At 60.3% G+C, this 230,686-nt stretch carries 192 protein-coding genes and 11 pseudogenes (1 of these 203 cut by a window edge); 90 read left to right on the top strand and 113 right to left on the bottom strand.

Annotated features, from left to right (window positions below; all coding sequences use genetic code 11):
* The first annotated feature begins 886 nt into the window (after nt 1-886).
* The 4 genes from FJ943_RS14870 to FJ943_RS14855 are packed head-to-tail and all read left to right on the top strand — an operon-like array spanning nt 887 to nt 6,148.
* The gene (locus FJ943_RS14870; RefSeq protein WP_246671877.1) at nt 887-2,443 is read left to right on the top strand and encodes an ABC transporter substrate-binding protein; all 1,557 of its coding nucleotides are present in this window, start codon (nt 887-889) and stop codon (nt 2,441-2,443) included.
* A 52-nt stretch (nt 2,444-2,495) separates the two neighbouring features.
* A complete protein-coding gene (locus FJ943_RS14865; protein WP_140722459.1) occupies nt 2,496-4,298 on the top strand; it encodes an ABC transporter ATP-binding protein in 1,803 nt (600 codons plus the stop codon).
* Nucleotides 4,295-5,152: an ABC transporter permease gene (locus FJ943_RS14860; protein ID WP_140722456.1), complete on the top strand. Its 858-nt coding sequence runs from the start codon at nt 4,295-4,297 to the stop codon at nt 5,150-5,152. The genes FJ943_RS14865 and FJ943_RS14860 overlap by 4 nt, the downstream gene beginning before the upstream one ends.
* Nucleotides 5,153-6,148: an ABC transporter permease gene (locus FJ943_RS14855; protein ID WP_140722454.1), complete on the top strand. Its 996-nt coding sequence runs from the start codon at nt 5,153-5,155 to the stop codon at nt 6,146-6,148. It begins immediately after the preceding gene.
* A gap of 10 nt (nt 6,149-6,158) precedes the next feature.
* Here FJ943_RS14855 and FJ943_RS14850 read toward each other — a convergent pair whose 3' ends face one another.
* The 4 genes and pseudogenes from FJ943_RS14850 to FJ943_RS14835 all read right to left on the bottom strand — a co-directional run.
* Nucleotides 6,159-8,009: a PAS domain-containing sensor histidine kinase gene (locus FJ943_RS14850; protein WP_140722451.1), complete on the bottom strand. Its 1,851-nt coding sequence runs from the start codon at nt 8,007-8,009 to the stop codon at nt 6,159-6,161.
* 49 nt (nt 8,010-8,058) lie between these two features.
* On the bottom strand, nt 8,059-8,769 hold the full coding sequence (locus FJ943_RS14845) for a response regulator transcription factor (RefSeq protein ID WP_140722448.1): 711 nt from the start codon (nt 8,767-8,769) through the stop codon (nt 8,059-8,061).
* 623 nt (nt 8,770-9,392) lie between these two features.
* Nucleotides 9,393-9,755: an SPW repeat protein gene (locus FJ943_RS14840; protein WP_246671876.1), complete on the bottom strand. Its 363-nt coding sequence runs from the start codon at nt 9,753-9,755 to the stop codon at nt 9,393-9,395.
* A 302-nt stretch (nt 9,756-10,057) separates the two neighbouring features.
* A pseudogene (locus FJ943_RS14835) lies at nt 10,058-11,167 on the bottom strand (SbmA/BacA-like family transporter); the annotation flags it as partial.
* Between the two features lie 952 nt (nt 11,168-12,119).
* Here FJ943_RS14835 and FJ943_RS14830 point away from each other — a divergent pair.
* Complete coding sequence (locus FJ943_RS14830) at nt 12,120-12,884, top strand: ATP-binding protein (protein WP_140722445.1); 765 nt, start codon at nt 12,120-12,122, stop codon at nt 12,882-12,884.
* 151 nt (nt 12,885-13,035) lie between these two features.
* Here FJ943_RS14830 and FJ943_RS30005 read toward each other — a convergent pair whose 3' ends face one another.
* The 4 genes and pseudogenes from FJ943_RS30005 to petA form a co-directional block, all read right to left on the bottom strand.
* Nucleotides 13,036-13,263: a pirin-like C-terminal cupin domain-containing protein gene (locus tag FJ943_RS30005; protein ID WP_246671889.1), complete on the bottom strand. Its 228-nt coding sequence runs from the start codon at nt 13,261-13,263 to the stop codon at nt 13,036-13,038.
* Nucleotides 13,264-13,491: 228 nt separating this feature from the next.
* Nucleotides 13,492-13,706: pseudogene (locus FJ943_RS30000) on the bottom strand (pirin family protein); the annotation flags it as partial.
* 281 nt (nt 13,707-13,987) lie between these two features.
* Nucleotides 13,988-15,259 carry a cytochrome b N-terminal domain-containing protein gene (locus FJ943_RS14820; RefSeq protein ID WP_140722442.1) on the bottom strand — a complete coding sequence of 424 codons (1,272 nt, stop codon included), beginning with the start codon at nt 15,257-15,259 and terminating at the stop codon, nt 13,988-13,990.
* A 15-nt stretch (nt 15,260-15,274) separates the two neighbouring features.
* Nucleotides 15,275-15,699: pseudogene (petA, locus tag FJ943_RS14815) on the bottom strand (ubiquinol-cytochrome c reductase iron-sulfur subunit); the annotation flags it as partial.
* Nucleotides 15,700-16,224: 525 nt separating this feature from the next.
* Between petA and FJ943_RS14810 the strand changes: the two are divergent.
* Nucleotides 16,225-16,809 carry a glutathione binding-like protein gene (locus FJ943_RS14810; RefSeq protein WP_140722439.1) on the top strand — a complete coding sequence of 195 codons (585 nt, stop codon included), beginning with the start codon at nt 16,225-16,227 and terminating at the stop codon, nt 16,807-16,809.
* Nucleotides 16,810-16,846: 37 nt separating this feature from the next.
* Nucleotides 16,847-17,140, top strand: a complete 294-nt coding sequence (locus tag FJ943_RS14805) for a hypothetical protein (protein WP_140722436.1) — start codon at nt 16,847-16,849, stop codon at nt 17,138-17,140.
* Between the two features lie 1,037 nt (nt 17,141-18,177).
* On the opposite strand, the gene FJ943_RS14800 is transcribed toward FJ943_RS14805, so the two are convergent.
* The 18 genes from FJ943_RS14800 to FJ943_RS14715 form a co-directional block, all read right to left on the bottom strand.
* Nucleotides 18,178-18,990 carry an NAD(P)-dependent oxidoreductase gene (locus FJ943_RS14800; RefSeq protein ID WP_140722433.1) on the bottom strand — a complete coding sequence of 271 codons (813 nt, stop codon included), beginning with the start codon at nt 18,988-18,990 and terminating at the stop codon, nt 18,178-18,180.
* 3 nt (nt 18,991-18,993) lie between these two features.
* Entirely contained in the window at nt 18,994-20,196 is a 1,203-nt protein-coding gene (locus FJ943_RS14795; RefSeq protein WP_140722430.1) for a pyridoxal phosphate-dependent aminotransferase, read from the bottom strand.
* Nucleotides 20,193-21,812 carry a hydantoinase B/oxoprolinase family protein gene (locus FJ943_RS14790; protein ID WP_140722427.1) on the bottom strand — a complete coding sequence of 540 codons (1,620 nt, stop codon included), beginning with the start codon at nt 21,810-21,812 and terminating at the stop codon, nt 20,193-20,195. The genes FJ943_RS14795 and FJ943_RS14790 overlap by 4 nt, the downstream gene beginning before the upstream one ends.
* On the bottom strand, nt 21,809-23,905 hold the full coding sequence (locus FJ943_RS14785; RefSeq protein ID WP_140722424.1) for a hydantoinase/oxoprolinase family protein: 2,097 nt from the start codon (nt 23,903-23,905) through the stop codon (nt 21,809-21,811). The genes FJ943_RS14790 and FJ943_RS14785 overlap by 4 nt, the downstream gene beginning before the upstream one ends.
* Nucleotides 23,902-25,572, bottom strand: a complete 1,671-nt coding sequence (locus FJ943_RS14780) for a thiamine pyrophosphate-binding protein (RefSeq protein WP_140722421.1) — start codon at nt 25,570-25,572, stop codon at nt 23,902-23,904. Before FJ943_RS14780 ends, FJ943_RS14785 begins: the two co-directional genes overlap by 4 nt.
* Nucleotides 25,573-25,685: 113 nt before the next feature.
* Nucleotides 25,686-27,092 (bottom strand): FAD-binding oxidoreductase, encoded by a 1,407-nt coding sequence (locus FJ943_RS14775; protein WP_140722418.1) that lies wholly within the window; start codon nt 27,090-27,092, stop codon nt 25,686-25,688.
* A gap of 56 nt (nt 27,093-27,148) precedes the next feature.
* On the bottom strand, nt 27,149-27,913 hold the full coding sequence (locus FJ943_RS14770; protein WP_140722415.1) for an amino acid ABC transporter ATP-binding protein: 765 nt from the start codon (nt 27,911-27,913) through the stop codon (nt 27,149-27,151).
* A gap of 10 nt (nt 27,914-27,923) precedes the next feature.
* Nucleotides 27,924-29,003, bottom strand: coding sequence for an amino acid ABC transporter permease (locus FJ943_RS14765; RefSeq protein WP_140722412.1), 1,080 nt, complete (start codon nt 29,001-29,003; stop codon nt 27,924-27,926).
* A gap of 3 nt (nt 29,004-29,006) precedes the next feature.
* Nucleotides 29,007-30,170 carry an ABC transporter permease subunit gene (locus tag FJ943_RS14760; protein WP_140722410.1) on the bottom strand — a complete coding sequence of 388 codons (1,164 nt, stop codon included), beginning with the start codon at nt 30,168-30,170 and terminating at the stop codon, nt 29,007-29,009.
* A 127-nt stretch (nt 30,171-30,297) separates the two neighbouring features.
* Nucleotides 30,298-31,332, bottom strand: coding sequence for an amino acid ABC transporter substrate-binding protein (locus tag FJ943_RS14755; protein ID WP_140722407.1), 1,035 nt, complete (start codon nt 31,330-31,332; stop codon nt 30,298-30,300).
* A gap of 86 nt (nt 31,333-31,418) precedes the next feature.
* Nucleotides 31,419-32,366, bottom strand: a complete 948-nt coding sequence (locus FJ943_RS14750) for a LysR substrate-binding domain-containing protein (RefSeq protein WP_140722404.1) — start codon at nt 32,364-32,366, stop codon at nt 31,419-31,421.
* An 81-nt stretch (nt 32,367-32,447) separates the two neighbouring features.
* Entirely contained in the window at nt 32,448-33,197 is a 750-nt protein-coding gene (locus FJ943_RS14745) for an SDR family oxidoreductase (protein ID WP_140722401.1), read from the bottom strand.
* Between the two features lie 10 nt (nt 33,198-33,207).
* Complete coding sequence (locus FJ943_RS14740) at nt 33,208-33,918, bottom strand: SDR family oxidoreductase (protein ID WP_140722398.1); 711 nt, start codon at nt 33,916-33,918, stop codon at nt 33,208-33,210.
* 280 nt (nt 33,919-34,198) lie between these two features.
* The gene (locus tag FJ943_RS14735) at nt 34,199-34,987 is read right to left on the bottom strand and encodes a FadR/GntR family transcriptional regulator (protein ID WP_181174559.1); all 789 of its coding nucleotides are present in this window, start codon (nt 34,985-34,987) and stop codon (nt 34,199-34,201) included.
* 50 nt (nt 34,988-35,037) lie between these two features.
* Nucleotides 35,038-35,385, bottom strand: coding sequence for a RidA family protein (locus FJ943_RS14730; protein WP_140722392.1), 348 nt, complete (start codon nt 35,383-35,385; stop codon nt 35,038-35,040).
* Nucleotides 35,386-35,398: 13 nt separating this feature from the next.
* Entirely contained in the window at nt 35,399-36,205 is an 807-nt protein-coding gene (locus tag FJ943_RS14725) for an SDR family oxidoreductase (RefSeq protein ID WP_140722390.1), read from the bottom strand.
* Nucleotides 36,198-37,010 (bottom strand): shikimate dehydrogenase, encoded by an 813-nt coding sequence (locus tag FJ943_RS14720; RefSeq protein WP_140722387.1) that lies wholly within the window; start codon nt 37,008-37,010, stop codon nt 36,198-36,200. Before FJ943_RS14720 ends, FJ943_RS14725 begins: the two co-directional genes overlap by 8 nt.
* Before the next feature lie 4 nt (nt 37,011-37,014).
* Nucleotides 37,015-37,905 carry a 2-hydroxy-3-oxopropionate reductase gene (locus FJ943_RS14715; protein WP_140722384.1) on the bottom strand — a complete coding sequence of 297 codons (891 nt, stop codon included), beginning with the start codon at nt 37,903-37,905 and terminating at the stop codon, nt 37,015-37,017.
* A gap of 113 nt (nt 37,906-38,018) precedes the next feature.
* On the opposite strand from FJ943_RS14715, the gene FJ943_RS14710 reads away from it, so the two are divergent.
* The 3 genes from FJ943_RS14710 to FJ943_RS29660 all read left to right on the top strand — a co-directional run bounded on the left by FJ943_RS14710 (nt 38,019) and on the right by FJ943_RS29660 (nt 40,342).
* The gene (locus FJ943_RS14710; protein WP_140722381.1) at nt 38,019-38,783 is read left to right on the top strand and encodes an HpcH/HpaI aldolase/citrate lyase family protein; all 765 of its coding nucleotides are present in this window, start codon (nt 38,019-38,021) and stop codon (nt 38,781-38,783) included.
* Nucleotides 38,784-38,797: 14 nt separating this feature from the next.
* Nucleotides 38,798-40,015: an FAD-dependent oxidoreductase gene (locus FJ943_RS14705; protein WP_140722378.1), complete on the top strand. Its 1,218-nt coding sequence runs from the start codon at nt 38,798-38,800 to the stop codon at nt 40,013-40,015.
* 156 nt (nt 40,016-40,171) lie between these two features.
* On the top strand, nt 40,172-40,342 hold the full coding sequence (locus FJ943_RS29660) for a hypothetical protein (RefSeq protein WP_181174558.1): 171 nt from the start codon (nt 40,172-40,174) through the stop codon (nt 40,340-40,342).
* A 479-nt stretch (nt 40,343-40,821) separates the two neighbouring features.
* Here the strand turns inward: FJ943_RS29660 and FJ943_RS14700 are convergent, their stop codons facing one another.
* From FJ943_RS14700 to FJ943_RS14670, 7 genes are read right to left on the bottom strand one after another with little or no spacing between them, the layout of a single operon-like run.
* A complete protein-coding gene (locus FJ943_RS14700) occupies nt 40,822-41,826 on the bottom strand; it encodes a PleD family two-component system response regulator (RefSeq protein ID WP_140722375.1) in 1,005 nt (334 codons plus the stop codon).
* Between the two features lie 13 nt (nt 41,827-41,839).
* Nucleotides 41,840-42,859 carry a chemotaxis response regulator protein-glutamate methylesterase gene (locus tag FJ943_RS14695; RefSeq protein WP_140722372.1) on the bottom strand — a complete coding sequence of 340 codons (1,020 nt, stop codon included), beginning with the start codon at nt 42,857-42,859 and terminating at the stop codon, nt 41,840-41,842.
* A gap of 22 nt (nt 42,860-42,881) precedes the next feature.
* Entirely contained in the window at nt 42,882-45,146 is a 2,265-nt protein-coding gene (locus FJ943_RS14690; RefSeq protein WP_140722369.1) for a hybrid sensor histidine kinase/response regulator, read from the bottom strand.
* Nucleotides 45,143-45,847: a chemotaxis protein CheW gene (locus tag FJ943_RS14685; protein ID WP_140722366.1), complete on the bottom strand. Its 705-nt coding sequence runs from the start codon at nt 45,845-45,847 to the stop codon at nt 45,143-45,145. Before FJ943_RS14685 ends, FJ943_RS14690 begins: the two co-directional genes overlap by 4 nt.
* Entirely contained in the window at nt 45,847-47,088 is a 1,242-nt protein-coding gene (locus tag FJ943_RS14680; RefSeq protein ID WP_140722363.1) for a protein-glutamate O-methyltransferase CheR, read from the bottom strand. Before FJ943_RS14680 ends, FJ943_RS14685 begins: the two co-directional genes overlap by 1 nt.
* Nucleotides 47,088-47,552: a chemotaxis protein CheW gene (locus tag FJ943_RS14675; RefSeq protein ID WP_140722360.1), complete on the bottom strand. Its 465-nt coding sequence runs from the start codon at nt 47,550-47,552 to the stop codon at nt 47,088-47,090. The genes FJ943_RS14680 and FJ943_RS14675 overlap by 1 nt, the downstream gene beginning before the upstream one ends.
* A gap of 23 nt (nt 47,553-47,575) precedes the next feature.
* On the bottom strand, nt 47,576-49,213 hold the full coding sequence (locus tag FJ943_RS14670) for a methyl-accepting chemotaxis protein (RefSeq protein ID WP_140722357.1): 1,638 nt from the start codon (nt 49,211-49,213) through the stop codon (nt 47,576-47,578).
* Nucleotides 49,214-49,882: 669 nt separating this feature from the next.
* On the opposite strand from FJ943_RS14670, the gene FJ943_RS29655 reads away from it, so the two are divergent.
* Both FJ943_RS29655 and FJ943_RS14650 read left to right on the top strand, forming a co-directional pair.
* A complete protein-coding gene (locus FJ943_RS29655) occupies nt 49,883-50,116 on the top strand; it encodes a hypothetical protein (protein ID WP_140620412.1) in 234 nt (77 codons plus the stop codon).
* 231 nt (nt 50,117-50,347) lie between these two features.
* Entirely contained in the window at nt 50,348-50,677 is a 330-nt protein-coding gene (locus tag FJ943_RS14650) for an ArsR family transcriptional regulator (protein WP_224643194.1), read from the top strand.
* 351 nt (nt 50,678-51,028) lie between these two features.
* Here FJ943_RS14650 and FJ943_RS14645 read toward each other — a convergent pair whose 3' ends face one another.
* A complete protein-coding gene (locus FJ943_RS14645; protein ID WP_140620416.1) occupies nt 51,029-51,502 on the bottom strand; it encodes an Lrp/AsnC family transcriptional regulator in 474 nt (157 codons plus the stop codon).
* A gap of 123 nt (nt 51,503-51,625) precedes the next feature.
* Between FJ943_RS14645 and FJ943_RS14640 the strand changes: the two genes are divergently transcribed.
* On the top strand, nt 51,626-54,022 hold the full coding sequence (locus FJ943_RS14640; RefSeq protein ID WP_140722348.1) for a 1-deoxy-D-xylulose-5-phosphate synthase N-terminal domain-containing protein: 2,397 nt from the start codon (nt 51,626-51,628) through the stop codon (nt 54,020-54,022).
* A gap of 35 nt (nt 54,023-54,057) precedes the next feature.
* On the opposite strand, the gene FJ943_RS14635 is transcribed toward FJ943_RS14640, so the two are convergent.
* A complete protein-coding gene (locus FJ943_RS14635; RefSeq protein ID WP_140722345.1) occupies nt 54,058-55,932 on the bottom strand; it encodes a conjugal transfer protein TraA in 1,875 nt (624 codons plus the stop codon).
* Nucleotides 55,933-56,201: 269 nt separating this feature from the next.
* Entirely contained in the window at nt 56,202-56,516 is a 315-nt protein-coding gene (locus FJ943_RS14630; RefSeq protein ID WP_224643191.1) for a plasmid mobilization relaxosome protein MobC, read from the bottom strand.
* 353 nt (nt 56,517-56,869) lie between these two features.
* Here FJ943_RS14630 and FJ943_RS14625 point away from each other — a divergent pair, with 353 nt between their 5' ends.
* The 4 genes and pseudogenes from FJ943_RS14625 to FJ943_RS14610 all read left to right on the top strand — a co-directional run.
* Entirely contained in the window at nt 56,870-57,568 is a 699-nt protein-coding gene (locus FJ943_RS14625) for a ParA family protein (RefSeq protein WP_140620424.1), read from the top strand.
* Nucleotides 57,568-57,903 carry a hypothetical protein gene (locus FJ943_RS14620; RefSeq protein ID WP_140620426.1) on the top strand — a complete coding sequence of 112 codons (336 nt, stop codon included), beginning with the start codon at nt 57,568-57,570 and terminating at the stop codon, nt 57,901-57,903. Before FJ943_RS14625 ends, FJ943_RS14620 begins: the two co-directional genes overlap by 1 nt.
* A gap of 300 nt (nt 57,904-58,203) precedes the next feature.
* Nucleotides 58,204-58,563: a helix-turn-helix transcriptional regulator gene (locus FJ943_RS14615; RefSeq protein WP_246671875.1), complete on the top strand. Its 360-nt coding sequence runs from the start codon at nt 58,204-58,206 to the stop codon at nt 58,561-58,563.
* A 172-nt stretch (nt 58,564-58,735) separates the two neighbouring features.
* Nucleotides 58,736-58,966, top strand: a pseudogene (locus tag FJ943_RS14610) (WGR domain-containing protein); the annotation flags it as partial.
* Nucleotides 58,967-59,465: 499 nt separating this feature from the next.
* Here FJ943_RS14610 and FJ943_RS14605 read toward each other — a convergent pair.
* From FJ943_RS14605 to FJ943_RS14585, 5 genes are all read right to left on the bottom strand, one after another.
* Complete coding sequence (locus FJ943_RS14605) at nt 59,466-59,762, bottom strand: DUF736 domain-containing protein (RefSeq protein ID WP_140716087.1); 297 nt, start codon at nt 59,760-59,762, stop codon at nt 59,466-59,468.
* Between the two features lie 407 nt (nt 59,763-60,169).
* The gene (locus FJ943_RS14600) at nt 60,170-61,084 is read right to left on the bottom strand and encodes a zincin-like metallopeptidase domain-containing protein (RefSeq protein ID WP_140716089.1); all 915 of its coding nucleotides are present in this window, start codon (nt 61,082-61,084) and stop codon (nt 60,170-60,172) included.
* Nucleotides 61,085-61,306: 222 nt separating this feature from the next.
* Complete coding sequence (locus tag FJ943_RS14595; protein WP_140620436.1) at nt 61,307-61,492, bottom strand: hypothetical protein; 186 nt, start codon at nt 61,490-61,492, stop codon at nt 61,307-61,309.
* Nucleotides 61,493-62,053: 561 nt separating this feature from the next.
* Complete coding sequence (locus FJ943_RS14590; RefSeq protein ID WP_140722342.1) at nt 62,054-62,641, bottom strand: hypothetical protein; 588 nt, start codon at nt 62,639-62,641, stop codon at nt 62,054-62,056.
* 968 nt (nt 62,642-63,609) lie between these two features.
* On the bottom strand, nt 63,610-64,494 hold the full coding sequence (locus tag FJ943_RS14585) for a DUF3991 and toprim domain-containing protein (protein ID WP_140716091.1): 885 nt from the start codon (nt 64,492-64,494) through the stop codon (nt 63,610-63,612).
* A 522-nt stretch (nt 64,495-65,016) separates the two neighbouring features.
* Between FJ943_RS14585 and FJ943_RS14580 the strand changes: the two genes are divergently transcribed.
* Complete coding sequence (locus FJ943_RS14580; protein ID WP_140620442.1) at nt 65,017-65,493, top strand: hypothetical protein; 477 nt, start codon at nt 65,017-65,019, stop codon at nt 65,491-65,493.
* Between the two features lie 440 nt (nt 65,494-65,933).
* Here FJ943_RS14580 and FJ943_RS14575 read toward each other — a convergent pair whose 3' ends face one another.
* Complete coding sequence (locus FJ943_RS14575; protein WP_140722339.1) at nt 65,934-68,144, bottom strand: EAL domain-containing protein; 2,211 nt, start codon at nt 68,142-68,144, stop codon at nt 65,934-65,936.
* A 419-nt stretch (nt 68,145-68,563) separates the two neighbouring features.
* On the opposite strand from FJ943_RS14575, the gene ligD reads away from it, so the two are divergent.
* On the top strand, nt 68,564-70,336 hold the full coding sequence (gene ligD, locus FJ943_RS14570) for a DNA ligase D (RefSeq protein ID WP_140722336.1): 1,773 nt from the start codon (nt 68,564-68,566) through the stop codon (nt 70,334-70,336).
* A 392-nt stretch (nt 70,337-70,728) separates the two neighbouring features.
* On the top strand, nt 70,729-71,070 hold the full coding sequence (locus FJ943_RS14565; protein ID WP_140620447.1) for a response regulator: 342 nt from the start codon (nt 70,729-70,731) through the stop codon (nt 71,068-71,070).
* A 47-nt stretch (nt 71,071-71,117) separates the two neighbouring features.
* Here the strand turns inward: FJ943_RS14565 and FJ943_RS14560 are convergent, their stop codons facing one another.
* From FJ943_RS14560 to iolE, 7 genes are all read right to left on the bottom strand, one after another.
* Nucleotides 71,118-72,056 (bottom strand): sugar phosphate isomerase/epimerase, encoded by a 939-nt coding sequence (locus FJ943_RS14560; protein ID WP_140661273.1) that lies wholly within the window; start codon nt 72,054-72,056, stop codon nt 71,118-71,120.
* A gap of 24 nt (nt 72,057-72,080) precedes the next feature.
* Nucleotides 72,081-73,073, bottom strand: coding sequence for an inositol 2-dehydrogenase (gene iolG, locus FJ943_RS14555; protein ID WP_140620452.1), 993 nt, complete (start codon nt 73,071-73,073; stop codon nt 72,081-72,083).
* A gap of 97 nt (nt 73,074-73,170) precedes the next feature.
* Nucleotides 73,171-73,989 (bottom strand): carbohydrate ABC transporter permease, encoded by an 819-nt coding sequence (locus FJ943_RS14550; RefSeq protein WP_140620454.1) that lies wholly within the window; start codon nt 73,987-73,989, stop codon nt 73,171-73,173.
* Nucleotides 73,986-74,894: a sugar ABC transporter permease gene (locus FJ943_RS14545; protein ID WP_140722334.1), complete on the bottom strand. Its 909-nt coding sequence runs from the start codon at nt 74,892-74,894 to the stop codon at nt 73,986-73,988. The genes FJ943_RS14550 and FJ943_RS14545 overlap by 4 nt, the downstream gene beginning before the upstream one ends.
* The gene (locus tag FJ943_RS14540) at nt 74,894-76,213 is read right to left on the bottom strand and encodes an extracellular solute-binding protein (RefSeq protein ID WP_181174557.1); all 1,320 of its coding nucleotides are present in this window, start codon (nt 76,211-76,213) and stop codon (nt 74,894-74,896) included. Before FJ943_RS14540 ends, FJ943_RS14545 begins: the two co-directional genes overlap by 1 nt.
* A gap of 1 nt (nt 76,214) precedes the next feature.
* Nucleotides 76,215-77,306, bottom strand: a complete 1,092-nt coding sequence (locus tag FJ943_RS14535; protein ID WP_140620459.1) for an ABC transporter ATP-binding protein — start codon at nt 77,304-77,306, stop codon at nt 76,215-76,217.
* A 28-nt stretch (nt 77,307-77,334) separates the two neighbouring features.
* On the bottom strand, nt 77,335-78,243 hold the full coding sequence (gene iolE / locus FJ943_RS14530; protein ID WP_140722328.1) for a myo-inosose-2 dehydratase: 909 nt from the start codon (nt 78,241-78,243) through the stop codon (nt 77,335-77,337).
* A gap of 283 nt (nt 78,244-78,526) precedes the next feature.
* Between iolE and FJ943_RS14525 the strand changes: the two genes are divergently transcribed.
* Nucleotides 78,527-79,957 (top strand): PLP-dependent aminotransferase family protein, encoded by a 1,431-nt coding sequence (locus FJ943_RS14525; protein WP_224643183.1) that lies wholly within the window; start codon nt 78,527-78,529, stop codon nt 79,955-79,957.
* Between the two features lie 350 nt (nt 79,958-80,307).
* Here the strand turns inward: FJ943_RS14525 and FJ943_RS14520 are convergent, their stop codons facing one another.
* Together FJ943_RS14520 and FJ943_RS14515 are read right to left on the bottom strand one after the other, a co-directional pair.
* Complete coding sequence (locus tag FJ943_RS14520) at nt 80,308-80,625, bottom strand: YMGG-like glycine zipper-containing protein (RefSeq protein ID WP_015316698.1); 318 nt, start codon at nt 80,623-80,625, stop codon at nt 80,308-80,310.
* Nucleotides 80,626-80,772: 147 nt separating this feature from the next.
* Nucleotides 80,773-81,114 (bottom strand): hypothetical protein, encoded by a 342-nt coding sequence (locus FJ943_RS14515; protein WP_140722325.1) that lies wholly within the window; start codon nt 81,112-81,114, stop codon nt 80,773-80,775.
* Between the two features lie 215 nt (nt 81,115-81,329).
* On the opposite strand from FJ943_RS14515, the gene FJ943_RS29650 reads away from it, so the two are divergent.
* Nucleotides 81,330-81,686: a hypothetical protein gene (locus FJ943_RS29650; RefSeq protein ID WP_181174556.1), complete on the top strand. Its 357-nt coding sequence runs from the start codon at nt 81,330-81,332 to the stop codon at nt 81,684-81,686.
* Between the two features lie 298 nt (nt 81,687-81,984).
* Here FJ943_RS29650 and FJ943_RS14505 read toward each other — a convergent pair whose 3' ends face one another.
* The gene (locus FJ943_RS14505; RefSeq protein ID WP_140722322.1) at nt 81,985-82,818 is read right to left on the bottom strand and encodes a Ku protein; all 834 of its coding nucleotides are present in this window, start codon (nt 82,816-82,818) and stop codon (nt 81,985-81,987) included.
* A gap of 1,219 nt (nt 82,819-84,037) precedes the next feature.
* Between FJ943_RS14505 and FJ943_RS14500 the strand changes: the two genes are divergently transcribed.
* The 3 genes from FJ943_RS14500 (at nt 84,038) to FJ943_RS14475 (ending at nt 89,455) form a co-directional block, all read left to right on the top strand.
* Nucleotides 84,038-85,078, top strand: coding sequence for a YihY/virulence factor BrkB family protein (locus FJ943_RS14500; RefSeq protein ID WP_140722319.1), 1,041 nt, complete (start codon nt 84,038-84,040; stop codon nt 85,076-85,078).
* 1,465 nt (nt 85,079-86,543) lie between these two features.
* A complete protein-coding gene (locus FJ943_RS29995; protein ID WP_140661279.1) occupies nt 86,544-86,774 on the top strand; it encodes a DUF6074 family protein in 231 nt (76 codons plus the stop codon).
* A gap of 2,507 nt (nt 86,775-89,281) precedes the next feature.
* A complete protein-coding gene (locus FJ943_RS14475) occupies nt 89,282-89,455 on the top strand; it encodes a hypothetical protein (RefSeq protein ID WP_318013337.1) in 174 nt (57 codons plus the stop codon).
* 361 nt (nt 89,456-89,816) lie between these two features.
* On the opposite strand, the gene FJ943_RS14470 is transcribed toward FJ943_RS14475, so the two are convergent.
* From FJ943_RS14470 to FJ943_RS14455, 4 genes are all read right to left on the bottom strand, one after another.
* On the bottom strand, nt 89,817-90,923 hold the full coding sequence (locus FJ943_RS14470; RefSeq protein ID WP_140722313.1) for a PAS domain S-box protein: 1,107 nt from the start codon (nt 90,921-90,923) through the stop codon (nt 89,817-89,819).
* Nucleotides 90,924-91,084: 161 nt separating this feature from the next.
* Nucleotides 91,085-91,303, bottom strand: a complete 219-nt coding sequence (locus FJ943_RS14465) for a DUF768 domain-containing protein (protein WP_140620481.1) — start codon at nt 91,301-91,303, stop codon at nt 91,085-91,087.
* A gap of 1,068 nt (nt 91,304-92,371) precedes the next feature.
* Nucleotides 92,372-92,725, bottom strand: a complete 354-nt coding sequence (locus tag FJ943_RS14460; protein WP_140620490.1) for a Rieske (2Fe-2S) protein — start codon at nt 92,723-92,725, stop codon at nt 92,372-92,374.
* 11 nt (nt 92,726-92,736) lie between these two features.
* On the bottom strand, nt 92,737-93,819 hold the full coding sequence (locus tag FJ943_RS14455) for an amidohydrolase family protein (protein ID WP_140722310.1): 1,083 nt from the start codon (nt 93,817-93,819) through the stop codon (nt 92,737-92,739).
* A gap of 561 nt (nt 93,820-94,380) precedes the next feature.
* Here FJ943_RS14455 and FJ943_RS14445 point away from each other — a divergent pair.
* The 3 genes from FJ943_RS14445 to FJ943_RS14435 all read left to right on the top strand — a co-directional run bounded on the left by FJ943_RS14445 (nt 94,381) and on the right by FJ943_RS14435 (nt 96,448).
* Nucleotides 94,381-94,809 carry a hypothetical protein gene (locus tag FJ943_RS14445; protein ID WP_140722307.1) on the top strand — a complete coding sequence of 143 codons (429 nt, stop codon included), beginning with the start codon at nt 94,381-94,383 and terminating at the stop codon, nt 94,807-94,809.
* A gap of 90 nt (nt 94,810-94,899) precedes the next feature.
* Entirely contained in the window at nt 94,900-95,976 is a 1,077-nt protein-coding gene (locus tag FJ943_RS14440) for a hybrid-cluster NAD(P)-dependent oxidoreductase (protein WP_140722304.1), read from the top strand.
* A gap of 250 nt (nt 95,977-96,226) precedes the next feature.
* Nucleotides 96,227-96,448 carry a hypothetical protein gene (locus FJ943_RS14435; protein ID WP_140620498.1) on the top strand — a complete coding sequence of 74 codons (222 nt, stop codon included), beginning with the start codon at nt 96,227-96,229 and terminating at the stop codon, nt 96,446-96,448.
* A gap of 30 nt (nt 96,449-96,478) precedes the next feature.
* Here the strand turns inward: FJ943_RS14435 and FJ943_RS14430 are convergent, their stop codons facing one another.
* Nucleotides 96,479-97,666: an NADH-quinone oxidoreductase subunit D gene (locus FJ943_RS14430; protein WP_140620500.1), complete on the bottom strand. Its 1,188-nt coding sequence runs from the start codon at nt 97,664-97,666 to the stop codon at nt 96,479-96,481.
* Nucleotides 97,667-97,692: 26 nt separating this feature from the next.
* A complete protein-coding gene (locus FJ943_RS14425) occupies nt 97,693-98,589 on the bottom strand; it encodes an SIR2 family protein (RefSeq protein WP_224643708.1) in 897 nt (298 codons plus the stop codon).
* Between the two features lie 385 nt (nt 98,590-98,974).
* Between FJ943_RS14425 and FJ943_RS14420 the strand changes: the two genes are divergently transcribed.
* Nucleotides 98,975-99,202, top strand: coding sequence for a hypothetical protein (locus FJ943_RS14420; protein WP_140620502.1), 228 nt, complete (start codon nt 98,975-98,977; stop codon nt 99,200-99,202).
* A 519-nt stretch (nt 99,203-99,721) separates the two neighbouring features.
* Here the strand turns inward: FJ943_RS14420 and FJ943_RS14415 are convergent.
* The 3 genes from FJ943_RS14415 to FJ943_RS14405 form a co-directional block, all read right to left on the bottom strand.
* Nucleotides 99,722-100,843: an FAD-binding oxidoreductase gene (locus FJ943_RS14415; RefSeq protein WP_140620504.1), complete on the bottom strand. Its 1,122-nt coding sequence runs from the start codon at nt 100,841-100,843 to the stop codon at nt 99,722-99,724.
* Between the two features lie 72 nt (nt 100,844-100,915).
* Nucleotides 100,916-102,457, bottom strand: a complete 1,542-nt coding sequence (locus FJ943_RS30160) for an amino acid ABC transporter permease/ATP-binding protein (protein ID WP_140722302.1) — start codon at nt 102,455-102,457, stop codon at nt 100,916-100,918.
* A gap of 91 nt (nt 102,458-102,548) precedes the next feature.
* The gene (locus FJ943_RS14405; protein ID WP_140722652.1) at nt 102,549-103,373 is read right to left on the bottom strand and encodes an ABC transporter substrate-binding protein; all 825 of its coding nucleotides are present in this window, start codon (nt 103,371-103,373) and stop codon (nt 102,549-102,551) included.
* 215 nt (nt 103,374-103,588) lie between these two features.
* On the opposite strand from FJ943_RS14405, the gene FJ943_RS14400 reads away from it, so the two are divergent.
* The 5 genes from FJ943_RS14400 (at nt 103,589) to FJ943_RS14380 (ending at nt 108,156) form a co-directional block, all read left to right on the top strand.
* Nucleotides 103,589-104,659: a LacI family DNA-binding transcriptional regulator gene (locus FJ943_RS14400; protein WP_140722299.1), complete on the top strand. Its 1,071-nt coding sequence runs from the start codon at nt 103,589-103,591 to the stop codon at nt 104,657-104,659.
* Nucleotides 104,660-105,191: 532 nt separating this feature from the next.
* Entirely contained in the window at nt 105,192-105,503 is a 312-nt protein-coding gene (locus FJ943_RS14395) for a hypothetical protein (protein WP_140661288.1), read from the top strand.
* 99 nt (nt 105,504-105,602) lie between these two features.
* The gene (locus tag FJ943_RS14390) at nt 105,603-106,511 is read left to right on the top strand and encodes a diacylglycerol kinase family protein (RefSeq protein WP_210242409.1); all 909 of its coding nucleotides are present in this window, start codon (nt 105,603-105,605) and stop codon (nt 106,509-106,511) included.
* A gap of 20 nt (nt 106,512-106,531) precedes the next feature.
* Complete coding sequence (locus tag FJ943_RS14385; protein WP_140620513.1) at nt 106,532-107,347, top strand: metallophosphoesterase; 816 nt, start codon at nt 106,532-106,534, stop codon at nt 107,345-107,347.
* A gap of 101 nt (nt 107,348-107,448) precedes the next feature.
* Nucleotides 107,449-108,156 carry a phosphatase PAP2 family protein gene (locus tag FJ943_RS14380; RefSeq protein WP_140722294.1) on the top strand — a complete coding sequence of 236 codons (708 nt, stop codon included), beginning with the start codon at nt 107,449-107,451 and terminating at the stop codon, nt 108,154-108,156.
* 66 nt (nt 108,157-108,222) lie between these two features.
* Here FJ943_RS14380 and FJ943_RS14375 read toward each other — a convergent pair whose 3' ends face one another.
* Entirely contained in the window at nt 108,223-110,778 is a 2,556-nt protein-coding gene (locus tag FJ943_RS14375) for an EAL domain-containing protein (RefSeq protein ID WP_246671886.1), read from the bottom strand.
* On the opposite strand from FJ943_RS14375, the gene FJ943_RS29980 reads away from it, so the two are divergent.
* Nucleotides 110,696-110,866, top strand: coding sequence for a hypothetical protein (locus FJ943_RS29980; RefSeq protein ID WP_224720335.1), 171 nt, complete (start codon nt 110,696-110,698; stop codon nt 110,864-110,866). The two genes, FJ943_RS14375 and FJ943_RS29980, sit on opposite strands and share 83 nt — an antisense overlap.
* A gap of 275 nt (nt 110,867-111,141) precedes the next feature.
* Here the strand turns inward: FJ943_RS29980 and FJ943_RS14370 are convergent, their stop codons facing one another.
* The 3 genes from FJ943_RS14370 to FJ943_RS14360 all read right to left on the bottom strand — a co-directional run bounded on the left by FJ943_RS14370 (nt 111,142) and on the right by FJ943_RS14360 (nt 112,869).
* Complete coding sequence (locus FJ943_RS14370) at nt 111,142-111,483, bottom strand: hypothetical protein (RefSeq protein ID WP_140620519.1); 342 nt, start codon at nt 111,481-111,483, stop codon at nt 111,142-111,144.
* 368 nt (nt 111,484-111,851) lie between these two features.
* A complete protein-coding gene (locus FJ943_RS14365) occupies nt 111,852-112,115 on the bottom strand; it encodes a hypothetical protein (RefSeq protein ID WP_140620521.1) in 264 nt (87 codons plus the stop codon).
* 16 nt (nt 112,116-112,131) lie between these two features.
* Nucleotides 112,132-112,869, bottom strand: a complete 738-nt coding sequence (locus tag FJ943_RS14360) for a Crp/Fnr family transcriptional regulator (RefSeq protein ID WP_140620522.1) — start codon at nt 112,867-112,869, stop codon at nt 112,132-112,134.
* A 780-nt stretch (nt 112,870-113,649) separates the two neighbouring features.
* Between FJ943_RS14360 and FJ943_RS14355 the strand changes: the two genes are divergently transcribed.
* Both FJ943_RS14355 and FJ943_RS14350 read left to right on the top strand, forming a co-directional pair.
* A complete protein-coding gene (locus FJ943_RS14355) occupies nt 113,650-113,916 on the top strand; it encodes a helix-turn-helix transcriptional regulator (RefSeq protein WP_318011835.1) in 267 nt (88 codons plus the stop codon).
* 268 nt (nt 113,917-114,184) lie between these two features.
* Nucleotides 114,185-115,692 (top strand): annotated as a pseudogene (locus FJ943_RS14350) (protein adenylyltransferase SelO).
* 75 nt (nt 115,693-115,767) lie between these two features.
* On the opposite strand, the gene FJ943_RS14345 reads toward FJ943_RS14350, so the two are convergent.
* From FJ943_RS14345 to FJ943_RS29975, 9 genes and pseudogenes are all read right to left on the bottom strand, one after another.
* Nucleotides 115,768-116,094: a SemiSWEET transporter gene (locus FJ943_RS14345; RefSeq protein ID WP_140620524.1), complete on the bottom strand. Its 327-nt coding sequence runs from the start codon at nt 116,092-116,094 to the stop codon at nt 115,768-115,770.
* Nucleotides 116,095-116,804: 710 nt separating this feature from the next.
* Entirely contained in the window at nt 116,805-117,164 is a 360-nt protein-coding gene (folB, locus tag FJ943_RS14335; RefSeq protein WP_023773903.1) for a dihydroneopterin aldolase, read from the bottom strand.
* A 3-nt stretch (nt 117,165-117,167) separates the two neighbouring features.
* Nucleotides 117,168-117,691 (bottom strand): annotated as a pseudogene (folP, locus tag FJ943_RS14330) (dihydropteroate synthase); the annotation flags it as partial.
* 195 nt (nt 117,692-117,886) lie between these two features.
* On the bottom strand, nt 117,887-118,180 hold the full coding sequence (locus tag FJ943_RS14325; RefSeq protein ID WP_015316681.1) for a hypothetical protein: 294 nt from the start codon (nt 118,178-118,180) through the stop codon (nt 117,887-117,889).
* A 239-nt stretch (nt 118,181-118,419) separates the two neighbouring features.
* Nucleotides 118,420-118,929: an EF-hand domain-containing protein gene (locus tag FJ943_RS14320; RefSeq protein WP_140722288.1), complete on the bottom strand. Its 510-nt coding sequence runs from the start codon at nt 118,927-118,929 to the stop codon at nt 118,420-118,422.
* Between the two features lie 376 nt (nt 118,930-119,305).
* Nucleotides 119,306-119,755 (bottom strand): DUF4112 domain-containing protein, encoded by a 450-nt coding sequence (locus tag FJ943_RS14315; protein ID WP_140722285.1) that lies wholly within the window; start codon nt 119,753-119,755, stop codon nt 119,306-119,308.
* Nucleotides 119,756-119,761: 6 nt separating this feature from the next.
* The gene (locus FJ943_RS14310) at nt 119,762-120,235 is read right to left on the bottom strand and encodes a YidB family protein (RefSeq protein WP_140716117.1); all 474 of its coding nucleotides are present in this window, start codon (nt 120,233-120,235) and stop codon (nt 119,762-119,764) included.
* A gap of 156 nt (nt 120,236-120,391) precedes the next feature.
* Nucleotides 120,392-120,601: a DUF3072 domain-containing protein gene (locus tag FJ943_RS14305; RefSeq protein ID WP_140716119.1), complete on the bottom strand. Its 210-nt coding sequence runs from the start codon at nt 120,599-120,601 to the stop codon at nt 120,392-120,394.
* A 152-nt stretch (nt 120,602-120,753) separates the two neighbouring features.
* Entirely contained in the window at nt 120,754-121,398 is a 645-nt protein-coding gene (locus tag FJ943_RS29975; protein WP_181174566.1) for a hypothetical protein, read from the bottom strand.
* Between FJ943_RS29975 and FJ943_RS29970 the strand changes: the two genes are divergently transcribed.
* Nucleotides 121,357-121,806, top strand: a complete 450-nt coding sequence (locus FJ943_RS29970; protein ID WP_246671873.1) for an SDR family oxidoreductase — start codon at nt 121,357-121,359, stop codon at nt 121,804-121,806. The genes FJ943_RS29975 and FJ943_RS29970 overlap by 42 nt on opposite strands.
* A gap of 169 nt (nt 121,807-121,975) precedes the next feature.
* Here FJ943_RS29970 and FJ943_RS14290 read toward each other — a convergent pair.
* Nucleotides 121,976-122,168: pseudogene (locus FJ943_RS14290) on the bottom strand (Atu4866 domain-containing protein); the annotation flags it as partial.
* Nucleotides 122,169-122,820: 652 nt separating this feature from the next.
* Between FJ943_RS14290 and FJ943_RS29640 the strand changes: the two are divergent.
* Both FJ943_RS29640 and FJ943_RS14270 read left to right on the top strand, forming a co-directional pair.
* Complete coding sequence (locus tag FJ943_RS29640; protein ID WP_181174565.1) at nt 122,821-123,273, top strand: hypothetical protein; 453 nt, start codon at nt 122,821-122,823, stop codon at nt 123,271-123,273.
* A gap of 11 nt (nt 123,274-123,284) precedes the next feature.
* The gene (locus tag FJ943_RS14270; RefSeq protein ID WP_140620253.1) at nt 123,285-123,491 is read left to right on the top strand and encodes a hypothetical protein; all 207 of its coding nucleotides are present in this window, start codon (nt 123,285-123,287) and stop codon (nt 123,489-123,491) included.
* Between the two features lie 243 nt (nt 123,492-123,734).
* Here the strand turns inward: FJ943_RS14270 and FJ943_RS14265 are convergent.
* From FJ943_RS14265 to FJ943_RS29635, 3 genes and pseudogenes are all read right to left on the bottom strand, one after another.
* A pseudogene (locus tag FJ943_RS14265) lies at nt 123,735-124,453 on the bottom strand (SOS response-associated peptidase).
* Between the two features lie 46 nt (nt 124,454-124,499).
* Entirely contained in the window at nt 124,500-124,721 is a 222-nt protein-coding gene (locus FJ943_RS14260) for a DUF768 domain-containing protein (protein ID WP_140620249.1), read from the bottom strand.
* A gap of 50 nt (nt 124,722-124,771) precedes the next feature.
* Nucleotides 124,772-124,921 (bottom strand): hypothetical protein, encoded by a 150-nt coding sequence (locus FJ943_RS29635; RefSeq protein WP_181166477.1) that lies wholly within the window; start codon nt 124,919-124,921, stop codon nt 124,772-124,774.
* A 143-nt stretch (nt 124,922-125,064) separates the two neighbouring features.
* Between FJ943_RS29635 and FJ943_RS14255 the strand changes: the two genes are divergently transcribed.
* Nucleotides 125,065-125,751 carry a hypothetical protein gene (locus tag FJ943_RS14255; protein WP_246671872.1) on the top strand — a complete coding sequence of 229 codons (687 nt, stop codon included), beginning with the start codon at nt 125,065-125,067 and terminating at the stop codon, nt 125,749-125,751.
* A gap of 137 nt (nt 125,752-125,888) precedes the next feature.
* The gene (locus FJ943_RS14250; protein ID WP_140722273.1) at nt 125,889-127,268 is read left to right on the top strand and encodes a tetratricopeptide repeat protein; all 1,380 of its coding nucleotides are present in this window, start codon (nt 125,889-125,891) and stop codon (nt 127,266-127,268) included.
* A 238-nt stretch (nt 127,269-127,506) separates the two neighbouring features.
* Here FJ943_RS14250 and FJ943_RS30155 read toward each other — a convergent pair.
* Nucleotides 127,507-127,626 (bottom strand): annotated as a pseudogene (locus tag FJ943_RS30155) (integrase); the annotation flags it as partial.
* A gap of 74 nt (nt 127,627-127,700) precedes the next feature.
* Nucleotides 127,701-127,958, bottom strand: coding sequence for a hypothetical protein (locus FJ943_RS14245; RefSeq protein WP_140716133.1), 258 nt, complete (start codon nt 127,956-127,958; stop codon nt 127,701-127,703).
* A 122-nt stretch (nt 127,959-128,080) separates the two neighbouring features.
* Between FJ943_RS14245 and FJ943_RS14240 the strand changes: the two genes are divergently transcribed.
* The 3 genes and pseudogenes from FJ943_RS14240 to nadE all read left to right on the top strand — a co-directional run bounded on the left by FJ943_RS14240 (nt 128,081) and on the right by nadE (nt 131,107).
* On the top strand, nt 128,081-129,580 hold the full coding sequence (locus FJ943_RS14240; protein WP_140722270.1) for a winged helix-turn-helix domain-containing tetratricopeptide repeat protein: 1,500 nt from the start codon (nt 128,081-128,083) through the stop codon (nt 129,578-129,580).
* Between the two features lies 1 nt (nt 129,581).
* Nucleotides 129,582-130,060 (top strand): annotated as a pseudogene (locus FJ943_RS14235) (DUF892 family protein).
* A 219-nt stretch (nt 130,061-130,279) separates the two neighbouring features.
* Nucleotides 130,280-131,107: an ammonia-dependent NAD(+) synthetase gene (nadE, locus tag FJ943_RS14230; RefSeq protein ID WP_140661328.1), complete on the top strand. Its 828-nt coding sequence runs from the start codon at nt 130,280-130,282 to the stop codon at nt 131,105-131,107.
* Between the two features lie 131 nt (nt 131,108-131,238).
* On the opposite strand, the gene FJ943_RS14225 is transcribed toward nadE, so the two are convergent.
* Both FJ943_RS14225 and FJ943_RS14220 read right to left on the bottom strand, forming a co-directional pair.
* Nucleotides 131,239-131,709, bottom strand: a complete 471-nt coding sequence (locus tag FJ943_RS14225) for an OsmC family protein (protein WP_140619136.1) — start codon at nt 131,707-131,709, stop codon at nt 131,239-131,241.
* Between the two features lie 31 nt (nt 131,710-131,740).
* The gene (locus FJ943_RS14220; RefSeq protein WP_140619134.1) at nt 131,741-132,055 is read right to left on the bottom strand and encodes a DUF1272 domain-containing protein; all 315 of its coding nucleotides are present in this window, start codon (nt 132,053-132,055) and stop codon (nt 131,741-131,743) included.
* Here FJ943_RS14220 and FJ943_RS14215 point away from each other — a divergent pair.
* Nucleotides 132,054-133,121 (top strand): GlxA family transcriptional regulator, encoded by a 1,068-nt coding sequence (locus tag FJ943_RS14215; protein ID WP_224720318.1) that lies wholly within the window; start codon nt 132,054-132,056, stop codon nt 133,119-133,121. The two genes, FJ943_RS14220 and FJ943_RS14215, sit on opposite strands and share 2 nt — an antisense overlap.
* Nucleotides 133,122-133,244: 123 nt before the next feature.
* On the opposite strand, the gene FJ943_RS14210 is transcribed toward FJ943_RS14215, so the two are convergent.
* Nucleotides 133,245-134,039, bottom strand: a complete 795-nt coding sequence (locus tag FJ943_RS14210) for a DUF2066 domain-containing protein (protein WP_140716135.1) — start codon at nt 134,037-134,039, stop codon at nt 133,245-133,247.
* A 51-nt stretch (nt 134,040-134,090) separates the two neighbouring features.
* On the opposite strand from FJ943_RS14210, the gene FJ943_RS29820 reads away from it, so the two are divergent.
* From FJ943_RS29820 to FJ943_RS14180, 5 genes are all read left to right on the top strand, one after another.
* Nucleotides 134,091-134,732 (top strand): CGNR zinc finger domain-containing protein, encoded by a 642-nt coding sequence (locus FJ943_RS29820; protein ID WP_210242367.1) that lies wholly within the window; start codon nt 134,091-134,093, stop codon nt 134,730-134,732.
* Nucleotides 134,733-134,917: 185 nt separating this feature from the next.
* On the top strand, nt 134,918-136,015 hold the full coding sequence (locus FJ943_RS14200; RefSeq protein WP_140722267.1) for an ABC transporter substrate-binding protein: 1,098 nt from the start codon (nt 134,918-134,920) through the stop codon (nt 136,013-136,015).
* Between the two features lie 830 nt (nt 136,016-136,845).
* Nucleotides 136,846-137,142 carry a hypothetical protein gene (locus tag FJ943_RS14190; protein ID WP_140619126.1) on the top strand — a complete coding sequence of 99 codons (297 nt, stop codon included), beginning with the start codon at nt 136,846-136,848 and terminating at the stop codon, nt 137,140-137,142.
* 561 nt (nt 137,143-137,703) lie between these two features.
* Nucleotides 137,704-137,946: a hypothetical protein gene (locus FJ943_RS14185; RefSeq protein WP_210241311.1), complete on the top strand. Its 243-nt coding sequence runs from the start codon at nt 137,704-137,706 to the stop codon at nt 137,944-137,946.
* Between the two features lie 52 nt (nt 137,947-137,998).
* Nucleotides 137,999-138,406, top strand: a complete 408-nt coding sequence (locus FJ943_RS14180; RefSeq protein WP_140619124.1) for a low affinity iron permease family protein — start codon at nt 137,999-138,001, stop codon at nt 138,404-138,406.
* Nucleotides 138,407-138,538: 132 nt separating this feature from the next.
* Here FJ943_RS14180 and FJ943_RS14175 read toward each other — a convergent pair whose 3' ends face one another.
* From FJ943_RS14175 to FJ943_RS29630, 7 genes are all read right to left on the bottom strand, one after another.
* Nucleotides 138,539-138,979: a two pore domain potassium channel family protein gene (locus FJ943_RS14175; RefSeq protein WP_181171415.1), complete on the bottom strand. Its 441-nt coding sequence runs from the start codon at nt 138,977-138,979 to the stop codon at nt 138,539-138,541.
* 237 nt (nt 138,980-139,216) lie between these two features.
* Nucleotides 139,217-139,528, bottom strand: a complete 312-nt coding sequence (locus FJ943_RS14170) for a hypothetical protein (protein WP_140661330.1) — start codon at nt 139,526-139,528, stop codon at nt 139,217-139,219.
* Between the two features lie 18 nt (nt 139,529-139,546).
* On the bottom strand, nt 139,547-139,729 hold the full coding sequence (locus FJ943_RS14165) for a DUF3606 domain-containing protein (protein ID WP_318011836.1): 183 nt from the start codon (nt 139,727-139,729) through the stop codon (nt 139,547-139,549).
* Nucleotides 139,730-140,241: 512 nt separating this feature from the next.
* Nucleotides 140,242-140,424, bottom strand: coding sequence for a hypothetical protein (locus tag FJ943_RS14160; protein ID WP_140722264.1), 183 nt, complete (start codon nt 140,422-140,424; stop codon nt 140,242-140,244).
* A gap of 107 nt (nt 140,425-140,531) precedes the next feature.
* Complete coding sequence (locus FJ943_RS14155; protein ID WP_140722261.1) at nt 140,532-140,738, bottom strand: hypothetical protein; 207 nt, start codon at nt 140,736-140,738, stop codon at nt 140,532-140,534.
* A 1,371-nt stretch (nt 140,739-142,109) separates the two neighbouring features.
* Nucleotides 142,110-142,352: a hypothetical protein gene (locus FJ943_RS14145; protein ID WP_140619114.1), complete on the bottom strand. Its 243-nt coding sequence runs from the start codon at nt 142,350-142,352 to the stop codon at nt 142,110-142,112.
* Nucleotides 142,353-143,499: 1,147 nt separating this feature from the next.
* Nucleotides 143,500-143,667, bottom strand: coding sequence for a hypothetical protein (locus tag FJ943_RS29630; protein ID WP_181166426.1), 168 nt, complete (start codon nt 143,665-143,667; stop codon nt 143,500-143,502).
* A gap of 1,256 nt (nt 143,668-144,923) precedes the next feature.
* On the opposite strand from FJ943_RS29630, the gene FJ943_RS30250 reads away from it, so the two are divergent.
* Complete coding sequence (locus FJ943_RS30250) at nt 144,924-145,028, top strand: Fic family protein (protein WP_318011837.1); 105 nt, start codon at nt 144,924-144,926, stop codon at nt 145,026-145,028.
* A gap of 775 nt (nt 145,029-145,803) precedes the next feature.
* On the opposite strand, the gene FJ943_RS29625 is transcribed toward FJ943_RS30250, so the two are convergent.
* Nucleotides 145,804-145,968 carry a hypothetical protein gene (locus FJ943_RS29625; RefSeq protein ID WP_181174555.1) on the bottom strand — a complete coding sequence of 55 codons (165 nt, stop codon included), beginning with the start codon at nt 145,966-145,968 and terminating at the stop codon, nt 145,804-145,806.
* 1,725 nt (nt 145,969-147,693) lie between these two features.
* Here FJ943_RS29625 and FJ943_RS14130 point away from each other — a divergent pair.
* A complete protein-coding gene (locus FJ943_RS14130; RefSeq protein ID WP_140722258.1) occupies nt 147,694-148,812 on the top strand; it encodes a PHB depolymerase family esterase in 1,119 nt (372 codons plus the stop codon).
* Nucleotides 148,813-148,905: 93 nt separating this feature from the next.
* On the opposite strand, the gene FJ943_RS14125 is transcribed toward FJ943_RS14130, so the two are convergent.
* From FJ943_RS14125 to FJ943_RS14110, 4 genes are all read right to left on the bottom strand, one after another.
* Complete coding sequence (locus tag FJ943_RS14125; RefSeq protein ID WP_140661333.1) at nt 148,906-149,964, bottom strand: PAS domain-containing protein; 1,059 nt, start codon at nt 149,962-149,964, stop codon at nt 148,906-148,908.
* A gap of 354 nt (nt 149,965-150,318) precedes the next feature.
* Complete coding sequence (locus FJ943_RS14120; RefSeq protein ID WP_140722255.1) at nt 150,319-150,519, bottom strand: hypothetical protein; 201 nt, start codon at nt 150,517-150,519, stop codon at nt 150,319-150,321.
* Nucleotides 150,520-150,653: 134 nt separating this feature from the next.
* A complete protein-coding gene (locus FJ943_RS29965) occupies nt 150,654-151,391 on the bottom strand; it encodes a hypothetical protein (RefSeq protein WP_140619288.1) in 738 nt (245 codons plus the stop codon).
* 37 nt (nt 151,392-151,428) lie between these two features.
* Nucleotides 151,429-152,283 (bottom strand): hypothetical protein, encoded by an 855-nt coding sequence (locus FJ943_RS14110; protein WP_140619102.1) that lies wholly within the window; start codon nt 152,281-152,283, stop codon nt 151,429-151,431.
* 944 nt (nt 152,284-153,227) lie between these two features.
* On the opposite strand from FJ943_RS14110, the gene FJ943_RS14105 reads away from it, so the two are divergent.
* The 7 genes from FJ943_RS14105 to FJ943_RS14075 all read left to right on the top strand — a co-directional run bounded on the left by FJ943_RS14105 (nt 153,228) and on the right by FJ943_RS14075 (nt 162,593).
* Nucleotides 153,228-154,574, top strand: a complete 1,347-nt coding sequence (locus FJ943_RS14105; protein WP_140661335.1) for a family 1 glycosylhydrolase — start codon at nt 153,228-153,230, stop codon at nt 154,572-154,574.
* Nucleotides 154,561-155,298, top strand: coding sequence for an SDR family oxidoreductase (locus FJ943_RS14100; protein WP_140661336.1), 738 nt, complete (start codon nt 154,561-154,563; stop codon nt 155,296-155,298). Before FJ943_RS14105 ends, FJ943_RS14100 begins: the two co-directional genes overlap by 14 nt.
* A 652-nt stretch (nt 155,299-155,950) precedes the next feature.
* A complete protein-coding gene (gene ugpC / locus FJ943_RS14095) occupies nt 155,951-157,021 on the top strand; it encodes a sn-glycerol-3-phosphate ABC transporter ATP-binding protein UgpC (protein ID WP_140722252.1) in 1,071 nt (356 codons plus the stop codon).
* Nucleotides 157,022-157,045: 24 nt separating this feature from the next.
* On the top strand, nt 157,046-158,374 hold the full coding sequence (locus FJ943_RS14090; RefSeq protein WP_140619094.1) for an ABC transporter substrate-binding protein: 1,329 nt from the start codon (nt 157,046-157,048) through the stop codon (nt 158,372-158,374).
* Between the two features lie 189 nt (nt 158,375-158,563).
* Nucleotides 158,564-159,499 carry a sugar ABC transporter permease gene (locus FJ943_RS14085; protein WP_140619092.1) on the top strand — a complete coding sequence of 312 codons (936 nt, stop codon included), beginning with the start codon at nt 158,564-158,566 and terminating at the stop codon, nt 159,497-159,499.
* Nucleotide 159,500: 1 nt separating this feature from the next.
* Nucleotides 159,501-160,397, top strand: a complete 897-nt coding sequence (locus FJ943_RS14080) for a carbohydrate ABC transporter permease (RefSeq protein ID WP_140722249.1) — start codon at nt 159,501-159,503, stop codon at nt 160,395-160,397.
* Nucleotides 160,398-160,532: 135 nt separating this feature from the next.
* Nucleotides 160,533-162,593 (top strand): HWE histidine kinase domain-containing protein, encoded by a 2,061-nt coding sequence (locus FJ943_RS14075; protein ID WP_140619088.1) that lies wholly within the window; start codon nt 160,533-160,535, stop codon nt 162,591-162,593.
* Nucleotides 162,594-163,059: 466 nt separating this feature from the next.
* On the opposite strand, the gene FJ943_RS14070 is transcribed toward FJ943_RS14075, so the two are convergent.
* Both FJ943_RS14070 and FJ943_RS14065 read right to left on the bottom strand, forming a co-directional pair.
* The gene (locus FJ943_RS14070; protein WP_140722246.1) at nt 163,060-163,239 is read right to left on the bottom strand and encodes a hypothetical protein; all 180 of its coding nucleotides are present in this window, start codon (nt 163,237-163,239) and stop codon (nt 163,060-163,062) included.
* A gap of 520 nt (nt 163,240-163,759) precedes the next feature.
* The gene (locus FJ943_RS14065; protein WP_140619085.1) at nt 163,760-164,857 is read right to left on the bottom strand and encodes a mandelate racemase/muconate lactonizing enzyme family protein; all 1,098 of its coding nucleotides are present in this window, start codon (nt 164,855-164,857) and stop codon (nt 163,760-163,762) included.
* Between the two features lie 170 nt (nt 164,858-165,027).
* Between FJ943_RS14065 and FJ943_RS14060 the strand changes: the two genes are divergently transcribed.
* The 6 genes from FJ943_RS14060 to FJ943_RS14035 all read left to right on the top strand — a co-directional run bounded on the left by FJ943_RS14060 (nt 165,028) and on the right by FJ943_RS14035 (nt 172,054).
* Nucleotides 165,028-165,777, top strand: coding sequence for an FCD domain-containing protein (locus FJ943_RS14060; RefSeq protein WP_224641807.1), 750 nt, complete (start codon nt 165,028-165,030; stop codon nt 165,775-165,777).
* Complete coding sequence (locus FJ943_RS14055) at nt 165,774-167,393, top strand: GMC family oxidoreductase (RefSeq protein WP_140722243.1); 1,620 nt, start codon at nt 165,774-165,776, stop codon at nt 167,391-167,393. Before FJ943_RS14060 ends, FJ943_RS14055 begins: the two co-directional genes overlap by 4 nt.
* A 99-nt stretch (nt 167,394-167,492) precedes the next feature.
* Nucleotides 167,493-168,473, top strand: coding sequence for an ABC transporter substrate-binding protein (locus FJ943_RS14050; RefSeq protein WP_140619081.1), 981 nt, complete (start codon nt 167,493-167,495; stop codon nt 168,471-168,473).
* A 54-nt stretch (nt 168,474-168,527) separates the two neighbouring features.
* Nucleotides 168,528-170,072: a sugar ABC transporter ATP-binding protein gene (locus FJ943_RS14045; RefSeq protein ID WP_140619079.1), complete on the top strand. Its 1,545-nt coding sequence runs from the start codon at nt 168,528-168,530 to the stop codon at nt 170,070-170,072.
* 2 nt (nt 170,073-170,074) lie between these two features.
* The gene (locus FJ943_RS14040; RefSeq protein WP_140722239.1) at nt 170,075-171,079 is read left to right on the top strand and encodes an ABC transporter permease; all 1,005 of its coding nucleotides are present in this window, start codon (nt 170,075-170,077) and stop codon (nt 171,077-171,079) included.
* A gap of 3 nt (nt 171,080-171,082) precedes the next feature.
* Nucleotides 171,083-172,054, top strand: a complete 972-nt coding sequence (locus FJ943_RS14035) for an ABC transporter permease (protein ID WP_140722236.1) — start codon at nt 171,083-171,085, stop codon at nt 172,052-172,054.
* Nucleotides 172,055-172,265: 211 nt separating this feature from the next.
* Here FJ943_RS14035 and FJ943_RS14030 read toward each other — a convergent pair whose 3' ends face one another.
* The 5 genes from FJ943_RS14030 to FJ943_RS14010 all read right to left on the bottom strand — a co-directional run bounded on the left by FJ943_RS14030 (nt 172,266) and on the right by FJ943_RS14010 (nt 178,088).
* Nucleotides 172,266-173,423 carry a sugar ABC transporter substrate-binding protein gene (locus tag FJ943_RS14030; RefSeq protein WP_224720320.1) on the bottom strand — a complete coding sequence of 386 codons (1,158 nt, stop codon included), beginning with the start codon at nt 173,421-173,423 and terminating at the stop codon, nt 172,266-172,268.
* Between the two features lie 63 nt (nt 173,424-173,486).
* On the bottom strand, nt 173,487-174,845 hold the full coding sequence (locus FJ943_RS14025; RefSeq protein WP_140722233.1) for a CHASE3 domain-containing protein: 1,359 nt from the start codon (nt 174,843-174,845) through the stop codon (nt 173,487-173,489).
* A 197-nt stretch (nt 174,846-175,042) separates the two neighbouring features.
* Nucleotides 175,043-176,173, bottom strand: a complete 1,131-nt coding sequence (locus tag FJ943_RS14020; protein WP_140722230.1) for a substrate-binding protein — start codon at nt 176,171-176,173, stop codon at nt 175,043-175,045.
* Between the two features lie 85 nt (nt 176,174-176,258).
* Nucleotides 176,259-176,531 carry a hypothetical protein gene (locus tag FJ943_RS14015; RefSeq protein WP_140619068.1) on the bottom strand — a complete coding sequence of 91 codons (273 nt, stop codon included), beginning with the start codon at nt 176,529-176,531 and terminating at the stop codon, nt 176,259-176,261.
* Nucleotides 176,532-176,621: 90 nt separating this feature from the next.
* Entirely contained in the window at nt 176,622-178,088 is a 1,467-nt protein-coding gene (locus FJ943_RS14010; protein WP_224720321.1) for an HD domain-containing phosphohydrolase, read from the bottom strand.
* A gap of 1,714 nt (nt 178,089-179,802) precedes the next feature.
* Between FJ943_RS14010 and FJ943_RS14005 the strand changes: the two genes are divergently transcribed.
* From FJ943_RS14005 to FJ943_RS13995, 3 genes are read left to right on the top strand one after another with little or no spacing between them, the layout of a single operon-like run.
* A complete protein-coding gene (locus tag FJ943_RS14005; RefSeq protein ID WP_140619064.1) occupies nt 179,803-181,017 on the top strand; it encodes a glycosyltransferase family protein in 1,215 nt (404 codons plus the stop codon).
* A 1-nt stretch (nt 181,018) separates the two neighbouring features.
* On the top strand, nt 181,019-182,263 hold the full coding sequence (locus FJ943_RS14000; RefSeq protein ID WP_140619062.1) for a glycosyltransferase family 4 protein: 1,245 nt from the start codon (nt 181,019-181,021) through the stop codon (nt 182,261-182,263).
* The gene (locus FJ943_RS13995; RefSeq protein WP_140722193.1) at nt 182,260-183,435 is read left to right on the top strand and encodes a glycosyltransferase family protein; all 1,176 of its coding nucleotides are present in this window, start codon (nt 182,260-182,262) and stop codon (nt 183,433-183,435) included. Before FJ943_RS14000 ends, FJ943_RS13995 begins: the two co-directional genes overlap by 4 nt.
* A 211-nt stretch (nt 183,436-183,646) precedes the next feature.
* Here the strand turns inward: FJ943_RS13995 and FJ943_RS13990 are convergent, their stop codons facing one another.
* On the bottom strand, nt 183,647-184,318 hold the full coding sequence (locus FJ943_RS13990) for a class I SAM-dependent methyltransferase (protein WP_140619282.1): 672 nt from the start codon (nt 184,316-184,318) through the stop codon (nt 183,647-183,649).
* A gap of 272 nt (nt 184,319-184,590) precedes the next feature.
* On the opposite strand from FJ943_RS13990, the gene FJ943_RS13985 reads away from it, so the two are divergent.
* The 3 genes from FJ943_RS13985 to FJ943_RS13975 all read left to right on the top strand — a co-directional run bounded on the left by FJ943_RS13985 (nt 184,591) and on the right by FJ943_RS13975 (nt 188,861).
* Entirely contained in the window at nt 184,591-187,305 is a 2,715-nt protein-coding gene (locus tag FJ943_RS13985) for an ABC transporter ATP-binding protein (RefSeq protein WP_140722190.1), read from the top strand.
* 83 nt (nt 187,306-187,388) lie between these two features.
* Nucleotides 187,389-187,838 (top strand): cyclic nucleotide-binding domain-containing protein, encoded by a 450-nt coding sequence (locus FJ943_RS13980; RefSeq protein WP_140661343.1) that lies wholly within the window; start codon nt 187,389-187,391, stop codon nt 187,836-187,838.
* Nucleotides 187,839-188,006: 168 nt separating this feature from the next.
* Nucleotides 188,007-188,861 (top strand): MBL fold metallo-hydrolase, encoded by an 855-nt coding sequence (locus FJ943_RS13975; protein ID WP_140722187.1) that lies wholly within the window; start codon nt 188,007-188,009, stop codon nt 188,859-188,861.
* A gap of 5 nt (nt 188,862-188,866) precedes the next feature.
* On the opposite strand, the gene FJ943_RS13970 is transcribed toward FJ943_RS13975, so the two are convergent.
* Together FJ943_RS13970 and FJ943_RS13965 are read right to left on the bottom strand one after the other, a co-directional pair.
* On the bottom strand, nt 188,867-189,631 hold the full coding sequence (locus FJ943_RS13970) for a polysaccharide deacetylase family protein (RefSeq protein WP_140619051.1): 765 nt from the start codon (nt 189,629-189,631) through the stop codon (nt 188,867-188,869).
* The gene (locus tag FJ943_RS13965; protein ID WP_140722184.1) at nt 189,628-190,716 is read right to left on the bottom strand and encodes a glycosyltransferase family 4 protein; all 1,089 of its coding nucleotides are present in this window, start codon (nt 190,714-190,716) and stop codon (nt 189,628-189,630) included. The genes FJ943_RS13970 and FJ943_RS13965 overlap by 4 nt, the downstream gene beginning before the upstream one ends.
* Nucleotides 190,717-190,807: 91 nt before the next feature.
* Here FJ943_RS13965 and FJ943_RS13960 point away from each other — a divergent pair, with 91 nt between their 5' ends.
* The 8 genes from FJ943_RS13960 to FJ943_RS13925 all read left to right on the top strand — a co-directional run bounded on the left by FJ943_RS13960 (nt 190,808) and on the right by FJ943_RS13925 (nt 201,806).
* On the top strand, nt 190,808-191,971 hold the full coding sequence (locus FJ943_RS13960) for a DUF3095 domain-containing protein (RefSeq protein ID WP_140722181.1): 1,164 nt from the start codon (nt 190,808-190,810) through the stop codon (nt 191,969-191,971).
* A 108-nt stretch (nt 191,972-192,079) separates the two neighbouring features.
* Nucleotides 192,080-193,426 (top strand): nucleotide sugar dehydrogenase, encoded by a 1,347-nt coding sequence (locus FJ943_RS13955; protein WP_140722178.1) that lies wholly within the window; start codon nt 192,080-192,082, stop codon nt 193,424-193,426.
* Nucleotides 193,427-193,661: 235 nt separating this feature from the next.
* Entirely contained in the window at nt 193,662-195,002 is a 1,341-nt protein-coding gene (locus FJ943_RS13950; RefSeq protein WP_140722175.1) for an adenylate/guanylate cyclase domain-containing protein, read from the top strand.
* Between the two features lie 151 nt (nt 195,003-195,153).
* A complete protein-coding gene (locus FJ943_RS13945) occupies nt 195,154-197,049 on the top strand; it encodes an ABC transporter ATP-binding protein (protein ID WP_140619042.1) in 1,896 nt (631 codons plus the stop codon).
* Complete coding sequence (locus FJ943_RS13940) at nt 197,046-198,944, top strand: ABC transporter substrate-binding protein (protein WP_140722640.1); 1,899 nt, start codon at nt 197,046-197,048, stop codon at nt 198,942-198,944. The genes FJ943_RS13945 and FJ943_RS13940 overlap by 4 nt, the downstream gene beginning before the upstream one ends.
* A 2-nt stretch (nt 198,945-198,946) precedes the next feature.
* Nucleotides 198,947-199,945, top strand: a complete 999-nt coding sequence (locus FJ943_RS13935; RefSeq protein WP_023767396.1) for an ABC transporter permease — start codon at nt 198,947-198,949, stop codon at nt 199,943-199,945.
* Nucleotides 199,942-201,123: an ABC transporter permease gene (locus FJ943_RS13930; protein WP_140661348.1), complete on the top strand. Its 1,182-nt coding sequence runs from the start codon at nt 199,942-199,944 to the stop codon at nt 201,121-201,123. Before FJ943_RS13935 ends, FJ943_RS13930 begins: the two co-directional genes overlap by 4 nt.
* Nucleotides 201,124-201,326: 203 nt before the next feature.
* On the top strand, nt 201,327-201,806 hold the full coding sequence (locus tag FJ943_RS13925; RefSeq protein ID WP_140722172.1) for a class I SAM-dependent methyltransferase: 480 nt from the start codon (nt 201,327-201,329) through the stop codon (nt 201,804-201,806).
* A gap of 115 nt (nt 201,807-201,921) precedes the next feature.
* On the opposite strand, the gene FJ943_RS13920 is transcribed toward FJ943_RS13925, so the two are convergent.
* Complete coding sequence (locus FJ943_RS13920; RefSeq protein WP_140722169.1) at nt 201,922-203,337, bottom strand: adenylate/guanylate cyclase domain-containing protein; 1,416 nt, start codon at nt 203,335-203,337, stop codon at nt 201,922-201,924.
* Nucleotides 203,338-203,438: 101 nt separating this feature from the next.
* Between FJ943_RS13920 and FJ943_RS13915 the strand changes: the two genes are divergently transcribed.
* The 3 genes from FJ943_RS13915 to FJ943_RS13900 all read left to right on the top strand — a co-directional run bounded on the left by FJ943_RS13915 (nt 203,439) and on the right by FJ943_RS13900 (nt 206,886).
* Nucleotides 203,439-204,368 (top strand): hypothetical protein, encoded by a 930-nt coding sequence (locus tag FJ943_RS13915; RefSeq protein WP_246671871.1) that lies wholly within the window; start codon nt 203,439-203,441, stop codon nt 204,366-204,368.
* 73 nt (nt 204,369-204,441) lie between these two features.
* Nucleotides 204,442-204,963: a GNAT family N-acetyltransferase gene (locus FJ943_RS13910; RefSeq protein ID WP_140661350.1), complete on the top strand. Its 522-nt coding sequence runs from the start codon at nt 204,442-204,444 to the stop codon at nt 204,961-204,963.
* 543 nt (nt 204,964-205,506) lie between these two features.
* Nucleotides 205,507-206,886 carry a hypothetical protein gene (locus FJ943_RS13900; protein WP_140661352.1) on the top strand — a complete coding sequence of 460 codons (1,380 nt, stop codon included), beginning with the start codon at nt 205,507-205,509 and terminating at the stop codon, nt 206,884-206,886.
* 22 nt (nt 206,887-206,908) lie between these two features.
* Here FJ943_RS13900 and FJ943_RS13895 read toward each other — a convergent pair whose 3' ends face one another.
* Nucleotides 206,909-208,672, bottom strand: coding sequence for an adenylate/guanylate cyclase domain-containing protein (locus FJ943_RS13895; RefSeq protein WP_140619028.1), 1,764 nt, complete (start codon nt 208,670-208,672; stop codon nt 206,909-206,911).
* Between the two features lie 239 nt (nt 208,673-208,911).
* Here FJ943_RS13895 and FJ943_RS13890 point away from each other — a divergent pair, with 239 nt between their 5' ends.
* Both FJ943_RS13890 and FJ943_RS13885 read left to right on the top strand, forming a co-directional pair.
* Nucleotides 208,912-212,211: an adenylate/guanylate cyclase domain-containing protein gene (locus FJ943_RS13890; protein WP_181174553.1), complete on the top strand. Its 3,300-nt coding sequence runs from the start codon at nt 208,912-208,914 to the stop codon at nt 212,209-212,211.
* A gap of 19 nt (nt 212,212-212,230) precedes the next feature.
* Nucleotides 212,231-212,911, top strand: coding sequence for a redoxin domain-containing protein (locus tag FJ943_RS13885; RefSeq protein WP_140619026.1), 681 nt, complete (start codon nt 212,231-212,233; stop codon nt 212,909-212,911).
* A gap of 126 nt (nt 212,912-213,037) precedes the next feature.
* Here the strand turns inward: FJ943_RS13885 and FJ943_RS13880 are convergent, their stop codons facing one another.
* The 4 genes from FJ943_RS13880 to FJ943_RS13865 form a co-directional block, all read right to left on the bottom strand.
* The gene (locus FJ943_RS13880) at nt 213,038-214,108 is read right to left on the bottom strand and encodes an adenylate/guanylate cyclase domain-containing protein (protein WP_140722166.1); all 1,071 of its coding nucleotides are present in this window, start codon (nt 214,106-214,108) and stop codon (nt 213,038-213,040) included.
* Between the two features lie 3 nt (nt 214,109-214,111).
* Nucleotides 214,112-214,606: a Rab family GTPase gene (locus tag FJ943_RS13875; RefSeq protein ID WP_140661355.1), complete on the bottom strand. Its 495-nt coding sequence runs from the start codon at nt 214,604-214,606 to the stop codon at nt 214,112-214,114.
* An 11-nt stretch (nt 214,607-214,617) separates the two neighbouring features.
* On the bottom strand, nt 214,618-217,521 hold the full coding sequence (locus FJ943_RS13870; protein WP_224720323.1) for an OmpA family protein: 2,904 nt from the start codon (nt 217,519-217,521) through the stop codon (nt 214,618-214,620).
* A 168-nt stretch (nt 217,522-217,689) separates the two neighbouring features.
* Entirely contained in the window at nt 217,690-218,355 is a 666-nt protein-coding gene (locus FJ943_RS13865; RefSeq protein WP_140616482.1) for a hypothetical protein, read from the bottom strand.
* 700 nt (nt 218,356-219,055) lie between these two features.
* Between FJ943_RS13865 and FJ943_RS13860 the strand changes: the two genes are divergently transcribed.
* The 3 genes from FJ943_RS13860 (at nt 219,056) to FJ943_RS13850 (ending at nt 226,809) form a co-directional block, all read left to right on the top strand.
* A complete protein-coding gene (locus FJ943_RS13860) occupies nt 219,056-221,968 on the top strand; it encodes a trifunctional glycosyltransferase/class I SAM-dependent methyltransferase/polysaccharide deacetylase (RefSeq protein ID WP_140722160.1) in 2,913 nt (970 codons plus the stop codon).
* A 454-nt stretch (nt 221,969-222,422) separates the two neighbouring features.
* Nucleotides 222,423-224,723: a mechanosensitive ion channel family protein gene (locus tag FJ943_RS13855; RefSeq protein ID WP_224720324.1), complete on the top strand. Its 2,301-nt coding sequence runs from the start codon at nt 222,423-222,425 to the stop codon at nt 224,721-224,723.
* 409 nt (nt 224,724-225,132) lie between these two features.
* Nucleotides 225,133-226,809 carry a sulfotransferase gene (locus FJ943_RS13850; protein WP_140722157.1) on the top strand — a complete coding sequence of 559 codons (1,677 nt, stop codon included), beginning with the start codon at nt 225,133-225,135 and terminating at the stop codon, nt 226,807-226,809.
* 346 nt (nt 226,810-227,155) lie between these two features.
* Here FJ943_RS13850 and FJ943_RS13845 read toward each other — a convergent pair whose 3' ends face one another.
* Nucleotides 227,156-228,307, bottom strand: coding sequence for a porin (locus FJ943_RS13845; protein WP_140616480.1), 1,152 nt, complete (start codon nt 228,305-228,307; stop codon nt 227,156-227,158).
* Between the two features lie 534 nt (nt 228,308-228,841).
* Here FJ943_RS13845 and FJ943_RS13840 point away from each other — a divergent pair.
* Both FJ943_RS13840 and FJ943_RS13835 read left to right on the top strand, forming a co-directional pair.
* Nucleotides 228,842-229,471 (top strand): annotated as a pseudogene (locus FJ943_RS13840) (site-specific integrase); the annotation flags it as partial.
* A 329-nt stretch (nt 229,472-229,800) separates the two neighbouring features.
* The gene (locus tag FJ943_RS13835; protein WP_181174552.1) at nt 229,801-230,430 is read left to right on the top strand and encodes an antitoxin Xre/MbcA/ParS toxin-binding domain-containing protein; all 630 of its coding nucleotides are present in this window, start codon (nt 229,801-229,803) and stop codon (nt 230,428-230,430) included.
* Between the two features lie 173 nt (nt 230,431-230,603).
* On the opposite strand, the gene FJ943_RS13830 is transcribed toward FJ943_RS13835, so the two are convergent.
* On the bottom strand, nt 230,604-230,686 hold the end of the coding sequence (locus FJ943_RS13830; protein WP_140661360.1) for a cyclic nucleotide-gated potassium channel. It continues 985 nt past the right edge of the window; 83 of the gene's 1,068 nt are visible here — the last part of the coding sequence; its start codon lies off the right edge, out of view; the stop codon is at nt 230,604-230,606.

The raw sequence follows: 230,686 nt of genomic DNA, 5'->3' as shown, positions 1-230,686 counted from the left end.
CGAATGCGACCGGCAGGTCGATTCGACAGTCGTGATGGTGAGCCGGATGTTCAAGGCCACATCATGGATGGATACGATGAACAAGGATGGACTCTTCTCCGTTGGCGCATCCCGCCGCGATGTAATGCCGTCTAGTTGCGGCCAGGACGACCAGATCGTCCCGGTCAAGGCCTCGCGAGTAAAGTTGGCGAGGCTGATCAAGGACGCCGCATGGCATCACAACCACGCGCTGGGCTCAGGTGAACGCAGAACTGCCGCCCACCTTAATCTCAAATCAGGATCGCGTGTCGTCAGCAATTTCTGCGAACTCGCAATGACTATCCTTGGCGACCTTTCGCGTACACTGAATCGCGTGTCGGGCGGACCGCGAGGCCAAACGTTGTGCGCTCGCATTGCTGAACGACAGCCCGATTGCTGGTTTTGTCGGCTTATGTCTCGGATTGTAGAACCGAACCACTGCGCCATCGAACTAGCTAACTGGGTCAGGCGCGGGACGCCGACTGAGGCGGAATGGCGGATGGACGATCAATGGAGCCACGACCGCTAAGGCATGAAACTCCCGCCGAATGGGCGGCCTGTGCATATGCGCAACCCGTCCGCGAAACAGCGCCAATCCGCATTTGAAGGGCCACGGCGGCCCGGCGACGTGCCAGCATCCTATGCCTAGGCATAGGATGACCAGTGCCCAGTACTCTATGGACCCCGACCGACCGGCAGTAGTACCGTCTGAGCGGTACACCGCTTGGTTATACCGCGAGGATGGAGAAACCATTATGAGATCGGAGCCCTCCGGGTCCCCAATAACCCAGAGATGCCTCGTTGGCCCCTGCATTGATCGCGGTGGCCTTGCTGCCGTCGCTGAGAGACCGAGCCAACGGGAATGCTCATGCAGATATACGCTTACCTAACCAAACGACCCGGCGAGCGCAGCTTCTGTCCGCGGATGTTGCTGCTCGCGTTCGGTTTGCTGCTTTCGGTAGCGCCAGTCCACGCCAACGGGGTGCTCCGCATCCCCTACGTGGCCGACATAGGCACGTTCGATCCGGACAACGGGTTTGAGACTGGCGCGATGAGCGCAATCGACAACGTCTACGAAGGTCTCGTCGAGTACGAGCCGGGTTCGATCAAGATCGTTGGTCTGCTCGCCAAGAGTTGGGAGATCTCGGATGACGGGCTGACGTACACCTTCCACCTGGTCGACGGTGTCAAGTTCCACGACGGCACGCCCTTCAATGCGGCGGCGGTCATAAAGTCGTTCGAACGCCGTCGGGATCGTGGACTGATCCTGAGCTACTTCCTGTCCAATGTGAGGGACATGAGGGCGCCCGACGCTTCGACGGTGGTGCTTACTCTGGGCCATCCTCAGCCTTCGTTCCTCGATTCTCTTTCCAGTCCGTGGGGGCCAAAAGTTATAAGTCCGGCAGCGCTCGCCGATCATGGCAACGGCAACTTTGCGACGACCTGGCTCAACGAGCACGCAGTGGGCACCGGCCCGTTCAAGCTGGCTGAATTCAAACGCGGTCAGCGCTATGTGCTCGAACGCAACGACGACTATTGGGGCGACAAACCGTTCTTCCAGCAGATCCAGATTTCGGTGGTGCCCGATATCAGCCAGCAGATACTTCAACTGCAGGCGGGTACGATCGATGCCGTACCGCTCAACTACCCATTCGCGCAACTCACCAGCCTGCCGGGTGGGCTGGAGGTGACCACCGCCCCGAGCATGATACCGTACTATCTCTTCGTTAAGCCGAAGTCGCCACTCGACGACGCGGACGTCCGCAAGGCCGTTTTGACAGCGATCAATCCAGCGCTGTGGATCAAGGACGCCTTTGGGCAGTTCGCGAGCCTGTCGAAGTCGGTTTATCCGAACGTGATGCTCGACCCAGTGAATCCGATTCGGTTTCCGACGGACTTAGAGGCAGCCAAAGCCGTAATCGCCAAACGTGGCGCGGTCAATTTGGTCATTGGTCTCCACAGCGCGGCCCCTAGTTACAGCCGCATCGCCGACCTCATGATAGCGCAACTGGCGTCGATCGGCGTGAAAGCGACGGCTTACGTGCTGCCTTCCGGTGCTGCCTACACCTTGAAGGATGACCCGAACCCTCCCGATTTGCTGCTCACAATTGCAGGCCCGGACGCCGCCCATCCGGAAAACCAGGCCAAGGTGTTCTTCGCAAAAGGCGGTGTTCTGAACTATTTTGGCCGGGTCGTGCCGGAAGCCGACGCCATCGTGGACCAAGCCGGACAGTTGACCGACGTCAAAGAACGCGACGCACTCTACGAGAGAGCGGGGCACATGTATTTCGATGCCGGCATCGTCATCCCGCTCGTCGACGTCAACGACGTTGTTGTCCACGCCAAGGGCCTGACGGACCTTGGACTCCGTCCCGTATACCCGCCCGGCAACATCGACTTCGGCACCGTTCGCTGGAGCCCTTGAAGACCGGCCATCCGGTTCATTCCGAAGCAGGTAGGTCAGGCTCGCACCGCAGATGATCAAGCTCTCGCGCAGAATGTCCGAACCCGTCACCGGGTCCGTCCTCGCCGTCAAAGACCTCTCAGTCATTCTCAGCCGCGAAGGCCGTCCTTCACGCGTCCTGGATGGCATCGGTTTCGAGATTTTTCCTGGCGAGATTATCGCGCTGGTTGGCGAAAGCGGTTCCGGCAAGACAAGCATCGGGCTGACGCTTCAGGGGCTCCTGCCGTGCGAATACCGGCCGCGGGTTGCAGGCTCGATCCGGCTTGCGGGGACAGAGCTTGTCGGCGCGGGAAGGCGCACCTGGCAGTCGGCCCGTCGCCACCTCGTTCGTGCCATCTCGCAAGATCCGATGGGCGCGCTAAACCCCACCATGACGATCCGCCATCAGATGCGGGAATCCAATGGCGGGGCCGAAGGATCGGCCGAAGACTGGCTCAGCCGAACCGGCCTGCCTGACTCGGCCCGCATCGCCGATGCGCTTCCGCATCGCCTGTCGGGAGGGCAGCGTCAGCGAGTGCTTATTGCCATGGCGATGATGGCAAAACCGAAGCTGCTTATCGCCGATGAACCAACCACCGCGCTCGACGTCACCGTGCAGGCGCAGATCCTCGACCTGTTGCGCGATCTCGCCCGCGAGCAGCAGACGGCAATTCTGTTCGTGACGCACGATCTGAGCGTAGCGGCCTCACTGGCTGACCGCGTGCTTGTTCTCTACGCTGGACGCATCGTTGAAATCGGCCGCATGCGGGACGTTGCCCGCAACGCCGCACACCCCTATTCCGCCGGTTTGCTCGCCGCTCGATACGATCTGGACTCTGATCGACGCCGCCCGCTTCCCACGCTCCCGTCAGAGCGCACGCCTTCCATCAACGTCGATAGAGCCTGTGCCTACGCGACGCGTTGCCCGATCGCCCAGCCAGACTGCATGGCGATCCGCCCGCCGCTGGAGCCTGCTTCGGTGCACGGTGGCGAAGTCGCCTGCCTTCACCACGAACAAACGCCATTTCTCTCAGCGCAGCGCGCTGGTGCGAAACCATGGCCGGCCCATGCGATCCAGGAAACCGCCGCCTTGAGGCTGTCCAATATCGGAAAAACGTTCCCAACAGGAGCCAGATCGTTTTGGGGGCGGCGCCAACCGCAGCCCGTTCTCAGGTCGGTCAGCCTCTCGATCAAGCTTGGCGAGTGCGTCGCCCTTGTCGGCGAAAGTGGCGCCGGCAAATCCACCCTTCTAAGGATTGCTGCCGGGCTTGTGGAACCCGAGAGCGGCACTGTTGCCCGCTTCGACAAGTTTCCTCCGCAAATCGTGTTTCAAGACCCCGTGGCGGCGCTGACGCCGTGGCTCACGATTGGCGAGCAGATCGGCGAGCGTCTGCGGGCTATTTCACCGGACAGTGACTATGGCCGCCGCCGCGTCGGAGAGGCAATAAAGCTCGTCGGCCTCGATCCGGTCCTGATGGACGCGCTACCGGCCGAGATGTCGGTCGGACAGTGCCAGCGCGCCGTTTTGGCTCGCGCCGTAATCGTCCCCCCAAAACTTCTGCTTTGCGATGAGCCGATCAGTGCCATGGACGTGTCGCTGGCGGCCACCACCTTGAACCTTCTTGGTGACCTTCGGCGGCGACTGGACATGGCGATGCTGTTCGTGACCCACGATCTGGCGGCCGCCAGGATCATCGCCGACCGCATCGCGGTGCTGAAGGACGGCGAGTTGGTCGAGGTTGCCGATCCAGACGCCCTCATTGCCGCACCACAGGCCGCCTACACGCAGTCTCTCATCGCTGCGATGCCAAACCTTCAGGCGGGAGACGAAGGATGACTATACGACCGGACACGCTGCCTGTGAGGCCTCGGTTCAACTGGCGCGAGTTCTTCCGGCGTGCCGGTTGGCTTGAAAGCGTCGGCGTTGTCGGCATTCCTGTGGTTACCATTGTCGCCCTGCTGGCGCCCTGGATCGCGCCGTTCGACCCACAATTGCGCGTCGCCGCAGCCTACCTGCCGCCATCGGCCGGACATTGGTTCGGCACCGACGAGATCGGCCGCGACCTGTTCTCACGCGTCATCCTCGGCATTCAATACACGTGGCTGCCAGGGCTTGCAGTCATCAGTTTCAGTCTTGTTGTGGGCTCCCTGGCCGGGCTGATTTCGGGCCTGATGGGCGACACGGTCGACCTGGTCATCGACCGCATCATCGACTTGTTCCTGGTCCTTCCGTCAACAATCATCGCGCTCGCCGTCGTGGCTTCGCTTGGCCCGGGGCTCGTCAACACGCTGATCGCGATCGGCATTATCTGGTGGCCCTGGTATGCGCGCATATCGCGTGACGAAATTCGCCGTCTCAAGGCGCGTCCTCATGTCGAGGGAGCGCGGATAGCCGGGGTCCGCGGTCCGCGCCTGCTGTTGCGCTACCTGTTGCCGGGAGTGATCCCAGCCTTGCTCATCGGGGCGTCACTGGACGTCGCCAACATCATCATGACGATGTCGCTGATGTCTTTCCTCGGCCTTGGACTGCCTGCACCGGCGCCTGAACTCGGCGCGATGACATCGCGCACCCTCGACAGTCTCACCGTCCATTGGTGGCTGCCGATCTTGCCGGCCGCGATCATCTTTCTGCTTTGTCTCCTCGCCAACCTCGCGGGCGACGGCATTCGCGCCGCGCTGAGGGGGGCGTAGATGCTGGTTTACCTCGTCAAGAGCATCGTCGGCGCCGTCGTCGTTCTCTTGCTGATGAGCTTCATCGTTTTCGGTCTCCAGAGCGTTATCCCTGCCGATCCTGCGCGGGCCATCGCCGGGCCGAGTGCTCCGCCAGAAACGGTTGAAGCAATGCGTAAGCAGCTCGGGCTGGACGACCCGGCTGTCGTTCAATACGGGCGCTTTCTATTGCGCCTCGCGCATGCGGATCTGGGAATGTCGGTAAGAACCCGGCAGCCGGTATTCGATGACATCAGACAATATCTTCCCGCTACCCTTGAACTTGCGTTGGCCTCGATCGCGTTGGGAGTGGCGCTATCCGGTGTCATGACGGCCCTACAATTCCTCATACCGGGATCGGCCGGCATACGGCTCGCTTTAATCGGGATGGGTTCCACACCGATCTTTCTGTCAGCCCTGCTTCTCGCCTATTTTTTCTGGTTCCGAATGGACTGGCTTCCCGGAGCGGGCCGACTCGGACCTGCCTACCGCGACTTCGCGGGTCCCACGGGATTTAATGTCATCGACGGAATACTGGTCGGCCAGCCCGAAATCAGCGTCGACGCGCTGCGGCATCTGATCTTGCCAGCGCTCGCACTGGCTTTGCCGATAGGCATAGCGGTTGGGCGAAGCCTGAACGGAGCGCTGCACAATGTCATGGGCCAGGCATATGTGCGGACCGCACGCGGCAAGGGACTGAGCGAGACAAAGGTGCTGTTGCGCCACGGCTTGCGCAATGCCGCTACTGCCCCTTTGTCAATGCTCGGTCTCCAGGTCCGCCTTCTCCTTGGCAATCTGCTTGTTGTCGAGCGCGTTTTCGGGTGGCCAGGCCTGGGTCTTTACACGGTCCAAGCCTTTGCCAGCGCCGATCTCCCGGCAGTGCTGGGTGTCGCCATCGTGTTCGGGATCTTTTACATTCTGGTCAATACACTCATCGAAATCGGGCAGTCGATGGCCGATTCCCGGATAAACCTTTGAGAGCACCCAGTCAGGCGCTTGCTGTTGCGCTGGTGGGTGCCTTGGTTGTGTCGGCAGCGCGGATGGGGAGGCTGATGGTTATGGATGCCCCCCCCGCCTCAACATTTTCCGCCCAAAGCCGTCCGTAGTGTGCCTCGACAATCGAGCGGCAGATTGCAAGGCCCATTCCCATTCCATCTGGCTTGGTTGTATAGAACGCCTCGAAAATCCCCTCCAGATCGGTAAGCCCACGGCCGCGGTCGCGAACTTCGATCTCAACTGTTCCGTCATTCTGACGCCGCGACACGATCCGCAGGTTTCGTTCGCTGATGCTGACGTCCTGCATCGCTTCTATGCTGTTGCGAACGAGGTTCAGGACGACCTGCTCCATCTGCACGTGATCGGCAGCCGTCTCGGGAAGGCGGGGGTCGAGGTGGAGGTCCAGCTTGACGCTATTCGATGTGAGCCTCTCACCAAGAAGATCACACACTTCGCGGATCACCGCATTCAGATCGATCGCGCGCGGTTCGCCTTCGGTCTTGCTGAACAGCGCCCGGATGCGACTGATCACCTGTGCTGCGGCGTCGGCGTTTCTGATGATTTTCTGAGCAACGCGGCTGGCGTGATCGAAGTTTGGCGGATCGGCGTTAAGCCATCTCTGGAACGCGCCGGCGTTGGCCACGACGGCCTGCAGCGGCTGGTTGAGTTCGTGCGCAATGGACACCGACAGTTCGGACAGACTTGCGGCGCGCAAAGCGCGCGCGAGCCTTTCGTCCGCCAGACGCAGTGATTCCTGGGCTCGGACCTCGTCGTCGACGTCGAAGTTGACGCCGTACCAGCGAAGAATAGTGCCGTCTTCGTCGCGTAGCGGTTCGAAGCGCGAATCGATCCAGCGATATACTCCGTCCTTCCGGCACAGCCGACCTTTGTGTTGGAGGGGCTCTCCACGCGCAAAGGACTTCTGGAACACTGCCTTGACCGCTGCCCTGTCGTCGGGGTGGAACAACTCCACATGCAAGGCGAATTGCCGCGTGCCTCGCGGCTCCTCCCTGGCCGAGTCGACGCCCGCCCAGTCGACGAACCGTTTGTTGAAATAGTACGGCAATCCCGCCGGCGTCATCAGCCAGATCATGGTGGGAACAGTATCGACGAGCAGCCTGAGTTCCCTCTCGCTCTGGCGCAGCGCGGCTTCCGCCTTGCGCCGGTCGTCGATGTCTTCGGTATGCCCATACCAGCCGATAATTCGCCCACTCTCATCGCGCGAGGCAACCCCGGTATCGCGAAACCATCTATAGGTGCCATCGAACCGGCGCAAACGCTTCTCCACGATCATCGGCTCGCCCGTCTCTAGACTGTGGCGCCATTGCGCCATGCTTGCCTCAACATCGTCGGCATGAACAAATCTCCGCCACCAAGAAAAGTCGTCGGCATTCATGATCTCACGTATTTCTTCGGTCGTGACGCCAACGTACTCAAGAGCTGCGGGATTGAGGAACCGAAGGCGTCCGTCCGGATAGGCGGACCAACCGAGGCCCGGAATGTCGGTGAAATTCGGCCCGGGATCCTGGTATACCCGATCATAGAAGCTGATGGTCCTGAAGATTTTGACCACCAGCCATAACCCAAACGCTCCGGCAACAAATGCCGTGAGTTGGACGGGACCGTTTTCTGCCCCATATGCCGGTGACAGCAGGATAGCACCTGCAAGAAAGCTGGCCGTTGCAACCGAGACCAATCCAGCCTTCCAGCCGACGCAGATGCTCACCGCAGTGACCGCGACCAGCAAGCCGGAAGGCTCGCGTGCGAACCAAGCAAGCAAGACGCTCGCCGCTCCTATCGCCGCAGCCGCGACGCGGCGCTGATGCGATGACGTCAGTTGCATTTGAGATCTCTCGAGACCGCCGCTCCGTTCGGCTCGCCGTCGCGCCCCATTAATGAGTTAAATGCGCCTCTGCCCCCGATTGTAAGACGGCCTTCCCTGCGGTGGAAGCCATCTTCAACTGGTACAATATGTCGGGTGGAAGCGATTGACAGACGTTGAATAGATTAGAGACGGACCGCGCATCCATCTTCTTCATCATATTGCTGCGATGAAGCTTCACCGTGATTTCGCTAATACCAAGATCGAACGCGATCTGCTTGTTCATCGCACCGGAGATCACAAACCTCAGAACCTCCCGCTCGCGGGGTGTAAGTGTCTGGTACAGGGCCGAGTTCTTTTTAGCCACGGCTGATGCCGCCCTTCGAGCGACGTCGTTAGCGATGGCCGTCGACACGGCGTCTAGGAACGTCTGGTCACGTACCGGCTTGGTCAGGAAATCCACTGCACCCGCCTTCATAGCCTCGACGCTCATGGCAATGTCACCATGGCCCGTCAAGAATACGATCGGAGTCAGTATCTCTTTTGTCACAAGGAGCTGCTGGAGATCCATTCCGCTCGTACCGGGCATTCGAACATCGAGAACTATGCAGCCAGGACGGTCTGGGAGCTTTGAGCCGAGCACTTCCTGAGCCGAGGAAAACGATATCGAATCGATGCCAACTGAATTTAGCAACTCCTCCAATGAGTCGCGAACGTCTGCATCATCGTCGACCAGAATCGCTAAGGGGCTGTCTGTGGTTTGCGAATCTGCTAAACGCATACTCCTCACCTCCGCGCAATCTCTGTTGAATACGAACTGACCGCATTCGCGCGGCTATTATCAACCCCGTCATTCACACGTCAACCAAGCTGCACCTGCAATTCGGCGAAAATTCTCGTGCGACTGGTAGCCCGGAGATGACGCGCTGATCGCACCTTCCCCTCGGAGTCCTGACGTTACGGAATGACGAAAACCCGCGCAACGGGACAAAGGGCGACTGGCATCTGAAGATTTGATTGGCTGATCTAGACCTAGGTATAGGTCTACAGCGGTTCGGCTTGAGTGGGTTCGCCACACCGGGGTTTTTCCTACGGAACGACACTCAACTGGATGCCACAACACCGTCGCCGCAAGGCAATCTAGACGGTCAGCGTCACCGCGTTTGCTACAGAATAATTGCGCGGCGGCGGTCGAAGGCATGATCGCAGGATTCTTCCCGGGCCGCCGAGAAGCGTCGTTTAGTAACTAGCGGGGATACATCAAGCCATGGTCGATAAATGCGAGCCGGCAATCGAGGCTGAGACGGCGTGTCATTGACGCCGACACTGGAAGAGGCGCCGAGACGCAGGAGCAAGCCGATGACTTGCTCTTGTGAGCTGCACCACGACGCCCCGTATTCGAAGTTAATTGGTGCTCGAATGCGCCCGCGTCCTGCGACTTGCCACAAGTTGCAAGGCAGCGAACGTTGCTACGCAAATCCCGATCAAGACATGCGTCCACATCGAGCCCTGTGCCGATCCGAAGCCGAGCAGGAACGGAGCTACCACCGCCCAGCACCCTAAGGTGAGGTTGGACCATTCCGCCCAATCCCCATAGCGATAGAGGGCGGCGGCAGAACTGCACACAATCAGCGTGCCCACGACGCCGGCGTTCCATGCCGCAGCAGGCAGCCCGACGAACATGATTGCAGCGCAGGCCAAGCCTGCGCCGAGAATAAGGCTGGTCCATTCCAACCCCTTGCTTGGCACATCACTTCTCATCTTCATCTCCTTCTTCAGCCGTACCACGGAGGTGGCAGGTACGCTGAGAATGGGGCAGTCCGGTGCACCAGCCTATTCTACGCAGGCACCTGTTCGCCGATGCTAAAGTCTAGGGCGGCCATGCGCGGTGATTGCAGAAGATATCGAAGTACTCGGCTCACAGCCCGCCGGGCATGGGCAATAGAGTGGTGGATTAATCTCGCCACGAGCGCGAGACGCAGTCGCCCCTTCTATTCGGGATAGCGAGCTTCAATGTTATGGAAGGTTAGGCTGTCATCGGCATTGCCGCCAACCTCACTGCTTTCCTTGTCGTGCTGCACGTCGGTCTTGTCCAGCGCGATGCGAAAATCGGCGACACGCATCAGCGTGGCGCGCCAGTCGGCGATGCCGCCGATGTTGTTGATGAACCAGCGCAGCGAGGAATTCACCTGGTTGAACGCGCCGACCGCCATCATCAACCCGCCAAAACTGATGTCGCCCGAAAAATAAACGGGCGCCGCGACAAGGATCGGGGCCACGACGCTGATCCAGCCGTAGGTGTTGGTCACCCAGGACAGGTTGATCTGGGCTGTGTAGATGCGCCGCATCGCGTCCAGCAACGTGCCGAGGTCGATTTCGAGCCGTCGCCTGGCGTCGGTTTCGCCATGGTGGAGCGAGATAGCATCGACGTTCTCATTGACCCGCACCATGGAGGAGCGCAGTTCCGCTTCGCGTGCGTAGCGATCACCGTCGAGCCTGATGAGCGGGCGCCCGACCAGCCAGCTCAGCCACAATGCGATGCCGGCATAGAGGAATGCCGCCCATACCATGTAGCCTGGGATCGCCAGGGAATAATCGCCGATTTGGAAGACGGAGCCGGACGAAAGCCGCCAGAGCACGTCGACAAAGGACGCAAGAAGGACGATCGACTGCAACAGCCCGACGCCAAGGTCCGTCGACAGATCGGAAAGATGCGCGGCGTCCTGCTGCATGCGCTGATCGGGATTGACGCCGATGGAACCCGCATTTGCCAGCCGGGAGGCCCTCGCCGGGCGCATCCATTGGTCGATCAGGTCGAGCGTCAGCGCCTCGCGCAGCTTCAGCCGGATCATCTGGTTAAGCCACGTCTGGCCGATATTGAGCACCAGAAGTCCGCTGGCAATGAGGCCAAAGATAATGAGCTGATGCAGGAAGACCGCCAAGTCCCGACGCGCCAGCGCGTCGTAGAAGGGCTGGTTCCAGCTGTTGAGCAGGACCTGTCCGATCGATGTCGCGATAATGACCGCCCCGATGCCAACCGACGCCCACAGCAGCCAATTGCGGTCCGGCGATGTCTTCAGACCCAGCTTGATCGTCGCCAGTTGGTCGCCGAGACTGCTGGCCTCGACCGAGACGGCGGCCTTCTCGACACCGGATTTGGAATCCGCTTGATCAGCCATACATGAGATCCATGGTTTCAAGGCGGCCACATCGGCGCCGGAGCCGCGCAGCGAACGCGGCACTACGGGCAAGAATCCCAGCCGCATCTCCGCCAGGGTCTGCACAAACAGGCACGCCGATGTCTCGATTGGCGGTAAGCCGCGATCACCGTGCTGAGCAGGATTGGGGGCGCCCTTCGCCGCTTGAGACGGCGAAGGGACCGAGGTCTCTTGCACCGGTCCTTGACGTTTCTGCCATCGGGACTAGTGGCCCCATATGCCCTGGCCATATTCTTCGTGGGGACCAATTGGCCTCCGCACGGTCTGCGGTCCGCCGCAATTGCCATCCGGCTTCTTGGTCGAGGAAGTGTGCACGGTATCAGTGGCAATTGTGGGCTGCTGATCTGCGCCTGACCCACAACAGTGGTCGCTTCCGGCAGAGGCGACTCCCGCTGAAAGAAGGAGAGCGGCGGTGACAAGGATCGTCTTCATCTTGGTGACTCCGGTGTTGATTTCCATGGCATTCACCCGACCAAAGATATTAGCGGAGCACCTGCCATACGATCAGACCAGGGGGCCGCCTGACCCATACGAAGGATTGTGGCGTGCAAGCTGAAGGGCAAGGGATGCTGCCAGTATCGGAGAGGTTGTCGGTATCTATGCGTCGGCTCCAGCTAGGAACCGAAAGCTATCTCCGCCGGGTTGTGCTGGCGGCCCGAAATGCAGAAACACGGCTGCCGTGTCACTTGCGATTCCGACCATTTAGCCAACCGATCCTACACTTTGGCATTGTATGGCAGACCCTTCCGCACAATTGGTCCGTAGGCCGGTTCAGCGCACTCTCATTGGGACTGGTCACAGCAGACCGCAACAGTCTGGTCTGCACCCTTCCTCGATCCAATCGACCGGACATGCCCTCCACTTTCGCGACTCCTGCAATACCAAGTGCCGACAAAGCAAACGGGGGAATGGAATGTCAGGCTTAGAACTGAAAGTTGATGTCTTCTACCTTCCGCCGGACCGTCCTCCTGGTGGCCATTCCAAACAGTTGTCGGCCGCCGGCATCGTTCACGACCTGGGCAATCTTATCCAAGTCGCCTCATCCGCCTTGAACCATTTGGCCCGCGACCCCCACGTCTCGGCGGCGCCCGATCTTGGGCCTGTAATTGCCGGCGCGAAAATGGCTTTGGAACGAGCTGGCGGCCTGGTCAGGCAGACCATCAGGGCAGCCGGAGGGATCTGCTCTGACATCCAGCAGGCGAACGTAAGCGACTGCCTTTCGGAGATCGAGACACTCATTCGTAGCGCTTGGGATGCCAGTATCCGGCTTGAGGTCAGAGTCGATCCCGACATGCCTTTGATAAGGTGCGATCGGATTGGTTTGCAAAATGCGGTTTTGAACCTCCTGTTCAATGCGCGGGACGCGATGCCCGACGGTGGTCTGATCTCAGTTGGCGCCGCCCTGGCTTCTGAACGATCTACAACCGGTCAGATCGATATTCGTGTCGAGGACAATGGAATTGGAATGACCGAGGAGACCATGGCCCGCGCATTCGATCCCTTCTTCACCACCAAAGGCAAAGGATTAGGCGGAGTTGGCTTGCCGATGGTGAAGCACTTTGCCGAGGAGTCGGGCGGAAGCGTCGCTGTGCAGAGCACGCTAGGGGCCGGCACGACCGTGACATTGCGGTTGCCGGCTGTGCGATCGGCGACGAATTCTCAGCTGAATATCCCATAATCAGGCGAGCCCCGGAGGACAGTCACGAGACCAGAGGATGCATGCCAAGGCCGTTTAAAATATTCGGCCGTATCGTTCCGAGTTGTCGAACACCGCCAAATTACTGCTTCGCGCACGTCTAGTTACCTGTTGGATTCGCGGGTTGGGGTGGTCAAATATGGCGCGCCCCGGCGAGCGGCTCACCACCAATGAGCATCAGTCGCGCCGCGTGGAAGGCGGGTGCCTGAAGCACAACTTCCACTCCGGGCGTCAGCACTATCAGTTCGGCCTCTTCGAACATCCCACACTGGCCGGCAATCCCAACCTCACCGGCAACCACATAGATCGCACGATCACGATGCTCGGGCTTCAACTGGTATTGCGCGCTGCCCGTGAGCACGATTTCGGCATAGATCGTTTCGGAAAAGGTTTTGACCGAAGAGACCAGCCCTTCCGAAGCCCCGGCGATCAAAGTGAATTCGACACCATCGGCGCAGATCCGCGGTATTTTGGGTGAGCCGTAGTGTGCGAAGTCGGCCGCAATGTCCACGTGCCGGGAGGGGATGGCGATCCAGGCTTGGATGCCGAGAAGATTGCTTCCTGACGCCCGTAATTCTGTCGGCGCGCCCTCGGAATGGACAATCCCAGACCCGGCGGTCATCCAGTTGACCTCACCCGGAAGGATGCTCTGCGCTCTGCCGAGACTGTCCCGATGGTCTCTCCATCGACGAGGTAGGTCACGGTTGCGAGGCCAGCATGGGGGTGCGGCCGCATGTCGAAGCCGTGATCTGCATCGAGCTCTTCGGGACCGAAATGGTCGAATAGGACAAAGGGTCCGATCATGCGCCGATTGGCGGAAGGCAATGCGCGCCGCATCTTGATGCCGTCCGCCTGGTCGCGGGCCATTGGGAGGATGACCGTGTCGATGCCAGCGAGGCTGCGTTGCCAGTTAGCCATGACTATCGATCCTTGTTTGTGTTCAGTCGACGAGTGCTGAAAGCGGCTGGACGTGAACAGCGCGAAAAGACCGTCTGCGTGGCGCAGTGTTGCAACTCGTATGCCGCTGACCTGCAATCCTGCCCTCGTCAGAGGCCGACAGCATCGCCATCGTCAGACCCACGTGTCTATTCTTCTGCCTTTGAGCGGGCCACATTCTTTTGGAGCACTGCTTCGGTGATCGAATGCGGCAAAGGGCGCGGCGTCTCGATGAGCCCGAGCAACGGCATCACGATGATGAAGAAAGCGAAATAGTAGAGCGTTGCCAACTGGGACATCGTAACGTAGGCGCCATCCGCCGGCTGTGAGCCGAGCCAGCCGAGAAAGAGCGCGTTGGCCACGAACATCCAGAAGAACAGCCGGTACCAGGGCCGATAGACCGCAGAGCGCACCTTGGAGCTGTCCAGCCACGGCACCAGGAACAGCACCGCGATCGAACTGAACATCGCCAGCACGCCGCCGAGCTTGGAATCGATCGGTCCCGCATTGAAGGTGATGGCGCGCAGGATCGCGTAGAACGGCAGGAAGTACCATTCCGGCACGATATGCGCAGGTGTCTTCAGCGGGTTGGCGACCGTGTAGTTGTCCGGATGGCCAAGAAAATTCGGCAGATAGAAGACGAAATATGCAAAGAAAAACAGGAACACGATCATGCCGAACGCGTCCTTGACCGTCGCGTAAGGCGTGAAGTCCACGACATCGGTCTTCGATTTCACCTCAATGCCGGTAGGATTGTTCTGGCCCACCACGTGAAGCGCCCAGATGTGCAGGGTCACTGTTCCGACAAGCAGGAATGGCAGCAGGTAGTGCAGCGCAAAGAAGCGGTTCAGCGTCGGACTGTCGACGGCGAAGCCGCCGAGCAGCAAGTGCTGGATCCAGTCGCCGACCAGCGGAATGGCGCTGAAGAAGCTGGTGATGACAGTGGCGCCCCAGAACGACATCTGCCCCCAGGGCAGCACATAGCCTATGAAGGCTGTCGCCATCATCACCAGCAAGTTGGTGCAGCCGAGGATCCACAGCAATTCGCGCGGCGCCTTGTAGGAGCCGTAATAGAGCCCGCGGCAGATGTGGATGTAGACGGCAATGAAGAAGAACGATGCGCCGTTCGCGTGCAGAGAGCGAAGCAGCCACCCCGAATTTACATCGCGCGTGATCTTCTCGACCGAATTGAAGGCCAGCCCCGTATCGGGAGCATAATGCATTGCCAGCACGACACCGGTTATGATCTGCGATGCCAGCATGATCGTGAGGATGCCGCCGAACGTGTACGCGTAGTTCAGATTGCGCGGCACGGGATAGACGATGAAGGAATCATGCACCAGCCGTGGTAGCGGCAGTCGAGTGTCGAACCAGCGCTCGATTCCAGTCTTGGGTTTGTAGGTCGAATGTCCCTCGCTCATCGAAATGTCCTTGCGTCAACCGATACGGATCTTGGTATCGGAAATGAACCGGAACACCGGAACCGCCATGTTCTCCGGCGCCGGACCTTTGCGGATGCTTCCTGCGCTGTCGTATCGAGAGCCGTGGCACGGGCAGAGCCAGCCGCCGAATCGCCGTCTTGGCCAATCGGGATACATCCAAGGTGAGTGCAGACCTGAACCATCACCAACCAGGCTTCCTTGCCGGGCGCGGTGCGGTTGGCATCAGTGGCGGGCGCGTCGGCGGGCAGATTGGCGTCACGGGCAATCGTATCCTTGAGGGCAGCAAGATCGACGGCCTCGCCGTCCTTCATTTCCTGCCTGGTGCGGTTGTGCACGACGACCGGCTTGCCGCGCCATTGCACGACGAGCGAATTTCCAGGCGTCAAGGAAGAGACGTCGACCTCCACTGAGGCAAGTGCCCCAGCGGGCGCGAGCTCAATGGGACCGCGTTCGAGTTCGGAAGGATCGGTCATGATGACGGACTCCTATTGCCGGAACAGTCTCTACATCGCGCCGGCGGCAATCGAGCAAAGCAAGGCTGCGGCGGTCGTATTGAAAGGTTCCTGGTCTCGGATTGAATCATGCAGTCCGTGGCCGGATGCGAGCCATCGTGCCAAGGGCACATGCGTCCAATACCTTCGTTTATGATTTGCTGAGCCAAGGAATGGCCTGACGACCGAGGAGGCTATGCTTGGCGGCAGGGTCCTGGATTCTTCCAGCTACCCTTCCTAATGCCGAACGTAGCGCGCGCGGCAAGCAAAGAGCGATTGTTTCAGCCCGGTCAAACCTCGGAATAGGCGTGCCTGGCGATCGGCGTCGTAGCCGTCCTCCATGTCAAGTGCGAAGCTCTGGGGTGCGCCGTCGAGGTGCTGGCGGAAGGTCGCCTAACGGCCTCCCGCTTCGCCAGATGCGGAATGTCATCTGCGTTCAGAAAGAGAGAAATCGTGAAACTCTACTACAGCCCTTTCGCCTGCAGCCTGGCTGACCACATCGCGCTGGAGGAGGCAGGCGCTTCCTTTGAGCGCGAGGAGGTTGATCTCGAGACGAAACGAACGGCTTCCGGGAGAGATTTCTTCGCGGTCACGGCAAAAGGTTACGTTCCGGCTCTTGTGTTGGATAGCGGCGAAACGGTCACCGAGAACATCGCCGTTCTCGATTGGATCGCATCGCAGTATCCGCCGCTGGGTGTACCAGAGCTTTTGGGCCGGACCCGCATCCTGGAAATGCTGAGCTACATTTCGACCGAGATTCATCCCAGCTTCAAGCCCATGTGGCATCCCGGCCGGGATGCCGAGAAATCCAAGGCCAGAGTGACTTTAGCAGGGCAATTTGAGCTCATCGGTGACGGATTGAAGACACACTATCTCTTTGGCGATCGGCTCAGCGTCGCCGACTGCTATCTGTACGTAATGCTGCTGTGGGCAGCGCGCTTCGAAGTTCCCCTTCCCGCCTCTTTGGCGGCCTTGCGCAACCGGATGGATGCGCGACCGGCAGTGCGCATCGCTATGAGAGATGAGGGTCTCGTTTAAGATCGCCTGGCTCCGAAATCAGCGAGGAGTTTCCGTCATGTTGGCATTCTTGCATGCACTTCAGCCGATCGCTGCCGAGCGCGGCGATGGGTTGCGCCCCGAACTTTTGCGGCAGCAAATTGATGACGTGCTCGATCTGAATTTATTGGACAACCAACCAGTGCTGGTCGGTCCGGTTGAGGAAAAGGTCGCGAAGGCAGTGACGGCGACGCATCGAGTGCAAAGTACGGGGTGCGCGCTCGACAACAAATCCGTCATTCGCGGTGCCACATGCACGACGAAATCGACGACCGTTGCTGTCGCATGTTCGCGCTGCCGCGGCAGTGGCTAGCGAGGCCCGTTTGGTTTGGACGCGTCCGTCCTGGGGGCCCCTCGATGCCACAAGCCACCAAGGTTGAGACACTCGCGTCTTGGGCTCGTGAACGCTCACCTTCTTTCGCAGCCCGCCGCCCCCGATAGCGCGTCGCCGTGCTTCAGACTTGGACTGTAACCGTGGCAAGGAGGCTGGATATGAAAATTATCGTCATTGGTAGCTCACATTACGCCAGAGCAAGCACGGTAAAGAAGTTGCAACGCGAGGGCCACGAGGTGGAAGCGGCGTTTACGCTCCCCAGTGTCAACGCTCCCACTACGGACTATCGCGATGCTGGCTACGCGGGCCAATATCTGAGGCGTCTGCTCCTGTATTTGGCGGCGCACGTTCGTGAGGCGTGGTGCCATCGGCGCGCTTGGCGAAGGAAGCTTGGCAGTGGGTTCTAGATATTGGTACCGAGGTGAGGTCGATCGCGACCGGCACTGAGTTACTCAATGAGGCTGTTGGTGTTTTGTGTCGCTGCAAGGCCGCAGCCGATATCGTTGACACAACAGCCTAGAGGATAGCGCTTCCAAAGCATGGTCGCGCGACCGACCGCTTCCGTAGTCTCCTGCCTATAAGCTTCGGTTTTGGCACCACCCAGGACATTCGCCCTGGTGTGACCAAGCGTCCGCATGGCTTACCCCTGACGTTCGATGATACCGCGATATGAGATCGGGCCTTGAAATCATTCAAGACTTTTTGGACGAGGCGCTACCATAAGTTGCTTTTTTTGATGTGATTTCAATGACTTATGGCGGGACTGATAGCGGGAGACCGCTGCCGCCTTACCCCCCACTCGGAGGGCATGCCATTTTTTCTGCAGTGTCGGGCGTGATGGGCCTATCTCGGTGCTGCAAAGATCGGTAGGGAACGGGAGAGTCTGAGCCGAAAGCTATCCAAGACGCGAACGGCAGCTTTGCGCACCATTGTCGGACATTCAACCTAAGACTGTGCGTGTCCAAAAGCAGACATCCAGGTGATCATACCAAAGTGCTGATTGCGGCACTCGACAGTCACATCGGCTTGTCGTCAGGGTGACCAAGCTCGCAAAACCAGCCGCCAAGATATTTCACCGAGGGCTTCTTCGGATCGGGAACAGGGGACTTCGCCTCGACCGCGGCGCGGAATGGCTCGGCGCTGTCCTGCGGATTGAAACCCAGATGGTTTGCGCCGCTGTTGTCGACCATCTTCAGCTTGTTGTCGGAAATGCCGTAGGAGATCGTGTGGCCGACGCGCGGCGCGGTCAGCGCCGCTTCGACCAGACGCACGCAATCGGCGAAGGAGAGATACGACCACAGCATGCGGCGGTCCGCCGGCTCGGGGAAGGATGAGAAGATGCGCAGGCACGCCGTCTCGATGCCGAACTTGTCCCAGTAGAGCCGGCTGAGACTCTCGACGAAATTCTTCGACACGCCGTAGAGGCTGTCGGGACGCACCGGAGCGTCGACGCCAATATGGGCCTCGACTTCATGATAGCCGATGGCGTGCACCGAGGAGGCGTAGATGACGCGCTTGACGCCGTGTTTCCGCGCCCCTTCATAGATGTGGTAGGAGCCGCGGATGCTGGAATCGAGGATCTTCTGCCATTCGCATTCGAGCGGCGCGCCGCCGAAATGCACGATTGCGTCGCAGTCCCTGGTGGCGGCGATCGTCGCCTCCATGTCGGCGAGGTCGAAGACCGCCTCTTCCTCGTGGGACGCAAGCTGACCGAAGGGTTCGCGCCCTGCCAGCCGGATCGTCTTGGCCAGCGGCACCAGTCCCTTTCGCAGCTCCGAGCCGAGGCGCCCGGCGGCGCCGGTGATCAGGATGCGTTCGTAATGCGGCATGGTCTACTCCACTTGCGCGACGGCGGCGTTGATGCGCGCGATCGCTTCGGTCAGCACGTCTTCGCCAGTCGCGGTCGAAATGCGGAAATAGGGTGAAAGTCCATAGGCAGCACCCGGCACCGACGCCACGCGGCCTTCGTTCAAGAGATAGTTCGCCACCGCCGTGTCGTCCTGCAGCACGACGCCCCCACGGGTCTTGCGGCCGATCAGGCTGCCGCAGCCGATATAGGCGTAGAAGGCGCCGTACGGCGGTGAGAGCGTCAGGCCATTGATCTTCCTGATGCCTTCGACGACGAGGTCGCGGCGCGCCTCGAAGGCCTGCCGGAAGCGTGCCACCTGGTCCTGAGGGCCGTTTAGTGCCGCCACGGTCGCAGCTTGAGCGATCGAGCAAACGGAAGTGCAGGACTGGCTTTGGATGGTCGCCATCGCCTTGGTGAGCGGCGCGGGTCCTGCTGCATAGCCGACCCGCCAGCCGGTCATCGCATAGGATTTCGAGACGCCGTTGACGATCAGGGTGCGGTCCCTCAGCTCCGTGCAGGCCTTGCCGAAGGAGATGAATTCGCGACCGTCGAACAGGATGTGTTCATAAATCTCGTCGGACAGGACAAGCACATGCGGATGCCTTGCCAACACGGCGCCGAGCGCCCGCAAATCCGGCTCCGAATAGACGGCGCCGGATGGATTGCCCGGCATATTGAGGAACAGCCATTTTGTCCTCGGCGTGATCGCCTTCTCCAGTAGCTCCGGTGTCAGCCGGAAACCTGATGTCTCCGGACATTCGACGACAACTGGCGTGCCGCCGAGCAGCTTCACCATTTCGGGATAGGAGACGAAGTAGGGCGCCGGCAGGATCGCCTCGTCACCAGTCTCCAGCGTCGCCATCAGTGCGTTGAAGATGATTTGCTTGGCGCCGTTGGCCACGACGATGTCGTCAGCCGTATAGTCGAGCCCATTCTCGCGCTGAAATTTTCCCGCCACGGCTTCGCGCACTTCGGCCGTACCGGCAGCCCCCGTGTAGAGCGTCTGTCCCGTCTTGGCCGCGACATGGGCGGCATCGATGATGTGGCCAGGCGTCGGGAAATCCGGTTCGCCCAGGCCGAGATCGATGACGTCGACGCCCTTGGCGCGCAGCGCCTTGGCTGCCTGCGAGGCAGCCATTGAGGCGGAAGGCTTCACCGCCGACAGGCGCGAGGCAATGTAGCTCATTTGTCGTTCTCCGAAATGTATCCCTTGGAGCGGTCGTTGGCGCGAGCGTCGGCGCCGCGCCTGGACGGATCGCCATAGCCGCCGCCGCCCGGCAATTCGAGGATCAAGCGGCGGCCGGCCGGTACGTGCTGCCAGCCCTTGGGGCGCATCATCGTGCCATCGTCAAGTCTGACCACACCGGCGACACCGGCCTTGCCGCCATTGCGTCCGGCGGCGGGATGATTGACGCGGTCGAACATGGCGGAGAAGTCGAACTCATGGCCGTCCGTCGCGGCGATCTCCAGAACTTGGCCCAGGCCGCCGCGAAATTCGCCGTCGCCGCCGGAATCCGGGCGCAGTTCCTTGCGCCAGATGACGATCGGGCCGGTGTGCTCGGTCGCCTCGATCGGCATGGTGTGGACGCCCGACGGAAAAGCTGTGGCCGACAGGCCGTCAAGGCCAGGGCGCGCGCCCATGCCGCCGGAATTGAACATCAGCACTTCGGCATTCCGGCCGGAAGCACCGGGAACCGGCCGCGCCGAGATGTGGATGTTCCACAAGGCGCCGGCGCCTTGGGCGAGGATCTTTCCGGGCAGCGCATGGGCGAGCGCGCCGAGCACGAGGTCGGGTACCATGTGGCCGAAAATGTGGCGCAGCGCGACGGGGGCAGGGCGCACGGCATTCAGGATGTTGACCGGCGACGAAACGGTGAAGAAGGCCAGTGACGCGGCATTGTTGGGAATGTCGGGCGCCACCACGCATTTCAGCGCGTAGCAGGCATAGGCCTTGCTGTAGATGATCGGGCAGTTGATGCCCCAGCGGCTCATCGGATCAGTGCCGGTGAAGTCGACCTCGACGCCGGTTTCGCGAACCGTGACCGTCGCCGCAAGCTTGACCGGCGTGTCGTAGCCGTCGGTCATGAGCTCGTTCGACCAGCTTCCCTTGGGGAGGTTTGCGATGCGCTCGACCATGGCATCGCGGGTGCGCGACATGATGAAGTCGCCGAGCCCGTCCAGGGAGGACAGGCCGATCTCCTTCATCATGTCGACAAGGCGCCGATGACCGACCTCGTTGCAGGCGGCGAGCGAATAGAAATCGCCGACGACCTGATTGGGCTCGCGGACATTGGCGCGCAGGATCCTGACCAGGTCGAGGTTGACCTTGCCCTTTTCCGCGAATTTCATGATCGGCAGTTGGATGCCTTCCTCGTAAACGGACTTGGCGTCGGCGCCGAAGCCGCGGCCGCCGACGTCGACCACATGCGCCGTACAGGCGAAGAACGCCACGAGTTCGCCGTTCAGAAACGACGGCGAGACCATGGTGATGTCATGCAAATGGCCGGTGCCTAGCCAAGGGTCGTTGGTGACATAGGTGTCGCCCTCGAACATGTTGTCGCGCGGGATTTCGTTCATGAAATGCAGCACGGCCTCTGCCATCGTGTTGACATGGCCTGGCGTGCCGGTCACCGCCTGCGCCAGCATCTCGCCGCGCGGATCGAACACGCCCGCCGACAGGTCGCCGGATTCGCGCACCGAGGTCGAGAACGCCGTGCGCAGCAAGGTGAGGGCCTGCTCCTCGACCACCGAGATCAACCGGTTCCACATGACCTGCATGCGGATTTCGCTGATGTCGCTCATGCGTGGCTGCCTTTGCGGGTCAGGAGGATCGCGCCGTCGCTCTGGATGACGGCATCGAAACTGGTGGTGATGACGGTCGAGGTCTCGCGCTCGACGATGACGGCCGGGCCCCGCACGCTGTCACCGGCGCAGAGCGTTGCCCGCTCGACGATGCCATAGATGCGTGCCTCGCCACTTACCGGATCGAACACCGGGCGCGTGGTGGAGGGCGCCCTGGTCCGCTTGGCGGTCGTGAGTTCGTGCCTGATGGCGGCGGGCCGCACGTCGGTCGCCTTGACCGACCAGGTGACGATCTCGATTTCAAGCCCGCCAAGCCCGTCGATGGCGCGGCCGAAAAAGCGCTGGTAATTCGCCTGGAATAGGTCCTTCAGCATGGTGACGGCATCGTCGCCGAACGGTTCGTCCGGCAGCGGCACAGGGATTTCCCAACCCTGACCGGCATAGCGCATGAAGGCGGTGATCTCGCAGACGATCTCGCCGCTGGCTCCGGCCTGGACGAAGCTTTCGGCGCTGGCCTTGAGATCGCCGAGCAAGGCGTTGATTTCGGCCGGCTTGAACTGCGACAGGCGGGTGATTTTCGACGCCAGGGCCTCGTAGCCGAAGGGAGCCTTGAGAAAGCCGATCGCCGAGCCGACACCGGCACCCTGGGGAACCAAGCATTGGTCGATGCCGAGCTTCTCGCAAAGCCTGGCCGCGTGCAAGGGGGCCGCGCCGCCGAAGGCGATCATCATGTTGTCGGAAATGTTCTTGCCGCTCTCGACGGCATGGACACGGGCGGCATTGGCCATGTTCTCGTCCACCACCTCGCAGATGCCGAACGCCGTCGACATGGCGTCGAGCGACAGCCGCTCGCCGACTTCGCGCAGGATGGCCTGTTCGGAGGCTGACGTGTCGAGCCTGATCGCACCTCCGGCGAAATTGTCGGGATCGAGCTTGCCGAGGACCAGATCGGCATCGGTGATCGCCGGACGCTGGCCGCCACGGCCGTAGCAGGCCGGACCAGGCTCCGATCCGGCGCTTTCGGGGCCGGTCTGGATGCGGCCCATGGCGTCGACCCAGGCGATGGAGCCGCCACCGGCGCCGATCTCGATCATTTCGATGACCGGAATAGAGATCGGCATGCCCGAGCCCTTGCTGAAACGATAGGTGCGCGCCACTTCAAATGTCCTGGCGGTGCGCGGCGCGAAATCCTCGATCAGGCAGATCTTGGCGGTGGTGCCGCCCATGTCATAGGAAACGACTTTCTCCAACCCAAAACGCCGCGCGATGTCGGCGGCGAAGATGGCGCCGCCGGCCGGGCCGGACTCGACCAGCCGCACCGGGAATTCCGAAGCTGTTTCGACCGAGATCAGGCCGCCGCCCGAATGGATCATGAACACCGGGCATTCGGCGCCCATATCCTTCAGGCGTATCTGCAGGCGGGCGAGATAGTCGGCCATTTGCGGGCGCACATAGGCGTTGGCGCAGACCGTGTTGAAGCGCTCGAATTCGCGCATCTGCGGCGAGACTTCCGAGCTGATCGAAATCGGGATGCTCAGCTTGCGGGAGAGGATTTCGCGCGCCCGGCGCTCGTGCGCGGGGTTGGCATAGGAATGGATGAAGCCGATAGCCACCGAGCCGAAGCCGCCGGCAGCGATCCGCCCGGTAATATCCTTGAGCGCTGCTTCGTCGAGCGGCTGCAGTTCCTGGCCCTCGGCACCGATGCGGCCCTTGACGGTAAAACGGTCCTCACGCGGGATCAGCGGCGTCGGCAGTTGCAGGTTCAGATCATACTGCTCGAAGCGGTTTTCCGTGCGCATCTCGATGACGTCGCGAAACCCTTCGGTCGTGATCAGCGCGGTCCTCGCGCCGCGGCGCTCGATGAGGGCATTTGTTGCCAGCGTCGTGCCGTGGATGATGATGCCGATCTCGGCCGGCGATATCGCGGCGTCACGCGTGACAATGGCAATGCCGTCGAGGATCGCCTGTTCGGGTGCCGCATAGTTGGTCAGTACCTTGGTCGAGTACATCGTGCCGTGCAGGTCGAGGGCAATGTCGGTGAAGGTGCCGCCAATGTCCGCGCCGAGACGAATGTCGTCAGTCCTGGGGGTCATGCGTTGGCCTTTTGCGAAGCGAGCGCGGCGTCGCGCATCTGGGAAAGGGTCTGGCGGGGCGTGAGCGCTTCCGCCGAGATGGCGATGTCGAGAACGGCGCCGGTGGCGGACTTCTGCGCGCGGTCGAACGCCGCGGCAAAATCCTGCGTCGCCTCGACCCGCTCGGCATGGAAGCCATAGGCTTTCGCCAAAGCGACGAAGTCGGGGTTCTCAAGCGAGGTTCCCGAGACGCGCGCCGGATAGTGGCGCTCCTGGTGCGCGCGAATGGTCCCATAGATGCCGTTGTTGAGGATCAGCACGATCGGCTGCGCGCCCGCCTGCATGGCGGTGCCGAGTTCCTGGCAATTCATCTGGAAGTCGCCATCGCCGGCAAAGCAGACGACGGTGCGCTGGGGATAGGCCACCTTCGCCGCGATCGCCGCGGGCAAGCCATACCCCATGGCGCCGGATTGCGGGGCAAGCAGCCGCGCCTCCGGCCCGAACTTGAAGAATTTGTTCGGCCACACGGTGAAATTGCCTGCGCCATTGGTGAGGATGACGTCGGCGGGCAAATGTTCGCGCAGCCAGGCGCTGATCGCGACCATGTCGACCGGGCCGGGCTGGACGGGCGCCGCGAATGTCCCTTCATAGGTTTTACGCGCGGCGGCCCGCCAGTCCGCCCAACCGCCCTTGATTGGCATCAGCGCCTTGGCGAATGCGTTAGGGCCGGCGTGGATGCCGATAACAGGCACATAGATCTTGCCGATCTCGCGGTCGGAGCCGTGGACATGAATCAGCTTCTGGCGCGGCACGGGAACGGAGAGCAGCGTATAGCCGTCCGTGGTCATTTCGCCGAAGCGAACGTTGATGGCGAGGATGACGTCGGCATCGCGGATCAGGGTCTTGACGTGCGGCACCATGCCGACGCCGGCCTCGCCGACGAAGACGGGCGAATGATTGTCGAACTGGTCCTGATAGCGGAAGGCCGCCACGACCGGGACGTCGGAGGCTTCGGCGAAGGCCTGCAGAGCCGCGCGTCCTTCAGCCGTCCAATTGGCGCCGCCCATTAGCAGCACCGGCCTCTCGGCTTTGGCCAGCATTTTGAGCGCCGAAGCAATCGCCTCCGGGCCGGGCGCCGGCTCGAAAATCGCGGCGTGTCCGCTGAGCGGGGCAGCCTCGGTCAAGGTGGTCAGCATGTCCTCGGGCAGGGCGACAACGACGGGACCCGGCCGTCCGGTCAAGGCGGTGGTCCAGGCCCGCGCCACGATCTCGGGCAGACGCGCAACGTTGTCGATCTCGACCGCCCATTTGGCGACGGTGCCGTAAACCGCCCGGTAGTCGATCTCCTGGAACGCTTCGCGTCCCTTCATGTCGGTGCCGACCTGGCCGACGAACACGATCATCGGAGAGCTGTCCTGCATGGCCGTATGGACGCCGATGCTGGCGTTGGTGACACCCGGCCCACGCGTCACGAAGCAGATGCCCGGCGATCCCGTCAGCTTGCCGTACGCCGAGGCCATGAACGCTGCGCCGCCCTCGTTGCGGCACAGCACATAGTCCAGTCTGCCCTGCGTGTCGTGAAGCGCGTCCAGCACCGCCAGATAGCTTTCGCCGGGCACGCCGAAACTCTTGGTAGCACCCAGGGCGATCAGGCATTCGACAAGAAGGCGGCCGCCATTGCGGATCATGTTTTCGACATCCTCGATCGGGGGCAAGCGGACCGAGCCTGCCTTTTTGGATACGTGCACGCTGGCGGAACGGGGCGAAATCAAGAAATGCGGTTCATTCGAAAAGTTTTTCTTTACTGTGACGAGCGCAGGAGAACGCCGGGGTTCATCGTGCCCTGCGGATCGAACGCGCTCTTCAGCCGCTCCATCAGTTCCCGCTCCACGGAACCGCGATTGCGCTCTGCCAAGGCGATCTTGGCGCGGCCAAGCCCGTGCTCGGCCGCGAAGCTGCCGCCCATCCGCGTGGCAAGTGACGAGAGCGCCTCGGCAAATTGCCCGGCTTTGGCCTCGAAATCGGCCCGGCCCTCCGGCGGCGACAGATTATAGTGGATGTTGCCGTCGCCGAGATGCCCGAACGGGTTGATCCGCACACCGGGAAGGATGTCGTGGCACACCTTCGCACCCGCCTCGATGAAGCGGGCAATGGCGCCTGACGGAACCGAGATGTCGTGCTTGAGCTGCTCGCCTTCCAGACGCTGTCCTTCAGGCTGCTCTTCGCGCAGCCGCCAGAACTGCGCCCGATGCGCCCCCGATGTGGCCAGCGCGCCATCCAGGACCAGGCCTTGCTCCATTCCCCATTCCAATGCCGAATTCAGGATTTCGTCGAGGGCAACACGTTGCGAGCTGGAAGCCAGCTCGACGAGCAGGTAGACATCCCCCCTTGTCTCCAGCTGATAGGCGAGATCAGGCAAATGCTTGAGGGCGAGTTGCAGGCCGACATCGCTGAAGAATTCGAGAGCGGTGAGGAATTCGCTCGCCTCGCCGCGCAGGAAGGCGCCGAATGACACGGCGGCGGCAAAATCGGGCATAACGATAAGCGCGCTCGCCTGCTGCCTTGGCGTGGGGTAGAGCCGCAGGATGGCGCGCGTGACGATGCCGAGCGTGCCTTCCGCGCCGCAGAACAGCTTGCGCAGCTGATAGCCGGCATTGTCCTTCTGCACTGCCCGCAGCCCGTTCCAGACCTCGCCCTCCGGGGTCACGACTTCGAGGCCGAGAACCAGGTCCTGCATCATGCCGTAGCGAAAGGCCTGGCTGCCGCCGGCATTGGTGCCGATCAGGCCGCCGATCCGGGCGCTGCCTTCGGCACCGAGATGCATTGGAAACATCAGGCCATGCGGCTCCAGCGCCTCGTGCAACGCGGCAAGCGCGGCGCCGGCTTCAACGGCAATCGATCCGCTGTCCAGATCCGGCTCACCGATCGCGGCCATGCGTGCAAGCGACACGATGACCGCATTCGGTTGTTCGGCCACCGCGCCACCGCAAAGGCTGGTGTTGCCGCCTTGCGGGACGACTGCCAGTCCGGCCTCCCGGCATGCCTTGACGACTGCGGCCACCTCGGCGGTGGTTGCGGACCTAGCGACGCCCAGGGGTGCCACGCCATACCGGTTCAGCCAGTCGCGCTGGTAAGGCTCGGCGTCGGCGCCTGAAAGCCAGCCTTTCGATCCGAGTATCTGGCGCAACACGACAACGGGATCAATCATTGAAGTACCTGGGGATCTGCGTACACTTCGGACCGTTGCATCTTCCCAATTGCCGCTCAATGACCCAGCACCTGCGACAGGAACTGCCGCGTGCGCTCGTTTTGCGAGGCGGTGAAGAACGCCTCGGGCGGCGCCTGTTCGACGATCTCACCGCCATCCATGAAAATCACACGATCGGCGACGCGGCGCGCGAAACCCATCTCATGAGTGACGCAAATCATCGTCATGCCTTCGGAGGCAAGCGTAACCATGACATCAAGCACTTCCGAAATCATTTCCGGGTCGAGCGCCGAGGTCGGCTCGTCGAACAGCATGATCTGCGGCTGCATGCACAGCGCCCGCCCGATCGCGACCCGCTGTTGCTGGCCACCGGAAAGCTGCCCGGGAAACTTCATCGCCTGCTCGGGGATGCGGACTTTCTCCAGATAGCGCCGGGCGGTGGCCTCGGCCTCCGCGCGCGGTTGCTTGCGCACGATCATCGGGGCGATCATGCAGTTCTCCAGCACCGTCATGTGCGGGAACAGGTTGAAATGCTGGAACACCATGCCGACCTCGCGCCTGATCCCGTCGATGTTGCCGACGTCGTCGTTGAGCTCGGTGCCGAGCACGGTGATGCGGCCGCCATTGTGCTGTTCCAGACGATTGATGCAGCGGATCATGGTCGATTTGCCCGAGCCGGAGGGGCCGCAGATGACGATCTTTTCGCCTCGCTGCACGGACAGGTTCACCTTCCGCAGCGCATGGAACGACCCATAGTATTTGTCGAGATTTTCGATGTGGACGGCTGGCCCGTCAGACTTGTTCGAATTGACCGAGATCATCTGCGCCTCCTTACCGTTCGCCGACAGACATGCGACGCTCGAGATAGGCGCCGTAGCGGGACAGGCTGAAGACGAAGACGAAGTAGATGAAGGCGATGAAGGCATAGACTTCGACATAGGCGAAGCGCCATTCGCCGGTTCCGTAGGCGGCATTGCCGGAGGCCAGGATCTCGAAGAAGCCGACGATGACGACCAGCGAGGTTTCCTTGAAGGAGATGACGAACTGGTTGATGGTCGCCGGCAAAGCGTTCCGCATGGCCTGCGGCAGGAGGATGCGGCCGATGCGTTGCCAATAGCTCATGCCGAGCGCCATGGCCGCTTCTTCCTGTCCACTGGGAACGCCCTGCATGCCGCCCCTGACGATCTCTGCCTGATAGGCCGAGAAGAACAGTGCCGAGCCCAGGATCACGCGGTAGAGCTTGTCGCCTACCATCCATTGCGGCAACGCGAAGGGCAGGACGATGGCGAAGGTGAACAGGATCGAGATCAGCGGCAGCGAGCGGACCCCATCGATGATGAGGCCGGTGGTGCGGGAAATCCAGGGCAGGTCCGACCGGCGCAGCAGGGCCAGGCAGATGGCCAACGGGAAGCCGATAAGGCAGGTGGTGACGAAGATGAACAGGGTGAGCGCCAGTCCGCCCCAGGCTTCCTCACCGACGTAGGAAAGACCAAGCACGCCGCCCTTCATCAGCACGTAGTAGGTTGCTGCTCCCGCTCCCCAGACGAGCGCGATCCGACGTCCGGTCCAGAAGGCCGGGATACAGCTCAGTACCGTCATCACCACCACGGTGACGCAGGCGAGCGCCGAGCGCCATTGCTCCTCGAAAGGATAGAGGCCGAACAGGATGATCCGCCATCTGGCCGCGATGACCGACCAGCAGGCTCCCGCCGCCGCCTGGCAGGCCTCTGGCCCGCCGCTCGTGGTGAACACGGCCGAGAGGATTGCCCAATTGATGAGCTTCCAGGACAGAAAGCCCATGATCGTCAGCGAGACCAGCGACAGCAACGCCTGAAGCGGTGTCGCGAAGAAACGCCGCCTTAGATCCTCGATCCTTCCGGGGGCGGGGGGAGCGATAACGACCATCTCCATCTCTTATCCCCTCAGTTGATTGCCCTTGAGGGCGATTGCTTTGTTGATGCGGTTGAAGATGGCGGCGAGACTGAGATTGATGGCGAGAAAGCCAGCCATCAGGATGCCGATCGTTTCGATGGTCTGGCCGGAATGGTTGATCGCCAGCGCCACGATCATGAAGAAATCGGTGAAGCCCACCGCGATGCCCATCGTGGTTGCCTTCATAAGCCAGACATACTGGTTGGCCAGGATCGGCAACATGGCGCGCAACGCCAGTGGCAGCCGCACCAGCGTGAAGACGCGCCAGGGGCTCAAGCCCAGTGAGCGCGCTGCCTCCATCTGGCCCTTGCCGACGGACTTGAAGCCGCCACGCACGATCTCGGCGATGTAGGAGCCGCCATAGATGGTGATGGCGATGGCCAAAGCGGAAAATTCCGACGAAATGCGCAGGCCGCCCTTCAAATTGAGGCCCTGCAGGGCGGGGAAATCGAGCAGCGGTGCTTCAGGCAGGCGCCCTACCAACAGAATGATGGCCGCACAGGCCAGCGCCGCAGCAGCCCCGGCGAGCTGAATGGTGGCACGCTGGCCGATCGGCTGGCTGAGCCGTGACGTCCTGCCCATCCAGACCGGCAGCGCTATTGCCGCGATCACGGCCAATATGGCCAGCGCCATTGCCACGCCGCCGACATTCGGTACCGGCACGTAGAGACCACGGCTGGTCAGCAGAAAACCCCAGCCTTCGTGCGCGGCGCGCGGCGGCGGCAGATGCGTGATGAGCGCGTACCAGAAGAAGACCTGGAGGATCAGCGGGATGTTGCGGAAGATGTCGACGTAAGTGCGGCCGAGCAGCTGCGCCAGTTCGTTGGACGAGGTTCGCGCCAGGCCGACGATCGTGCCGACGATGGTCGCCAGCACCAGCCCGACCGTGCCCAGGAACAGCGTGTTGATGATGCCGATGAGGAAGTACCACCAATAGGGATCGTTGGCCGTGGCCGGCAGCAGCGAGAAATTCACATCCCAGCCCGTCGACTTGTAGAGGAAGTCGAAGCCAGAGGTGATCCCTTGCTCGGCCAGGTTCCGTCGGGCGATCAAAACGCCGGCAAGCACAAGCGCCGCGAGCGAGGCGACATAGAGGACCTGCAACAGCGCGTTGCGGACCTTCTGATTTCTCAGCAGGCTGACCATCAGGATCTTTCCCGATTGGCGCTGGCTCCGCCCGGCGGGAGCCAGGCGGAGCTCAAGGCGCGATGCTCCAACAAAAAGTTAGATCAGGATGGCGATTCAACGAAACGTCATCCTGATCCAGAACGGATCAGTCGATCACCAGCGGGAACAGGACGCCGCCATTGTTCCAGAGATTGGTGAGCTCGCGGTCCATCTTGTAGGGAGAGTCCTTGCCGAGATCGCGATCGAAGATCTCGCCATAATTGCCGACGTTCTTGATCACCTTGTAGGCCCAGTCGTCGGAGAGACCGAGGCCCTTGCCCATGCCCGGCGTGACGCCGAGGAATTTGGCGACCTGCGGTGAAGTCGGCTTGGCCTTGATCTCGTCGACGTTCTTGGAGGTGATGCCTTCCTGTTCGGCGAAGATCAGCGTGCTCAGCATCCAGTTGGCAATGTCGACCCAATTGTCGTCGCCTTGCCGCATGATCATGACTTCGGGCTCGACCGCCAGCACGTCGGGCAGGATGACATGGTCCTCGACCTTGCCCTTGGCGATACGGGCAATGGCGAGCGTCGGTCCCCACTGCGCATAGAGATCGCACCGGCCGGAGAAATAGGCCTGTTCGAGCTCTTCGGTCTTTTCGATCAGCACCGGCTCGAGCTTGATGCCGAGCTTGGCGGTATAGGCAGCGACCTGCTGCTCCTGCGAAGTGCCGGCCGGAATGCAGATCGTGCCGCCGGCGGCGTCCTTGAGCGACTTCAAGTTGAGTTCCTTGTGCGCCATCACCTTGGTGGTGCCGAGGTAATAGGACATGGAGAATTGCAGGCCGAGCTCGGTGTCGCGGCTCAGCGTGCCGCCGGAAGCCTTGATGATGATGTCGACATCGCCGGACTGGAGCGCCGGCCAGCGCTGCGCCCAGCTGATCGGCACCACCTTCAGCTTCGACGGATCGCCGAACACGGCCGTGGTGACGGCCTTGCAAAGGTCGATGTCCATGCCCTTCCAGTTGCCCTTGTCGTCCACCTCGGCGAAGCCAAGATAGGAGCCGTCATGGCCGGTGCAATTGAGCGTTCCGCGGGCCTTGACGGCTTCGAGCGTCTTGCCGCCGGCGGCTTGCGCCGGCGCCGCGAAATGCACGAGGCCCAGGGCCATGGCAGCGGCCCCCCATTTCATCATTTTCATTTTGATCTCTCCACTGTTGAGGTTGTTCCGTTTCTTGTTGTTGGGGCCTCGAAAGAGAGCTTTCGGAGCCCGGTCTCGAAGCCGCTTCAGTCGGCAAGCGGGGTCGGTTTGGGCAAGGAGATCTTGAGGTCGCTGCGCCAATCCTGCTGGGCGAGCCAGCGATGCAGGGCGGCCACCGCCTTGACGCGCAGATGCCCGCGCGGGACGACGAGGTAGAAGCCCGGAATTTCTTCCGGCCTCATGTCGGCGATGGCGTCGCGGCCGATCGGCGCGACCAGCGCGCCGGCCCGGAAATCTTCCTCGGCGTCGATGACGGAGACGAGGCCGACGCCGATGCCCTGCAGGGTTGCCCGGCGCATGGTCGCCGCGTCGTCAAAGCTGATACTGCGGTCCCCATCCGTGAGTTCGACGCCGAGGTGTCGCAATATGTCCGGCCACAGCCGCTTCGACTTGACGGTATCGAGCAGGGTGAACCGGGTCAGGTCATGCGCCGACTTGATCTTCTCCCCGATCGCCGGCGTGCAGCAGATGATCTTCGGGTCTGGCACCAGTAGCGTGGTTTCGTAGTCGGGCCAGTTGCCGTAACCCCACTGCACCGTCATATCGATATCGTCGCGCCCGAAATCGGGCAGGTCGACCATCGTTGTCAGGCGCAGATCGGCGCCCGGAAGGATTTCGCGAAACAACGATAGCCGTGGCAGCAGATAGTGCGTGGCGAAGTAGGGGCTTGCATTGAGGTTGATGCGGTCGCGGTAGTTCGACTTCGTGACGCGGCGAACGCCTTCCGAGAACTCGTCGAAGCCGGCTTTGACATAGTGCGAGAGAAGGATGGCGGACTCGGTCAATTCGATCGACCGGCCCTTGCGCTCGAACAGCGTGACCTGAAGTGTGTCTTCCAAGAGCTTGACCTGCTGGCCGACCGCTTGCGGTGTGACCAGCAATTCATCCGCCGCCTGCCGAAAGCTCCTATGCTGCGCGACGGCGTGGAAGACGCGAAGAGCATTCAGCGAGGGAAGGCGCAGTTTGCCGGTCATCGAAAATTCCGCTCCTTCCGCTTGAGGCTCCGTTGATCATGCACTGCTGAATTCCGGTCGCCGCCGCCTGCGCGAACGCTTTTAGGCGTAGATGTAACCGCCTGAAACGATAACATTTTCTCCGGTCATGTAAGTGTTCTTGGGTCCGCCCGTCATCAGCACCCATTCGGCAATCTCGGTCGGTTCGGCGCCACGGCCGAGGGGGCTCGCCTTGGCCAGTTCCTCCAGGAAGCCGAGGGCTCTTGCCTTCTCGGTGGCCATGCCGGCCGGCGCGACGGAATTGACCAGGATGCCGTCCTTGGCCACGTGGTGGGCGAAGGAACGGGTGAGGCTGACCACGGCCGCCTTGGTCGCCGCATAATGGGCGTTCTGCGGATGCGCCTTGAAGGCGTCGACCGACGTAAGGTTGACGATCCGCCCGCGCACATGGGCTTTCGACTCCTGCGCCTGCATGTGGCGAACGGCGGCCACCATCATGTGGTAGGTGCCCTTGATGTTGATGCCGTTGGAGGCATCCCAGTCGGCGTCGGTGATCTCGAGCAGCGGGCGGCGCGGATAGATCGCGGCGCAATTGATCACCGTGTCGACACGGCCGAGCTTCGAGACGATGGCATCGAAGGCCGTATGGCACTGCGGGCCGACCTGGATGTCGCAAGCTGCTGCCGCAGTGGGCAGACCCTTGGCCTTCGCCGGCGCAAGCGCGGCTTCGGCCGCATGCTGATTGATGTCAATGATGCCGATCTTTGCCGCCCCGGCGTCAGCGGCCATCTCTGCCAGGATGGCGCCGAGGCCGGCGCCACCACCAACGATGAGAACGGAAAGGTCTTTCATCCTGTTTTCCTTATTTGGTGCCGCTTGACGAGGTTGGCCAGGTCGGCATTATGTCGAAACGGGTAACGTCGGCCCATGCGGGGAGCGCGAGCACCGCGACGACCATCCTGGCTACGTCATCCGGTTGCACCACTTTCGCGGCGTACATAGCCGCGCGCGCCTCGGCGCCGAGAATGTCCTTGTAGAGCTGCGTCTCGACACGGCCGGCGACGATCTCGGTGACCCGGATGCCGGACGGGGAGAGGTCGGCGCGCAGTGCCGCGGCGAAGCCAGAGATCGCCGCCTTGGTGGCTGAATAGACGGCAATATTGGAGAACGGCGCGTGGCCAGCGACGGAGCCGGTGAACAGGATGTGGCCGGACTGGCGCTCACGCATCTTTGGAACGACGAGGCGGGTGAGCAGGATCGCGGCGCTGAGGTTCACTTCCAGCGTGGTGTCGATGTCGGCGATGGCCATGTCGGCGAAATTGCCGAGCGGCGGCATCATGCCGGCATTATTGATCAGCACGTCGATGGTGAGATCGGCCAGCACCGATTCCAGCGCTTCGCGGTCAGTGATGTCGACGGCAATCGGCACGATACCGGGGCGCTCTGCCTGCAACTCCTTGAGCGAAGCCTTGCTGCGCCCGACCGCATAGACCTCGTAGCCGGCGTCGCTGAGCGCGATCGCCATCGCCCGCCCTATGCCGCTCGTCGCACCTGTGATGAAGGCTGTCGTCACGTGGGCTTTCCCGTTTGCCTGACTTTCAGTGTGCGGCGCTGGCCGACGCCGCGAAACCAAGAAAACCAGCAAAAAGGAAAGATAAACTTTCGAAAACACCTTTCACGTTCGAAACATTCTACGCCGCCCACGCAACGGCGAAAGCCGCAAACCAAAGGAAAGCAACCTTTTCAGCGCGCAGGAGGCTCCTTCAGCCGACCGACTTGGCAAAAACACGGCTTTCGCAATGCGTGGCTAATCTGCTCCGCTGGACTGCCTGTGCGACCGAACCTCGCGGGCTCTATCCGCCTGTCGCGGAGGGCCTTTTCATTTCGGTGAACAACGAAGCCGCGGCGGCTTTCTGTTCAGCCTCGGTTGCCTCGATGCCCGAGGCTTTCGCCAGGGCGCGAACGCGTCCCAGACTGTTGTGCAGGTGCTTGCGCATGGCCTGGCGGGCTACGCGGCCGTCCTGCTTTTCGATGGCGTCGACGATTGCCCTGTGCTCGCTGTGGATGCGCGCGTAGTAGGCGTCCTTGCGGTCGGGCGTGACGACATAGCCGAGCTGAAAACGCGGAACGATCATCGGCCTGAGATAGCTCAGGAAGCCGTGAATGAATTCATTGCGCGCCGCCTTGGCGATCGCCAGATGGAAATCATAGTCGTAGTGGATCTGGACGATTGCCGGATCCGCCTGTTGGGCGTCGACCTGCTCCATCAGGGCGCGGATTTCGCCGGCCTCCGTGTCGGTCCGCCGTTCCGCGCAAAGTCCGGCCGACTCCACCTCGACACTCAATCTAAGTTCAAGCAGGGCGATGGTTTCCGGCAAGGTTCTCAACGCCTCGTCCGGTATCGAAAAATTGCGCGGCACCGGCGTTTCGCTGACGAACATGCCGCGCCCTTGTTGTGGCACCACCATGCCGTCGGAGCGCAGACGCGCCACCGCTTCCCGCACCACGGTGCGGCTGACGTCGTATTCGGCGCAAAGCTCCGCCTCGGTCGGCAGTTGCGCGCCAGGCGGAAGCTGTCCGGACCGGATCTTTTCGGACAGGCTCTCCGCCACCACGGTGGAAAGCGGCTTGCGCTTCGTCATCAGTTCCCCTCTCGCCAGATTCGGGATGATGCCCGAACCGACAGGACCATTCAAACCGCCGCTGTGACGATCAGTTCGACCAGCATTCCGGGTTTTGCCATGCGGCCTTCGCCGGAGGAGCGCGCCGGCGCATGGTCTTTCGGCATCCACGCGTCCCACACCGTGTTGACCTCGTCGAAGTCGCGCACATCGTCCAGCCACATCTGCACATGCAGGATGAGGGTCTTGTTGGTGCCTGCCTTGGCTAGCAGCGCATCGATCTTGCCGAGCGCCTCGCGCATCTGGTTTGCGGCGGACTGGCCCGGTCTCGCGACCTGGCCGGTCAGGTAGAGCGTGCCATTGTAGATGACACCGTGGTGGATGCGGGTATCGAAGTCGAGACGCTGGATATCGCTCACAAAATTGTCCTCATCAGGTAGCCGGCGTTTGCCGAATGGGGTTGCCTTGCAAATACTGCGCGTAGGGCGCCTGCACGAGCCAGCCCGCATCGACGGGCAGAGTGACGCCGGTGATCGACGCGGCACGATCCGAGCAGAGGAACAGGGCTGCCTCGGCAACGTCGCGCGGCTCGACGAAGCGGCGCAGCGCCGTGGTGGCCTGGATCGCCTCGGGATTGCGCTCACCCTTGGCTATCTTGGCCTTCAGCCCATCGGAAAGCGTGTAGCCGGGCGCCACGGCATTGACACGGACACCGTGCGGGCCGAGCTCGGCCGCCAGGATTTGCGTGAGCGCCAGAACCGCATGTTTGCCCGGTGTGTAAGCGGGGAGGGAAAGTGGCGCGAAGGAGGCGAGCGAACCGACGTTGAGGATCGCTCCACGCCCAGCAGCCGACATCAGCCGGCCGAATATCTGGCAGCCCAGAAGCGTGCCGCGATAGTTGATGCGCCACATCTTCTCGTCTTCGTCCAGATCCTGGTCGAGGACGTGCTTGCCGCTCTGCAGGATGCCGGCACAATTGACCACGACATGAGGCGTGCCGAAGGCGTCGCTGACAGTCTTGGCCAGCGCTTCGACCGAGCCGGCATCGGCGACGTCGGTCTGGACAAACACAGCGCGTGGCGCGCCCGCCGTCTCGCAAGCACCCGCCGCCTCCTTGCCGCGTGGCGCGTCCCGGCCCGCGACGACCACTTGGTGGCCGTCCTCGGCGAAGCGCACTGCAATGGCGCGGCCGATGCCGGAAGTGCCGCCGACAACGACTGCGGTTGGCGCATCAGCCATGGCTGCGATCCTTGCGATCGATGTCGAAGAAGGCGGACATGGCTTCGACCTGGAAATCCATCATCGGGCGCCCCGGCTGGATGCGGCAGCCGATCGCTTTCGCCGCCTTGAGCAGCGCCGTCTCGGCCGGCTCCATGATGATGTCGACCACCGTCATGTCCGGCGTCAGCTTGCTCACATCCATGGGCAGCGGATCGGTACCTTTCAGGCCCGAAGGCGTCGCGTTGATCGCCATATGCATACCGGTGGGATCGGGCTCTCCGACCTCAATGCGGCAGTTTGGAAAGGCCTTGCGGACCAGCGCCGCCAGCTTCTCAGCGCGACCTCTGTCGATATCGGTCAGCCGAATCTCCGCCGCGCCTTCCTCGGCCAGACAATAGGTCAGCGATGCACCGGCGCCGCCGGCGCCGACCTGAAGGATCTTCCGTCCGGCAATTTGATGCCCGCCCCCCTTCAATCCGTCGATGAAGCCGACGCCGTCGAAATTGTCGGCATACCAGGTGCCGTCCGCTTGTCGGCGCACCGAGTTGGCGCTTTGCACGCGCGCGGCGCGGTCGTGCGCGGCGGCGGATTTGTGATAGACCGGGACCTTGTAAGGCACAGAGATGATCACGCCGCGGATGTTTTCCGCCGCCGTGATGCCGGCCCAGAAGGTGTCGAAATCCTCCGGACGGCAGCTCAACGGCACCATCAGGCTGTCGAGCCCTTTCTGCTCGAATATCTCGTTGAACATGCCGGGGCTCTTCGCATGCCCTACAGGATGGGCAAGCATGACGAAGACTTCCGCTTTTCCGGTTCCGCGCATCGGTTCATTCCTTTCCGTTTGACAGTTCATGATTGCTCAGAATCTCAAGTGCCTGGACAAGAGACGAGTGGTCAGCCTCAGCCCCTCCCGGTCGCGCTGAACAGGCATTCATCAACTGCTGCGCCAGCGCCGTGCTCGGCAGGGAAACGCCAAGCGAACGCGCGCTCTCCAGGGCCAGATTGAAGTCCTTCTGGTGGAGCTTGATGCGAAAACCCGGCGCGAAGGTCCGGGCGATCATGCGCTCGCCATGCACTTCAAGCACACGCGAGGAGGCGAAGCCGCCCATCAGCGCCGTTCGCACTTTCGCCGGGTCGCAGCCGGCCTTGCTGGCGAAGACCAGCGCTTCGGCCACTGCCTCGATGTTGAGCGCGACGATGATCTGGTTGGCGATCTTGCAGGTCTGGCCGGCGCCGTTGTGCTCGCCGATCAGGGTGATGTTCTTGCCAAGCTTCTGGAAAATCGGCAGCCCCCGCTCGAACTCGGCGGCCGGACCGCCGACCATGATTGTGAGGCTCGCCGCCTTGGCGCCGACCTCACCTCCGGAAACCGGGGCGTCGAGATAGCCGGCGCCCGCTGCCCGCAATTTCGCGGCGAAGTCCGCCGTGGCGATCGGGCTGATCGAACTCATATCGATGACCAGCTTGCCCGAAGACAATCCTTCCAGGACGCCGTTCGGCCCCAGTAGCACGCGCTCCACGTCAGGCGTGTCGGGCAGCATGGTCACGATGGTTTCAGACTGCCGCGCGACGTCAGCGGCGGAGGCGACGACCGCTGCTTTCAGATTTGCCGGGAGAGGCGAGCGATTGAGGACCGTGACGATCTCATGCCCGGCCTCGGCGAGATGCCACGCCATCGGCGCCCCCATGACGCCTAACCCGATGAAACCGATCTTCATTCTCAACTCCATACTTGCCGCGTGCCACGTGTCTTGCAGTCAAGGCTAGGCATATGATATAGGACATCATACAAATTTTTACACAGCTTTGTCCATGGGAGTCTGATCGCAAAATGCAGGAGCGCCTCAACACGCTGAAGGCCGCGGTGACGGCCGGCAGGCCTCATATCGGCATCTGGTGCTCGCTGGCTTCGGCCCTCACCACGGAAGTCGTGGCGGGGTCCGGGGCGGGCTGGCTGCTGATCGACGGCGAGCATAGTCCCAACGATCTGCGCAGCATCATGGCGCAGTTGCAGGTGGTGGCTGCGTTCGACAGCGAGGCGGTGGTCAGGCTACCTTCGGACGATCCCAATCTGATCAAGCAGGCGCTGGACATCGGCGCGCGCAGCCTGATGATCCCCAATGTGCGCACGGCCGATCAGGCGCGAGCCATCGTTGCCGCGATGACCTATGCGCCGGGCGGTTTCCGTGGCTTCTCGGTCGGCCACCGCGCCAACGCCTTTGGCCGCATCGCAGGCTACCATGCCACAGCGCGCGCCCGGCAGCTTCTCGCGGTGCAGATCGAGGACGAAGCCGGCGTAGCCAATGCCGCCGAGATCGCGGCGGTCGAGGGCGTCGACGTGCTGTTCGTCGGGCCCGGCGACCTCTCCACCAACATGGGCGCGATGGGCAATCCCGGTGCGGCCCACGTCCAGGAGGCGATCGCCTCGGTGCGCAAGGCGGCAGCCGCGGCAGGCAAGGCCAGCGGTATCCTGGCGCCGGCGAAGGCCGACGCCGACCGCTACCTCGCCGACGGCTTCACCATGGTCGCCGTCGGTTCGGACCTTGGCCTGCTGGCGCGGGGCTCGGACGCCCTGGTCGCGTCGTTCAACCAATAGTCCAGAGATCAGACATGGCGATCCCCCCCTACAAAGCACCATCGCGCGCCGCCTACGACATCGTCATCGTCGGCGGCGCGGTCATCGGCTCGTCGACGGCCTACTGGCTGAGCCAGGCTCTGGGCAGCGGCGCCTCGATCCTCGTCGTCGAACGTGACTCCAGCTACGAGTTCTCGTCGACGGCGCTGTCGACCAGTGCGATCCGCCAGCAATATTCCAATCCGATCAATGTGAAGATCAGCCAGTTCGGCATCGAGATCATCCGCGGGTTCCAGGAGCGGATGGCGCCGTTCTACAAGGACGAGCCGGCGCCCGATCTCGGCTTTCGCGAGCATGGCTATCTCTACTGCTGTTCGCCCGAGGGTGTCGAAGCAGCCCGCGAGCGCGTCGAGCTGCAGCGCAGCCTCGGCGCCCATACGGTCTTCCTCGAACCTCGCCCGCTGAAGGAGCGCTTTCCCTGGCTCAATGTGGAGGATCTCGGCGGCGGCTCCTGGGGGTCGCGCGAGGAGGGCTGGTTCGATTCCATGGGCATGCTGAACGGTTTCCGCCGCGCCGCCCGCGCCAGCGGTGTCGAATATATCGACAATGCGGTGACCGGACTGGGCGTTGCCGATGGCCAAGTCGTCTCGGTGCGTCTTGCGACCGGCGAAACGATTGCCTGCGGCACTGTGGTCAACGCCGCCGGCCCACGCGCGCAACAGGTCGCGGCCATGGCCGGTCTTTCCATCCCGGTGGCACCCTACAAGCGCTACAGCTTCGTCTTCGCCAGCGCCAATCCGATCCCCGGTCGGATGCCCAATGTCATCGACCTCTCCGGCACATTCGTGCGCCCGGAAGGCGAGCTTTTTCTCACCGGCAACACGCCGCAAGGTGACGGACCGGCCGACTATGACGATTTCGAAATGCATTTCGAGGAGTTCGACGACTATATCTGGCCGTCACTCTGGCACCGCATTCCGGCCTTTGATGCATTGAAGGTGCAGACCAGCTGGACCGGTCATTACGAGTACAATATGCTCGATCATAACGGCATTGTCGGCTTTCACCCGGAGGTGAAAAACTTCATGTTCGCCAACGGCTTCTCCGGTCACGGCTTGCAGCAGTCGCCTGCGGTTGGGCGAGGCGTGTCGGAACTGATCATCCACGGCGCCTTCCAGACACTCGATCTATCGCCGTTTTGTTATGAGCGAATCCCGCGCGACGAGCCGTTTCTCGAAGAAGCAGTGATCTAGGGAGGCAGATGTCGAGCCCTGTATATCGCTTCTTCACAACTCAAGCACGAAATGCCGATCGCGCCAACCAGTGCTTGATCGCCGACTGGTTGTCGTTCTTATCGGGAACGTATGCCAGGAACCAGGTGACCGACATTTCGCACGGGGGAGACGATCATGAAAATTGCTCGCCAAATACAACACATCACGGATCGGATGATTGAAGTTGGTGCATTGGAAAAAACCGGCTCGACCAGGAAACCAGTGGCAAAAACTGCGCCAAGCCCGTCGAACCGATCGCTGTTCACCACAGTTCTGAATAGCTTCCAGAGCCTCTTGAAGAAATAGAACGTCGGCCTCCGGATTCAGAAACAATCTGGAAGCGTGTCGCAGACGGTCAAGGAGGCGGCCGACGGACGTGCGCAAAACTTCTGATCGAAGGATCGGAATCGATGACCGGCAACCTTCATGCTTGTTGGGAGAAAAGCGGTCGGTCTGCTGGCGGCCCCCAAACTGCCCGTCTGCAACGCGCCCAAAGTCAGTCGTTGAGCAGGCCCCAGCGGGATCCCAAAAGCAGACATTCGAGCGAACAGGCGAGTCGGCACGTGTCACAGAACCGGACGTCCAGCAGTCATTGGCGATGAGTTCGATCTCCAGCCGCAAAGTGAGCGAGCTAGTCAGCATAGAACTTCCTGAAGGCCGGGCGAGCCCCGGGCCCGCTCAATGTATGCTCGGAATGTTCGGATAACCGGCATGTTGCTGCCTCCTCGCGGGCCATCTTAGCCTCAGATCACGCACCCGCTCTTCGGAAGTCCCTTGAAGCTTCTCTAGCTGCGGGATATATGAAGCGCCACACGATTTCGTCCTTCAGATTTGGCGCGAAACAGTGCCAAATCGGTGGCATTGACGAAATCGTTTGGCGTCTCGTTCTCGTTGGGGACCGTTGTTGCGACGCCAACGCTGATGGTCACGCGATCCGGGCCGTGGGGTATGTTCAACTCCCGCACGCTCTGGACGAGCCGCTCAGCGATCGCACTAGATTGTTCCAGCAAAGTGTCGACCAGAACGATGACAAACTCTTCGCCTCCGTAGCGCGCAGCGAGATCGGTGGAGCGGCCGGAACTGCCCTGGATTACCCGGGCGATTTGCTTGAGCACCTCATCGCCGGCCATGTGGCCATAGGCATCGTTGTATCGTTTGAAGTTGTCGGCATCGATCATCAATAGCGACAATGGGGATTGTGCGCGAAGAGCGCGTTTCCACTCAGCCGCCAGATATTCATCAAAATAGCGCCTGTTGCCGAGACCCGTCAGGCCATCGATCCGCGTCAAACGCTCAAGCTCGAGATTTGCGCTGATCAGCTGTCGCTGGCTTTCCCTCAGCGCGCGGTACGCCGCGTCTCGCTGGACATGATCCAGATAGGCCCGCGTGTGATATCGAATGCGCGCAATCAGCTCGATGCGATCCGGCAGTTTGACGAGATAGTCGTTGGCTCCGGCAGCGAAGGCTTCGCCCTTGGTAGCTGGATCTTCCTTGCTCGACAGCACAATGACTGGAACCGAGTGTGTCGAGGCATGCTTCCTGTATTCTTTCACCAGCTGCAGCCCATCGACCCCGGGCATGACGAGGTCCTGCAGGATAACGGTTGGCTTTACCTCATCCGCGACCGCCATCGCCTTCAACGGGTCGGTGCAGAAGTGCAAGGCGATATCGGGCTCGTTGGCCAGGGCGCGCCTGACCGCCTCGCAAACCATGACCTGATCATCGATGAGCAGAACCATCGACGAATAATTATCTGCCAGTGGCGGCACCGGCTCTGGATCTTGCGTCATCAGACGAGCCCTTTCACGTGGGGCGCCCGCAGGCTTCGATAATGCGTAAGCCGATAGCGCTCAAAGGAAGAATATCAACCGCCGCACCGATCGCAGCGGCGGCCTTCGGCATGCCATAGACGGCGCTGGTTGCTTCATCCTGCGCGATCGTGAGATGCCCCTTGTCGCGGAGCTGTTTCAGCCCGCGCGCCCCATCCCTGCCCATGCCGGTAAGCAGGACCCCAATTACCGAACCCGGCCACCATTGCGCCGCGCTTTCGAAAAACACATCCACGGACGGCCGATAGACGTTGTCCTTAGGGCTGGACGTGTAGCCAAGTTGCTGAGCCGACTTGAAAACCAGGTGATCATCCGAACTGGCGACAAGAACGGTGCCCGTTTGAGGCCTGTCCTTTTCCTGCGCCGCACGGATCGGAAGCGGGGTATGCTGCCCGAGCCAATCGGCAAGGCCTGGAATGAACTGAGCATCGAGATGCTGGACGAGCACGATTGCGCCGCCAAAATCAATGGGAAATGCGCTGAGCACCTTTGCAACGGCAGCCGGCCCGCCCGCCGAGGCGCCGATCGCTACCAAGCGTTGAGGGGAGGGGTCGGCCGCAACTGATATCCGCTCGCTTGCCTTGGATGGCGCATCACGGACCAGCTTACCGATCGTTGCAATCTTGTTGGTCAGAAGCCGTGCGGATTGCGAGGAGGCGTTGCCTGCGATGCCCACTGACGGGATATCGACCGCGTCGAGCGCGCCATGACCCATTGCTTCGTAGACCCCGGCGACGTTGGCTTCAATACTGGCGGTAACCAGCAAGATCGAGCACGGGGTTTCTGCCATGATTTTGCGGGTCGCTTCCACGCCGTCCATCTCTGGCATTGCTAGATCCATGAGTATCAGATCCGGCAGGTCACGTCTGCAGGCCTCGACCGCTTCACGCCCATTGGTCGCCATCCATGCGACCTGATGTTCGCGGGTCGACACGACCAGCCGGCGCAGAAGCTCGACCGCCATCGGCATATCGTTGACTATGCCGATTCTCATTCGTTGGCTTCCAATTTCGATCTCATCCTGTCGCCTCGCCAATCATCTCCACGACGGCATGAATCAGCGCCTCGTCCTGAAAGCTGCCCTTGCTCAGATAGTAGTCCGCGCCGGCGTCAAGTCCGCGCGAGCGGTCTTCCTCGCGATCCTTGTACGAAACGATCATGATCGGCGTGTTCTTGAGATGAGCGTCCTTTCGGATCAAGCTCACCAACTCGATGCCGTCCATACGCGGCATGTCGATGTCGGTGACGACAAGATCGAAGGGGCCGGAGCGGACGGCATTCCATCCGTCCATGCCGTCGACCGCCACTTCGACCTCATAACCGTGATTGCCCAGCATCTTGCGCTGGAGTTCGCGAACCGTGAGTGAATCGTCAATCACCAGCACGCGCTTGCGCCTGCCGGGTTCTGGACCGCCCGCGGCACGCCGAAGGACTCGAAATCCGCCGGATGACGCAAGCTTCTCCACCGATCTTATCAGGTCATCCACGTCGAAGATCAGGACAGGCGAACCGTCCTCCATCAGGGCCGCCGCGCTGATGTCCTTGATCTTGGCAAAGCGGGGATCGAGAGGCCGGATCACCAGCTCGCGTTCGCCGAGGAAACGATCGACGATCAGGCCGTATGCTTCGCCCTGACCGGCATCCACGACGACGACCGAGAGAGCGTCCGGTTCGGATCCGGGCTCACCATGGTTCAGCACCTCGCGTGCCGTGACGAGCCCGATCTGTCGGTCGTTCAGACGAAAGTGCGGCCGTCCCTGAAGGAGATTGATCTGCGTCCGCTGCAATTTCAGTGTCTTCGAAATGGCAGCGAGCGGAAACGCATAGGGCTCGCCATCGACATCGACGAGCAGCGTGCGCAGGACCGACAACGTCAGCGGCAGTTGCAGTTGAAACCTGGTTCCGTGCCCAAATTCCGAGGAGACGCTGGTGATACCGCGGACCTCCTTGGTCATCGCCTGCACAGCGTCGAGCCCCACACCACGGCCGGAGACGTCGGTAAGGCCCAGTTTCATCGAAAAGCCGGGCAGAAACAGGAAGGCGAGCAATTCCGTTTCGCTGAGTGTCTCGGCACCCTTCCTGGTTGCGAGCTGCCGGGCGACGATCGTCTCGCGCAGCTCCGTGAGGTCGATCCCCCTGCCGTCGTCCACCACTGCTATTTGCAGTAGGCCGGCATTGTGCCGCGCTTCGAGCCTGATGAGACCCTCTGCCGGTTTGCCTGCCGCGACCCGCTCCTCGGGCAGTTCGAGACCATGGTCTACAGCGTTGCGCAGGAGATGCCCCAGAGGTGCATCGAGTTGCTCGAGGATGTCACGGTCGATACCTGTCGAGCCGCCTACGATCTCCAGCCGCGCCCGCTTGCCGAGGGTACGGCCGAGGTCGCGGACCATCCTCGCATAGTTCCGCACGCCGTCTTCAAACGGCCGCATCCGGCTCGCCAACGTCTCGTCGTACAATCTGTTGGCAAGATCGGTGGCCTTTCGATCGACTGAATCCAGTTCATCGAGACGCTCGGCAAGGAACGCCTGGCTCAGCCGAAGCTTTCGCTGCGCTTCGGCCAGCGCCTCCACCACTGCTTCGTCCTTTGAAATAGCCGGCAGCACTGCATGAAGGTCGTCGAACGCACTTGCGACGTCCGATTGAAGCCGCTTCAGCCGCAGCAGCCCGTCGGCGAACGGCCTGAGCCGCCGCGCTTCCATCAGCGACTCACCGGCCAGCCCGAGCAATCGGTTCAGACTGTCCGCCGTCACCCGAACCATTCTGTCGGAGCCGATGCTTCCTTGCCTTTGCGGTTCCGCCCCCACCAGGAGGCTCGCTGAAAGGGTCGTCGCCAGCTCCTCCTGGGTATCGGCGAAATCAGCTTCGGAATTGCGGGGCAAGTGGGTGGCGTCGGGGAGAGACAATTCCGAGAACTTGGCGAGAAAGGCTTCGACTTCAGGGGACACGCTCTCGCTCGATGGTCCCGATGCAATCAATTTCAGAAGGTCTGTGCCTTGCAGAAGCGCATCGATATGCTCCCGTCGCACCCTGAGATGCCCACGTTGCGCGGCGACCAGGCAATCTTCCATCGCATTTGCAACTTTGACCGCTGGCATCAGGTCGATGATGCGGGCAGCTCCTTTCAGGGAATGCGCGGCCCGCATGCATGCTTCCAGAGCGTCGGCGGCGACAGGATCGCGTTCGAGTGCCAAAAGACCGGAGGTCAAAGCCTGCGATTGCGTCTCCAGTTCGGCCTGGAAGAGGCTCAGCATCGAAACCTGGCTGAAGTCCTCGTCTGTCATGCGATGCTCCGATCCAGCATCGTAAGCAGTTGTCCCGGGTCGAGACAGCCAACGGCTCGTCCCTGCCAGGGCAGCACGGCAACCGTAGCGGCCGACAGCGCCTTGCCGATCGTGGCCGGCACAGCGAGCGTGTCTTGTTCCCGGTAGCGATGCAAGCCGTGGATCTCGTCGACCGTAAAAGCAACCCGCTTGTCGCGCTCGCCCACCACGACCAGCCGGCGAAATGCCTTGCTTCGTGCGCCTTGTTCGCCCTCCTTGCGCTCGTCTATGCCGAGCAATTCAGCGAGCGACAGGCAGATCAGCAATTCACCGCGGACATTGGCAATGCCGAGCACTGCACTGTTCCTGCGATGTGGCAGCGAATGAACGCGACGGGATTCAGCCACTTCATGAAAAATACCGACCGGAAGCGCCAGCCATTCCCCTCCCAAACGGAAGAGGACGCCGGTCTGCAGCGCCTCGTCGTTCGCCAAACCGAGCTCGGCACGACCAGACTTGTCAGGCCATTCGCTGCGATATGCCGAGGGCGCTGCACGGTCGAGGAGGCGCCGTGCAATCTTCTTGTGGGTCGGGCAATTGCGGCAGTGCAAATGCTGCTCCAGCAGCGGACATGACTTGTCGCCGCGCACGCCGATCCGGCGCCAGCAGTCGTCGATTTCAATCTCCTCCACCGGCTGAGCGATCCCTGTCGAAGCCGCCATCAGGTGCCGCTCCTTTTCTGGGCCCGATCCAGCCGGCCGGCCAATGCCTCGGCGCCGCTATGGTCGCCTTGCTTTCGAAGCAGCAAGGCCAGATGGACGAGAGCTTCCCGATGATTTGGCGCGAGATAGAGCGCCCTCCGATAGCTTTGCGCAGCTTCGGGCGCAGCGCCATCCGCATCCTGAACGAGGCCCAGCAGGTAGAAGATTTCCGCCGAAGGACCGAATGCCTTGAGATGCGCCACGGCGACTTCCTGTGCCTCCTTTACCCGGCCCGCATTGGCGATCCGCTCAACTGCGATCAGGCTTTCCGCGAGCTGGTCAAGCGGCTTGGCTGTGGCCTGCACGCGACCTTCCCTACCGATTGCCGGCCGAGGCGGAACAACAGGCTTGACCTTGTTGACCTTCGGCGTTGGGGGCCGCACAGGAACGGCGGCGGAAACTTTCGGGGCCGCGGTCTTCATGGGCTCCGACTTCAGGAAGGCGAAGGCCAGTGGCCATTCAGCGGAAACGAGGCCGTGCAGCCTTGGAAGCGCCGCTTCCGCCGGACCGACCAGAAGAAGTCCGTCCTTGGCCAGGAGGTCCTTCAGGCAGATCAATGCGCGATCCTGCAGCTCTCGATTGAAATAGATCAGCAAATTGCGGCAAAGCAGGACGTCGTAGACCTCTTGCCCGAAAGACGCGCGAGGATCGAACAGGTTTCCGACCCTGAACCGAACCTGTTTCAGCACTTCGGCATTCGGCCGCAGTCCGCCCTCGGCCGCTTCGAAATAGCGGTCCTTGAATTCGAGATAGCTGCCACGAAACGAATTGCGCCCATAGACGGCACGTTCAGCCATCGCGACATTGCGGCTGCTGACGTCCACGGCATCGACCTTGAACTCGGTTGCGCCAAAGCCGGCATCGAACATGGCCATGGCGACCGAGTAGGCCTCTTCGCCGGTTGAACATGGCAGGCTCAGGATTTTTATCGGCTGGGCGCGCTTGCTCGCGCGCGCATGTCGGGCCAGCATCGTGAACGCTTCGCGGTCGCGAAAGAACCAGGTCTCCGGTATCACGACTGCATTGATCAGCTCCTGCAGCTCCTGCGGGGAGCCGGTCAGATATTTCCAATAGACGTGAGGGTCGGTCATCCGGCATGCTGCCATCCGGTCCTTGACCGCCTGACGGACCACGGTTGGACCAACGCTGGCACTGTCCAGTCCGATGGTTTCCGTCAGGAGCTTTTCGACTGCACCGGTCATCAACCACCCATCTCGGCCTGGCGGAGCAGTGCGGTACGGATCTCTTCCGAAAGCAGCGCTTCCGCCTTGACCCACTGAATGATCTCCGGGCCATCCGAAGCCACCGGACCAAGATAGGGCGGCGTCCCCGGCTCAAGTCCGAAAGGCGCGAAATCGGCAGGGTCCCGTTCGAGCGTATCCGTCACCCGTTCCGCGATCAGGCCCAGCAGGCGTTGCTCGCCATATTGCTCCGGATAGCGCGTCACAACGATGCGGGTGCTCAACAGCGGCTCGGATGGGCGGCCAAGCGCCAGAAGAGTAACATCGATCAGCGGGATAGGTTTTCCGTCATAGGTGACCAGACCGACCACACCGGTCGGCGCGCCCGGCAGCACTTTGACATCGATACAGGGCAAGACCTCTTCAATCTGATGGACATCGATCAAGTAGCGATCCGTACCCATGCTGAAGGCGAGGAATAGCATTGTCACCTCCGACTGCCAGCTCGCTATGCTCTCAGCTTGAACCTTGAAATGCTGCCTCGCAGCCCGCCTGAGACTTGATTGAGCTCGTCGATCGCGAGCGTCGATTGCTGAAGAGATTCGACTGTTTGCTGAGCTGCCTCGCTCAGCTGGGTCAGCGTGTCGCTGATCTGTCCCGCGCCGGTCGCCTGGGCCTGCATGCCTTCATTGGCGACTTCGAAACGTGGCACCAGGCCTTGAACTTGCTGAATGATTTCGAACAGTTGCCCGCCGACCTGCTGGATTTCCTGCATGCCTCGGCGGACCTGCTCTGAAAACTTGTCCATGCCCATCACCCCGGCCGCGACCGCCGACTGGATGTCCTTGACCATCTGCTCGATATCGTAGGTGGACACGGCCGTCTGGTCCGCGAGCCTTCGGATTTCGGTCGCCACCACTGCGAAGCCCCGGCCATATTGGCCTGCCTTCTCCGCCTCGATGGAAGCGTTGAGCGACAACAGGTTCGTCTGATCGGCGACTTTGGTGATGGTCGTTACCACCTGATTGATGCTGCCGGCTTTCTCGCTCAGGATCGCAAGTTTGGAATTGATCGCGGCCGCCGCTTCCATGACCTGGTGCATGGTTTCTTCCATGCGGGTCAGTCCCGCTTGCCCTCCGCCGGCGACGGCAGCCGTCTGCTCGGCAACTGTCGAGACCTCGTTCATCGTCCGGACCAACTCGTTTGACGTGGCGGAGATTTCCTTGGCTGTTGCGCGGATCTCGGTGGTGGTCGCAGCGATTTCAGTGGCGGTTGCCTGCTGTTGCTTGGACGTGGCGGCGATCCCCGTGATCGACGTACTGACCTGTATGCTGGACCTTTGAACCTGACCAATGAGGGTGGTGAGATCGTCCGCCATTGCGTTGAAGCCATCGGCAAGCACGCTGAATTCGTCTCGACGCCTGAGATCGATGCGGTCGCTGAAGTCGCCTTGCCGCATCAACTGAACCGCGTCGACCAGACGGGTGAGCGGACCTGTGATAGCGCGAAACAGCAGGTACCCTAAAAGAACGGCCAGCCCGAGGGCGATCAGCAAGCCAGCGCTCAAACCCACTTCCGCCGTTCTGACGATCGAGCCTATCCGCTGTGTCGCGCTGTTTGCCTCGCCTCTGTGATCCTCGACCATGGCTTGCAGAGCGGACTGCAATTTTAAAAAGATCGGCTCCGTGGTGTCCTTGATGGCCGGGCCCTCATTTGGAGTTTCACCTTTCGACAAGGCAGCCCGGCTTGCGTCCAGCACAGCAGTTTCAGCTTGGCGAAATTGGTTGGCGAGTTCTTTAACGGCTGCATAATTCTGCTTGTCGACATCGGAGACGATTGTCGCTTCATAGTCGTCCATCTGCCGCTGCACCTGGTCGCGATTGGTCGCGATCGCGTTTTCAAACGTTCGTTTGTCCGACGGATTGTCCTGAAGCGCATATTCCTGAAGCAGGCTATGGGCCGTCATCTGGCCCATCATGATCTCGGTGCTGTGATAGAGGTCCGGGAGGATGCCCTTTTCGACCTCTGTCGCCTCCTGCTCGGCCTGGAGAAACCAGGCGTACGCGATGATGGCTATTACCGACATCACCACCAGAACGGCAGCGAAACTGACGAGGATGCGGTGGCGTATTGTCAGACTCTTCATGGAACCGGTTCACCAATTGGGGGCATCGTGGGCTGCGCGACAAGCGCTCGGTCCGACTTATTCGAAAAAGGTGCGTCGAAAAGCGGTAGTTTGATGCCGAATGGTTTCTTTTCCGTTCCATCGCTAATGATGGCGAGGCGGCGCACATCAGCCCGGCATCGGCTGGGGTGGCACGCCGCGTCAAGAGGAGCGTGGATGAGCTACTTGAGGCCACGAGTTGAATGACTGCTTAGGCCAGCTCAATGCCCGAAAGCCGACCTCCCGCTTGCGGTCCCGAATGTAGCCATTGCTAATGATCATAGGGACTGCGGCGCGGGCTGGCCTATTGATGTCAAGAACACACAACGCTCTCTCAATGTTCGCCCTTTGTGCTTCGAAAGTCGCATAATTGGCATTATGGAACGGAATATTGTCGTTTAGATTCAACCATATAGAGAGTTGAGCTGGCCGCCGCCTGTAAGTCGTGCCCGACTGCCAAGTGAGGGCTGCCAGTATCTTCCTCGATCTCAGTGCTGCTGATGCCGACCTTTTTGGCGTCAGTGAAAAGCTTTTGTGTCAGCTCGGCGACTGAGATGACGCTCCTGCGGCCTTCCAGCTTGCTTTAATCATTGCTAATGCAGCCCCTTGCTGCATTAATCCTCGATCATGCTAATTGGACAGGGAGTAACGATGGCCCAGATGATCCGGTTCGCGATCTTTGCGGTTTCGGCCGCTGTCGCCGGCTTGGCGTGTTTCGCCTTGCATTCCTGCTGGACGTGGACCGCGCCGCTCCTGATCATATCCGTCGGGTCCATGCTTGCCGAACATGCCTTCAACCGGCTGGCCTCGAACGAAGAAAAGCAGCGCGATCTGGAAGATCGCGTGCGCAATCTGCCAATGCAAGCCAATGTAGAACGATCGTGAACCTAGACTTCCTTGTCCCCTTCGCCCCAATGGCACGCCAGTGGGGAGGGGAACATCGACCATGGGCAAGGCGTCCAGCCCTTACGCGTACCGCGATGAAACAGCGTTCAGGAAGGCCGCCGCGCGCTCCCCGACGGACCCCTATGGCGTGGCTACAGGGCTCAAAGACGGGCGCCCGCCGACGTGACGATGGGCATATCGGTCGCCGAACTTCGCTCGGCAGGGGGGCGCGTGAAACAAATTGGGACTAAAGCTAAAGAGGCTGCAAGATTTGTGACGGCGATGGCCAATGCTCGACGCCTGTTGATCATGCACCTCGTGCTCGACCGCGAATTGCCGGCTGAGGCGCTTCGAGAGCAACTGGGGCTTAGCTCGTCGGCACTGTCACAGCACATGGCCAAGTTACGCGCACTCGGCTTGGTCCGCGTCCGCCGCGACCGTGACAACATAGTTCACTATTCCTGTTGCAATGACTCGGCCCGCAAACTGCTTGCCCTGCTGGACCACGCTTATGGAAGTGGCCCTTCGAAGCAAAACGCAGACTTGGGAATTCCAGATTGAGCCCTTGCGGACCCCGCATGAGGGACTGTTAAAGTCTATGCGGGAATCGACAGGGAAGGAACCGAGTTCATCCATTGGAATACCACCGGGCCTGTGCGGCGGCCTTCGTCAACCAATTGATGATGAGCGGCCCGGCTACCGAGGGGTTGATTTGGGCTTGAAGGTCCCCAACCGGGCCATGCCGGCGATCCCCCCCGGCAGAAGGATCATGAACTAATATTAGCAATAGCGCAAATACGAAACGGCGCCGGCATCAACGTCGTCAATATCGTAGCCCGATAGGATTCGTTCGCTATCTGGCACCATAGGCTTACCGTGCCCTGGTCGCCCGCGAGATTTACAGGCCGGCTGTCAGACGCCGATCGGCAACCCGTGAGCATGCTTCACCTGGCCCAACGCAAAGCTGGATTCGATCGAGGCCACGCCGTCGAGCCTGGTGAGTTTCTGCTTCAGGAAGGTTTCATATGCCTCTAGATCCTTGACGACGACACGCAGCAAGAAATCCATTTTTCCGGTCATCAAATAACATTCGACGACTTCCGGCCAACGACGGACCGCGCTCGAAAAACCATCGAGCTCTTCCTCCCGTTGTCGCTCAAGCTTGACGGAAGCAAAGGCGCTAACGGGCAATCCAACCTTCACCTGATCAACGATTGCCACGTAGGCTCTGATCACGCCTGATTTTTCGAGCATCCGCACTCGGCGCGCGCAAGGCGATGGAGAGAGCCCGGCGATCTCGCTGAGATCTTCCGTTGTCGCGTGAGCATCCGACTGAAGTGCAGCCAGCAACCTGCGATCGATATCGTCAATCACATCTTTTGGCATAGGTTTTTGTTTCCTGCATAAAAATTAGCTGAGTCCGGCCGAAGCGGCGCTAGCTTATCGCGCTTTTAGCCGCAATCGCCCGCTGGATTTTCCTATCCTCCCTCCTCTCGGTGGAGTTATAAAATGAACGATCCTCAACTCGCGTGCCTCAAGGAACTCGAAAGCAAGGTACTGTGGCTTTCCACATGGATGGTCCACAACGCCAACAACCTTCGGCCGAATGACGACGGGCTCAAAGTTGGAGGGCATCAGGCCTCGTCAGCATCGCTCACCACGCTCATGACTGCGCTATACTTCGCGGTCTTGCATCCAGAAGACAGGGTCGCGGTGAAACCGCATGCAAGTCCGGTCTTTCACGCCATCCAGTATCTCTTCGGCAACCAGACACGGTCGAAACTGGAATCCTTCCGCGCTTATGGAGGTGCGCAGTCCTATCCATCACGGACGAAGGATACGGACGATGTCGACTTCTCGACCGGGTCTGTCGGACTGGGCGTCGCGCAAACCCTGTTTTCCTCATTGGTGCAGGATTACCTTCGAGCAAAAGGCATGGCCAAGGACCGTCCGGAAGGCCGCATGGTCGCGCTTATTGGCGACGCCGAGATGGATGAGGGTAACATTTTTGAGGCTCTTCTCGAGGGTTGGAAACACGGTCTGCGCAACACGTGGTGGATCGTTGATTATAATCGCCAAAGCTTGGACGCGGTCGTAAGGGAGGGCTTGTGGGAGCGCTTCGTCTCTCTGTTTCGCGATTTCGGCTGGGAGGTGGTAATCCTCAAATACGGCTCCCTGCTCGAGCAAGCCTTCGAGGAGCCTGGGGGCGAGGCTTTACGCGCCTGGATCGACAATTGTCCCAACCAGCTCTATTCGGCTCTGGCTTATCAAGGTGGGGCAGCGTGGCGCAGACGCCTGCTCGATGAGATCGGTGACCAGGGTCAAATCTCCCGGTTGATTGAAAAGCGTTCGGACGAAGACCTTGCGTGCTTAATGACAAACCTTGGCGGTCATGATCTGCCCCTGTTGTTGAGGACCTTCGAAGAGGCCCGCAAGCATGACCGGCCGATCTGCTTTCTCGCCTACACGATCAAGGGATTCGGCCTGCCGCTGGCGGGCCACAAGGACAATCATGCAGGTTTGATGACCACCGCGCAGACCGAAGACCTGCGCGCTCGTCTTCGGATTCGGCCGGGCTGCGAATGGGAATTGTTTGAAGGTCTTCAGCTCCCTGCCGCTGAGCTGGCTGCTTTCCTCAAGGAAGCTCCATTCAATGCCCGGCGCCGTGGCCGCCACCGGGCACCGAAAATCGCTGTCCCTGAGGCGTTTGCCATAGAGGTGCAATCTCCTGTCTCCACACAGCACGGCTTCGGAATTCTCATCCACGAGGTCGCCAAGACGGAGACTGATCTGGCGAGACGGATCGTCACAACGTCGCCGGACGTCACCGTCTCAACCAATCTCGGCGCATGGGTCAATCGTCGGCGGCTCTTTGCCCGGGAAGAGAAGGCGGATCTATTCAAGAAGGAGCGGATCCCGTCGACCTTCAACTGGCAATTCTCGCCCAAAGGCCAGCATATCGAACTCGGCATCGCCGAGATGAACTTGTTTATAAACCTCTCGGCTCTGGGGCTTTCCCATTCGACATTTGGCGAGCGGCTTTTGCCGATAGGGACCCTTTATGACCCGTTCATCGAACGTGGGCTCGATGCGCTGAACTACGCCTGCTACCAAGATGCGCGCTTCATTGTCGTTGCCACCCCTTCCGGGATCAGTTTGGCGCCTGAAGGCGGCGCCCATCAATCGATAGCAACTCCACTTATCGGCATGGCTCAGGATGGGCTCGCCAGCTTTGAGCCAGCCTTCGTCGACGAGCTTGCAACCATTCTGCGATTTTCATTTGACTACATCCAGCGCGATGGAGACACCCAGCCCGATCCCGTGACCTGGCTCAGGGATGCCACTGGAGGCTCGGTATATCTCAGACTGTCGACTCGGCCAATTGAACAACCCAAACGCGTCATTGATCAGACGTTGGCTGAAGACATCCTCAATGGAGGCTATTGGATGCGAAAGCCAGGGCCAAATGCCCAGATTGTGATCGCCTATACGGGAGCGGTTGCACCCGAAGCCATTGATGCGATTGGGTTGATCGCAGAGGATCGCCGGGATGTGGGCCTTTTGGCGGTAACGTCTGCAGATCGCCTGAATGCGGGATGGACGGCCGCGCAGCGCGCCAGGGAGCACGGCGTCGCCCATGCACAAAGCCCTGTTGAGCGACTGCTTGCCAGCGTCCCCTCACATTGTGGGCTCATCACCGTGCTTGACGGCCATCCCGCCACGCTTGCTTGGCTCGGATCCGTCGAGGGTCACAAGACCCGTTCACTGGGCGTGGAGCATTTCGGCCAGTCGGGCACCATCGCGGACCTTTATCGGCACCATGGAATTGACGCGCAAAGCATCGCGCGAGCCGCGCAGTCGCTTTCACCTGGAAGGCCAATCCGACACTTACGAGCGGCCGTCTAACATCTCGGCTCTACAAGGCGCGAAGGTGTATTGGTCTAGCGCTCGCGCTCGTTGCGGTCACGCGGGTGCCTCTCTTCGATTTCCTGCTCCAATCCTGGCGTACGCTGCGCGGATTGCTGGTGTGGATCCTGTCGTGGCGAACTCGGCTCCGGCAGCCCTCTTTGTTGACCCGCTATTTTCCTGGGCAATCCCGTCCTTTCACCCGCACGTAGATCGCGGGGATCAAGAGCTTGATGGGCGCTGCGCAGCCGATCCTCCTGGGCAACCTCCCGGCTGCGGACCACAGGCGCATTCCCTGAAATCGGCTCGTGCTTTGAGTTCGATGTGGTTTGAGGGGCTCGAGATCCGCTCTCAAACAACTGCGAAAGCTCGCCACTGCGAACTGGGGTGTTGTGGTCAGCTTCGCTGGCGGCAAGCTGTTGTTCCGAAATGCGGAGGTTTTCCCGCCGGACGGTCATCACTTCGCGCGCGGCTTCAACGACTTCGTTGAATTGTTTGCGCTCCCATGGCTCGATTGAGCGCTCAATGTCCGCCAGAATAGTCCCTATCCGCTTTTCGTATGCCTCGAACTCAGGACGTGTCATAGCAAGCATGGCAGCTTCCTCGCCTCCAAAAAGTTCCCGGGCCAAAACGGCTTTGGGGTCGTCCCCGTCCGGTGTTTGCCGAGAGAATTCATTCTCAGTCGCGATCTGGGTGAAACGTGACGCGGCCCGGATTCGTTCGAGCTGATCTGCGGCGAACTCGGCCACCTTCTTATCTTGGCTATCGCGCGCAATTGCGCTCCATGCCTGACCAACTTCCGTCACGTATTTGGTACTGCGGATGGACCTCGCCGCGTGACGGAGATTGGAACGTTTGGCTGCATAGCGTGCCTGTGCCGGCTGGCTGGTGCCCTCATGCTCGCTCCTGCCGACATAGCTGACAGGACGCACCTGAGTACGAGCATAGGCCGGCGCACTTGCAAACTCGCGGCGGTCGGTCAGCTCCATGCGGATTCCGTGCTCCCGGGCCTTCTCAGCCATCAGTGAGCGCCATTCCCGAAACTCCCGCGGGCTCGTCTCGATGCGTTCTCCTGTCTCCGCACGCATGGTGACGATCGCGTGGGCGTGGACATGGGGCCGCTTGCCACCCTGCCCTGCCACTTTTGGATCGTCAGACGGATCGTGCATGGCATAAACATACCGATGCCCGGGGAATTGATCGCCAAGGAACTCCCGCACGGCATCTCGAAATGCAGCTTGATCGGTGCCCGCGCGCGCCGAGGCGACCAGATGCATGATGTCGCGTCCTGTGCGGCTTTGCATCTGCTTGCGCCAGTCTTTCTGGACGAGATCGCCGGCTTGTTTGACAGTCTCGATATGGCTGTCCGTATCATCACGGACCCGCCCTTCGAAGCGCTCCACCATTTGGCGAATCCGGCTCGTTGCGAAGGCAACGCCATTGCCGTGACCGTGGAACAGAACCCGTGCCTGGACGTCGCTGCCGATCTTGCTCCTGTTCAACCGCTCTTGGGCGATTGCCGCGGCCTTCGCGTCGCCGGTCAGGCGCTCGCCATCCGGCCCGCGCAGGAGCAGGACCCCCTGCACCCGCAAACGCTCGCCGTCCGCTTGCTCGATTGCATAAACGAACCGGCGCTCGCCGAAGGCGGCGCGCAGGACGTGGCGAACGATTTGGTCATGCTCGCGATCGCTTGCCTTTAAGTTCACCGTCACCTGGAACAGACCTACGTCCCGGCTCGAGGCACGATTATCAAAAAGATGCTCCCATTCGGTGCGAAGTTGCAGCAGGCCCGCCTTGCCGATGATCTGCTCGCCCTTGTCGGTTTCTACGGCCAGTTCGCCATTCCGGGAGACGTAGCTCACCATCGCACCCATACGCGCTCCACGACCATAGGACGTGAGCTTGACCATCGCAGGCTGGCTCCCTTGAGCCACGGCTGTGAACCGTTGACGCATCGATCGGTTCGGCGCGACAGCTCCGGTGCGACAGGAACGCGCGCTGGCATTGTGGCCGGCGCGCGCCCTGTCCCCTCGCTTTACCGTTTCGTCTGGTGCCAACGCCACCCCGCCCCTTCGCCGCCAGTCACATTCATGCGCGTCGCGCCCCCGCTGCATTTCATGAAGCAGCGCTGCGCGACGCCGTTCCCACTCCCGTTCGAAAGCCCCCAGGAAAAATTCCATTAGCCAGCCCCCGAGCGCCGCGCCGCGCCGGCGCGTTTCGTCATCTGGGACAGCTCTGCAGCGACCGTCAATGAAATTGCGCGGGCATCATCGGCAGCTGCGGCGATATCCGAAACCGTGCTTAACCGCCCCGTGTTGAGCGCGCGTACGGCTTGATTGAGGCCATTGGCAACAGCACTCAGATCCGCGGCGAGGAGTTGTAGGATCGCGCGATCGGCATCATTGAGAAACGGGCGGATGCCCGCACCCTCGCAGGCGAGTGTGCGGATGAAGGCGGACACTGACATGCCGGCGCCATTCGCGGCCGATTTCATGACGGCAAGCTCATCCGGGGCGAACCGGATATGTGCGACCCTCTCCCGCCTCGGCGGCCGTCTTGCGATAGCTGCGCCGGCTCTCGTCATTACGCTTCTGCCTTGTTCGCGGCCGAAGCCGCGGATCGAGGGCCAGTCCCTCGATCGTCAGAAAAAACGTATCACGTTTTTGCGTATCCTGCCAACCGCTTTGACATCGAATTTTCCTGTTTACCGCAATTGAACTGATTTTTCTTGTAGTTTTGACTATGTTTTTCTATATTGATGGAAATCCATCTGTCCACTGATCCACTTTCGAACAGATCTGGATTCAAGTGGATGTAGGAACACACGTTTATGAGGAGAGCTCGCTCATGCCTGTCGTGATCTCCGCCATCAATGGCAAGGGGGGCGCCGGCAAGACCACCGCCTTGATGAACATTGCTGGCGAGTACGCACTGCGCGGTTCAGCCGTGGCCATGGTCGACATGGACGGGAGAAGCAATCTGACCAAATGGTGGAGCGAGTGCCACGACAAGAACGCGCAGCCGGAAGGCATCAGCGTTTTCAGCCACAAGACCGCCAAGTCCTTGGACGCGTTCGTTGAGCGCCATGGCCACCGTTTCGATTACCTCCTCATCGACACGCCTGGAGAGGATATTTCTACGATCGATCCGGTGATTGGTTGGTCCGACCTGGTGATATCTCCTGTGCAGCCGTCTAAACGCGAGGTCCTTGGCGCGATCGACTGCTTTCACTCCGTACTCAGGATCAACGAGGCTCGCGCCAGCGCATGCCGGCATGGTGTTTTGCGAACCCGCATCTCGATGACGGTTCGCCAGACAGAGCTCTACCGCAAGATTAGGCCAATCATCGAGGACAAGGTCGGAACCTATCTGTTTCGTACCGAGGTTATGGAGCGTAACGTCTACAAGGACATTCAAAACGGCATCGGCACTCTCCAGATGCAGACGCTGTCCGAGGCTGTCGCCAAAGCGCGGCGCGAGACCCAAGAGATCGTGAGCGAAATCGATGCACTGCTGAGCTCCGGCGCAGAAGCGGGGCCCGCTTGATGAGCGGCAGGGAAACCCTGTCGCTCGACGAGTTCGCGCTCGCTGCCAGGAAGCAAGCGGTGAGAGGTGATGAAGATCGTGCGTCGGATCTAGTCAGCACTGACCCTAACTCAGACCGCACGTCGCCGAACCGGAGCGACCTTCGACAGGAGGCCAGAAAAGCCTTGCGCCGGATGAAACGAGAGCGCGTCAAGGGGCAAAGCTGCTTTGTCAATGTGAACCTCGACCGGCCAACCAAGCGCCGCTTGAAACTGGCAGCCTTCCATGACGACACAACGATGCAGGCAATCGTGGAAGCGGCGATCGTCAAGTATTTGGACGAGCTAGGCCTATAACTCCAGCCACGTGGTTCTTCCCTGGCGGATCGCGGAATTTGATGTCAGACCCCTCCCCTGCTAGACTCGCGGTCAAGTTGGCTCTGATTTTTCTCACATCGGGCAATTTGAGGTGGAAAGGCACGTCCTATCGATGTGCTTTCTCGACACGCACAGGAGCTGGCAAAAGCCCTCGAAATGGCAATCAAGGACCTTCAGAAATACATTCACGAGCACGCACTCACCGAAACGGAAGACGCCGAATCCGAAAAGCCGGTCTACAGGAAACCCGGCTTCGAAGGCGTACGGAGCTTCGGCGATATGGAGAAGGCCTTCGGTCGGTTTGTGCGCGAACGCCGCGAAGCCAGAAGGCTCAATCGCGCCCAGATGGGAACCATGGTCGGCCTGCATGAGACTATCTTTGCACGCTATGAGCGGGCCTTTTCGAAGCTGCATGCGACGAGACTCATCCATGTTTGCGAGATTCTCGACTGCTCACCGATCGAAATGATCCATTTTGCTGCCCCGCATTTTTTCGGCCAGAACCGGCAAGAAGCTGACGATAAGCTGAAACTGATTTTGCGTGTGCTTGATATGCCGGCTTCGTCGGCATCAGGCCTGTTGAACCTTGTCGAGGGTCTCGCCGGCGCAAATGCCGGAGACGATCCGGGCGATCGATGATGCGATCGCCGCGCCCTGTCCCCGATTCCCGGCCGGCGGCAACGTGCTCATGCCGGCCGCAACTGGCCCGGCCCGAAAGCCCGCTATTCGATCAAAGTTTTGAATCGGTCTCGAACCACCGATTCAGAAAATGCATTGGACGGTATTTGGGCGAACGCAGATAATCCGATGCATGAAGCACGCGACCCATCCACTGTTCCTGCGGCGCATAGACAGTGCCCGCAACATGGCGCGGTACTATGTCATGGCATTGCAACCCACGCTGTTCGGTGACGTGTCCCTTGTACGGCAATGGGGCCGCATCGGCACACGTGGGCGTCAGAAAGTCGAGTTTTTCGACGATTGCCTGCAAGCAGCTGCGGCGCTGTCGCGGCTGGCCGCGCAAAAGTCCAATCGGGGATATTCGGGCAATCCCCATGAGGTATCCCCGGCAGGTGCGCCCGATCCGGCGTGCCAGCCGGTGCCGTTTGCCGGCAAGGCATCACAGATGATCATCACGACCCCTGGCACGAAGTAAGCAGGCAGGCGTGGCGCATCGATGCTGCGCCCAATTCCAAATGACCTCATGCCTCGCCTTTGCGCCAAGCGCCCGGCCTGTTCGGCGGGCGCTGCGCGGTCGGTTGCCGGTGCCAGGCCATCGAGAACGGAACAGCGAAAACCTGCCCCTCCTTGTCCCCAACAGGTTGGCGCATTGGGCCGCTGAAGCGACGATCGTCTGACGCCCCGGGATCGTCGGGGACCCTGTTGGCTTGAGCGCCGTGGGTGACCCTTCGCCGACAAAGGGCTCGCGACCCGTCGGATGAGCAGGCTTGCGGTCGAGCTTTCGCCGCCGGAGTTCTCGCCTTGTCCCTTCGCAGGATCGCGGCGCCCCGGGGGAGCGCCGCGTCCAATGCGTGGCCGCCTCAGCGCGACCATATGAGAGCGTATCCCTCGTCATTCTCGACCAGGCTCGCGTAGATCGGAGCGGGGAAGCTTGGATCATCAAGCTTGACGGAGTGGTATTCTCGGCCGGTTTCCTTGGCTGCCTTCTTCCAGCCGGCGCCAATCTCGATGGTCCCTGCGAGGGCCCGAAGGTCGGGCGACTTATCGCTTTCCTTCTCGGCCTCGATCAGGCGGGCCTTGATGTTGAGGTTGAGCGTCTTGATAACTCCGACAAACGAGCCGTCTTCGTTGCGAGTGAAAGTGCCGATCTGAGCCATGGGTTTTCTCCTTGCTGTATCAGGTCGCGACCATCGCGGCCTTGATGGCGATCGCAGGGCACCACGCGACCGGCCCGCACCCGCAGGGCTAAAACGCGAGTGGAAGGCAGCGCAGCGCCGAGCTTCTTGGCGCGCGAGGAAGCCGCGCGCAGCACGGCGGGGAAGAAGGTCGGCATGGCTGTTGCGGGATCGAAGTCGGGCTGCGCAGCAGCTGGACGCGGTGTGAGATACGCCACCAAGAAAGGCCGTAGTGGACGCTCCTCTGGTAACTGCGTGGAGCAGAGGACCCTCGGCGAGGCCAAAACCGCCGCTGGCGATGCTATGTCCAATATCCAGGCGCGATCCTGAGGCCCGGCAAGTGTGACCGTGATAATGCGGGTATCTCGGAGGGGCCACGAAGCGATGGCTCAGTCCGGTGGCATTGAGGGCGCGGGCTGAAGATCGTGCAGGAAGGCGACGGCTCGCTGTGCATGACCGGCAGCGGAAAAGATCGCCCGCTTGTCGCTGGCAAGGACCTGAAGCCAGGAGGCGAGATAGCTCGCGTGATCCGGCCGCGGCTCGAGTTCCGGCGCGATGCCCAGATCCGCGCAAAGGAAGCAGCTGCCAAGTTCGGCAATGAGCTCCTCCCGCGCCCGCTCGCTGCGATCCTTGGCATACCGGCTGAGGTCGCGGTTCACCCGTTGCGGCGCCGATGTCCAATGTGTGGCCTCGTGGCTGAGCGTCGCGACATAGGCCGCCGCATCGCGGAAGGCTTGGAGCGGCGGCATCTGGATATGGTCGGTCGCAGGCGAAAAGTAAGCGCGATCGCCGCCGTGTCGGATGACCGCACCGGTGTTGGCAAAGAAGCGGTCGGCGTGAACGATATGCTCGACCGGCTCACGAACCGGCTCAACCCGCTCATAAAGCTGGTCGGGCAGACCCTCGATCTGGCCGGCGTTGAAGACGCTGTAGGTTTTGAGAAACGGGATCTCGCGGTCGAACTCCTCGCCCGAGGCGTCGATTTGCGTCTTGGTGAGGCGGCCTGCGAAGACCACCAGGGTGCCCGACTCTCCCTTGCGCACCGCCCCGCCGAGCTCGAGCGCCTGCTTGAAGGTCATCCACATCGGGCTGGAGAAGCCCCGCGCGATTGCCTCTGACCACAGCAACAACACGTTCATGCCGTTGTAGGGCATGCCGTTATGCCGTACCGGTCGGGTCACCCGACCGACGGCGGTGGCGCAGTGCCATGGCTGCATCCAGGGGCGGACGCCCCTCTCGAGATCGGCGACAATCCGATCGGTGATCCGCGCATAGATGTCGACGCGCGGCCCTTTTCTGCTCATCTCTCTGAACCTCTGGTTTTGGAGGCCGCGCCGATCGCGGCCCCGTCACGGTCCGCCGGGGGCGAAGGAAGACGGGCAGCGCACCCGCAGGGCCATAGCGCCAGCGAAGGACGGCGCAGCCGTTGCGCTGACTGTCTTGCTGCGCCAGGACCGCGGGAAAGACGGGGCGCGAAAGAGGCGGCGCTGGGCGCCGCCTCGATACGTCTCGCAAGAAGGGTCGGCTCAGCGAATCGCACGGCCGCCCCGGTAGGGATCGTATTCGCAGAGGATTTCGACCTCTGCGTCATCGAGCTCGTCGGCGGGCAGGATGCCGAATTCGGCGTCGACCTGGAAGAGAACGACTGGGGCCATGAGGGTGCGGGCGAGATGCCAGGCGGCCTTCTGGGCAAGAGTGAGATCGTGCGACATCTGAGGGCTCCATCTTGGAGCGGGCCAATCCCCGCTCAATGGCTGCGTCGGGGTGCGGCGGCGGGCGCGATCATCGCGAGGCGACAGCCGAGCGGCCGCAGCTTGCTAGCGGACCCCTTGCGGGTTGATCGTGGAAGACCGCGCCGCACCAGGAAAGCCATCACGAAAGAGCGGGATTGGATTGCTCAAGTCCGGGCCGGCAGTGCTCGGTCGCATCCGATGTCACTGGCCTGAAGGCGGCTCCATGGATCGGCAGCGTGACCGCGGCGGCCATTCTGTCGGACATTTGGCGCGGCCGGGCGACCTGCCGGACCCAAGCTGAGCAGCGTTGGAATTGCGGCGGCAACGTGATCTCTCAACGGCTGTGTAGTGCCTGGCCCATCTTTATCGATCCTTGAGGCAAATCCGCATGCGCCACCAACACTCGAGCCAACGGGTCGCCCTAGGACCATCCGTTGAGTTGGCGGGTCCCGGGTTCAGTAGACCTCCCCCGCCGAGGCAGGCGGGAGAAGTTGGGGCGCGGCAAGCGAAGAGCGGGGCAGAGCCCCGCCCTGAAGGCGCCTACCCGAGAGCTGCCATCTGCAGCTCGGCCGCCTTGCGGTCGACTGTGGGGCCAGAGTTCTCGACCGACCGCTCGAAAGGCTTCCAGACCTCGCCAACAACGTGCTCATAGGCGATGATGGCCCCCTCGGCGGCCATGCGCAAAGCGTGGGCCTGGAGTGCCATGTCCGCAGCGAACTCGCGCTGGCGCTGGGCGGCGCTGTCGAAACCAACGGGACCACCGACATCTTGGTCCCGATCGTCACAGGCGGACTTGGCGGTTGCGTCGCGAGCTTGGGAGACCGCTCGGCTGTAGAACTGGCCGGCGCCGTAGGCGGACCCGACGAAGGCCCCGACGACGCGCTGCAGGTGGATCTGCATGGCGCGCTCGCCAAGCCCCTCGTCCAGCGCTGCTGCGGTGTCGACGATCAGCTTTTCGTGCAGGTCGCGGATGCCGTCGCTGTCGAGGACAGGCAGGCCGAAGCTCTCGGAAACGAGAGAGCACTGCGCGGCATCGGGGCAGGCGAACCGCACCATCTGCAAGGTGGTTGCCTTGCGCAGCGGCACCACGCGAGCGGTAGAGCGAGGATTGGCAGCTTTCTTGATCATGACACATCCTTTCTTCGGTTTCCGAAGCGCAGACCGGCTCCGTGCCGGCCCGCCCTCGGGCGCGGACCCACAGAACCGGCCGAGCGGCGTTCGCTTCAAGGTCCGGGTGGACCGAGGCGAGCAGGGCAGGTTTGCGGCCAAGCAGGGCTCCTTCCCAGCCCTCGCGCGGGACGCGGGGCTGCTATGCCGAGACTGGATCGCTCCGGCCGCCGCGCGGCGCGGAACGCGGCCTTGAAGTGAACGACCGCCGGTTCAGGACCGCTTCAAGCCCGGGGAGGACCGGCACGGGCCTAGTTATCGAAACGGAAAGGGAAGGACAGGCGCTCAAGACCATGTGCCTGACCAGCGGGCTGGACCTGTCCCATCGTGCCGCGAGCACCCTTACCAAGACGGTGCCGGTGTGCTTGCCGGATGCGGTATCGCCGGCAGCGCGCCAGGTCTCGCGCGAACAACTGCATCGCTCCACCTGCTCGCAGATATCCCCGCCTCGCCCTGCAGGTCGACAACTGTTGGCGATTGCTTGTCCGCCGCGCCAGCTAGCCGCGGCAACGCGTCAATCTCCGGCTGCCGCTCCGCCAGGAAGGGTGTGAACGGGCCCCGCAACTCCGCCTCGACGGCGCGGCTTAACCCGACGAGACGCTTTGGTCACCCAATCGGATAGCCAAGCTGCAAGAGCCATGCTTGGCGGCTGCGCGACGCGGGGCCGATATGAACGAGTTCGACATAGTCGCCGGGCCGGTCGAAGACCCGCACCGATCTCGGGGCGCTCGATGGCGGTGGAGCGCAGAGCTGGGCCTGGCGAGCAAGTGCGGCGGACCCGGATCGCGACCACTCCGCGGCTCATGGCCGGCTTCATGCAGGCACATCCCCTATGGCTCACCATCTTCTTCAGCCCTTCCGGACAGCTTCCTGCGGCTGCCACCGCGACCGGAGGGGTCAAGACCGCTCCTCCCCATCCTTTTGCGCCTTCATGTCAGGTCGGCATTCCAGTCGTCTAATTCTGGGCGCAGCCGCTCGGCGCTGCATCCGATCGCCTCGGCGAGCGCTAGAACCCTGCCGGCATAGATCTCGCCCTGGGCATTGTTGTCGGTGGCGGCGACGAGTTGGACACCTGCCCTGACAGCAAGCGCGTGGATCGCTGCGTGCGTACCCGGCGACCAGCCACCGGCCGTGCTGAGGTACAGAGTGTCGGGACGAAGCTGTTCCAGCGCAGCGAGACTTAGGGCGTCGATGGCCGCCTCGGTGACGCAGAGGCGGGACGCCTCCGGGCGGCCGAAGCGGAACAGTACCTTGGCACCGGCGGTGGCAAAGCCGCGCCAGTGCAGTCCACGTTCTTCCCAGCCGGTGACGGAGCCATCTGCATCAGTGTGCGCCGCCCACATGCTGCCATGCGGCCCCTCGCGCAGGAGACCGGCCATAACCGCGGCGCGCAGAATCGGCTCGGGGAGATGGCGACCGTCTCGCAGGTAGCGCCAAGTCGCCGATCCGAGCCATGGCTTGCGCCGGGCCTGCCAGCGAGCCGCTATCGACAGTTCGGGCTGCCGCTGACGGAAGCTGCGCTGCCACACCGGCGCGGTAACCGCGATACCAACGAGGTCCGCGACTTCGTTGATCGCCGTGACGAAGGGAATGCCCTCGAGATGCTCAAGCAGCCCGAAGACATCTCCCTTGGCATCCGAGAGCGGGTCGAACCAGCCCTTGCCCTCGTGGATAACAATGATTATTGATGCGTCGCGGCGATATTTCATCGCCTTGCGCGTGCTTTCCTTGAGATCGAGGGCGAAGCCCGCGTGCTCAAGCACGGCGGCGCAGGGCACCTTGTCCTTCAGCTCTTCAAGCTTTACTTTTTCCATCTTCGCTCGCGCACCTTGTCGCGCTCCCTGTTTCGAGTCCGCCCAATATTCTCTGGACAGGGACCGGAGGCCGCGAAGAGCAAGGCAGGCAAGGGCGCGGGCGTGATGCGCATTTGTGCCGGGTTTGCGAGGCAGACGAGACCGCGGCGCCGCTTCCCTTGCCGGGCGCAGCACGCAAGCGGCAGCGATGACCAATGATTTCGGCAGCACTTCTCGTCAGCAACGCACACAGTGTGGATATGTCCGTTTTCGTCGAGGCGCGATCCGTGGCTCCTGGAGCGGTCACCTTGGCGCAGCGCGGCAACCCGGCCGCTGCCGGTGCCGGCCGGCAGCGCTACCTGTAACTGGCGCGCGCCATTAGGCCCCGACGCGGGTGCCCGGCATATTCTTGATTCCTAATGGAACAAAGAGCGCCAAGTCAGATTTGAAAAGGTCCGCTGGCTTTGGAGCCGCGGGTGGCTGCCCTCCGCCAGGCCGGCCTGCGCTGTCAGGCGCAGGCCACACGACGACAGGATTACACCCATGAAACGTCTCCCCCTTTTTCTGCTCAGTTTGGGCGCCATGATGATCCCCACAACACTGCTGGGTGCGGCGCAATGGGAGGGCTTTGGCATCAAGCATCTCGGGTTCGTATTCGACGTTCCCCCGGGGTTTGTACTTGCCCAACGCACCGATCAAGGGGCAGCCTTCGAAGGCCGACACAAAGCATTTCTTGCCGTCTGGGGGGCGCAACTCGGCAAGGCAAGCTTTCGCACCGAGATCGAGCATCGCATTGCCGTGAACGAGAACGACGGCTGGAAGGTGACCTATAAGCGAGTGACGCCGCAATGGGCCAGCTATTCAGGAGTGAAGGAGGGCCAGATCCTTTATGTCCGGGCTATCAAGATTTGCCGGAACAGAGCTGCATTGTTTACCGTCAACTATGCTCGCACCGAGAAGGTCCCTTATGATCCGCTTATCATTCGCATGGTCAAATCACTGAAGGTCCAGGGCTGCTGAGGGTCGGTTACATGGCGGCCAGCCGAATTGCGTTTTTAGAGACAGGCGGCTCGCTTCTGTGTCGAACCATGCAGAACGTCAGCAACCTCGTTGTCCCGTCGCCAATGCGCAGCACCGACTCCTCGGCCGCTCCTCAAGTTCAACGGATCGGCTACGCGCTGCCAGCGGCGTCCAGCGAGGTCGGTCACCTCGGGCTCGCCAGCGGCCAACTGATGCAAGGGGCAGCCGTAGGAGCGTCAGCCCTTGCGGCGCCGCAGGCGCGACGCGGGACCGACTGCAACGACGAGACCGGTTAAAAGGGTAGCCTAAGGAGCGTCAGCATGGCGCCGCCGCAGGCGGGACGCGGGACAGACTACCCCCGGCCAGGAGTGCCGTATCGATTGCCGGAACGCTGCGCTGCGCGTTGGTCAGCCTTCTATGGCTCGGCCCGGCTGGGCTTCCTATGCAGAGGCGCGCGCTGACACGACCCCGAGAAGCTCTTGAAGCTCCCCCTTGGGCAGTGGCCTCGACAGTAGAAAGCCTTGGAGCTGGTCACAGCCGAGCTCGCGCAGGTAATCGCATTGGCTTTCGGTCTCGACCCCTTCGGCAGTTGTACTAAGTCCCGTCGCACGGGCCAGGTTGATAATCGCCTGAACGATGGCCTCGTCACCGTTGGAACGACCAAAGCCCTGCACGAAGCTTCGGTCGATCTTGATCCTGTCGACTTCCAGCGTCTGCAGTCTTCCCAAGGAGGAGAAGCCGGTGCCGAAATCGTCGAGTGCAAAGCGCACCCCGATGCTGCGCAGAGCCTCGATGTTGTTTCGGCATTCGCTCCGGCGCTCCGACAGAGCGCTTTCGGTAACTTCGATTTCGAGCCGCCGCGGGTCCATGTGCGTCTCCAACAAGATACTGGTCACCCGCATGGCGAAACTGGGATTATTCAGCTGCAGGGCCGACACATTCACCGCCAAGGTCTCGATGGGCCAGTCCGCCGCGTCAAGGCACGCCTGCCTGAGAACCAGTTCGCCAAGCTTTTCAATCAGACCGGTTTCCTCCGATAGCGGTATGAACAAATCCGGTGCAACCCAGCCCCGCTCCGGATCAGACCAGCGGGCCAGCGCTTCGACACCCGTCATCCGGTTTGTGTCAGCGTCGTATAGGGGCTGATAGTGGACCTGGATCCGACCGGTTGCATCCAGCGCGTTGCGCAGGTCTTGTTCCATGCCTTTGCGCATCGCCAGCGTCCGATCCATCTCATGCCCAAAGAAGGCGTAGCTGCTGCGGCCCCCCGCTTTGGCATGGTAGAGCGCCACGTCGGCTTTCCGCACCAACTCGACCGTGTCCAACCCGTCCTTGGGTGCAACCGCCACGCCGACACTCACGCCGACAAAGACTTGGATCCCGGCGACCTGAAACGGCCGACGGGCGGACTCGATCAAGTGCTCGCACAGCGCCTTGACCTCATCCTCGCCGCCGACCGAACGCTGAATGATGACGAATTCATCGCCGCTCAGACGCGCCACCGTGTCTCCTTCAGTCGTCAGCCGCCTTAGCCGGTCGGCGAATTCCCTGAGCAATTCGTCACCCGCTGGATGGCCAAAGCTGTCGTTGACCTGCTTGAAGCGGTCGAGGTCGAGGTAAAGAACCGCGAGCTGCTCGCCCGTCGACGGCAGGCGCGCCAATGCATCTGCCAGACGCTCGTTGAACTGACCGCGATTGGGCAGCGCGGTAAGCAGATCGTTATGAGCGAGGTGGTAGATCCGATCCTCGGTTTCGATCAGCTTTAGTGTCCGCCTGCGAAAGCCGACGAGGGCCATGATGACGCCCGCCAGCACCAGGCCGAACAAGGGGACGAGAACGGGCACGAGTTGAAAGAGGACAAATGCTCCGGGCCGGTACGGCCGCCAAACGAAGAAGCCGATAGTTCCAGATCGGTCGACAACGGGATAGGAAGCCTCTCCGGACGCAAGCTCATCGGCCCAGGAGAACCGCGCGCCATCGAGCAGATAGTCTTGGCGCAAGGCGGTGAGAAAACTGCCGTCGAGATAGCGAACGGCCACATGCAGGAATTCCTGGCCTGGCACCTGCGCGATGCGGCCACTGTCGGAAACCACGGGCTTGATGCTGACGACCGCGGGATGGCCGGCGACAACGGCCAGATCGGAGGCGCCTATGGTGAGCACCTGTTCCGTCACACCTTCGGTATCGCCTCGTTTCAACCTTGCCCTCAAAGTCTGGACCAGGGGCGTGGTGGTCGCGCGTATGGCGCGGTAGCTGCCCGGGTCAGCTGTCGACCCATCGGTGAACGCGTAGACCGGCGCATCATTGGCATCGAGAATATAAGCCTGGTCGTGACCGAAATAGGTGTGCATCCAGCTGCCGAGATTGGTATCGAGCCATTTCGCATCGCCGCTGCGCAGTGCGTTGACCGCGTCGTCCCAAACCGTGACGCTCTCCTGGTCGTGCGCTACTGCGCTCTCCAGCTTGGACGTGATCAGTCCAACCAGACTTTTCTGCCGCGCCGCGGCAACGTGGTCAGTCTGGATCGTGGACCAAAGCAATAGACCTGTCGCGGCTGCTGCAATGAGCAGTGTCAGCCCAATGACGGGCAAAGCCGTTCGCATCAGGAAGAGACGACCGGTCGGTTCGGCAAAATGTCGCAGCAGTTTCATGAGATCGCTATAAGCGATGAACACTTCTGGACCGTTAAAAGGCCCTGCGCGACAAGGGGCCGCGCGTGCCCTGCCCGGCAGGCTTGTTCGGGGTCGCTACATCGCCGCGGAGCCGACGCGCCAGTCCGGCGACGAATAGGATGAAAACCGGCGAGAGCTGGACGAGGCGGCGGCAGCCACGGCATCTGAGACCACAACGTCAACAGCTTTTCAGATCAACTGATCCGCTTCTGGGATGGTCTACCACGACCTATCGCACGGTACAAAGCGCCTTGGGTTAAACTGTGAGGATAGGGATAGACGCGCGACGTGTCTGTCAGCAGGCACATCGCCATCCCGGATATATGCAATTTCGCTAAAATTATCGGAACTCATCGCGGTCCCACGTTTTGACTCCGATTCCAGGAGTTCGCGTGCGCATGAGCAAGACCGAATACCGCCTGTCATTCATCGAGTTCCAATCGCCAACGCTGGTCGAGAAAGCTCCTGACGGCGGCAGCTGGTTTCACGAGATCAAGTATGACGGCTACCGGACCCAACTCATTGTGGAGGGTGCAACAGCGCGAGCCTTCACGCGCCGGGGTTACGATTGGTCACATCGGTATAAGCGAATCGTTGAGACCGCCGCGAGCCTACCGGCAAAGTCCGCGATCATTGATGGCGAGGCTGTCGTTCTTGGCGAGACCGGGCTCCCTGACTACCAGGCCTTGGAACGGGAGCTAGGCAATCCGGCCTCGCCGAGGCTCATCTTCTATGCGTTCGACCTGCTTCATCTCAACGGCAGCGATCTTCGGCAGCAGCCGCTTTTGAAGCGCAAGGCGGCCTTGGAGAAGCTGCTCATGGGTTCAGCGCCGACGCTAACCTATGCAGAACATCTCGAGGTGAGCGGCATGGATATGTTCGCCCACGCCTGCCGTATGGGCTTGGAAGGCATAGTGTCAAAGCTTGCCGATTCCCCCTATCGCTCCGGCGTTCAGACAAGCTGGGTCAAGGTCAAATGCATCAAGAGCGACACCTTTCCTGTCGTGGCTTTCGTCGAGAAGCTTGGCGCTCAACCGCGCCGGATCGCCTCGCTCTACATCGGCAGGCGTGAAGGCGACCGGCTGCTTTATGCCGGCAAAGCCCAGAGCGGCTACAGCTTGAGCATCGCGCGACAGCTCCGGGAGCGACTGGACTCGCTGATTGTCGACAAGCCGCCATTGTCGGAGCCGATCGACAAGCCCAAGGCCACCTGGGTTAGGCCGGACGTTCTGGCCGAGGTGCAGTTCAGCGGCGTCACCGACCGCGGCATCTTGCGCGAAGCAGTATTCAAAGGCCTTCGCGAAGATCTCGTCACGATGCCCGCAAAGCCGCTCGCCCCGTCGAAGCGGCGGAACAGGGCCGAGGGAGACGCAGTTCCCCGTGAGAACGTTCTTCAGCTGCTGCCGGACGCGATCTCGCCTTCCAAAGAAGCCCTTATGCACTACTGGGGACAGGTTGCCGAGCAAGCGCTGGTCCATCTCGGCCACCGACCACTGAAGCTGGTCCGCCACGCGAGCGGGACCACGTTCTATCACAAGGGTCCCTTGCCCGATGTGCCGGGCGCCGTGCATCAGCTGCGCGTCCAGAAGCGCGAGGGTGGGGAGGGCGTGCGGGTGTGGGTGGATGATCTCGCCGGTTTACTCGGGCTGGTCGAGATGGATGCTATCGAACTTCATCCGTGGAACGCCACCATCGACGACATCGAGCGGGCCGACCGCGTCGTGCTGGACCTCGACCCTGGCGAGGGCGTCGAGTGGGAGCAGGTGATCGAAGCGGCGCTGGCGCTACGTGACATCCTAGAGGCTTCAGGTCTGAAGAGTTGGGCCAAGGTCACCGGTGGCAAGGGCATCCATTTGATGGCCCCTCTTGAGACAAAGATGACCCACGACAACGCCCGGCAACTCGCCAAATCGCTTGCCCGGTGCCTCGCTGACGCTCATCCCCACCGCTACCTCCTGTCTGCTGCCCCGGCGGCAAGAACGGGACGTATTTTCATCGATTACCTTCGCAACGGGAGAGGCAACACGGCCGTGGGCGCGTTCTCTCCACGAGCACGCCTCGGATTTCCCATCGCACACCCTGTGACATGGGGCCAGGTTGAACGGGGGGTGCGTCCAGACGCCTTCACCATGGATCACCCGTTCAAGGCAGTCATCAGGAAAGCAGCCTGAGGTGAAGCCAGTGCGGCGTGCTTTGGCAGTGCTGTCCAATTTTGCTGCCCTTGCCGCCTCGATTCCGGCGCGGTAAGGGATCGTGCCGCTTCGGTCACGCATGAGGTCGCCGGGAGCCGAGCACTGCCGGAGCGGCCTCAACGCGGCAATTGTCATTGGCCCGATCCGCGCGCCTGCAAGGCTGGTGCAAGCGATCCCCTGCCGGAGCGGTCGGCGATTACTCCCGACGTGCATTGGCCCGATGGCTTCCGCAGCCGCGCTCGGCTGGAAACGACCATCATCTTCCTTGTCTGCGACTGGATACCACCATTTGTTATGGGGGGCATACGGGAAAAATGGCAACCAAAGACTGTGCAGAACTCGATTAGCCAACCCCTGCCTGCCTGATACGGATGCCTTCGGAAAAACCCGTCGTCCTCATCCTGGAAGATGAGGCCCTTATCGCTTTCGATATCGAGGCCGCGCTGAATGACGGTGGCTTCAACGCGGTTGTGCTGGCGTCATGTGCGGAAGGTGAAACCTTTTTGGCGGCAGCCCGACCAGACGCCGCCGTGCTGGATGTCTCGTTGAAGGACGGAGAATGCTCCGCCTTGGCAAAGACGCTCGTAGCTCGCGGCGTGCCGTTCATTGTCCACACCGGCAGTGACCCCGTGGCCAAGGATGACGTATTCAGTCGCGGCATTGCGTTCGGCAAGCCATCCAACCCGGGCTGCCATCGCGGTCAGCTCCAATGACGCGGGCGCGCCCGATGCGCTTGCAGCCAACTTCGCCAAGTCGCCGATTAAGACAGGTTGATTGCGACGTTGCGCAGCAGCGCAACGGATTTTCGCATACCTTCCATCGGGGTCAGCATCATGTCCTCGTGCTCAATTGACAAGACGTCGTCGTAGCCAACCTGCTTGAGAGCGGTACAGAACTGCCGCCACCAGGTCTCACCGTGACCGTATCCTAGTGTGATGTAATTCCACGCTCGTTCGGCATAGAGTTGTGGTGGGCGCGGGTCCAGCGTGCCGTCGATGGCTGCGACGATGGGCTCGACCCGGGTATCCTTGGCGTGGACATAGTAGATGGCCGAGCCGAGCGTGCGAATGCCGGCAATCGGATCCGCCCCCATCCACAGCGAGTGACTGGGATCATAGTTGGCCCCGACCGTCTCTCCGACAGCGTCACGCAGCTTGAACAATGTCTGGACATTGTACACGGCCTGATGGCCATGCAGTTCCAGGCATAGCTTGTGAATGCCAAGGTTCTTTGAAAACGCCACGAGGTCGCGCCAGTAGGGAATGATCCGCTCCTCCCACTGATAGCGCTGGATCTTGAGGCATTCCGGCGGCCAATCGGTGATGATCCAGTTCGGGTTGGCGTCGCCCGGTCCGCCCGGCAAGCCTGACATCATGACGACACGGTCGATCTCCATCAGGCCGGCCAAGCGAATGGTGTCCTGTGTCACACCATGATGGAGTTTCCCCTGGGGGCCCGGGTGCAGTGGGTTGCCCGAGCAATTGAGCGCTGCAATCGTCAGCCCGTGATCCCGGATCTTGGCGACGAACTCCTTGCGCGCGGCAGCGCTCGCGAGCATGGCTTGCAGGTCGATATGGGGCGCCGACGACCAGTTTCCGCACGCGAACTCCAATGTCTGAAGCCCAAGCTCGGCGGAGGCGGCTAACATCTCGTCGAATGAGAGGTCGCCGAGGCTGTCCGTAATCATGCCGATCTTCATCGGAAGCTCCTCATTTCGGTTGATCTAAAACCTGACGGTCTCGAACCGGCCCGACTTGGCGGAGGCAAGCGCTGCCTCGCATAGGATCATCGCTTTGCGGCCGTCGCTTGCCGTGACGTCGGGCCGTCGCCCCGTTTCAACGCAGGTAATGAAATGATCGATCTCGGCCGCGTAGGACTCGGCATAGCGCTCGACGAAGAAGTAGTAGGGCTTGTCGCGCGATATCGCCTTTGCGCCTGACATTTCGACCGATGTCGGCACCCTGTTGCCGGCCCTCAGCATCCCGTCCGCGCCATGCACCTCGACGCGCTGGTCGTAGCCGTAGGCGGCCCTGACGCTGTTATTGATGTGACATTGCCGGCCCGACGCCGTGCGCAGCACGAACATCGCGGTATCGTAGTCCCCCAGCTTGGCATATTGCGGCGCGACAAGCGACGACCCGGTCGCGAAGAGCTCGACCGGCTCCTCGCCCAACAGGTTTCGTGCCATGTCGAAGTCGTGAATGGTCATCTCCCGGAAGACCCCCCCTCCTCCCGCCAGCGCTTCCTCGGTTTCCGGCTCCGGATCCCGGCTGGTGATGATGACCTGTTCGACGGCACCGATCTCGCCTTGCGCAAGTCGCGCCTTCAGCGCCCGAAAGCTCGGGTCGAACCGACGGTTGAATCCGATCTGAAAGGGCACAGCTGACTTCTCGACAGCCGCCAGACATTGATCGGTGCGCTGGAGATCGAGATCGATCGGCTTTTCACAGAAGATCGCCTTGCCGCTGGCGGCCGCGGCCATGGCCAGGTCGGCATGCGTTCTCGTCGCCGAAGCAATGAACACCATGCCGATTGATGGGTCGTTCATCACAGTCTGGGTGTCGGCGATCTCGGCCCCTGTCAGGGCCGAAACCTTCGATGCAGCCTCGGGGTTCGGATCGACGATGTAGCGCAGGCGCACGCGGGGGTGGCGCGCGAGGTTGGCCGCATGTACCTGGCCGATAAGGCCCGCTCCGAACAGACAGACATCGATCATCTCTTTGATTTTCCTAAAAGGCAGCATGGTGCCGGGGCGGCCGTCAGCCTGGCCGGGACAGCGACTGATTGACGTGAGCGGCTGCCCAGCCGGGTCGTCATTTCACGGCTCCCATGGTGAGTCCGCGAACCAGGTGGCGCTGCACCAGCAGCGCGAAGACGACGATCGGCAACGCGCCGATAACGCCGGCGGCCGACATCGAGGCCCAGTCGGTGTCGATGCGGCCGATCAGCGTGGCGGTGCCGCGCGGCATCGTCATCGCGCGAGGCGTGGCCGTCAGCGCCAGGGCGAACAGGAATTCGTTGAAAGTGACAAGCACGGCAAAGATGGCGGTCGCCGCGAGGCCGGGAGCTGCCAGCGGCAGCGTGATGCGCCGGAACGCACCGAAGCGGGAATCGCCATCGACCATGGCGGCTTCCTCGAGATCCACGGGGATCTCCCGAAAGAAGCTCTCCATCATCCAGACGCAGAAGGTGATGTTGAAGGCGGTGTAGGTGGCGATCAAACCCAACCAGCTGTCGAGCAGGCCGAGCTTGAGCATCAGCAGATAGACCGGGATCAGGATCACGACCGGGGGCACGATGCGCAGCGTCAGCAGGAACAGCCCGACCTTGCGCTCCATCATGAAAGGCAGGCGGAAGCGGGCGATCGCATAGGCGCCAAGGGTGCCGCCGAGCAACGCGATCGTCACGGAGAAGAACGTCACCACCAGCGAGTTGGTCAGATAGGCGCCGAACTGCTTATCGGTGAACAACCTGATATAATTGTCCAGCGTCGGACCGTGTGGATAGAGTGTGCCTTCCTGGGTGATCTCGCGATTGGATTTAAGCGATGTCGAGACAAGCCAGTAGACGGGCAAGAGCACGATGGCCAATACGGCACTCATCAACCCGATCCGCGCCAGACGATTGTTCATGACGCATCGACCCTGCGCAGAAGCCGCACGGCGCTCAGGGCCAGCGCAAGCACGACGAGCCCGATAGTGACGAACAGCGCGGCCGCATAGCCCGTCTGCTGGAATTTGAAGGCGGTGTCGTAGCCATAGATCGAAACCAGCCGCGTCGCCTCGCCCGGCCCGCCCCGGGTGAGCACGAACACCTGGTCGAACGTGCCGAAGGCCTCAATCGTTCGCAGCACGATGGCGATCGCCAGCACGGGCCGCATCATAGGAAAGGTAAGATCGGCAAACACCCGCCACGCGCCAGCGCCGTCGACGCGAGCGGCCTCGAAGGGTTCATGCGGCAGCGACTGCAGGCCGGCCAAAAGGATCAGGAACATCAGCGGCGTCCATTCCCAGACGTCGAGCACGACAAGGCCGATGAACGCCTTGACGGGATCTCCGAGAATTTGCACCTGGCCGCCGCCCATCCACTCGGAGACTGCCGTCAGCATGCCCGCGTCGCTGGCATAGATCAGCCGGAAGACGATGGCGACCACGACCGGCGTTATCACCATCGGGATAATCAGGATGGTTCTCAGCAGGCGAATGCCGCGAAATTCGCGCAGGCAAAACAGCGCCAGGGCAAAGCCCAGAATTGCCTCGAAGGTGACCGCCAGGGCGACGAATTTGACCGTCACCAAAAGCGAATTCAAAAACTGGGGATCGCTCCACAGTTTTATATAGTTCCCCATGCCGGCATCGGCGACCACCGAGCCATAACGATAGGCCTTGGTGCTGGCGCGCAGGCCGTCCCACAAGGGATAGACGAGCACGCCGAGCACGATCAGCACGCCTGGCGCGAGCATGAGATAAGGGAGGGCAAGGTCGAACCCCGCCGCCTGCAGACGGTACTTGCGGTTCTGCGCCCCGCCATTTGGCATCAGTAATAGCCGACTGACGACAGGTAATCCTTGACCTGCTTGGCGGCGGTGTCCAATGCGGCCCCGCCTCCCGAGCCAGCCTGCAGCGCCTTGTTGAGCTCGATGCCGAGCAGTTCCTCAACCTTGGCCCAATCTGGCGTGCGCGGCCTCGGCAGCGCGCCAGCGTCGAGCTGCTGCAAGGCGACGGGGATCAGCCGGTTGCCGGGCTTGGCGACGCCGAAGGCGCTCCGCTTGACCGGGATGGAACCTGCTTCGGACAGCTTGGCCTGGACGTCGGCGCTGACATACCATTTCAGGAACTCGATCGAGTTGGCTTTGTTGGGCGCCGATTTCGGAATGCCGGCAATGAAGATGCCCATCTGAGCGATCGCCGCCGTCTGTTTCGGCACTACGCCGAAATCGAGCTTGCCAGCCACCTTTGTCTGCGTTGGATCGTCGGCCTTCAGCGCATTGCCGGAGTATTGGATGATTGCACCTGCTTCGCCGCCGAGGATCGCCGCGCCTTCCTGGTCCGAGTCGAACTCGACGACACCGCTTGGCGCGTTTTGCTTCATGGTGCCGACGAAGAATTCGGCCGAGGCTTTGCCTTGGGCGGAATTGAAGACCGGGTTCCACTTGTCGTCGAAGAAGGAACCGCCAAACGACAGAAAGACCGGGTACCAGCTGGTCACGATCGGATTGCCTGATACGCCGCGGAAGACGACCGGATATTTGATCTTGCCCGCCGCCACGCCTGCCTTGCCTTTGGCGATGACCTCGTCCCAGGTTTTCGGCGCACCGCCTGTGTAGACATCGTTGCGGTAAGTCAGCGTCTGCAGATCGCCGACGAACGGCACGCAGATGAGCGCCGGCGCGGCGGTTTCAAAACCCTTCACGCGCGGGCCTTTCTGAGGCGGCCAGTAGCCCATGTCGATCATCGAGCCGATCCAGTCCTTGTCGCCGCCATCGATGCCGGCCCCTCCAAGATCCTCGAGCACATTGGCGGCGCCGAACTGCGGCACCCATGGATCGTCGAGAAGATAGAGGTCGTACTGGCCGGCGCTGTTCTTGGCGTCGGCGAACCACTTCTCGAGCGTTACGCCGTATTCATCCTCGAGGAATTCGATGTCGAAGCCAGCATCCTTGGCCAGTGGGATGATCTTCTGTTTGAACGGCGTCAGGCCGCCATCGGCGAAGGCGCCGATGATCACCTTCTTGCCAGCGGCGCTCGCCGGGACAGGCAGGCCGAGGGCGGTAAGGGCCGTCGTGGCAAGTGCAAGGCCAATTCCCCCCTTGAGCACGGAACGGCGAGTAAGTCTGCTAATGCTGGACTGCGTCATTTCACTCTCCATCACTGTTGACCCTGTGGACGGCCGTCAGGCCGGCGGAATTGAAGAAGCATGCATTCGACACATCGAAAGTGAGCCCGATGTTGGCGCCCACCGCCCCCCGGAAGTCGCGGCCGGCACGGACCGAAACATTGCCGCTGCCGATGCGGACATTGACCAATGTCTCGTTGCCCATCGGTTCGACGACATAGATCTCGCCGGGTAGAGCGGCCCGCGTGCCGGGTGCTACAACACTCATGTCCTCCGGCCGCAGTCCGATCTCGACCGCCCGCGCAGCGCGGCATGTCGCCAGCCGGGGCGCCTGTATCGGAACCATTGCTCCGCCGACTGCGATGCATTGTTCAGCAAGCGCGACCGGCAGAATGTTCATCGGCGGGTTGCCGACGAAGGTGGCAACGAAACGGTTGGCCGGGCGGTCGTAGATATCGGCCGGCGGCGCCATCTGCTGCAGTTCACCGGCGTGCATGACCGCGACGAAGTCGGCCATGGTCAAGGCCTCGACCTGATCGTGCGTGACGTAGAGGGTTGTTGCGCCAAGCCGCTGGCAAAGCCGCTTGATCTCGCCGCGCATGGTCAGGCGCAGGCGTGCGTCAAGGTTCGACAGCGGCTCGTCCATCAGGAAAGCGGCCGGATCGCGAACGATGGCCCGCGCAAGCGCCACGCGCTGCCTCTGCCCGCCCGAAAGCTGGCGCGGCCGGCGATCGAGCAGGTGGCCGATCTCAAGGACCGCGGCGACCTCGTCAATCTTGGCGCGGCGCGAGGCATCCGGCATGCCGCGAATCCATAGAGGATAGCCGATGTTCTCAGCGACGGTCATCTGCGGATAGAGCGCATAGCTCTGGAAGACCATGGCGATGTCGCGGTCGCGCGGCTGCAGCCGGGTTACGTCACGCTCACCGATGAAGAGCTTGCCGGCGCTCGGCATGTCGAGACCGGCAAGGATGCGCAACGCCGTCGTCTTGCCGCAACCCGAAGGACCGAGCAGGGCCAGGAACATGTGGTCGGGGACTGCGAGGTCAAGCGAGCGCAAGACGTTCAGCGCGCCGTAGTTCTTGACTACACTTTGGTACAGGACAGAACTCATTGCCGCTACCCAGCGCGCCCTAAGCGTATCAGTTCTCCCGTTCCTCGACCTCGAAACCGGCTCTGAGGGCCAGGTCGTGCAGGTTGCGATAGCCCATCGTCGCATAGGTAAGGGGATGGGCCTTGCTCGGATCCTGTTCGGCCTCGACCACCAGCCAGCCGGCATAGCCATTGTCAGCCAGCACCCCTAAAAGCGTCGGATAGTCGATGGACCCATCGCCGGGCACGGTGAAGATGCCTTCCATCACCGCGCCCATGAAACTCATATCCAGGGCGCGAGCGCGCTTCAGCACATCGGGCCGCACATCCTTGCAATGCACGTGAACGACGCGACCGATGTGATGCCGCAGCAACGTCTCGGCATCGCCGCCGGAAAACAGGCAATGGCCGGTGTCATAGAGGAGGCCAACGGCTTGCCCTGAACCGGCCATCAGCCTGCCGATCTCGTGATCCGTCTCGACGATTGTCCCCATGTGGTGGTGAAAGGCCATGCCAACGCCAAAATCGGCGAACCGTTCAGCCAGTCCCGTTATCTTCTTGCCGTAGGATCTCCACTCGTCGTCGGCGAGCTTGGGACGCTGCGAGATCGGATCGTGAATGGCGCCATGGCGGCCACGCGACGTATCGGCGTAGACGACGTGCTTGGCGCCGAGGTCGCGCAGCAGCGTCAGATGCGGCAGGATGGCGTCGAATTCCTCCTCGACCTCCTTTTCGCAGATCCGGCCATCGTACCAGCCGGAGACCAGTCTAAGACCATGGGTCGAGAGAGCCACGGCGAGGTCCTTGCTGGCACGCGGGAACTTGCCGCCGAGTTCCGTTCCCGCGTAGCCGGCTTCGGCCGTTTCGGAAAGGCAGACCTCGAGTGGGGTATCCCCGCCCAGCTCGGGCACGTCGTCATTGCTCCAGGTAATCGGATTTATGCCTATGCAGACAGCCATCATCGTTCCTCATCGGACAGGCCGGGCCATTTGCTGGCGGTGCCTCATCAAAACCAATCAGGTCGATGAAGGCGTCGGCTCGTGGTGTCTGGGCCCGTTGTTCCCTCTTCCTTTCATTTAAGCGCCGATCTGTCTCCATCGCGAGAGCCAGTTCGGTGAGAAGTGAAGGTGCCAGTTTCACTTCGCGCGGCGCTCGTCTAAGCTCGATCCGCACTCATCCCGCGAGGCTTTTCCAATGCAGCTATCGAGGCGTAAGCGCCAAGGCTTTCCGATGGACGCGCTGATGATCAATCGGACTGTGGATGAACCGATTCATCGCCAGCTCTACCGGCAGATTGCCGCGATGATCCGTGAGCGTCGTCTGGCACCGGGATCGGAATTGCCGTCGACGCGCGCGCTGGCTGAGGATCTGGGCCTCGCCCGCAACACTATCGTGGCTGCGTATGACCAACTGGCGACGGAAGGTTATCTTACGAACCGGCAGGGCGCGCGACCGGTGGTCATCGACCTGCCCGTGAACTCGACCGATCAAGGTGGCAAACCCACGGCCGTGGCGATCCGCCGCCCGCTTTCGAGGCGCGGCGAGAGCCTGATGCAGCAACCCTTCCATCATGGAGCGCCAGGGCGCTTCGCCTTTCATCCGGGCATGCCGGACCCACAAAACTTCCCGTTTGGCGTCTGGGGCAGGCTGCTCGCACGCCGGGCAACGTTTGGCGCCGACATGTTGTTCGGCACCTATCATGTGACCGGCCTGCCGGCGCTCAAGGAGGCGATTGCCGGCTACCTGACCTCGGCCAGAGGGGTGCGATGTTCTCCCGAACAGATCGTCGTAACGACGGGGGCGCAGGCGGCGTTCGATCTGCTGGCGCGTCTGCTGCTCGATCCGGGCGACACAGTCTGGCTGGAGGAACCGGGCTACTACGCGGCCAAGGCAACCTTCACCGTCGCTGGCGCCAACATTGTGCCGCTTGTTGTCGACCGCGATGGATGGCAAATGAGCCAGCCCGAGATTTCACCGCGCCTGATCTATGTGACGCCCGCCTGCCAGCACCCCTTGGGAATCACGATGCGCATGGACCAGCGGCTGCGGCTGTTCGAAATCGCCGAGCGCAACAATTCCTGGATCATTGAAGATGATTTCGACGGTGAGTACAGATTTCAAGGAAGGCCGGTGCCCGCCATACAGAGCATGGATTGCGCGGACCGGGTCATCTATGTCGGCACCTTTGCCAAGTTGCTGTTTCCGGCGCTCAGGCTGGGGTTCATGGTCCTGCCCGCCGCCTTGTGCGAGGGCATTCCGCATGCGCTGAGCACCACTGGGCAGTTCGCGCCCCTCCTGCTGCAGGCAGCACTGGCCGATTTCATCGATGAAGGCCACATGACCCGCCATCTGAAGCGCATGCGGCGCATCTACGCCGAGCGCCGCAAGCTTTTCTACGAATTGTGCCAGACCGAACTGGCCGATCACATGACCCTTTCGGCGGCGGAAGCCGGAATCCAGGTCGTTGCTTCGCTTCACGGAAGTTGCGACGATCGGGCGGTCGTGCAATGCGCCGACAAACTCGGTGTCAACGCATCGCCGCTTTCGAAATATTACTGGTCATCCTCCGGGAATGGCCTCGTGCTTGGCTATGCCGCCTGCAACAAGGCCGACAGCGAAGCGGGAATCCGACGTCTGCGCCAGGCCATCGAGCAGGTACGGACTTTGTCATAAACCCGTCGGCCTGCCAGGAAGCGGGAGCCGGCATCACCTCGAAATCCTTCGCCATGACTTGCCGAACACCTGGCTGCTGACCTCACCTGGCAGGGACGGGCGCTGAACGGTCTCGGGTCGGCGTCCGACGTCGGAGTTGTCCCGATTCAGTTCGATCTGGCCCTTGCGCAAATCGTAACATCGCATTGGCCCAGGACCTGATTGGCTCACAATGGCCAAGCAAATCCCGACCAGATACCCAGTCAACCGCCTCGCATGTGCCCCCCTGTGCAGGCATAGCGGTGTCTCTGTTCATCCGCCACAGATGCGTGGCGCATTAACATACCATCGAGCGAGCCTACCGCGCCTTCTCAATAATTGCCGTTGTAGTACCGGTCATCGCACGGCGCGGTGTAAATTCGGCCGTAGCGGTCCTGGTACCGGCAGAGCTGATCCTCACGACGCTGCGGGGTGGTGGCGGAGCCGACCACTGCTCCTAGCAACGCGCCGCCGGCCGCGCCGATCACGGTGCTCTTCGTGTTGCCGCCAATAGCCTGGCCGACCAGGGCGCCGCCGGCGCCGCCCAGCAGAGCGCCCGTAGTTGCCCGCTGCTGGCCTTCCGTCTGCGTTTCGCAGCCTGCCAGAGCTGCCGTCATCAGGACAGCCAAAACCGCTTTGTTGAGTCTCATCTGAGGAACCTCCTTGAGGCCGCGAGGGCCGATCGCGCCAAGTGCTGCGGCATTGCGGCGGAACGGCGGCGGGCTGTCTCACGAAGTGAGACATGGTTTCTCGCTGGTTGAACGTTGATCTAAAACGGGCCCTAATCAGCCAGATTGTTAGGCACGACGTTCCCGTGGCGGTGCTGACAGTTTCCCTGATTGGCGCCGGTTCGGCCATTTTCCCAGCAGCGGCGTTGCATTGCTCTCAATCACCGACGTGCCGAATATTGGGATGAGCGACGGCTCTTCAGCCTTTTTCCTACCTCCAGTTTTCAGCGCTGCGATTTCTTCATCGCGCCTCGTGATGCGGCTTTCCAAGTTCGCGATGCGCTCGGTTAGAAAGTAGCGGCCGGCGACGAATCCTCCGCTCCCGAACAGAACTGAAAAGGTGGCAAACGCTATGGGGTTGCCGATGACCAATGCGGCATTCGTTTGGAAGAAGGCGATCAGGTCGTGCATGTTGAACATCCTCTTGGGTTCCGGAGGGTGGAGTTCCGGTCCGAACGACCACGTCCTTCGAACTAGCCTCGCCACCGCCGTTTTTTGGCGCCCGGCACAAGCCTCTCCTGCTCATCTGCTTTCAGGAATAAGGAATATATTCCTGTCTCGTCAAGGCCTCCTTGACCTTTTGTTCTTATTTTGTTCACTGCTGGCCCATGACAGGAAGGCGAACGATGAGACTTCAGCTGGAGATCGAAGGAGGTTCCTCAACAGAGGAGCAGCGCGCCATCGAGGCTACTAAGGCTGTGTTTGCGGCGGCGCGCATCTCGTCCGAGCAGGCAGCAGATGGGATGTCCGCGGTTGAAACTTGGGGCGATGCAGGCTGTCACGACGATCAAGCTCCCGTGCAGGACGAGGATATGGATGGATGCCAACAATGCGGCGATCGAGTTGTTGGATTGATGTGGGACTGCGATCCGCCTTCTCAGAAAGAGCCGAACTCATCGTCGTCGTGGCATTCGACCGCGGCAGAGATAGAGAACTGTTCACGGGTTACGGCCCGACTGATCAGCAAAGCGAGGAGCGGGTGATTAGGATCGCCAAGGCGCTCGCCTCGAAGCATGTCGGCGTGATTGCCTGAAGCCGAAATGCGGACGCTGCATTGGGCGACTACGGCCCACAACCCTCTTCGTCATCGCCGATGCCAGACATGGAATAAGCCCAGTCACTTTTGCGCCGCGCCTCCCGGGGCACGGCAGGATCCGGTCCCATCAAAATATCGCTGGGGGCGCGTATGACTGGAGCCGGACGAATATCGTGCCGCGGCAGACCCGGTTCCGTAGGTGGCCTGCGAGGTTCTACGGCAACAGAGCAGATCGGCTTCGCGCGTTACGCAGCATCCCTACCCGATTTTCGGCCCTTGGATTTGGTGCCGCCCTTGATGCCTTCCTTGGCAAGGCTCTTGCGAAGCACCGAGGCCAGGTCGATGACGTTTTCTTTTGGCGCCGGCGCCGGCTTGGGCGGTGCTTTGCCCTTGCGCTTCGCGTCGATCATGGCAATCAACGCATCCTCGTACGTGTCTTCGAACTTCGACGGATCGAACTTGGTGAATTTCTTGTCGATCAACAGCCCGGCTATTTCAAGAAGGTCTTCATCGTATTTAGGGCTTTCCAAGCCATTGAACACGGTCTTTTCCGACGTCATCTCGTCGTGAGTGCGCAGCTCGGTCAGCAGCATCCCCTTCTGGAAGGGCTGGATCAGCACCTCGCGCCCGCGCTGGTAGAGCACCACGCAAGAGCGCGCGGCCACGCGCTTGTTCGCCATCGCGTCACGAAGAACCGAAAAGGCTTCGAGCGAGGCGCCGTCCGCCGGGATCAGATAATAGGGCTTTTCCAGATATCGAGTGTCGACATCCTCAATTGCGACAAATGAATCCACCTCAAGTGTGTGGGCCGATGTCAGCTTGAGCTTCTTTATCTCATCGGGCTCGATCTTGATGAAATGGTCCTTGTCTACCTCGTAACCCTTGACCTGATCCTCGCCCTCCACGACATCGCCAGTCTCTTCGTCGACATAAGCGCTTTTGACGGGCAGCCCATCTTTCCGGTTCAGTATCTTGAAATGGATCTTCGAGGCCTCGCTGGTTGCACCGACCATCTTCACGCCGCACGAAACCGACCCGATCTTCAGGAAGCCTTTCCAAACCGCGCGGGGTGCCGCCATGACATCGCTCCTTGTCTGCCGTCAGTAAGAACACACGAAGTCGCCACCTGTTCCGTCGGCGCACCCCGGCTCCGCTACTCGGTCGCCGCCATCGGGCTGGTAATTACGACAGCGCGGACATCCCGGGGAATGCTGTGGACCGGTAGACGACCGCGTTCGCGCATGCGCGGCCGCGACGGCGCTGCCGGTGATGTGCCCACCGTGCAACCTCATTTAAGTCAGCTCGAGCCAAGCGTAAGCCGGCCTCTCCGCGCCTGTACATGGCGCATCGACTGACCATGTCCCCAGTCGGGTTTCCCTTGCAGCATGCGAATGGCCACCGCCTATATACAGATCCGCTTTCAACGCTCTAACCGGCGGTGTTAGAGACGTGGATTAGCTGAAACGCGAATTTCTCCTGCTAGCGTCCTTGCCTCTCCGATCGGTTGGCAAATGGCGGGGTTCAGAAGTCCTAATGCCGGCAGTGTCTTGACGCCAGCAAGGTGTTCGAGTTGCATCAAAACGGCGTCCACCAGGAGTGCAACGGCTCCAGATGACCTGCCCAGTGTCGCGGAAGCAGCCGCCTTAAGGGCGATCCCTGTCCGAAGAGACCGGTGGAAACGCGGCGGGCGAGTGCCAGGTCGTGTGCGGCCCGATTTTTCGGAGGCGCTAACATTGGTGATTCCGCTGGAGCAGCTTTCCGTGTTTGTTCGCAAACGGAAAATAGGCCGCCGTAGCGGAGCCTCAAAATGATGGACCGCATACGCCGGGTCGGAGGAAGTTTCGAGGCCGCAATGATCTTGATCATGGCCCTAGCAGCAATCGGAATCGTCTTGGTCATCACCACCGACATTTTGTGAGTTCTCAGACCTCATGGCCCTGGGCAGCGTTCGCTCGCTCGTCGAGTTGCGTTCCCAAACTGGTGGCTCGCAGACCTGATCTTGTCAGCACAGAAAATGGCAAAATGTCGAAACCCGGCAGCTACGCCTCGCCGTATCACTCCGGCGGACGCGCCGGCGTGATCGCCCTCCATGGGGTTCTCCGGCGCCATTGCACCGCACTGGGCTAACTCGACAGGAACAATCAACCGATCTTCTTGTTTGACGGCGATCGCGGTTGACCATCTGCCCTTTGCGCTGCCGCGGAACAAAATCCACAGGTGGCCGAGCCTGGAGACGGTCACCGCGCGGGGCGAAACTTCTGATCGTTCAGGTTTCGTAATCGGTAGCGGGAAAAAGAGATGCTGGACAAGACCTGGCGAATTACGAAATCGAGTGTGGCCGGCTTCATCGGCGACAGCGCTTTCAGTCATGGCGCCGCAATGGCGTTCTTCGCCGTGACCTCTCTGGGACCCATTCTGTTGTTGGTCGTGGCCGTAGCAGGCCTGGTATTTGGCCAAAGCGCCGCGCGCGATGCCGTCGCGGGACAATTGACGGGCCTGATGGGCGGTCAAAGCGCGGATGTCATACAAAGCGTACTGCAAAGTGCCTCCAACCGGTCGTCTGGTGCCATCGCCACGATTGTAGGCCTGGTGACATTGTTGCTGACAGCGTCGGGCGTGTTCGGTGAGATGCAGACCGCCTTGAATGAGATCTGGAAAGCAAAGCCCCAGGGGGGCTCCGTCTCTCGCTTAATCCGTGCACGGACGGCCAGCTTGGGACTGGTGATCGCCCTTGGCTTTTTGCTGATCGTTTCGCTTGCTGTGAGCGCCGCCATTACCGCGCTAGGCGACACGATAAATCGGCTTTTGCCGTTCGGATCACTCTTGATCGAAGGGCTGAATGTCTTGATTTCCTACCTGCTGATAGCAGTGCTCTTCGCCGCCATCTACAAGGTCCTGCCGGACCGCCATCTGGAGTGGCGCGACGTGTGGTTCGGAGCGTTTGTGACGGCCGCGCTGTTCACGGCTGGCAAGAGCCTGATCGGCTTGTACTTGGGTAGCAGCGCGATGGGATCGTCATTCGGAGCCGCCAGCGCGTTGATCATTGTGCTGCTCTGGATCTACTACTCCTCGCTAATTTTTCTTCTTGGTGCCGAATTCACTCACGCCTACTCTTTGAACATGGAAGCCGGCGACCCTTGGGTGAGGCTTCATCGGGTTGAGCCACGGCCGCAGAGCGGCCGGATACGGGGCGAAGACGCGATTGGCAAAAGTGCGGGATTGTTGTTCCTGGAGCGAAGACGGATCGCCAGGGCTACGAACCATCGACTTCGCCATGGGCGACCCAGGAACCACCCGTCGTTTTCGGACCCGTCGCCAGCGGTCCCCCCGCGATACTGACACGGGTTCGAGACGACGCATGGCACAGCGGGCCTTCGTCACTTACTCTCCTATGACCCCATCGAACATGTTGCCCTACGCCTCAACGCTCAGCCTCCGGAAAAGCCGAACTGGAACCTAAACGCACAGGGCTGGTTTGATGGCAAGAAAGGAGACCTCCATGATACGCTTACTCGTTCAATTCGGCGCTCTCTGTCTGGCGTACAATTTCGGGAAACAAATTGGCCGTGAGCAGGGCCGTCTTTCACCAACGGGCCAACCGCGACGCCGCTCCTTTTCGGAGGCGGGTGCCGCGCAGACTGGTGAGCGCAACGAACAAGGTTAGCCGCTTGCAGACTGCGGCCACCTGCGAACCGCGCAGCGCTTCTGAGGAACCACGCGACGTCGGGCCTCATGCTGGACGAGAAACCTTAGCGGCATGGCGCTCCGCGAGATTGCCCGGCAACTCATCGGGCGGGCATTGGGCAGGCTTTGCACGAGTGTCAGCGCGACGAGGGCCAACGGTGCCTCCTCAACCTGGTAATTGCAGAGCGTCCGACAGTAATTACACCCCCACAGTCAATCCGCACTGTCAGCTTGTCGGCTTTGCGATCGATACGGATGATATCCCCGACGAGAACGACCTCATCTCCAGCGCGGGTTTTGGGTGGCGGGTCAACCGAATAGGGTTGACCATAAGACGGAATGTTTACTTGGGCACGTCCGCTGGGCAGTATTGAGGCGACGGTGCCCTTCAAGGCGACCTCGTCACCGATCTCAAATTCCCGGGGCACGCTATAATGTAGCATGAGCCTCCTCCGGCGCTTCAAGATATCAATGCCGGCAAACTGACTTGGTTGCGTGAAATCGTAAGTCTCTCTCATCGCCCCGGTGAGGCCGAGCACCCTCTCCCCGGAGGGGCACAATGCGCGCGGTTAGGAACTTTAACGCTCCTGATTGACCGCCCGCGATCCAGGAACTCACAAGCGCGCGCGGTAATCGCCCGGGCGCCGTGGACGTCGTACATGTCACCCCGAGCACCGCGTTTTCTTTCCAACTCGTCTTTTCGCGGCAGCTACATGCCACTTCCTGCGAACAAACGCGGTTTCGATCCTAGCAGCCAGGCTGCCATTGCCGCGTTAGGCGCTTTGCGCCAGATAGGCCACGGTCGCAGTCCCACAGCAGAGCCGTGGTGAGGTCATTCAAGTGATCTTCTCTGAATGTGGCAGCGAAGCGACCGTTACATTCTCTTCGCCGCAAGGGCTTCGCCGTGCCGACGATCACGTCTTGACGGATTGGGTTGGCGGCCGCTGCATGCCTTCGCCGCCGGCCCGGCGGGTTCCTGACCACAACGGGGCCACGGAGTCTGTAAGGGTTTATGAAAGCAGTGGATAGTTGCCGAGCAGAGGTGTTCCGGCACGGACTGTTGTTTTAGTCTGCCTCGCCGGATTAATACCAAGGCGGCCATGCTCGAACGGTTTAGCCCATGTCAGTTTCTGCCTTTCCTGTCAGCCGAGAGCGTGCATCGGTTATGATCGTCGCCGACGCAATAGCTCGGCTTCCGAATGACGAAGCGGCCGAGCTTTGGTTGGAAACGGCTACGCATCTGTTGTCAGTCGCGATTGAACGCGGAGATGACACAGACCAGGCGCGCACTGAGGTCGTTCGGTTCTTCGATGCGGTTCAACGGATGCGAACCACGGTTTCATCAAAATAGATGGAGACGACAATCGTAGGCTGTGAAAAGCCTACAACTATGAACAGTCTCGTTTCGCACATAGTTGGCGTTTACCGGTGCCCAGGTATCCCAGCATTTGTCTGCGTGAGAGAGGGAACCAGGTGCAGTTACCTATCGCAGGACGTTTACAGAGCGTCTGGATACCAGCCCGAATTCGAGGGGCTGCCTTGGGAATCGGAATACCGGACCGCCAGAAACCCGACAATCTTAGCAACCGATGATACGAAGCGGTAAGTGCCTAACCATACCATCATGGAACCAAGCCCAATCCGGCAGGTTCACCAACGTTATGCCGCTATACTTCTTCGACACGATTGAGAATGGACAGATCACCCGCGATGATCTGGGTGTCGAGATGAGTCCATGCGACATGCGCGAGGAAGCGAAGCGGCTTCTGCCTGCAATCGTGGCAGACCACCCGCTGCCGGCAGACCTCAACGATTTTGCGGTATGGGTCCGCGACAAGTCCGGGTGCTGTGTCTATGAGGCGAGCTTAACGCTAATCACAAGGACGCTGCTTGCGCCAGCGTAGGCCGCCCAGGCTTTTTGGCCGAACCGTGGTGTCACCTGTAGGTCGTCCAAGCGTTGCATGACGCAGCTTTTCTCGCGCTCGGACCTTTCCACGCCTGACAAGGTTTAGCCGTTAGCGTTGTCATTCGGACTGGTCCGCCGAGCTTTCCTTCATGGTTTTCGCAAGCGCTTTTGTTTGCCAGCCTTGAAAGCGCCGAAGGCGCGCCGGGCGCAGCAGTCCGTCGCCATGAGCACCATGGCAGGCCTGCCGGACTCGCGCTGCACTCCATCGGTCGCGTTTTGATTATCCGGCAGTTCATCTTTGGCCCAGTGCGATAGGGGCTGGTGCGACGCTTGGCGACCATGCCTTGGTTGACGAGGTGAAAGACAAGTCCACCTCCAGTGCGGCGAAACACACAGCCCCGCGGTCCTCCGAGGCATCGGAGCCGACCAGGGAGAGCACTCATGAGTCGACATGGAATGGTTCAGCCTTCAGCTTCAGGCACTCAGCCGCCAGCATCGACGCACGTCTATGGTGATGATCCACTCCAGCAGAGCCGGGCCCGGCCGCCCACCGGTCCCGACAACGTCCGGGCAACTATTTTTGCGCTTTGGCCATTTTCGGGCGGTGCGTTCTACGGGGCTCCGTCCGACTATGGCGGCCGCTATTGCGGCCCGCGCTACCACAGTGACTATCCTGGTTATATGGCTCGGTATCCGCACCGCTACTCTAGGCATCACCACCGCCATTGCCGGGTCAAGCTGTTGCACCGGGACCATTACGAACTGGGTGTTGGAACGCGTGCAAATTTGCCCTTACTGACGGCCCGCCTCGGCTTCACTGATTTCTTCTCGGTTAACTGGCCCTCGTTACTTTGGTCGCGCCGATCACCGCCAAGCGACGTGTTCGACGTGCGAAGTCCATCGACAGGCGGCAATTGCGTAAAACGGTGGCCGCCACGGCACAATGAGCGCAAGTGACATGAGCGGAGGATGGGAATGATCATCTTGGCTGGCCAGCCGCCCGGCTGAGACGAGGGTCCCCGAAACACTACGGGCAAGTTGCTATTCCTATCCGAATCTGCTCTCCTCTTCCAAGGACCAGTCGCAACGCAGTTTGCTGAATCCATGGTCCCTGTCCTTGATGGCGACCGACGTTTCCCCCGCCCCCCAACCGGCGTCGGTCGCCCTGCTCTTTGGGCAGTTCAATCGCCGATGGCCATGGTTTCCGAGAACGCGGCAGACCTCCCCGCGAGAGCCGCCGGACCGGCACAGGCAATCCATCTGAAGGCAGCATTCTTCTGCGCCATCGCGGTGCTCATGGACAAAGGACATGGAGAAAATGTCCAGCTTCGTCGGAACTGCTCGCCACCGCCATCAACATTGTGGAAAGAACAAGCCGAGCGCGTCAGATGGCCCGAGATTCGACGGCCTATCCGATTAGACCGTCGGGTTTGTTGGAGCAGCCTTGAGCATTACCCGTGCGCTTTCTAACCCGGACTTTGGTCCCGGTTGCTTCCGACCGAAGACCAGCATCGGGAACCTTCGATTCTGCGTGAAGTTGGGTCGGAGCTCAAAATTTGTCCGGTGTGAGGCTGGTGGAAGATGGCACTCTCTCGACGACTGCTGATGTGCAACATGACGTTCGAATGTCCTCATTGCGGTTTCGCTCTGAAACGGGCAGGCAGTTGGTTTCAGGTCGTTTCCTCGCGCCGCTGCGAGGGATGTCAAAGCCAGTTTCGAATCACTTATACCGACAAACTCACCCTCTTCGCCAAGCATGAGCAGGAGGCAGTGCTTGAGGCTCACAGCGCTAACCGCCAGATTGCATCGTAGTGATGCCTGTTCAAGTCACGGCATTCGAGATTACAACTCCGCCCTCCCCCGCCGCCAGCCAAAGGATATGGAACGATGCTAAGTGGAGCTGTCACATCCCCCGTGCCTTGGGGATGCGCGTCGCCAGCCTTCGAGCCCGAATGCAGGCGGCCGAGATCACTGAAGACGAATTAATGGCCTTCCAGAAAGTCGTCGCGATCATGGAAAACGGACTAGGCCGTATCGATGGCGACGATCTTATCGCGGCCTCCTTCGTCGACGATCTTTCGCCGGAGAACGTAGCCGACCACGCCGACATTCAGCCGACTCTTTGACTCCCGTGCCGAAGCAGTGACAAAGTCGCAGGCAACTTGTGGCAGCGGAATCGCCCACGTTGATCGCCGTCATGGGACCCGACCGCGACGAGTTGCTGGCTAGGGGGGCGCTCCAGCTGCCATTCTTGCGGCGGTGTTCAGGCCCGCTTGGACCTTTCGGGATTGACGCTCAGAGTGCGGGTTCTCGTCGACAGCACTTGCTAGGTGGCTTGCGCCAGCATTGCTGGCGGGCTGATCGGACTAATGTGAGCTGCGACGTTGAAGTCTCGCAGGGGGCGTCTCTGCTCCTTGCGACCTCATGCAGCGCCGAAGTTCGATGTTCCTCGTATGCAATGCTGGCCGAAAACTGGCGCACAGTGGTTTATTTTTTGAGCCGTGACAGAGGCACACGCATGGAGATTACCAACCCACCGGCCGCCCAGTCGCGCGAAATTGTGCCGTCGAGCCCAGCAATGGTTGCTTGCTCAAGCTGGGTACCGAAGCCCGAGCTGTGAGCAGGTCCATAAATCTCCGGACCTCCGGTTTCGCTCCAGATCAGAAGAAGGCTTTTGGCATCAATCATACTCAGAACATCCAATTTCCCTCCAGCGCTTGCAAAACAACCGTGTTTGGCCGCATTGGTCGCGAACTCGCTGATAATCAGCGCCAGCGATGTCATGGCACTGCTTCCGAGGGGGACATCTACCCCCTTGATGCTTGTCCCGATCTGGGGTGCATTTTTGTACGGCGCAAGAACCGCGTTGAGCAGTGCCAAGAGGGTCGTCTCGCGTTGAATTTCGGCGTCGTCCCGGAGGTCTGCCAAAATAAGATCATGGGCACGGGCCAGTGAGGCCAGCCGGTCTCGCATGTCGCCTGCCAACTCGGCCGCACTGCTCGCTGACCGCTCACTCACCGAAACCAAAGCCGACGCGACAGAAAAAAGATTCTTCACTCGGTGATTCATTTCCCTCAGCAGCAGCTTTCGCCGTTTCTCGTTTCGCCTCCTCTCGGAAATATCCCTCGCGATCTTGGATGCGCCCAGAATTGTGCCACCATTCCCCAGAACAGGCGAGACAGTCACCGAAACGTCGACCAGGCTGCCGTCTTTGCGCTTCCGAATGGTGTCAAAATGTTCGACGCGCTCGCCCCGACGTATCCTCTCCAGAATGGCATCTTCCTCTTGCCGTCGATCTTCGGGAATCAGGATGAGTATCGATTGCCCGACGGCTTCTTCGGCCGAAAAACCGAAGATACGTTCGGCGCCGGTATTCCAACTGGTGATGATGCCTTCAATCGTCTTACTCAGGATCGCGTCGGTAGAGCTCTCGACGATGGAAGCAAGCCAAGCGCGTGCGTCTTCACTGGCCTTAGCGCCGATTTCTTCATCGGGCGGAGGCGGCACCAAATAGAGAGGCACAGCGGCTGGACCAATGTCACCCTGACCGAAACGCAAAAATCCATTCCTCTTGGCAGGCAAATGAACGGGCATCCGATCTCCTTGCTTCCAGAAAAATGCAGGCGTCGAACCGCGATAGCAAGTCTGCAGAGCGTCCCCGAGCGAAAACTTGCAGTTAATTGTCGTGGAGAACGATCATGAAGGCCGCCAAGGTGACGGCGGATCAAAGGGACTCACCCGAAGGAACTACAGGATCATTGGTTCGGGGTGGTCGGTGAAGAGCAGGCCGCGGTCAGCAAATACAGTTTGGTCGGCCGGGATGGGCGTTCCGAGCACCCTTTCACATAGCTGCCGGTCGCTTCGATCTCGGTACTGCTGACCCCGATCGCCTTGGCCGCGGAGAAAAGATTTTGGATTGCGGCGGCCACCGAGATCACGTCTGGACTGGCCAAGCCTGACAAATTGCTGCTCACTCACTTGTCCACAAAATTGACGCCGGGAGTGCTCATGCAGCCCTCAGGCGACGAACGTAAGCGAAGCTTCGTTATTTCGGTGACACGCAGCCAGTTTTTTACCTTGTGCCTCAATGTGACCGGCCGGCCGAGGTGTGCTTCTGCCGCTTTGAATGGCACCTGGGCCATGACCTGCGAAGACACAACCGACCCGCCGGCCATGATCTCAACTCGATACTCGGCCACTCACGCCCCCGCGATTGTTACCCCACCGCGATATAATTAGTTCGAGCTAAAATGGTTCCGGAACTTCGGCGGAGCCAGATGTTGCAGCCCGCGTGGAAAGGCCCATTTGACCAGGGCGGCTCGGTGGCTTGATCTCGCAGGGCAAACCGCCGAGCCTAACTGGCAACGGTTGCCAGCTTATGTGAAATTAGCATCATGGCCATTGGCCGGCGTCGTTCAAACACACGAGCAAAGAAGACAACGCGGCGTTAGGTTCCAGTGTCGCGCGTAGCGGCACCCACCCTGAAAATTTCAAGCTTCTCGCTGTAAGAGAGCCTTACCCTTTCGCCGCATCGCTTGCAGGTGAACGTCGTTACGGACTTGACCCAGGAGCCTTTCCTGACCAGTGGGTTTTTGCAGCTCGGACACTGGAAGGTCAGGTTTTTGTCAAGCAGCTGATTGGATAGAGCCATCTCATCTTCTCCCAAGATGAAGTGGCCGTGCAAGACTGGTGCCAAAAATGTGCGTATTAGAACGACACAATTGGCGGCGGATCGGGAGTCTTGCCAGGAGTCAATGTGAGGCTGGACACTCTCGGCAGTCGAATGACTGCCTGGCCATCCCAGTTGGTAGCGGCCGCACCGGTCTCGGCGCAACCAGGCGCTCGTGCGCGAAGCTCCTGGGATCGTCTCCCCGATAGATTTCACTACTTGCGATGCGCAGTTTGTACTCTGATTCCGACATTGCCGTTCTTCCATTTGCGGATTTTCCGCGTTCTTTTTCCAACCGTCGTCGAGCACGCAATGCGTAAGTGCCCTGTCTTCGTCTTTTGTGTTCCTTCCTGTGCCTTCCGCTCTTGCCCGATCAGGCAGTCACATAGATGTTGCCGTCCTCGACCATGACGGGGAACGTTCGTGCACGCACGGTGGAATCGACCAGCGCCGAACCCGTTTTGATGTCAAACTCCCAGCCATGCCAGGCGCAGCGTACGATCTCGTTTTCCCGGTGATAGACGAAGCGCGCTTCGTCGACCGGCGCAGTGGTTCCGCATTGCGGGCCCTCACACAGCGGCGCCCCGCGATGCGGACAGATATTGAGTAGCGCGTGGAAAGTCTCTCCGATGCGAAACACGCCCACCGAAAGGCTGCGGACCTTTGCGATTACGGGTGTGCCCGTTTCGATCTCGTCGACGCGACAGATGAAGATTTTCTCGGCCATGTTCTGCTCCGTCAGGCAGCATTCGCGGTCAGGATGGGGGAAATGCGCTTGTAAACGTCGAGTGCATTTTGACCCATCACCTTCGTCCTCCAAGCGGGAGGAATGTGCAGCGTGTTGGCGTCGTCGTAGTCCCAATGCGGATAGTCTGACGCAAACATAAGCGTGTTTTCACCGTCCATTGCTTCCAGAATGGACCAGAGATGCTGCACATTCGCCGGCTGCTCCAGGGGCTGTGTGGAAAACCGAATATTTCGGCGGCAGTACTCGGACGGCAGCATCTTCAGCCAAGGCGTCTCCTTGCGAAGCGCCTTGTAATCGGCGTCGAGGCGCCACAGCACCGTCGGCACCCAGGCCACGCCGCATTCGACCACAACGAAATAGAGTTCCGGCCATTTTTCGAAGACTCCATGCGCAATCATGCTGGCGACATGGCTGATCGCCGACATGTGCAGGATGGCGTGTGTCTCCCAGAAGAATGTCGTGGGGGCAGGCGCGATGGCGTTCCAGTTGATTCCCCCATGGCCGCCGAGGTGGATGGCGAAGGGCAATCCCATTTCCGCGCAGGCTTCGTAGATCGGGTGGTAGAAGGGATCGCCGTACGGCCGCACAGAGCCTTGGGAGGCCAGAACCTGGACCATGCGCGGGTGGCTGCCGAGCCGACGGATCTCGGCCGCCGCCTGCTTCGGATCCTGAGGCGCGATGATAATCGAACCCATGAAGCGGTTGTCCTTCGGCAACCACTCCGCGACCTGATAGTCATTGTAAGCACTGACCAGCGCACTGGCATAATAGGGGTTGGCCAGCGTCGAGGCTTCAATCGGCTCGTCACCGGTGAGAATCGCCACGCCGACATTGTATTTGTCGAGATGCTTTTCTTTCATGATCCGGTAGTTGTCGGCTTCGGTCTCGGGCCGCACGTCCTTTCGCGAGAAATCTTGCGGATGGAACCAGAGCCGATGGCCATGCGGGAAGGATCCTCTGGGGCCGGTCTTTTCGCCCTCTATGAACATGTCCTTCCAGACGCCCGAGAGGTAGGGCTCGAGCACCGTGGCGCTGGACCAGTAGTTGTGGCAATCGCAGTCAACGATGAACACTTTAGCTTCGCTCCCTCTTTGCAGACCGCGCTCTGCTGGCCGTTAGTCTCTTTAGCTTCCGCCTTGACAAATGCCGGATCAAGCCAATGATCTCTGGGTAATGATCGGGTTTTTCGATTGAGGGTTAGTCCGTGCAGCTGGACCACATTGAGACGTTCCTCGACATCATCGAATCGCGGAACTTCAACCGGACTGCCGACCGGCTGAACATTACGCAGTCGACCGTCAGCAGCCGGATCAAGAGTCTCGAAAGCGCTGTAGGGTCGGAGCTTTTCCATCGTGGTCGCGCCGGTGCTGAACCGACAGCGGCGGGGCGACGTTTCGAAGCCTACGCGCGGGCGATGCTGTCGACCTGGTCGCAAGCGCGCCATGACGTGCGGGCCTTCAACCGGTTCGAAGGAACCCTGCGCGTGGCAGCGCAGGTGGGCATGACACGCTCAGTGCTGCCTGGGTGGGTGGAGGCGCTCTGTCGGGCCCTTCCCACAGCCTCGATCCATGTGGAATCCGACTATTCCAACCAGATGGTGACAGATCTGAGCATGGGGAATCTGGATAATAGCCGTGCTCTACGCACCCCGCTATCTTCCCGAGATTGCTTACGAGCATCTGATGGTCGAGGAATATGTGATGGTGTCGACCTTCGCCAGGACAATGTCGCAGGTCAATCCCGACAGCTATATTCGGCCGGGCTACACCGTCGTACTCGAGAAAACGCATTCCGAGCTTATCCCCTCCCTCGCAATCTCGCGTCTCTCCATGGGATCCGAAAGCCTGGCAGAAGCGATGCTGCGGCGAACTGGGGGGAGTTGTTACATGCGCAACGACGATGCCCGCAGGTTTACGGCCGAGTGCCCTTCCTTCCTGGTCGAGGACGCACCGACGCTTTATCAGCCTGTCCACACGGCTATGCTCGCGCGGCGCAAACACGAACCGATTATTCGAAAGGGGCTTCGTGCGCTCCAGCTCGCGGTGATGTCGCTCGAGAGCTAAATCGAAATTCCCGATTGAATACAGGGGTTCAACCCACTGTTCCCGAAACGGTCCCGCTGCCATGTTGGGGGCTCACTGAAGAGCCCGACCATGAACGCACACACTTCCTTTTCGGCTTCCGACTTCGCAACGATGCGGCAGCGGCAATGGGCCGACGATTCGTCACAGGCGATCCTCTGCCGCAGGGTCATCGACGAGACGCACGACGTGAAGACATTTGTCTTCACGTTTGCATCAGACCACATGTTCTGCTTCAACGCGGGGCAATACATTGTCCTTCACCTCACAATCGGGGGCGTTGCGGTGACCCGTTCCTATTCCGTTTCGTCGCCACCTACTCGACCGCTCGATTTGCACATCACGGTAAAGCGGACACCAGGCGGGCTCGTTTCCAATTGGCTCCACGAGAACCTGCGAGCGGGCGACGAAGTCAACGTCGAAGGCCCACTGGGGTCGTTCAAACTCGACGGCTTGAACAGCGACAAGCCTCTCTTTCTTGCGGGAGGCAGCGGGATCACGCCTCTTATGTCGATGCTGCGCACCTTGACGGACAGAGCGTCCGATCTCGACCTGCGCCTCATCTACAGCGCGCGCTCGCCGCGAGATCTCATCTTCAGGTTGGAACTCGATGCACTCGCTGCCCGGTTTCGGAACCTACGGGTGACATGCGTCTGTTCCCGGGCAGACCCCTCATGGGCAGGACCGACGGGCCGCATAGACGGCCCCATGCTCCGGCGCCTGGTCCCCGATCTTGGCGAGCGCACGGTCTACGCGTGCGGCCCCGAACAGTATATGAACGCGTTGCGAGACGGTCTTGGCCAGGCGGGTGTTGATCCACGGGGGTATCATGAGGAGAGCTTCGGGCGCAGCCTGGGCGGTGTTACTGCGGACGTAGCATCTGCTGTCTCGTCCTCGGTCCACTTCGCACGTTCGAGATTGGACCATCGTTGCGCGCCCGGGGAGACCCTGCTGGAGGCGGCGCGCAACTGTGGCGTCTATGTTCCCAGCGGCTGCCAACAGGGAATTTGCGGCACGTGCCGAATAGCCAAGCTCTCTGGCGAAGTCACCATGCAGGATCTCGGCGGACTCACCTCCGAAGAAATCTCAGCGGGCTTGGTTCTGGCCTGCTGCAGCCGCGCGAAAGGCCCTGTTACACTCGATCTTTGACTTCGGCTAAGGTTCCGAACGGGTCCTAGCTGGCTGCAAGCAGGCGGTTTGCGATTTGCTTAGCTGTGCTAGCAGCTCGCACGTGCTCCACCTCTGCCGCATTGGGCACGTCTATCAAAACCTCGAGGCCCCAAAGATATCCAATTCACCCTCACATGCGACAGCAAATGAATGCTGTGCCACCCCCCGAATGTCCAGGGAAAGTATAAGAAAGTGAGTGTCTCGGACACACCAACTCGCCGGCTGCGGCTTGGGCAAAGTTTGTGTCAGTGCTTTCAAAAGCTGGCTCGGAAACGCCCAGGATGAAGAACACCGCGAGCTTGATCCGCGTATGCTGGGGATTCCCGAAGAAGCTGTCCGGCTCGCCTTGCTCGACGATCAGGCCGCATCCGAGTTCCATACGCCGACGACCGAGCATGGAGATGAACTGTTGCCGGCCGGCGGAAGAGCCAATAAAGAGAACGGCGGCTAGCTATCGGCTGGGCTGGGCGGCTTCGCAGGGCTATCGATCCACGTCGCCCAAAACAATGTCCAATGAACCTAGTATGGCGGTGACGTCGGCTAACATATGGCCACGGCAGAGCAGGTCCATTGCCTGCAGATGAGCGAAGCTCGGAGGACGCAGCTTGCATCGGTACGGCTTGTTCGTGCCGTCGGCCACGAGGTAGACGCCAAACTCCCCCTTCGGCGCTTCCACCGCCGCGTAGACCTCGCCGGCAGGCACACGAAAGCCCTCAGTATAGAGCTTGAAATGATGAATCAAAGCCTCCATCGAACGCTTCATGGCCGCACGTCTGGGCGGGACGACCTTGCCGTCGGTATTCGAAACCGGCCCAGGTCCCTCGCTTACCAGCAGGTCGACACACTGCCGCATGATCTTGGCCGACTGGCGCATCTCCTCCATACGCACCAGATACCGGTCGAAACAATCGCCGTTCCTGCCGACGGGTATATCGAAGTCCATCTCGGCATAGCACTCGTATGGCTGGGACTTTCGCAAGTCCCAGGCGGCACCTGATCCCCGCACCATCACCCCTGAAAAACCCCACGCCCAGGCGTCACTTTGCGAGATCTGACCGATGTCCACGTTACGAAGTTTGAAGATGCGGTTGTCCGTTAGCAGCCTGTCCAGGTCGTCCACGGTTTTGCGGAACGGGTCGATCCAATTGCCGATGTCCGTAATCAAGTCTGGCGGCAGATCCTGATGCACGCCGCCGGGACGAAAATACGCGGCATGCATACGAGAGCCGCTGGCCCGCTCGTAGAAGACCATCAGTTTCTCGCGTTCGACAAACCCCCACAAGGGCGGGGTCAGTGCTCCCACGTCCATGGCTTGGGTGGTGACGTTGAGCAGATGAGAAAGGATCCGCGAGATCTCGCTGAACAGAACCCTGATCAGCTGGCCACGCCGCGGCACGGCTAGACCCATTAGTTTCTCGATTGCAAGGCACCAGGCATGTTCCTGGCTCATCGGTGCCACGTAATCCAGACGATCGAAATATGGCAGCGCCTGGAGATAAGTCTTGGTTTCGATCAGTTTCTCGGTGCCGCGATGAAGCAGGCCGATATGAGGGTCGACACGATCGACGACCTCGCCGTCGAGCTCGAGAACCAGCCGTAGCACGCCGTGCGCCGCAGGATGCTGGGGACCGAAATTGATGTTGAAATTTCGGACGGAATTCTCTGCCATCTAGCGGCTCCTTAGAGAAGGCCCGCCTAACTTCCTTCCGAGCCCGACGTTCCATCCGTGCGCCCGGTCGGCATTGTTCCACCAGAATTCGCCAGTCCAAACTCCGGCTCATGCCCAACCGCTTCGGCCAATTGACTGAGGAAATTCACCAGAGCGGCTTGCGGATCATCGAGTTCGCCGACGACCACTGAAATACCCCAACGCCCAAGCACCGCCTCCTCCACAGGGTTTCGGCTGGTCATGAAGATGAAAGAAGGAGGGCGATCTTTTTCATACCCGGATCGATGCCAGGTTTGCCACAGGCGATGCAACAGCAACCGGATGTTCGGGTCGGAGAGGCTATAGCCTATGAAGAGGATCGTGCTGCCAAGTGCATCGGAACGAAACCGCACATCGAGTGGGGAATTGAAGGAAAGCCGGTCGAGATAATCCGTTTCGGTCAGGACAAGAGAAGAATCCTCATCGAAGTCGCCATGGAACTTGACGATGTGGGTAACCCCCTGGCGGGCTTGCGCTACATCGCGTGCATTGGCCACCTTGACGTATCGCCGACCGTATATTTCGAACGCTAGTTCCAGATTCCGGTCGTAATTCGTGGTATAGATGATGGGAAAATTGAGCATCACGATGAGGCGATGCAACTCCGATTTTTCGATCCGGTCCTTGGCGACCGACCAGTTTCTGTCCATCCAACTGCGCAGCGGTCCGATGCTGCCATGCCGTATCCGATAGTACTCGGCTAGAGTTTGAAAACGTTCGCGTCGCATCGAAAACTCGTCGTCGATCCCAAGTTCTTTTGCCATCTGCTCGATCAGTTTCTCCCAAGACGGAAGCCCAACGCTGATCGAGACACCCGCCCCGACGAATAGGATCGCACTACCGCGGCCGATAGCTTTTGCCAGTGATGCGAGACCATCGCTCATGGACAGGTGCCGGTGCTGGATGAGGCGCTCCAAACAGTTGCGGCCATCGCAAAGGGCATTGAGGTTCTCTCACGCGTCACTGGCAATCGTTGGCGACCAAACCAAGAGAGCCACGCTGTGTTCCAGCGACGCGGTCCGAAACTTGCCGTGAGTGCCGTCGCGTTTGATGACCACTTGAGAGACCAGGGCGGCCGTTCCCCGACAACCACCTACCGAAGGGGACAACGGAAGCAGCCGGGACGTGAGGCTTCCGTCAGACGATCGGCCTTTTTCTTGGCCAGCACCTGGGCTGAATTGTCCTTGACCAAAACAAATTGGCGGCCTTTAACAAATCTAAGTGCGGGCGAGCCTCATTCCTGTACATTCACCAAGGATGGAGGCCGAGATGAGCCAAAAGCGCCGCGATCTGGACTACCTTGTTCAGCACTATATTGACTGCAGGAGAGGCAAACCTTGGCCGCTGTCAGTATCGGCGGCCGTGGTGGCGATACGGACAGTTTTCCGCGAAAACCTCGTTTCTGATCGTGAATTGGCAACGCTTATCGCCAGAGCTGCGATCGACCGAGGACAGGTTGTCGAGTTCGACCTCAATGAGCCTGCACAGGCGGCATAGTGCCGATAGACGCAGGTAGCTCGACCACCACGGCAGGGACTCAACAGGCTGTAACTGGGGCCCGGCACGGATAGCTCTTCACGACGACCCTGGACTGCTCGTCACACTACGTGGCCGTTCGCAAACTCGGTCAGTCGCGCAGTTGCCTATTGCCGTGGCGCTCTGCAGCGCAACGCTGGCGGATCAAGTCAAAGGCAGTGGCACGACCTGATCAGCAACAACACGCCGATTGCGTAAGGGACGAACAAAAACACCATAGCCACCCAGTAGCCAGGTTGCGCCAGCGCCGCCAAATCTGATCCAAGCTGTTCCATTGGCTGTCCAACGCAGGAGGGTCCAGCTTGTTCCCGGGTTACGACCTTAGAGCCCCCGGCGGGCATCCGGGTCTTACCATGATGGAGCTGCAGGCTCGGGCATTAGCCTCATCAGGTCTGATTATGCTTTCGCAGATCGTTGCGAAGTAACATTTGTGCGCCGTCAGCCCAAGAGTTGACAGTCGATAGCATATTCGACGCTTCCTCACCCGAACCGGGTTGGGCGGAATTTGGCCAACAAGGGATGTTCGTTTCCCGTGGCAATCTCGCCTGCAAGCAGTTCGCCCGCGATCAGCCCGAGCGTCGCGCCGCTGTGACTGAAGGCAACGTAATATCCCTCAGAGTCCTTCAGCCGACCAAATACCGGCTCCCCATCGCCCGGGATCGGCTTGGGACCGACCCCGTAGCTCTCCAACTCCAGCTTCGGATTGCCCTCGAGCACCTTCGAGGCTTCGTCGAGAAGCCCCTGGAGGGTCGAAGCCTTGACGCCATACGTGCCGTCGGAATTTACGAGTACCTCTTCTTCGGACCATGCGGAATCAAGAACGAGAGCTCCGTCCGGCGTCGGGCGAACAGCGACCCGCGGCGTGTTGAGCACCGCCCGAAGTGGAAGGGCGACAGGCTTGGTCCTGACCAGTAAAGCGATCGGCGTTGCGTCCGCGATATGCTGCCCGGTTTGCGCCACCGAGCGCGGCACGTCACTCCCCGTTGCCAAGAGAACCGCATCGGCAGCAAAAGTGGCGCCCATCTCCGTCGCGACGCCATTGGCGCGCCCGGCGGCGAGCGTCACGGTTGCGCGCCCCGCGTCGGTAACGAGCTGACCGCCCCGCTCCACGAATTCCCCAACCAGCAATTTGATCAACGACGGAAGATCGACCCAGCCTTCGCCCGGATTGAAGATCGCACCCTGGCGCGTGACCGCGCTTGCCGCGATGCCCGGTGTAGCCGAAGGAATGTCGCCTGCGAGCAAATGGCGTGCGTCATATCCAAGGCTCTTTTCATGTGCCAAAGCTTCCATGATCTCGTTCGAGGCGTCGTCCGCATCCCAGGTCAAACCACCGTCGAAGCGCAGCCAGGCAGCATCCGGGTACTTTGCCGACAAGGTTCTGTACCGGTCGATGCCGATCATGCGCAGCTGATGATATTCAGCCGAGCGCTTGCGTGCGGAGTTGAGCCAGGAAAGCGAGCGTCCGGACGCCCCACTGGCCAGCGGTCCGTCGTTGATGAGGATAGTTTCGACGCCGAGCCGCGACAGATGAACGGCGGACGAGACACCAAAAATGCCGCCCCCGACAACAACAACTTTTGAGACCGCGTGTGTAGCCATGGAATGTTCTTTCGCTGTAGATAATGAATCGTGTGAGCGGAATCGGGTCGTCCTGGTCTCTTCGGCTTCGGATCAAAGCACTTCGGCCAGGAAGCGCTTTAGACGCGTGCTCTTGGGGGTGTCGAAAATCGCTGCGGGTGTGCCGGACTCAATGACGCGGCCTTCGTCCATGAAAACTATCTGGTCCGCAACTTTGCGGGCAAAGCCCATTTCATGAGTGACTACGACCATCGTCATGCCGCGCTGGCCGAGGTCCGCCATCAGATCGAGGACGCCTTTGACCAGCTCTGGATCGAGGGCGCTGGTCACTTCGTCAAACAGAATAACCTCCGGATCCATCGCAAGGGCGCGGGCGATTGCCACACGCTGCTGCTGACCACCCGAAAGACTGCCAGGGCGATGGTGTTTGCGTGCGGCAAGGCCGACATCGGCAAGACGCGCCTCGGCGATGCGCGAGGCTTCCTGCACCGGGATGCCCTTGACCTTGGTCAAAGACAGCATGACGTTTTCAAGGGCGGTATGATCCGGAAAGAGATTGAACTGCTGAAACACCATGCCGACGCGCCGCCGCAGCTTCTCGGGTTTCATCGCCAAAATGCTCGCTCCGTCGAGCAACACGTCGCCGCCCTTGGGTTCGACCAGACGATTGAGGCAACGCAACAGGGTCGACTTGCCCGAACCCGAGGGTCCGATGATGCAGGTGACCGTACCCGCCTTGACCATCAGGCTAACGCTCCTGAGGACGTCGAGCTCGCCATAGGCCATATCCAGCTTGCTGACGGCGAGACTGCCGCCCTTGAACCGAGGATGCGCCGAATGAGAGTCGGAACCTACCTCCGACGATGGGCTGCAGGTGGCGCTTTCCAGTTCGCTCACCTCGGCCAGGCCGCTTGTGACCACGCCAGCTTTTTGCTTTCCAGTTCTTAGCCGGTTGTCGATGTGATTGACCACATGGGTCAAGGGCACGGTGATGACGAGATAAAAAACGCCCGCCAGCAGCAAAGGCGACAGATTTCCGGTCACTACCGCCTGATCCTGGCCGACACGGAAAATTTCGCGCTCCGATGTGAGCAGGCCGAGGAAATAAACCAGGCTCGAATCTTTGACATTGCCTATGAACTGGTTGACCAGGGCCGGCAGGACGCGGCGGATGCCTTGCGGGACCACGATCAGGCGCATGCCTTGGCCGTAGCTCATGCTGAGCGCCCTGCAGGCTTCCATCTGGCCGCGTTCGACGCTCTGTATGCCCGACCGGAAGATCTCGCCGATATAGGCGCCGGCGATCAGGCTGAGTGCAAGAATTCCAAGCGGATAAGGCGAAGGCCCGAAGATTTCACGGCCTATGCGGGCGAAGCCCTGGCCGATCAGCAGGATTGTGACTATCGCCGGAAGCCCGCGGAAGACATCCGTATAGATCCGGGCGGGAATGCGCAGCCAACGCGATTGGGAAATGCCCATGATCGCCAGGACCATGCCTATTGCGACGCCGAGCACCGTCGAAGCGGCCGCAAGCACCAATGTGTTTTTCAGTCCGATGGTGATCATGCTGGGCAGCACGTCGGCCATGGCTTGCCAGTCGAGAAAACTGCGACGCAGATTTTCAAGCCAGTTCATTCGGTCCCCTTCTCATTGCGCGGGTGGGAGCTCATCGAAGTGCGGCCAGCGAGGTTTCCAGCCGCCGGCCCTTGGCCGCCGGCTGGGGTGTTCACATCTTGGGGAGATATTGATCGGGCATCGGCGAACCGGGGAACCACTTTTCATAGAGAGTCTTCCAGCTGCCGTCCTGCATGGCTGCATGCAGGACAGTGTTCAGTGCAGTACGCAGCTTGTCGTTGCCCTTGCGAATGACGAAGCCCGCAGGCGCATCGAACGACGGAACATTGACCGCAATCTTCAGCTCCGGGTAGCGCTTGCCATAGTCCTTGGCCGCCTCATAATCGAGAAAATGAGCGTCGACGGTGCCGTTGTTGAGCGCTGAGACGGCCGAGTTGTTGTCCGGAAATTTGACCAGATCAGTTCCAGCAAAATTTTTTGCTGCGTAGATTTCCTGCAGCGTGCCCTGCACGACGCCAAGACGCTTGCCCTTGAGCCCGTCAGCCGATGTGATCGTCTTGTCCGCAGTCAGCACTGACAGGTACCCGGCGAGATAGCCGTCCGAAAAATCGACCGTCTTCTTACGCGCTTCCGTGGTGCCGATTGCGGCCACCGCGACGTCGAAGCGCCCATTGGCGACCGACGGCATCAGGGCCGAGAATTCCTGACCGGTGAAGATCACCTGATCGGACTTGAAACCTAGCCGGCTCGCGACATTCCGGAACAGTTCAATGTCGAAACCTGTGAAAGTGCCATCGGCCTGGGTAAAGGCGTAAGGCTTCGCATCACCCATTGTGCCGACGCTGATGACCTTGGCGTCGATAAGCCCGTAGGGATTGTCTTGCGCCGCACTGGCCTGCGAAACGAAAGCGGCAGCGACGCACGCAATTGCAAGAGCCACTCCGCCAGCCCGGACCGGCGCTATTAGCCATTTCATAATTCCAAACCTGTTCACGTCTTCTCTCCACTCTGAAGGTCAGTTGTTCTTGGTATTGACTTGGGCCGCCTCTCGGCCGACTCGTCATCCGCGGCTGCGAGGTCCCTGCGGACGTACCGCAAAAGAGACCGGTTTCTATGTCATGAGACCGGTCTCAATCGTAAAGCTATCGCCCGATTGACCTCCCGTCAACATTTCTTGTAGTCGTTCGTACGATGACGAAGGTCCCATTTAGAGCCAGACCCAAAACGGTCGCCGATGTAGCGCGAGCGGCAAATGTCTCAAAAGCGACGGCCGCGCGCGTGCTGGGCGGGTATGGGGTGGTCAGCGACACGGTCCGTGAGAGCGTCACGGCGGCCGCCAAGGCCCTGGATTATCGGCCGAACGAACTCGCCCGCAGCATGACGACCGGAAGATCGGGCATCATCGGGGTGGTCGTCGGCGACATCGAAAATCCGTTCTTCAGTCTGGCCGTGCGAGGCATCAGCGATGCGGCCAAAGGCGCCAATTTCAACGTCATTTTGGCGAACTCCGGCGAGAAGATCGAAGCGGAAAAGGCGGCTGTACGGCTATTGATCGGCAAGCGCGTCGACGGGCTGATCGTGACACCCTCGGAGTCACGCGACATCACCCATCTGCGCGACATCCATCGTTCCGGTCGGCCGCTTGCCCTGCTTGACCGAGCCCTGCCCGACCTGGATGTCGACACGGTCACGGTTGACGACCGCAACGCCGCCATGCAGGCGACGCGAGTGCTCATAGACGCCGGTCATCGCAATATCGCCTATGTCACTGCGGTCGATGCCAAGGGCAACGAATATATTGACCTTCGGCAAATCTACACGTCGTCGGTCCGCGAGCGCATTGATGGCTTCCTCACTATGTGCAGAGGGGCCGGCGTCGATCGACCTGAGCGCCACGTCCGGCTCGGCGCGACGAGCTCCGAAGCGACACTCAGGATCACTGGCGAACTGCTCTCCCAGCCGGACCGGCCCACCGCGATCCTTGCCTCAGACAGTGTCATTGCGCTGGAAATCCTGCGGACTATCCGCCAACGCGGCATGAAGATCCCCGACGACATTTCGCTGATCACCTTTCACGATGCGGACTGGACCGGTGTCACAACTCCGCCGATCACCGTCGTTGACCAGCCGGTCTATGCACTTGGCCATAGCGTCGCGGAACTGCTCATTCGCCGCCTGAAAGGCGATATCCAACCGCCGGAAAGGCTGGTCCTGCGGACCGCGATCATCGCGCGAGGCTCGGTGGGTCCACCACATCCGTGAGCCCACCACAGTTGACACGGCGCCATATCTTCACCTCGAATGGAACCAAGGAGACGACGACCACCGATGGCTAAGAGCCCTAGAGGCCTCACCGGACGTTCCCTTGTGGCGTAGCGACCTCGCATGGAAGTCGTTGGTGCAAAAGAGGTGACGAGCAAACCCGCACCAAGCAATTCACGTGGCGGGCAAATCCCCAACCAGAAGTGACTTGGCCCAGTGCAGTCGGAGCGCACATCAGGCGGCCATGTCCGCCCATCTCAGTTCCGAGAGGCTGTTGTCGCACAAGGATGGCGAGACTGGCGGTACGCAACCCGTGCGCCTCCCGTTAACCCGCAAGCGGCACCGCTCTTGAAGCTAGCCCTTCGCGATCGCCCTATGCAGCACTGAAGGAAATCGTCTCGACGATGTCCGGGCGTGGAGACCTGCCCTCTGGCCACCCTTGGACCGGAACTGACTGGTTCCGCCGCTTCGGAACAAAGGCGAGCGTTCATCATTCCTTGCTGGAAGGGATGAGGTTTCAGGAGGCAGGGATATGGACACGAAAAATTTGATCCTGGGAACCTTGGCGCTTTGCCTTGCGGCTCCAACCATCTCTTCGGCCGCCGAGGCTGACGTGGTGATCTCCGCCCATCACCGGCATCACCATAACGGCATCAGATACAATGATGAGGGAGTTCGTCTTCATTACCGACCTCTCCGCCAAATTGCGTTCTATGACAGCGGTGATCATGAATGGCGCCACCGCCACGACCGCCGCGACACCGTCACCGTGACGAATTCCGTCCACCGTCATAACCAAAACCGTCCCGTGGTCATTCAGCAGGACGGCGGCGACAACGACTAACTGCCTGCCGACCCCCGGCTCCATGCCTCAAGGAAGGAGCCGGGTCAATCATGCTGGTGGTAGGCGGACCACTGGAGCGGCGTTTTGGAGATGCCAGAGGTGGCAGTTCTAGTGCTTATCAACGATGGAGCTGGAGCGGTCGCCGCACTCGACGACATTGTCACGACCGTACATGTCGGCTTGCTGAAGCGCGGAATCGAAGCAGAGGTAAGACTGGTCGCGGGCGGCCAGATCAGCGAAGCCGCCTCGCAATTCGTAAGCCAACAGACGAGGTCAGGTGAAAACATTCTGGTCGCCGGCGGCGGGGATGGCACACTCAGCTCTGCCGCGGCCGTCCTCGCCGAGACTGAGGTGGCCTTGGGTGTTCTCCCGCTTGGCACCCTCAATCACTTTGCAAAGGACCTCGGCGTGCCACTGGAACTTGAAGCGGCGATGGATGTAATCGCGGCGAGACGCCCGGTGCTCGTCGACGTCGCGGAGGTGAACGGTCGCGTTTTCCTGAACAACTCGTCGATCGGCCTCTATCCATTCTTTGTCGCGGAACGCTCTGCAGAACAGAAGCGACGTGGAGCGGGGAAACTAGCGGCAATCGGTCCCGCTCTTGTCAGGACGTTCAGGGCGGTATCTTGGCAGCTCGTGCGTATCAGCGCCGACAGCGGTGCGGACCAGGTGCTGACACCGTGCGTTTTCGTCGGCAACAATTTCTACGATGCCGGCGATTTTGGGCGCCGCAAAAGCCTGTCTTCGCGAGAACTGTGCGTTTATGTCGTCACGCAGCGAACGTGGCTGGGACTGGCATTGCTCCCGTTCAAGATCGCTCTCGGCCTGATCGATACGCATCGCGACTTGGAACTGCTTCGGCCGTCCCGAATCGAGATCACCTCGAACAGAAGAGAGACCCTCGTTTCGGTGGACGGCGAGGCAACAAGGATGAAGATGCCGCTTCACTTTCAAACTCGAGCAGCGGCACTAAAGGTCCTCTCATTCCGCGACCCGGATACGAAGTAACCCCAGGTGGGAGATTGTGTTTGCAAACACTTGTGCACCTGTCCGACCTACATTTTGGCACCACGGACACCCGCATAGTAGATGCGATTGGCGCCGAGGTCTGGGCATGCGAACCAGATTTGGTAGTTATATCCGGTGATCTGACCCAACGAGCTCGCCGGGCGGAATTCCGTCAAGCACGAGAATTCCTCAATGCGCTTCCCACCCCACAAATTGTGGTGCCTGGCAATCACGACGTACCGCTCTTCAACGTCTTCGCGCGAACGCTCACGCCTCTTGCTCGATACAAGCACTATATCGAGGCAGATACGGATCCTTTTTATATTGATGACGAACTCGCAGTGGTCGGTATCAACACTGCACGGTCCTTTACAATCAAGGACGGCAGGATCAATGCCGGCCAGCTTGCTGCCATGACTGCCCGGTTTGGAGGCCTGGCTGACGAGACCACCAGGGTAGTCGTCACCCATCACCCGTTCGAAGGGCGAACAATCGGCCACGGAACCGGAGTCGTCGGACGAGCCAAAATGGCCATGGAGGCGTTCTCGAAAAGCCGCGTCGACATAATCTTGTCGGGCCATCATCACCTCCAACAAGCCAATCTCAGTACCGTTCGTTATGCGAAAGCGCGATATGCAGCGTTGCTCATACAGGCAGGGACCGCCGTCTCAACGCGCCGTCGCGACGCAGCCAACTCGTTCAACGTAATCCGCGTCGAACGTCCACGGATACGCCTTGAATGTCGTGCTTGGCAGCCGCAGGCGGGACAGTTCTCCACTTCGGCGAAGTATTCGTTCGGTCTGGGTCAAGATGGATGGGCGCTGGACGAAGCGTGACCCAGCAGCGGCCCAACCTGTTCGGACTTGACTTGATGGCGCCTCGGCAGCGAGCGGGGTACAAGGATTGACGAGACTTATCGGTTCGCTAGCTTGAACGGATGGAAATCAACCCGCCCTCTTCGTCAAACGACTTTCTGCGAGGCTTTCGCAGCGACGCTATTTGGCTGATCGCCTCATTGCTTGTGGCTGGCGGCCTTGTCCTCGGATTCAGCCTCCTGGCCGAGGAGGTTATCGAGGGTGACACGAGCACATTCGACCGCGCCGTTCTTATGGCGTTTCGGAGCGCCGATGATCCAACGAATCTGATTGGCCCGCCGTGGCTGGAAGAAATGGGCCGCGACGTCACGGCCCTCGGCAGCGTTGCGTTCCTGGGTTTTGTCTCGCTGGCGGCCATAGGTTACCTGCTGATAACGCAAAAGCGCAGATACGTCTGGCTGGTCGCCGCCGCCGTGGCTGGTGGTGAGGCCCTGAGCACAGTTCTCAAGGTCGCGTTTGATCGCCAGAGGCCCGACATTTTCCACACCACCAGAGTATTTACCGCCAGCTTTCCGAGCGGCCACGCGATGTTGTCCGCTGTCACTTTCCTTACGCTTGGAGCTTTGCTGGCCAGGGCAAGTCCTGATCGCCGGGTGAAAGGGTATTTCGTTGGCCTGGCGGTGTTCCTGACCATCATGGTCGGATTGAGCCGGATCTATCTCGGCGTCCACTACCCCACGGATGTACTTGCAGGATGGTGCGAGGGATCAGCTTGGGCAATCCTTTGCTGGTCGGTGGCCCATTTTATCGAACAGCGGCGCGCGTTCTGATCCCCTCACCTACCCTGTAGTCACGAAAAAATGCCAACGCCCGTTAACTCAGTGAGAGCCAGACGTCTATCCCGTGGCCGGCCATCTGCGAGATTGCGCGAAGCATTCTAAAGCCTTGGCGTCCATCGGTCGGCCGAGCGCGTAGCCCTGCAGCAGGTCGCAGCCGAGCTCTTTCAAGATGCGCGCATGCTCCATCGTCTCGACGCCCTCGGCCACCACTTCGATTCCGAGCGATTTCCCGATCTCGATGATGGATGACACCAAACGGCGTTGCGGCAGCGAGCTGGTGATGGGTGTGATCAGCTGGCGATCGATCTTCAGTCGCCGCGGCTGAAGCTTGAGCAGACTGACGATCGAGGCGTAGCCGGTGCCGAAATCGTCGATCTCAATGTCGATACCGAGGTCCTTAATGTGCTCGATGTTCCAGGCCACGAGGTCGTCATTCTCATCGAGGAAGATGGACTCGACAAGTTCGAAGGAGACCGTACCTTCGCGGATGTTGAGCTTGCGTAGGCCATCGATCAGGTCCTTGTCCTCAAGCCGGCGTGCCGAAACGTTGACCGAAACGTGTGGAATGTCGAGGTGTTGAAGCTGCCAGCGCTCAAAGTCGGCCAACGCCCTTTTGAGGACCGTTCGGTCGATCAGCGCGACGACGTTCAGTTCCTCCGCTACCCTCAGAAAGACGTCGGGACCCAGGATCCCGCGCGTCGGGTGCTGCCAGCGTGCTAAGGCTTCCACGCCGACAATGTCCAACGTGTCGGCGTCAAACTGCGGCTGGTAGAAAACGATGAATTCGTTGCGCTCGAGGCCACCCAGGATCTCGTCGGCGGTCCGCTTGGTCTGCACGATTTCACTTTGCAGCTCGTCGTTGAAGAACTCGTAGCGGTTTCGGCCCCGGCTCTTCGCCCGGTAGAGGGCGAGATCGGCATTGACCAGGAGCTGCCGTGCGTCGAACCCCTCGCCCGTATTCGCCGCAATACCGATGCTGACGCCGAACCGGCATTGGTGGCCACGAAAATCGACGGGTTGCCGCATCTCATCGATGATGCGGTCGGCCAGCGCGGCGAGCTCGGCGTCGTCGCGCCCGGCGCAAATCACCACGAACTCGTCGCCGCCAATGCGTGCCACGAAGTCGGCTGGTCCCGCATTAGCCGTGATGACCTTCGAGGCATGCATCAACATGGCGTCACCGGCCGCGTGTCCGAGCGTGTCGTTGATCTGCTTGAATCGGTCGAGATCCAGATGCAGGAGCGCAGTTCGTTCTCCCCGACGCGTGCTCGTCGCCAGCATGTCGTCGAGATAGCGGCGGTTCGGCAGCCCGGTGAGCGAATCGTGGAGCGCCACATGTTCGATGCGCCCCTTGGCCACTTCAAGCTCGGCGTTCCTGAGTTCCGACAGATGCCTTTCTCGCACTAGGTTTTCATTGAGCTCGACGTCGCTTGTCACGTCCCATTCGGCGCCGATCATCCTGGGCGTCTCGTTGCGCTCCTGGAAATAGGTCGCGCGCGTGCGCACATGCCGGATCTCGCCATTCGGATGGACAATCCGGTATTGCGAGGAATAGGGGCCCTTCACCGCCGCCGCGGCATCGAAATCCTGCTGCGCCCGTTCGATGTCCTGCGGATGAATCACTGACGCCCAGTCATCATAGCCGCGCGGCTTCCGGTCAGCCGGCTTGCCGTAGATTTCGTTGACTCGGTCGTCCCACACCAGCTCGTTGGTGGCGATGTTGTGCTCCCAGACACCGATCCCCGACGCATCCAGCGCGAGTTCCAGGCGACCGGACAATCGCCTGAGCTCGGCGAAGTTTTTCTGCCTTTCGCCGAACAGCCGCCCCGCAACGAGAATGGGCAGCACGACAAGCGCACCGGCCAATAGCATGATGGCCCGCAAGATCCAGGCATTCTTCGCCGATGAGGCCCAGCCACCTTTTGGGATTGCGGCGATCTGCCAGGAACCGGAGGGCAGGTGCACCGTCTCGGTCACTGGGTTGGCGCGCGTTATACTCTCGCCACCGAAAAAGCGATCACCAGTCCCGCCAAGACCGTCCTTGCCGGTCAGGGCGATCTCGATATCGAGATCGGCGTCCAAAAGGCCGCTTGCTTTATAGAGGCGCTCGACATCAACGACGGCCGAGACGATGCCCCAGAAGCGCTCACCACCGCCCGCCGTCTTCACGAAGACCGGAAAGCGGCCAATGAAGCCATGGCCGCCCTGCGCCAGGTCGACCGGACCGGCCAGCACGGGCGCCCGCAGGTCGCGCGCCCTGAGGGCGGCGGTGCGTTGGGCATCGTTCTTGCGGTAATCCAGGCCGATGGCCTTTTCGTTGCCAACCATTGGATACATGAGCGAGATAATGAGGTCCGGCGCGCCAGCGATGTTGCGCAGTTGAGATTCCTGCTCAAGCAGGTTGCTTGCCAGCGCCGCAAACCTCTGTTGCCCCATATAGGGCTCGGTCACGATTGCCGAAACGAGGCCGCGCGTAAGCTGGAGATTGCCGTTGATGTTGCCTTCCAGCTTGGTCCTTATGATGTTCACTTTGGCCAAGACGTCGGCGCGCGCCAATTGGTCTGAAACGATCCTGTTTTCCCGGTCCGCCAAAACAGCGCAGATTACAAGCACCACAAAAGCGATCGCCGCCGGCACGTTTGCCGAAGAAAAAAACGAGTGTCTCAACCGGCTGAGACTGGATGCGGTGCTGGCCAATTGACCCAAATACCTTTCCCGGGACTAACCCTCGGCCGACCCTAGTAGAAAGTACTTAAATTTGGTTTTCCATGATGCCGGGCAATTTCAGCATTGGGTGGCGATAGCAAGGAGGTCACGTCCGGCGTGGGATCTCAGACAGCGGCACTCTTGGAAGCAGCGCTCCCGACGAGCATCCCGACCTGCCCGGACGAGCAACACGCCGCGCCTGGCTGGGTGCATCGGAAGGGCAATTTGACGTGCCTGCAGGTTGGGAGCGGGTCGGCGGCCCCGGCGCTCTCACTTTCGATATCGCGCCATAATAGCGCTGAGCCAGTTGAACAGACTGATTTCCTCAGGTCGCCCCTCCGCCTCCTGAATGGCGGTGCGGAGCGTGAGCTCCACCAGATCATCTGCAGCCTCGACGGATTGCGCTCGATAGGAGCGGGCGACCAATCTGAGCGCGGCAATCAGGCGTGGATCTGTTGCGTCGGAAAGTTCATCTGCCGCAACCTGGAGAATTTTTCGGCTATCGGTTTGGTCTTGAAGCATGACATCCATCCCTGTTCTGGGGGGCGGTTCGTCACCGGAGTCGCGCTGACCATCGACGGATGGCGCAAACGCGTAAAACACCAGAGTCAACTTTGAAGCGTCCGCAGGCCGGACTGATAGAGCCGTTTACAGACTAAGCCGGGTATCGGGCCGAGCAAGCTCAAATGATAAGTGAAGGGGAGTTGGTACCAATCCGACAATCGAAATGCTGCCGGCTTGCTTTGAAGCGTCTTCACTTGGACTTTCTCGCTGCTTTTGAGCCTTGTGCGCTTGCAGCAGATGTTTTGGCATCTTTTGAATGGGCCGCGACTGGCGCCAGCACCGGTCGCCTTCCTCGAAACCTGGTCTCTGTAGCGACGTCTCGACCCCCGCTGTGTCGCGTACCGGCTGGGTCATCTCTCCGCAATTTCCAGCAGCAATGAAACAATGGGCTAAGCCTTGTCCTGACGTTCAGCAAATCACGGCTCGGCCGTCGGAGCACTAGGACGGCTCGATAGCAGCATTTGAAGAGAGAGGCTCAGCCTGACCAGCTTCTTGTCATTCTCGTCCCGGATTTCAATCGCCAATTGATGCCCGTCGACGTCCTTCAGGGAGTCTCGAGTCAAGTCGATCAGACCTGCTAGCGCCTCGTTTCGTGCGGCTTCGATCCCCCCACATTCGATGCCTGTCTCATCTTTGATGACCGCATCGCTTTCGTAGGTGTCAAAGAAATATCTCGCCATAGAACCCACCTCCACCTCACAAGCTCGTCGCGTTCCTTTGGTGCAGGTAGGCGGTCTCAAAGTCTCCGGCTCGAACGAGGCCAGGCCAGTCAACAGCGTGAAATCGGGAGCCCTCGGTAACAATCAGTCCGTCGCCTCGAAGATCCTGCAGCGTTCGGTTCACGTGCACGGTCGACAAGCCCAAGGCGTCGGCAAGTTCCGCCTGCGTAATCGGAAGCTCCGCCACATGGTCCTTGATGAGCCCCATAGCGCGAAGGCGGACGATGAGTTCGCACAGAATATGCGCCATGCGGGCATACGCGTCGCGCCTTCCAACGTTGGTGACCCACTCTCGATATATAGCCGCGTCGATCAGCGTCGAGCGCCAAAACACCGTCGCAATCGAAGGATGTTGGTCGCAAATGGCCCGCAACGCATCATGCCGCATGAAGCCAACGCTGACGCGCGTGAGTGGTGAGAAGGTACAATCCAAAACAGACAGGTGCATTCCGTGGAGATCAGGAATGTCGCCCGGAACAAAGAACGATGTGATCTGCCGTTTACCCTCCCCAGTCAATTTTGTGGACCCCACCAGACCCTCCAGGATCACAAATGAATGGGTGGGGCGATCTCCTTCGCGCACAATGTCCTGATCGGCCTGAAAGTCCCGCTTCTGGAATTCGATCCCCTCTAAAATGCCGATATCTGACTGCGTCAGATCACAGATTGTCTGAAGCTTACGGATCAAAACGTTCGGGGAAGTGGCCTGTGTCAATTTTCGTGACCGGATTGCGTTACGTGCCGAACTTGGGCTGGGCGCTAATGTTCCTTGCACCCGGTCTGGGAAGGACCTGTTAAAGGGCCCGAGGCGTTTGCCAACTCAACGGCTGCAGTTCCGGGGCGCCTGGACCCTTGGCCAGAGCTTTCGCCTCTCGGACGAGGAATGCGCAATTCGTCCCGAGCAGCGAAATGAACTCCAGTGCTTGTGCCGCCGTCACTCCGGTCCCTTTCACGAGCTTTTGGACAATGCCGCGCACAGGCTCGAGCGTCATAGGAGGGAATCCTGGGGGCGTCCTGACTGTAGACATTTGACGTACATTCCAGGTTCGTTTCTCTCCCCTCGGGAAGCCGACGGCGTCGAAGTGCGTAGCGAGGAATGCTGAGCAGTTTCCGCTCACGCTTTTCTTTATACTGCGGCCGTCACGGGCATCGAGCCGGAACAAATTGGGTTGATTTCGATTCGGAGAACCTGATCGAGGGATCTCATGACCTCCACCTTCAATTCGCCAATGCGTCCAATTTTCATCTCCGGGCCCCGATGCGCACGAGACGTAGAACCCCAGCCCTCTCGCTCGACGTCTCGCAGCGGCAGACACCTCCTCCTCGGGGAGGCTTAGAACTGGTTAGGAACCGGCAGACCTGGCTCGCGCAGATATATGGGCGGCCGTGATGTCGGCGTCGTCGCGGTTGGCCGCGCTGAGACGCATCCTGGGGAGCAGCCTGGGCCGTCCGATGCATCAAATGGGCTCGGGCTCGATGGCGAGAAGAGAGTTCGGTGACTGATCTGACGCCGGAGCAATCGCGGATAGCGCGAGGTCTGCTGAATTGGCCGCAGGTGCGGCTCGCCGTGAAGTCAGGCCTCAGCGAAGGTGCGATACGAGATTTCGAAAGCGGTCGGCGAGTGCCTGGCCCGCGTAAACTTTCAGCGATTCGAAATGCATTTGAAGCGGGCGGCATTCGGTTCTCCACAGATGGCCCGATCAAAGCACAAGGTGAAGCAGGAGCACTGGAGCAGTGCCCTGCGACCCGAGAAGGCGGTTAGGGAAATGCAGGCCGCCCCTTTGAAACCCAAGCAGGCCAAATGCTGTAGCCGCGCGTGCGGTAGCACAGGGCAGGAACGACGCCTTAGCCAGCCATGCGCGCTGCAGGCGTTTGGAGCGGGGGTGCGGCGGCAGCACCGGAGCAGAAGTTCGGGAAAGCTAACAAAGCCGCGGGATGAACCGGGAGCGAGCCGGCGGCCGCGGGTTGACATCGGCATGGACGCAGTGATCGACATGGTTCCGACCTCTGCCACAGCGAAGGAGAACCTCATGCCTTCATCCACAACCGGATCAGCCGTGCAGAGCCCGATCTGGCCCTTTCAGCAGAGCTATGCCCAGTTACCGGATCATTTCTTCGCGCGTGCCCCTCTCCACCCGGTTTCAAACCCAAGGCTAATCCGGCTGAACGAGCCGCTAGCTCTGGAGTTAGGACTTGATCCCGATCAGCTCGGGAGCCCTGCTGGGATCGCCGTGCTTGCCGGGAACAATTTTCCAGATGGACTGCACCCTATAACCTTAGCCTACGCTGGCCACCAATTCGGCAACTTCGTCCCGCAACTGGGCGACGGACGCGCAGCACTGCTGGGCGAGGTCGTCGATGTGCACGGGGTGCGTCGGGATGTCCAGCTGAAGGGTTCAGGACCGACCCGATTTTCGCGCAACGGCGATGGCCGTGCTGCGCTTGGTCCGGTGCTTCGTGAATACGTGGTCAGCGAAGCAATGGCTGCGCTCGGCATACCGACCACTCGAAGCCTTGCGGCGGTGCTTACCGGGGACCCAGTCTACCGGGAGCGTTGGCTGCCAGGGGCTGTGCTGACCAGGTGGCGGCGAGTCATATCCGTATCGGCACTTTCCAATACTTTGCCGCCCGAAACGACATAGAAGCGCTGAAGCTCCTTGCCGATTATGCCATCCTGCGTCATTTTCCCGAGGCGGCCAGGAAACCGAGACCTTACCTGGCTCTGCTTGAGGCTGTGATCGCGGCGCAAGCGGAACTGGTGGCGCGGTGGATGTTGCTCGGCTTCATCCACGGCGTCATGAACACCGACAACATGTTGATATCCGGAGAGACGATTGACTATGGACCGTGCGCGTTCATGGATTCATACGATCCACAAGCGGTGTTCAGCTCCATCGATCAACATGGCCGCTACGCCTACGGCAACCAACCTCGGGTGGCGGTCTGGAATCTGGCACGCTTCGCCGAGACCCTGCTGCCGCTCCTGAGCGAGCGCGAGGGTGAGTCAATCTCGCAGGCCGAGCAGGCACTAGGGGAATTTCACGCTCGCTACGAAGCTATTTTACATCGCGGGTTCAGGGCAAAGCTTGGGCTGCTGAATGAAGCTGACGGTGACTTGGACCTTGCCAACGATCTGTTGGATGTGATGGCGCGTGGGCGAGCGGATTTCACACTCACGTTCCGCTTGCTGGGAGATGACCTCGACATCCCTGGCACCCAAGCTACCGCCAGGAGGCTGTTTGAGGATCCCGGCCCCTTCGATGCCTGGTCGGTGCGCTGGCGAAATCGCTTGGCGCGGGACGGCGGCGCCACCTCGACGCGCAAAGCCGCGATGCACGGCAGCAATCCCAAGTTCATTCCTCGCAACCATCGCGTAGAGACAATGATCAAGGCTGCGGTGGAGGACGATGACTTCCGAATCTTCGAGCAATTGTTGGCAGTCGTGTCACGGCCGTTCGAGGAACAGCCCACACTGTCCTATTATGCGAAACCACCCAAGCCGCACGAGCGCGTTCTGCAGACCTTCTGTGGCACGTGACATCCCCGCCATGCCGCGAGACGCCACCGACGCGGGCGAACTCTGTAGGGCCGGGCCAAGCTAACGAGACAGGCCTCAGGACGCGGGCGGGCGAGGCCTCTCGGAGCCAGGCGAAGGATCGATTGCGTCCGCCACCATCTCCCTCTTGGAACTGGGAAGGACCCTCATCAGCAGGATAAAAGTGGCGAGCACGAGGCAGACAGCGTTGGTGACTATGATGGGCCATTCGCCTTTAATGATGCCAAAAGTCAGCCACAGCACGAAGCCCAGCACAGTGATGGCATACATCCACGCGGATATGCCAGCCGTGTCCCGGGTCTTGATGATCTTCCAGGCTTGCGGGGCAAAACTGGTCATTGAGCACAGCGCTGCCAGCGAACCGATGAGCGTGACCTTTTCCACGCAACCAACCTCCGACTATCGGCTTCATTCGCACGCCCGAAAGGCCCGCTTGTTCGACCTCGGCGATACCGGCAAAGTCTTTGGGTACCGAGGGCACAGTGCTTCCCCGGTTGGAAGCCGCCCAGCGAGAGCCAATCACAGCACTGGCCGAGACGGCCAGGGACGCCCTGCCGCATGGGGATGTTCCCACACAATCTGTCAGCAGATCAGAGCGGCTTCTGAGGGTGGTGATCAGGTTCGAAGCTCAGCCGCTTTGAGCGCGACAGCAAGTCGCGGGACGCTTGGATAAGGCGCCGTGTCTCCTCAATGGTACGAAGCAAGTCTTCAGCGCTCGCCCGCGCCCGACGGCTACCGAGGTGAGCTGCTTCCAAATAGATCTTGCGTGCTTGCCGGGGATCACTCATCGCTCGACTTTATAAGTTGGAAGCAAGCGGAAGAAACTAACGTGTGTTAAGGCAAGCGGATCTTTGTGATACCCCACCAAGTAGCAGTGCGTCTGGGCAACAACGAGCCCTGACACGTCGTCCGTCTCGCCGGCGGCTGACCGGTGACGCTGGGCGGCAGAAGGTGCGGTGCGTTGACGAAGCCAGGGTTGAGGCAGTTCGAACCCTGTCCAGAGGGATCTTCCAACATGCAAATTTACAGGAAATGAGCTTGAGGGCGACGCCGCCGGATCGCCCAGATTGCCGCCGAGGCTCAGATAGACGGTGTTATTCGGGCCAGACAACGGTCACCTCGACGTAATCGAGCACGCCAGGCACCGGCGCATTGGGCTTGCGAACGGTGACCTCGGCTTTCCGGATCTGGGGAAAGCGCCCGGTGAGAGCCTTCGCGACTTCCAGGGCCAGCGCCTCGATCAGGAAGCGCCGGTGTCCGGTGATGATCTCCTCGATGACGGTGAAGGCGACGCCGTAATTCACCGTTTCCCCGATGGCGTCATCGACGAGCGCGCGTCCCGGCTCGACGGTGAGCGAGGCATCGACATAGAAGCGCTGCCCCAGCGCTTCTTCCTCGTCCAGCACGCCGTGCCGGGCAAAGAAGGCGCAATTCTTCATGCGGATGACATACATGGCTCAGCGTTCCGATCCGGTTTCCCGCGCCAGCATAGCATCCGCCACCGCCAGCGCGTCCACGTTGATTGCGACATCATGGACGCGAAACAGATGCGCGCCCTTGAGCCGGAGAATGACGCTGGTCGCCGCCGTGCCGGCCGCCCGGTCGGCGGCGTCGCGGCCGGTGACGGTGCCGATGAAACGCTTTCGCGACGTACCGGCCATCAGCGGGAAGCCGAGCGCGCCAAGCTCGGCAAACCGTGCCATCAGATCGAGGTTTTCCTCCGCCGTCTCCTTGGCGAAGCCGAAGCCGGGGTCGAGCACGATATGGCCGTCGGCAACACCTTGCCGCGCCCGATCTCAAGCGATTTTCCCAAGAACGCCAGCTGGTCGGCGATCACATCGGGCAGCTTGTCGCGATCCCGTCCGGTATGCATGATGACGAGCCCGGCGCCGGTATCGGCCGCCACTCGCGCAATGTCGGGCTCGCGCTGCAGACCCCAGACGTCGTTGACGATATGCGCACCGCTCGCATGAGCTAGGCGTTTATCTTGTCAAAGTGGCCGTCAGGAAGTGCAGACCGTCAGCTAGCCATCGTCCTTTGAGGACAGCCGAGCCACCGTTGACTGAGTTTGAATCAGCGGTTTGGCGCACTGAGTCCGAAGCTGCCTTGCAGTATACCTCAGACGTGAAGCGGCATGCACTCGGTCATCGTCTGGGCCACACCATTGCCGCAGGCGCTAGACCAAAGCCATCGGCAGATATCGAATCACAACCTGCTCCTGGCGGAACCGCCGCTCCAATTCCGAACGCCGCCTTTGCCAATCGGGCAGATCGACTTCGTGAGTCATAACCTCGAAGATGACGATCTCGTCTGCTCCCTGCCTCCACACACCTTCCGCAGGCGCGCGCAAATACGCGGTGACACCGTCGAAGCGGAGCGCGAGCTCCTCCTTCACACGATCAAACTCTTGCTTGGCGAAGGGCTTTCCTGCGTTGTCGGCGCGAGGTAGCAGAATCTGGACCAGATGCATGTTTGCCCCTAAACCTCGCAATGCTTGCCTAGAGCCACTTCTTTGGAATGCTTGGCCTATGGTCGTCGACGGGCACAGCCGTCCAGCCTCGTGCGAGCTCTGCGCAGGTCTTTACCCCGTTGATCCTACCGAGTATCGGCGGAGCATGAGACGGTGGGGAGCCAAATACCGTGCTCCGAGCCATCTCCTGTGGGCCCTAGCTTCAGACGTCGAGCAGGCCGAGGTACAACCTGTCGGTGCTAACGTCGGTCCTGGTCTCCTCCGGGACGGAAAAAGGATTGGAGTTCCTGCATGTCGACGCTTTCATCGCCGTCCTCGTCGACAGCGTTGAAAATTCGCCCAATGAAATCCTGAACCTCCGTCCGCGACAGTGTACCATCACCGTCGGTGTCCATGATGGCGAACATGATCCTCATTTTGGCACCCTGCATCATATCGGCTCCCGCCCTGCGGCCGTGCTTCATACGTCCCGTATCACGATCGCTCATCTCGTCGTCCTGAAGCCTTGGGCCCCTGTGTCGCCAATCTGCCTCGGGGTCTCGATCCCTTGCTGTTTTTTCCTGCAGCATCTCATCCATCATCTCGCGCATCATTTGACGCATTGCTTGCTGGTTCTGTCCGGCTTCGTCCGCCGTCCGATCCTGGGCTGGTGATGCGGGCTTGGGAACATCCGCCGATTGCGCAAAGGCGGACGGGGCGAGCATAGCGAACGCGGCCGCCAATACTGTAGTCGTGAATGCTCGTGTCATTGGGTTTCTCCATTAACTGCCACGCCGACCACCCGGCGTGCTGTCCAAACCAGCAGGTCGGTTCATGGTTCCTAGGCATCGGGCGCAAAAGCGGCATAGCTCCGATCACCTCAGCAAAGCGCTGGCTGTCTTTGTCGGAATCGACCTTACCGATCACCTGATCGCTGCGCAGATTTGCCAGCGGCGCAACGAAGATCGGTCTTCACCGATTTTGCCGAACTCATTGAACCCACATCGACAAAGGTGGCGCAGATTCCGCAGCCAGTTCCGAGAGTGCGGCTGGATGAAACATTCCAAGTTGGCGGCAACGGCATCGTCTCCGGCCAACACCGGCCGCTTCCCGGTCGCGAACGCCGCATGGGTGATGCCCTGCGAACTACCGTTCAGCAACCTGACGGCTTAGATGGCCACGAAGCAGGCGGATGTTGCGGTTGTTCGACTTGTAGTAAACATCGAAGATCGATCCGAGGACGGGCACGCTTCCCAAGACGGTATCAAACAGCACATTGGCCACCATCCGAGCAACCAACAGCTTCCCAGCGCCGCATTTGCGGGCTCGCAGCACAATGTAAGCCGAGATCAACCCGGTTGCTGTATCGCCCAGCACAGGCACCAGGCCTACCAGAGCATCCAGTCCGAACCGAATTGGCGTTCCCGGGATTCGCCAGCGCGAATCAAGCAGCACTGCCAAGAGGTCGAGCTCGGCGATTGCCCTCGCAGTCTGGCGATCCACAATAGGCGTTTCGCTTGTCCCTACTTTCCGGCTGCCATTGCTCGCTCGATCCAATCTCCTCGGTTTCGCACCTCTCCAGTCCGCTTCCGTCATGTGGAATTAGCTTTGTATCGGCCGGGAAGGCACGTCGTCGAGCAGGTTGGGCTGGTCTGGGACTTTTGTTCGGTGGTCTGCTGGGAGGGTGCCGTCGGGGGTCATCTGGTTAACCGCATCGGGCAAATCCCTGGTAATCCTTGCAATCAGCTCCTCGCGCGAGAGGCCGGTCTGGCGGGAAAGTGCTTCCAGTGTCTGAGCGTCAATCGCCGTTTCCACCTCGTGCGCCTCGATCGGCTGGTTCGGCCCAGTGCCAACCCAGGAGTCCACCTTCGACCCGGCACCTGCATTTCTAAAGCGGTCAAGAATATCGCCCAGCGCGGTGCCGGATAGGCCCTTCGACACCTGGTCCAGTATCCCGCCTTGCGGATTATTGGGATCGCGCTCTCCCGCTCCGCGGATCGCCTCCGCGATCTTGTCGCGGTTTTGATAAGCCAAAACCCCCAGCATAGCGATCGCAAGTCTTCCTAGATTGGCCACTCGTTCCTCCTGTGGTTTCGAACATGGAGAAGGTCTCGCCCTGCCAAAAGTTCCCGCGATTGCCAGCAATATCAGGAACGGCTTGGCAATCGCGACCGCTCCATCGCGCGAGACGGAAGGTCAAGTTTAGTAACGATAGAGCGCCCGAGCCGGTGCTTAAAGTTTCAGCTTTGCCCTCAGTGCATCTATGCGCTTAGACGCCTCTGCCTTGCTGAGGTTGTCTGCAAAGCTTTCCTGATCCTCAGCCTGCTCACACAGGGTTTTCAGATAGGACGCCTGGGACGGCGTCATCGGGTCGCCACCACTCACCCATTGGTCAGGATCTTTCTCGACGTTTGCATCGGTTTTTGCGCGCAAGTCTTCCATTGCAATCTCCTGTCGTAGCCTAGGGAATGCGTTTGATCTCTTTTTGTTCCAATCGTTTTCTCAAGGCTGAGGCTCGCTTAGGTTGGGCTGGGGTGTCAGGCACGGCGGCGGCCAGCATGCGCGAGTGATAAAGCAAGAAACGGCCTTCCCCATTAAGCGTCAGCTTGCAGTTTCAACACGAAATCCCTCAATTCGTAACCGCCCGCCATATCCGCAACAGCTATGAACTCATTTTGGAGTCGCTGGAATATCGTGGCCTGTGACCTGCCATCGAGTTCATCGGCACTTCGACCGAAAACCAGCAAACCGCCATCGACAACCGTCTTTGCCACGGCGGTTACCGCGCGTTCGATTTGAAGACGAGGAAAGTTCCTCGTCCCAAGGGCGTTCATCACGCGCACGACGTCATACCGCACTGGCGAGGGCGAAAAAAAATCATCTCTGGTTGCCATGAAGCGACCGTCAGACTTCGTCTTTGCAATGACATCGGGATGAAAAAGCGACACGCGAGTTCGCGTTGCAAAGCTGGGGGACAACAGCCAGGCGAGAAACTCATTTGCCCGCTTGCTACGCAATGCGATAGCACCCAGCGCTACCTGAAGGACAACATTGTCGCTGTCGTAAAGGACCCAGCACACCCCTTTCCGGGCAGCGCTAATCTCATCGTAATAATCGCTTGCCGTCATCAAGCTCGCCGGATCACAGGCGGCGCGCATCGGATCGAAGACTATCCCACGGATGATTTCGACAGAGTCTTGCGCACCAACCTGCGCAGCGTCTTTCTCTGCATGAAGCATGAGCTTCCGCTTCTAAAGCGCGGTGGCGGCGGTGTGATCTGCAACACTGCCTCCGTTGCGGCACTGACTGGCCCAGGCGGGATGTGTGCCTATGCGGCGTCGAAACATGGTGTTCATGGGCTGACGCGGGTCGCGGCGATGGAGAACGCCGCACACGGGATTCGAGTGAACGCCTTGGCGCCGGGGTGGACCGAGACCCCAATGGTCGTAACGGCAAGCGCCCAAAATTCATCCTTTGCGGCACAGACGACGAACGCCATTCCTGCCAAACGAGGCGGTAGGCCGAGCGAAATTGCCGAAGCGGCCGTTTGGCTGTGCTCAGGCGCCTCAAGCTATGTTTTCGGCCAGATGCTGATTGTCGACGGGGGAATGACCATTGGCGGATTCGAGTTTGAGGAGATCGCTTGACTGCCTGGTCAATTCCTACTGACGCATAGTGCTGTCGGAATGGCGGCCCTACGTACCTGAGGCGTTCCATCGTTGCTATGGCACCAATCTGCCAGAATAACGAGCTGCATTCTACTCTTCCTTCGGGATAGGGCGCTCGGCCCGACGCTCCGCGCCCGGGTGAACGCCGCTAACGCGGAATTTTACGACGTCGATAGAGCACGATGCCAGCATGGTAGAGGACTCCATCTCTGAACTCACCATCGGCTGTGAAGCCGGTGTCATCCCAATAATCGATGTGGTTGCCACGGACCTCGTATCGGCCCTGGGTAAGCACTTTCTCCACGGCCACGCGCATCGTCATAGCGACCGTTCTGGAGGAGCGTTCGCTATCGCCGAGCGTGTCGCAAGCGGTGACGAACAAAGGTAAGGGCCCAGCTTCGACCTTATCTCGTTGACGGCGGCTCCAATGCTTTCAGCGGCTTGTTTGTCTAACGCGTTCTCCAGCAGACCTGCGGTGGTTTGGACAGACAGGATTCCGAGCGTGTCATCTCCGTCTGCGAATGTGCTGACGTGAATTTCTGTCGGCACAAAAGGTCGTGCCTTGCCCGTTGACTGTTTCAAGCAGGGTCTTCCCTGCCTACTCACGGTCACAATGTCGGTTCGATCGTTCTTTTGCAACCGGGCCTTCGTCCGGCTTCGCGACTTCAAATTCCGGATGGTAGCTGGGTACATCTCAAGAGCTGCCCTCTTCTCGCAAACACCCGGACGCTAACAGGGCCCGGGGCGTATTGCGCAGGCTTACTTCTTGGCGGAGTCGGCGGCGGCCACCTTAGCGGGCCGCGACGGGTTGTGAAGGCTTGCCACAGGTAACGGCCTAGGCCCGCCAGGTAGGTTGCAGAGGTACCCGGCGGGCATCTTTGCAACGCTCCGAGAAAGAACCGCTCATCCCCTGAACCTTTCGGTGTACCAGGTGATCTTGCCGTCCACCTTCATCGGCTTGTGGATCATCAGACGCTTCGGAAGGTGCTCCGGATGGACTTCAAGGAGCGTGATCTTGATCGATGGCTTGCACCGGTTGCAGTCGAATTTCAGCTTCAAAGGATCAACGCCGCCGCCATAGACCATCATGAGATCGGCCGATCTGCAGTAACGGACATTGCCGCAACTGCATTCCACCTTCACAAGCATATTGTGCCGGGTCGCCTTCCCCAGCGTGTCGATCGGATCATGCGCCATGAGAACAGAAAAGGAACAAATTCCTTGCCCGTCAAGCAGTCTTATGGAATCTTTCCGCAGATGAGCGACGAACCGACCAGGCTTCCCGACGGCATAACGCCCGTGCCGCGCGAGCGCGCCAGAGTGCTAAGGCACATGTGCGAGCGCACAGGTTGCGCGAAGCGCGGAGGGTTCGGCTTTGCTCGGCCTCGCCAGGATCCGCATTGGTTCTGTTTCGAGCACCGAGATGATGGGGAGCGCTATCTCTGAAGGAGGAAACCATGGCAGATAGACCACCGTATATGCCCACAGGAATTGGCATCGGCATGCTGAGGGACGACGAAACGAAGATCGGCGTCCTGATTTTCGAGACGGCGGAAGGCAATTTCGACTTCGCAGTCAACTTGCAGGCTGTCGACGTCATTCGGAAGGCGCTCAGCAAAATCGAGACGCACCTCACGAACGGCAAAATCTCGGACGTGGATTAGCCGGTGAAACTATTTTATGCCCCTGACGTTCTCGCCGTCTCAGGTAGGTGGGCAGGTGGTACTTGGCAGGATTTAGGAAGTTCGGGTGTCGGCAATGTCTCGGCGCCGGCAAGGTTTTTCAATGCGCAAAGTGGCTGAGCTCAAACGGCACGTGTTGCCCGACGGGAGTGCACCGAACCGGCTGCAAAGGGTCTACGATCAGATGCCCTATGTGTCGTGGCAGCGGCCTCCAAAGCCCGGAACCTAGACGTCAAACAGATCAGTAGGCCCGCGACCGATCTCATCAATGATGTCGGGCGTGTTGTTGCGCGGAGATCCGACCTTGCTGTCGATCGGCCACATCTTCATTAGATCGGACGGAACGGGCTTCATCAGCTCGCGAGGGTCCTGCTCCGGCCCAAGCCAGCGCATGTACTCGGCCGGCGCCAGGATCACCGGCATGCGGTCGTGGATGGTCGCCATCAGATCGTTGGGCTCGCAGGTGGCGATGGCAAAGGTCCGCACAAGTTCGCCCGTAAGCTTGTCGGCATACTCTTCCCATATGCCGGCCATGGCGAAGGGGTCATCAGACTTCATAGCGATAGCATAGGGCTGCTTCTTCTTCCCCGACGCGTCGAGCTTCTGCCATTCGAAATAGCCGTCGACGGGCACCAAGCAGCGGCGCGTATTGTAAGCCTTGCGGAACAAGCCATTACTGGCAATGGTCTCGCAGCGGGCGTTGACCGGCGGCGGGCGGCCGTCACCTTCCCGAGCCCATCCCGGGGCCAGGCCCCAGCGCGCCGACATAAAGCCGGCCATGCTGGTCGACAGCTCTTCACGGATGATGATCGGGTAGGTCAGGCTCGGAGCACCGTTCCAGAGAGGAAAGCTGTTGCCAAGCCGTTCGACCTCGCCAGGATGGGCGATTCGAACCGGCGAACCATGTCGGGGATTGTGGTCTTTACGAAAACTCGTCCGCACATGCACCAGAGATAGGGACCCGAAAAGCAATAGTCTACTTCGGGACCGCTATTCGATCGCGCCACCCTCATGATTGCTGACAGCCTCCGCTATTACGGCGAAGACGCTGTCGACCTCCTCATCTATCTCACGCGGCCGGATACCAGCCTTGATCGCGTCGGCCATGGCCTGATCGGCAAGATGAGCGATCAGGCCCGGATCGACGGAAGCATGTTCGGGTATATTTTCGCTCATCCAGCGATAGAGGAAATCCACGCCGCGTGTGCTCATTCGGCGATAAGTGCGATGGGTGCCCTAAGTTCCCGGCTGGCACGCGTTGGCTATTGCTTATCCCGGAAATCGAGCAGCTTGGCGTAACGTAGCTTCTCCTCGCCCTTCAGGAACTTCACGCGGCCGACGAGGCCCGGCCTTAGCCATTCGGCCTTTTCCTTCGTGAGACCTTTCGGCGGCGGCGCGCCGATCTTACTCACGACACGGTCATTCGTACGGATGACGCATTTCCTGGTTCGTCGGCTAAGATTACTATCGGACGGCTCCCCTCAGTCTGGATTAAAAGATGATCTTGGAGCTATTTGGGCCCTCCGGCGCTGGTAAGACCACCTTGGCGTCCGAGTTGGCACGCGATCTGCGAGGTCAGGGCCAGCCCGTTCTTTTGCATATCGCTGACCGTGCACACCCGGTTAGAAGAGCCGCCTTTAAACTGGTTTCTGGCGTTCATTCAAAGTGGATTGGACAGCATTCTCTCGGAGAACTGTTTGAGATTCTCCCACCCAAGAACGAGATGTGGGCAGCTCGTCTGAACTGGCATCTTGAGGCTCTTTTGCAAGCTTGGCGCGCCGCAATGGCGTCTAATCAAAAGATCTCAATTTTTGACCAAGGTATGGTTCAATTCGTATCCTCACTGGCTTTGTTCAGCGACATCACGGATCGTGAAAGAGTGTCGCGTGCTCTCGAGCTTCTGCCCAAACCGGACCTTCTTGTCCGATTGCGGGCGCCAAGGCGAATTCTAGAGGTGCGGTTGAGGGAACGCCGGCGTACTCTCGGGATCATTCAGAAGTTCCTCGATCTTGATCTGCAGAGCAGTCTTGATCAAATCCACCACATTAATCTTGTCGAGGAAGAACTTAAATCGTTCCCGGTACCCACTATTTGTGTCGAGAGCTTGGATTCAGACGGCCTCAGAGCCGCCACCCGAGTAATAACGCTTCGATTAACAAGATTGCGCGGCGCGGCCGATATTCAAACGGGCTTGGTATCAACGAAGAGAGATCGCCGACCAGAGCAAGATGTTGCGGATTAGAACGGCCAACGCCATCCACGGCGCACCTCCTTTAGCAATTAGCTAAAATAGTTTAGCAAGACCAAGTGTTTGAAGGCCGCATGACTCTGATATAGCTGGTTAGACATGCCGGTGAGGTTCTGGCCAAGACCGATCTGATGGACATTGCCTGGCCTGGAATATCGGTTGAGGAGAGCAACTTATCCGTCCAGATCGCGTGTCCCAGGAAACTCCTAGGCCCGGGATCCGACGGAATTGAGTGGATCGCGACGATTCCACGGATCGGCTACCGCTTTGCCGGCGAGATAGAAAAATTGGACGACGCGACAGCAGCACGCAGCCCGTCGGAACCCGGTCCTTCGATAGCCGTGCTACCATTCGCCAACCTTAGCGACGACATCGAGCAGCAATATTTCGCCGATGGGCTGGCGGAAGACATAATCACCCGCATCTCACGGCTGCGCTGGCTCTTCGTATCCGCGCGAAATTCTTCGTTCAGCTACCGGGGGAAGGTCGTTGACGTGACGCAGGTCGGGCGCGAGCTCGGTGTGCGCTACGTCCTCGATGGAAGCGTGCGCCGCTCGGGCCAAAGGCTCAGGATAGGCGCCGAGCTCAGCGATACCCCCAGCGGCCGCCAAGTCTGGGCCGAGCGCTACGACGTTCAACTGGCCGATTTCTTCGAGCTCCAGGACCAGATCGTCGACAGCGTTATCGGTGCCATCGAGCCGAGACTTTATGCGGCTGAGCACCAGCGCTTCCAGGGCCGCTCGCCGGGCAATCTGGATGCCTGGGGGTTCGTCATGAAGGCGATGCCCTATGTCTGGACGTGGGGATCGGCGGCCGAGATCGATGCCGCCGAGGGACTGCTGAAGCAGGCCACGGATCTCGACCCCGACTATCCGCGCGCCAACTGTCTGCTGGCACTGATGCTAACCACCCGGGTGCTGCTCGGTCTGGACGCGCAGGCCACGCACCTGCCAGCCGCCCTCGAGATGGCGGAGCGGGCGATCCGGCGCGAGCCCGAAGACCCGTGGACACACTTCGCTGCCGGTTTTGCGTGCATGGTGGCGCGGCACTTCACCCAGGCAGTGGAAGCGCTGACGGAGGCGATCGCCCTCAACCCAAGCCTCGCGATCGCCCACATGATGTTAGGATCGACCTACGGCTACGGAGGCATGCCCGATGACGGCCTGCACCATCTAGCGCTGGCGGAGCGGCTGAGCCCGCGCGACTTCACCCAAGCAGCGAACCTTTCGATCAAGGGCATGTGCCAGTTCGTGGCTCGCAACTTCGCCGAATCCGCGCTGCTTGAAAGCCGAGCGGTAAAGCTTCGTCCTCACTTCGGAACGGCTTGGCGAACATTGGCCGCGGCGGCCGGTATGTCAGGCGATCACGCTTCCGCCGCTCGAGCTCTCACCGAAGCGAGACGGCTGCAGCCGTCGCTGTGCGTGGAATGGGTCGAGAAATATTACCCCATGGTACGGGCCGAAGACCGAGCACTATACATCACAGGGCTCCGCGTTGCAGGTCTCAGCTAAGGAGCCGACCGCGAGCCCGTTGGACCAATGTCCGGTTATGGCGCAATATACCGGCTGGTATTCATGACCGGAATTGGTCGCATTGCGGTCGAAGGTCGATGACTCGGTGAAAGGAGGCTTTCGCGGCCTCGCAGCCCGAAACCTGGGAGCCCGTTTCCCACCCCCAGCCCGAACTAGCAGCACAACAATACCGTCCCGCGAAGAGGTCATCCGCCGTACACGAATGACCCCTACGGCGTCAGATTTCAGTTCGTTCTGCTAAGAGCAAAGCGTCTTCGATATCGACGCCCAAATACCGCACTGTATTCTCGATCTTGGTATGCCCGAGCACGATCTGAATGGCGCGCAGGTTGGCCGTCGCCTTGTCGATCATAGCAGAGAATGCGTGCCATAATCCGATGCTCGAAATGGCAGTGAAATTATGGATGCAAATCACGCCTGCCAGAACGGCTTTTGGAGTTCCGCCTCGACGGCTGCCAGGGTGAGACCGACGTCGTCGATCCGCTGAGGCCCATCTTCCGCCAGTCGCTTCAGCTCCTCGCGATAGAACATGCGCTCGCGCCAGACCGCGACCAGCCCGCGCAGGGCGATGAGTCTCGCCCAGACCGATGCCGGTCCAGTCGTCCACGTCGGCTGTTCGCTCCAGAGAGACTGGTAGAATCTTGAGGTAAGAGAAAGCTGCGTGCTCATTTGGCTCGTCCTTTCTTGGTGCTGCTAGAATCGATGACGCTACTTTGGCGGATCAGCGGACCTGCGTACTAAAGCGCGGCCGAAACTGTTCCGAAAAATTCCGAAACGTCTAATATGGCGTGATGCAACGGGTTCACCTCGCCTTTGGTCCGTTCGTGCTCGACCCTGAGAAGGGGACGCTCCTGCGGCAAGAGCTACCGATCTCCATCGGGCATCGCGGCATCACGCTGCTCGCCACGCTTGCAGCGCGGTCCGGCGACATCCTGACCAAGGCCGAGCTGATGGAAGCTGCCTGGCCGGGTCTGGCGGTCGAGGAAAGCAATCTCACCGTCCAGATTGCGACGCTGAGGAAGGCGCTCGGCCCTACCGACCAAGGTGGCGACTGGATCGCCACCGTGCCTCGCGTCGGCTACCGTTTCACCGCGCCTGTCGAGCGCGTGGAAGGTTCAGTGCAGCGACGGATCGCGCCGTCCGGCAAACCCACCATTGCCGTGCTGCCCTTCGCCAATTTGAGCGGCGATCAGGGCCAACACTATCTGAGCGACGGCATTACCGAGGATATCATCACCGAACTGGCGCGATACCGGTCGCTCGTGGTGATCGCGCGCAATTCATCTTTTCAGTTTCGTGGACCAGCGCCGGACCCTGCGGAAGTCCACCGGCAACTCGGCGCGCGCTACGTCGTCGAGGGCAGCGTACGACGGCTGGGGGACCGCATCCGGATCACGGCGCAACTGATCGACGGGCCCAGCGGCTTCCATTTGTGGGCTCAACGCTACGACAGGGCGCTTGAGGACATCTTTTCGGTTCAGGAGGAGGTGGCGGCCCTTGTGGCTGCAACCGTCCAAGGCGCTGCCGAGGCAGATGCGACTAACCGCTCGCGGCGAACGCCGCCGGTCGATTGGGCCGCCTACGACTACTACTTGCAGGGTCGCGCGCACTACCATCAGTATGAAATGGACAAGGGCGAATCCATGTTCGCCCGGAGCGCCGAACTCGATCCGGCTTTTGCTCAAGGTCATGCCTATCTGGCGCAGTGCCTGGTTGCGCGCTTCTGGTATGACCACGATCATCGTACGCTGCAAAGAGCCTTGCAGTCTGCGCGCACGGCGCTCCTGCTCGACCGGAATGACGGCATCTGTAACCAGAGCATGGGTCTTGTGCTTGTACATATGCGCCAGCATGGGGATGCCGGACTGCATTTCCAGCAGGCCCGTACGCTCAATCCGCACGACGTCAACATTGCCGGAGACTATGCGAGCTGGCTCAACTACGGCGGCCAGCCTCAGCAGTCCTTGGCGGTCCTCGAAAGGGCCATACTGCTCGACCCGTTGCCCCCGGTCTGGTTCTGGGAGGTGAAGGGCAGCGCGCTCTTCCTGCTCGGCCGATATGCCGAGGCCATCGACGCTTATCGGAAGGCCGGCGACCAGTTCTTCATCCATGCCTTTCTTGCGGCGGCCTACGCACATCTGGGCGAGATTGAAAACGCCCATGTCGCAGTCGAGGCCACACTGAGCCGGCAACCGGACCTCTCGCTTGGCTACCTTGCCCACCTTCCCTTCGCAGACCCGTCATCATTTGAACTCTTCCTCTCCGGCTTCAGAAAGGCCGGCTTCTTATAGGATCCAGTCCGAGAACTCATCGCTGCATTTGGACATCTATTTCGCCGAGAAGAAGATCCTGGCAACCCTTCCCAAGATGGCAAAGGCAGCGCAAAGCCCTGACCTCAAGGCAGCTTTCGAAAAGCACCGCGGCCAGACCCAGGAGCACGTCGCGCGCTTGGAGAAAATATTCGAAGCCCTAGGCAAGAAGCCCCAGGGCAAGACCTGTGCCGCCATATGGGCATCACCGAGGAGGGCGCCGAAATCATGGACGACTACAAGGGCTCTCAGGCTCTCGATGCTGGTCTCCTTGCGGCGGCTCAGGCAGTAGAGCACTATGAAATCTCCCGCTATGGTACGTTGCGGACCTGGGCTAGCGAGCTCGGCATGGCCGAAGCGGTTAAGCTTCTCGAGCTTACCCTTGGCGAGGAAAAGGACACCGACGAAGCCCTTACGCAGCTCGCCGAGTCAGCCGTGAACGTCGCTGCCGAGGCAGCTTAGGAACTGCGACTACGGTGTCTGTCATTCGCCGAGAGAGACTCGCGGATACCGCACCATATGGGTCGGTATCCGCGGCGGAACGCTTGGGAAGATCAAGCGCGCCCTGGTCTGACGGCATGGCCAAAACGCTTTCCGGTTTTCCCACGCAGGCGCAGACCGGGTCGCCGGAATCGGCACCAACGACGTTTCATTCTTTGAACAGCGGGAGCAGAAAGGGATATGACACAACAAGAAGCGATCATCAGCGCCTTGCGCGTCGCTGCGAGTTTCGATGCCGCCGCGGAGGCACGCCGACGCATCGACTTTCTAAGCGGGTACCTGCGTGCAGCCGGCCTCTGCACGTACGTGCTAGGCATAAGCGGCGGTGTGGATTCGCTCGCGGCGGCACTTCTGGCTCAACAGGCCGTAAGCGAACTGCGGAGGGCAGGATACGACGCCAAATTCCTTGCTGTTAGGCTGCCGTATGGGACGCAGGCCGATGAGAAGGACGCTCAGCGAGCACTCGAGACCATCGGAGCTGACGAAGCGCACAGGCTCGACATCAAACCGGCGGCCGACGCGATGCTCGACTCGATCAGGTCGGCTGGCGTGGAGCTCGGCAATGCTCGTCGGGAAGATTTCTTGCTGGGCAACATAAAGGCCCGTCAGCGCATGATCGCCCAATTCACACTCGCCGCTGCCAGACGAGGGCTGGTCATTGGTACCGATCATGCGGCCGAGGCAATGATGGGCTTCTTCACCAAGTTTGGCGACGGCGCCGCCGACATCCTTCCCCTTGCCGGGCTAAACAAACGCCGGGTGCGCGCGCTGGCGGCGCATCTGGGCGCTCCGCCGCAACTCGTCAACAAGGTGCCGACCGCAGATTTGGAGAACCTCGTGCCGCTTCGTCCTGACGAAGATGCGTATGGAGTAACATATGATCAGATTGACGATTTCCTCGAAGGTAAGGAAATCGACGAAGCGGCGCGGAAGCGTATCCTTGATGCGTATTTAAGCACCACTCACAAGCGTTCGCTTCCGGTGGCACCCGATCTCCCGCTTCGCTAGCGGCGTTTGGTCCTTGCCACCGTCGGACCGGCACCATGGCGCTGGGCGGCGTTGGGCGGCCGAGCCGCCTGAACATCAATGCATTTGCAGTCGGAGGATGAGACCGCACGCTGCGGGTGCCGTTCTCTCGTTCACAATTTTCGGTAATCGGCCTCAACACGAATTGGGAAATTGACGGAACGCGCGATGTAGCAAATCTCATGAATTCGATGATGGATGGCTGCAGCCTCGTCGAGATCGATGCCGCTTTCGACCTCGATCCTGGGCCGCAATGTGGCGCCCACGAAACGCCCGGCTCCGTTTGGCTCGCTCTCGCCATGGCCCACGGGTTGATCAGTATAAGAGTGGACGACAATTCCCGCGTCACTCGCCAGATGCAGGTACCAAAGCATGTGGCAGGCCGAAACGGATGCGAGAAGGAGATCTTCGGGATTGGGTAGCGCCGGATTGCCCCCAAGCAGCGGGTCATTGGAGCACTTTATCACAGGCTTTCCAATCGTAGTTATATCCCATGTCCGGTCGTAGCCCCGATACGTTCTGGTGCCGGCGCCGCGATTGCCGGTCCATCCTATGCGGCAGGTGTAGTCGTGGAATTTAGCCATTGCTATATCTCTTCTGTGTTTGGATTTTCTCTTATCGGCCCTCCGGCGCCACGTCGTGCAGGCGCCTCGCGAGATCTGCAACCTGCTCTGCTGTCCACTTCGAGTGTGTTCGTCGGCTGCTCGCTGGATCGTGCTCAAGCCCGAGACAAGAGCCCGCGCGCCATTCACGCCTGGGCCGGATCGGCCTTGCTGAAAAATTTCCGCCGCAAGTCGGGCAAACGTCGTGCAGGACCGTCGAAACGCACTCTGCACAATAGGTGCACTCGTAGCTGCAGATTCGAGCCTCCGAACTGCCCGGGGGCAGATCGCGGTCGCACCATTCGCAATTGGGCCTGATCTCGAGCATGGACCATATCTCTTTCCTCGCCGTCTGGATCGCACAAGGTTCTCGTGGCATAAATGCCATTATGACCTCGCATTCTGCCAACGCGCACCGCGAACGACTGATCGCCTTTCTGGTATTCGATCGCACGAAGCTTCTCGATGTCACCGGCCCGCTGCAAGTTTTCAATGACGCCAAGCGAGCAAGCGGAGAACCCGCGTTTCGTACCATCCTTGTTTCGCAACGAGGCGGGCCGATCGAGACGGATGCGGGCATTGCTCTCCACACCGTCAGTTTCGATCACTGCCGTGAGCTCTCGATCGACACACTCCTGATTTCAGGTGGGGCGACGGCCTTAGAAGCCGCAAAATCCCGTCCTCTTCGGGGTTGGTTGATCAGACAAGCAAAAGACGTGCGTCGGCTTGGCTCCATTTGTCTGGGAGCGTTCATTCTGGCCGAGTGCGGCCTGTTGGATGGCCGACGCGCCACGACCCATTGGGAGCGTTGCACCGAACTTGCAGAGCGATTTCCCGCGATCGACGTCAGGCCAGATCCAATTTTCGTACGATGCGGGGCCGTCTGGACATCGGCAGGGGTAAGCGCCGGCATCGACATGGCGCTGGCGATGGTTGAGGAAGATCTCGGCCACACGACAGCCTTGGCAATCGCACGGGAGTTGGTCCTGTACCTCAAACGGCCCGGCGGACAATCGCAATTCAGCACTGCGCTTCGTCAACAAATCAGAGACCGCGTCGGCCGCTTCGACCGTCTGCATGCTTGGATCAGGCAAAATCCTGGCGCCGATCTGTCCGTCCCGGCACTGTCATCCTTCATGGCCATGAGCCCGCGGAACTTTGCCCGCGTCTACTCTAAGGAAAATGGACAGCCCCCAGGACGAGCCGTCGAGGCTCTACGCGTTGAGGCCGCACGAGACCTTCTGGAGACCAGCCGCCAATCTGTCCAGCAGATCGCACATGAGGTTGGATTCGGCGATCCTGAGACTTTGCGGCGGGCTTTCATGAGATCGCTCGGGGTTGCCCCAAGCGACTACAGGAGCCGCTTTGCGCAAGCTCCTCAGGATTGGGAGTGAACCTGACAAATGGCATAGCCACTCAGCCGGGATTCGCAGGCGAGGACGCTTCACAGCAGCAGCTGGCGGTGCGAGTTGGGCGAGTGGGCCATGCGACCTCCCGCAATGTCATGGCACCCCGCCCTAATTGGGCGGTCGCATGCGCTTGGCGGCACCTCCAATTGCGTTGCGGAAGGCAGCATCGAAATTTACGCCGGAAACCTCCCACTTTTTACCTTCTGTAACGAGTGGGAGGCGCCAAACCGCATGCCAGCCCGGCTCGTTGGTTTCCCAATCGAGGTGCCCGACCAAGATCGCGTCAGCTCCCAATCTGGATTTCAGTCTGGCCAGGCTCCCATCAGGTATTGCATCGACGTTATCCAGCGCGAGCGCCGATAGATCGGCCTCCTTCGGAAATATGATCGGTATCGCGAATCGCACCGAAGCATCTTCAAAGCTTTCGCGCAGGTCCGACCCGTGGACGCCATCGGCGGCGAGTACATAGCTACGCGCCATATCGGTAACCTCGATGACCAGCGCCAGCTTTGGGCGCGGCCCCAACCATGGTCTCTCACCCAGCAGCGCCATCGCATGGTCCATTCGCTTGCGGTCGAACTGGAACGTGAGATCGAAAGGCCGATCGCGTGTGCCCTGCTCGTCGTGAATTGGCCTGCCGAACATGCGGTCATGATAGGTGTAGGACCAAACCATGGCAGGCGCCCCGGTCGCCAGCGAAGCGAAGGCCGGATTGTGCACGATGTCGGGATTTCCGGTCAGCTTTTGCGCTGCCAGTGCGAAACCCTCAGGGATGGCAGGGACGCGCGTTTCCTCGCGATCTCCGGTGACGATCACGCTTGAGCGATAAAGGACATCGTCATTTGCGTGGGCAGTGACTGCAAACGCAAACCAGGACAAGAACGTCAACAGTGGCTTCTTCATTTGACCCGCCCTGCCCTCTTGAGTAACTGCTTATCAGGTTACATATTGACGATGATGGAATCAACAGAATTTGTCCGGACCTACCTCTCGCCGCGCGGCCCTATGCGAATGTTGGGTGGTGCGCCCGCCCTTGACCTTGCCAACACATTGCACTGGCGCGACGGAGCAGAGATCGACTGCATACCGAGCTATCAGGATCTGTTGGTCTTTTGCATTCCGGCCCTGTTGTTGTCGGAAAATGAAGGGCGGGTCCTCGAGCGTCGTGCCGTGACTTACCCACGCGTCGCCCGCGATGTGCATCTCGAGGTGCTAACGCTACGCGCCGCCCTCAAATCGTGGCTCAATGTCTGTGCGAAAAACCTCGGCCATGACGCCGCCTCAAAACGCGTTGCCCTGCGCAGCTTTCATAAAGCGATAGCGCAAGCGGGCGGCTCGGCTGGCCTTGGCGGCATCTTGAACCTCCAATCCTCGTCGGCAAACGAAAGGCTATACCTGCCGCTGCGCCGCTCAGCAGCGGCCGCTGCTATGCTGGTGCTGTTCCCCGCAGGAAAGGACATCCGGCGATGTGAGGCTGACAATTGCGGCGGGTTTTTCATCGACGACAGCCGCTCCAAACCGAGGCGCTGGTGCTCGATGGACAGTTGCGGTAACCGCGCCAAGGCGGCCCGCTACCGCTTGGCACATCGGAAGTAGCGCAGAATGGAAAGGCCGGGCCGGCAGCCAGTCCGCTCAAGACCTGCCGCATCGGACATCGAATGGGACTGTGTCGGTGGTCGCGATGGTACAGATTGTTGGAGGTAGGTCCGACTGTCTCTATCGGTCGACGCATATCCGCTGTAGCTGGGTACCCGGCGAGCGGCGGAACCAGGAGATTTTGAATGGGATCGACTGGTCCGGGCTGCGAAGAAACGACCACAATCGGGGCACTCGTCCCTTTGACTCGCCCCGGCTGGGTTGAGGCAGGCAGACATTTGCTTGCGGGCCTTCAGCTTGCTGTTAGCGAAATCAATGGCGCTGGTGGCGTCGGCGGCAAGGCGCTTGAGCTGCTCGTCCGAGACACCGCAGCCGACCCACAGAAGGCCTTCGCGGCAGTGGATGAACTGGCTCGTTTGGGCGTGGTGGCGATAGCGGGAGAGTATCACAGTGTCGTTGCTCGCGCGGCGGCTATCAGGGCCGACGAGCTCGGCCTACCCTTTCTCTGCTCGTCGGCGGTACTCGACAGGCTAACGGAAAAACCAACGAAATGGGTCGCACGTCTTGCCCCGCCGCAGTCCCGCGGCTGGCAAATATATGCCGACTTTCTCTCGCGCGCCGGCCACGATCGGATCTCAGTTGCATCGCAGCAGAGTGTCTATTGGGCATCTGGCGTTCACATTCTTCGTGATCGCCTGCAAGCAAATGGCGCGACCTTATCGGACATCAGTATGAGCTCGCTGGACCCCTCAATGTTGTGCGACCAACTTATGGATCATGGCGCAACAGTCCTTCTTCTTCTGGTAGGCCAGCCAGATCCAGCTATCTCAATCGTGAAGTCAGTTCGCAATGACGGCCGCCTGTCCACGATCAAGATCGGCGCTCCAGCTGGGCAACCGGAATTCGCTGAATGGGCCACATTGCTAGGTAAAGATAGCGCTGCGATCCCCTTCCTGCGCTACCGACCCGGACACCTCAACCCGCTAGGATCACGCGTCGAAAGGGCGCTGCGGGAGACGTTGGGCGAGGCGCCCTCCTTCGTTGCTCTGGAAGGGTATGACACGATCCTCGTCCTTGCTCAGGCAATACGGACCTGCGGCACTGACCGGAACAGCATCGCAGAGTCATGGCCGCACATAGAGGTTGCGGGCACCCGTGGCCATATCCAGTTCTTTCGCACACCAGCTACGACCGTTTGGCAGTGGACTGGCGCGCCGATCCAAATCGCCGAAAGAACACCGGGCAACCTGGCGCAATTCAGGCGTGTTGACGATCCAAGGTGAGGCGGAGTTGGCTGGCGGAGGCTCGCGGCGGCAGCAGCGCTGTCACCATTGGCCGTCCAATGCGCCTTGGAGCATTCTCCAGGCTATGGCCAACGGGCTCCGAGAAATCTGAACCTGATGAATTGTTCCATGCAGCCGCTGCCGCAGGGAGCCCGCGTCGACCTCGTGCCGGCGCGGCGCGCTGCTCTCTCCCTTGGCAAGTGATGCTTTGGCATCAGCCCTGAAAATAGTTTTGGTGTTCCCAAACGAAAGGAACATCAGCGCCTAATTGAAGTTCGGGAGCCGATTCGGATCCGACTATTGGATCCTGGAAGGATATCCAATGACCAACGATCTCTCACGCAATCAGGAACGGCGAGGTACAGCTCGGATCGTGAGCTGGGCGGTCTTCGTGATCGCCCTCGTTTTTCTAGGCCTTCTCGCCTTTTTTATATTTGCGCCCTTGTCAAACGCTTCGCGGCAAGCGACACCCCTTAAGGTTGCCCCCGAGCAAAACCAAGGCGGCAACGCACCCGCGCCCACTTCGCCTGCCGCAGGCTGATAAGAAGCGCTCGTCTCGCCGCCAGACCCGGCAAGCTGAAGCTGCAAACCGCGATTACCTCCATACCTCTTCCAGTCCCAGCATCCGCTTCGGTGGCGTGATCTTTCTCGCGCCTCAGCGCGGGTGACCTGACCGACCAAACGGTGCGTATGAATGAACGCCTGTCAGCTAGGGAGGAATGGCCCTCACCAATATTGGAACAATGCGGCACCCGGGCGTCAGGCAGGAACAAAGACACCTCTGCCTCGTTGCCTTCGTGAAGGGATTTCAGGCATACAGGAATAGCAAAATGAAGGTTTTGATCTTAAGCGCTTTGGCTCTTTCGCTTGCGGCTCCGGTGGTCGCTTCTGCTGCCGAGGCTGACGTGGTGGTTTCAACACATCACCGGCATCACCATGGCACCACCATCATATACAACGACGAAGGTGACCGTCTTCACCACCGGCATCGCGGCCAGGACGCGTTCTATGACAACGGCCATCGCTCGTGGCGCCATCGGCATCATCGCCGTGACACCGTCGTCATCACCCGCTCGGTGCACCGTCACCACCACAATCGGCCCGTCGTTATCCAGCAGGACGACTGATCGCTCTCCGGTCCGGCTCCATGCGTCCAACACGGGAACTGGATTGACCATCTAGAAATGAGATGCGCGTGCCCTTCAGCAGGCGTGTCATCGCTTGTCGAAGAGCATCTGGGAAGAGGTCCTTGAGGACCTCTTGTCCGCTGATCGAGCAAGCGTGCCCGACCAAGCAGCGCGTTGCGACCCCAACAGAGCCGAATGGTCGATTAGAGATGCCTATCGCATAGCCAATGCCTGCCAGACGAGTGTACTTAGTACACGACCGAGCTAGGTACTCGGCGGCGGCACATCCCTGGCCCGATGTGGTTAAGGTCGAGCGTACTGGCAGACCTCGCCCGCCGCCGAAGGTGTCGGGCTTTTTTTGTGCCGGAGAGCTGTTCGAACAACTTTCAAACGCATCCCGCCGCCGCTGGTCGATCTTGAGGGAAACTCGGTATAACGTCGCGCGGGCGAGCGGATTTCACGCTCACCGCCGGCCTCGTCCGATCAGCGATTGCCGATCCCTGAATGGAACCGTTTCCTGCCGCTGCGCATTGATGGTCAAGTTAAATGGAGGGTAGCGCAGTGTCCATCATCGACAGCATCACCGGCATTTTCTCCTCCAGCGAGAAGGCAGCTAAGAAGGCTCCTGCTAAGAAGGCCGACCCTAAGAACGCAACTGCAAAGAAGCGATCAAGTGCGAAGGCGAGCGCGGTCAAGAAGACCGGAGCCGCCCCCGCAATGGCAGCCCACTCAAAGAATTCCGCTTCAAAAAGCCAATCTGGTCAGCCCAAATCGGCGGCGAGTAAAAAAGCGACTGCGCAATGACGCAAAGTCTTCCGCCTCGGCGGCTTTCATTGTGATTCGGCCGTGACGCTGAATGGAAAGGTCGTTCGGAAATATTGCCAACGCCGTTGCTCGAGGAGTGGGTCGGCCTATCACATTCATCCTTTGCATTGCGTTGATAGCGGTCTGGGGTTTCTACGGACCTGTGCTCGCCTTTTCAGAAACTTGGCAGCTAATCATCAACACCTCTACGACGATCATTACCTTCCTGATGGTTTTCCTCATCCAGAATACGCAGAACCGAGATGGGGCGGCGGTACAGGCTAAGCTTGACGAGCTGGTGCGGGTGAGTACAGGCAAGAACAGCTTCATCGGGATAGATCTTCTAACCGCGACCGAGGTTGAAGAGATCAGGTCGACCTGTGAGGCCGCAGTGGCCCGCGCCCGCTCAACCGGGCAGACACGCAAAGGCGGCGAAGGCGCAAGGAAAGAACATCGCTGACCGTAAGTATGAGAAACGGCATTAAACCGCTCCTCGCCAATGGCACGAAGCAACATGCCCGCGATCGCTGCCGTAGCTTCCTTAGTCATTTCAGAAGACCTCATATCGAGACGGGCCTGGGATCTCGCGGCGCTACCTCCTCTTCCAAAAATTCTCCATGGAAAGGTAGGTGAACGAGGCCGTCCAGCTCAACAGCACCAGGCCAGTGAGCGCCTCCGATGAGGCAATCAGTCGGATCGGACCCTCGGCCCTGATATCGCCAACTCCCAGCGTCGTGTAATTGGTGACGGAGAAATACAGGAAGTCGACCCATCCATTGGAGATTTCTCCGACGATTTCGCCGAACACCCGATAGCTATGGAGGCCCCAGAAGACGAACCCGTAGAACGTAATCTCGACGGTATGTGCCGCAAGCGCTCCGAAGATTACGATCAGCAGTCGTCCTCGGCTGGGGAACCCGCCGACCTCGGCTGAACGGGCAGAGCTCGCGACCATTTTGAACGCCTCGTAGTGGACCAGAACACACGCTATCGCCAGAACGAGCGATACGAGACTCACTGCGATGACGTTCATGACCATGCACCATTCAAGGAGGCTTCGTGTTGATCGCGCGATTGAGTGCCTGTGTCACGGTCTGATTTTCTGCGATATAGAATTATTGCGTCCGGCTCGTCCAAGTCGCGAAGAAACTTCATCGACGCCCGGTCGGTGGGTTTACTGGATTCGGGGTGGTAACTTGAGGATCTGTGCGGGCTCTTTCTCCAACAGGTCATGCCCAGGCACCTCATCCCAGAAGGCTTGACGCAGGCCCTACTGATCTGGAAATGGTTGGTGCTCGTCGGCGAGTTCAGACCCGCGAATCTTGCCGGGGATCGGCCGACCAAGGCCGGAGCGGCCCTTGCCTTCCAACCGAACTGGATGCTCGTCACGTGCGGCCAAGCTGTATTCATAGACGGCGGCTTGCTCTTCATCAACCACACGGAACCAATGTTCCTGCAGTGCCCTTGGGGACACTCTTTGCCCGGCAGCCTGTTCGGCTGCTTTCATCGGATCGTCCTCCACGACGACGCGAGACGACACGACGGTGTCAACGTAGATCTCTTCCACCTGGTACTTTGCCATCTTGGCCTCAGCGAGCCTTTAGTTCTTCGCTTCGCGTTCCAGCGTTTCGGCGTCATTACCGTGTTGCTCAATCAGGTCGCGGACTTGCTGGGCCGTAATCCCCGGACTTCCAGAGAGATATCGCACCTCGTAGTCTTCTTCGACCGAGACGCGGTTCCGATCCCGAGAGTCTCTCTTTCGCTTGTCGTCTGCCATCTTCATTCCTCCACTCCTGAGGGGCAACGTGGTTCGCCTGGCTTTGTTGCACAGGCATGGCCGCTTCGTCTCGGCGGGCGAGTCCGGCGCGGGGCTGAGATGCTGAGGGGGCTGGCCTACTAGCCGTCAATGCTCGCCGTGAGCCCCTTGGCCGCAATGGCATACTTTCCCCCTAGAAAGGCTCGGGTTGTCGGTGGCGTCGACGGCGACTTCGAACGGCAGAACTTTGGTGAGCCGGTAAAAAAGGAAACAGCCCTCCCCAGGGCCATGAAGTCCCATGACCGTAGCCTAATTTGAGAGGAAGTATTCCGATAACGCACGGCAAATCGTGCCCACGCTGGCGATCGCGACCTGTCAGCCCCAACGACAGCTGGCGACCATTACGACCGCATGCCGCATCCTGCGCCGGCCGATTGCATGCGCAGGCTAGGACGCAGCAGTCTGGTGACCCGGTGAAGCCGTTGCCTCCGAAATCCCCCTTCCAAAAGAAGTGCGGGAAAAAGTTCGCTGATCTGTAGCTAGGCGCATTTCTTTAATTCGACAACCTCGACGGCGAGGCGGAACGCCTGCCCGTCCGCGTATGAGGGCGCGTACTCTTCAGATTCGAAAGTAAACGTGATGACGCTCCCATAGGCGGTCACACGCACGGTCCATTTCTTCTCGCGGATGATTTCAACGGCATGCTGCTCATGCGGAGCCATGCTCTCCTCCCAGACGTTGAGGCAGCATCTATAGCGTCGTGAAATTCATTTGAATGCAAATAATCCGACATGTGACGTGTCGAAATTCCGGAGCCGCGCCGGACCGATTAGGCTGCTATGATCTTGAGCTGTTCGAGATGCTCCATGGCCAGCTTGTGCAGCGTTTCGGCCGTCTCTTCCTGGGTCCATCCTTGGGCGATGGAGGTGGCGACAAGGGCGGCGAATGCGGTTTCCAGAGCGACCTCGCAATTGACAGGTCGGTCCGGGCTGGTCTCGGGAAGAATGGGTGGAGCAACTTCAGGGGTTTTTGTCATGCACAGCAATCCGCGCGGCTGGAAAAGGTTCCAACCGCCGGCAGAGGAGTTTGGCCCAGCCGTAGGCTGCCTAACTTGTCAAGGTGCGCGGCCGTTCTTAACGTCGCGGTAACGATAACACGGGAGCAAGCAGACCGTGAATGAACGGACAGGATCGGCGGTGGTTATGCCTGGCTCAACAGGGGACCATCTCTTGCTCGTGACCGCCTTCGCCTTGCTGATCTCCTTCTCGGCCAGCCATGCCTCGCTTTCGTGGGCAGCGCCTATTACCGCTCAATCCATATCCGACCTGAACCGGTCCAGCCACGGGTGGAAACTAAGTCCAACAAGACCCACTCCTACACCGACGACCGGATATGAGGGTCCCCGGCGTCGGCGAGCGCCCGAGCGGATCGCTGCTCCTGCGGATTTGCAACTATAAATCGCTTGCCGCGTTGATGCTCGCACAACGAGCGAAGGGACGCCTCATGTGGTTCTTTACGGCCATACTGCTGGGGTTCGTCGTGGCCATCTCGCTCGGGTGGGCTGTCGGCAGTATTGGTCGGTGAGCCACCGGGCTACTCCCTCTAAAACGGACAAAGTATCGACCCGGATTAGGAGAGAGGCACCGCCGCAAGCGGTTTGGCTGCCAGAGATCGGTTGCACGCGGGCAAAAACCTGTTACGCCCTTGGTTCGTTTGATGGTTGCGGATGTTGCTGGTTGAGCAGCGTGGAAAGGGCTGTGATGACCTGAGGCAAAGCAAACGGCTTCGTGCATGATGCTTTCTGGGACGCCCTCCGCGCCCCAGTGCGAGGCACTGTCCCCGCTTAGATATACCATCGTCGCATTGGATTGCCGCACATGCCGGGCAACTTCCCAACCCGATCGTCCATCACCCAGCCGTATGTACGAGATCAGAGCGCTGTACGAACCCGGGTCCGCATCAAAGGTCGACAGGGCTTCGCAGCGCTACTCACAAAACCTGGAAGCCAGCTTCTTCGAGAGCGTCCTGTAGGTCGAGCAGTATCATTGGCTCGTTTCAAAACGATCAGAACCGACCCATTTGCCATGATTCGCCCCGGATGGCACAACGCGCGGAAACAATTAGTTCCGTGTGATGAACGGCTGCCCGCGAGCGCAGATTTATCTGCAGTGGGAACTTCGACTGATCGCTTCTGCAGCAGTGATGCAGTCCTGTCGAGCGCACTCCCTTCAGCGGCCGCGACGGTCGGTTTGCTTGCCACCGTCCGCACCTGCGGCTGGTGTTCGTGGCCCGTGAAGTCGCAGGTTGTAAGCGACGATGGCCCTTAGGGCTAGTCGTTCGGCGAATCGCCGAGCTCTCCCAAATACCAATTCGCAGTCTGCCGAATCAACCGACATGTCGGCACTGTTCACATCCCCAAGGTTTGATCGGGCTCCAGATGAAGGAAAGCTGCGAGCGAGCGACGAGCAGCGTCGTGGGCAGGGTGTTTAGTGGCTTGGGCGAACTGCACCAATGCGTGCTCCACTCCGCTCACCGCCGTTTCCGTTAGCTGCATGTGATAAAGGACCTGGTGGGTGAGCATTGCGAGCTTGGCGTCGCGGTACAACGGGCTGTGTTTGACCCGTCCGGTATCAAAGTCTCCGATCCGCATGTTGGTTCCTCCAGCATTGTAATGACTCCGAAGCAAATCTCTGGCGTCGGCATTGGTTCCGATGGCCTCGAATCGCTTTCTGCAAGGAATTGGCGCCCGCCGACGGCTTTTGGTCGTGGCTGAACTCGGCGCCGATGGCGGTAGGTCATGCACCTCACGCGGCGATATTCGCGCAGCCGAGAGACCGCGCACAGCGCGGCTGGACGTTGGCAGGTACACAATGTCCGAAACCCTGTGGCCACTCAGCCGGTATGGACGGCGAATGTTCAGAAGCCCTGCTCTTACCGGCGCCCTCTGGCCGACAACTCGCAGGCGCTCACCCGATTTTGCGTGCCCTCGATAGGTTCCCTCCAGACGCAGAAAGCCCGCCGGCCCGAGCCAGCGGGCAGTCACACGGAGCCGCGGCACCCGGCCCGATTTGGTCTTCTGGGCATCGGTTCAATGTCCACACCGCCTGCGCTCATCTGCCGCGATCGTCCCCACACAGCCTCGCCCGATCGGTTTGCCCGTACCTGATCGTGTGACCATGGCCATGTCTCCTATCGGCGCGCGGCGGACCGGCGGGCTGCGATGGCCGGCGCGGTAAAGGCAGTGAGTTCGGTGCCTTGGCATCCACCTAGCGTTTCTTCGTCGGCTCGACATTTGCATGCAGGACGGAATGCTATCCCAGCCGATCGGCCCTCAGACGAGGCCATCTTCGCTTCGCGAGCTTTGCGCTCGGCATCGGTGACGACGCGAGTTTCCCGGTCGGTCTGTTCCTGCCTTAGCCTGTCGACCTTGCGACGACTATCGGCCCCTTCAATAGACGACGCCGCGCCCACCAGCCGCCCACCCAGCCATGGTCGTTTAGGTTTCAAACGAAGGCGCCAGACGCGATCGCAGTGGGCCCGCCTCACTGGCAAGGGAAGCGGGCCCGGCCAGGTATTGGGGACCTGACCAGCAGCACGGGTGCTGCCGCCTGTCGAACCAGCCGACGAATATCAGGTTCCCCTACGTTGCATAAAAAGCGCCGGCCTGAGCCAGCGCGCAGATCACAAGGAGGCACCGCAACAGGATAAGCGGTCCGGCTCCGGAACCTCTGGCCGGACACATCTTCCGGCAACCAGCTCGGCGGCCGAAGTGCAGTCGAATGTGCCGCGGCGAAGCATCAGGCGAAAAGCCCGCTGGCAGCGCCATGCTTCCAGGCCAGCTCGGTCGATAAGGTGATGAACGCATCACCAGTTCCAGGCATTGCTTCGCTGAACTGAATGCGGCCACCGGTCGGGATCAATGCCTGGAGAATGTCGCGGCGGTCTTTCACCAGCACGTCGCGCAAGTCGTCCCGTCGAGGTGCAGGAGGTCGAACACCACCAGATAGAGGTCGCGCCGATGTGAGACTGGTAACGGCTGATTGCAGTGCAGGTCAGGCAGGCCAGCTTCATGGATAGTGATCGCCTCGCCGTCGATGATGAAGTCTTTCGCCTCGATCGCCGCTGCTTCGCCGGCAAGCTGGATGTATCAGCCCCCTCCAATCGTAACCATTTTGGTGACTAACCGAAGCGCGTTGTCATCCAATGACCCACCCATCGAATTTTATCTCATGGATCCACTCATCGCCTTGCGGCGGGGGTGCCGACCAGTTCGGGCGCGATCGGCCTGGTGAACTTCAAACGCATCAACTCACTGACGAACTGTCCGTTCCAATAAGCTTTAGCTAAAACAGCTCCGGAACATTTAGCCTGACCGGATGTTGCAGCCCGCATGACAAAGCTATCCGACCTTGGCCCTCCGATTCCCCGCAAACTGCGTGGAGGGCAGCATATTGAAGAGCATCTTCACTTCTACAACTGCCCGTACTGCGGTCAGCGGGTCGACCAACGCGATTTGCGCCAAATCTACTGGCACGAGCGGCCTGGTCATGAGCCGCTGGAGCCCGAGCCTGAGGCGAAGGTGATCGAATTTCCAAAGCGGAAATAAGAAATCCCAGCGAGCGCATGGCCGGCGACAAAGGGATGGGCAGTTCAGCAGACGACGAACACGCCGCAATTCCGCCTACCCGCCATTGAGCTTTACTCTGGAAGACCAGCTGCATTATGCACGATGGCATCGAGCACGGTTTCATAAAATGCTGCCGGTCTCTTGCTCGATTTCGGTGCTACCGATCCCGATCGCCTTCGCATCGGGAAAAGCTTCTGAATAGCCTCTGCCACCGAGATCCCGTCTAACCTGGCCAGACCTGACAGACCTGCTCAGCCGCTTGTCCAAAAAGTTTACGGCCGCGAGTGGTCTCCGCCGCCCTCATGCGACGAACGTAAGCGAAGGTTCGCCTCCCGCCCCTTGTTTCGCAGACACGCACCCAGTTTTCTTCTTGGTGTCTCAATGTGACCGGCTGGCCGACGTGTGCTTCTGCCGCTTTGAACGGCGCCTGGGCCATGAGCACCTGCGAAGACACAACCGACTCGCCGGCCATTATCTCAACTCGATACTCCGCCACTTCGCGCCCTCGCGACTGTTACACAACCGCCATTAACTAAGTTTGAGCTAAAATAGTTCCGGAACTTTGCCGTACTGGGGCACTGGCATGTAGGTTATGTGCACCCTTACCTGGACGGCAACGGCCGTATGGCGCGGTTCCTCATGAATAAGCGGCAGCATGAATGTGAAGCCGTTTGCGGCGTTTCTGGCCGAGCAGGTTAACGAACAGGCCCGCTTCAAGAGGTCAGGCACTCGCGGCCGATGAAGGTGATCTGCCGCGTCCCGTGAACGATCTTGGCCTGCACAGCGAATTCAGGTGAACCTCGTGACGGCCTCCACCCAGAAGCCCCTTCCGAGCCGGGTTAGCGTTGCAGTGCGGACAGGAAAGTCAGGTCCTTAGCGACCAGACGATTGGACGAAACAATACGTTGCTCGCGGGATGAATTGGTCCAGCAAGTCGGATTTCAGGGAAAATGTTCCGGCCTCCTAGTGCGTTCGAATGCTTCACGAGTGCCTAAGGGAGCGCATAACCTCTTGGCCGGCGAGAGGACGCGGCCCCCCGCTAATCTCTCTGGCTGGGCTCGGCGTCTTTCAGGCAACTCTCCTTCAGGGCGCCGAGCCGACAAAACTCTGCTTGCCAAGGCCGCAGCCAATTGGGATCGATCGCCCTCGGGACATTTTAGCTTGAATGTTCGATCGGCAGTCGAAGCATCCGCAAGGTCGGCCACCACCGAACCAACCACGGGTCCAGCTGATTGGCCGGAGAAGTTCTACCGACGCACAGCGTCGCAAGCCCGCAGACAGACGAGACGCCTGCAGGCAATTTTGCACGACACCATCTTTCGGCGTCGGGGCCACAAGACAGGATGACGGTCGAACGATCAAATGCAGGTTCATGGATTAGGCGTGGGGGAGGATCGCGACGAAAACGAGTCCCGCTCCTCCTCAACCTTGAAAACGATGCTTGCTCGAACGGCCAGATCGCCGCCCTCATCTCTTACGAGAATTTGTGGTGATCACCGTCTGTAAGCGCGTCTTTGGTCATCTCCGCCAAAGCTTTGATCGCTTCATATTTGACTGCGGCAAGGTCTTGGCCTTCTCTTCCCTCATCGTCAGGGAATATCGTTCCGTTGTCGTCGAAGTCGAAATAATAGAGCGCCATCGCCGAAAGGCTCGCCGTTTGTTCCTCGCTTTCCCTGATGACCCATTACAGGGGGCAGCGTCAAATGCGCAAAGTCACGCCATGAGCGAGGCGCGCGCCAATTCACCCTCCCCAGCCTTCATCTGTTCGACCTACTTGAAAGCGGGTGCGCGGCCAAGTCAGCCCAGTCGATCGTCCTACCCTTCGCGCGCGGGTCTCTTCGGACGGCAAGATCAGCTTTGGTTCAGGGGGCCGCTATCTCACATGGGTACTCAAATCAGCCCCAGGCGCGCACCCGAATCCTGCCACAATATTGGCCCGCGCCTTCCTGAGGAGTCGCGGGCCGACCAAGATTGGGTCTTTGGTCAGCGGCGGATTCGGAGTGGGAATCGGCCGCCGTGGCTCAATTCGCCCTGCGCCGGAAAGTTCCCCAGCTGGCCTGTCACGATCATGGCCCGAGAGGTCGTGCCCACACGACTGACAGGCGTGCAGATTTGCTCAGAACGCGCCTCCACGGGCTCCCGCGGGGGGTGTCCTCAACGCGGAGAGAACTGCGGCGGATGGGCGGGTTAGCCAGAGCCGCAAAAAAGCCCGCTGGCTGTAAGCCAGACGGGCAGTTCACATGGGAAGGACTGCCCGGGAGCAGGCAGGCCGGCACCCGAACCTTGGTCTCAAGCAATGTTCCAGCCCGCCAGGCCGGGCGGGACCCGCCAGGCAACTCTGCAGTCGGCCGACGGGGCCAACGATGACTGGCGGAGCAGGTCCACCGTAGAAACAGAAATGATCCGCATGCGACGTCGTCGGGAAAGCCCGCCCGAGCCAACGGCAGGTCACATGGAGGACCGCGGCGAGTAATAGTGAGAGATACCAACCTGATACCGGCCACACGCGTCCGAAGTGGAGAGCGGCCGGTCAAGGGCCCACCTGTTGCGGTCCCGCTCTCACCGGTGCGGGCGATCCTCCGCGATAACGTTGTAGAGAACACAGCACGCCAACAAGGAGACGACACCGCCGAGGAGATCATTCCCCGTCAGACCAGAAAAATAGACGAATTCAAACGCTGACACGGCGTCCTCTCAATTGGAAAACTCCACCGAGGTAGAACCGTCAGCAAGCTCTGATGTTCCGCTCCCGTGTGGCACTTCTGGACGTCCTTGACGCCGGGACGGCATGCCCCGTGTCAACCGTTTTGGCCTTGCTCCGACCGAAGCCGGAACCATCGCCGGCGCGGCGAAATCGTGTTGGTCACCGTCGGACGGCGAGCCTTTCTCGGCGCAGTGTCCAGGCGCGATGATGGTCCCGCTAAGGCAAGTTCGCCGGACTTGTGGAAAGGGGATGACGCTGCACGGCTTGCGAAAGGCGCTAGGCGTTTATCTCGCCAAGGCAGAAGCCCTCCACAGGCAGCTTCTCACGTGCTGAGGCAGGACGATATTGACGACGCGGAACTCTATCGTGGCGAAGCGTCGTGGGGATCCAGTTGTGCACCTGATGAGCAGCAAGCCGCCACTTGGCGGGCTTGTGCTCTGTCAGCCACACAAAGAGGATGTCAGTGTGTGAAAGTCGAGAGCGGCCAGTCCGTTTTCCACCCATGCTGCTCGATCGGAGGGCTCTCTGCACCGGCGATGCAAAGCCAATCCCATGCGGAATCGATTGCTTGCAGGCAATTTATGCTGCACTGCAGCAACCAATCTGGAGACGCGGCGTTCCGTTGTTCGATCCGCTCTGGATCGACGAAAGGATACCGACATGAGAAGTCTCGCCGATACCGTTGCACGCTTGGCTGCTCGGCGAAAACAGATCGACGGCGTCTTGAACGGTTCCGAAAAAGACCGGTTTTCCGAACTTCAGGCGTTCGGGTCAAATCCCGGAAACCTGCGAGGCTGGACATACCGCCCCAAGGATCTTGCGGCGAAGGCCTCTCTGGTGGTTGTCCTCCATGGCTGTACGCAGTCCGCTGCATCCTATGACCGCGGCGCCGGCTGGTCGAGGACGGCGGATCGCAATGGTTTTGCCGTCCTCTTTCCAGAACAGCAGCGCAGCAACAATCCCAATCTTTGTTTCAACTGGTTTGTCCCCGACGACACCCGACGGGGCTCCGGCGAGGCGCTTTCGATCCGCCAAATGATAGAGGCCGTGGTCACCGCTCACGACATCGACCGCACCAGGATCTTTATCACCGGACTTTCCGCCGGCGGGGCAATGGCCGCCGCCATGTTGGCGACTTACCCGGAAGTCTTCGCCGGCGGGGCCATCATAGCCGGTCTACCCTACGGCAGCGCCACTAGCCTGCCGCAGGCTTTCGACCGCATGCGAGGGCACGGCGGCCCCACTGCGAAGCAGTTGGCGACGACCGTCCAGCAAGATTCCGGTCATGACGGACCATGGCCGAAACTCTCCGTCTGGCACGGAAGCGCCGACACAACAGTCAGTCCGGTCAACTCCGAGCAGCTCGTCGGGCAGTGGCTTGCATTGCGCGGCCAAAGTAGAGTGCAACCCGAGACGCAGGTGCATCAGAGCTATCGCCGCGATGTCTGGAAGAACGCTGCCAATGAGGAAGTCATCGAATCGTACCTGATCGCAGGCATGGCGCACGGGACCGCCGTGGACTCCGCGGACGGATTGAGTCACGGCGGATCCTTTATGATCGATACCGGCATATCGTCCACTTCGCTTATCTCCCGGTTCTGGGGATTTGAAGAAGCGGGCTCTCAGGTCCCATCGCCTGATGTGCGTTTACCGGCAAAATCTGTTGGGCACTCCCCTTTGGTGGTCGCACATCCACCCTTCGAACCGCGCAGCGGTCTGGCGGCTGGGCCCGGTCCGCTTATCGAAAGCGCCCTTCGCGCTGCCGGCTTGATGAAATAGTTCATGGCTAGATTTTTTGATGAACCTTCGTCTAGCGGGGGTCGGCCTGCGACGCCGCTATGGAAAAATGGGAGTGCCAGATGAACGAGCGTCTCAGATACCCTTGGCTGTCGAAACGGCAGCTGCTCCCGGGATGCTTATGCTGATTTTCAAACCGTCCGCTGCCCACTCCCGTAGGATCTCACCCTGAAGCTGCTTCTGGACAATTGCATTGACCATGGTCGTTCCGAAGCCGGGCGCCCCTGGCCGAGATTCAGCTTTACGTCTCCCGCTTTCTTCCCACCGCAGGTTAAAGCCGCCATGATGGCCCGTCCCATGCCAGCTGACCTGCAACCGCCCCGTACCCTGGGCGAGGGTCCCATGGGTGGCGGCGTTGACGATCAATTCATGGGCGACGAGAGCCAGTGGTTGAACGACCACCGCCGGGATCAGTACTTCAGGACCGCTCATTGCCGTCCTGCCAGACGCAAACTGGGCGACCTGCCTGGAGACGATTTCGTCCAGCGGCACATCGCGCCAGCCGCGCTCGGCCAATAAAGCGTGTGCGACTGCCAGAGCCTGGATCCGTCGTTGAACGGCCGCGGCATAGAGCGATGCATTGTCCGCCTTGCTCAGCCGAACGATACCATCGACAACCGCTAGAACGTTCTTTGCGCGATGGTCGACCTCCATAAGGAGGCGGTGCTCCGCCGCTTCCAGGCTCTGGATCATGCGATGTTTCGTAACGTCGATCTGCGACGCGAAGTAGTAAAGGAGCGCGCCTTCATCGTCCTTGATAGGGCTCAGATGGAGCTGGTTCCAGAATGGCGATCCGTCCTTGCGGAAGTTCAGTATCTCTACATTGGTCTCGCGTTCACGCTCTATCGCCGCTCGAATTTCAGCAACGGCCGCGGGTGATGTTCCCTCCCCTTGCAGGAAGCGGCAATTTCGACCCAAGACTTCATCGGATGTATAACCGGTCAGATCCAGGAAAGCTCTGTTGGCGAGCACGATAGGATTGTCAGGCTGCCGAGCATCGGTGATGACTATGGGCATGCGCGTGCGTTCGAACGCCGCCGACGCCAACTCCTTGCGATCCGCCCATGCAGTGGTGGCTGCTGCGGCCGGCGCGTCGCCATGGAGGGCTGACGGTGATTTAGCGTTGTCAGGCACTCTTTGCTCACTCGATAGAGGTCAGCGATAACGTCCGACTTCCTACAAGGTTTCCAATGTGATGTTTCGAACCGGACTGGTAGAAGGAGTAAAGCCGCGTAATCCGTTCTTCGAATTACTTGAGGCGAGCAACCGGGGTGCCGCAGCTGAAATGTGCAACCTACCGGGCAGACCAAACATCGCCGGCGTGTATCAGGAGGATACCTATGTTGTTCGACAGCTTGACCGATAGCCTCGATCGATGGCGAACCGATGAAAAGGTCGCCACAAAGGCGGAGCCGCAAACTGCGAACAGATGAGCGCCAAAGCGCATTACAGCCGTCAGAGCAGGACGCTCATCAGGGCGTCCCGACTTTAATCAATGGGCCATTCCGTACGCCACTTTCCATCGACGCCTTGAACCAATACCTCTGCATCGTAGCCAGTGGCCGAGGCACTGCTGGCTGCCTTGACAGCCGCACGGACGGCCTCCGAATGCGCTGAATAGCGATAGTCCTTGCCGTCAAAACCGGACCAGCCATTGATCACCGGTCCTTGAAATGAAGTACCTGACATGCGCCATGGGCCGCCCCCCGATGCGTCGCATAGAAATCACGATGTCCACTGGCTGTGCAACAAGCATCACGAGATGACGGCATATTGCCCGGCCAGCCAAACGGTGCGACGTTCGAACGGGGTCAAACGAGTTCTCATTTTATCGCTGTGACCCTGCCGGCCCTGTCCAGTCGACAGTCGACCTCGGCCTGCCGAACTTCGACGCCCCCTTGCCTTGCATACTCTATTTGCACCTTGATTGGTGCCGTGAATGCACCTCCACCTCGACGCAACAACCCTGCGCTTAACGCCCGCACGCGGACAGCGCCAAGCAGCGTGGCCGCGGATGTGATTGCGGAGCGGCAGGCCTGCACAACAGCAGCCGGTATACCGGGCTTCGCTCTGAGGGGTCTCTGAGGCCTGATTGGATAGCCGTCGGTGAAGCCGCCGTCAGTAGATACGGAAGGCTTAAGAATTGGTGGCAAGGCAATCGATTGCTTACCACTCCCGGCGGACGCAGCGGCGGTGGGCCCAGCCGTTCCTTTGGGTGTGGTGGCTGGACTGCCACTGCCGGTAGGCGACCCGTCGTAGGCCGCCGGATCATCGCCCGTACCAATACTGGTCGAAACGCCTGCGCCTGGGTCGCCGACATTGCCGCTGGCACCAACGCCAACGCCAACTGATCCCTTGCCCGCGCCAACCGAAGCTCCGACATGTGATCCCCCTGCATCGCCGACGCTCGCTCCCACCCCGACCGATGCGCCTTGCGAACCGGCGTTTACTCCGGCGCCGACTCCGATTCCGCCGACGCTGGCGCCTACCCCTTTGTCGAGAGCGCAGGCAGGTCCGATTCCAATCCCGATCATCAGGGCGGCGGCGACGTACTGTTTCATTGCTATGTTGACCTCGGCATACATTCGGCTCCACGGTTCACTGGCGCGGGTCGAGCCCTTTCGGTGGTCGGGTCGGCAGCAATGCGAGGGGAAGAGAGAGCGGGCCCAAGACAGCAGCCTGTTTCTGTTTTTCTCGCGAGCCCGGTTTGCGCCTCCATTCGACACCTGATCTGGGTGGTGCACGTGCAACCACACCTGCCGGCTTATGGATCATTCGCGAGCGCGCTGCAGCCGCAGGCCGGTTCCTGGTTGCGAGGTCGTCGATTGCCTCGCGCGCGGCACTCAGGCTCAGGGCCAGACCGGTCGCCCGTTCACGTTCTTCGTCCAGCGCCGCGCTTAACCCTACCGAGGTCCGGTTTGAAGCGTCACGTTCCTTGCGAACGACGTCGAGATCACGGGCAGCTGAATCGGCTCGTTTGCGTTCCAGTTCGAGCGCTTCTCCAGCTTGCCGTAGGCCTGCTTCGGCCGCCTCACGGTTCTTATTGGCGTTGGCCAGCTCGACGGCGGCGGCATTTGCGGCTGTCTTGAGGGCCTCGATGGTTCGGTGAGCCGTTGTGAGCTCTTGTCCCAAGAGCTCAACCTTGTGCCGTTGGTCGTCAAGAGCTTGCGTCACAGCAGTCTCGGGGAGGTGGTTGGAGCGTTGGGTTGCAGCGGCGGCGGCGGGCTTCTCACCGCCCCAGAGAGTGGCTTCGGCCCTGAAGCTTTCGATGGCGCGCTGCGCCGTCTGCAGATCGAGCGAAAGGGCTTCGTCCTTTTGCTGCTGCTCTTTTAGAGCTTGTGCTTGCTTGGCTAGCTCGGCTCGTGCGGCATCCAATTCGCGTCGTAACATCTCCTGATTTTCGCCGGGCAGCGTTTGCGCCTCTGTGTCGGGTGCCTGTGCTTGGCCGGCCACCAGCTCTCCAGGTGCGTGGGATCCGAACGCTCGCGCCGGTGTCTCGTCGGGCTCTTTGGCGACATCAACGTGTTCTGCAAATGCCTCCGACGAGCTGTCGCTGGCTGGGGGAGCCGCTGACGCGTCAGGCGCCCGCTGACTGTGTGCCGCAGATGCGAACAGCAAAACCAGGCATAGCGCAGAGAGGGTGAAAATGGCCCGGCCTGGACTTCCGCGCGTTGCGTGCGGCAAAAGCGAAGTCCATCGCCCAATCAAGCTGAACGCACCGAGGGGGGAAATCGCTCTCGTGCTCTGCCCATGACGCATCGCTGAACCTCAAGACCGCGGCCCTCACCGCATTGTATTTCCACCTGTTGAACATCCGCGCAGCCGAGCAAAAGCGCGAAGCCAGCGAAACATCAGCGCGCGCCAAAGCATCAGTTCGAACCTAACTGCTGGTTCCTTAGCTGCCATCATTCGAACGAACGGGAGATTCGTTCTTTAAGTGCGTGCCTTGCTTGGCTTCCCGCCTTGGCTCCAGCCCATTCCTTTGGCTGCTCCACTGTCGTGCAAAAAGGAGGGAGGCTGCCCTTGTGCCGAACCGGCGGGCTACGGCAAGGGTGTTTCGCGCCACCGCCATAGCCGCCACCAGGACACCGTCGTCGTGACGAACGCGTTCCGCCAGTGGCCATCAGAGCACGCAGGCGGCAACAGTTATCCGCATCGTGTGGCCATCTCTTCGCTTGGGGGTTCCAGGACGAAATCACCTTCGGCGAAAATCCCCTCACTCGGCCACGTCAAGAAACTGAACACGCAGAACGCGGCATACCCGGCGAGACCCGCCACGCCATCCCGGTATTGGTCGCGTATCGCCAAGAAGCGCGATGACCTGCCGCCTGACCGGAACTGCGCTGCAACCTGGACGTTGGGAAATGGCTGCAGCTTGGCTGGCTCAGGACCCTTTCATGTTCAATTTCGTCTTTGCCACCGGCATTGAAAACAGCGCTCCCACGATTAGTGGAGGTCGGGAGCGTGTCGACGAAATGGAGAAATGTCGCTTCTACCAGCAATGGCGCACCGACTTCGAACTGCTCCAGGATCTGGGTCTTCGCTTCCTCCGCTACGGGCCTCCAATTCACAAGACTTGGCTGGGCGACGGACACTACGACTGGACCTTCGCCGATGAGACCTTCTCTGACCTGAAGGCTAAGGATATTCTTCCGATCGTCGACCTCTGCCATTTCGGCGTTCCGGACTGGGTGGGCAATTTCCAGAATCCGGATTTTCCGCGGCTATTTGAATGTTACGCGCGCGACTTCGCAACCCGCTTTCCTTGGATCCAGCTCTACACACCCGTCAATGAGATGTTCATCTGCGCCACCTTTTCAGCGCGCTGGGGTTGGTGGAACGAGCAACTGAGCACCGATGCCGCGTTCGTCACCGCTCTCAAGCATATCGTGAAGGGCAACGTGGTGGCGATGCGGGCGATCCTGCAAGTGAGGCCCGACGCTATTTTCATTCAAAGTGAATCCTCGGAATACTTCCACGCCGACTCCCCCGAGGCCATCGGCAAGGCGGAGCGCTTCAATAGCCAGCGTTTCCTATCGCTCGACCTCAATTACGGGCATGACGTCGACGCCCGTACGTATCGCTACCTGCTCGAAAACGGGATGACCGCGCAGGAGTACAGCTTCTTTCTGGAAAACCATTTGCGCAGGCATTGCGTGATGGGCACTGACTATTACCAGACCAACGAGCACCGGGTTTGGGCGGACGGAACCACGTCGGCTTCCGGCGAGGTGTTTGGCTATGACGAAATTACGCGCCAGTATTTCAACCGTTACCGCCTGCCTGTCATGCATACAGAGACAAACATTCGCGAAGGCCCGAACGGGGACGAGGCCGTTTACTGGTTGTGGAAGGAGTGGGCCAACGTGCTTAGGATCCGCAACGACGGCATACCGATCGTCGGATTCACCTGGTACTCGCTGACGGATCAGGTGGACTGGGACAGCGCCCTGCGCGAGAACAACGGAACGGTCAATGCGGTCGGCCTCTATGACTTGGACCGTAATCCCAGGGCGGTGGGAACCGCATATAAAGCGCTCATCGCCAACTGGAACAAGCTGCTCGCCACCCAAAGTGTGTGCCTGGCTTTGCCCGTCTTTTTGCCGTCCGAGCAGGACGACCCAAGCGTTCGCGCACAGCAGGACTATGCGCGGGGCCTTTTGCATGTGGACCGGATCGCTGAAGCGGGGGCCGAACCGCTCGAACCCTCCAAGGACAAGGTGAAACCCGATGCGCCTGGCTGACAAGAGTGCAATTGTGACCGGCGCTGCAAGCGGCATCGGGCTGGCCATCGCGACCCGCTTGGGCACCGAAGGCGCCCGCGTTGTCATAGCCGACCTAGTTGGAGCCAATGCGCAGGCGGCCGCACAGGCAGTCCGAAAAGCCGGCGCACCGGACACCGCCGTGTCGGCTGGCGACGTTTCAGACGAGGTTGCAGTCGCACAGTGCTGTCGACTGGCGCTGGCGCGATTCGGCAGGTTGGACATTATCGTCAACAACGCCGGCCTGATAATGTTCAAGCCTCTCGAGGCGTTCACCAGCGCGGACTGGCTGAAGGTGCTGAGTGTGGACCTGCTGGGGGCAGTCCATTTCACGCGTGAGGCATTCGCGCACATGACCAATGGCGGGTCGATCGTGAACATCTCAAGCGTGCACGCGCTTGAAACGACGCCGCATGTTGCCCCTTACGCAGCGGCGAAAGCCGCGCTGCTGTCGCTCACCCGGTCGACCGCGATCGAAGGCCGGGCGCGTGGCATACGCGCCAATGCTATCCTGCCAGGGGCCATCGACACACCGATGCTTTGGGAAAATCCGAACATCAAGTCCGGCGTCGAAACCATTAGCCCGGAAGATGTCGGCAAGCCCGAGCAGATTGCCGCGGCCGCCGCTTTCCTGGCTTCAGACGACGCCGCCTTTGTGAACGGCGCGGCGCTCAACGTGGATGGCGGCCGGTTGGCGCGGCTCTAGACGTGCACGCGGTATTGCTGCGGCACTGCGAAGCCAGGTCTCGCATGGATCACCCGCACCGGCGTGGACGGCGCGCGCGTGGGCAGGGAACAATCCTGGGCCCGGGGGCTCGAAGACAATCACATTGTCACGGCTGGAGAAAGGCTCGCATCAAGCTGGGCAGCCCAGATTGCATCCCTCAGCGCTCCGGCAGGAGCATCTCCGGACAGCGGCAGCGATGCGGACCAATGCCACGAAGGAGATCACGAGAGGCGCGATGGGCGGCATGAATGCGGACGAGCGGTCTCCAGCGGTCGGCCTACCAGGAGCCGAGCCTCGTCGGCCAACCAGCTCGCCGGCCGTCAGTCCATTCGATTGCCGTTGAGGTCGCCGCCACTGGCCGCCGCCTTGTTCCGCAATATTTGGAGAATCGGAGGTGCACAAGGATGGGACGGCGATGGCCGAGGAATGCTGCGTTTGTCCCGAGCGGCCGAGCGCCTCTCGAAACATTGAAAATTCGATCTAGATCACTGTGGCCCAGGGAGATCAGGCCGTGCTTTACACGCACTGCTGGTAGCGCTACCACTTCAGATGGAGGACGCGGCAAGACCGGAAGCTGCGTATGTGAAGTGGACGTCTTCTTGCAGGCGTCTAATCGCTCGGGAGGAAATCGATGGCGTCCGTTGCGATCCGCGATGTCTATAAGTCCTTCGGCGTCGCCGAGATTCTCCATGGCGTCGGCATCGACATAGAAGACGGCGAGTTCGTCACGCTCGTCGGCCCCTCGGGCTGTGGGAAGTCGACGCTGTTGCGCATGATCGCGGGCCTGGAGGGCATCACGCGCGGCGAGATCGCCATTGGTGGGCGCGTTGTCAACGCGGTCGCCCCCAAGGAGCGCGACATTGCCATGGTGTTCCAGAACTACGCGCTCTATCCACATATGACGGTGCGAGAGAATATGGCGTTCTCCCTGATGTTGAAGCGTGTCTCGAAGCAGGAGAGCGATGCCAAGGTTGCGCGTGCCGCGGAAATTCTCAACCTCACGCCGCTTCTGTCGCGCTATCCCCGGCAGCTTTCCGGCGGGCAGCGGCAGCGCGTGGCGATGGGCCGGGCGATCGTTCGCGACCCGCAGGTGTTCTTGTTCGACGAGCCCCTCTCCAATCTGGATGCCAAGCTGCGCGTGCAGATGCGCGCAGAGATCAAGGAACTGCACCAGCGCCTGAAGACCACGACCGTCTATGTCACTCACGACCAGATCGAGGCGATGACGATGGCCGACAAGATCGTCGTCATGCATGACGGCAATGTGGAGCAGATCGGGCGCCCGCTCGATCTTTATGACCGCCCCGACAATCTTTTCGTGGCGATGTTCATCGGCTCTCCAGCCATGAACATGCTGACAGGACGCATTGGCGCCAGCGGCTTTGAAGGCAGCTCCGGCGTCGCCGTACACTTGCCGCAGACGCCGAAAGGCCTGAATGGAGGTCGAGTGGTACTTGGCATCCGGCCAGAGCATCTGCGCCTCTGCGACCAGGGCTTTCCCGTCACCATCTCCGTCATCGAACCGACCGGGTCGGAGTTGCAGATCATCGGCCGCGCCCCTGGCGGCGAAGAGATCGTCGCGAATTTTCGGGAGCGCCACCCGTTCCAGCCGGGCCAAACCGTCAGGCTCGCCGCCGAACCAAGCCTGGTCCATCTCTTTGACGCAGATACGGGCCGCCGGCTTTTAATATGCCGAGGTTAGCCAATCAAACAGGAGGAAATGGCCATGAGATACACCAGAAGAGACGTGATCCGCACCAGCGCCGTTGCTGCGGCGGCCGGAGCAATCGGTAGCCGGCTGCTTGGCACGTCAGCCTTTGCCCAGGATGGGCCGAAATACACGCCCGAAAAGGGCGCCAAGCTCAGGCTCCTTCGCTGGTCACCATTCGTCCAGGGTGATGAGAACGCCTGGCTGGCGCAGACGAAGAAATTCACCGATGCCACCGGTGTCGAGGTGCGCGTCGACAAGGAGAGCTGGGAGGACATTCGTCCCAAAGCGGCGGTCGCCGCCAATGTCGGCTCGGGTCCTGACCTGATGTTCGTCTGGTTCGACGATCCGTTCCAATATCCCGACAAGCTCCTCGATGTGACCGATCTCGGAGATTATCTGGGCAAGAAATATGGCGGCTGGCACGAGGGCCCAAAGAGCTACGCCACCAAGGACGGCAAGTTCATCGGGCTGCCGCTGGCTACCATAGGCAACGCGATCGTCTACCGCGAGAGTTGGGTCAAGGAGGCCGGCTTTTCCGAGTTCCCGAAGGACACCGACAGCTTCCTCGAATTGTGCAAGGCTCTGCAAGCCAAGGGCCACCCAGCCGGCTTCACCCACGGCCACGGCGTCGGCGACGGCAACAACTACGCCCACTGGCTCTTATGGAGCCATGGCGGCAAGATGGTCGACGAGAACAGCAAGGTGGTGATCAACAGTCCCGAGACGCTGAAGGCGATCGAATATGCCCAGGCCCTCTACAAGACCTTCATCCCTGGCACCGAAAGCTGGCTCGACGTCAACAACAATCGTGCCTTCCTGGCCGGCGAGCTGTCGGTCATCGCCAACGGTATCTCGGCCTATGAAACAGCCAGGATCAACAAGGACAAGGATCCCAAGCTGGCTGAAATGGCCAAGGACATCCGCACGGCCAGCTTGCCGATCGGTCCGGTCGGCAAGGCGGTGGAGCTTTACCAGGTCACTTCGGCGGTGATCTTCAACTACACGCCCTATCCCAACGCGGCCAAGGCCTATCTGCAGTTCATGTTCGAGGAACCGCAGATGTCGGAATGGATCAAGGGCTCTTCCGGCTATTGCTGCCAGACCTTGAAGGCCTACGACGACAATCCGATCTGGAAGGCCGATCCAAACTATGCGCCCTATGCCAAGGCGTCAGCGACGCTGCGCAACAACGGCTACGCAGGGCCGCTCGGCTACGCGTCCGCCGCGACCATGGCCGACTATGTGCTGGTCGACATGTTCGCCAAGGCGGTGACTGGTCGGGCGACACCGCAGGAGGCAATGGAAGAGGCCGAAAAGCGCGCCAACAGGTATTACCGGGTGTAGTCTGGACGTGTTCTTCCATTCGCGGGGGAAGACGCTTGTTGTTTTCCAGTCGACCCCAGCAGGCGCCGCGACGTGCCGCCGAAAGGCACGCGCCCGCAAGGAGAGAGCGCGGACCAATGGGCCCGCGCGCCTGTAGTCCACGAAGGTCGAAGGACTGCTGCAACTCGATACCCGCCACAGGAGCCTTTCATGGCCGTGACAACCGCCGCCCCGCCCCGCCCTTCCTTCTTGTCGCGCATTGCCGAAAGCCGTGGCCTGCTCAGCTTTGGCTTTATGCTGCCGACAGTGGTGCTGCTGCTGGTCTTTCTGACCTATCCGCTCGGGCTGGGCGTCTGGCTCGGCTTTACCGACGCCCGCATCGGCAGGCCGGGCGTCTTCATCGGCCTTGAGAATTATGAATACCTCTGGGACGACAGCGTGTTCTGGCTGTCCGTGTTCAACACGCTTCTCTACACGGTGAGCGCGTCTATCCTGAAGTTCGCCCTCGGCCTTTGGCTGGCGTTGCTGCTCAACGAGAACCTGCAGTTCAAATCGTTTTTCCGCGCCGTGGTGCTTCTTCCCTGGGTGGTGCCGACGGTGCTATCGGCGATCGCCTTCTGGTGGATCTACGATTCGCAATTCTCGATCATCTCCTGGGCCCTCAAGCAGATGGGCCTCATCGACCACAACATCAACTTCCTTGGCGATCCGCAAAACGCGCGCGCTTCGGTGATCGCCGCTAATGTCTGGCGCGGCATTCCCTTCGTCGCCATAACGCTGCTTGCCGGCCTGCAGACGATCCCGCAATCACTCTACGAAGCCGCCACGCTGGACGGCGCCGGTCGATGGCAGCTGTTTCGTTATGTCACCTTGCCGCTGCTGACGCCGATCATCGCCATCACGATGACCTTTTCGGTACTGTTCACCTTCACCGATTTCCAGCTCATCTATGTGCTGACGCGCGGCGGCCCGGTGAACGCCACACATCTCATGGCGACGCTTTCTTTCCAACGTGGCATTTCGGGCGGGCAGCTCGGCGAAGGCGCAGCCATCGCCGTGGCGATGATCCCGTTCCTACTAGGCGCGATCCTGTTCAGCTATTTCGGCCTGCAGCGACGCAGATGGCAGCAAGGCGGCGGAGATTGAGATGGCTCTGACCGACCCCAAGGCCAACGCAGCCGGCGGCGACGAAGGTGGCATGAGCTATCTGCAAAGCATGCCGCGTCGCGTGGTCACGATCTATGTCCCACTGGCCATATTTGTCATCGTGCTGCTCTTTCCCTTTTACTGGATGACGATCACCGCCATCAAACCCAACGCAGAAATGACGAGTTACGATACATCGAGCCCGTTCTGGGTCGTCCACCCGACCTTGCAGAACATCCGCTATCTGCTTTTCGAGACCTCCTATCCCGGCTGGCTGCTCAACACGACGATTATTGCGGCCGCCGCTACCGTGCTGTCGCTTGTCGCCGCGGTGTTGGCTGCGTATGCGATCGAGCGACTGCGTTTTTCCGGCTCGCGCCAGGTCGGGCTGGCCGTGTTCCTCGCCTATCTGGTCCCACCGTCCATCCTGTTCATTCCGCTGTCGGTGATGGTGTTTAATCTCGGGCTTTATGACACGCCCTTTGCCTTGATCCTGACTTATCCGACTTTCCTGGTGCCTTTCTGCACCTGGTTGCTGATGGGCTATTTCCGTTCCATTCCCTTCGAACTGGAGGAGTGCGCCCTCATCGACGGCGCCAGCCGCTGGCAAGTGCTAACCAAGATCGTGCTGCCGCTGTCGGTACCAGGGCTGATCTCGGCGGGTATCTTCGCCTTCACGCTGTCGTGGAATGAGTTCATTTACGCCCTCACCTTCATCCAGTCGTCCGAGAATAAGACCGTGCCGGTGGGCGTGCTGACCGAGCTGGTCCGCTCCGACGTTTACGAATGGGGTTCGCTTATGGCAGGCGCCCTGATAGGCTCGCTGCCGGTGGTGATCCTTTATTCCTTCTTCGTCGAGCACTACGTGTCGTCAATGACCGGCGCGGTCAAAGAGTAGCCCACGGCAGTGACCGGCGGCCATGGCACCTTATCGCGTGCGCCACGGCGCACCGGAAGCATTATATTCGCTTAAACTAACGCTTGCCGTTCGTGGCCCGCCGATTATGGTGAGGTTCCTGAGCCGGCACGGGATATGGACTTGCCTCGTCGATCAGTTCGATCGCATCTGCTTGCTTTGACCGCCGCCGCAGTTGTCCCGGTGTGGCTGTTTGCCGGCTATCTGCTAGGCCAATATGCCCTGCATGAACGATATCGTTTTGAGCAGGATGCCGTGCAAACGGCTCGCCAGGTGTCGCTCGTTGTAGAGGGCGAGCTGGCGAATCTCAAAACCATCCTCGACGGCCTGTCCAAATCCGCCGCGCTCGCCAGTGGCGATCTGCAAGCCTTTCACCGCGAGGCGCTCGATCTTGTCCACGGGACGGACCGGACGATCGTCCTGCGCGATCTTGGCGGCAATCAGCTGATGAACACCGAAATAGGCTACGGTGCCGCCTTGCCGTCAGTCGCACCTATAGCTTCTGTCGAGCGCGAGAAACTCAGCCGTTCCGGTGTTTTCGTTAGCGATGTCTTCAGCGGCAAAGGCTCGGGCGAATACCGCGTAGCTGTTGCCGTTCGGGTGCCCGCCCCGAAGGGGGAGGACCTGCTTCTTACGCTTTCTGTGCCGACTGCCCGGATCCGCGATGTTCTGATGCCGGCGGTCCCGCAAGGATGGACTGTGGGCGTGGGAGATCGCGACGGAAATTACGTTGCACGTTCCAGGTTCCACGACGAATGGACCGGGAAGCGCGGATTGCCCGAATACGTGGAAAAGATAGTCGGGCGCTCGGGCTCATTCACGTCACGCAATTTCGAAGGGGAGACGCTGCTGGCGGGCTACTACAGGTCTCCGGACTCTGATTGGTTTTACACAGCAAACGTGCCGCTTGCAGCAGCGCAGGCGCCGCTCTGGCGCTCGCTTGCGGCGATCTGCGGGATAGGTCTCCTGTCGCTTCTTGTCTCGGTTGCTCTGGCATATTTCGTCGGCAAAGGATTCACCCGGGCCACCGCTGAACTGGCGACACGGGCCGAAGCGCTGGGTCACGGCCGCAGCGTCGAAGCCTTGTCGACCTCGGTTACGGAGTTCGCTGCCATCGCCCAGGCGATGGTGGATGCAGAGCGGGCGATCGCCGAACGGCGCTACGAGCTGGAGGCGGTGTTGGAGACAGCGCCGGCGGCAGTCTGGTTTACCTATGATCCGAAGGCTCTTCAGGTCATCCGCAACCGCTTCGCGGCAGAACTCATGGGCCTGCCGACAGACGCGCACAAAACCTTCGGCAGCCCCGACCTTGTCATCGACACGGTGGCCGTCAAGGACGGGCACATAGTGAGCCGCGAAGACCGCCCTCTTAGCCGCGCCATGCGCGGGCAGCTGACGGATCACGAAGAGTTCGTCTACACGTTGCCGTCAGGTATCGAGCGCCTTCTACTTTCCAGCGCACGTCCAATTCGCAACCCCAGTGGCAGCATTATTGGCGCCGTTCAAATCAGCCTCGACATAACGGAACGCAAACGCGGCGAGGAGCAGCTCAAATTGCTGACCAATGAGCTGAACCATCGCGTGAAGAATATCCTTGCCGTGGTTCAGTCCATTGCCTCCCAGACACTTCGCAACGCCACAAGCCTGGCTGAAGCAGGACGCACGCTCTCCAGCCGTCTCGTCTCGCTGGCCAAGGCCAACGATCTGCTTATTCAGCAGAACTGGAGTGGCGCCGACGTCAGGGATCTGATTGCCACATCGGTCAGCTCACACGCACCGATCGACCGCTTCGGGATTAGCGGCGAGTCGGTCTGGCTATCACCGAACGTCGCTCTTTCGGCCGCTCTGGCTTTTCATGAGCTTACGACGAATGCGCTCAAGTATGGAGCACTGTCGAACGAAACCGGCACGGTGTCGATTCATTGGAAGCTCGTCGGTCAAAAACAGCATCGCTGGCTCAATTTAGAATGGCGCGAACGGGGAGGTCCGCCCGTCGAACCGATCGAGCGAAAGGGCTTCGGCACGCAGCTCCTCGAGCGCGTGTTTGCGTCCGGCACGTCCGGACGCGTCACTCTGAAGTTCCACAAATCGGGACTGATCTGCACCATGCGAATGAATGCTGCGTCTGAGGTCAATCCCGCGGTGGACAACGGCGACAGCCGCAGAGGCGAAATGTAGAGATCTTCCTAGCGAAGCTCTCCCGGCTGCGCAGGAACGCGAAAGATCAACCCGTCTTTCGCATAGTTCGGTCGGCTGCCCAATCCGACGCATACACGATTGGTAAGGATGGGCCGGATTGAAATTAACGACCGCTTCGAGGCCAAGGTGTGCGGTCTTTCAGGTCGTGGACAAGTCAAACCACCCCGGCAAAGGCGCGAACGGATTAATGAGAGGGGGTCGATCACTGCTCCTCGTCTTCTTCCTGCGCACAGCTGTTCCAATCGAACGTTGCCCATTTCATGCATGTCGGTCGTGCACCGAACCGCCGCGATCACAGGCTTGCGCGCAGTGTGTGCCACCGTCGCCCGGCTCCCTGTCGAACGAATAGCCATTTCCGACTTCGATCTGGTCGCCAGGATTGGTCTTGAAAGCTTGCTCGATGGCGAGGTGCGAACCTAGCCACCCGAAGCGATTCGGTCGGCATCTATAGCGTTTCTTGCAATATGCGAATGTCGGCCTCGATCTTGATAACCACGCTCTTCAAGTAGCCGCGCTCTTGAAGAGCGAAACCATAATACTTGTCGTCTTCCGGGATTGCTTCCAGGCGAAGGATCGCGGCGATTATGTCATCCCGCACCACGACTAGGCTCTTGATCGGGTCCATGTCACCCCCAATGCTTTGCTTGAGCATATCGGAGTTTTGACCGGATCGCGACGTCGAGATTTTGCCGCCTAAGTTTCGAGGCGTGACATTGACAAGCTGGTTTTGCGATCGCCGACTTCGCTGGTGGCCTGCTTTGCCGTCGCGCTCCTCGCCACGAGGCGCCCGTTGTCCGTCTCCGAGCCACCTTTCGGAACAGGATCTCTGGGCGAACCCGGAGACGGTCCTTCTCGTCGGTGAAACTGGAGAATACCTGCTTTCCGCCCCCTCTTTGAAAAGCGCCCTTGCGTGATGTGATTTGGCGAAGGCGAGCAGTTGGCCAGACGTACCTGATGAATCGGTAAGCCGAAGGTGGCCGGCGCCGGGTGGGAGCTGGGTGGCGTGGTTGGCGCCGGCCGAGCGGAATCAGGTCCGCCGCCAAAGCAATATCGCCCATATCGAGGCCCCCGGCTATTACGTGAACGCGCAAGGCCACGCTATCGCCAACTGGGATGCTAGAGTGGAGCGTTCACCTGCATGCCAGCTAAGCGGCGCTGGCTGCCGACAATTTTTGCCAGTCGAATAGCACACCGACGCCCGCCTCGTCGGGTGCCACTGCTAGCCCGCCATGAAGCACCAAGGGCCTGGTTGTATAGGAGTCGATGTCGAAACTGTGCGCTTCGACCCACCCGGCATTCTCCTGGCCAGCGACGAGGCTGACGTGAAGTTCCTGCATGCCGTGGCTGCACACCGGCACCCCGGCCTTGCGTGAACGGTGAGCGACCCGCAGCCAGCCGGTGACGCCACCGCAATTCGAGGCATCCGGTTGGATATAGGACAGCCTCGACCACGCAAAGGCGTGCTCGAACTCCTCAATCACGTGCAGATTCTCTCCCATCGCGAGCGGCATGCCAGTTGCCTGCGCGATGGTCGCGTAACCTTCATAGTCGTCGGGAATGATAGGCTCCTCGAACCATAATATGTCATAGGGCGCGAAAGCCTTTGCCGCTTCGATCGCGCGCGGAACATCCAACGCGTAGTTCGCATCCACCATCAACGGCGTATCAGGTCCGATACGCTCCCGGACGGCTCTCACGCGGGCCACATCTTCGGCAAGGTTGTCCTTACCTACCTTGATCTTCACTGCCGTGAAGCCTGCCTGGAGATAAGATTCGATGTTGGAAAGGAGCTGATCAAGGGTGAGATTCAGGTCGATGCCGCCGCGATACACCTTCGCAGTTCGGCCTGCTCCGCCTGCCATCTTCCAGAGCGGAAGGCCCGTCCGCAGGCCCTTGAGATCCCATAAAGCTATATCGACCGCCGAAATTGCAAAGGAAGCGATGCCGCCGCGCCCGACATAGTGAATATGCCACAACATGCCGTCGTAGACGGCATCTATGTCAGCGGCGTCGCGCCCAAGCAAAAAGGGCGTCAGATCACGCTCGATGAGGGCGCGGATGGCATGGCCGCCCTTGCCGCCCGTGTAAGTATAGCCGGTACCCTCGCTGCCATCGGTAAGCCTGACAGTCACGGTCACCAGTTCGAAATGGGTGTGGGCGCCATGCTTGGCATCGCTCATCTCTTCGCGCAGTGGCACACGGAACAGCCGTGTCTCGACGCCCTGGATTGCCGTGCTGCTCACATCGGAGTCCTCTTGTGCGTGTGAATTTGGTACGACCATAATTGCATCAGAAATGGCCTAACTGCAACGTTAAAGCCGGGCAGCCGCCATTTTGGTCCGACGAAATATCGTAGCTGCTTGTGCTTTGGTCCGATTTGCGCCTTAATGGAGGTGCGACATGGAGATCAGGCTTGCTGCAGACGGAACAGCATCGGGGAGCGCCGGCGATGGTCGGATCTGCTCGCGCGGCCGACATCATGGTAGCGGGCATCGAGCGCGACATCATTTCCGGAAAGCTTGATGATGGCAGCTATCTGCCGGCTGAGCGGGAACTCATGGCGCTATACGGCGTGGGACGTGGCGTGGTGCGCGAAGCAATCGCCCGGCTGGCAAGCCGGGGGCTAGTCGAAGCGCGCCCCCGCTTTCGCCCGGTGGCCCGTCGTCCGGGGCTCGATACAGCCCTTGGCGCGCTGGAAGGCATGGTCGGCCACTTGTTGGTCGATAAGGCCGGCGTGAAAACTCTGTACGACATGCGCGTCTTCCTGGAAGCGGCCTTGGCTCGCAGTGCCGCGATCAGCGCCCGCAAGGACGATGTCGCAGCGCTCAGGGCGGCACTTGCGGTGAACGAGGCCGCGATACCGGACTCCGAGAACTTCTATGCCACCGATGTGGCGTTTCACGCGGTGCTTTACGACATCGCGCGCAACCCGGTGTTGCCCGCCGTGCATAAGGCGTTTACTGCCTGGCTCTCCCCGCATTGGCTGCGCATGCCGAGATCGCCTGAGCGCAATCGGGTGAATTTCCTCAGCCATCGTGACATCTGTGCCGCGATCATCGAGCGTGACCCCGATGGTGCCGAGCGGGCCCTGCTCAACCATCTTGCCTCGGCATGGGAATATGTCCGCGGAACCTTTGAAACACCTGACGGACAGGAAGGATGACGAGGTCCTACGATCATATTGTCGTGGGCGGCGGAGCGTCGGGCTGCGTTGTAGCGGCCAGACTGGTGAGAGCGGGCCGGCGGGTTCTCTTGCTGGAGGCTGGGCATTCGCACCGCCATCCGCTGCTCGACATGCCGCCCGGCATTTTTAAGATGATCAACGGCTCAAAATTCATGAGCTATCATCGCACCGAACCTCAGGCGCACCTCGACGGCCGCGTCCACGAAATCTCGCAAGGCAACGTGCTGGGTGGCGGTACTTCGGTCAACGCCCAGGTCTACATGCGCGGCCGGCCCGCAGATTATGACGAATGGGATGAATTGCTGCGTGGCAACAATGCCGGTATCCGCTGGAACTGGCAGGCCGTGCTGCCGCATTTCACCGGCATGGAAGGTAACAACCGCCTTGGCGGCGAGTTGCACGGAACCACCGGCCCCCTGCTTGTCTCCGATCCCGGTTATATTGACGATGTTTCGCGCTGGTTCGTGCAGGCGCTGCAAGGGCTGGGACTGCCCTACAACCATGATTTCAACGGAGCTTCGCAGCGCGGCGTAGGCTTCTACCAGTTCACGAACCGCGGTGGAAAACGCAGCAGTGCCGCCTATGCGTTCATCGAGCCTCTATTGCGTGATCCCAGGCTCACCCTGAGACTGAATTGTGCGGTCAGCCGCGTGATGATCGAAAACGAGCGCGCCAGAGGAGTCGCCTATGTGGATTCCTCTGGCACAGAACACACCGCCTATGCCGACGGCGACGTCATCATCTCATCAGGCGCGCTGATTTCGCCGAAACTTCTCATGCTGTCGGGCGTCGGCCCCGCCGATGCGCTTGCGCAGCATGGCATCGCCTGTACAGCCGACTTGCCAGGGGTCGGCGAGAACCTGATCGACCATCCTGAGGTGCCGATCATCGCCACCACCAACGGATCCTATGGCTACTTCAAGCAGGGCCAAGGCTGGCGAATGGTCAGAAACGGTCTGCAGTTCAAGCTTTTCGGCACCGGCACGATCCTGTCTGCTGGGGTCGAGGCGGGAGCTTTCGTCAATCCTGCCGATCCCGAAGGCGAGCCGACGATCCAAGTATTTTGCGTGCCGCACGTGTACCTGGACCGCGACATCCTCACTTTGGTCGCCAATACCTATGGGCTGACCGTAACGACGGTGGTTGTGAAGCCAAAGTCGCGCGGCTTTGTGAAGCTTCGTTCGGCCAATCCAAAGGACATGCCGGTCGTTTCTCCTCATTTGCTCGCACACCCAGAGGACATGAAGGAGATGATCTCGGGCCAGCGCTATTTCCTCAAGGCATTCCGCACGAAACCGCTGGCTGATCGCGTGAAGGCCATAGCCGTGCCGGCAGGCAATGAAGACAGTGACGAGGCTTTAGCGAAGCACTGCAAGCGGTTCGTCAAGACGAACTACCATCCGGCCGGGACCTGTCGGATGGGCCCCGACAGCGATCGGATGGCGGTGCTGGACGCTGCGATGCGCGTGCGCGGGATTGACAATCTGCGGGTCGCGGACATGTCGGCCTGTCCTAACATCAATGCCGGCAACACGGCCGCGCCGGCGATGATGCTGGGCGACCGCTGCGCCGACTTCATCCTGGAGGCGGTATAGCGGCCAAGGAAATCCAAAGGCAAAGCGGGCAGCCGCCAATGCAAGGATGGTGAGGAACATTCACAGTCGTCAAAAACGACAAATCAAGGAGGAAAGAGCATGATCATTACCCGTCGGAAATTGTTAATAGGCTCCGCCGTTGGCGCCGCGGCACTCACACTAGGATCGCGGGCCTTCGCGGCGCTTCCGCCACTTGCCAAAAAGGACAAGTACAAGGTCGGCTTCGCGCAGACGGAAAGCAACAATCCCTGGCGGCTGGCCGAGACCAAGAGCATGCACGACGAGGCCGCGAAGCTCGGCCATCAGTTGGTCTACACCGACGCAGCCGGGTCGTCTGCAAAGCAGGCCGCCGACGTAAACTCGATGATCGCACAAGGCGTCGACGCTATCTTCTTGCCTCCGCGCGAGGACAAACCGCTGGTGCCGGTCGTCCTAGCCGCCCGCGATGCCGGCATCCCGGTCTTCCTGATCGATCGGGACGTCGACCATACGATGGCAAAGCCCGGCGAGGACTATGTCTGCTTCATCGGTTCCGATTTCATCGAGGAGGCAACCCGCATCGGCGAATGGCTGGTCAAGAACGCCAACGGTAAATCGAAGATCATCGAACTCGAAGGCACGACTGGCGCGTCGGCAGCGACCGACCGAAAGAAGGGCTTCGACGATTTCATCGCGAAGCACTCGGAATTCAAGATTTTGGCGTCCCAGTCGGGCGACTTCGCCCGCGACAAGGGCCGCCAGGTGGCCGAGACGCTGCTCCAGGCGCATCCCGACGCCGACATTATTTATGCCCACAACGACGAGATGGCCCTGGGGGCCATTGCCGCCTTGGAAGCTGCCGGCAAGGCCCCGGGCAAGGACGTCCTGATCTTGTCGATCGACGGGGAAAAAGAAGGCGTGCAGGCGATCATCGACGGTAAAATCGGCGCTATTTGCGCATGCAGCCCACTGTTTGGGCCGAAGGCGTTCGCCACCATGGCCGACTACGCCGCCGGCAAGAAAATCCCGCCCTTCATCAAGAACGAAGATCACTTCTTTGACGCCACCAACGCCAAGAAGGATTTCGACATCGCGTTTTGATTGCACTTTCATGGCCTGCCCACATCCGCGGGCGGGCCATTCGGAGCTTGGCCCATGACCGCTCAGCCGGTTGAATCCGCTCGGTTGCTTTTGGATATGCGCGAAATCCAGAAGAAATTTGCCGGCATCCCGGCGCTGACCGAGGCCACGCTTCAGGTCCGTGCGGGTGAAGTCCACGCCCTCATCGGCCAGAACGGGGCGGGGAAATCCACCCTGATCAAGGTGCTTACGGGCTACCATCGCAAGGACGCCGGCGTGGCCCTTTTCCAGGGCCGTCCATTCGAGGCCGGCTCGCCGCACGAGGCGCAGCTCAGTGGCATCAGCACCATCTACCAGGAGGTCAATCTCGTCCCGCTGCGCTCGGTGGCCGAGAATATTTGCCTCGGTCGTGAGAAACGCCGCTACGGCCTCTTGGACTGGTCTGCCATGAACGCGGATGCGGAACGCCTGCTTAGCCGGTTCTCGATCCTCATTGACGTTCGCCGTCCGCTCGGCGATTTCAACACCGCCACCCAGCAGATGGTGGCGATCGCCCGAGCAATCGGCTTTTCGGCCCGGCTCGTCATTATGGACGAGCCGACCTCTTCCCTTGACGAGCGTGAGGTTGCGGTTCTGTTCAACGTGATCCGGCAGTTGAAGGCCGAGGGCGTCTCCGTCATTTTCGTCAGCCACAAGCTCGACGAGCTCTTCGAGGTTTGCGATCGGGTTACGATCATGCGCGATGGCCGGACGGTGCGAAGCGCTGAGATGGAGGACATCAGCAAGCTCGAGCTGGTGGCGGCGATGCTCGGCCGCGATGTCTCCGTGGTCGAGGGTCACGCAACAGCCTTCGGCGAGCGCGATCGCTCCAAGCTAGGCGATGTGTTGTTTTCCGCGCGCGGCCTTGCCGCCGGACAGTCGGTACGCCGTGTAAGCTTCGACGTACGTCGTGGCGAAATTGCAGGCTTTGCGGGCCTGCTTGGCGCCGGCCGCACCGAAACAGCGCGGCTTGTGTTTGGGGCCGACCCCCTCAGCGCCGGTGACATGACGATAGAGAACTCGCCTTACCGCCCTGCCGGCCCGGCCGATGCCATCGCCGCGGGCATGGGCTTCTGTACCGAGGACCGCAAGGCCGAGGGCATCGTGCCGGAAATGACGGTGGCGGAGAATGTCACACTTGCGCTGCTGCCGAAGATCAGCCGCAACGGTGTCCTGAACGAGACGCGGCAGCGTGAAATCGTCGAGCGGTTCATCCGCGAACTTGGCATCAAATGTTCCGGCCCGAACCAGAGGGTTCGCGAACTCTCCGGCGGAAATCAGCAGAAGGTCCTGCTTGCCCGCTGGTTGGCGATGAATCCAAAGCTGCTTATCCTTGACGAGCCGACGCGCGGCATCGACGTCGGTGCAAAGGGCGAGATCCAGCGTCTCATCCGACGGCTCGCCGATGAGGGATTGGGAGTTTTGATGATCTCCTCTGAACTGGAAGAAGTGATCGAGGGCGCGGACCGCATTTTCGTCTTGCGCGAAGGTATCAGCGTGGCCGAGCTAGAAGGCGATGCCGCCAACGAAAAGGACGTCATCGCAGCCATGGCGCATGGCGGTTCACCGGCGGAGGTGTAAGCGTGACCGAGCTGACGAGACCCTCAACGGCTAGCGACACCGGGACGCGCGGCTTCGATCTGTTCGGCTTTCTGGCACGCTACGGAATGGTGATCGTGCTGGCGCTGCTAATGGCCTTCAATCTTGCCTACACCCAGAACTTCGCGACGATGCAGACGCTCAACGTTAATCTCACGCAGGTCTGTACAATCGTCATCGTTGCGGTCGGAATGACGCTGGTGATCGCAACCGGCGGCATCGACCTCTCGGTCGGCTCGCTGATGGCCATTTCCGGCGCGCTGGCTCCGATGATCTTCATGGGCAAGATCTTTCCGATTGATAATATCTACGTAGCCGTGACGCTGGCTATGAGCGCGTCGATCCTTGTCGCCAGCTTGTTTGGTCTCTTCAACGGCTGGTTGGTCGCCCGCTTTCGCATCCAGCCTATAGTGGCAACGCTGGTGTTGTTCATCGCCGGGCGAGGGATCGCGCAAGTTATGACCAATGGCAACTTGCAGACATTTCGCGTGCCACAATTCCAATGGATTGGGCTTGCCCGCCCCTTCAATATACCTGCTCAGGTCATCATCATGATGATGCTTGTTGCGGGCGCGGCTTGGATCCTGAAACGCACCGTGTTCGGACGTAGTATCCTTGCGGTCGGCGGCAACGAAAAGGCTTCTGAACTCGCAGGCATTGACGTCCCCAAAATCAAGCTGTCCGTCTATGCCATTAGCGGGAGTTGCGCCGGGCTGGCCGGACTCATCGTCATCGCCATCAACTCCTCAAGTGACGCAAATCTTGTCGGGTCGGGCATGGAACTGGATGCCATCGCCGCGGTCGCCGTCGGCGGAACGTTGCTCAGCGGCGGCAAGGCAACCATTATCGGTACCCTGCTCGGCGCGCTCACCATCCAGCTCGTTCGATATACCCTGCTTGCGAACGGGGTGCCCGACGCTGCGGCGCTTGTGGTGAAGGCGATCATCATCGCATTTGCTGTCTGGCTACAGCAGCAGCATCGGACATAGGCCGTGAACCGCGCCCATCTTGTCCGCATCATCGGCACCTACGGTGTGCTGGTTGCCCTTGCGGGGCTCGTTCTGTTCGGATTCCTGCGCTACGATCGTTTCCTGGGCTTCTTCAACGTCATGAGCGTCATGCGCTATAACTCGATGTTCGCGCTCGTCGCCCTTGGGATGTGCTTCGTCATCATGACCGGCGGCATCGACCTGTCCGTTGGCTCCGTAGCCGCCTTGGGCAGTGTCGCCTCCGCATTGGCAAGTCCTTTTGGGATGCTCCCAGGGCTCGCGGCCGGCGTGGGCGTCGGGCTTGCCGCGGGCCTGATCAATGCCTTCCTCATAACCCGCGGCAAGCTGATGCCATTTATTGCAACCCTCGCCACGATGCTGGCAGCCAGCGGCTCGGCGCTGCTGCTTGCCGGCAATCAAACCGTCTCGGTATCTTACGCCTCAGGGTTCACCAGGATTGGTCAAGGAAATTTCTGGGTGTTTCCTGTCCCGGCGGTGATTGCGGTAACCGCCTATGTGATCGGCTCCGTCTGCTTGAACTATACCAGCGCAGGACGCACGGTGCTGGCAATTGGCGGTGGCGAGGACGCCTCACGCTTGATGGGACTGCGCACTGACCGGGTCAAGTTTCTCGTCTATGCCGCGAGCGGCGGCCTCGCGGGGTTGGCCGGCGTCATCCTTGCCTCGCAATTTGGCGCCGGCCAACCGATCGAGGGCGTCGGCTGGGAACTCTTCGCTATCGCGGCGGTGGTCGTGGGCGGGACGCTGCTCACCGGCGGCTCGGGCTCGGTGATGACCACGCTTGCTGGCGTCCTCCTGCTGGGCATCCTTTTCAACATCCTGAACTTTGAGAACGGTATGGGCTGGATTTCGCTCTCAGCGTACTGGCAATCCGTAATCCGTGGACTATTCCTGCTTGTCGTCGTCCTTCTTCAAGCGAGGCTGGCGGGAAAGCGTGTTCGGGCGCCGTCGTGACAAGTTCCGCCATCGTGGATCCTCGTGTGGTTGCTAACTTACCCCTCGACCCTCTGAACGCGAGTTGGGGAGCCCGCCCCCCGGACAGGAATTGCCTGTCGGGCCTCACGGCCGTGATCGCGGCTGTGCCTTGTACCCATAACTGGCTTTTGAGCTACCCATCTCTGCTGCGGGTTCCATCGTGCGACACGCCGACCCTCAAGCCAAGAGATCACTTCAGCTCTGACGACCAAGGAAAATTCACATACTCGTTGCGGCTGTCGTAACAGATATTTCCATACATCTTCAGGTAGTGATCACGGCGTGCTGGATCGGCGTAAACCGAGGCTGGATCCAGCAAGTCGGCATTGTACCACTCAAGGTTGGCGCGTGTCAGTGCAATGGGAAGGATATCCATAGCCTGCGGGATGCTTTTGCCGTCGAGCCAATCGGCCGCAAACTGCCCCATGGCATACCCGAAAACCGGTGATGACAAGGCGATGCTCGCCTTGTAGGGGCTGTCCGCTTTTCTGATTTCAGAAACCGCCTCTGGCTCGCCATCAATTCCGCCGAGAAATTGATCCGGCCTGTCTTTGCCGGCAGCGCGCAATGCTTCCAGCGCGCCCAGCACGACGGCATCGCCGCCAAGCACCACGTCGACATCGGGGTTGGCGACAAGGATCGTTTGCATCGTGGCGAACCCTCCTTCCTTGTTGACCGGCTTCGGTGCGATGTCGGCTACGATTGTCACGCCGAGAATGGCATTCAGGCCATCTCGCATTGCCGTGAACCGAGGGGCCAGGAACTCCATGGTGTCCTGGGTCAGCAGAACGACCTTGGCCTTCCCGCCGAGCTTGGCCTTGATGTGCTCGATCGCTGCGTCAGCTAGCACCTTGCCTGTACGATATTGCGGAGCATTGAGCAGCAACGTCGCGGGTGGAGGCACGATCGTGCCGACAAACGCTCCCGACCAGATCGCCTGCTGAAGCGAGGGGCCGAAAGCCACCGGATCCGAAGACGTGCCCACGATGGCGCCAACCCTCGCCGCGACGAGAGAGTGAACCTGGTCTATGGCCTTGCCGACGTCATTTTCAGCCAGAACTCTTCGATACCCCAAGCCGCGATTTACTGCCGCCAGGGATAGGCCGTGATCAACCCCCTGCAAAAAGTCCCGGTCGTTTTCCTGTACATAGGCCAAAACCTTGCTCAGGCCGACCGGGGCACTGCATGAGGGTGCATTTGGGTCGAAGACGGGAAACACCGCCCGCCTAGTGATGCCTGGGGCACCTTCCTGGGCGCGCGCCGAAGCAAGCCCGGCCATAGAGGAAATGAGCAGCAGAGCTATCGCTTGGCCGAGCAGCCGGGCAGTCCTCCTCTTTAGACCAAACACCGTTTCTCCTCTCGTCAACGCGCATTCGCTTGACGGTAACTTTCTACTGAGTGGCTCAGCTGTCTACAAAACCGCGGTAGCACGCCGTGGTTTTGTCGAAAACACCAAATGAGCCGCGGTCCCCGGTTGGAGATTGCGATACTCTATCTTGCCGCCAAGGCTGACACCCATGGCATTGATGATCCTGCTGCCCACCCCTGTACCTTTGGCGGGCAGGCCCTCGGCCCTCCCGATACCGGCGTCCTCGACCAGCAGCTCCGCTTGTTCGCCCGGCAGTGCTGTGAGCCGTACCTGAATGTCTCCCGCCCCATCGGGGTAGGCATACTTGAACGCGTTTGTAACGAGTTCAGTGACCACCACCCCAAGGTTGATGCAGGCATCTGTCTCGAGTTTGATCGGATCTACCTCGTAGGAGAGCCTTACGCCATGTCCCTGGCTTCGAAGCGACGTTCGCAGGTGATCGAGCAGCCCAGCAAGGTATTCGTCGAGGGCAACCGAGCGGACATCGGAAGAACTGTAGAGCCTCCTGTGCACCAGCGAGATCGCGAAGATGCGGTCCTGGGTTTCGGCCAGTGCATCTTTTGACGCATTATCCCCGACTGCTTTTGACTGGAGAGTTACAAGCGACGAGAGCAGTGCCAGACTGTTCGCGACCCTGTGATTGACTTCCGATAGAAGCACCTCGGCCCGGTCGCGGGCCCTTGCCAGATCTTCAGTTCGGGTGCTGACACGTAGTTCCAAGTCGCTGTTGAGTGCATTGACCTCGTCGCGTGTCTTGCGAAGTTCTCTGGTGTAACGAGCGGCTGCATAGGCAGCCCCGGCAACGACGACGACGATGACAAGCCCGCCGACTGCAGAAACAAGCCGCAGCCATCCGCTGTTGGCACGCTGCTCGGCGACACCGGATGTAAGTCGGTCATCCGCCCGCCCGATAACACCCGAGAAGTACACATTGGCTTCGTCCGTCAGAGCCTTACCTCTGTTCGTTCGGAACAACGCTGAGATCTCTGCATCCCGCTGGTCGCGCTTGAGTGCTATCGTCTGATCGAACTCTCCAAACTTGGCGGCAACGATTGCGGTGAGCCGGTGCAGCGTCGATTGGGAGTCGGGATAGGAAGTCAGCAACGTCTGCAGCGCTTCGAGGTGGCGCTGCGCTTGGGCTTTGGCTGTTTGATATGGTCCCAAATAGATTTCGTTGCCGGTGATCACGAAACCGCGTTCGGACGCCTCAGCCGTCTGCATTGCATTTCTCAATTCAACCGCCGCGACCCGGGTGTTTCGCGCTGCGATCGCATCATCGAAGTAGGATTGCGATCTCTGGCCAAGCCAGAAATTTGTGACCACGATAGCCATGAGCGCAGCAAACCCTATGAGCAGGGAGGCGGACGTTAATCGGACAAGGTTACGGCTGGGAACTGACATCAGCACATTCCTGCCCGATTTCGGGTCCGTGCGCCATCATGTAGTAACGGCCAATGAGGCGCTCGGCGAGCAAGCGATATCTCCCTCACCACACTGGGTGCGCCGCCTGTTCCGGGAGCCCGACAAAAGGATGACGAGGGCAGCATTACCGAGCCACCCTCGCCGATTGGAAGAACAGTAATCGACGTCTGCGCAGTTCACCTCAAGCTCAGTTGCAATTCTTCCGTCAGCACGCGCTCGTTCGGATCGATCGGGCCCAGCTTCCTGACGACCCGGAATCGACCGCGCTCCGCCTGCGCAATGTACATGTTCATGCGAACATGGTGCTGACCGGGAACCATTTCGGCCGGTCCACCTGGTCCCTCGCTGATCCGAGCATGATTGAGCGCCGCGATGACGGCGCCCTGCTCGAGGGTGCCGGATTCCTTCACTGCTGCTTCCCACATCTTGATCGCCCGGTAATGGCCGGTGCAGCCGCTGCCTGCAGTCAACATGGCGCTGCCGGGGAAACGCGCTGTGTAGCGGTTCAAAAGCGCGCGGCCATATGGATCGTCGAGTTCCTGATAGTAGTCGAGGCAGCTGTAGAGGCCCTCGATCTGCTCGGACGGGACGAGGTTGAGAAAGTTCTCGTCAAAATAGGTACAGACGATCCTGCCGCCGCGCTTGCCGAATCCAGCTTTATGCAACTCATCTAGGAACGGCGTCAGCCCCGGCGGAACAATGGTGTTGAACACGACATCGGCACCGCTGACCATGATCTGCTGCACCGTCCGTCGGAAATCGACGGTATCGAGCGGGAAATACTCCTCGCCGACGATCTCGCCGCCATTGGCGCGCACGACCCGGCTTGCCGCCTTATTTAGAATGTGGGGCCAGATATAATCGGCCGACGGCAAATAGAACCTCTTTGCCCCGGTGCTCTTCATCAGCCATGGAATCAGCGGTTCCACCTGCTGCGCCGGCACCGGGCCCGTGCAGAAGATCAAGGGATCGTTTTCTTGTCCCTCATACTGCTCGGTGTAGATGTAGAGCGTTTTGCCCCGGGTGACCGCCTCGCTCTTGATGGCGAGGCGGGTCGAGCTGTAGATGCCGCCAACGACCAAGTCGACCTTGTCGACATCCACAAGTTTGGCGGCGCTTGCCTTGGCCGCGCTGTCGGTGGTCTCGCCATCCTCTATGATGAGCTTCACCGGCCGGCCGAGGAGGCCGCCTTTGGCGTTGATGTCGTCGACAAGCATGGTGGTGAGATTGGCATTGGCGATGCCCATGATGGACAAGGGGCCGGTGAGTTCGGCGATGAGGCCGATCTTAATAGGATTCTGGTTCATCTAATCTCTCCGATATTGTAGGGTTCATCTCCGGGTCTTCGTCGGGCGCGCCGCCGTGCATGGCCGACGGCGCGTAGCGCGAAGGTCAGGCCTCGTAGTGGCCCAGCAGCAGTGCCGCCTGCGGCTTGCCGACATGGCCGGCTTCCTGCAGGATCGCGGGAACCTCCGGATCCGACACGAAATTCTTCCAACCCTCGGCGTCCCAGTCGAAGATGGCCCAGATGCGGTCGGCCTCGCTTGGGTCGCGGAACACGGTTGCGCCGTTCGAGCCGTGCAGTCGGCGCTTGTCGGCGCCCTTGGTGGAAAAGATGTGGATGAAGCGGTCGACGTCCGCCACCTTCGTCGTTGCAAGAAGCATTGAATTTCCTCCTGTCGGTCGCGGCCACCATTGGTCCGTCGACAGGATTAGGATGCGCGCGCCGCAGGGGGCGCACATGGGGTGTATTCCCTATGGCTGCGTTTCGCCTGGCCTGACCAGCCCGTGCTCGACCGCGTAGAGCGCCGCGGCCGCACGGGTAGCCACGCCGATCTTGGAATAGACGCTCTGGATATGGTTATCCGCGGTCTTGGGTGAGATAAGCAGCTTGCGCGCGGCCTCCTTCGCGGTCAGGCCGGCGGCGATCAGACGCAGCACCTCGATCTCGCGCGGCGTCATGCCGGCCAGCGAGCGCGGGGCCGGGCGTCGCGACGGCTGTCCGGCGAAGGACAGTACAGCCTCGGCGGCGTCGGGGCAGATACAGCCCTCTCGAACAGAGGTACGCAGCTGCGCCGCCGCCGCCTCGCTGGACAACGCCTTGCGGTGTGGGCGCTCCTCCCGCGAAGTTTGGTACGCTTCGGCGGCGGCCAGGGTCCTCGCCGCCGGAGAGAGGTCGGAGCCGCCAACTTTGCGGTGATAGCCCGAGCCGTCCAGGCGCTCGTGATGGCGAAGCACGAGCCCAGCAATAGCATCGCCCTGAGGACCGAACGAGGCCAGCGCCCGCTCGCCGTAATAGGCGTGCAACTGTGCGGCGTCCCGCTCGCGGACGGATAGCGGCCCGTTCCGCATCCAGGTTGCCACCGGCACCACCAGTTCGCCGATGTCATGGATGCATCCAGACCAGCGCAGTGCGCGGACATCGGGCTCGGGCAGCCCGAGGCGTCGTGCTCCACCCTCGGCCAGTTCCGCCACCATCCGCGAATGACCTTGTGTGAACGGCATGCGCATGTCGATCATGTCGGCAACGGCAAGGAAAGCCTCGTCGCAAGCCGCCTCGTCCAGCGTCACCGGCGGGTCGGGCTCCAGCGCCAGGATCGTCTCGCGGTCGACCGTCGCGCCGATGCCCTCCATCAGCACGGCGGCGTTGGCGGCGACGAGCCGGGCCAGCTCCGCCTCGTAGGCACCATCGCCACGACTGGCGATGGTCTCGGCCATCGCGTCGATGCCGGCCGCGTCGCTGAGCGCAATAGCATCCTGCGCCAAAGTAATCAGGCGCACGGCGGGCAAGACGTCTTCGCCGCTCAGCCCACGCGGTAGGCCCTTGCCATCCCAGCGTTCGTAGATTTGTCCAAGATTGCGCCGGATCTCGTCGGACAGGCCGAGGCGCACGCCGATCCGCTGCGCAACCTCGCAATGGGCGGTGAGTACCGGGCGGGCCACGGCGAGAGCCTGCGACATCGCGGCCTCGATCGCCTTGGCCTGCGCATCGGGGTCGAGATCATAGTAAAGCCGCTTGAAGGCCTGTACGAAGACCCTGCCTAGTTCCGCGCGGTTGCCCATGTCGAGACCGACGAGATCCTGGCGCAACGCAATTTCATCGCCGAAGGTGGCCGACAGAAGGTCCGTGTCGGCATTGCAGCCGACATAGCGCAGCATCGACTGGTGATACGCATTGCGCCGGATCTGCTCCGAAAGGCCGGCAAGCTCGGCGATCCGCATCGCAAGCACGCAGGATTTCAGGGCGAAGTCGCGGGAATGGCCTGTCGCGAGGTCCGATGCATAAGCGAGGACCATCATGAAGTCCGCTCGGCGTATCGAGACTTCTGGCATCGCATACCCCAATCCGCAGATATGCTATCCTAGCGCGCCCCTAACACCAAGGGCAGAAGTCTGAGCCGGATGTGCATGCTGGAGAGGGCGGGGCAGCGACCGTTTGGAGCCCGTCCGCGGCGGTCTGGGTCGTCGTTATCGGGTCAGTGAAATTTGACTTCGAATGTTCCACCCATTGGGTATTTTCATGCGTAACGCCACGGACGTCTTGACGGACTCGCCGGCAGGTCTAATTTGCGCATTCTCATGTGCCTAGCCCGTCCTTCCCTGTGGCTTGGGTGCATCAACGGCGGTGATTGGGGAAAATCACCGCCGTTTGCATTGGAACCCAAAGAAAACAGGGTTAGAACCCCTCTGGCCGGTCATGCTGTGCAGCGATTGGTCGGTGTAGAGCGTCGATTTACGGTTGGCATGCGCAGCAGGATACCGCGCACAACGGCCTTGGTGGCGTGCTGGACGCGAACACGCGGGCTTTGCTATCACGCTCGACCAGACCGACAACGGCGCCCTTCGGCGTCATCTTGCGCTTCAAGCGGGCTGGCCGTTGCGCTGTGGTGAAAGGTAATCGCGGTCCCCGCGCCCCGATGTGGGTTTCGTTCTACGATCTTGCCTTCGCCGTCAAGCGGGCCACGGCTTAACCTTTTCCGACATCGGGTCGCGAATGCCGTGTATAGATGACGCCGAGTAGCTGGGGCGCGGACACGGCTTTCTTGGGAGAGGCATTGAGGTGCCAACCCAGCATCCATTTGTGCGGGCCGATCTCGCTCAAACACCGTTCCGACCCTGATAGGGAATGGCAGGCCATTCGTTGCACTTGTAGACGCCGGGGCGAGCAGATTCGGGGTCAAGCTTGGTGAGGCGCTCCGGTGGCATTGGCGCATCTGGGAAAAACGGACATTGTGGCCAATGAACGGCCACCAAATGGTCGCGAGCCATCTCGGCGGCATGGTCAATTGGGTTGGTCTTGGTGGAACATTGCGAGATAAATGGGGGCCTTGGCGATCGACAAGCACAGGTCTTGCACACCCCACCTGCGGGCGGTGTGTTGCCAGCGATGGCATCCACTCGATTCTTGCTGAAATTCCGGCTAGCTTGGGCGGCAGATGACTCAGTTCTGGTCGGTGAATCACAATCAGACCGCCCCTCAAGAGGTTGATGGGCAGCACCTTTGGTCCCCCCAGACCAAGGGCAATGGCGCACGAAGTGAGTTCCACAACAGATTTCGGCCGTGCGACGCCTGGCGACCAATCAATCGGCTATACGGGCAGGATTGCGGAATTCGCCTTCACCGTTCCGATCCAATCGAGTTTGGAGACACCGAAACTTATTGGAATCAAGAGGGATGATTTCTGCCGATCTTTTGGATACCACGCCCCCTTCGATCCCTCCTCAAACTTCAACAGGGAGTCTCGGCCCGCTCCGCAAGGCGACATTCCCTACCCGGCAAGTTTCGAAGTCAGACAATCGGGAGGCCTGTCTGACAGGCGTTCCACAGAAGCGATACATTTGAGAATGGCGACCTCATTTTTCACAGCCACGATGGTTTCGAAGCGGCGCGTCGCTCACGGTCCCTCAAGTCGAGAATTCTAAGAGACGTTCAACAATGACCCAGCACACAGAAAACGCTCGAATTCTCATGTACAGCCACGACACGTTCGGGCTTGGCCACTTGCAGCGCTGCCGGACCATCGCGCATTCGCTGGTGGAGGATTTCCGCGGACTTCAGGTGCTTATCATTTCGGGTGCGACTATCGCTGGCGCCTTCGACTACAGAGCCCGTGTCGACTTCGTGAAGATCCCCAGCGTCATCAAGTTGCGCAACGGCGAATACACCTCGCTGGAAAAGGATATTGATCTGCATGAGACGCTGAGGATGCGCCAGTCGATCATCCGCCACACCGCCGAGACCTTCCGGCCGGATATCTTCATTGTCGACAAGGAACCGCTCGGCCTGCGCGGTGAGATTGAGGATACTCTGTCCTACCTCAAGACGCGTGGCACCACGCTGGTGCTTGGCCTGCGCGAGGTGATGGATGCGCCGCACCTGCTCGAGGCAGAGTGGGCGCGCAGGGATGTGATGCGCAAGATTGGCCTGTTCTACGACAAGGTCTGGGTCTACGGGCCGCCGGATTTCTACGATCCGCTGACCGGCCTGGATGTGCCGCCGGCTGTCAGGGCAAAGATGAGTTTCGTCGGTTTCCTGCAACGAAGCTTGCAGCGGAACGAGTTGCCCGGCCACCGGCCCGAGGGCGATTATATCCTGGTCACCACCGGCGGCGGCGGCGACGGTGCCGAATTGATTCACGACGTCATCGATGTCTATCAGCAGGATCCGCAACTGCAGCACAGGGCGCTGATCGTGCTTGGGCCTTACATGCCGGCCCGCAAGCGCAACAAGCTGCTCAAAAAGGGGGCCAAGATCCCCTACATCAAGATGATCGAGTTCGACAACCGCATGGAAGACCTGATTGCCGGCGCCAAGGCGGTGGTGGCCATGGGTGGTTACAACACCTATTGCGAGATATTGTCTTTCGACAAGCCGGCGCTAATCGTGCCGCGCATCGAGCCACGTCAGGAACAACTAATTCGCGCTCGGCGCGCAGCCGAACTCGGCCTCATCGAGCTGCTTTTGCCGCACGAAGCCAAGGACTCCCAGCGATTCGCCGATGCACTCGTGGCGCTGCCGGATCGGCCCCGCCCCTCACAGAGTAATCCGCATCTGACGCTAGAAGGGCTGCCTCACATTTCCGAGATTGTCGCGGAATTGCTCGACCGGCGGGCCGGCCATCACCTTTCGGTCGTTGAAGGAACCAACTGACTTGCAACGTCGCAAGATCGTCGTGGTCCTGAAGGGCTATCCGCGGCTGTCGGAAACTTTTATCGCACAGGAACTGCTCGGTCTGGAACGCGCGGGGTTCGATTTGATACTCGTCGCACTCAGGCGGCCCACCGACGCAAAACGGCACCCCGTCCATGACGAGATCAAAGCGCCGGTCCACTACCTGCCGGAATATCTGCATGATGAGCCGCTACGCGTGCTTCGCTCGCTTTGTGCCTATTTGCCGCGGCCGAGCTTCTGGCGCGCGCTCGGTTCGCTGGTAGCCGATATCTCCCGCGACTTTACGCGCAATCGCGCACGCCGCTTCGGGCAAGCGCTCGTGCTGGCGGCCGAATGGCCGGAAGAAGCGGGATGGTTGCATGCGCATTTCGTGCACACGCCGGCATCGGTGACGCGCTACGCCAGCCAGCTTCGTAGCCTGCCCTGGAGCTGCTCAGCCCATGCCAAGGACATCTGGACTTCGGCGGACTGGGATTTGGCTGGCAAACTTTCCTCGGCCCGCTGGACAGTCACCTGCACGAAAACCGGCTTCGATCGTCTGAAAAAACTCGCCAAAGGCAACTCGTCTGTGCATCTGAGCTATCATGGGCTCGACCTTGATCGCTTCGGAAGTTTTGGCGACGCGCGACAACAGTATGACGGCTCGGAGCGCGGCGGAGCGGTTGTCGTTCTGAGTGTCGGACGGGCCGTCGAAAAGAAAGGTTACGATACCTTGCTGGAGGCCCTTGCCCTCTTGCCTGGCGATTTGGCCTGGCGTTTCGAGCATATCGGCGACGGCGAAGAACTGGAACGGCTCAAGGCGCTGGCGCAAAAACTCGGCCTGGATGATCGCGTCGCCTGGAAAGGGGCGCTTGCGCAGGAGCAGGTGCTTGAGCACTACCGCTGCGCCGACATCTTCGCCCTGGCCTGCAGGATCACCGCGAATGGGGACCGGGACGGCTTGCCAAATGTTCTTGTCGAGGCAGCTAGCCAGCGGCTCGCATGCGTGTCCACCGATGTTTCTGGTGTGCCGGAGCTTATATCGCCCGATGAAACCGGGCTGCTGGTACCGACAAACAGCCCAATCGCCCTGGCACAGGCGCTGGAGCGCCTGATCCGGGATCCCGTCCTGCGCGCCCGCCTAGGCGACGCCGCAGAGCGGCACGTGCGCGGCAATTTCGATCATACGGCGAGCATTGGACAACTCAAGGAATTGTTCGAGCGCGAGTGGCGGGCCATCGATTGAAGCAGCTCCGTGCCTTCCTCTATGTCCAGCACCTGCTCGGTATCGGACATCTCGCTCGCACCAGCCGCGTCGCGGCGGCTCTGGTCGATGACGGGTTTGACGTAACGATCGTGACCGGCGGAGCGCCGGTCGCAGGGTTTCCGGGACCGGGGGTAAAATCTGTAACCCTGCCACCTGTCACCTCCGGTGATGAAACATTTTCCGGACTTGTCGATCTGCAGGGCATACCCGTCGACGATGATTTCAAGAATCGCCGTTCAGAGATGCTGCTCCAAGCATTCCGGGATTGCAGGCCTGATGTCGTGATTGTCGAGGCGTTTCCATTTGGACGCCGGCAGATGCGATTCGAACTCTTGCCGCTGATCGAGGCGATCAACGCGACGTCGCCCAAACCGCTGCTGGCGACGTCCATCCGTGACATCCTTCAGGAGCGCGTGAAGCCGGGCCGAAATGAGGAAACGGTTGATCTCGTCAATACGCACTTCGACCTTGTTATGGTCCACGGCGACCCGGCTTTTGCAACCGTCGACAAGACATTTCCACTGGCCGGGGCGATCAAGGCCGAGGTCACCTACACGGGGCTCGTTGCCGCGCCGCCCTCGCCCCCGGCCTCCGAGCGCTTCGACGTTCTGGTGTCAGTTGGCGGCGGAGCTGCCGGAAGCAGCCTTGTAAGCTCCACCATCGCAGCGGCGCGGAATGCCAAGAACGGTTGGAAATGGTGTTTGATCACCGGCCCAAACCTGCCGAAAGACCAGTTTGACGCGATCGCACACGACGTCACGCCGGGCCTGTCCATCTTCCGGTTCCGCGAGGATTTCGCGAGCCTGCTGACAGCTGCCCGCCTGTCCGTCTCGCAGGCGGGTTACAACACGGTCTGCGATGTCCTGCGCGCGGGTTGTCGCTCCCTGCTCGTCCCATTTGCAGCAGGCGGTGAAACAGAACAAACGGTTCGCGCCCTGCTGCTTGAAGAACTCGGTCTTGCGACGGTTGTTATGGAAAGGGACCTAACGCCTGAAGGTTTGGCGAAAGCGATCGAAGCTGCGCTTGTGGCACCTAGACCATCCGCGCATCGCCTCAATCTGGACGGCGCCCGTCACTCGGCGCAAATCCTGCGCGACCGGCATCGAACATGGTCCCTAAACAGAGGGGCTGATTTCAAGAAAAGCTCATGATCAACAGACGATGGATCCTAACGCGGTTCATCGTTTCGCGGAAACCCTCTGAACCGCTCTACCTCCTTGTTCTGCCGCAAGTCCGAACGGCGAGCCGTTCACATGTTCCTGGAATTTGCTCTAACGCGTGTCGCTTCTGGTGAGCTTCGTGCAAGGCGCTTCAAGGACGTGTATTAATGCCCCAAACCGCTACGCAATTTTGGGCGAAAAGCTAGACAGTTCCAATCAGCATGAAGCGCGTATAATTTTTGGTCGGCAGCTCGCCGGAGAAGCGCACCTCCCGCAGTGCCGCCATTGCTTCGAAGGCTGCCAGCGAAGCCACGCAGTTGACGTGCGTCGGCTCGCTGAAATAATCATTCGATTGCAGCAGAACATTCGTGCCCTGCGGAAGCAGCGCAAGCCAGGCGCGCAGATCGGCTATGTGTTCGCAGCTCGTATTGACGGTCAGGTCGGGACGCCCGGCCGCATAGTCGAGTGCGTACATATCTGCCGTCATGGCCCGGAACCGGTCGCCGGCGTCCCGGTTTAGCGTCAGGGCGACGGGCGCGACTTCGGGATCGATGTCAATGCTGTCGACCGCCGCAATGTCGAAGCGGACATCGTTGAAAAGCATCGCCGACAACACGCCATACCAACCACCCAGAACCCATATGCGCCCGAAGCGCCCGCCGCAGCTGTCGAACAGCCGATCGAGCGCCCACATCTTGCAGGCGACCTGTTTGTGGTTGAACGCGTTGCCCATATCGGCGTTCGGATGCTGGGCGATGACGCGCGCCAGCCCTGCCACGAGAGGTCGGTCGACATAGGCCCCAATTCCGCGCGTGAGGTCCAAGGCTTGCTCGCGCCAGTCCATGCCGGCATTGCGTGGTTGCGTGACATCCATCATATTCGTCTTGTATGGTGGGATTTCGGGCGACACAACGCAATCTTGCCCCCCGCAAGGCCGTTTTGATCCGCGGATTTGATTATGCTGTTAGCCGCTTCGCCATTGCCCGGTGCCGGAGAGAGCCGGCTGCATCTGTCGGGACCATCGGCGTCGTTCGTGCACTGCATCTTCGAGCTTGTCATTGGCGACGCAGAAATTGCCGACACGCCATGCGCCGGTAGCCGCTTCTTCGTCCCGCATCCTTCCAACTAAAGGGTCCACGGTCGCATATGGAACCCAGCCTAGCCCGCTATATCTGGACCCACACGAAAAAGCAGCAGCTTTGGATATTGATGATCGTCGTGCTTTCGATGGTCCCTTATTTCATGTCCTTCGACCTGCCGAAGCTGATCGTCAACGGCCCGATTCAAGGTAAAGGCTTCGACCAAGTGGGCGCGACCCAGCCATTCATGAGGCTGCATTATAGCCTGCCGTTCATTGGCGAGGTCCTGTTCTTCTCCGGTTTTCAGCTCGGCCGCAAGGCGACGCTGTTTGCCCTGAGCCTTGTGTTCCTCCTGCTGGTCGTCATCAACGGCCTATTTAAACTCTACATCAACACCTACAAGGGCCGTCTGGGCGAACGCATGCTGCGGCGTATCCGTTTCGATCTGGTCGATCGTGTGCTGCGGTTTCCGCCGATTTATTTCAAGCGGGTGAAATCGGCCGAAGTGGCGACCATGGTGAAGGACGAGGTGGAGCCGCTGGGCGGCTTTATCGGCGACGCCTTTCTGCAGCCGGTACTGCTCGGCGGTCAGGCGCTGACCGCCATGCTCTTCATCATGGTCCAGAACGTCTGGCTCGGACTGATAGCGGTCGTGATCGTGACGATCCAGATCGTGCTCATCCCGCGAATGCGGCGGCGGCTGCTCGTGCTCGGGCGCCAACGGCAATTGACGGCGCGTGCACTTTCGGGCCGGGTTGGCGAAATTGTCGACGGTATCGGCGCGGTTCACGTCCACGATACATCAAACTACGAGCGCGCCGACATAGCTGCCCGGCTCGGGCTCATATTCAAGATCCGCTTCGATCTTTACCAATGGAAATTCATGGTAAAGTTCCTCAACAATTTTCTCGCGCAGCTCACGCCCTTTCTGTTCTACATGATCGGCGGTTACCTAGCCATTGAGGGTCGGCTGGACGTCGGCCAGCTCGTGGCCGTGATCGGCGCCTACAAGGACCTGCCCGGACCGATGAAGGAACTGATCGACTGGGATCAGGATCGGCAGGATGTCCAGGTCAAATATCAGCAGGTGGTTGAACAGTTCACTGTGGAGGGTCTCATTGCGCCTACAATCGGGGCGTTGGCGATCGACGATCCCGATCCGATGACCGCCCCCCTGTCGGCAATCGGTCTGTCCATAGCAGACGATGGCGGTGCGATCCTTCTCAACCGTGTCTCCCTCCAGGTCAAGCCGGGTGAGACGGTGGCGCTGGTCAGCACTGCAACAGGCGGAGCCGAAGCGCTTGCAGAAGCCTTTGCGCGGCTGAACTGGCCCGACAGCGGAAGGATCGTTTCGGGCACCGACGACCTGCTTGAACTCCCCGAAGCGGTGACCGGACGGCGCATGTCGTATGCCTCGTCGGATGTTTTCCTGTTCCAGGCAAGCCTCCGCGATAACTTGCTCTACGGGTTGAAACATGCGCCGCTGACACCGGTGACTTACGACGGTGCAGCGGCAGACCAACACCGCTGGAACATCGAAGAGGCGCGCCGGTCTGGCAATCCGGATCTTGATATCCGTAGCGACTGGATCAACTATGCTTCCGCCGGCGCCACCGGCCCGCACGACCTCTTTGAAGCCGTGCGCCGGGTGCTCGACGCGGTTGTTCTGTCGCGCGACATTCTGGACCTTGGCTTGCGCTCTTCGGCCGACCTCAAGCGTCACACGGAACTTGCCAAGCGCATCGTCGAACTGCGTGCGGCGTTGCGAACCCGGCTTGAACAGGAAGGGCTGAGCGGACTGGTGGTTCCTTTCGAACCGGGCGCCTACAACAAGGAAGCGACAATCGGCCAGAACCTGCTCTTCGGCGCTGCGGCCGGCCCTGAACTGGCGGATAGGGCGCTGGCTGCCAACCCCTATTTTGCTTCTGTGCTCAATGAAGCCGGTCTCGACCGCACGCTCTACGAAATGGGCATGGAGATCGCCGAACAGGCGATCGAGCTGTTTGCCGACCTGCCAGCCGATCACCAGTTTTTCCAGCAGCTCGCCTTCATGAGCGCCGAGGAGATACCGGCCTACGAAACCTTGCTGCAACGGCTCAAGAACCGTCCCTACGAGGCGGTTTCGGAGACCGACCGCGCCATGATCGTTAGCTTGAGCTTTGCCTACATCGAGCCCCGGCACCGCTTCGGCCTTTTGAGCGATGAGCTGATGAGCAAGATCGTCACTGCCCGCAACCGGTTCTATGAAAACCTGCCGACCGAGCTGCATGACGCGATCGAACGGTACGATCCGGGCAAATACATTGCCGCCGCTACTGTCATGGATAATGTGCTGTTCGGGCGTCTGGGCAACAATCACCCCGACGCGCCGGACCGCATACGCTCCATCCTCTATGACCTTCTTGACGAGCTGGGGCTTTATGGCGAGCTTCTCAATGTCGGCCTGGATTTCAACGTCGGCGCCGGCGGCAGGCGGCTGACCGGTGGACAGCGACAGAAGCTCGACGTTGCCCGAGCGCTGCTCAAGCGTCCCGATTTTCTCATTCTCAACCGGCCGCTGTCGGCGCTCGATCAACGCATGCAAGATAAGGTGTTGCGGAACGTTCTCGAGGAAGCCAGACGCGACGACCATTCGCCGGCAATTGTCTGGGTGGTGACGAATCCGTCCATGGCGATGATGTTCGATCGCGTCATCGTGTTCGACTCGGGTGAATTGGTGGAAGACGGAACACACGAGACACTTTTGGCAGGCGGCGGCGTCTTCAAGGAACTGGTGTCGTAGAGCGACGTCCCGGATACGGAACCAATTCCATCTGGGCGCGCGTTGCTCTAATCTGGCAAACGCGAATTTTGAGGTTTGCGACAATGCTGCTCAAGGATGAAGTTGGAATGCTGCAACGCGTTCCCTTGTTTTCTGGCATTGAGTTGACAAAGCTCAAACTGCTTGCGTTCACCTCCGATCGCGTGAGCTACGGCGCGGGCCAGATCCTTTTCCGGCAGGGCGACGAGGGAGATGCCGCCTATGTCATCCTTTCAGGCAAGGCAGATATTCTGGTCGATTCCGACAGAGGGCCGTTAAAAGTAGCCGAAATGGCGCCAAATTCGATTGTTGGCGAGATCGCCATACTGTGCAACAGCTCGCGCACAGCCACCGTCAGAGCGGCAAGTCAGCTGGAAGCCTTGAGAATCCGCAAGGATCATTTCCTGAGACTCATGAAGGAGTCCCCGGAAATGACCATCGAGATATTGCGGGTCCTTGCCGATCGCCTAAGCCACACCACCGCCGATCTGATCGATGCACGAAGTGCCAAATAGCCAATGAGATGCGGTCGACGCTCCCCGTCATTATAGCGCAAGCCTCAGGCTGAGAAGGTCACTGGAGGACATCGGCAAATTTCGGGCGGAAAACGGTTCACACTTTTCCTGGTGCTCTAGCGGCAGTTGTTTGGCTACGATGAGCGACGGGACTGCGAAGGGGCTACCATGGACGACGACGTTTTCCTGGTCAGGTTTTGGGGAGTGCGCGGCAGCATCCCGGTATCGGGGCCAGAATTCTCTCGCTATGGCGGCAACACAAGCTGCATTGAGATGCGCTGTGGTAAGCATACGCTTCTGTTCGACGCGGGCTCTGGCCTGCGGCCTGCCGGCGGGGCGCTTCGGACGTTGGGCGTGACCGATTTCGACCTACTTTTCACGCATTGCCACTACGATCATATCATCGGGCTGCCATTCTTTGCGCCGATCTACGACCGGAGCGTCACGGTTACGCTTTGGTCCGGGCACCTTGCCGGGCGCATGACGACCCGGCAGATGGTCGATGCATTCATCCGGCCGCCTTGGTTTCCGGTGAAGCTGGAGGCCTGCAAGGCAAGCCTCGACTGCCGCGACTTCGTGGCCGGAGACGCGCTTCGGCCCCGCGAAGGGGTGGTGGTCCGGACGGGCAGTCTTGTTCACCCAGGCGGCTGCATCGGCTACCGGGTCGAATGGGGTGGCCGTGTGGTGTCGGTGATCACCGACACTGAGCACGAGCCCGACAAACTCGATCCCGCAGTGCTCGGCCTGATCCAAGATGCCGACCTCGTCATCTACGATTGCACCTACACCGATGAGGAAATGGAACGCCGCCGCGGTAACGGGCACTCGACATGGCAACAGGGGATCAAACTCTGTGGCGCCGCCGGTGCGCGAGGGCTTGCGCTGTTTCATCACGATGCGACACGCACCGACGAGGAACTGGATGAGATCGAGAAACTGGCCAAAGACAGGTTTACCGGCGCATTTGCGGCGCGGGATGGGCAGACCCTCGAATTTCCAGTCTCCTTGCCCAAAAAGCGGTGAGCGAGCTATCTTCCCTTACCTGCGCAGCGCCCGATCAATGTCCTGATTGGAAGCCATACGCAGGAGTCAATCTGTGCAGTGACCGTGAACAGCCGTTCAAGGAAAAGCCAGGCCGATTCATCGTGTACGAGATGATGAGTGAGCAGGCCGACCGGTTCGTCGTCGAATGCATCCTGCAAGCGCGCGACGATTGCCTGGATCAATAGACCGTGGTCGCGGCAGCCGCGCGTGCCATGCCAATCCATGATGTCGACATTGCAGTTGATGACCGCCAGTGAAGCCGGGTCCGGGGGCCCGAAGACCGACAATGCCGCAAATCCTATCGATCCAAGGTCGGATACCAGGCCGGCGTCGATCCTGTTCCAGGGGGGCACGAGCATCGGGACGGTTCGCGCGCCGTGCAGGCCCGTTAGGTGCGACAGCCCGCCAGCCAGTTCTTCAAGAACGGCCTCGCCTGGCCGATGGGCGCCGAGCTCCTGCTTTTTGTGACCCTCGGGAGCATGATTTCGATGCACCCAGCCATGCATGGCCACTGTGGCATGCGGCGCCTCGTCTAGCCGGGCAGCAAGCTTCTCATCCGTAAGGGCCGGAATGACGGCCAGAGTGACCGGAACGGTGAACTCACCCGTGAGGTCGAGCAGCCGATCAAGCGCCGGCGTCGGATCCACGGCATCATCGTCGCGCAGCCAGAACTCTGCCTTGCGACCGGCCCGTTGCCGGCCCGCCAATTCTTCCACCAAGGGCTGCCAGACTCGATCGCAGGATGTCATGAAACCGAGACCTTCGAAAGAAGTTCGACCAGGCGCGCCGCTGCAATGCCGAGGGAACGTTCTTCAAGGATGAAACGTCTGGCTTCTGCAGCCATGATGGTTCTCTCGTCTTTACGGGCCAGAAGCCTTTCAATGGCAGAAGCGAAGGCGGCCACATCTCGCGGCGGGGTGAGAAACCCGGTCTGGCCGTCTCGCACGACTTCCGGCACGCCGGCGATGTCCTGAGCCACCACCGGAAGACCGGCGGCTTGTGCTTCAAGATAGGCAACGCCATAGGCCTCCCCGTAACCCGGCCAGACGTAAATTCCTCCCCCATAGAGGACATCCGGCACGGCGGCTGGATCGATCGCGCCGAGCCATTCGATACGCTCGGCGGCGAAGCCGGCGAATTGCGCCTTGACCTCGTCACGGGCAGGCCCGTCGCCGACGACCGACATCGTCCAGGGCAAATGGCCAATCTGACCCAGCGCTTGCGCCAGCATGCGATAGCTTTCGACTTTGTCGCCCTGGCGCATCATGGCAACAGCAACGAGGCGCGTCGGGCAACCTCGTGCCGGCAGTTTATGGAAGACCGATGTGTCGATGAAGGGTGACAGCATATCAACCGCGACCTCAGGTATCGCATCTGCCAGTCCCTGACGATCTCTTTGCGTGAAGCAGATGTTCAGCGCCGCCTGTTGGACCGCTTGGACGACCAGCGCTTGTGTATCAGCCCACAAACCGGCATTGCGGCGCCTCGAATAGGAAGCTTCGGCTGTCACATATGGGACAGCAAAGGTCGACGCCAGCCCGGGCCCGATCAGGTCGGGCGCCTTGTAATAAGGATGATAGCAGAACCATAGATCGGGCTTGCCATCACGATCCCAAAGCCGCGTCAGCCGCGCGGCTTCCTCTTTGGCCTCTATCTTGAGCGCATCGAAACGTTCCGGCTCCGGTTCGCGTAGATAGAAGCGCAATTCGGATGCCAGTTCGACGCTGTGTCCTCCATGCTCCAGCGCCTTGACCAGCGTGCGTGCCATCTGGCGGTCGCCGGAGGCAACGGAATGATTGGGTGACTTCAGCGGCGCGTAGAAGGCAATTCGCATTGCGCGACCCTATCATCGGAAAGCATGCGCAAGTCAAATTCAAGCACCATCGACTGCACCTCCAAGCAGTGGAATGTGCTATCTGATACTCATGGAAACAGCTGCCGCCTCGGACCCGTTTGTCGCTTCTCTGCCGGTCTTCGCAAAATTCGAAAGCGTTGCCGACATCGACAACTATCGGCCCCTCCCCGATGGTTGGGCGCTGGCCACCGCCGACATTGTCGGCTCGACCAAGGCGATCGAGACGGGACGCTATAAAACGGTCAATATGGCCGGCGCCAGTGTCATTTCGGCCCTCCTCAACGCGCTGGGTCGGCAAGACCTTCCCTTTGTCTTCGGCGGCGATGGGGCGCTCGTCGCCTTTCCCGGCTCGGCGATGGAGCCCACCCGCAAGGCGCTGGCGGCTGTCCAGAGATGGGTGGCGGACGAACTGGACCTAAGCCTGCGTGCCGCAATCGTGCCGATAAAGGATATTCGAGCGCAAGGCCTCGACGTTCGCGTGGCAAGGTTCCAAGCATCCGATGCCGTCTTCTATACCATGTTCGCCGGCGGTGGCGGCAGTTGGGCGGAAGCCGAGATGAAAGCAGGGCGCTTCCGTATCGATCCTGCTCCGGCCGGCGCACGGCCGGACCTGACCGGCCTGTCCTGCCGCTGGAACCCGATCGAAACCCGTCATGGCGAAATCGTCTCGATCATAGCCACTCCGGGGTCGTCGCGCGATGTGCGCGGTTTTCAGTTTCTGGCGTCCGATATCATCGCCATTGCCGGCAGACAGGAACGCGATGGCCACCCGGTGCCGGTGAATGGGCCGAGTTACAGCTTGCTGCCCGCCGGCCTCGATATCGAGGCGCGAGCCACGGCGCCGGTGGGACGGCGATGGCTGTCGAAGCTGTGGATAGTGTTCCTGATGGCGCTTACGGCCGTCGCGGATAGATATGGCTGGACCGTCGGCGGTTTCGATCCGAAGATCTACAAACGCGACGTGGCCAGCAATTCGGATTTCCGGAAATTCGACGACGGCTTGAAGATGACCATCGACGTTGATGCTGATGTGTTGCAACGGATAGAGAACCGGCTGAAACAGGCGGAAGAGGCCGGCATCTGCAATTATGGCCTGCATCGCCAGAAATCGGCCTTGATGACATGCCTCGTCGCCTCGCCGCTGCACCGCGATCATGTTCATTTCATAGACGGTGCGGCTGGCGGCTATGCGATGGCTGCTGCAGACCTGAATGCAAAGTTGCCGGTCGGATGACGGCTTGCGAGAATCCACTTTCCGCAATATGCCTCGGCCATGGTTCTGTGGGACTGGTAAGCCGCGCCTGACACCGGCCATCCTGTCCCAACTAACGGGAAAGCAGATTTGGACGCTTCACGATCTTCGGCATATGACCGTCTGCTGAACCGTATCTCGGCGCACACCGCGCATGTCGGCGTGATCGGATTGGGCTATGTCGGGTTGCCGCTCGCGATTGCGGTCGCACGCGCCGGCTTCCCGGTTTTCGGCTTCGACATTGAAGCCCAGAAGGTCGAGAGCCTGAACAACGGCCAATCCTACATTGAGGCGGTGACGTCGACAGCCCTCGCCGGCCACGTGGCGAGTGGACGGTTCCGCGCCACAGCGGATTTTGCCGAACTGTCGACCTGCGACATCATCATCATCTGCGTTCCGACACCGCTGACAAAAAACCGTGAGCCGGACCTCTCCTTTGTCAGGAACACGACTGGCATCATCGCAAAGCATCTGCGTCTCGGCCACCTCGTCGTGCTGGAATCTACCACCTATCCCGGCACCACCGACGATGTGATCAAGCCCATACTGGAAGAAACCGGCTTGCAGTCGAAGTTAGACTTCTTCCTCGGCTTCTCGCCCGAACGCGAGGATCCCGGCAACCGCAACTTTGAAGTCGCGACGATCCCAAAGGTCGTGGCAGGTGACGGCATTGAAGCGGCGACGCTCGTGCAGGCTTTCTACCAAGGGGTCGTCAAAACCGTCGTTCCGGTTTCCAGCACGGCAACCGCAGAGGCAGTCAAGCTGACGGAAAACATATTCCGGTCAGTCAACATAGCCCTCGTCAACGAATTGAAGGTCGTGCTCGGCGCGATGGGCATCGACATCTGGGAGGTGGTCGAGGCGGCCAAGAGCAAGCCCTTCGGCTACATGCCTTTTTATCCAGGCCCCGGATTGGGCGGGCACTGTGTTCCAATCGATCCCTTCTACCTGACGTGGAAGGCGCGCGAATACGAACTGCCGACCCGCTTCATCGAGCTGGCGGCAGAGATCAACACTGCTATGCCGCGTCACGTGGTCGATGAACTGGCCAAAGCACTGGACCGCCGCTGCGGCAAGGCGCTCAGCCGCTCGCGCATTCTCATCATCGGGCTCGCCTACAAGAAGAATGTGCCCGACATCCGCGAAAGCCCCTCATTGCGGCTCATCGAACTTATCGAGGAATGGGGCGGCAAGGCGGAATTCCACGATCCGCATGTTCCCGAGATCCCGACCACACGGGAGCATATGGCCCTCAGGGGGCGCCGCTCGCTCGAGTTGACCGAGGCGGTGGTGAAGGATTTCGATGCTGTCGTCGTTGCAACCGACCATGACGCGATCGACTATAAGGCTGTCGCTGATCACGCCCTTCTGATCGTCGACACACGCAATGTTTTTGGCCGTCTTGGGCTGCTCCGAGAGACGGTGGTGAAGGCCTGACAAGCGCCCCGGTGGCGACTTTGCCGATGTCAGGAACGTGATTGCACTCCGGCCGCAGCTTCGCCACATAAGGCCGCAAGGCATGAATGCAGTTAAGCCTGTACCTTGGTTGCAACGACAGTCATTCGGGAATTCCTTCGCCTTTGCCGCCGCACGCGACCGTTGACTTGGGGTATCTTTGGGTCGCTGGCGGACTGTGTTATGGCGGATCGCAGTCGACGGGTTTCGAGGTGGTATGAGCATGGCGCGAGCAGAAATTTCCACAATTCTCATGGATAAGGTTGCCGACTGGCTTACTCAGTCGGCGCTGGCAGGCAACGAGCTGGAAACACTGGTAAAGGGGTTTTGCGAGCGGCTGGCTGCTGCCGGCCTGCCGTTGAAGCGGGTGCATTTGAGCTTTTCGATGCTTCATCCGCTCTATGACGCGCTCGGCTTCACCTGGCTTCGCGGCCAAGGCATGGAAGTGGAAGGCTTCCGCAAAAAGGACGGCGTTCATTCCGACACGTTCCTGACCAGCCCATACTACCATCTGCTCAGCAACAAGCTCGACCATCTGCGGCGTCGTCTCGACCCGTCGGTCCCGTCGGAATTTCCTGTCTTCGATGAACTCAGGCTTATGGGCGTCACCGACTACATGGCTTTCGTCCATCCCTTCAACGGCAATACCAGTCAGGGCATGATCGGGTCCTGGTCGACCGACAGTGCTTCAGGTTTCAGCGACAGCATGATTTCGGCGCTGCTGCGTATCCAAAACCATCTCGCCATCGCAACCAAAATGGCGGTGCTCACCAAGCTGGCCGACAACATGATGACCACTTATCTCGGCGGCGACGCCGGCAGACGCGTGCTGGACGGCCAGATCAAGCGCGGCGAGGGCGATACAATCCGGGCCGCACTGGTCATGGCCGACATGCGCGGGTCGACACGGCTTGCCGAAACGTCGGGCCGCGAAATCTACATCGATACGCTGAACCAATTTTTCGACGCCATTGCCGCACCTTTCAATCGCAAAGGCGGGCAGATCATGAGTTTCATAGGTGATGGCTTCATTGCCGTCTATCCTTGCGAAAGGCATCGCTCGCAGTCCGAGATCGCCTGCCAGGCTGCTCTGGCGGCAGCGCACAAGGCCACTGCGCGCATGATGGAGCTCAATCTGCGAAGAAAGGAAAAAGGGTTGTCCGACATAAAATTTGGCATCGGCCTGCATGTCGGCAACGTGATGTTCGGCAATGTCGGGCTTACCGACCGGCTCACATTCTCCGTGTTTGGCTCGGCTGTAAACGAGGTCCAGCGTCTCCAGACCCTGACCAAGAAATACCCGCACCGCGTTCTCGCCAGCAAGGACTTCGCCAGCTATTGCGGCGCCAACAGCTGGCTGACGCTCGGCAGCGAGGAACTGGCGGGGCTCAAGCAGAAGCTGACGGTGCTTTCACCAGATCTGTCGGGCGCTCTCGCGCTCGATGAAGAGAGTGCGCTGGAGGCGATCTCCGACCGGAGATCGGAGGCAGAGCAGGTCATGCTGCTTCATCGCGATGCCGCACGGCTGTCGCCGGGCGACCCGAGGAAGCTCCAGTAGCCCGGCCCAATCTGATCCGAACACCTTGTTATGTCGGTCGCCCGGTTCGCCGCTGGCAACCCTTTCGAATCCAAGTTGCTCTAAGCCTGCAATACGCTAGTCTCACTTTCTGGTTTGCCGCCCGGCAGGCCGGCAAAGTGGGCTGGTGAGAATGAATTCGGGCGTTGATCTGCTGCGGGTCGAAGATGTTGGCATCTCTTTTGCCATTATCGGGGGACCCTTGCATGCAGTCAGGCGGGCAAATCTTCGCGTCCTTCCCGGCAAGGTTACCGCGCTTGTCGGCGAGTCCGGTTCCGGAAAATCAGTTCTCAGCCAGGCAGTGATGGGCATTTTGCCGAACACAGCCCATGTTCGTGGCCGTATCCTGTTTTCCGATCCTGAAAAGCCCGGCACGACACAGGATATCCTGCAGATGCCGCGCGATGGACCCGAAATCCGGGCGTTGAGAGGCAGCCGCATCGGCAAGATCTTTCAGGAGCCGATGACATCGCTTTCGCCGCTGCACACGATCGGCAACCAGGTCAGCGAATCGCTGCAGATCCATACGCCCATGGCTCGGGCAGAGCGCAAGGCGCGGACCGAGGAAATGCTCAGCCTTGTCGGCTTTCCCAATCCCAAGCGCGCCTATGACATGTATCCATTTGAACTTTCGGGAGGATTGCGTCAGCGCGCCATGATCGCCATGGCGCTTATCTGCCGGCCCGCCCTGTTGATCGCCGACGAGCCGACGACGGCGTTGGACGTCACCATCCAGGCGCAAATCCTGCAACTGCTGCGCGAGCTTCAGAGCAAGCTGAATATGGCGATGCTGCTGATCACCCACGATCTGGGCGTGGTCGCCAATGTCGCCGACGAGGTGGTCGTCATTTACCATGGCGAGATCATGGAAGCGGGACCTGTCGAGGCGATATTCCGCCGGCCAGGTCACCCTTACCTGAAGGGCCTGATGGCAGCCGTTCCGCATTTCGACCTGAAGCCTGGTGAACGGCTAAAGGCGCTGCGCGAGGTGCCGGTGAATGTCGAGAACCTGCTTGGCAAACAGACGGCGCCGGCATCGAAGGGGCCGCACGACATCCTGCTATCGGTCAGGGACCTGACAAAAACCTTCACCATCCGCAAGTCGGGATGGTTCGGCGGCGATCATCAAACCTCAGTTCGCGCCGTGGACGGCGTGAGCTTCGATATCATCCGGGGTGAGTGCCTGGGTCTGGTCGGCGAAAGCGGCTCCGGCAAAACCACCGTCAGCAAGATGCTCATGCGAGCTGTCACACCTAGCGGCGGCTCTGTGCTTTTCAATGGCCGCGATGGACCGATCGATGTGTTGGGAGGCGACAGAGCCGCCCTGCGCCTGCTGCGCGCGAAGATCCAGATGGTATTTCAGGATCCGGTTTCATCGCTTTCACCTCGCATGACGGTGGAGAACATCTTGAGCGAGCCGTTGGAAATCCATCAACGAGGTAATGCCGCGTCCCGACTAGCCACGGTGAAGAGCCTTATGCAGGCAATCGGGCTCGATCCGCGCTTCATCAAGCGCTATCCGCACAGTTTCTCCGGTGGGCAGCGTCAGCGTATCGGCATCGCGCGCGCGTTGGCGCTGGGGCCTGAACTGCTGATTTGCGACGAGCCGGTTTCGGCGCTCGATGTCTCTGTCCAGGCGCAGATTCTGAACCTCCTGAAGGACCTGCAGAAGGAACTGGGCCTGACTTACCTATTCATATCCCACAACCTAGCGGTGGTGGACTACATGGCAGACCGCATCGCGGTGATGTGCGGGGGGCGTATCGTCGAGCTTGCGCCGCGCGAAATTCTGCTTAGGAAACCGGTCCATCCCTACACGCGCTCACTGGTCGCCGCAGTACCCTTTCCCGATCTCGACAGGCCAATGGATTTCAAGACGCTGAAGCTCAGCGGTGCTTCCGACAAGAGCGCATGGGGACCGCAATTCCGCGACGAGGGCGACGAGGATGTGCTGTCGCCGCTCGACCTTGGCGGCGGCCACCTCGTGCTGGCCCGACGTTCGGCCAATGTCAGCGAGCTACGATCTTGATCAGCCGGCGCACTGCCCTTGGGCTCATGGCTTCGGCATTTGTGCCGGGCACGTTACGCGCAGGCGATCTGGAGCCGGAGTTTCTTCAGCCGCAGCTCACGGCCAGGGCGCTGCCGGCACTCGCCGAACGCCTGCCCAAGAGCCCGCGCGTATTGAATCTGGCTGCGATGGGCCGGCAACCCGGCCAGTATGGCGGCACGCTGCGCACGATCATCGGCAGCCAGAAAGATATCCGGATAATGACGATCTATGGGTATGCTCGCCTGGTCGGCTATGACGAAAAGCTTAACATGCAACCCGACATCCTCGAAAGTTTCGACGTCGCGCATGATCGTGTCTTCACATTCAAGCTGCGGGTAGGACATAAATGGTCTGACGGCAGCCTGTTGACGTCGGAAGATTTCCGCTATTGCTGGGAAGATGTCTGGCTGAACGATGAGCTGTCGCCAGGCGGGCTTGCTCCGGGCCTGGTGGCAGATGGCAAGCCGCCACGCTTCGAGATCGTCGACCCGTTGACGGTCCGCTACAGTTGGGAGGCGCCAAATCCCGACTTCCTGCCCAAGCTCGCTGCTGCCTCGCCGCTATCGCTTGTTCTGCCGGCCGCCTATCTCAAGCAGTTCCACAAGAAATACCAAGATCCGTTCCGGCTCGCCGGCCTAATGACGGAGAACCGGGTCCAGAAATGGACGCTCCTGCATATCCGCATGTCGCGGCAGTATCGCCCGGAGAACCCGGAGTTGCCGACGCTCGATCCCTGGCAGAACCGGACCAAGCCGCCGGCTGAGCAGTTCATCTTCGAGCGAAATCCGTTCTTTCATAGAATAGACGAGAATGGCAGGCAGTTACCCTATGTTGACCGGTTTGTCTTGAATGTCAGCTCATCGGCGATCATTTCCGCCAAGACCGGTGCGGGTGAGAGCGACCTGCAATGCATGGGCATCGACTTCGCCGATTACTCTTTCCTGAAGGATACGGAGAAGCGTTACCCGGTGAAGATGCATCTGTGGAGACGCACACAGGGTTCCCGGCTGGCGCTGCTGCCCAATCTGAATTGTGCCGACAAGGTATGGCGCAGCCTTTTTCGTGACGTGCGCGTGCGCCGCGCCCTTTCCCTCGCTGTGGACAGGCGCGAGATCAATTTGGCAGTATTCTACGGATTAGCGCGGGAAAGTGCCGATACGGTCCTGCCGGAGAGCCCGCTCTACCGGCCGGAATTCGCGAAGGCCTGGGTCGCCCATGATCCCGACCAAGCCAACGCGCTGCTCGACGAGGTCGGGCTTCAAAAACGCGACGATGATGGCCTGCGTGTACTTCCGGATGGACGCCCGGCGCAGATCATAGTGGAAACGGCCGGCGAAAGCACGCTGGAAACCGACGCGCTCGAACTCATCACCGATCACTGGCGTCAGATCGGCATCGCCCTGTTCGTCCGCACTTCGCAGCGCGACATCTTCCGCAGCCGCGCGCTTGGCGGCCAGATCATGATGTCGATGTGGTCGGGCATCGACAATGGCGTGCCGACCTCCGACATGAATCCGTACCAGTTGGCCCCCACCATCGACGACCAGCTGCAATGGCCGCTGTGGGGCGCTCACTACCTGTCTCGTGGCACGCTCGGTGAGGCGCCCGATCTTCCGCCTGTGGTCGAGTTGATGGCTCTGCTCAAGCGCTGGAACGCATCGACCGAGGCCGCGGAGCGCGCCGAGATCTGGAATTCAATGCTGTCGATCTATACCGATCAGGTGTTTTCGATCGGCACGGTGAACGGAACGCATCAGCCGGTTCTGGCGTCCTCACGGCTGCGCAATCTGCCTGACAAGGCCCTCTACGGCTATGACCCGACCGCCTATTTCGGTGTCTACATGCCCGATACATTCTGGCTTGGAGAGTCCTGAGCGTGTTTCGATATATTGTCTGGCGCATTGCTGTGATGGTTCCAACGCTGCTGATCATATCGGCCCTGGTGTTCACGATCATCGAGCTCCCCCCAGGCGACTATTTCGATAGCTATGTTTCCGAGCTTCGGGCCCAGGGCGAAGCGGTAGATTCCGACCGCATCCAAATGATGCGGAAGGAATATGGTTTCGACCAGCCGCCGGTCATTCGCTACTTCTACTGGGTGGGCGGGATGCTGCACGGCGATTTCGGCTATTCCTTCGAATATGAGCTGCCGGTTCGCGACGTCGTCGGGGACCGAATGTGGCTGACCGTGCTGGTTTCCTTCGTCACGATCATCTTCACCTGGCTCATCGCCTTTCCGATCGGCATGTACTCCGCCACTCATCAATACAGTTGGGGCGACTACGGCCTTACTCTGTTCGGGCTTCTCGGCCTGGCCATTCCGAATTTCATGCTGGCGCTGATCCTGATGTATTTCGCCAATATCTGGTTCGGCACCTCCATCGGTCATCTCATGGACCCGCAATATCTCAGTGAGCCAATGAGCTGGGCCAAGGCGAAGTCGATCCTCGCCCATCTGTGGATCCCGGTCTTGATCATCGGCACCGGCGGCACGGCAAGCATGATCCGGCGCCTGCGCGCCAATCTGCTCGATGAGCTTCACAAGCAATATGTCGTGACCGCGCGCGCCAAAGGCCTTCATCCCTTCAGGGCGCTCGTCAAATATCCGCTGCGCATGGCACTAAATTTCTTCATTTCCGACATCGGCTCTATCTTGCCGGCCATCATCTCCGGTGCCGAAATCACCGCGATAGTGCTGTCTTTGGAAACGACGGGGCCGATGCTGATCAGAGCGCTGCAAAGCCAGGACATGTATCTGGCAGGGTCTTTCCTGATGTTCCTTGCCTTTCTGACCGTGATCGGTGTCCTGATTTCCGACCTGGCGCTGGCGCTGCTTGATCCACGAATCCGTTTGCAGGGCGGCAGCACCAAATGAACAAGCAATCGCCCCTGCCCGCTCCGGGTGCCCCACTGCAACACTATGTTTCCATCGCGCCCTTTGACCTGCAATCGGTCGAGGCGATGACGGCCGAGCAGTCGAAGGTCTTTCAGGCGTCGCAGTTGCGGCTGATGTGGTGGAAATTCCGACGGCACCGGCTTGCTCTTGTATCCGGCATATTTCTGGCAGCGCTCTATTTCGGGATACTGATCTGCGAATTCATAGCGCCCTACAATCTGCACACGCGCAACATGGACTACATTTATTCGCCGCCGCAGCGGGTACACCTGTTCCACAACGGCCAGCTTGTCGGGCCCTTCGTCTATGGTCGCCAGATGACGCTGGATATGGACACACTCAAGCGCAACTACATCGACGAACAGGATGACGTTCAGCGGATTCGCTTCTTCTGCAAAGGCGACAGGTACCGGTTCTGGGGCCTCCTCGAAGGTGACAGGCATTTCTTCTGTCCTGCCGAAAATGGCCAGCTCTTTCTGGCCGGCACGGACAGGCTGGGGCGCGACGTGCTCTCGCGTATCATCTATGGCGCACGCATTTCACTAACAATCGGCCTGGTCGGCATCAGTTTCAGCTTCCTGCTTGGCATTGTCATAGGCGGACTGGCTGGGTATCACGGCGGTATCTTCGACCTGATCGTTCAACGGATAATCGAAGTTCTGCAATCGATCCCCAGCATTCCGCTATGGCTGGCTCTGGCGGCGATCATGCCGATAACTTGGAGCCCAATCCTGATCTATTTCGGCATCACCGTCATCCTCGGGCTGCTCCACTGGACCGGACTGGCGCGGGCCGTGCGTTCAAAGCTTCTGGCCTTGCGCGAGGAGGATTACGTTCTGGCGGCACAATTGATGGGCGCCAGCAGCAGCCGCATTATCCGGCGGCACCTCATCCCCGGCTTCATGTCGCATCTGATCGCGACCGCCACGATCTCCATACCCGGCATGATCCTGGGCGAGACGGCGCTGAGCTTCCTTGGGCTGGGCTTGAGGCCACCGACAACCAGCTGGGGCATCCTGCTAACCGAGGCGCGCAGCGTCAGCGTGATCGCGTTCTATCCATGGCTACTTTTGCCGATGCTCCCGGTCGTTCTCGTCATCTTGGCGTTCAACTTCCTCGGCGACGGCCTGCGGGACGCCGCAGACCCCTACAAGTGAGATCGCTATTCAGGCGGCACGCTGTGCCGCCTGTTCCACCCGTTATGATCCCTGCGGCCGTACTTGTTGCAGTGTTCATCGTCCGCCCTTATATGTGCCGACACTCAATCGAGCTTAGCGCGTCGCCTTGGGGATGCACTCGTGAACAGGTCGTGTCGCGGGCATAGCCGATCTCTTGATCTGGTTCAGGATACAAAAAGCATATGAGTCGTCTCGAGAATTTCATCAGCAGGATGACAGCACAGCGTGACATTCTCGATCACGTCTGCCCCGAGGTGGCGAAGATGGAAGGGCTGGTGCTCGAGCTCGGCCTCGGCAATGGCCGGACGTTCCACCATCTGCGCGAGCGCCTGCCCGGGCGCCGGATCGTGGTGTTCGACCGCGAAGTCGGCGCACACGCCAGCTCAATTCCCGAAGCTGAAAACCTCGTGCTCGGCGAAATACGCGAAACCGGCCGCAAGTTCATTGGCATCGAGGCCGCCCTTGTTCATGCCGACATCGGGACCGGCTATGATGATCGCGATGCAGTGACCGCTACCTGGCTTCCCGATCTGGTTGCGAGCCTGCTTCGCGTTGGCGGCTTCGCCGTCAGCGGCACGCCGCTCGATCACCCGCTGCTGCAACGCCTTCCGGCGCCGACGTCGGAGCCTGCCGATCGTTATTTCCTCTGCAAGCGCTTGTGAGCGGCCGAGAGCGCTCTACCATAACGCTGCTCCAGCTCTTTGTTTTAACGCAGTTCCCAAGCGAGAGCGCTACGCGCTTTCCCCGGGAAACGTTTCACGCTCATCCTGCAATTCCTCAGGGGATTGTATACACCGCGATCTCCCGCTCGATGCCGCGCAGCGAGACTTCGTGAGGCACGGGGGTCAGCGCGTTCCTGTGCAACAGGTCGGCGGTGAGATTGTCGTCAACCACCGCGCGGGTGGCGAAGATCGCCTGTGCGTTGGCCAGGTTCTGGACCCGTGAAGCAATGTTGACCGTCTGGCCGAAATAGTCCTGCCGCTCGTTCATGGACACGGCGATGCAAGGGCCGGCATGGACTCCGATCTTGAGCAGCAGGTCCTCGCGGCCGCTTTTTCCGTTGAGCTCACGCATGGCATCGCGCATCCTGAGGGCCGCGGCCACCGCACGATCAGGCGTCGCGAAGGTCGCCATCACCGCATCACCGATCGTCTTCACCACCGCGCCCGCCTCCGCCGCGACGATCTCGTGCAGCACCTGGAAATGCTCGCGCACCAGATCGAAGGCTGACAGATCGCCGACCCGCTCGTAAAGCTCGGTCGATCCGCGCAGGTCGGTGAACAGGAAGGTCAGGCTGGTGATCTTCAGCCGCTGGTTGATATCGAGCGTGTCCGTGCGATAGAGATCGCGAAACGTCTGGTTGGTGAGCAAGCGCTTGGCGGTCAGGAAGGGCCGGCGCTTGCCCAGGAAATCGTGCAATGCGTGGCCGGCGATGAAGACCGTCGGCAGCACGCGGGTTTCGGTCCTGTTTTCCAGGGAAATGCGCAAAGGGCCTGGTTGCATCTCCAACGTCTGGTTCTGGACATGGTCGCGGTCGAAAACCAAGGAGAGGCTTCGGCGCTCTTTTGTTGGTTCGCCCTTAGCGTCGATGAACTGCGCTGAATGCGTGACCGGCTCGAACACGATGACGAATTCAGGCGGAAGCTGTATGGGCAACACCGCCTTTTCACCGGGCGCAAGCTCGATATCCTCCAGCGAGAACGCTTCCATCTTCTCCGCCAAATCTTCTTCCGGCAGGTCGGCGCCGGACGCCAAGTAGATCTGGCGGAAATATTCCACCAACGGCAGTTCGTGTGGAGTGTGGGCGGCAATCTTGCGTATGCGTGGACTGACGGTGAATGTCACCTCGACCATCTCGTCGAGGGTTGGCGAATAGCCCTCGGAGCAAAGCGCGCAGGTGTATTCGTCCTTTTGCATGGTTTTCAGCGTGGCGTTGGTGTCGAGCACGCCGCCGCAGCCCGGGCATAGAACATTCCAGGAAATGTCGAAGATGCCCACCCGCGCCGCATGGAGAAAGGCGCTGATGGTGCGTTCCTCGTCGAGGCCATTCTTGCTGGCGAAGGCCAGCCCATTGATGCGGCAAAGCTCGCGGTCCTTGCCCTCGGCGATGGTTCGCCGGATCGCATCGATTGCCTGCGGTTCGACATCGGTCGATTGCCGCAAAAGTGAGAACAGATCCTGAGCTTCGGTCATGGTGCAGGCTCCGGAAAATTGCGCCCCGAGGCGTATTGGCCGGACCGGGCTTCGGTCCGCGCACCCCATCTTACGTCGAAAGGGATCGAACGGCCATTCGAATGGATAGATCTGATGACAGCTCAATTTGCATGCGGCGGATTTTCACCGGCCGCAAGCGGCACTATGATGGGTGCATGGGGCATTCATCTGTGGGGCTTTCTCCCGTGCCGACATCCAACAACCCGCCACTTCCCGCGTCGCTACGGCTTTTCTCGGCTGGGGTCATTATTGTCCTCATCGTCGGCGCCGGCCTGTTTTTCGCGCCTGCGCTGGTCAAGCCGCGCTGGCCCTGGCCCGTCACGCCGTTCAGTGCCCGCTTTCTCGGCGGCTTCTACACCGCCGAAATGGCAGTGATGGCGGCGCTCTTATTCTGGAATCGCTGGTCGCCGGGCAGGCTCGTGCTGGTCATGGCGTTCATCTTCACCCTCATAGTGTCGGTGGTTTCGTTGATCAATCTCGGCTATTTCGACTTCGAGCGAAAAGCGGCCTGGCTCTGGTTTCTGGTCTATCTTGGTTCGGTCGCCGTATCGGGGCTGTTCCTGTGGCGGGCCAGGGCCCGTCAGCCAGCAAGTGGCGTGACCCCAAGCCCGGCATGGCGCAGCTACATGTTGGCGGAAACGGCGGTCCTTTGCCTCTATGGCTTGGGCATGTTGCTGTTTCCCGCTATGGTCAGCAGCACCTGGCCATGGACGGTCGATCCCTTCCACGCCCAGGTCTACAGCGCCATCTTCCTCGCCGGCGCTGGCGGCACCTACCTTATTTGGAAAAGCGCGCCGCGCGAAGAATTGCTGGTGCTAGGCCTGGCGCAATTTCTGGTCGGCCTGCTTTCCATCCTTGGCCTCGTCATCACCGACGGCGCGGTGCACCGGATCGACTGGACGGCGGCCGCTACATTGAGCTGGCTCGCCCTTTTCGGCTGGATCGGCATCAGCGGCGCCTTAAAACTCTACACCGGCTTTCGGTATTTTGGTTTGCATTCGACAGCATAGGCGGCAGAGACGGCTGGATTTTCAGGTGACGTCCGGTGCATCGTGAGGGGCCGATACATTTCGCCAGGAAGCCATGACCAGCACGACCTCGCCATCCGAGAAGATCCAGCCGCAGCTCCGGGCCGTCCGGCGAAGCGATGCGGAGGCGCTTTGCGCGATCTTCAACATGCCGGGCTTCCGCTGGGGCACGTTCAGGATGCCCTTCGAGACGGTGGACCAGGTTGAGCGGCGCATCGCCAAGTCCGGCCAGGAAGACACCTGGATCGTCGCCGAATTGGACGGCAAGGTCGTCGGCCATGGCAGCCTGGTCGTGCAAAGCTCGCCGCGCCGTTCACATATCGGCGAAATCAATATCGGCCTAGACGACGGCTTTGTCGGCAAAGGTATCGGCTCTGCCATCCTTGGCGCGCTGCTTGACGTGGCCGACAACTGGCGCGCCCTGAAGCGGGTCGAATTGAGCGTCTATGCCGACAACGAACCGGCCATCCACCTCTACACCAGCCACGGCTTCGAGGTCGAAGGCCGGCATGTGAAGGCCGGTTTTACCGACGGCCAGTACCGCGACCTCCTGAGTATGGCCCGGCTGCGGTTCTAAGATCCGCTTTTATCAACGCTGCTGGCGACACGAGCGCGGTCGACAGCAGGTATCCTCGGAGTGCCGGGACCGCGACAACACGCAATCTGAGGCTCATTGCATCGTCCCCGACAGCCTAGTTTATGGCGTTGACGTAGACAATTCGTGCCGGAACCGGGTAGTGGGTCAGTTTGAAATTCAAGTATGTCAGCACGTCATTTGCCGAACGCCAGAACCTCACCGTGCGGATGCACATGCGCCGCTTTACGGGCCTAACCGTTGAATTCGTTTTGGTGTGGGCCGCTATTTGGACGGGGCTCGCGCCATCGCTACTTGGAAACCGATTTTCGCTGCTATCAAAGGCGACTGCGACCAGCCACCGTCATGGCTCGACCGGCATCCTTCCGTCACTTTGGTCGGAGTCTTTGCAGCTACACTGGCAATGGTCGAAGCGACGCATGTAGCAGTCTACTATTGGACGATCTGGCGGTTGATTTCAAACTGACCCACTACCCGGATCCGCTCTCACTTGGCGTTTGCCCCGCAAGCGGCTAGACGGGACCGATGACCGACGGCTTTGATCCAACCCCTGCGCCTCCGGCGGAAATTCTGGCTGTACTGTCGCTGCTCTGCCCGGAAGTCGTGCGTGACATCGAGCAGAACTGGAATGCTCCCGTTTCCGACTACGCCCGCCATCTGTGGCGGCCGGTGGCAAGGCCAGTATCAAGCCCGGCGATCGCTGCCCGCTCGATCCTGCGCGAAGTCTTGCATCAGCGCCTCGGTGTAATTATGCAGCCTCAGCAGATCGGCAACGCCCTCGATGAGTTTGAGTACAGACCGGTGATTCAGTCCGGTCTGCACTGCCTGCTTCTGATGGACCGGACCACCTTCGATGCCCTCCTGTTTGCCTGGCTCGGCGCGGTCGAAAACGGGCTGTCAGCCTTCGTCGGCTTCATGGGAACGACGATGACCATGGAGACAATTGGCCGGGAGGGGCCCGGGTGGCTCGATGTCGGTGACGACAAGGTCAACCTGTTTGGCATGGGGCGCCACAAGCTGTGCCGCAAAAGCGCCTGCGCAGCCGGTCCCGTCTCCCTCAACAAGCGCGCGCTCGAAGCGGTGGGCGATGAGACGGATGCCAGCCGCTGGCTAGGTACACTGCTTGCCCGCCAGGATAAGGTCTTTGGAACCGCCGCCGATGCCATGACAGCGCTGAACGAGGATCTGGTCGCCAACTGGGATCGCTCCGGCATGGCCCTGCCGGTTTTCATCGATGATCGCCTCGCCGCGGCTGCCATGGCGCGGCATCTACAATATGACGGCGGTCTTCTTTCCAGGCTGCTCATCGAACCCGCAAGACGCCGGCGTCTCGAACATGCCTTGCAAGAGGCCGCATCGGGCCCATTCGGCAGGTTCCTCCCCAATGCCACGGACTATTTCTGGGGCATCCGCGAGGAGCGCGTGCGCAAGCTCGTTCTTGAGGACGGGACCCTGATCGAGCTTGATAAGCCGCATGGTCTGTCCATCCCCTTCGAGCGGCCGCATCTGAAGCAGGCGCTGCTTGACGGCGTGCTGCTGCCGAACTTGTTCCTGACGTTCCTGGTTCTCGCCATCTTGCCGCGGGTGCGGGTTGTCGGCGGCCTGAGACAGATTGGCTATGTAGCGCTTTTCCACTCGATCCTCCTAGCTGCGTTGGACGAAACCGCACCGGAAGAGCGTGATCTGGCTGCGGAGCTGCAGGTAAGGGAAAATGCTTGGGGCACCCGGGTCATCGATGAAAAGATTTCGGTCCGCGAGCAGCTTGCCGGCCTACCGGAAGGGGCGCTCTTCGCGGACCTGCTCCGGCAATACCGTTCGCGGACATTTGCCGAGGCCACCGACAACCTGAAGCTCGTCCGCGAAAACGCGCGATGGCGCAAGATCGGCCAAGCCTACAGCGTCTGATCCGGACGCCTGGCCTCACTTGTTATTGCTCAATACCGGCCTTGCGGAGCCCCTCCACCATGAGTTCGAAATCGGCAGGGTTCTTGTAGGGCAGGATTTTGCGACGGTATTCCAGCGAATAGTCGGGATTGACGCGAAGCACGTCCCGCCATGCCGCTTGGGCCTCGGCGAAACGGCCCAGCTGGCCGTAGCTGGCGGCCAGAAGCGCCCGCGATACGTCGGTGACAGCGTTGCGAGCCAGCCGTTGCAGCAAGAGGTCAGCGGCCTCTTCGTACCTTCCAAGTTGAAACAAGGCCAAAGCTTGAAAGTGGAGAAGCACATCCGGGAAATATGGATTCAAGAATTTCCCCCGGGCAAAACTCTCGAGGGCGTCTTCGGATCTGCCCGAATAGTACAACGCCTCGCCGAGGGCAACGTGCGCTTCGGCGAAGTTCGGATTGAGGACGAGCGCGCGCTCGGCCTCGTCGACGGCCCCATCGTGTCGCCGTGTGTACAGCTTGACAATAGCAAGCGCCCAGTGCGCCCAGGGATCGCTGCCATCCAGCATTACCGCTCGCGTTGCGGCCTCGTCCGCTTGCGCCATCGATTCGGGCGGCGACGCACCCCAGCGGTTCAGGTAATCGATGCCGTGGGTAAGGGCCAGGAATGCGTGGGCAGAGGCAAATTTCGGGTCCAGTTCGATGGCACGTTGCAAGAGGTCGCGAGCCGCGACGTTCGTCTCCCTCGTCAGCCGGTGCCACAGCTCCCTGCCCCGCAGGAAATAGTCATACGCCTCCGTATTGCGCGGGTACTCGGGCGCCAGCCGCTGCCGATCGCCCGCGGTCAGATTAAGCGACAGCGCGCCGACGATCTGTTGCGTCACGTCGTCCTGCACGGCGAATATGTCGGTCAGGTCGCGATCGAACCGCTCCGCCCAAAGATGGCCGCCCGAAGTTGCGTCGATGAGCTGCGCGGTGATGCGCACCCGGTTCCCTGACTTGCGTACGCTACCCTCAAGAACATACCGCACGCCGAGTTTCGTGCCCACCTCCTGCACATGGACGTTCTGGCCCTTGAAGGTGAACGACGAATTGCGTGCGATGACGAAGAGCTGCGACAGTTTGGACAGGGCAGTGATGATATCCTCGGAGATGCCGTCGGCGAAGTAGTCCTGTTCGGCGTCACCGCTCATGTTGGCGAACGGCAGCACGGCGATCGACAGCTTCGGCGGCACTGCCGTAGCCGGCCGGCTAGTTGCGCTTTCCGGGATCGCGGTCCCAGCGCTGCCAACTTGTAGCGAATAGACCCGGATCGGCTCGGCGATGTTCTTGAGCTGTGTGCTGCCGAGATCGCTGACGGAGAGGTCGAGCCTGGCCTTGACCTGGCGATAGGCATCCTCGGACAGGCAGATGGCGCCGGCCGCCGCGAGTCCCTCCAAACGCGACGCGATGTTGACGCCGTCGCCCATCAGGTCGCCGTCGCTTTCTTCGACCACATCTCCCAGATGGATGCCGATCCTGAACTCAATACGGCGGTCTTGCGGCACGCCGGCATTGCGCTCAACCATACCATTCTGAACCTCTATGGCGCAGCGCACGGCATCCACCACACTGCGGAACTCAACCAGGGCCCCATCGCCAGTGCGCTTGATCACCCGGCCGTGGTGCACTGCGATGATCGGATCGATCAGGTCGCTGCGCAGTGCCCGCAACCTCGCCAATGTACGATCTTCGTCCGCGCTCGCGAGCCGGCTATATCCGACCACATCCGCAGCTAGAATTGCGGCTAGCTTACGATTCTCGCTCAAGGGTCCGTCTCCTTATCTTCACGATAGCAGGAAGACCGAACCAAGAGGGAACTTTTGCAACCGACAGCCACGCAGAACCGAATTGGCTGCGCGCGCTGTCACAGGCCCACCCGATCGCCCGATGCCCATTTGCGCTGCCACTTGCCCATCCACCGCTATGGGTTCATGCTTGTGAATACACCGGCCGGGAAATGCGTAGGGAGAACACGCCGTCGCGGCCCCTAGTGAGGTCTGGCTCGATGGACTGCGCAGGCTGCGGTTTCGAGGTTGAGGGCGGTTACGCTTTCTGTCCGAGGTGTGGCAAGCGCCAGCCCGTGCCATGCGCCAGTTGCGGTTATCCCTGCGCATCTGATTTCGGGTTCTGTCCGAAATGTGGGGCAAGCGTCGGTGCGCCGGCAAAAGCCGTCGAACGGCTTGCTCCGACACCAAGCCGAACCATTGTGCCGCCCTCTCGAACTCCGTCGCTGCTTGCGAACATTGACAACGACGAAGGGCTGCAGCCCATCTCTGACGCCGATCGCCGGACGGTAACCGTCCTCTTTGCCGACCTTTGCGGCTTCACGACACTCAGCGAGCAGCTCGACCCTGAGGTCATGCAAACGCTACAGAACGAGCTGTTCAAGGAATTGACGGCGGCGGTGCAAAATTTTGGTGGGTTCGTCGACAAATTCATCGGCGATGCACTGCTCGCTTTGTTCGGTGCGCCGGTCGCGCATGAGGACGATCCGGAACGCGCGCTTCGCGCCGCTCTCGACATGATCGCCCGGACGGCGCGGCTCGGCGAAAGCACCCCCCACTCCGGCTCGCCTCTATTACTTCATATCGGCATAAACACTGGCCCCGTCGTTACTGGACGATTAGGCATCGGCACCGCCAAATCCTATTCCGTGACCGGCGACACGGTGAATACAGCACAACGCCTGCAATCGCTGGCTGCACCGGGAGAAGTGCTGGTAGGCGAACTCACTCACAGGCTGACCCGGCATGCCTTCTCTTACGAGTCGATGGGTGATGTCGTGCTTCGCGGCAAGGCTGGCAGTGTGCTCGTTCATCGATTGGATGCACCGCTTGCGGAGCCGCGTGCAGCGCGTGGGCTCGAGGCGCTCGGCCTCAGCGCGCCGATGATAGGTCGCGGTGCGGAGCTCAACAGAACGCTGGCGAGCCTTGACCAGGCGTGCGGCGGCACGGCCCAACTTGTCCGCCTCGTCGGAGAAGCCGGTATCGGGAAATCGCGGCTGGTGAAGGAGTTCGTCGCCCGTGTCGGCGACGAGGACCGTTTTCGCAACGTCGCCGTGCGACAGACCACGTGCTCACCACTGGGCGAACAATCATTTGGCGCCCTGGGGGCAGTGGTGCGCAGTGCTGCCGGGATGATGCAAAACAACGATGGGAACGATATGCGGGGGAAGCTCTCAGGCTTGCTTGCCGATCTCGGCCTGCAGGGCGAGGAGGCGAAGCGGCTGATGCCTTTGCTCTACCATGTGGTTGGGCTTGGCGACCCGGATGCCACCTTGCAGCATGTCGAACCCGAGCAGCTACGGCGGCAAATCTTCTACGCGGTCCGCACCATCATCGAACGGCGGCTTGCGTTGTCGCCGCTGTTGATTGTCGTCGAAGATCTGCACTGGGCCGACGCCGTTTCGCTCGAGGCACTACGTTTCGTGATGGACAGGTTGGAACGCACGCGGTTAATGGTGCTGGTCACGCATCGCTCGGCACCGGAGAGCGGCCAGCTCGACTCAGGTCGGGTCAGTCAAACGGCGCTCAGGCTTTCGCCGCTCAACGGCGATGAAGGGCGCAGCCTGCTGGTGGCGCTTTTCGGCGAGAGCTGGGTAAGCTCCGCAGCAGGGCTCGTCGATCAGATCCTCGACCGAGCGGGTGGCAACCCTCTTTTTGTAGAGGAGATTGTTCGCGGCCTTGTTGATCGCGGTGTACTGGTGCGCGAGGGGCAACGATGGCGGACCGTAGCAGGCGAAGTCGCAACCGACATTCCCGCCACTATCCAGGCAATGTTGCTTGCTCGCGTCGACCGGCTGCCACAAGAGGTGCGCCGGTTGGCCCAGGAAGCCGCGGTAATCGGCGCGCGCTTCGATGCCACCCTTCTGAAGACCGTGACAGCCGACCCCGCCCGGCTAGAAGCAGGCTGCGAACTGCTTTGCGATGCGGAAATCATCGAGGAAGTTGCCGGATCAGGCTCCATCTCGTCGCAAAGCTACCGCTTTACGCAAAGCTTGTTGCAGGACGTGATCTACCAGAATCTGCTCCGGCAACGCCGGACCGAAATCCACGGGCGGATAGGTGCTGCCTTGGAGCAACTGTGCGGCGATAATCCGGAACGGCTCGAGGACTTGACCGTGCTCGGTCACCAGTTCGCACAAAGCGCCGAGCGGGAGAAGGGCGCGCATTACCTGCAGGCGGCCGGCGATCGCGCCCGCATGATTTACGCCAACGACGACGCCCTTCGTTTCTACGAGCGAGCACTGACTGCGTTGGAGGCGACCGGGCAAACACCGCTCAAACTGAAAATTGCCGAGCGCATTGCCGATTTGAGCGGCTCGGCGGGCCGCCGCGAGATCGCGCACCACCACTACGAGGCGGCCTTGCAGGCATACCGTGAGTCGGCTGATCGCGTAGCCTCTGCGCGCGTTTTGCGTAAAATCGGTCGGCTGCTCTGGGACGTCGGCAAGCGGGACAAAGCAGAATTCCGCTACGCTGAAGCGGCAGCGCTCCTCGAAGGAGCGGATGCTCCGGTCGAGCAGGCGCATCTCTGGCAAGAACGTGGCCGACAGGCGTTCCGTAGCGGAGATCACGCTCTCGCGGCAAAATGGGCAGACGCGGCGTTGGATTGCGTACGCACTCGCACCACGGAGCATGTCTCCGAGGTGGGGCGTGATGCCACTCTTGTGACCGCCGAGGCACTCAATACCAAGGCTGTCGCACTGGCTCGCCTTGGACGAAACCGTGAAGCCGTGCGTCAGGTCGAGCATAGCATTGAATTGGCCGAAGCCGCCGGTCTGCTGGGCGCGGCCTGTCGCGGCTACACCAATCTAGGCGTGCTTTACACGACCATCGATCCCGCACATGCGATGGAGGTCTGTCGGCGCGGTCTTGAAGTCGCGCGCCATATTGGGGATTTGGGCTTCCAGGCGCGCCTTCTCGCCAATCTGGCGGTCGCTTGTTGTACTTTCACGGATCGCTGTCCAACAGAGGGCGTGCCTGCTGCCGAGAAAGCTATCGAGATCGACCGCGCACTCGACCAGCGAGAGCACCTGCCGGTGCCGTTGCTTGTGCTTGGGCAAATCCACCAGTGCAACGGCCGTCCGGAACTGGCCCTTGGCTTGTTCCACGAGGCACTGGAGGTAGCGCGCGAAACGGGCGAACCCCAACTGCTGTTTCCGTGCTATGATGGTCTGGCAACGCTTAATCTCGACCTCGACAATCTTGCCGAGGCAGAACGCTACTTTTCCTTGGCGCAGGGTATATGCGCCCAGCACGGGCTCGACCCGGAAGCGCTTGTGGTGCTGCCCTTTCTCGATTAGCCGGGGTTGGAGGTTGGAAATGTCCGCGCGTAGTGACTTGGTACCGCTTCAACTGGGCGACCGTGCGCCGAACTTGGTCCTCGACGCCATTACCCAGGATGGCAAGATCGCGCTTGACGACTTTCGCGGACAAAAACCGGTGCTGGTTGGTCTGTTTCGAGGTCTGCATTGTGCGTTTTGCCGGCGCCATATCGCCGCTCAGGCGCGGCTTGATCCGGAGCTGCGCGAAAAGGGCGTGGAGAGCCTGACCGTGGTCAACACACCGATCGAACGGGCTCGTCTTTATTTCCGCTACCACCCGATGCCGACTCTGCTTGCGGCCTCGGATCCTGAACGCGCTTCGCATCGTGCTTTTGGGCTGCCCAATCTCGAATTCACCCAAAACGAGACGAACTGGCCGTACAAGGTTTCGATCGCAGCCGCAAAGGATATGCTGGTCGACATGCCAAGCGAGTTGCCCGGTCCAATGGATCCTTTTGCGGCCACCGAAATCCTCAACAAGAGCGATAATTATGAAGTGACCGAAGCCGACGAGCAGATGATGGCGACGGGACACGGACAACTGATAGGCCAGTTCCTACTGGACCGGCAAGGGATTGTCCGCTGGAGCTTCACGGAGGTGCCAGAAGGTGGGCGATACATGTTTGGGGCGCCCAACCCGCAAGAGCTGATGTCAGCCGTGTCCCAAGTCGCCCAATAAGTTTTTCGGAAGACTGCATTGCAGCCATCTGCAATGCGGACAAGAAGGCCACTATCGGTCAAAACTTCGCGTTACAGCTTGGGGCTTGAGATGAATGGGCCTAGGATCGGCACTGCTGCGCGGCAATCAGGCCGGGAGCCGCCACATTCGCACACGACCGGTACCACGCAATTCCGTTTCCTCGAGTGGGTCGCAAGCAAAATTTGGTCCAAGCATTTGGCGAGTTGCATCCGAAATGCGGATTTCATCGGGCTCCGCGGAGGTTTGAATACGCGAGGCGAGATTAACCGTCTCGCCCCACAGGTCATAGGCGAACCGCCTCTTGCCTATGACGCCGGCGACGATGGGCCCTGAGTGAATTCCAATTCTGAGTCTCAGCGGTTCTCCTGCGAAGCGTTCGCGCTTGACCGCCTTACGCAGCTCAAGTGCATAGCGCGCGAGTGCCTTCGCATGATCGGCACGCGCGGTGGGCAGGCCAGCGACCACCATCACACAATCGCCGATTGTCTTGATCTTTTCGCAGCCGTATCGTTCCGAGAGCCGATCCGCCGCCTTGAAGAAGTAATTCAAAATTGCGAGTGTCGTTACGGCTCCGACGCTCCGCGCTCGTTCTGTGAAACCGACTATGTCGGCAAAAAGCACACTCACTTCTGCATGGTTGTCAGCAATTTTTTTGTGCGCCTTTAGCCGCTCCGCGATGGACGCAGGAAGAATGTTGAGGAGCAGGGTTTCGGCGCGATGGTATTCACGCGCCAACCCCTCCTGGCTCTTCCTCAACGCCTCGTTCGTCGATTGTAATTCCTTGTTGAGTTGACGCTCCCTCTCTTGCAGGAGGGTCATTTCATAAGCCTTTTGTTGAAGCCGCTGCCTATTGTCGCGTTCGGCAGTCGCGTCAAGAAAGAGCAGCCACACGCAGGCATTGTCAGCAAAAAAATGAAGGTCAGCGACACGCCCGCTGGGCAGTTCGACCATGGCAATGTGAAACGGAAGCTCCGGGCAAGGCAGCAAACCTTCCATGAATTCAAGCTGCTCGGCAACAGGCTCGCCAATGCGAAGCGAGGAGAGCCCGTAATGCTCAACATTACCGCCCTTCGCAGCCACGCAAAGCTGAGGGTCGATTTTCAGATACGCGACGGAGTTCCCATTGTAGAAGAAGTTGAAAATCCAACTGCTAACTTCTTTGGGCAATCCGTGCATGGTCTACTTGGTTACCATCAAGGCAAGTTGACGAAACGCATCATCGACATTCTCACCCGAGAGTGCACTCGTGAGATAGATTTGCCATCCACGCTGCCTGAGTTCGTTGATATCACCATCCGATATTGCCCACCGATCGGCCAGGTCGGATTTGTTGATCAGCACTACGAACGGCATTGCGCCGAATTCGGCCTCGGCCCGTTCCCGCAGCGTGAGCGCCACGGCAAGTGTCGCAGCGCGGGTTCCATCGACGACTAGCACAAGCCCGGTTGCACCTCGAACATAGCTGACGCGGAATGAGCCGATGTCGTCTTCGCCGGCCAAGTCCCACAAAATCAGATCGACGGTTTTATCCGGGAGTGCGACATTCTTCTTGTCGATTTTCACTCCCACCGTGGTCAGGTAGGTTTCTGAAAAAATGCTTTGCACAAACCTGCGAACCAGGCTCGTCTTTCCGACGGCGAACCCGCCCAGCATGCAGATCTTTCTTTGCACCATCTTGGGCTCCCCTAGTCCAGGTTTACCGTAATCGAAACCCGGCGATTGGTGGAGCTCCCGGCTTGACTGTTTTCAGGCACCAGCGGCTCAAAAGTGCCCGCGCCTCGAACCAGCAGCAGTTCCGGAGCGACGCCGCGTTTGTTGAGAAGCGCACGAACGGTCTCGGCGCGGGCTGCACTGATCGACGCGTTGGCCGTCTCACGGCCAGTGGCGTCCGAATGCCCGGTCAGCATGAAGCGCGCAGCTACGCCTGACTTGCGGGCATTTTGGGCGAATTCCTTTATCTGATCCGCCAGCCTGTCGAGAACCGGCAGCTGCTCTGGTCCCGGCACAACTTTGCCGGAAGAGAAGAAAATATCGGTCGTCTGGATGGCCTCTCTCAAATAATTAAGTTCTGCAAGGTTCAGCTCGCGCAGCTGTGAGACATCCAGAACCACTCCGTCGGCCGAAAGCTGTTCAGCGGCGGCCTGCGCCCGGTTGATCCACGCGGCAGGCGCCTCCCCCACGACTAGGATGCGACCTTGGATGATCGAAAGCTGAACCGATTTCGGCGGGGACAGCGACGCCGTCAGCCGCTTCACCACGAACTTTGGATCAAGGCTTTGAAAGAATTGCCACTGTGAATGAACGCGGGCAGGATCAACCTGCGTTCCGGACAGCAGAGCTTGCGGGTCGGCGGCAAGCGGGTCTCTCAGGCCGGAAATGTAGAATTGGCCGCCTCTAACCGTCTGCTGGGCGACGATGATCCCCGGTTGGGCCTCAAGTCGCGACACATAATACTGCCAGTGCTCGGCCTCGCGTGCTTCGGGGCTCACATCACGAACCCTGGAGATGTCGAATTCCGGTCCGCCTACCGAAAGCTGTCGGGCCGCGGCGCGCGCCCGATCTATCCAAGTGTCGGGAGCCTCACCCTCGGCAACAATGCGATTGTCGACGATCGAAAGCCGAACCGATTTCAGCGGATAAAGCGACGCCGTCAGCCGCTTCAACACGAACTCCGGTTCAAGGCTCTGATAGGATTGCCATTGCGAATGGACCTTGCCGGGATCGACCTGCGTTCCCGACAGCAGGGCTTGCGGGTCGGCGGCAAGCGGGTCCCGCAGGCCGGCAATATAGAATTGGCCATCGCGTATATCTTGTTCGGCAACGATGATGCCCGGCTGGGTCTCCAAGCGCGACACATAGGCCTGCCAGTGCTCGGCCGCGCGTGCTTCGGGGCTTACATCGCGGACCCTTGAGATATCGAATACCGGTCCGCCTGCCGAAAGCTGTCGGGCGGCGGCGCGCGCCCGATCTATCCAGGTGTCGGGAGCCTCACCCTGGGCAACGATGCGCCCATCGACGATGGCAAGCCGTACTGACGCCGGCGGAGCCAGCGACGCCGTCAGCCGCTTCAGCACGAACTCCGGTCCAAGGCTCTGATAGGATTGCCACTGCGAATGGACCCGGACAGGATCGAGCTGCGTTCCCGACAGCAGGGCTTGCGGGTCGACGGCAAGCGGGTCCCGCAGGCCGGCAATATAGAATTCGCCATCGCGTATTTTTTGTTCGGCAACGATGATGCCCGGCTGGGTCTCCAGTCGCGACACATAGGCCTGCCAGTGCTCTGCCGCGCGTGCTTCGGGGCTTACATCGCGGACCCTTGAGATATCGAATACCGGGCCGCCTGCCGAAAGCTGTCGGGCCGCTGCGCGCGCCCGATCTATCCAGGTGTCGGGAGCCTCACCCTCGGCAACGATGCGCCCATCGACGATGGCAAGCCGTACTGACTCCGGCGGGGCCAGCGATGCCGTCAGCCGCTTCAACACGAACTCCGGTTCGAGGCTCTGGTAAAATTGCCACTGTGAATGGACCCTGCCGGGATCGACCTGCGTTCCAGACAGCAGGGCTTGCGGGTCGACGGCAAGCGGGTCTCGCAGGCCGGCAATATAGAATTGGCCATCGCGTATCTTTTGTTCGGCAACGATGATGCCCGGCTGGGTCCCCAGTCGTGACACATAAGCCTGCCAGCGCTGCCCGGATTGCCATGAAAGAAAGAACCAACCGCCTGCCAGAACCAACAGCAGCAGGCCCAGGCCCACCACCAGCCACGGAAATCCCTGGTTTGATTCCTCCTGCTTCAGCTCGACGCAAGTCTGCAGCTGCGCCTCTATGCCGGCCAACTGCGATCCGTCGCCGTCAAACTCCATTAAAGCCTGCGAGTAGTCCTCATGGACACGGAGCAACACGTCGCGAACTATGTCATGCAATCCTTCTGGGGGGTTTCCTCGGATCACCGACACCAGGGTCGCGAACGGTCCTACTTCTGACCAGAGACGAAGGTCGCCAAAACGAATAGTGTCCAGGCCGCTCTGCTCCTTCTCGTTGAATGAGTCCTTCACAAAGTCTTGGATTGCACTCAGCATAGAAGAGATCAGTTGAGGATCTTCGCTCGTCGCATTGTCGGCAGCTACATGCGCTATCAATAGCCCAGAAGTTCGGTTAATGAGAAAGACATGTTCAACACGATAAAGAAGAGAGTGCTTAAGAACAACTTCCGAGAAGCTGGCTCCGGTTCGCCACGCCTCAATTCTCCATTTGAGCCCGTGCCAGGTAAATATATGTCGTAGAGTTTCATTAAGCGACTGAAATGTCTGGTCGATTTTTTCCCCGATTGACTTGCGAATTGCCGGAAGAAACACGGGGTATAATATATCGGTCAGCGTGCGCGGGCTCTTCTGGATCGACCGTTGCACAGCCCTTTCGACAGCCGGCGCAAGGGCCTCGCCGAGTTGCGCATGAGGGGCTCGGGCGGCCGCACTGGGAAGCACGTCGCCCACTGCTGCGGCAAGCTGCTCCGGTTCGTCGAGCAGATGCGTAACTCGTGAAAGCTCTGAAATTTCGCGGCTGACCAGCAACTGGCGCAGCGTTTCCATGCGAGGATCGGCGGATGGAACTCCGTCGAGTCGCGCACGGTAGTCCGGATCAACGTTCCGGGCAATTTCGATCAAAAGACGGGCCAGAGCCTCGCGATCAATCTCTGTATCGTTCGAGGCTGTTCTATGCGGAAGGCTGATTGGGTCGACGGTCGACGTCAAATCCGATCAACTCACTTTCCAGCTACGGTCCGAGTTGCTCTTGCTGCCGACGGGATCCTGATTCAGACATTTTGCAACCTCGACAAACAGGCCGGCCAAAAGATTTCGGTCGGTCTTGACGTTGCCGAGATCGGAAAACATTTTTTCCATCAGCATCTGAATGGCTTCATTCTTTTGCTTGATTTCCTCACGCAGCAAATGGTCGTTTCGATTTATCCGGTCGGCAATTTCGCGCTCAAGCTCATTCAATTGATCCGACAATGCGCGCACCTGCTTTTCAAGCGCCTGATTTTGTTCGCGAAGATTTCGGTCAATCTCCTTGTCGGCGTCGGCTCGCGCGTCTTTTTCGTTCCGCAACTGCGCCGCAAGCGAGTCGATCTGCTTTTTCGCATTTGACTCGTACATTTCAAGATTGCGCTTGGCCTCCGATTCGACATCCTTGAACCGCTGCAAGACCCGTTCTTCAAGCTTGGAAAAGCGGCGGTCATAGTCCTGCATCTGGTTGCCGAACAGCAGATCACGTATCTTGTCGACACCTACAGCGTCGCCGGGGGTCCCGCTCTCGCGAGCCTGGCCCGCCATGAAGGCGAGCCCGTTGGCGTCTGCATTACTTGTCAGATTTCCGTCCGCTTTATTTGCCGGAGAAGCGGTACTCGAAGATTCCTTGGCCATCCCTATACCCTTCATTTAAACAGCTACAGCGTGCTAATTTAGCAACTAGTAAAGATGTCAGCAAAATACCCGGCTCGCAAGCCGGAATCTTCTCCGCCTAAGCGGGTCACGCGTAAATTTGACATGCGGCTCGAGCTCCACAATCTGTCCAGCGAACAGACCCTTTTGCGTCATCATGCGCGTAGATTGGCGGCGCCATGGATCCATGATCAACAACTGCGGCGCGCTCGCAGTTCGGCCGCGGTTCCGATTAGTTCGATCAGGATCAGCTTGCCCTCGCGTCTTCGCACGCGATCATCTTTTGTTGCCGGGCGGCGCAGCAACTAAGGCACGGGCATGAGCGCTTGCCATTCAAGCCTGTCTTCAGGTCTTTTTTTGCTACCTAATCAGCCCCGATCTTGACAGGGCAGTGCGGCCATCCGATGCCGTTATCCGGTTTTGACATTCGGTGACTCTCCGAAGAATACGAAAGCTCGATGATCCAGAATAATGCTACCGCAAGGCGGTGTGGTATCGATGTTCAATGTCGAGCAAAACATTCGGCACAATGCATGCCGGCATCCGCCGGCAGACCTACCGGATATTGATATAGTTATGGTCGACGATGGGCTCGAATGGACCGGGGTTGATCGCGACGGCTTGCGCCGACAAAGATCAACGCATTTGTTCTATCTGAACGAACAAGGCGCGGGTGAGACACGTGGCGCATAATCCATTGGTTTCGATCGTTGTTCCTGCGCACAACGCGGAGGTAACGCTGACGCGGGCACTCGATTGCCTTGTCGATCAGGAAACCGCGGATTGGGAGGCGATCATCGTCGACGACGCCTCCACGGACCGCACCCCCGCGATCATCGCCGCTTATGTGGAACAGGATGCCCGATTTCGCACCTTGAGTTCTTGCGCCAATTGCCCCGCCGGCGCACGTAACAACGGGATTTCGACGGCGCGCGGCCACTGGCTGATGTTCCTGGATGCCGATGACTGGCTGGATGCCAGCTTTCTTACAAAAATGCTGGCTGCGCTGAAAACCGCTCCCGATGCAGTCGCCGCCTATTGCGGTTCGCGGCGCGTGATGCCCGATGGAGCGCTCACCCCGGCGAGCATCGCGCCCGAGGTCGCAGGCCAGCCCTTCGAAACGTTCGCCCGCCGATGTGCCATCGCCACTCACGCGCTGCTGGTCGACCGGGAAACAATAGTCGAATTGGGCGGTTTTGACGTGTCGCTGCGCAGCTGCGAGGATTGGGATCTATGGCAGCGCGTCGCACGTCAGGGCACAAATTGGGTGATGGTCGACGAGCCGCTCGCCTTTTGTCGAGCCAGCCCCAACGCGCTCACCCGCAATTCGAGGCAGACGCTGGCAGACGCGGAAATCATTATCGCCCGCGGCTTTGCCACCGACCCCAGGGTCAAGCACCCAGCGCCGGCGCATGCCAATGGCGCGATCTCGGCGGGCGGCCGCACCGCTTCCGAAGCACTGGCGTGGTTCGCCCTGTGGAACGCTGCGTCGGATTGCGGCAGCGGCGGCGGCTCGATCAACCCGCAATCCCTGCGCGCGCTGCCGGCAAGGCGTAAGTGGGCGCGCGAGATCGCCAAGGTGACCTTCGACGGCCTGATGGTAGGAAGCCTATCGGTGCCAGCCCATATGGCTGCCCGGTGGGACAGGTTTGGCGGCGCCATCACACAGTTGATCATCGAACTCGGCAAGGTCTGGGGCGACCCGGTTGCGGGTCGTCGCGTCCAGTATCATCTCGAGCAAATGCTGCTCGACGCCGACGATCTTGCCGCTCCTCGCAGGCTGGCGCGCACTTTCGGAATTCGCGTCGACGCTCGAAATCCAACGTCGACCGAGCTTTCGGAAGAAATCGATCAAATCTATGCCTACCTGATGATGGATGGGCAGATCGGGGCTATCGTACAGTTCGGCGTACTCGGGAAAGTGACAAGGCGCCATTGGATTGAACTGATCCTGAATTTCCTACCACAAAAGGACGACGGCGCCGACACATCAAGCACGCTGGCAGCCGAGGCACTGTCGACGACAACGGAACGCCGGCCTGATCCGGACAGCCACTTCGGTAAACTCGCGCAATTGATGTCGGAAGCGCGGGAACTGGTTCGGTCAAGCGCTGACGCTACGCAGCCGCTTCCAGCGCCGCGCCGTGCACCCGCCTCGAGTGGCCACGACAAGGATCGTAAGTCGTTCTGGAACCGGTATTTCGCGACCGAGGATCCCTGGAGCTACAGCTCGGCCTACGAGCAGGAAAAATATGAGCGGCAGCTCGAAATTCTGCCGGCCGGTCCCATAGGACGGGCGCTTGAGCTGGCCTGTGCGGAAGGCCATTTCACGCGACAACTGGCACCCCGAGTGGGCCATTTGACCGCCACAGACATTTCCGCCGTAGCCATCGAACGGGCGCGCGCGCGCTGCTCGGACCAGCCGAATGTCGAATTCAGTGTACTGGATTTTTTTGCGGACACGCTGCCCAATGAGATGGAACTGATCGTCTGTTCGGAAGTGCTCTACTACCTAGAAGATCTCGCCGGGTTGCGGCGCATCGCCAAAAAATTCGTTGAGGCACTGGCGCCTGGCGGCAGTTTCATCAATGCACACGCATTCGTGCTACGCGACAATATTGAAAGGACGGGCTTCGACTGGAACACTTTCGGCGCACAAACGATCTCGCAAACCTTCGCAGAGACCGAAGGTCTCGTCCTTGCGCAATCGATCCAGACCGAACTCTATCGAATAGATCGCTTCTGCCGCCTGTCGCCGGATTACGTGGCGACGGAGCCGGTGATTGATCATGTGCCGGTCCGCGCACCCATCGGCATCGGGGTCGCGCGAAACATTGTCTGGGGCGGGGCACGGGTCTTGCGCCGCGCCGTCGCTCGTAGCGAGCGGCGGCAACGTATCCCTGTCCTCATGTATCACAGCGTCGCCGATGAAGGTCCGGCCGCGCTCGCCCGTTTCCGACTCACGCCCGCCGCATTCGCGAGCCAGATGGCATGGCTGCGCGCCAATGGCTTTCACGCGATCATGTCCGAGCAACTGGAATTGTCCATCGCCAACCGTCAGCCTTTCACTGGCCGCCCGGTGCTCATCACCTTCGATGACGGATTCCAGAACTTTGCCGACCATGCCTGGCCGATCTTGCGTGCGCACGACCTGACCGCGGAAGTGTTCCTGGTGACGGACCTGGTGGGGGAAAGTGCAAAGTGGGACGCCGTCAGCGGTCCGCCGACGCGGCTTATGGACGCCGGAACGGTGCGACGTCTCGCCGCCGAGGGTGCGTTCTTCGGAAGCCATCTGGCGACGCACCGCGCCATCGATGGTCTGTCGAGCTCTGATTTGGCCGCCGAGCTCCTGCGCTCTCGTATGTTCGTCGAACGGTGGACCGGCCGGCCAACCACGGCCTTCGCGGCACCCTTCTCTGTCACCGACCAACGGCTCGGCAGGCTGGCCAAGGAGTGCGGCTACCGGATCGGCTTCGGCGGCAGACACGGACCGGCGGACCTTAATAGCGACCCCATCGACCTTCCGCGCATCGAGATTCGCGGGGATCGCTCGCTCGACGACTTTGTTGCTACCATCGAGGCCGTGCTCGTTTGAACGGTAGACAATGTCAGCATCTCCCAAGCGCTCTATTCCGCACCAGGCGTGAGCGACCCCTTGCCGGGCCACGCATTGTCGCTTTCGATGCGCCTCTTCGAGGTGTAAAGGGCGATGCAACTGTCTATCGCGTTATGCGGGGATAGACGCACACGGTGATGCTTTTGGCTGCCCTGATGTGTATAGCCTGTGTGAGGGTCCCAGATTTCCATCACATAGCCTCGGCCGGCGATGCGCAACGCGGCATACGCGCGTTTTGCTCTATCGGAAGCCGCCGTAACGCCCAGCGTCTTTGAATTGCGGATCACATGACTGATTTGCGTGACCACACCCTACGCAATTGTCTAGCTTGAACGGTGGACTCTTGTACCACAACATCGGCTCCTTCAACCTAGGAGCAATGGCGGGCATAGATGTCGTTGCTTGCCGATCTGACCGGAAGGTTAACAGCACGATGCGTCTCATCATTCGACGATTGGGAACCAGGAACCTGGCGCGCCCGACACAACCTCTCCGACACCTTGGCGCGATGTTCGTCCTGGTTGCCAGGCAGCTCATCTTTGGAACCGCCCTCTTGTTGGCTGGTCCAGCGCAGGCGCAGGCGCCGGCGACCGTCCCGCCTGAAAGGGTCAAACAGCTATTCGAACTGCTCGACGATGCGTCAGTGAAGGCCTGGATGGCCGAACAGCGAAATCAGGACGCCGCGTCAACGAGAGCGCCTGCCGGGGCAGGCGCTTCTCCGGCCGACGCATCGTCCGGCGCCGCGGCCGCATCAGGCCAGATGAATACGATGGCATCCTCGACGCTCGATATGATCAGGGATCATATCGGAAGAATCGTGCGAACTTTGCCCCTGCTGCCGGGTCAGTTCGCGCGCGTTCGGGCAGAGACCATGGAGGATATGTCCAGCAAGGGATCTGCCGGGGTACTCTTGCTGATTGCGATGTTCATCGCTGCCGGCCTGGCGCTTACTTGGGCAACGTACAAGTTGAGCCGTCCATTTCGTCTCTGGATTATCGCGCAACCGAAGGATACGCCCGTTGGGCGGGCCAAGAAGATTGGTGGCCGCACGCTTTATTCCAGCATGCTGATCGTCTCGTTCGCACTGGGCAGCGCCGGCGCGTTCATGCTGTTCGACTGGCCAATGCTTATCCGCGAGATTGTACTGACATTCTTGATGGCGGCAGTCGTTACATGGGGGGTGCGCATGTACGTCATGGCCATGCTCGTCCCTTCCTTCATGAACGTCGACAACGCCGTCGAGGTTCGTGCTTTGCCAATCACCAACGAAGCGGCTGACCATTGGTCCTATTGGCTGCCCCGGATCGTTGGCGTCTTCGACTTCGTCGCCGCCGCGTTCATCCTCTTGCCAGGTCTCGGCATCGATCAGGACGGAATGATGGTCCTGTCGCTTGGCGCCGATTTCGTGCTGCTGTTGCTCGTGCTGCTGGCCATTTGGCGTCGGCCAAGAACGCAGCGAGACGGTGCGCGCCACAGCGTTCACACGGAAGCGACATGGCTGTTGACAGCTTATTTCCTCGTCCTGTTTCTGCAGCGCATCGCGGGCCTTTATGTATACTTCTGGTTTACCTTCGCCGCACTCTTCCTGCCTTGGGCAATCGTGACGACGCAGCGCGGGGTTAACTTCGTCCTGCGACCAGGTTCGGTAGATCTTGGCCGGCCTACGATCCCGGCGGTGGCGATCGCTGTCATCGATCGCGGAATCCGAATGATTTTCATCCTGGCGGCGGCTTACTTTCTAGCGCGTGTCTGGGGCCTGGACATGCAATCCATGCGCGGCAGCGATACGACGACGACCTTCATATTGCGCGGCCTGATCAATGTCGTGGTCATTGCCCTCGCAGCCGATTTCGGCTGGTCGATCATCAAAGCCTTGATCGAACGAAAGCTGGGCATCGAAACGGCACACCCTGTGATCGGCGACGAAGAGGTCCCGATGCTAGATCCGCAGCAGGCGCGGCTGCACACGCTGTTGCCGATCCTCCAGAACATCCTGCTCGCATCGATCATCGTGATGGCAGCGCTTATGATGCTCGCCTCGCTGGGTATCCAGATTGGCCCACTGATCGCTGGCGCCGGCGTTGTCGGCGTCGCGGTGGGCTTTGGCGCACAAACTATCGTCAAGGACATCATTTCGGGCGTTTTTTTTCTGCTCGACGACGCGTTTCGTGTCGGCGAATATATTTCCTCGGGCAATTACAAGGGTACCGTGGAAAGCTTTTCCCTGCGCTCGGTGAAGCTGCGCCACCATCGGGGTCCGCTGTTCACCATACCTTTCGGTGAACTCGGGGCCGTCCAGAACCAGAGCCGTGACTGGGTTATCGACAAATTCAACATCACCGTCGGCTATGACACCGATATCGAATTCGCTCGCAAGCTGATCAAGCGGATCGGCCTCGAATTGGCGGAAGATCCTGAGTTCAAGCACTGGGTGCTCGACCCGATCAAGATGCAGGGCGTACAGGAGTTTGGCGAATACGGCATTGTATTGAGGGTCAAGGCCACAACCAGGCCGGGAGGCGCCTTTGGTATGAAACGCAAATTCTACGTACGCCTCCGCCAGGTCTTCAAGGAGCAGGGCATCGAACTCCCATTTCCGACCGTCCACGTCCAAGGGCTGCAGAATCCGCATGAGGCAGAGAACGGATCTTTGGCGATTACACCCGCGGTGAAAATGGCCGTCGCGCAATCGCACACCATTCGTCGCAGAAAAAAAGCCAGCACGACGGAATAGGAAAGAGCGCCGTCACCGGAGCGACGTCGGGGATCGCCACTAGGCGGCAGGGTTCGTGCGCGCCTCGGGCAACCGGCAATCCTGTCTCCACAGCGCCGCCGGCGCCGACGCCATGGCGTCCACGAGTTCGGTCGAAGGAGCGCCGTGACCTGGCCGAGACATCGCGGCGAGGTTTGCAGGTGGTTGCTTATATCGCATCCCATGAATGGTTTGAGACGCGCCAAACTTGTGATCACCGGATTGTCTTGGCAGTGCGGAGGGAGCTAGGTTACTACCTCATAGCGCGGAACGGAAATCCGATAAGGGTCGATCCGGAAGAATGGGCAAATCGATGGGGCGACACCAGCGCTCTGCGCAAAACGGCTGTTGAGGCTGGATTCTCCAAGCCCCTTTTGCTAGCGAACCAAGGATGAGCAACCGATTGCCGCCCGCATGGGCAAAGCACCTCCGCACCCCACCCTCGCCGAAGGCGGCATCACCGAAGGCTGCGTCATCCAAAGCGCAGTTCAAGGCAGGCCCCCACCGCAGCCACGCCGACGACTTGCTTTTACGGCAGGCGCTCGAGTTGCAGCAGGCCGAACGTCTATCCGAGGCTGAGGAACTGTGCCACAGGGTCCTTGCTCGCACGCCCAACCATCCGCTGGCCCTATATATCCTGGGAACGCTCGGGCTCGATTTCGATAACGAAAAGTCACTGCGGTATTTCGCTCGGGCGGTGGCAGAGGATCCGCAGAATCCCTACTACCATCTTAGCCTCGGCGAGACCTATTTGAAGGTCAGCGAATTTACGCCGGCGATCAAGCACTTTCGGTACGCCCTGGACTTGAAGCCGGATCTGGTGGAAGCGCTTTGCGCCTTGGGCGATGCCTACAATGCGTTTGACAAGGGGGAGATGGCGCTGCCGCTCTTTGAGAAGGCGCTCAGGATCGACCGAGATCATCCCGTAGCCCGGTTGGGGTTGCCCCGCGCGCTCGCAAGCCTCGGCCGTATGGCCGAAGCCGCGGTTCATCTGAAAGAGGCAATAGAACGGCGCATCGCGGTACCGGCTGCCCACAACGCGCTTGTACGCACGCGCAAATTCGCTGAAGAGCCGCCAGAACTCGGGGCAATCCTGACGGAGCTTCAAGACCCGGGCCATGGGCCGGAGGGAGCGGCAGCGCTCCATCACGCCGCAGGAAAGGTTCTCAACGACCTCCGTCGCTATAAGGAGGCGATGGATCACTTTAAGAAGGGGAATGAAGCCGGGGGCCATACATTCGATCTGCAGTCTTACCGCCGCTGGGTCGACGGCATGATCGCAACCTTCGCGCCGGAACTGGTGGCTTCAAGAGCCGCGTACGGCAATCCCTCGGAGGCGCCTGTATTCGTCGTGGGCATGCCTCGTTCGGGCACGACATTGACAGAGCAGATCTGTGCCACTCACCCCGATGTTCATGGCGCCGGCGAGCTCAGCAAACTTAGGCGAACAGCCAATGGACTCGGTGTCGCAGACCGCTCCAGCGTGAACTTCGGCCAATCCATCGCGATGATTACTCCCGATCTGACCAGGACTTTGGCCGAAGAGCACCTTGCTTATCTGCGCGAGCGGGCTCCCGACTCGCTGCGAATCGTTGACAAGATGCCTCACAATTTCGAGCTGATTGGCCTGGTTGGCCTTCTTTTCCCCAAAGCGCGTATCATTCATTGTCGTCGCGACGCTATCGACAATTGCATCTCCTGTTTCGTCCTGCAGTTCAATAAAGCCCACAGCTACAGTGCCGATCTTGAGACGCTGGGGCTTTACTACCGGGAGTATGATCGCTTGATGCGGCATTGGGACAAGGTTTTCCCGGGTCGTATTTTCGAAAATCGCTACGAGACGTTGATCGAAAATCAGGAGGAGCAGTCGCGCCGGCTCATGGATTATCTCGGATTGCCGTGGGACGATGCCTGCCTGCGCTTTTTTGACAAAGGCGGCTCCGTAAACACCTACAGCAATTGGCAGGTCCGCCAGCCGATCTATACGTCGTCCGTCAAGCGTTGGAAGAATTACGAAAGCGAGATTCAGCCGTTGATTGAAGCCTTGGGCGATCTTGCTGAGATTTGACCGGTAGTGCCTGATGCTGCGCGCAGTTTGCTTGCATCCAATCCCGCCGGCGTACGCTTTCCGCCGATAGACCAGTCTAACAGGGTCTCCTCAGGCTGACCGCCGCGTTCCTTCACCTGTCCCGCCGGCGTATCCTGGCCACAGAGCCTCCCGCCGTTTCGCGCGTCGCTCGCCAAGCAGTTTGGCTTCCTCCTTTCCTTTTCGCTGCTAGGGTTGTTCTTCCACGTCTGCAAGCGTGGCAGCAGGCGGGCGGCCATGCCATCGGCTGTCCGAAGTTCCATACAGACGGCATGAAAAAACCCGGCGGTTGCCCGCCGGGTTTTCGATTTCAATAAGGCAGCGCCTGTTAGAAGGAGCGCTGGAAGCGGAGCATGCCGCCGATTGCGTCGTCATCGCCAGGAGTAATACCCGTCCAGTTCGACACGGAGTCGTCGCCGAGATGCGAGTAGTCGACTTCGGCCGTGATCGTGAAGCCGGGAACGATGTCATAGGCAACGTTCGCGGCGATGCCAATGTTCTTGCCTTCGTCATACGACGCCTGGAGGTTGAACGAGGTCTTTTCGTTGAACTTGTAGGTGCCGCCGCCCCAGACTGCCCAATTGCCGCTCCACGGCTTGTAGAAGCCGCGACCGCCAGCCGGGAACGCCCAGGTGCCGTCGGTGAGGTTATCATCGGAGCCGTAGCCGCCCATGATGAACAGCGAAATCTGGTCGGTGGCGTTCACGTCCAAGCGAACCTTGCCGGAGACTTCTTCATAGTTGCTGTCGTAAGCGATGACGCCAGTAACCGCGCCCCAGCCCTGCGTCCACTTCACGCCACCGACGACATGCGGAACATAGCTGTCGATCGTGTCGGTGCCCGAGCCTTCTTCGAGAGAGACCACAGCCGAGAAGCCGTTGCCAGCGTCGAAGTAGTACTGCACGACGTTTGTGTCGAAGCCGCCATACGGAACCAGCGTATCCTGGATCACGTTGCCGGCGTAGCCGATGAACGTGTCGAAGGCTGATTCATCCTTACCGACGCGGAGACCACCGAGCTGGATCCAGGCAAAGTTCAGCGAGACGGTATCGCCGTTGCCAGCAGTATTGAGCGTTCCGAACCTGCCCGAGTCACGGTTGTTGTTCTGGAAGTTGAAGCGGGTCTCGGTATAGGTCTTCAAGGTGCCGAGTTCGGTTTCCTGACCGGTCCAGGTCTTCAGCGCGAAACGGGCATGCTTGTAGAAGGTGTCGTTGCTGTCGCCGGGGGTCTCGTGATCGGCGCTTGTCGCACCGTCGAACGAACCCACGTCGCCGACGCCGATGTCGTAACGGATATAGCCGCCGATGCGCAGGCAGGTTTCGGTGCCGGGGATGTAGAAGTAACCAGCGCCGTAGACGTCGCAAATCTTGACGTATTCAGCGGGCTCCGGCTCGGCGACGACGACGGCGTCGGCGGCGCGCGCACCGGAAACTGCGATCAGGGCCGCAGCGGAGCCGAGAAGAAGGCTCTTGATGTTCATTTTCTGACCTCCAGTCAAAAGTTAAAAAACGGGTCTGGGTATTCTTTGCTGAAGGACAGCGTTCCCTGCCCCATCCCCACTACCGAAAAAGATGCGCACCGCGCCGCTCCTTCGAAATTGACATTACCCATGAGCCGGCGGCGTTCAACCACGATCGTACCGGCGCATGGACAGTTCGGCCGCTATCCCCGACCTGTGTTGCAGAAACGTCACGATTTGGCCTCACTTGGAAAGCTCTCGTTAACCATTGGTCCCCTCACGACCGCCTGTCTCGGCCGAATCCGGCGATCGGCCGACCGGATCATGCAAGGCCTGGGGCTCATCTGCCCAGGAATTGCCGCGGAACTGCCGCACCCGAGGAAGGCTGAAATGTTCGGCGCGCTCACCTTCTCCATATTATGACACGGCCTTGTTGATTGTGCCGGCGCTTTTCTTTATCCAGCGGCGCAACGCAGAGGCGGCCGAGTGGTCGAAGGCGCTGCCCTGCTAGGGGAGGCTCAATCTTTTGGTTGATCCGAAACTCCCGACCACTTCCGCAAGGCTTACAACATGGGAGATCTCGAGAGCCTGCACGAGTTCCGCCGCCAGAAAGAGCGGGCGGGACGGATTCGTTTTCTCGAGAGGGATGAAGAAGCGCGGCTGTTCGCCGCCATTAAGAGCCGCAGCGAGGATGCTTACAGGCTTTCCGTCTTCCTGGTCGATAGCGGCTGCCGTCTCGGCGAGGCGCTCGGGCTGACCTGGAACGACATCAAGGAACATCGCGTCAGTTTCCAAACCATCATATCCGGCCGCAGCCGCACCATCCCGATGACCGAGCGGGTCAAGGAGGTGATCAGGATGCCTCCGGACGGACGCCCTCGGCCGAAAGGCCCGTTCACCAAGTTGAGCCGGGCACAGTTCAGTGCCATATGGAACGAGGCGAAAGCCGAGGTTGGACTTGGCGCCGACCACCAGGTCGTACCCCATATCCTGCGTCACACCTGTGCTGCGCGCCTCGTCCAGGGTGGCATCGACATCAGGCGCGTGCAGATGTGGCTGGGTCATCAGACGATGTCGATGACGATGCGCTACGCGCATCTGGCCACCAACGATCTCGATGGCTGCGTCACTGTGCTCGAAGGGCTACCGGCAGCGCTGGAGATCAAGAACGAAACCGGGCCATGACGAAAATCTCGTCAGGGCTGCGCGCAAAAGCGCCAGCGACCCCACGTCTTTTCGCGGAGTTTAGGTTTGGTGGTGCTCGAACACAATGTAGGCCAAGCATTACTCCAAGCAACGTCACCATCTCCACTGGACAGAACGGTGCCAATTGTGCATTGTGTTTGCCGTCTATGACTTCCGCAACGCACTGAGGTACTACGTCTCCTCGGCTAAACAGGGGTCACGCAACTTAGGTAGCATTTGAAGAGGTAATCTGCATGGTCACTAGGCGGCGATTCTCACGAGGTGGAAACCTTGTTAAGCAAGCCAGCCGACCAAGACTGGAAAATACGGTGGCTGCCGCCGTGTCGAAAATTCTTCTTGAGCACGATCCGACAATCGGCAAGCCGGCCCTTAGAATTGCCGCGAGATTGGCAGGGTATATATCTTCAGCAATCGGTGTTCAAACTCAGGCTGTTCAGCGAGCCCTCCCAACTATCGAGGATGATGTTGAAAACCTCGCTCAGATATTTATCGGGCATATAGTGGCAGAGGCACAAGGCCGATTTGATCCACGACTGCAGCGTTTCAAAGCGGTACCGCCACCGGCGGTCCCCCAAGCGCCTCTCAGTGCGGCGAGTGATTGGGCGGGGCCGGTAGCTGGGCCAACAGTGATAGAAAGGCATTTTGGGATACCGAGGTCGACGCTCTTTCGGTGGCAGAAACGCGATGAGGTGATCGCACTTAAATCTGGAAGCAGCAGGTTTGTTTTTCCATTGAAGCAGTTTGTCGATGCTCGCCCTGCAGATGGGATAGCCGAATTGATCGCCATGTTTGGCGACCATCGGCTTGCCTGGAGATGGTTGATGGCGCCGACGGACAAGCTTGGCGGGAACTCGCCGATAGATACTCTGCTAGCTGGCAAGCTCGCGAATGTTGTTGCTGCCGCGCGCCTAACCTTGGAGGAGGCACCTGATGTTTAGCCCCGCCGTTTGGTGGCGGTCGTTCAGTTGACAATTTGGCGCAACGCGACATTACCCCAGGCGGCTGCCCGCGGCCCGTCGTCTCAATGGCGACCCTTCCAGCCAGCCATTCTCGACAAGCAGTTGGACAGCCTAGCCATTGCGCCCTCCTCCTGACGAAGACTTTGGTACGGTCAAGCCGTCGGCGCCGTGCCGTGCCGCTCGCGCGCGGTCTTGCGGATGATTTCCGCGATTTCCGGGCTGCTGCTGCATAGCA

The sequence above is a fragment of the Mesorhizobium sp. B2-3-10 genome (genome assembly GCF_006442275.1).
GTDB classification, from domain to species: Bacteria; Pseudomonadota; Alphaproteobacteria; order Rhizobiales; family Rhizobiaceae; genus Mesorhizobium; species Mesorhizobium australicum.
The sequence above is the reverse complement of the archived record's forward strand: the minus strand, read 5'-3'. Positions and strand labels throughout refer to the sequence as shown.

Excerpts from the sequence above, each read along its gene's own strand:
- ligD (WP_140722336.1), top strand. The coding sequence starts at position 68,564 with ATGAGCAAGACCGAATACCGCCTGTCATTCATCGAGTTCCAATCGCCA.
- FJ943_RS14620 (WP_140620426.1), top strand. The coding sequence starts at position 57,568 with ATGAGCGGCAGGGAAACCCTGTCGCTCGACGAGTTCGCGCTCGCTGCC.
- FJ943_RS13920 (WP_140722169.1), bottom strand. The coding sequence starts at position 203,337 with ATGACCGAAGCTCAGGATCTGTTCTCACTTTTGCGGCAATCGACCGAT.
- FJ943_RS14075 (WP_140619088.1), top strand. The coding sequence starts at position 160,533 with ATGGACTTGCCTCGTCGATCAGTTCGATCGCATCTGCTTGCTTTGACC.
- FJ943_RS14165 (WP_318011836.1), bottom strand. The coding sequence starts at position 139,729 with ATGAAGATGGCAGACGACAAGCGAAAGAGAGACTCTCGGGATCGGAAC.
- FJ943_RS14560 (WP_140661273.1), bottom strand. The coding sequence starts at position 72,056 with ATGAAGATCGGCATGATTACGGACAGCCTCGGCGACCTCTCATTCGAC.
- FJ943_RS14380 (WP_140722294.1), top strand. The coding sequence starts at position 107,449 with ATGGAAATCAACCCGCCCTCTTCGTCAAACGACTTTCTGCGAGGCTTT.
- FJ943_RS14690 (WP_140722369.1), bottom strand. The coding sequence starts at position 45,146 with ATGACAGACGAGGACTTCAGCCAGGTTTCGATGCTGAGCCTCTTCCAG.
- FJ943_RS14080 (WP_140722249.1), top strand. The coding sequence starts at position 159,501 with ATGGCTCTGACCGACCCCAAGGCCAACGCAGCCGGCGGCGACGAAGGT.
- FJ943_RS14425 (WP_224643708.1), bottom strand. The coding sequence starts at position 98,589 with ATGAGCGATGGTCTCGCATCACTGGCAAAAGCTATCGGCCGCGGTAGT.
- FJ943_RS14005 (WP_140619064.1), top strand. The coding sequence starts at position 179,803 with ATGACCCAGCACACAGAAAACGCTCGAATTCTCATGTACAGCCACGAC.
- FJ943_RS14540 (WP_181174557.1), bottom strand. The coding sequence starts at position 76,213 with ATGACGCAGTCCAGCATTAGCAGACTTACTCGCCGTTCCGTGCTCAAG.
- FJ943_RS14750 (WP_140722404.1), bottom strand. The coding sequence starts at position 32,366 with ATGACCGGCAAACTGCGCCTTCCCTCGCTGAATGCTCTTCGCGTCTTC.
- FJ943_RS14800 (WP_140722433.1), bottom strand. The coding sequence starts at position 18,990 with ATGCCGCATTACGAACGCATCCTGATCACCGGCGCCGCCGGGCGCCTC.
- FJ943_RS14600 (WP_140716089.1), bottom strand. The coding sequence starts at position 61,084 with ATGAGCAGAAAAGGGCCGCGCGTCGACATCTATGCGCGGATCACCGAT.
- ugpC (WP_140722252.1), top strand. The coding sequence starts at position 155,951 with ATGGCGTCCGTTGCGATCCGCGATGTCTATAAGTCCTTCGGCGTCGCC.
- iolE (WP_140722328.1), bottom strand. The coding sequence starts at position 78,243 with ATGGCTGTCTGCATAGGCATAAATCCGATTACCTGGAGCAATGACGAC.
- FJ943_RS30160 (WP_140722302.1), bottom strand. The coding sequence starts at position 102,457 with ATGAACTGGCTTGAAAATCTGCGTCGCAGTTTTCTCGACTGGCAAGCC.
- FJ943_RS14850 (WP_140722451.1), bottom strand. The coding sequence starts at position 8,009 with ATGCAACTGACGTCATCGCATCAGCGCCGCGTCGCGGCTGCGGCGATA.
- FJ943_RS14525 (WP_224643183.1), top strand. The coding sequence starts at position 78,527 with ATGATCAATCGGACTGTGGATGAACCGATTCATCGCCAGCTCTACCGG.
- nadE (WP_140661328.1), top strand. The coding sequence starts at position 130,280 with ATGACACAACAAGAAGCGATCATCAGCGCCTTGCGCGTCGCTGCGAGT.
- FJ943_RS14830 (WP_140722445.1), top strand. The coding sequence starts at position 12,120 with ATGTCAGGCTTAGAACTGAAAGTTGATGTCTTCTACCTTCCGCCGGAC.
- FJ943_RS14805 (WP_140722436.1), top strand. The coding sequence starts at position 16,847 with ATGTTGGCATTCTTGCATGCACTTCAGCCGATCGCTGCCGAGCGCGGC.
- FJ943_RS13970 (WP_140619051.1), bottom strand. The coding sequence starts at position 189,631 with ATGACATCCTGCGATCGAGTCTGGCAGCCCTTGGTGGAAGAATTGGCG.
- FJ943_RS14240 (WP_140722270.1), top strand. The coding sequence starts at position 128,081 with ATGCAACGGGTTCACCTCGCCTTTGGTCCGTTCGTGCTCGACCCTGAG.
- FJ943_RS14470 (WP_140722313.1), bottom strand. The coding sequence starts at position 90,923 with ATGCCCGTTCATTTGCCTGCCAAGAGGAATGGATTTTTGCGTTTCGGT.
- FJ943_RS14795 (WP_140722430.1), bottom strand. The coding sequence starts at position 20,196 with ATGAGCTACATTGCCTCGCGCCTGTCGGCGGTGAAGCCTTCCGCCTCA.
- FJ943_RS14190 (WP_140619126.1), top strand. The coding sequence starts at position 136,846 with ATGAAGGTTTTGATCTTAAGCGCTTTGGCTCTTTCGCTTGCGGCTCCG.
- FJ943_RS13950 (WP_140722175.1), top strand. The coding sequence starts at position 193,662 with ATGAGCATGGCGCGAGCAGAAATTTCCACAATTCTCATGGATAAGGTT.
- FJ943_RS13885 (WP_140619026.1), top strand. The coding sequence starts at position 212,231 with ATGTCCGCGCGTAGTGACTTGGTACCGCTTCAACTGGGCGACCGTGCG.
- FJ943_RS14085 (WP_140619092.1), top strand. The coding sequence starts at position 158,564 with ATGGCCGTGACAACCGCCGCCCCGCCCCGCCCTTCCTTCTTGTCGCGC.
- FJ943_RS13965 (WP_140722184.1), bottom strand. The coding sequence starts at position 190,716 with ATGCGAATTGCCTTCTACGCGCCGCTGAAGTCACCCAATCATTCCGTT.
- FJ943_RS14615 (WP_246671875.1), top strand. The coding sequence starts at position 58,204 with ATGGAGAAGGCCTTCGGTCGGTTTGTGCGCGAACGCCGCGAAGCCAGA.
- FJ943_RS14200 (WP_140722267.1), top strand. The coding sequence starts at position 134,918 with ATGGGATCGACTGGTCCGGGCTGCGAAGAAACGACCACAATCGGGGCA.
- FJ943_RS14015 (WP_140619068.1), bottom strand. The coding sequence starts at position 176,531 with ATGCTTCTTGCAACGACGAAGGTGGCGGACGTCGACCGCTTCATCCAC.
- FJ943_RS14685 (WP_140722366.1), bottom strand. The coding sequence starts at position 45,847 with ATGGCGGCTTCGACAGGGATCGCTCAGCCGGTGGAGGAGATTGAAATC.
- FJ943_RS13910 (WP_140661350.1), top strand. The coding sequence starts at position 204,442 with ATGACCAGCACGACCTCGCCATCCGAGAAGATCCAGCCGCAGCTCCGG.
- FJ943_RS14845 (WP_140722448.1), bottom strand. The coding sequence starts at position 8,769 with ATGCGTTTAGCAGATTCGCAAACCACAGACAGCCCCTTAGCGATTCTG.
- FJ943_RS14745 (WP_140722401.1), bottom strand. The coding sequence starts at position 33,197 with ATGAAAGACCTTTCCGTTCTCATCGTTGGTGGTGGCGCCGGCCTCGGC.
- FJ943_RS14855 (WP_140722454.1), top strand. The coding sequence starts at position 5,153 with ATGCTGGTTTACCTCGTCAAGAGCATCGTCGGCGCCGTCGTCGTTCTC.
- FJ943_RS14580 (WP_140620442.1), top strand. The coding sequence starts at position 65,017 with ATGAAACGTCTCCCCCTTTTTCTGCTCAGTTTGGGCGCCATGATGATC.
- FJ943_RS14775 (WP_140722418.1), bottom strand. The coding sequence starts at position 27,092 with ATGATTGATCCCGTTGTCGTGTTGCGCCAGATACTCGGATCGAAAGGC.
- FJ943_RS29965 (WP_140619288.1), bottom strand. The coding sequence starts at position 151,391 with ATGAAACAGTACGTCGCCGCCGCCCTGATGATCGGGATTGGAATCGGA.
- FJ943_RS29640 (WP_181174565.1), top strand. The coding sequence starts at position 122,821 with ATGGACTTCAAGGAGCGTGATCTTGATCGATGGCTTGCACCGGTTGCA.
- FJ943_RS14550 (WP_140620454.1), bottom strand. The coding sequence starts at position 73,989 with ATGAACAATCGTCTGGCGCGGATCGGGTTGATGAGTGCCGTATTGGCC.
- FJ943_RS29820 (WP_210242367.1), top strand. The coding sequence starts at position 134,091 with ATGATGGAATCAACAGAATTTGTCCGGACCTACCTCTCGCCGCGCGGC.
- FJ943_RS13850 (WP_140722157.1), top strand. The coding sequence starts at position 225,133 with ATGAGCAACCGATTGCCGCCCGCATGGGCAAAGCACCTCCGCACCCCA.
- FJ943_RS13915 (WP_246671871.1), top strand. The coding sequence starts at position 203,439 with ATGGATAGATCTGATGACAGCTCAATTTGCATGCGGCGGATTTTCACC.
- FJ943_RS14460 (WP_140620490.1), bottom strand. The coding sequence starts at position 92,725 with ATGGCCGAGAAAATCTTCATCTGTCGCGTCGACGAGATCGAAACGGGC.
- FJ943_RS14215 (WP_224720318.1), top strand. The coding sequence starts at position 132,054 with ATGGACCATATCTCTTTCCTCGCCGTCTGGATCGCACAAGGTTCTCGT.
- FJ943_RS14860 (WP_140722456.1), top strand. The coding sequence starts at position 4,295 with ATGACTATACGACCGGACACGCTGCCTGTGAGGCCTCGGTTCAACTGG.
- FJ943_RS14590 (WP_140722342.1), bottom strand. The coding sequence starts at position 62,641 with ATGATCAAGAAAGCTGCCAATCCTCGCTCTACCGCTCGCGTGGTGCCG.
- FJ943_RS14870 (WP_246671877.1), top strand. The coding sequence starts at position 887 with ATGCAGATATACGCTTACCTAACCAAACGACCCGGCGAGCGCAGCTTC.
- FJ943_RS14695 (WP_140722372.1), bottom strand. The coding sequence starts at position 42,859 with ATGAGAATCGGCATAGTCAACGATATGCCGATGGCGGTCGAGCTTCTG.
- FJ943_RS29655 (WP_140620412.1), top strand. The coding sequence starts at position 49,883 with ATGGCCCAGATGATCCGGTTCGCGATCTTTGCGGTTTCGGCCGCTGTC.
- FJ943_RS14625 (WP_140620424.1), top strand. The coding sequence starts at position 56,870 with ATGCCTGTCGTGATCTCCGCCATCAATGGCAAGGGGGGCGCCGGCAAG.
- FJ943_RS14760 (WP_140722410.1), bottom strand. The coding sequence starts at position 30,170 with ATGGTCAGCCTGCTGAGAAATCAGAAGGTCCGCAACGCGCTGTTGCAG.
- FJ943_RS13945 (WP_140619042.1), top strand. The coding sequence starts at position 195,154 with ATGAATTCGGGCGTTGATCTGCTGCGGGTCGAAGATGTTGGCATCTCT.
- FJ943_RS13880 (WP_140722166.1), bottom strand. The coding sequence starts at position 214,108 with ATGCACGGATTGCCCAAAGAAGTTAGCAGTTGGATTTTCAACTTCTTC.
- FJ943_RS14545 (WP_140722334.1), bottom strand. The coding sequence starts at position 74,894 with ATGCCAAATGGCGGGGCGCAGAACCGCAAGTACCGTCTGCAGGCGGCG.
- FJ943_RS13925 (WP_140722172.1), top strand. The coding sequence starts at position 201,327 with ATGAGTCGTCTCGAGAATTTCATCAGCAGGATGACAGCACAGCGTGAC.
- FJ943_RS13870 (WP_224720323.1), bottom strand. The coding sequence starts at position 217,521 with ATGGAAACGCTGCGCCAGTTGCTGGTCAGCCGCGAAATTTCAGAGCTT.
- FJ943_RS13875 (WP_140661355.1), bottom strand. The coding sequence starts at position 214,606 with ATGGTGCAAAGAAAGATCTGCATGCTGGGCGGGTTCGCCGTCGGAAAG.
- FJ943_RS14105 (WP_140661335.1), top strand. The coding sequence starts at position 153,228 with ATGTTCAATTTCGTCTTTGCCACCGGCATTGAAAACAGCGCTCCCACG.
- FJ943_RS14155 (WP_140722261.1), bottom strand. The coding sequence starts at position 140,738 with ATGACAAAAACCCCTGAAGTTGCTCCACCCATTCTTCCCGAGACCAGC.
- FJ943_RS14395 (WP_140661288.1), top strand. The coding sequence starts at position 105,192 with ATGGACACGAAAAATTTGATCCTGGGAACCTTGGCGCTTTGCCTTGCG.
- FJ943_RS14790 (WP_140722427.1), bottom strand. The coding sequence starts at position 21,812 with ATGAGCGACATCAGCGAAATCCGCATGCAGGTCATGTGGAACCGGTTG.
- FJ943_RS14420 (WP_140620502.1), top strand. The coding sequence starts at position 98,975 with ATGAGCCAAAAGCGCCGCGATCTGGACTACCTTGTTCAGCACTATATT.
- FJ943_RS14430 (WP_140620500.1), bottom strand. The coding sequence starts at position 97,666 with ATGGCAGAGAATTCCGTCCGAAATTTCAACATCAATTTCGGTCCCCAG.
- FJ943_RS14500 (WP_140722319.1), top strand. The coding sequence starts at position 84,038 with ATGCTGGACAAGACCTGGCGAATTACGAAATCGAGTGTGGCCGGCTTC.
- FJ943_RS14090 (WP_140619094.1), top strand. The coding sequence starts at position 157,046 with ATGAGATACACCAGAAGAGACGTGATCCGCACCAGCGCCGTTGCTGCG.
- FJ943_RS14700 (WP_140722375.1), bottom strand. The coding sequence starts at position 41,826 with ATGACGCAAGATCCAGAGCCGGTGCCGCCACTGGCAGATAATTATTCG.
- FJ943_RS13855 (WP_224720324.1), top strand. The coding sequence starts at position 222,423 with ATGCGTCTCATCATTCGACGATTGGGAACCAGGAACCTGGCGCGCCCG.
- FJ943_RS13865 (WP_140616482.1), bottom strand. The coding sequence starts at position 218,355 with ATGGCCAAGGAATCTTCGAGTACCGCTTCTCCGGCAAATAAAGCGGAC.
- FJ943_RS14755 (WP_140722407.1), bottom strand. The coding sequence starts at position 31,332 with ATGAAAATGATGAAATGGGGGGCCGCTGCCATGGCCCTGGGCCTCGTG.
- FJ943_RS14735 (WP_181174559.1), bottom strand. The coding sequence starts at position 34,987 with ATGACGAAGCGCAAGCCGCTTTCCACCGTGGTGGCGGAGAGCCTGTCC.
- FJ943_RS14250 (WP_140722273.1), top strand. The coding sequence starts at position 125,889 with ATGGACATTGCCTGGCCTGGAATATCGGTTGAGGAGAGCAACTTATCC.
- FJ943_RS13980 (WP_140661343.1), top strand. The coding sequence starts at position 187,389 with ATGCTGCTCAAGGATGAAGTTGGAATGCTGCAACGCGTTCCCTTGTTT.
- FJ943_RS14705 (WP_140722378.1), top strand. The coding sequence starts at position 38,798 with ATGGCGATCCCCCCCTACAAAGCACCATCGCGCGCCGCCTACGACATC.
- FJ943_RS14675 (WP_140722360.1), bottom strand. The coding sequence starts at position 47,552 with ATGCTATTCCTCGCCTTCAGCATGGGTACGGATCGCTACTTGATCGAT.
- FJ943_RS14120 (WP_140722255.1), bottom strand. The coding sequence starts at position 150,519 with ATGTCAGGTACTTCATTTCAAGGACCGGTGATCAATGGCTGGTCCGGT.
- FJ943_RS14245 (WP_140716133.1), bottom strand. The coding sequence starts at position 127,958 with ATGAGCACGCAGCTTTCTCTTACCTCAAGATTCTACCAGTCTCTCTGG.
- FJ943_RS14130 (WP_140722258.1), top strand. The coding sequence starts at position 147,694 with ATGAGAAGTCTCGCCGATACCGTTGCACGCTTGGCTGCTCGGCGAAAA.
- FJ943_RS14415 (WP_140620504.1), bottom strand. The coding sequence starts at position 100,843 with ATGGCTACACACGCGGTCTCAAAAGTTGTTGTTGTCGGGGGCGGCATT.
- FJ943_RS14010 (WP_224720321.1), bottom strand. The coding sequence starts at position 178,088 with ATGCGGATCGCCGAGCTTGCCGGCCTTTCGGAGCAGATCCGGCGCAAT.
- FJ943_RS14050 (WP_140619081.1), top strand. The coding sequence starts at position 167,493 with ATGATCATTACCCGTCGGAAATTGTTAATAGGCTCCGCCGTTGGCGCC.
- FJ943_RS14865 (WP_140722459.1), top strand. The coding sequence starts at position 2,496 with ATGATCAAGCTCTCGCGCAGAATGTCCGAACCCGTCACCGGGTCCGTC.
- FJ943_RS14575 (WP_140722339.1), bottom strand. The coding sequence starts at position 68,144 with ATGAAACTGCTGCGACATTTTGCCGAACCGACCGGTCGTCTCTTCCTG.
- FJ943_RS14710 (WP_140722381.1), top strand. The coding sequence starts at position 38,019 with ATGCAGGAGCGCCTCAACACGCTGAAGGCCGCGGTGACGGCCGGCAGG.
- FJ943_RS14210 (WP_140716135.1), bottom strand. The coding sequence starts at position 134,039 with ATGAAGAAGCCACTGTTGACGTTCTTGTCCTGGTTTGCGTTTGCAGTC.
- FJ943_RS14440 (WP_140722304.1), top strand. The coding sequence starts at position 94,900 with ATGAACGCACACACTTCCTTTTCGGCTTCCGACTTCGCAACGATGCGG.
- FJ943_RS13930 (WP_140661348.1), top strand. The coding sequence starts at position 199,942 with ATGAACAAGCAATCGCCCCTGCCCGCTCCGGGTGCCCCACTGCAACAC.
- FJ943_RS29625 (WP_181174555.1), bottom strand. The coding sequence starts at position 145,968 with ATGGCGCTCTATTATTTCGACTTCGACGACAACGGAACGATATTCCCT.
- FJ943_RS14320 (WP_140722288.1), bottom strand. The coding sequence starts at position 118,929 with ATGACACGAGCATTCACGACTACAGTATTGGCGGCCGCGTTCGCTATG.
- FJ943_RS13960 (WP_140722181.1), top strand. The coding sequence starts at position 190,808 with ATGGAAACAGCTGCCGCCTCGGACCCGTTTGTCGCTTCTCTGCCGGTC.
- FJ943_RS14145 (WP_140619114.1), bottom strand. The coding sequence starts at position 142,352 with ATGCGGATCGGAGACTTTGATACCGGACGGGTCAAACACAGCCCGTTG.
- FJ943_RS14505 (WP_140722322.1), bottom strand. The coding sequence starts at position 82,818 with ATGGCGGCACCCCGCGCGGTTTGGAAAGGCTTCCTGAAGATCGGGTCG.
- FJ943_RS14175 (WP_181171415.1), bottom strand. The coding sequence starts at position 138,979 with ATGAACGTCATCGCAGTGAGTCTCGTATCGCTCGTTCTGGCGATAGCG.
- FJ943_RS14535 (WP_140620459.1), bottom strand. The coding sequence starts at position 77,306 with ATGAGTTCTGTCCTGTACCAAAGTGTAGTCAAGAACTACGGCGCGCTG.
- FJ943_RS14070 (WP_140722246.1), bottom strand. The coding sequence starts at position 163,239 with ATGGACCCGATCAAGAGCCTAGTCGTGGTGCGGGATGACATAATCGCC.
- FJ943_RS14595 (WP_140620436.1), bottom strand. The coding sequence starts at position 61,492 with ATGTCGCACGATCTCACTCTTGCCCAGAAGGCCGCCTGGCATCTCGCC.
- FJ943_RS14635 (WP_140722345.1), bottom strand. The coding sequence starts at position 55,932 with ATGGTCAAGCTCACGTCCTATGGTCGTGGAGCGCGTATGGGTGCGATG.
- FJ943_RS14720 (WP_140722387.1), bottom strand. The coding sequence starts at position 37,010 with ATGCGCGGAACCGGAAAAGCGGAAGTCTTCGTCATGCTTGCCCATCCT.
- FJ943_RS14055 (WP_140722243.1), top strand. The coding sequence starts at position 165,774 with ATGACGAGGTCCTACGATCATATTGTCGTGGGCGGCGGAGCGTCGGGC.
- FJ943_RS14180 (WP_140619124.1), top strand. The coding sequence starts at position 137,999 with ATGGAAAGGTCGTTCGGAAATATTGCCAACGCCGTTGCTCGAGGAGTG.
- FJ943_RS14770 (WP_140722415.1), bottom strand. The coding sequence starts at position 27,913 with ATGATCTCGGTCAATTCGAACAAGTCTGACGGGCCAGCCGTCCACATC.
- FJ943_RS14045 (WP_140619079.1), top strand. The coding sequence starts at position 168,528 with ATGACCGCTCAGCCGGTTGAATCCGCTCGGTTGCTTTTGGATATGCGC.
- FJ943_RS14515 (WP_140722325.1), bottom strand. The coding sequence starts at position 81,114 with ATGCACGACCTGATCGCCTTCTTCCAAACGAATGCCGCATTGGTCATC.
- FJ943_RS14170 (WP_140661330.1), bottom strand. The coding sequence starts at position 139,528 with ATGGCAAAGTACCAGGTGGAAGAGATCTACGTTGACACCGTCGTGTCG.
- FJ943_RS14100 (WP_140661336.1), top strand. The coding sequence starts at position 154,561 with ATGCGCCTGGCTGACAAGAGTGCAATTGTGACCGGCGCTGCAAGCGGC.
- FJ943_RS14640 (WP_140722348.1), top strand. The coding sequence starts at position 51,626 with ATGAACGATCCTCAACTCGCGTGCCTCAAGGAACTCGAAAGCAAGGTA.
- FJ943_RS14565 (WP_140620447.1), top strand. The coding sequence starts at position 70,729 with ATGCCTTCGGAAAAACCCGTCGTCCTCATCCTGGAAGATGAGGCCCTT.
- FJ943_RS14585 (WP_140716091.1), bottom strand. The coding sequence starts at position 64,494 with ATGGAAAAAGTAAAGCTTGAAGAGCTGAAGGACAAGGTGCCCTGCGCC.
- FJ943_RS14820 (WP_140722442.1), bottom strand. The coding sequence starts at position 15,259 with ATGAGCGAGGGACATTCGACCTACAAACCCAAGACTGGAATCGAGCGC.
- FJ943_RS14605 (WP_140716087.1), bottom strand. The coding sequence starts at position 59,762 with ATGGCTCAGATCGGCACTTTCACTCGCAACGAAGACGGCTCGTTTGTC.
- FJ943_RS29650 (WP_181174556.1), top strand. The coding sequence starts at position 81,330 with ATGAGACTTCAGCTGGAGATCGAAGGAGGTTCCTCAACAGAGGAGCAG.
- FJ943_RS14765 (WP_140722412.1), bottom strand. The coding sequence starts at position 29,003 with ATGGAGATGGTCGTTATCGCTCCCCCCGCCCCCGGAAGGATCGAGGAT.
- FJ943_RS13890 (WP_181174553.1), top strand. The coding sequence starts at position 208,912 with ATGGACTGCGCAGGCTGCGGTTTCGAGGTTGAGGGCGGTTACGCTTTC.
- FJ943_RS14365 (WP_140620521.1), bottom strand. The coding sequence starts at position 112,115 with ATGGCGAGATATTTCTTTGACACCTACGAAAGCGATGCGGTCATCAAA.
- FJ943_RS29995 (WP_140661279.1), top strand. The coding sequence starts at position 86,544 with ATGTCAGTTTCTGCCTTTCCTGTCAGCCGAGAGCGTGCATCGGTTATG.
- FJ943_RS14725 (WP_140722390.1), bottom strand. The coding sequence starts at position 36,205 with ATGGCTGATGCGCCAACCGCAGTCGTTGTCGGCGGCACTTCCGGCATC.
- FJ943_RS14270 (WP_140620253.1), top strand. The coding sequence starts at position 123,285 with ATGGCAGATAGACCACCGTATATGCCCACAGGAATTGGCATCGGCATG.
- iolG (WP_140620452.1), bottom strand. The coding sequence starts at position 73,073 with ATGATCGATGTCTGTCTGTTCGGAGCGGGCCTTATCGGCCAGGTACAT.
- FJ943_RS14645 (WP_140620416.1), bottom strand. The coding sequence starts at position 51,502 with ATGCCAAAAGATGTGATTGACGATATCGATCGCAGGTTGCTGGCTGCA.
- FJ943_RS13975 (WP_140722187.1), top strand. The coding sequence starts at position 188,007 with ATGGACGACGACGTTTTCCTGGTCAGGTTTTGGGGAGTGCGCGGCAGC.
- FJ943_RS14520 (WP_015316698.1), bottom strand. The coding sequence starts at position 80,625 with ATGAGACTCAACAAAGCGGTTTTGGCTGTCCTGATGACGGCAGCTCTG.
- FJ943_RS14315 (WP_140722285.1), bottom strand. The coding sequence starts at position 119,755 with ATGACGGAAGCGGACTGGAGAGGTGCGAAACCGAGGAGATTGGATCGA.
- FJ943_RS14715 (WP_140722384.1), bottom strand. The coding sequence starts at position 37,905 with ATGAAGATCGGTTTCATCGGGTTAGGCGTCATGGGGGCGCCGATGGCG.
- FJ943_RS14785 (WP_140722424.1), bottom strand. The coding sequence starts at position 23,905 with ATGACCCCCAGGACTGACGACATTCGTCTCGGCGCGGACATTGGCGGC.
- FJ943_RS14670 (WP_140722357.1), bottom strand. The coding sequence starts at position 49,213 with ATGAAGAGTCTGACAATACGCCACCGCATCCTCGTCAGTTTCGCTGCC.
- FJ943_RS13845 (WP_140616480.1), bottom strand. The coding sequence starts at position 228,307 with ATGAACATCAAGAGCCTTCTTCTCGGCTCCGCTGCGGCCCTGATCGCA.
- FJ943_RS14680 (WP_140722363.1), bottom strand. The coding sequence starts at position 47,088 with ATGACCGGTGCAGTCGAAAAGCTCCTGACGGAAACCATCGGACTGGAC.
- FJ943_RS14325 (WP_015316681.1), bottom strand. The coding sequence starts at position 118,180 with ATGCATCTGGTCCAGATTCTGCTACCTCGCGCCGACAACGCAGGAAAG.
- FJ943_RS14225 (WP_140619136.1), bottom strand. The coding sequence starts at position 131,709 with ATGGCTAAATTCCACGACTACACCTGCCGCATAGGATGGACCGGCAAT.
- FJ943_RS14160 (WP_140722264.1), bottom strand. The coding sequence starts at position 140,424 with ATGGCTCCGCATGAGCAGCATGCCGTTGAAATCATCCGCGAGAAGAAA.
- FJ943_RS14400 (WP_140722299.1), top strand. The coding sequence starts at position 103,589 with ATGACGAAGGTCCCATTTAGAGCCAGACCCAAAACGGTCGCCGATGTA.
- FJ943_RS14780 (WP_140722421.1), bottom strand. The coding sequence starts at position 25,572 with ATGATCCGCAATGGCGGCCGCCTTCTTGTCGAATGCCTGATCGCCCTG.
- FJ943_RS29660 (WP_181174558.1), top strand. The coding sequence starts at position 40,172 with ATGAAAATTGCTCGCCAAATACAACACATCACGGATCGGATGATTGAA.
- FJ943_RS14475 (WP_318013337.1), top strand. The coding sequence starts at position 89,282 with ATGCAGGCGGCCGAGATCACTGAAGACGAATTAATGGCCTTCCAGAAA.
- FJ943_RS14840 (WP_246671876.1), bottom strand. The coding sequence starts at position 9,755 with ATGAAGATGAGAAGTGATGTGCCAAGCAAGGGGTTGGAATGGACCAGC.
- FJ943_RS14305 (WP_140716119.1), bottom strand. The coding sequence starts at position 120,601 with ATGGAAGACTTGCGCGCAAAAACCGATGCAAACGTCGAGAAAGATCCT.
- FJ943_RS14630 (WP_224643191.1), bottom strand. The coding sequence starts at position 56,516 with ATGAAATCGGCCGCGAATGGCGCCGGCATGTCAGTGTCCGCCTTCATC.
- FJ943_RS29975 (WP_181174566.1), bottom strand. The coding sequence starts at position 121,398 with ATGCTTCATGCAGAGAAAGACGCTGCGCAGGTTGGTGCGCAAGACTCT.
- FJ943_RS13985 (WP_140722190.1), top strand. The coding sequence starts at position 184,591 with ATGGAACCCAGCCTAGCCCGCTATATCTGGACCCACACGAAAAAGCAG.
- FJ943_RS14220 (WP_140619134.1), bottom strand. The coding sequence starts at position 132,055 with ATGCTCGAGATCAGGCCCAATTGCGAATGGTGCGACCGCGATCTGCCC.
- FJ943_RS14020 (WP_140722230.1), bottom strand. The coding sequence starts at position 176,173 with ATGAACCAGAATCCTATTAAGATCGGCCTCATCGCCGAACTCACCGGC.
- folB (WP_023773903.1), bottom strand. The coding sequence starts at position 117,164 with ATGTATGTCATCCGCATGAAGAATTGCGCCTTCTTTGCCCGGCACGGC.
- FJ943_RS14260 (WP_140620249.1), bottom strand. The coding sequence starts at position 124,721 with ATGAGCACACGCGGCGTGGATTTCCTCTATCGCTGGATGAGCGAAAAT.
- FJ943_RS14025 (WP_140722233.1), bottom strand. The coding sequence starts at position 174,845 with ATGTCAGTTCCCAGCCGTAACCTTGTCCGATTAACGTCCGCCTCCCTG.
- FJ943_RS13990 (WP_140619282.1), bottom strand. The coding sequence starts at position 184,318 with ATGGATGTCACGCAACCACGCAATGCCGGCATGGACTGGCGCGAGCAA.
- FJ943_RS14405 (WP_140722652.1), bottom strand. The coding sequence starts at position 103,373 with ATGAAATGGCTAATAGCGCCGGTCCGGGCTGGCGGAGTGGCTCTTGCA.
- FJ943_RS13900 (WP_140661352.1), top strand. The coding sequence starts at position 205,507 with ATGACCGACGGCTTTGATCCAACCCCTGCGCCTCCGGCGGAAATTCTG.